At 64.9% G+C, this 224,565-nt stretch carries 230 protein-coding genes, 1 tRNA gene and 5 pseudogenes (1 of these 236 only partly in view); 135 read left to right on the plus strand and 101 right to left on the minus strand.

The annotated features are described in order from the left end of the window. The coding region (locus ACIA48_RS15410) for a thioester reductase domain-containing protein (protein ID WP_396732900.1) at window positions 1–1,483 on the plus strand (1,483 nt) is incomplete at its 5' end. A 34-nt stretch (window positions 1,484–1,517) separates the two neighbouring features. Here ACIA48_RS15410 and ACIA48_RS15415 read toward each other — a convergent pair. Next, a complete protein-coding gene (locus ACIA48_RS15415; RefSeq protein WP_396732903.1) occupies window positions 1,518–2,225 on the minus strand; it encodes a VC0807 family protein in 708 nt (235 codons plus the stop codon). Between the two features lie 111 nt (window positions 2,226–2,336). Here ACIA48_RS15415 and ACIA48_RS15420 point away from each other — a divergent pair, with 111 nt between their 5' ends. Further along, complete coding sequence (locus ACIA48_RS15420; RefSeq protein WP_396732906.1) at window positions 2,337–3,671, plus strand: cyclase; 1,335 nt, start codon at window positions 2,337–2,339, stop codon at window positions 3,669–3,671. Here ACIA48_RS15420 and ACIA48_RS15425 read toward each other — a convergent pair. Together ACIA48_RS15425 and ACIA48_RS15430 are read right to left on the minus strand one after the other, a co-directional pair. Then, the gene (locus ACIA48_RS15425; protein WP_396732909.1) at window positions 3,668–4,690 is read right to left on the minus strand and encodes a sensor histidine kinase; all 1,023 of its coding nucleotides are present in this window, start codon (window positions 4,688–4,690) and stop codon (window positions 3,668–3,670) included. The two genes, ACIA48_RS15420 and ACIA48_RS15425, sit on opposite strands and share 4 nt — an antisense overlap. After that, window positions 4,680–5,378 (minus strand): response regulator transcription factor, encoded by a 699-nt coding sequence (locus ACIA48_RS15430; RefSeq protein ID WP_396732912.1) that lies wholly within the window; start codon window positions 5,376–5,378, stop codon window positions 4,680–4,682. Before ACIA48_RS15430 ends, ACIA48_RS15425 begins: the two co-directional genes overlap by 11 nt. 101 nt (window positions 5,379–5,479) lie before the next feature. Between ACIA48_RS15430 and ACIA48_RS15435 the strand changes: the two genes are divergently transcribed. From ACIA48_RS15435 to ACIA48_RS15445, 3 genes are read left to right on the plus strand one after another with little or no spacing between them, the layout of a single operon-like run. After that, the gene (locus ACIA48_RS15435) at window positions 5,480–6,136 is read left to right on the plus strand and encodes a glycosyltransferase family 2 protein (RefSeq protein ID WP_396732915.1); all 657 of its coding nucleotides are present in this window, start codon (window positions 5,480–5,482) and stop codon (window positions 6,134–6,136) included. Beyond that, window positions 6,133–6,798 carry a DUF2064 domain-containing protein gene (locus ACIA48_RS15440; protein WP_396732918.1) on the plus strand — a complete coding sequence of 222 codons (666 nt, stop codon included), beginning with the start codon at window positions 6,133–6,135 and terminating at the stop codon, window positions 6,796–6,798. Before ACIA48_RS15435 ends, ACIA48_RS15440 begins: the two co-directional genes overlap by 4 nt. A 1-nt stretch (window position 6,799) precedes the next feature. Then, window positions 6,800–7,429, plus strand: a complete 630-nt coding sequence (locus ACIA48_RS15445; protein ID WP_396732921.1) for a methyltransferase domain-containing protein — start codon at window positions 6,800–6,802, stop codon at window positions 7,427–7,429. Window positions 7,430–7,434: 5 nt separating this feature from the next. On the opposite strand, the gene ACIA48_RS15450 is transcribed toward ACIA48_RS15445, so the two are convergent. The 4 genes from ACIA48_RS15450 to ACIA48_RS15465 form a co-directional block, all read right to left on the minus strand. After that, window positions 7,435–8,310: a YncE family protein gene (locus tag ACIA48_RS15450; protein WP_396732924.1), complete on the minus strand. Its 876-nt coding sequence runs from the start codon at window positions 8,308–8,310 to the stop codon at window positions 7,435–7,437. 151 nt (window positions 8,311–8,461) lie between these two features. Then, entirely contained in the window at window positions 8,462–8,974 is a 513-nt protein-coding gene (locus ACIA48_RS15455) for a hypothetical protein (RefSeq protein ID WP_396732927.1), read from the minus strand. 1 nt (window position 8,975) lies between these two features. Further along, on the minus strand, window positions 8,976–10,211 hold the full coding sequence (locus tag ACIA48_RS15460) for a molybdopterin-dependent oxidoreductase (RefSeq protein ID WP_396732929.1): 1,236 nt from the start codon (window positions 10,209–10,211) through the stop codon (window positions 8,976–8,978). A gap of 51 nt (window positions 10,212–10,262) precedes the next feature. Next, complete coding sequence (locus ACIA48_RS15465) at window positions 10,263–11,624, minus strand: hypothetical protein (protein WP_396732932.1); 1,362 nt, start codon at window positions 11,622–11,624, stop codon at window positions 10,263–10,265. A 130-nt stretch (window positions 11,625–11,754) separates the two neighbouring features. Between ACIA48_RS15465 and ACIA48_RS15470 the strand changes: the two genes are divergently transcribed. From ACIA48_RS15470 to ACIA48_RS15500, 7 genes are all read left to right on the plus strand, one after another. Next, window positions 11,755–12,420 (plus strand): phosphonatase-like hydrolase, encoded by a 666-nt coding sequence (locus ACIA48_RS15470; RefSeq protein WP_396734985.1) that lies wholly within the window; start codon window positions 11,755–11,757, stop codon window positions 12,418–12,420. A gap of 28 nt (window positions 12,421–12,448) precedes the next feature. Further along, a complete protein-coding gene (locus ACIA48_RS15475) occupies window positions 12,449–13,420 on the plus strand; it encodes a phosphate/phosphite/phosphonate ABC transporter substrate-binding protein (protein ID WP_396732935.1) in 972 nt (323 codons plus the stop codon). 4 nt (window positions 13,421–13,424) lie between these two features. Next, complete coding sequence (phnC, locus tag ACIA48_RS15480; RefSeq protein WP_396732938.1) at window positions 13,425–14,243, plus strand: phosphonate ABC transporter ATP-binding protein; 819 nt, start codon at window positions 13,425–13,427, stop codon at window positions 14,241–14,243. Continuing rightward, window positions 14,240–15,841 (plus strand): phosphonate ABC transporter, permease protein PhnE, encoded by a 1,602-nt coding sequence (gene phnE, locus ACIA48_RS15485; protein ID WP_396732941.1) that lies wholly within the window; start codon window positions 14,240–14,242, stop codon window positions 15,839–15,841. Before phnC ends, phnE begins: the two co-directional genes overlap by 4 nt. Next, window positions 15,817–16,827 (plus strand): zinc-binding dehydrogenase, encoded by a 1,011-nt coding sequence (locus ACIA48_RS15490; protein WP_396732944.1) that lies wholly within the window; start codon window positions 15,817–15,819, stop codon window positions 16,825–16,827. The genes phnE and ACIA48_RS15490 overlap by 25 nt, the downstream gene beginning before the upstream one ends. Window positions 16,828–16,911: 84 nt before the next feature. After that, complete coding sequence (locus ACIA48_RS15495) at window positions 16,912–17,496, plus strand: TetR/AcrR family transcriptional regulator (protein ID WP_396732946.1); 585 nt, start codon at window positions 16,912–16,914, stop codon at window positions 17,494–17,496. 76 nt (window positions 17,497–17,572) lie between these two features. Beyond that, window positions 17,573–18,334, plus strand: coding sequence for an SDR family NAD(P)-dependent oxidoreductase (locus tag ACIA48_RS15500; protein ID WP_396732949.1), 762 nt, complete (start codon window positions 17,573–17,575; stop codon window positions 18,332–18,334). Here ACIA48_RS15500 and ACIA48_RS15505 read toward each other — a convergent pair. Next, window positions 18,331–18,945, minus strand: coding sequence for a pyridoxamine 5'-phosphate oxidase family protein (locus ACIA48_RS15505; protein ID WP_396732952.1), 615 nt, complete (start codon window positions 18,943–18,945; stop codon window positions 18,331–18,333). The genes ACIA48_RS15500 and ACIA48_RS15505 overlap by 4 nt on opposite strands. A gap of 61 nt (window positions 18,946–19,006) precedes the next feature. Between ACIA48_RS15505 and ACIA48_RS15510 the strand changes: the two genes are divergently transcribed. The 8 genes from ACIA48_RS15510 (at window position 19,007) to ACIA48_RS15545 (ending at window position 29,898) form a co-directional block, all read left to right on the plus strand. After that, the gene (locus ACIA48_RS15510) at window positions 19,007–21,502 is read left to right on the plus strand and encodes a glycogen/starch/alpha-glucan phosphorylase (protein WP_396732955.1); all 2,496 of its coding nucleotides are present in this window, start codon (window positions 19,007–19,009) and stop codon (window positions 21,500–21,502) included. Between the two features lie 224 nt (window positions 21,503–21,726). Continuing rightward, a complete protein-coding gene (locus ACIA48_RS15515; RefSeq protein ID WP_396732958.1) occupies window positions 21,727–22,479 on the plus strand; it encodes a GntR family transcriptional regulator in 753 nt (250 codons plus the stop codon). Continuing rightward, window positions 22,479–22,706 carry a ferredoxin family protein gene (locus tag ACIA48_RS15520; RefSeq protein ID WP_396732961.1) on the plus strand — a complete coding sequence of 76 codons (228 nt, stop codon included), beginning with the start codon at window positions 22,479–22,481 and terminating at the stop codon, window positions 22,704–22,706. Before ACIA48_RS15515 ends, ACIA48_RS15520 begins: the two co-directional genes overlap by 1 nt. Before the next feature lie 15 nt (window positions 22,707–22,721). Then, window positions 22,722–24,143, plus strand: coding sequence for an ABC transporter substrate-binding protein (locus tag ACIA48_RS15525; protein WP_396732964.1), 1,422 nt, complete (start codon window positions 22,722–22,724; stop codon window positions 24,141–24,143). A gap of 38 nt (window positions 24,144–24,181) precedes the next feature. After that, window positions 24,182–25,003: an ABC transporter permease gene (locus tag ACIA48_RS15530; RefSeq protein ID WP_396734987.1), complete on the plus strand. Its 822-nt coding sequence runs from the start codon at window positions 24,182–24,184 to the stop codon at window positions 25,001–25,003. Next, window positions 25,000–25,749, plus strand: coding sequence for an ABC transporter ATP-binding protein (locus ACIA48_RS15535; RefSeq protein ID WP_396732967.1), 750 nt, complete (start codon window positions 25,000–25,002; stop codon window positions 25,747–25,749). The genes ACIA48_RS15530 and ACIA48_RS15535 overlap by 4 nt, the downstream gene beginning before the upstream one ends. Continuing rightward, window positions 25,749–28,433: a fumarate reductase/succinate dehydrogenase flavoprotein subunit gene (locus ACIA48_RS15540; protein WP_396732970.1), complete on the plus strand. Its 2,685-nt coding sequence runs from the start codon at window positions 25,749–25,751 to the stop codon at window positions 28,431–28,433. The genes ACIA48_RS15535 and ACIA48_RS15540 overlap by 1 nt, the downstream gene beginning before the upstream one ends. Window positions 28,434–28,494: 61 nt before the next feature. Continuing rightward, on the plus strand, window positions 28,495–29,898 hold the full coding sequence (locus ACIA48_RS15545) for an HNH endonuclease signature motif containing protein (protein ID WP_396732973.1): 1,404 nt from the start codon (window positions 28,495–28,497) through the stop codon (window positions 29,896–29,898). Between the two features lie 11 nt (window positions 29,899–29,909). On the opposite strand, the gene menE is transcribed toward ACIA48_RS15545, so the two are convergent. Next, window positions 29,910–30,992, minus strand: a complete 1,083-nt coding sequence (gene menE / locus ACIA48_RS15550) for an o-succinylbenzoate--CoA ligase (RefSeq protein ID WP_396734990.1) — start codon at window positions 30,990–30,992, stop codon at window positions 29,910–29,912. Between the two features lie 56 nt (window positions 30,993–31,048). Beyond that, window positions 31,049–31,348, minus strand: coding sequence for a DUF3349 domain-containing protein (locus tag ACIA48_RS15555; RefSeq protein ID WP_396732976.1), 300 nt, complete (start codon window positions 31,346–31,348; stop codon window positions 31,049–31,051). A 215-nt stretch (window positions 31,349–31,563) separates the two neighbouring features. On the opposite strand from ACIA48_RS15555, the gene ACIA48_RS15560 reads away from it, so the two are divergent. Genes ACIA48_RS15560 through ACIA48_RS15570 form a run of 3 tightly spaced genes read left to right on the plus strand, consistent with a single transcriptional unit; the run spans window position 31,564 to window position 33,433 of the window. Then, complete coding sequence (locus ACIA48_RS15560) at window positions 31,564–32,811, plus strand: anion permease (RefSeq protein ID WP_396732979.1); 1,248 nt, start codon at window positions 31,564–31,566, stop codon at window positions 32,809–32,811. A gap of 23 nt (window positions 32,812–32,834) precedes the next feature. Beyond that, window positions 32,835–33,119: a hypothetical protein gene (locus tag ACIA48_RS15565; protein ID WP_396732982.1), complete on the plus strand. Its 285-nt coding sequence runs from the start codon at window positions 32,835–32,837 to the stop codon at window positions 33,117–33,119. Window positions 33,120–33,130: 11 nt separating this feature from the next. Beyond that, window positions 33,131–33,433, plus strand: coding sequence for a DUF3349 domain-containing protein (locus ACIA48_RS15570; RefSeq protein WP_396732985.1), 303 nt, complete (start codon window positions 33,131–33,133; stop codon window positions 33,431–33,433). A gap of 2 nt (window positions 33,434–33,435) precedes the next feature. On the opposite strand, the gene ACIA48_RS15575 is transcribed toward ACIA48_RS15570, so the two are convergent. From ACIA48_RS15575 to ACIA48_RS15585, 3 genes are read right to left on the minus strand one after another with little or no spacing between them, the layout of a single operon-like run. Continuing rightward, window positions 33,436–33,807: a VOC family protein gene (locus ACIA48_RS15575; RefSeq protein ID WP_396732988.1), complete on the minus strand. Its 372-nt coding sequence runs from the start codon at window positions 33,805–33,807 to the stop codon at window positions 33,436–33,438. 39 nt (window positions 33,808–33,846) lie between these two features. Next, window positions 33,847–35,400 (minus strand): long-chain-fatty-acid--CoA ligase, encoded by a 1,554-nt coding sequence (locus tag ACIA48_RS15580; protein ID WP_396732991.1) that lies wholly within the window; start codon window positions 35,398–35,400, stop codon window positions 33,847–33,849. 1 nt (window position 35,401) lies between these two features. Further along, the gene (locus tag ACIA48_RS15585; protein WP_396732994.1) at window positions 35,402–36,286 is read right to left on the minus strand and encodes an SDR family oxidoreductase; all 885 of its coding nucleotides are present in this window, start codon (window positions 36,284–36,286) and stop codon (window positions 35,402–35,404) included. 75 nt (window positions 36,287–36,361) lie between these two features. Between ACIA48_RS15585 and ACIA48_RS15590 the strand changes: the two genes are divergently transcribed. Then, window positions 36,362–36,853 carry a pyridoxamine 5'-phosphate oxidase family protein gene (locus tag ACIA48_RS15590; protein WP_396732997.1) on the plus strand — a complete coding sequence of 164 codons (492 nt, stop codon included), beginning with the start codon at window positions 36,362–36,364 and terminating at the stop codon, window positions 36,851–36,853. Here ACIA48_RS15590 and ACIA48_RS15595 read toward each other — a convergent pair. From ACIA48_RS15595 to ACIA48_RS15610, 4 genes are read right to left on the minus strand one after another with little or no spacing between them, the layout of a single operon-like run. Further along, on the minus strand, window positions 36,850–37,761 hold the full coding sequence (locus ACIA48_RS15595; RefSeq protein WP_396733000.1) for a 1,4-dihydroxy-2-naphthoyl-CoA synthase: 912 nt from the start codon (window positions 37,759–37,761) through the stop codon (window positions 36,850–36,852). The two genes, ACIA48_RS15590 and ACIA48_RS15595, sit on opposite strands and share 4 nt — an antisense overlap. After that, complete coding sequence (locus ACIA48_RS15600; protein ID WP_396733003.1) at window positions 37,758–38,219, minus strand: nitroreductase/quinone reductase family protein; 462 nt, start codon at window positions 38,217–38,219, stop codon at window positions 37,758–37,760. The genes ACIA48_RS15595 and ACIA48_RS15600 overlap by 4 nt, the downstream gene beginning before the upstream one ends. 10 nt (window positions 38,220–38,229) lie before the next feature. Further along, a complete protein-coding gene (locus ACIA48_RS15605; protein ID WP_396733006.1) occupies window positions 38,230–38,691 on the minus strand; it encodes a nitroreductase family deazaflavin-dependent oxidoreductase in 462 nt (153 codons plus the stop codon). After that, entirely contained in the window at window positions 38,688–39,383 is a 696-nt protein-coding gene (locus ACIA48_RS15610; RefSeq protein ID WP_396733009.1) for an HAD family hydrolase, read from the minus strand. The genes ACIA48_RS15605 and ACIA48_RS15610 overlap by 4 nt, the downstream gene beginning before the upstream one ends. 43 nt (window positions 39,384–39,426) lie before the next feature. Between ACIA48_RS15610 and ACIA48_RS15615 the strand changes: the two genes are divergently transcribed. The 4 genes from ACIA48_RS15615 to ACIA48_RS15630 are packed head-to-tail and all read left to right on the plus strand — an operon-like array spanning window position 39,427 to window position 42,453. After that, entirely contained in the window at window positions 39,427–40,134 is a 708-nt protein-coding gene (locus tag ACIA48_RS15615; protein ID WP_396733012.1) for a glycosyltransferase, read from the plus strand. Next, window positions 40,131–41,072 carry an acyl-CoA dehydrogenase gene (locus ACIA48_RS15620; protein WP_396733014.1) on the plus strand — a complete coding sequence of 314 codons (942 nt, stop codon included), beginning with the start codon at window positions 40,131–40,133 and terminating at the stop codon, window positions 41,070–41,072. Before ACIA48_RS15615 ends, ACIA48_RS15620 begins: the two co-directional genes overlap by 4 nt. Further along, complete coding sequence (locus tag ACIA48_RS15625) at window positions 41,069–41,830, plus strand: PIG-L deacetylase family protein (RefSeq protein ID WP_396733015.1); 762 nt, start codon at window positions 41,069–41,071, stop codon at window positions 41,828–41,830. Before ACIA48_RS15620 ends, ACIA48_RS15625 begins: the two co-directional genes overlap by 4 nt. After that, on the plus strand, window positions 41,830–42,453 hold the full coding sequence (locus ACIA48_RS15630; protein ID WP_396733021.1) for an SAM-dependent methyltransferase: 624 nt from the start codon (window positions 41,830–41,832) through the stop codon (window positions 42,451–42,453). Before ACIA48_RS15625 ends, ACIA48_RS15630 begins: the two co-directional genes overlap by 1 nt. Here ACIA48_RS15630 and ACIA48_RS15635 read toward each other — a convergent pair. After that, on the minus strand, window positions 42,450–43,661 hold the full coding sequence (locus tag ACIA48_RS15635) for an RNA polymerase sigma factor (RefSeq protein ID WP_396734993.1): 1,212 nt from the start codon (window positions 43,659–43,661) through the stop codon (window positions 42,450–42,452). The two genes, ACIA48_RS15630 and ACIA48_RS15635, sit on opposite strands and share 4 nt — an antisense overlap. Before the next feature lie 129 nt (window positions 43,662–43,790). On the opposite strand from ACIA48_RS15635, the gene ACIA48_RS15640 reads away from it, so the two are divergent. Together ACIA48_RS15640 and ACIA48_RS15645 are read left to right on the plus strand one after the other, a co-directional pair. Further along, window positions 43,791–44,000, plus strand: a complete 210-nt coding sequence (locus ACIA48_RS15640; RefSeq protein ID WP_396733024.1) for a hypothetical protein — start codon at window positions 43,791–43,793, stop codon at window positions 43,998–44,000. Further along, window positions 43,984–44,577: a nucleoside/nucleotide kinase family protein gene (locus ACIA48_RS15645; RefSeq protein WP_396733027.1), complete on the plus strand. Its 594-nt coding sequence runs from the start codon at window positions 43,984–43,986 to the stop codon at window positions 44,575–44,577. The genes ACIA48_RS15640 and ACIA48_RS15645 overlap by 17 nt, the downstream gene beginning before the upstream one ends. Here the strand turns inward: ACIA48_RS15645 and ACIA48_RS15650 are convergent. After that, complete coding sequence (locus tag ACIA48_RS15650; protein WP_396733029.1) at window positions 44,566–45,834, minus strand: hypothetical protein; 1,269 nt, start codon at window positions 45,832–45,834, stop codon at window positions 44,566–44,568. The two genes, ACIA48_RS15645 and ACIA48_RS15650, sit on opposite strands and share 12 nt — an antisense overlap. An 84-nt stretch (window positions 45,835–45,918) precedes the next feature. After that, window positions 45,919–47,520, minus strand: a complete 1,602-nt coding sequence (gene fadD8, locus ACIA48_RS15655) for a fatty-acid--CoA ligase FadD8 (protein WP_396733032.1) — start codon at window positions 47,518–47,520, stop codon at window positions 45,919–45,921. Between the two features lie 66 nt (window positions 47,521–47,586). Here fadD8 and ACIA48_RS15660 point away from each other — a divergent pair, with 66 nt between their 5' ends. From ACIA48_RS15660 to ACIA48_RS15670, 3 genes are all read left to right on the plus strand, one after another. Next, window positions 47,587–47,838 carry a DUF3253 domain-containing protein gene (locus ACIA48_RS15660; protein WP_396733035.1) on the plus strand — a complete coding sequence of 84 codons (252 nt, stop codon included), beginning with the start codon at window positions 47,587–47,589 and terminating at the stop codon, window positions 47,836–47,838. A 172-nt stretch (window positions 47,839–48,010) separates the two neighbouring features. Then, on the plus strand, window positions 48,011–48,841 hold the full coding sequence (locus tag ACIA48_RS15665) for a hypothetical protein (protein WP_396733038.1): 831 nt from the start codon (window positions 48,011–48,013) through the stop codon (window positions 48,839–48,841). A 13-nt stretch (window positions 48,842–48,854) separates the two neighbouring features. Beyond that, the gene (locus ACIA48_RS15670; protein WP_396733040.1) at window positions 48,855–49,322 is read left to right on the plus strand and encodes a hypothetical protein; all 468 of its coding nucleotides are present in this window, start codon (window positions 48,855–48,857) and stop codon (window positions 49,320–49,322) included. A 63-nt stretch (window positions 49,323–49,385) separates the two neighbouring features. On the opposite strand, the gene ACIA48_RS15675 is transcribed toward ACIA48_RS15670, so the two are convergent. Further along, window positions 49,386–49,856, minus strand: coding sequence for a YciI family protein (locus ACIA48_RS15675; protein ID WP_396733042.1), 471 nt, complete (start codon window positions 49,854–49,856; stop codon window positions 49,386–49,388). Between the two features lie 139 nt (window positions 49,857–49,995). Then, a pseudogene (locus ACIA48_RS15680) lies at window positions 49,996–50,666 on the minus strand (oxygenase MpaB family protein). Window positions 50,667–50,716: 50 nt separating this feature from the next. Between ACIA48_RS15680 and ACIA48_RS15685 the strand changes: the two are divergent. The 16 genes and pseudogenes from ACIA48_RS15685 to ACIA48_RS15760 all read left to right on the plus strand — a co-directional run bounded on the left by ACIA48_RS15685 (window position 50,717) and on the right by ACIA48_RS15760 (window position 68,458). Beyond that, on the plus strand, window positions 50,717–51,070 hold the full coding sequence (locus ACIA48_RS15685; protein ID WP_396733044.1) for a TetR/AcrR family transcriptional regulator: 354 nt from the start codon (window positions 50,717–50,719) through the stop codon (window positions 51,068–51,070). Continuing rightward, window positions 50,968–51,354 (plus strand): hypothetical protein, encoded by a 387-nt coding sequence (locus ACIA48_RS15690; RefSeq protein WP_396733047.1) that lies wholly within the window; start codon window positions 50,968–50,970, stop codon window positions 51,352–51,354. Before ACIA48_RS15685 ends, ACIA48_RS15690 begins: the two co-directional genes overlap by 103 nt. A 420-nt stretch (window positions 51,355–51,774) precedes the next feature. Next, entirely contained in the window at window positions 51,775–52,644 is an 870-nt protein-coding gene (locus ACIA48_RS15695; protein ID WP_396733050.1) for an MlaE family ABC transporter permease, read from the plus strand. A gap of 1 nt (window position 52,645) precedes the next feature. After that, window positions 52,646–53,503, plus strand: a complete 858-nt coding sequence (locus ACIA48_RS15700; protein ID WP_396733053.1) for an MlaE family ABC transporter permease — start codon at window positions 52,646–52,648, stop codon at window positions 53,501–53,503. Then, a complete protein-coding gene (locus ACIA48_RS15705) occupies window positions 53,504–55,138 on the plus strand; it encodes an MlaD family protein (RefSeq protein ID WP_396733056.1) in 1,635 nt (544 codons plus the stop codon). It abuts the gene before it with no gap. Continuing rightward, window positions 55,135–56,190, plus strand: coding sequence for an MCE family protein (locus ACIA48_RS15710; protein ID WP_396733059.1), 1,056 nt, complete (start codon window positions 55,135–55,137; stop codon window positions 56,188–56,190). The genes ACIA48_RS15705 and ACIA48_RS15710 overlap by 4 nt, the downstream gene beginning before the upstream one ends. Next, entirely contained in the window at window positions 56,183–57,223 is a 1,041-nt protein-coding gene (locus tag ACIA48_RS15715; protein ID WP_396733062.1) for an MCE family protein, read from the plus strand. Before ACIA48_RS15710 ends, ACIA48_RS15715 begins: the two co-directional genes overlap by 8 nt. After that, window positions 57,220–58,329, plus strand: a complete 1,110-nt coding sequence (locus ACIA48_RS15720) for an MCE family protein (RefSeq protein WP_396733065.1) — start codon at window positions 57,220–57,222, stop codon at window positions 58,327–58,329. Before ACIA48_RS15715 ends, ACIA48_RS15720 begins: the two co-directional genes overlap by 4 nt. A 44-nt stretch (window positions 58,330–58,373) precedes the next feature. Continuing rightward, on the plus strand, window positions 58,374–59,597 hold the full coding sequence (locus ACIA48_RS15725; RefSeq protein ID WP_396733068.1) for an MCE family protein: 1,224 nt from the start codon (window positions 58,374–58,376) through the stop codon (window positions 59,595–59,597). Beyond that, complete coding sequence (locus tag ACIA48_RS15730) at window positions 59,594–60,844, plus strand: MlaD family protein (protein WP_396733071.1); 1,251 nt, start codon at window positions 59,594–59,596, stop codon at window positions 60,842–60,844. Before ACIA48_RS15725 ends, ACIA48_RS15730 begins: the two co-directional genes overlap by 4 nt. Window positions 60,845–60,857: 13 nt before the next feature. Further along, on the plus strand, window positions 60,858–61,517 hold the full coding sequence (locus ACIA48_RS15735) for a DUF3329 domain-containing protein (RefSeq protein ID WP_396733073.1): 660 nt from the start codon (window positions 60,858–60,860) through the stop codon (window positions 61,515–61,517). 11 nt (window positions 61,518–61,528) lie between these two features. Beyond that, complete coding sequence (locus ACIA48_RS15740) at window positions 61,529–62,323, plus strand: RsiV family protein (protein WP_396734996.1); 795 nt, start codon at window positions 61,529–61,531, stop codon at window positions 62,321–62,323. A 55-nt stretch (window positions 62,324–62,378) separates the two neighbouring features. Next, complete coding sequence (locus ACIA48_RS15745) at window positions 62,379–63,983, plus strand: amidohydrolase (protein WP_396733076.1); 1,605 nt, start codon at window positions 62,379–62,381, stop codon at window positions 63,981–63,983. Further along, on the plus strand, window positions 63,980–65,530 hold the full coding sequence (locus ACIA48_RS15750) for an MFS transporter (protein WP_396733078.1): 1,551 nt from the start codon (window positions 63,980–63,982) through the stop codon (window positions 65,528–65,530). The genes ACIA48_RS15745 and ACIA48_RS15750 overlap by 4 nt, the downstream gene beginning before the upstream one ends. Beyond that, window positions 65,530–66,807 (plus strand): annotated as a pseudogene (locus ACIA48_RS15755) (ABC transporter permease); the annotation flags it as partial. The gene ACIA48_RS15750 and the pseudogene ACIA48_RS15755, both read left to right, overlap by 1 nt. Window positions 66,808–66,892: 85 nt before the next feature. After that, window positions 66,893–68,458, plus strand: a complete 1,566-nt coding sequence (locus ACIA48_RS15760; protein ID WP_396733080.1) for a long-chain-fatty-acid--CoA ligase — start codon at window positions 66,893–66,895, stop codon at window positions 68,456–68,458. Here the strand turns inward: ACIA48_RS15760 and ACIA48_RS15765 are convergent. Beyond that, window positions 68,455–69,078, minus strand: a complete 624-nt coding sequence (locus ACIA48_RS15765; RefSeq protein ID WP_396733082.1) for a PadR family transcriptional regulator — start codon at window positions 69,076–69,078, stop codon at window positions 68,455–68,457. The two genes, ACIA48_RS15760 and ACIA48_RS15765, sit on opposite strands and share 4 nt — an antisense overlap. A gap of 62 nt (window positions 69,079–69,140) precedes the next feature. Here ACIA48_RS15765 and ACIA48_RS15770 point away from each other — a divergent pair, with 62 nt between their 5' ends. Beyond that, complete coding sequence (locus ACIA48_RS15770; protein ID WP_396733085.1) at window positions 69,141–69,959, plus strand: hypothetical protein; 819 nt, start codon at window positions 69,141–69,143, stop codon at window positions 69,957–69,959. Here the strand turns inward: ACIA48_RS15770 and ACIA48_RS15775 are convergent. The 3 genes from ACIA48_RS15775 to ACIA48_RS15785 all read right to left on the minus strand — a co-directional run bounded on the left by ACIA48_RS15775 (window position 69,956) and on the right by ACIA48_RS15785 (window position 71,659). Next, entirely contained in the window at window positions 69,956–70,585 is a 630-nt protein-coding gene (locus tag ACIA48_RS15775) for an SOUL family heme-binding protein (RefSeq protein ID WP_396733087.1), read from the minus strand. The two genes, ACIA48_RS15770 and ACIA48_RS15775, sit on opposite strands and share 4 nt — an antisense overlap. Further along, the gene (locus ACIA48_RS15780) at window positions 70,585–71,070 is read right to left on the minus strand and encodes a TspO/MBR family protein (protein WP_396733089.1); all 486 of its coding nucleotides are present in this window, start codon (window positions 71,068–71,070) and stop codon (window positions 70,585–70,587) included. Before ACIA48_RS15780 ends, ACIA48_RS15775 begins: the two co-directional genes overlap by 1 nt. Before the next feature lie 97 nt (window positions 71,071–71,167). Continuing rightward, window positions 71,168–71,659: a DUF427 domain-containing protein gene (locus ACIA48_RS15785; protein WP_396733092.1), complete on the minus strand. Its 492-nt coding sequence runs from the start codon at window positions 71,657–71,659 to the stop codon at window positions 71,168–71,170. A gap of 26 nt (window positions 71,660–71,685) precedes the next feature. Here ACIA48_RS15785 and ACIA48_RS15790 point away from each other — a divergent pair, with 26 nt between their 5' ends. The 8 genes from ACIA48_RS15790 to ACIA48_RS15825 all read left to right on the plus strand — a co-directional run bounded on the left by ACIA48_RS15790 (window position 71,686) and on the right by ACIA48_RS15825 (window position 79,182). Then, entirely contained in the window at window positions 71,686–72,651 is a 966-nt protein-coding gene (locus ACIA48_RS15790; RefSeq protein ID WP_396733095.1) for an o-succinylbenzoate synthase, read from the plus strand. Between the two features lie 45 nt (window positions 72,652–72,696). Next, window positions 72,697–73,842 carry an LLM class flavin-dependent oxidoreductase gene (locus ACIA48_RS15795; RefSeq protein WP_396733096.1) on the plus strand — a complete coding sequence of 382 codons (1,146 nt, stop codon included), beginning with the start codon at window positions 72,697–72,699 and terminating at the stop codon, window positions 73,840–73,842. 66 nt (window positions 73,843–73,908) lie between these two features. Beyond that, a complete protein-coding gene (locus ACIA48_RS15800; protein WP_396733099.1) occupies window positions 73,909–74,874 on the plus strand; it encodes a GlxA family transcriptional regulator in 966 nt (321 codons plus the stop codon). 17 nt (window positions 74,875–74,891) lie between these two features. Then, entirely contained in the window at window positions 74,892–75,626 is a 735-nt protein-coding gene (locus ACIA48_RS15805) for a DJ-1/PfpI family protein (protein ID WP_396733101.1), read from the plus strand. A 59-nt stretch (window positions 75,627–75,685) separates the two neighbouring features. Continuing rightward, window positions 75,686–76,186, plus strand: coding sequence for a nitroreductase family deazaflavin-dependent oxidoreductase (locus tag ACIA48_RS15810; RefSeq protein ID WP_396733104.1), 501 nt, complete (start codon window positions 75,686–75,688; stop codon window positions 76,184–76,186). Between the two features lie 18 nt (window positions 76,187–76,204). After that, a complete protein-coding gene (locus ACIA48_RS15815) occupies window positions 76,205–76,987 on the plus strand; it encodes an alpha/beta fold hydrolase (RefSeq protein WP_396733106.1) in 783 nt (260 codons plus the stop codon). A gap of 2 nt (window positions 76,988–76,989) precedes the next feature. After that, a complete protein-coding gene (gene menD, locus ACIA48_RS15820) occupies window positions 76,990–78,618 on the plus strand; it encodes a 2-succinyl-5-enolpyruvyl-6-hydroxy-3-cyclohexene-1-carboxylic-acid synthase (RefSeq protein WP_396733109.1) in 1,629 nt (542 codons plus the stop codon). 48 nt (window positions 78,619–78,666) lie between these two features. Further along, on the plus strand, window positions 78,667–79,182 hold the full coding sequence (locus ACIA48_RS15825) for a DUF3592 domain-containing protein (protein WP_396733112.1): 516 nt from the start codon (window positions 78,667–78,669) through the stop codon (window positions 79,180–79,182). Window positions 79,183–79,186: 4 nt separating this feature from the next. Here the strand turns inward: ACIA48_RS15825 and ACIA48_RS15830 are convergent, their stop codons facing one another. After that, window positions 79,187–79,864, minus strand: a complete 678-nt coding sequence (locus ACIA48_RS15830) for a DsbA family protein (RefSeq protein ID WP_396733115.1) — start codon at window positions 79,862–79,864, stop codon at window positions 79,187–79,189. Window positions 79,865–79,997: 133 nt separating this feature from the next. On the opposite strand from ACIA48_RS15830, the gene ACIA48_RS15835 reads away from it, so the two are divergent. Further along, the gene (locus ACIA48_RS15835; RefSeq protein ID WP_396733118.1) at window positions 79,998–81,125 is read left to right on the plus strand and encodes a glycosyltransferase family 4 protein; all 1,128 of its coding nucleotides are present in this window, start codon (window positions 79,998–80,000) and stop codon (window positions 81,123–81,125) included. Window positions 81,126–81,204: 79 nt separating this feature from the next. Here ACIA48_RS15835 and ACIA48_RS15840 read toward each other — a convergent pair whose 3' ends face one another. Continuing rightward, the gene (locus ACIA48_RS15840; protein ID WP_396733121.1) at window positions 81,205–82,029 is read right to left on the minus strand and encodes an SDR family oxidoreductase; all 825 of its coding nucleotides are present in this window, start codon (window positions 82,027–82,029) and stop codon (window positions 81,205–81,207) included. A gap of 70 nt (window positions 82,030–82,099) precedes the next feature. On the opposite strand from ACIA48_RS15840, the gene ACIA48_RS15845 reads away from it, so the two are divergent. From ACIA48_RS15845 to ACIA48_RS15855, 3 genes are all read left to right on the plus strand, one after another. Next, window positions 82,100–82,792, plus strand: a complete 693-nt coding sequence (locus ACIA48_RS15845) for a demethylmenaquinone methyltransferase (RefSeq protein ID WP_396733124.1) — start codon at window positions 82,100–82,102, stop codon at window positions 82,790–82,792. A 145-nt stretch (window positions 82,793–82,937) separates the two neighbouring features. Beyond that, a complete protein-coding gene (locus ACIA48_RS15850) occupies window positions 82,938–83,078 on the plus strand; it encodes a hypothetical protein (protein ID WP_396733126.1) in 141 nt (46 codons plus the stop codon). Window positions 83,079–83,123: 45 nt separating this feature from the next. Beyond that, the gene (locus ACIA48_RS15855) at window positions 83,124–84,185 is read left to right on the plus strand and encodes an alpha/beta hydrolase fold domain-containing protein (protein ID WP_396733129.1); all 1,062 of its coding nucleotides are present in this window, start codon (window positions 83,124–83,126) and stop codon (window positions 84,183–84,185) included. Here ACIA48_RS15855 and ACIA48_RS15860 read toward each other — a convergent pair. Both ACIA48_RS15860 and ACIA48_RS15865 read right to left on the minus strand, forming a co-directional pair. Then, on the minus strand, window positions 84,182–84,418 hold the full coding sequence (locus ACIA48_RS15860; protein WP_396733131.1) for a hypothetical protein: 237 nt from the start codon (window positions 84,416–84,418) through the stop codon (window positions 84,182–84,184). The two genes, ACIA48_RS15855 and ACIA48_RS15860, sit on opposite strands and share 4 nt — an antisense overlap. Before the next feature lie 136 nt (window positions 84,419–84,554). Then, window positions 84,555–85,007: a GAF domain-containing protein gene (locus ACIA48_RS15865; protein WP_396733134.1), complete on the minus strand. Its 453-nt coding sequence runs from the start codon at window positions 85,005–85,007 to the stop codon at window positions 84,555–84,557. A gap of 21 nt (window positions 85,008–85,028) precedes the next feature. Here ACIA48_RS15865 and ACIA48_RS15870 point away from each other — a divergent pair, with 21 nt between their 5' ends. After that, on the plus strand, window positions 85,029–85,493 hold the full coding sequence (locus ACIA48_RS15870; protein WP_396733137.1) for a hypothetical protein: 465 nt from the start codon (window positions 85,029–85,031) through the stop codon (window positions 85,491–85,493). Here the strand turns inward: ACIA48_RS15870 and menJ are convergent. Further along, window positions 85,490–86,704, minus strand: a complete 1,215-nt coding sequence (menJ, locus tag ACIA48_RS15875; RefSeq protein ID WP_396734999.1) for a menaquinone reductase — start codon at window positions 86,702–86,704, stop codon at window positions 85,490–85,492. The genes ACIA48_RS15870 and menJ overlap by 4 nt on opposite strands. A gap of 63 nt (window positions 86,705–86,767) precedes the next feature. Here menJ and grcC1 point away from each other — a divergent pair, with 63 nt between their 5' ends. The 3 genes from grcC1 to ACIA48_RS15890 all read left to right on the plus strand — a co-directional run bounded on the left by grcC1 (window position 86,768) and on the right by ACIA48_RS15890 (window position 89,407). Continuing rightward, complete coding sequence (grcC1, locus tag ACIA48_RS15880) at window positions 86,768–87,775, plus strand: nonaprenyl/(2E,6E)-farnesyl/geranylgeranyl diphosphat synthase (protein WP_396733140.1); 1,008 nt, start codon at window positions 86,768–86,770, stop codon at window positions 87,773–87,775. Between the two features lie 87 nt (window positions 87,776–87,862). Next, window positions 87,863–88,744, plus strand: coding sequence for a zinc metalloprotease HtpX (htpX, locus tag ACIA48_RS15885; RefSeq protein ID WP_396733142.1), 882 nt, complete (start codon window positions 87,863–87,865; stop codon window positions 88,742–88,744). A gap of 138 nt (window positions 88,745–88,882) precedes the next feature. Next, window positions 88,883–89,407, plus strand: coding sequence for a hypothetical protein (locus ACIA48_RS15890; protein WP_396735002.1), 525 nt, complete (start codon window positions 88,883–88,885; stop codon window positions 89,405–89,407). 12 nt (window positions 89,408–89,419) lie between these two features. Here the strand turns inward: ACIA48_RS15890 and ACIA48_RS15895 are convergent, their stop codons facing one another. Next, window positions 89,420–90,445 (minus strand): NAD(P)H-dependent glycerol-3-phosphate dehydrogenase, encoded by a 1,026-nt coding sequence (locus tag ACIA48_RS15895; protein ID WP_396733144.1) that lies wholly within the window; start codon window positions 90,443–90,445, stop codon window positions 89,420–89,422. A gap of 121 nt (window positions 90,446–90,566) precedes the next feature. On the opposite strand from ACIA48_RS15895, the gene ACIA48_RS15900 reads away from it, so the two are divergent. Then, window positions 90,567–91,370, plus strand: coding sequence for a transglutaminase family protein (locus tag ACIA48_RS15900; RefSeq protein ID WP_396735005.1), 804 nt, complete (start codon window positions 90,567–90,569; stop codon window positions 91,368–91,370). Here the strand turns inward: ACIA48_RS15900 and ACIA48_RS15905 are convergent. Further along, window positions 91,367–91,858, minus strand: coding sequence for a YajQ family cyclic di-GMP-binding protein (locus tag ACIA48_RS15905; RefSeq protein WP_396733146.1), 492 nt, complete (start codon window positions 91,856–91,858; stop codon window positions 91,367–91,369). The two genes, ACIA48_RS15900 and ACIA48_RS15905, sit on opposite strands and share 4 nt — an antisense overlap. Before the next feature lie 103 nt (window positions 91,859–91,961). Here ACIA48_RS15905 and ACIA48_RS15910 point away from each other — a divergent pair. Next, window positions 91,962–92,047 (plus strand) — tRNA-Tyr (locus ACIA48_RS15910). A gap of 3 nt (window positions 92,048–92,050) precedes the next feature. Here the strand turns inward: ACIA48_RS15910 and ACIA48_RS15915 are convergent. Then, window positions 92,051–93,280 carry a tyrosine-type recombinase/integrase gene (locus ACIA48_RS15915; protein WP_396733149.1) on the minus strand — a complete coding sequence of 410 codons (1,230 nt, stop codon included), beginning with the start codon at window positions 93,278–93,280 and terminating at the stop codon, window positions 92,051–92,053. Window positions 93,281–93,705: 425 nt separating this feature from the next. Between ACIA48_RS15915 and ACIA48_RS15920 the strand changes: the two genes are divergently transcribed. Continuing rightward, window positions 93,706–96,615, plus strand: coding sequence for an NACHT domain-containing protein (locus ACIA48_RS15920; RefSeq protein ID WP_396733152.1), 2,910 nt, complete (start codon window positions 93,706–93,708; stop codon window positions 96,613–96,615). 514 nt (window positions 96,616–97,129) lie between these two features. Here ACIA48_RS15920 and ACIA48_RS15925 read toward each other — a convergent pair. The 4 genes from ACIA48_RS15925 to ACIA48_RS15940 form a co-directional block, all read right to left on the minus strand. After that, window positions 97,130–97,690 (minus strand): hypothetical protein, encoded by a 561-nt coding sequence (locus ACIA48_RS15925; protein ID WP_396733155.1) that lies wholly within the window; start codon window positions 97,688–97,690, stop codon window positions 97,130–97,132. A 17-nt stretch (window positions 97,691–97,707) separates the two neighbouring features. Next, on the minus strand, window positions 97,708–98,148 hold the full coding sequence (locus tag ACIA48_RS15930; protein ID WP_396733157.1) for an LppP/LprE family lipoprotein: 441 nt from the start codon (window positions 98,146–98,148) through the stop codon (window positions 97,708–97,710). A gap of 110 nt (window positions 98,149–98,258) precedes the next feature. Further along, window positions 98,259–98,597 (minus strand): hypothetical protein, encoded by a 339-nt coding sequence (locus ACIA48_RS15935; RefSeq protein ID WP_396733160.1) that lies wholly within the window; start codon window positions 98,595–98,597, stop codon window positions 98,259–98,261. Beyond that, complete coding sequence (locus ACIA48_RS15940; protein ID WP_396733163.1) at window positions 98,594–98,935, minus strand: DUF732 domain-containing protein; 342 nt, start codon at window positions 98,933–98,935, stop codon at window positions 98,594–98,596. Before ACIA48_RS15940 ends, ACIA48_RS15935 begins: the two co-directional genes overlap by 4 nt. Window positions 98,936–99,543: 608 nt before the next feature. On the opposite strand from ACIA48_RS15940, the gene ACIA48_RS15945 reads away from it, so the two are divergent. From ACIA48_RS15945 to ACIA48_RS15970, 6 genes are all read left to right on the plus strand, one after another. After that, a complete protein-coding gene (locus ACIA48_RS15945; RefSeq protein ID WP_396733166.1) occupies window positions 99,544–99,888 on the plus strand; it encodes a hypothetical protein in 345 nt (114 codons plus the stop codon). Next, on the plus strand, window positions 99,888–100,232 hold the full coding sequence (locus ACIA48_RS15950) for a DUF732 domain-containing protein (RefSeq protein WP_396733169.1): 345 nt from the start codon (window positions 99,888–99,890) through the stop codon (window positions 100,230–100,232). Before ACIA48_RS15945 ends, ACIA48_RS15950 begins: the two co-directional genes overlap by 1 nt. A gap of 73 nt (window positions 100,233–100,305) precedes the next feature. Continuing rightward, complete coding sequence (locus ACIA48_RS15955; RefSeq protein WP_396735008.1) at window positions 100,306–100,584, plus strand: DUF732 domain-containing protein; 279 nt, start codon at window positions 100,306–100,308, stop codon at window positions 100,582–100,584. Window positions 100,585–101,289: 705 nt separating this feature from the next. Beyond that, window positions 101,290–101,595: a DUF732 domain-containing protein gene (locus ACIA48_RS15960; RefSeq protein ID WP_396733172.1), complete on the plus strand. Its 306-nt coding sequence runs from the start codon at window positions 101,290–101,292 to the stop codon at window positions 101,593–101,595. 195 nt (window positions 101,596–101,790) lie between these two features. Continuing rightward, window positions 101,791–103,041, plus strand: a complete 1,251-nt coding sequence (locus tag ACIA48_RS15965; RefSeq protein WP_396733175.1) for a DUF732 domain-containing protein — start codon at window positions 101,791–101,793, stop codon at window positions 103,039–103,041. A gap of 447 nt (window positions 103,042–103,488) precedes the next feature. Beyond that, window positions 103,489–104,454, plus strand: coding sequence for a M48 family metallopeptidase (locus tag ACIA48_RS15970; RefSeq protein WP_396733178.1), 966 nt, complete (start codon window positions 103,489–103,491; stop codon window positions 104,452–104,454). A gap of 83 nt (window positions 104,455–104,537) precedes the next feature. Here ACIA48_RS15970 and ACIA48_RS15975 read toward each other — a convergent pair whose 3' ends face one another. Further along, window positions 104,538–105,476 carry a hypothetical protein gene (locus ACIA48_RS15975; RefSeq protein ID WP_396733181.1) on the minus strand — a complete coding sequence of 313 codons (939 nt, stop codon included), beginning with the start codon at window positions 105,474–105,476 and terminating at the stop codon, window positions 104,538–104,540. A 171-nt stretch (window positions 105,477–105,647) separates the two neighbouring features. On the opposite strand from ACIA48_RS15975, the gene ACIA48_RS15980 reads away from it, so the two are divergent. The 5 genes and pseudogenes from ACIA48_RS15980 to ACIA48_RS16000 form a co-directional block, all read left to right on the plus strand. Beyond that, entirely contained in the window at window positions 105,648–107,174 is a 1,527-nt protein-coding gene (locus ACIA48_RS15980; RefSeq protein ID WP_396733184.1) for a serine/threonine-protein kinase, read from the plus strand. A 205-nt stretch (window positions 107,175–107,379) separates the two neighbouring features. Further along, window positions 107,380–107,949, plus strand: coding sequence for a recombinase family protein (locus tag ACIA48_RS15985; protein WP_396733187.1), 570 nt, complete (start codon window positions 107,380–107,382; stop codon window positions 107,947–107,949). A 99-nt stretch (window positions 107,950–108,048) separates the two neighbouring features. Beyond that, entirely contained in the window at window positions 108,049–108,456 is a 408-nt protein-coding gene (locus ACIA48_RS15990; protein ID WP_396733189.1) for a hypothetical protein, read from the plus strand. A gap of 231 nt (window positions 108,457–108,687) precedes the next feature. Further along, a pseudogene (locus ACIA48_RS15995) lies at window positions 108,688–108,897 on the plus strand (recombinase family protein); the annotation flags it as partial. A gap of 12 nt (window positions 108,898–108,909) precedes the next feature. Next, window positions 108,910–109,065, plus strand: a pseudogene (locus tag ACIA48_RS16000) (helix-turn-helix domain-containing protein); the annotation flags it as partial. 4 nt (window positions 109,066–109,069) lie between these two features. Here the strand turns inward: ACIA48_RS16000 and ACIA48_RS16005 are convergent. Both ACIA48_RS16005 and ACIA48_RS16010 read right to left on the minus strand, forming a co-directional pair. Further along, on the minus strand, window positions 109,070–109,258 hold the full coding sequence (locus tag ACIA48_RS16005; protein WP_396733191.1) for a hypothetical protein: 189 nt from the start codon (window positions 109,256–109,258) through the stop codon (window positions 109,070–109,072). Between the two features lie 161 nt (window positions 109,259–109,419). Continuing rightward, on the minus strand, window positions 109,420–110,088 hold the full coding sequence (locus tag ACIA48_RS16010) for a TetR/AcrR family transcriptional regulator (RefSeq protein ID WP_396733193.1): 669 nt from the start codon (window positions 110,086–110,088) through the stop codon (window positions 109,420–109,422). Between the two features lie 96 nt (window positions 110,089–110,184). Here ACIA48_RS16010 and ACIA48_RS16015 point away from each other — a divergent pair, with 96 nt between their 5' ends. From ACIA48_RS16015 to ACIA48_RS16040, 6 genes are all read left to right on the plus strand, one after another. After that, window positions 110,185–111,759, plus strand: coding sequence for an MFS transporter (locus ACIA48_RS16015; protein WP_396733195.1), 1,575 nt, complete (start codon window positions 110,185–110,187; stop codon window positions 111,757–111,759). Window positions 111,760–111,812: 53 nt separating this feature from the next. Continuing rightward, window positions 111,813–112,280 (plus strand): PaaI family thioesterase, encoded by a 468-nt coding sequence (locus ACIA48_RS16020; protein WP_396735011.1) that lies wholly within the window; start codon window positions 111,813–111,815, stop codon window positions 112,278–112,280. A gap of 4 nt (window positions 112,281–112,284) precedes the next feature. Then, a complete protein-coding gene (locus ACIA48_RS16025; protein ID WP_396733197.1) occupies window positions 112,285–112,911 on the plus strand; it encodes a TetR family transcriptional regulator in 627 nt (208 codons plus the stop codon). A gap of 73 nt (window positions 112,912–112,984) precedes the next feature. Continuing rightward, window positions 112,985–113,407: a DUF6188 family protein gene (locus tag ACIA48_RS16030; protein WP_396733199.1), complete on the plus strand. Its 423-nt coding sequence runs from the start codon at window positions 112,985–112,987 to the stop codon at window positions 113,405–113,407. Window positions 113,408–113,532: 125 nt separating this feature from the next. After that, window positions 113,533–116,625 carry an RND family transporter gene (locus tag ACIA48_RS16035; RefSeq protein WP_396733201.1) on the plus strand — a complete coding sequence of 1,031 codons (3,093 nt, stop codon included), beginning with the start codon at window positions 113,533–113,535 and terminating at the stop codon, window positions 116,623–116,625. After that, entirely contained in the window at window positions 116,622–116,900 is a 279-nt protein-coding gene (locus ACIA48_RS16040) for a DUF732 domain-containing protein (protein ID WP_396733204.1), read from the plus strand. Before ACIA48_RS16035 ends, ACIA48_RS16040 begins: the two co-directional genes overlap by 4 nt. A gap of 508 nt (window positions 116,901–117,408) precedes the next feature. Here the strand turns inward: ACIA48_RS16040 and ACIA48_RS16045 are convergent. Beyond that, a complete protein-coding gene (locus ACIA48_RS16045) occupies window positions 117,409–117,615 on the minus strand; it encodes a hypothetical protein (RefSeq protein WP_396733207.1) in 207 nt (68 codons plus the stop codon). Window positions 117,616–118,142: 527 nt separating this feature from the next. Between ACIA48_RS16045 and ACIA48_RS16050 the strand changes: the two genes are divergently transcribed. The 6 genes from ACIA48_RS16050 (at window position 118,143) to ACIA48_RS16075 (ending at window position 122,800) form a co-directional block, all read left to right on the plus strand. Beyond that, a complete protein-coding gene (locus tag ACIA48_RS16050; protein ID WP_396733208.1) occupies window positions 118,143–118,835 on the plus strand; it encodes a class II aldolase/adducin family protein in 693 nt (230 codons plus the stop codon). A gap of 81 nt (window positions 118,836–118,916) precedes the next feature. Next, window positions 118,917–120,350, plus strand: a complete 1,434-nt coding sequence (locus ACIA48_RS16055) for an aromatic ring-hydroxylating dioxygenase subunit alpha (RefSeq protein ID WP_396733211.1) — start codon at window positions 118,917–118,919, stop codon at window positions 120,348–120,350. Then, a complete protein-coding gene (locus tag ACIA48_RS16060) occupies window positions 120,347–120,952 on the plus strand; it encodes a 3-phenylpropionate/cinnamic acid dioxygenase subunit beta (RefSeq protein WP_396733214.1) in 606 nt (201 codons plus the stop codon). Before ACIA48_RS16055 ends, ACIA48_RS16060 begins: the two co-directional genes overlap by 4 nt. Beyond that, window positions 120,949–121,218, plus strand: a complete 270-nt coding sequence (locus tag ACIA48_RS16065; protein ID WP_396733217.1) for a dihydrodiol dehydrogenase — start codon at window positions 120,949–120,951, stop codon at window positions 121,216–121,218. Before ACIA48_RS16060 ends, ACIA48_RS16065 begins: the two co-directional genes overlap by 4 nt. After that, window positions 121,215–122,021: a 3-(cis-5,6-dihydroxycyclohexa-1,3-dien-1-yl)propanoate dehydrogenase gene (gene hcaB / locus ACIA48_RS16070; protein WP_396733219.1), complete on the plus strand. Its 807-nt coding sequence runs from the start codon at window positions 121,215–121,217 to the stop codon at window positions 122,019–122,021. The genes ACIA48_RS16065 and hcaB overlap by 4 nt, the downstream gene beginning before the upstream one ends. Window positions 122,022–122,023: 2 nt before the next feature. Then, window positions 122,024–122,800, plus strand: a complete 777-nt coding sequence (locus ACIA48_RS16075) for an IclR family transcriptional regulator (RefSeq protein WP_396733222.1) — start codon at window positions 122,024–122,026, stop codon at window positions 122,798–122,800. Window positions 122,801–122,814: 14 nt separating this feature from the next. On the opposite strand, the gene ACIA48_RS16080 is transcribed toward ACIA48_RS16075, so the two are convergent. After that, window positions 122,815–123,246, minus strand: coding sequence for a hypothetical protein (locus tag ACIA48_RS16080; RefSeq protein ID WP_396733224.1), 432 nt, complete (start codon window positions 123,244–123,246; stop codon window positions 122,815–122,817). A gap of 333 nt (window positions 123,247–123,579) precedes the next feature. Between ACIA48_RS16080 and ACIA48_RS16085 the strand changes: the two genes are divergently transcribed. After that, window positions 123,580–124,722 (plus strand): serine hydrolase domain-containing protein, encoded by a 1,143-nt coding sequence (locus tag ACIA48_RS16085; protein WP_396733226.1) that lies wholly within the window; start codon window positions 123,580–123,582, stop codon window positions 124,720–124,722. A 45-nt stretch (window positions 124,723–124,767) separates the two neighbouring features. Here ACIA48_RS16085 and ACIA48_RS16090 read toward each other — a convergent pair whose 3' ends face one another. The 3 genes from ACIA48_RS16090 to ACIA48_RS16100 all read right to left on the minus strand — a co-directional run bounded on the left by ACIA48_RS16090 (window position 124,768) and on the right by ACIA48_RS16100 (window position 128,079). Continuing rightward, complete coding sequence (locus ACIA48_RS16090) at window positions 124,768–125,691, minus strand: DUF4436 domain-containing protein (protein WP_396733228.1); 924 nt, start codon at window positions 125,689–125,691, stop codon at window positions 124,768–124,770. Window positions 125,692–125,832: 141 nt separating this feature from the next. After that, window positions 125,833–126,717: a DUF4344 domain-containing metallopeptidase gene (locus ACIA48_RS16095; protein WP_396733231.1), complete on the minus strand. Its 885-nt coding sequence runs from the start codon at window positions 126,715–126,717 to the stop codon at window positions 125,833–125,835. Window positions 126,718–126,831: 114 nt separating this feature from the next. Next, on the minus strand, window positions 126,832–128,079 hold the full coding sequence (locus tag ACIA48_RS16100; RefSeq protein ID WP_396733233.1) for a hypothetical protein: 1,248 nt from the start codon (window positions 128,077–128,079) through the stop codon (window positions 126,832–126,834). 223 nt (window positions 128,080–128,302) lie between these two features. Here ACIA48_RS16100 and ACIA48_RS16105 point away from each other — a divergent pair, with 223 nt between their 5' ends. Further along, on the plus strand, window positions 128,303–129,259 hold the full coding sequence (locus tag ACIA48_RS16105) for a homocysteine S-methyltransferase family protein (protein WP_396733236.1): 957 nt from the start codon (window positions 128,303–128,305) through the stop codon (window positions 129,257–129,259). Here ACIA48_RS16105 and ACIA48_RS16110 read toward each other — a convergent pair. Beyond that, complete coding sequence (locus ACIA48_RS16110; protein ID WP_396733238.1) at window positions 129,256–129,615, minus strand: Rv2640c family ArsR-like transcriptional regulator; 360 nt, start codon at window positions 129,613–129,615, stop codon at window positions 129,256–129,258. The genes ACIA48_RS16105 and ACIA48_RS16110 overlap by 4 nt on opposite strands. Window positions 129,616–129,716: 101 nt before the next feature. On the opposite strand from ACIA48_RS16110, the gene ACIA48_RS16115 reads away from it, so the two are divergent. The 4 genes and pseudogenes from ACIA48_RS16115 to ACIA48_RS16130 form a co-directional block, all read left to right on the plus strand. Continuing rightward, window positions 129,717–130,187 (plus strand): ArsI/CadI family heavy metal resistance metalloenzyme, encoded by a 471-nt coding sequence (locus tag ACIA48_RS16115; RefSeq protein ID WP_396733241.1) that lies wholly within the window; start codon window positions 129,717–129,719, stop codon window positions 130,185–130,187. A gap of 74 nt (window positions 130,188–130,261) precedes the next feature. Further along, entirely contained in the window at window positions 130,262–130,630 is a 369-nt protein-coding gene (locus ACIA48_RS16120) for an ArsR/SmtB family transcription factor (protein WP_396733244.1), read from the plus strand. Beyond that, window positions 130,631–131,380: an aquaporin gene (locus ACIA48_RS16125; protein WP_396733247.1), complete on the plus strand. Its 750-nt coding sequence runs from the start codon at window positions 130,631–130,633 to the stop codon at window positions 131,378–131,380. A gap of 2 nt (window positions 131,381–131,382) precedes the next feature. Further along, window positions 131,383–131,790: pseudogene (locus ACIA48_RS16130) on the plus strand (arsenate reductase ArsC); the annotation flags it as partial. Here the strand turns inward: ACIA48_RS16130 and ACIA48_RS16135 are convergent. The 9 genes from ACIA48_RS16135 to ACIA48_RS16175 all read right to left on the minus strand — a co-directional run bounded on the left by ACIA48_RS16135 (window position 131,787) and on the right by ACIA48_RS16175 (window position 141,085). Next, window positions 131,787–132,059 carry a hypothetical protein gene (locus ACIA48_RS16135; protein ID WP_396733250.1) on the minus strand — a complete coding sequence of 91 codons (273 nt, stop codon included), beginning with the start codon at window positions 132,057–132,059 and terminating at the stop codon, window positions 131,787–131,789. The pseudogene ACIA48_RS16130 and the gene ACIA48_RS16135 overlap by 4 nt on opposite strands. Window positions 132,060–132,151: 92 nt before the next feature. Further along, a complete protein-coding gene (locus ACIA48_RS16140) occupies window positions 132,152–133,627 on the minus strand; it encodes an amino acid permease (RefSeq protein WP_396733253.1) in 1,476 nt (491 codons plus the stop codon). Beyond that, entirely contained in the window at window positions 133,624–134,991 is a 1,368-nt protein-coding gene (locus tag ACIA48_RS16145) for an FAD-binding oxidoreductase (RefSeq protein ID WP_396733256.1), read from the minus strand. The genes ACIA48_RS16140 and ACIA48_RS16145 overlap by 4 nt, the downstream gene beginning before the upstream one ends. Beyond that, the gene (locus tag ACIA48_RS16150; RefSeq protein ID WP_396733259.1) at window positions 134,975–136,441 is read right to left on the minus strand and encodes an APC family permease; all 1,467 of its coding nucleotides are present in this window, start codon (window positions 136,439–136,441) and stop codon (window positions 134,975–134,977) included. The genes ACIA48_RS16145 and ACIA48_RS16150 overlap by 17 nt, the downstream gene beginning before the upstream one ends. After that, the gene (locus tag ACIA48_RS16155) at window positions 136,438–138,042 is read right to left on the minus strand and encodes an MFS transporter (protein ID WP_396733262.1); all 1,605 of its coding nucleotides are present in this window, start codon (window positions 138,040–138,042) and stop codon (window positions 136,438–136,440) included. Before ACIA48_RS16155 ends, ACIA48_RS16150 begins: the two co-directional genes overlap by 4 nt. A 28-nt stretch (window positions 138,043–138,070) precedes the next feature. Beyond that, window positions 138,071–138,391, minus strand: coding sequence for a hypothetical protein (locus tag ACIA48_RS16160; protein WP_396733264.1), 321 nt, complete (start codon window positions 138,389–138,391; stop codon window positions 138,071–138,073). Between the two features lie 133 nt (window positions 138,392–138,524). Further along, the gene (locus tag ACIA48_RS16165; RefSeq protein WP_396733267.1) at window positions 138,525–140,144 is read right to left on the minus strand and encodes a LuxR C-terminal-related transcriptional regulator; all 1,620 of its coding nucleotides are present in this window, start codon (window positions 140,142–140,144) and stop codon (window positions 138,525–138,527) included. Window positions 140,145–140,169: 25 nt separating this feature from the next. Continuing rightward, window positions 140,170–140,652 (minus strand): hypothetical protein, encoded by a 483-nt coding sequence (locus ACIA48_RS16170; protein WP_396733270.1) that lies wholly within the window; start codon window positions 140,650–140,652, stop codon window positions 140,170–140,172. Between the two features lie 46 nt (window positions 140,653–140,698). Then, window positions 140,699–141,085, minus strand: coding sequence for a DUF2237 family protein (locus ACIA48_RS16175; RefSeq protein ID WP_396733273.1), 387 nt, complete (start codon window positions 141,083–141,085; stop codon window positions 140,699–140,701). Window positions 141,086–141,190: 105 nt separating this feature from the next. Here ACIA48_RS16175 and ACIA48_RS16180 point away from each other — a divergent pair, with 105 nt between their 5' ends. Both ACIA48_RS16180 and ACIA48_RS16185 read left to right on the plus strand, forming a co-directional pair. Next, a complete protein-coding gene (locus tag ACIA48_RS16180; protein WP_396733276.1) occupies window positions 141,191–142,732 on the plus strand; it encodes an alkaline phosphatase D family protein in 1,542 nt (513 codons plus the stop codon). A 190-nt stretch (window positions 142,733–142,922) separates the two neighbouring features. Continuing rightward, the gene (locus ACIA48_RS16185; protein WP_396733279.1) at window positions 142,923–144,254 is read left to right on the plus strand and encodes an adenylate/guanylate cyclase domain-containing protein; all 1,332 of its coding nucleotides are present in this window, start codon (window positions 142,923–142,925) and stop codon (window positions 144,252–144,254) included. Here the strand turns inward: ACIA48_RS16185 and ACIA48_RS16190 are convergent. Further along, entirely contained in the window at window positions 144,251–146,623 is a 2,373-nt protein-coding gene (locus ACIA48_RS16190) for a lysylphosphatidylglycerol synthase domain-containing protein (protein WP_396733281.1), read from the minus strand. The genes ACIA48_RS16185 and ACIA48_RS16190 overlap by 4 nt on opposite strands. Before the next feature lie 133 nt (window positions 146,624–146,756). Here ACIA48_RS16190 and ACIA48_RS16195 point away from each other — a divergent pair, with 133 nt between their 5' ends. From ACIA48_RS16195 to ACIA48_RS16205, 3 genes are all read left to right on the plus strand, one after another. Further along, a complete protein-coding gene (locus ACIA48_RS16195; RefSeq protein ID WP_396733284.1) occupies window positions 146,757–148,106 on the plus strand; it encodes a cytochrome P450 in 1,350 nt (449 codons plus the stop codon). 70 nt (window positions 148,107–148,176) lie between these two features. Next, window positions 148,177–149,976: a bifunctional serine/threonine-protein kinase/transporter substrate-binding domain-containing protein gene (locus ACIA48_RS16200; protein ID WP_396733286.1), complete on the plus strand. Its 1,800-nt coding sequence runs from the start codon at window positions 148,177–148,179 to the stop codon at window positions 149,974–149,976. 75 nt (window positions 149,977–150,051) lie between these two features. Then, a complete protein-coding gene (locus ACIA48_RS16205; protein ID WP_396733288.1) occupies window positions 150,052–151,023 on the plus strand; it encodes a hypothetical protein in 972 nt (323 codons plus the stop codon). Here ACIA48_RS16205 and ACIA48_RS16210 read toward each other — a convergent pair. Next, window positions 151,020–152,642, minus strand: a complete 1,623-nt coding sequence (locus tag ACIA48_RS16210) for a serine/threonine-protein kinase (RefSeq protein ID WP_396733291.1) — start codon at window positions 152,640–152,642, stop codon at window positions 151,020–151,022. The genes ACIA48_RS16205 and ACIA48_RS16210 overlap by 4 nt on opposite strands. 129 nt (window positions 152,643–152,771) lie before the next feature. On the opposite strand from ACIA48_RS16210, the gene ACIA48_RS16215 reads away from it, so the two are divergent. Further along, a complete protein-coding gene (locus ACIA48_RS16215) occupies window positions 152,772–154,184 on the plus strand; it encodes a peptidase (protein WP_396733294.1) in 1,413 nt (470 codons plus the stop codon). Here ACIA48_RS16215 and ACIA48_RS16220 read toward each other — a convergent pair. Then, on the minus strand, window positions 154,179–154,436 hold the full coding sequence (locus ACIA48_RS16220; RefSeq protein WP_396733297.1) for a hypothetical protein: 258 nt from the start codon (window positions 154,434–154,436) through the stop codon (window positions 154,179–154,181). The genes ACIA48_RS16215 and ACIA48_RS16220 overlap by 6 nt on opposite strands. Window positions 154,437–154,465: 29 nt before the next feature. Between ACIA48_RS16220 and ACIA48_RS16225 the strand changes: the two genes are divergently transcribed. Continuing rightward, window positions 154,466–154,789, plus strand: coding sequence for a DUF4333 domain-containing protein (locus ACIA48_RS16225; protein ID WP_396733299.1), 324 nt, complete (start codon window positions 154,466–154,468; stop codon window positions 154,787–154,789). Between the two features lie 4 nt (window positions 154,790–154,793). Here ACIA48_RS16225 and ACIA48_RS16230 read toward each other — a convergent pair whose 3' ends face one another. Together ACIA48_RS16230 and ACIA48_RS16235 are read right to left on the minus strand one after the other, a co-directional pair. Further along, complete coding sequence (locus ACIA48_RS16230; protein ID WP_396733302.1) at window positions 154,794–155,489, minus strand: peptidoglycan recognition family protein; 696 nt, start codon at window positions 155,487–155,489, stop codon at window positions 154,794–154,796. Window positions 155,490–155,514: 25 nt separating this feature from the next. Beyond that, complete coding sequence (locus tag ACIA48_RS16235; protein ID WP_396733304.1) at window positions 155,515–156,867, minus strand: DUF4185 domain-containing protein; 1,353 nt, start codon at window positions 156,865–156,867, stop codon at window positions 155,515–155,517. Between the two features lie 331 nt (window positions 156,868–157,198). Between ACIA48_RS16235 and ACIA48_RS16240 the strand changes: the two genes are divergently transcribed. Then, entirely contained in the window at window positions 157,199–157,402 is a 204-nt protein-coding gene (locus ACIA48_RS16240; RefSeq protein ID WP_014209407.1) for a cold-shock protein, read from the plus strand. Window positions 157,403–157,780: 378 nt separating this feature from the next. After that, window positions 157,781–158,329 (plus strand): DUF5994 family protein, encoded by a 549-nt coding sequence (locus tag ACIA48_RS16245; RefSeq protein ID WP_396733307.1) that lies wholly within the window; start codon window positions 157,781–157,783, stop codon window positions 158,327–158,329. On the opposite strand, the gene ppk2 is transcribed toward ACIA48_RS16245, so the two are convergent. Continuing rightward, a complete protein-coding gene (ppk2, locus tag ACIA48_RS16250; RefSeq protein ID WP_396733310.1) occupies window positions 158,257–159,135 on the minus strand; it encodes a polyphosphate kinase 2 in 879 nt (292 codons plus the stop codon). The genes ACIA48_RS16245 and ppk2 overlap by 73 nt on opposite strands. 137 nt (window positions 159,136–159,272) lie before the next feature. Here ppk2 and ACIA48_RS16255 point away from each other — a divergent pair, with 137 nt between their 5' ends. Next, window positions 159,273–160,523, plus strand: coding sequence for a KasA/KasB family beta-ketoacyl-ACP synthase (locus ACIA48_RS16255; protein ID WP_396733313.1), 1,251 nt, complete (start codon window positions 159,273–159,275; stop codon window positions 160,521–160,523). Between the two features lie 6 nt (window positions 160,524–160,529). Here ACIA48_RS16255 and ACIA48_RS16260 read toward each other — a convergent pair whose 3' ends face one another. Further along, entirely contained in the window at window positions 160,530–161,414 is an 885-nt protein-coding gene (locus ACIA48_RS16260) for a cyclopropane mycolic acid synthase family methyltransferase (protein WP_396733316.1), read from the minus strand. A gap of 43 nt (window positions 161,415–161,457) precedes the next feature. Further along, window positions 161,458–162,396: a cyclopropane mycolic acid synthase family methyltransferase gene (locus tag ACIA48_RS16265; RefSeq protein WP_396733319.1), complete on the minus strand. Its 939-nt coding sequence runs from the start codon at window positions 162,394–162,396 to the stop codon at window positions 161,458–161,460. Between the two features lie 293 nt (window positions 162,397–162,689). Here ACIA48_RS16265 and ACIA48_RS16270 point away from each other — a divergent pair, with 293 nt between their 5' ends. After that, the gene (locus tag ACIA48_RS16270) at window positions 162,690–164,246 is read left to right on the plus strand and encodes a serine/threonine-protein kinase (protein ID WP_396733322.1); all 1,557 of its coding nucleotides are present in this window, start codon (window positions 162,690–162,692) and stop codon (window positions 164,244–164,246) included. A gap of 122 nt (window positions 164,247–164,368) precedes the next feature. Next, on the plus strand, window positions 164,369–164,827 hold the full coding sequence (locus tag ACIA48_RS16275) for a cyclic nucleotide-binding domain-containing protein (protein ID WP_396733325.1): 459 nt from the start codon (window positions 164,369–164,371) through the stop codon (window positions 164,825–164,827). 13 nt (window positions 164,828–164,840) lie between these two features. On the opposite strand, the gene ACIA48_RS16280 is transcribed toward ACIA48_RS16275, so the two are convergent. From ACIA48_RS16280 to ACIA48_RS16290, 3 genes are read right to left on the minus strand one after another with little or no spacing between them, the layout of a single operon-like run. Continuing rightward, entirely contained in the window at window positions 164,841–166,940 is a 2,100-nt protein-coding gene (locus ACIA48_RS16280; RefSeq protein WP_396733328.1) for a xanthine dehydrogenase family protein molybdopterin-binding subunit, read from the minus strand. Then, window positions 166,937–167,926 carry an FAD binding domain-containing protein gene (locus ACIA48_RS16285; RefSeq protein ID WP_396733331.1) on the minus strand — a complete coding sequence of 330 codons (990 nt, stop codon included), beginning with the start codon at window positions 167,924–167,926 and terminating at the stop codon, window positions 166,937–166,939. Before ACIA48_RS16285 ends, ACIA48_RS16280 begins: the two co-directional genes overlap by 4 nt. Continuing rightward, on the minus strand, window positions 167,923–168,438 hold the full coding sequence (locus ACIA48_RS16290) for a 2Fe-2S iron-sulfur cluster-binding protein (protein WP_396733334.1): 516 nt from the start codon (window positions 168,436–168,438) through the stop codon (window positions 167,923–167,925). The genes ACIA48_RS16285 and ACIA48_RS16290 overlap by 4 nt, the downstream gene beginning before the upstream one ends. A gap of 127 nt (window positions 168,439–168,565) precedes the next feature. On the opposite strand from ACIA48_RS16290, the gene ACIA48_RS16295 reads away from it, so the two are divergent. Together ACIA48_RS16295 and ACIA48_RS16300 are read left to right on the plus strand one after the other, a co-directional pair. Beyond that, on the plus strand, window positions 168,566–169,126 hold the full coding sequence (locus ACIA48_RS16295; RefSeq protein ID WP_396733337.1) for a CsbD family protein: 561 nt from the start codon (window positions 168,566–168,568) through the stop codon (window positions 169,124–169,126). Further along, the gene (locus ACIA48_RS16300; RefSeq protein ID WP_396733340.1) at window positions 169,123–169,797 is read left to right on the plus strand and encodes an IF2 family translation initiation factor; all 675 of its coding nucleotides are present in this window, start codon (window positions 169,123–169,125) and stop codon (window positions 169,795–169,797) included. Before ACIA48_RS16295 ends, ACIA48_RS16300 begins: the two co-directional genes overlap by 4 nt. On the opposite strand, the gene ACIA48_RS16305 is transcribed toward ACIA48_RS16300, so the two are convergent. The 9 genes from ACIA48_RS16305 to ACIA48_RS16345 all read right to left on the minus strand — a co-directional run bounded on the left by ACIA48_RS16305 (window position 169,794) and on the right by ACIA48_RS16345 (window position 179,197). Further along, complete coding sequence (locus ACIA48_RS16305; RefSeq protein WP_396733342.1) at window positions 169,794–170,762, minus strand: 2-hydroxyacid dehydrogenase; 969 nt, start codon at window positions 170,760–170,762, stop codon at window positions 169,794–169,796. The two genes, ACIA48_RS16300 and ACIA48_RS16305, sit on opposite strands and share 4 nt — an antisense overlap. After that, complete coding sequence (locus ACIA48_RS16310; RefSeq protein ID WP_396733345.1) at window positions 170,759–172,093, minus strand: enolase C-terminal domain-like protein; 1,335 nt, start codon at window positions 172,091–172,093, stop codon at window positions 170,759–170,761. The genes ACIA48_RS16305 and ACIA48_RS16310 overlap by 4 nt, the downstream gene beginning before the upstream one ends. Window position 172,094: 1 nt before the next feature. After that, complete coding sequence (locus tag ACIA48_RS16315; RefSeq protein WP_396733348.1) at window positions 172,095–172,919, minus strand: IclR family transcriptional regulator; 825 nt, start codon at window positions 172,917–172,919, stop codon at window positions 172,095–172,097. A 1-nt stretch (window position 172,920) separates the two neighbouring features. Beyond that, the gene (locus tag ACIA48_RS16320) at window positions 172,921–173,649 is read right to left on the minus strand and encodes a sulfite exporter TauE/SafE family protein (RefSeq protein WP_396733351.1); all 729 of its coding nucleotides are present in this window, start codon (window positions 173,647–173,649) and stop codon (window positions 172,921–172,923) included. Beyond that, window positions 173,646–174,644 (minus strand): ABC transporter ATP-binding protein, encoded by a 999-nt coding sequence (locus ACIA48_RS16325; RefSeq protein ID WP_396733354.1) that lies wholly within the window; start codon window positions 174,642–174,644, stop codon window positions 173,646–173,648. Before ACIA48_RS16325 ends, ACIA48_RS16320 begins: the two co-directional genes overlap by 4 nt. Next, window positions 174,637–175,587 carry an ABC transporter ATP-binding protein gene (locus ACIA48_RS16330; RefSeq protein WP_396735014.1) on the minus strand — a complete coding sequence of 317 codons (951 nt, stop codon included), beginning with the start codon at window positions 175,585–175,587 and terminating at the stop codon, window positions 174,637–174,639. The genes ACIA48_RS16325 and ACIA48_RS16330 overlap by 8 nt, the downstream gene beginning before the upstream one ends. An 83-nt stretch (window positions 175,588–175,670) precedes the next feature. Next, window positions 175,671–176,651: an ABC transporter permease gene (locus ACIA48_RS16335; protein WP_396733357.1), complete on the minus strand. Its 981-nt coding sequence runs from the start codon at window positions 176,649–176,651 to the stop codon at window positions 175,671–175,673. 26 nt (window positions 176,652–176,677) lie between these two features. Further along, on the minus strand, window positions 176,678–177,607 hold the full coding sequence (locus ACIA48_RS16340; protein ID WP_396733360.1) for an ABC transporter permease: 930 nt from the start codon (window positions 177,605–177,607) through the stop codon (window positions 176,678–176,680). A gap of 18 nt (window positions 177,608–177,625) precedes the next feature. Continuing rightward, window positions 177,626–179,197 carry an ABC transporter substrate-binding protein gene (locus tag ACIA48_RS16345; RefSeq protein ID WP_396733363.1) on the minus strand — a complete coding sequence of 524 codons (1,572 nt, stop codon included), beginning with the start codon at window positions 179,195–179,197 and terminating at the stop codon, window positions 177,626–177,628. Window positions 179,198–179,503: 306 nt separating this feature from the next. On the opposite strand from ACIA48_RS16345, the gene ACIA48_RS16350 reads away from it, so the two are divergent. Both ACIA48_RS16350 and ACIA48_RS16355 read left to right on the plus strand, forming a co-directional pair. Beyond that, complete coding sequence (locus ACIA48_RS16350) at window positions 179,504–180,472, plus strand: 2-hydroxyacid dehydrogenase (RefSeq protein ID WP_396733366.1); 969 nt, start codon at window positions 179,504–179,506, stop codon at window positions 180,470–180,472. Window positions 180,473–180,559: 87 nt separating this feature from the next. Further along, entirely contained in the window at window positions 180,560–181,936 is a 1,377-nt protein-coding gene (locus tag ACIA48_RS16355; RefSeq protein WP_396733368.1) for a serine/threonine-protein kinase, read from the plus strand. Between the two features lie 3 nt (window positions 181,937–181,939). On the opposite strand, the gene ACIA48_RS16360 is transcribed toward ACIA48_RS16355, so the two are convergent. Beyond that, window positions 181,940–182,269: a hemophore-related protein gene (locus tag ACIA48_RS16360; RefSeq protein ID WP_396733371.1), complete on the minus strand. Its 330-nt coding sequence runs from the start codon at window positions 182,267–182,269 to the stop codon at window positions 181,940–181,942. Window positions 182,270–182,383: 114 nt separating this feature from the next. Further along, window positions 182,384–183,004, minus strand: coding sequence for a TetR/AcrR family transcriptional regulator (locus ACIA48_RS16365; RefSeq protein WP_396733374.1), 621 nt, complete (start codon window positions 183,002–183,004; stop codon window positions 182,384–182,386). Window positions 183,005–183,062: 58 nt separating this feature from the next. Here ACIA48_RS16365 and ACIA48_RS16370 point away from each other — a divergent pair, with 58 nt between their 5' ends. Beyond that, window positions 183,063–183,989, plus strand: coding sequence for a hypothetical protein (locus tag ACIA48_RS16370; RefSeq protein ID WP_396733377.1), 927 nt, complete (start codon window positions 183,063–183,065; stop codon window positions 183,987–183,989). A 135-nt stretch (window positions 183,990–184,124) separates the two neighbouring features. Then, complete coding sequence (locus ACIA48_RS16375) at window positions 184,125–185,303, plus strand: serine hydrolase domain-containing protein (protein ID WP_396735016.1); 1,179 nt, start codon at window positions 184,125–184,127, stop codon at window positions 185,301–185,303. On the opposite strand, the gene ACIA48_RS16380 is transcribed toward ACIA48_RS16375, so the two are convergent. After that, window positions 185,300–186,226 carry a LysR substrate-binding domain-containing protein gene (locus ACIA48_RS16380; protein WP_396733380.1) on the minus strand — a complete coding sequence of 309 codons (927 nt, stop codon included), beginning with the start codon at window positions 186,224–186,226 and terminating at the stop codon, window positions 185,300–185,302. The genes ACIA48_RS16375 and ACIA48_RS16380 overlap by 4 nt on opposite strands. Before the next feature lie 73 nt (window positions 186,227–186,299). Between ACIA48_RS16380 and ACIA48_RS16385 the strand changes: the two genes are divergently transcribed. After that, window positions 186,300–187,070 (plus strand): CDP-diacylglycerol diphosphatase, encoded by a 771-nt coding sequence (locus ACIA48_RS16385; protein ID WP_396733384.1) that lies wholly within the window; start codon window positions 186,300–186,302, stop codon window positions 187,068–187,070. A 6-nt stretch (window positions 187,071–187,076) separates the two neighbouring features. On the opposite strand, the gene ACIA48_RS16390 is transcribed toward ACIA48_RS16385, so the two are convergent. The 3 genes from ACIA48_RS16390 to ACIA48_RS16400 all read right to left on the minus strand — a co-directional run bounded on the left by ACIA48_RS16390 (window position 187,077) and on the right by ACIA48_RS16400 (window position 189,521). Next, window positions 187,077–187,748: a TetR/AcrR family transcriptional regulator gene (locus tag ACIA48_RS16390; protein WP_396733386.1), complete on the minus strand. Its 672-nt coding sequence runs from the start codon at window positions 187,746–187,748 to the stop codon at window positions 187,077–187,079. Continuing rightward, window positions 187,741–188,970 (minus strand): cytochrome P450, encoded by a 1,230-nt coding sequence (locus ACIA48_RS16395; protein WP_396733389.1) that lies wholly within the window; start codon window positions 188,968–188,970, stop codon window positions 187,741–187,743. Before ACIA48_RS16395 ends, ACIA48_RS16390 begins: the two co-directional genes overlap by 8 nt. A 131-nt stretch (window positions 188,971–189,101) precedes the next feature. Continuing rightward, window positions 189,102–189,521, minus strand: coding sequence for a lipoprotein LpqH (locus ACIA48_RS16400; protein ID WP_396733392.1), 420 nt, complete (start codon window positions 189,519–189,521; stop codon window positions 189,102–189,104). A gap of 221 nt (window positions 189,522–189,742) precedes the next feature. Between ACIA48_RS16400 and lepB the strand changes: the two genes are divergently transcribed. Further along, on the plus strand, window positions 189,743–190,381 hold the full coding sequence (lepB, locus tag ACIA48_RS16405) for a signal peptidase I (RefSeq protein WP_396735019.1): 639 nt from the start codon (window positions 189,743–189,745) through the stop codon (window positions 190,379–190,381). Between the two features lie 11 nt (window positions 190,382–190,392). Here the strand turns inward: lepB and ACIA48_RS16410 are convergent, their stop codons facing one another. From ACIA48_RS16410 to ACIA48_RS16445, 8 genes are all read right to left on the minus strand, one after another. Then, window positions 190,393–191,658, minus strand: a complete 1,266-nt coding sequence (locus tag ACIA48_RS16410; RefSeq protein ID WP_396733395.1) for a glucarate dehydratase family protein — start codon at window positions 191,656–191,658, stop codon at window positions 190,393–190,395. Window positions 191,659–191,660: 2 nt separating this feature from the next. Beyond that, window positions 191,661–192,590: a 5-dehydro-4-deoxyglucarate dehydratase gene (locus ACIA48_RS16415; RefSeq protein WP_396733397.1), complete on the minus strand. Its 930-nt coding sequence runs from the start codon at window positions 192,588–192,590 to the stop codon at window positions 191,661–191,663. Between the two features lie 31 nt (window positions 192,591–192,621). After that, entirely contained in the window at window positions 192,622–194,229 is a 1,608-nt protein-coding gene (locus ACIA48_RS16420; RefSeq protein WP_396733400.1) for an aldehyde dehydrogenase (NADP(+)), read from the minus strand. Window positions 194,230–194,356: 127 nt separating this feature from the next. Then, a complete protein-coding gene (locus ACIA48_RS16425) occupies window positions 194,357–194,800 on the minus strand; it encodes an STAS domain-containing protein (protein ID WP_396733403.1) in 444 nt (147 codons plus the stop codon). 303 nt (window positions 194,801–195,103) lie between these two features. After that, a complete protein-coding gene (locus ACIA48_RS16430; RefSeq protein ID WP_396733406.1) occupies window positions 195,104–196,081 on the minus strand; it encodes an alpha/beta fold hydrolase in 978 nt (325 codons plus the stop codon). Between the two features lie 63 nt (window positions 196,082–196,144). Continuing rightward, window positions 196,145–197,002 carry a hypothetical protein gene (locus ACIA48_RS16435; protein ID WP_396733408.1) on the minus strand — a complete coding sequence of 286 codons (858 nt, stop codon included), beginning with the start codon at window positions 197,000–197,002 and terminating at the stop codon, window positions 196,145–196,147. Between the two features lie 5 nt (window positions 197,003–197,007). Further along, window positions 197,008–199,293, minus strand: a complete 2,286-nt coding sequence (locus ACIA48_RS16440; RefSeq protein WP_396733411.1) for a hypothetical protein — start codon at window positions 199,291–199,293, stop codon at window positions 197,008–197,010. Window positions 199,294–199,296: 3 nt separating this feature from the next. Further along, window positions 199,297–199,611, minus strand: coding sequence for a WXG100 family type VII secretion target (locus ACIA48_RS16445; protein WP_396733413.1), 315 nt, complete (start codon window positions 199,609–199,611; stop codon window positions 199,297–199,299). 286 nt (window positions 199,612–199,897) lie between these two features. On the opposite strand from ACIA48_RS16445, the gene ACIA48_RS16450 reads away from it, so the two are divergent. Continuing rightward, on the plus strand, window positions 199,898–200,110 hold the full coding sequence (locus tag ACIA48_RS16450) for a DUF3072 domain-containing protein (protein ID WP_396733416.1): 213 nt from the start codon (window positions 199,898–199,900) through the stop codon (window positions 200,108–200,110). 35 nt (window positions 200,111–200,145) lie between these two features. Then, window positions 200,146–200,565 (plus strand): pyridoxamine 5'-phosphate oxidase family protein, encoded by a 420-nt coding sequence (locus ACIA48_RS16455; RefSeq protein WP_396733419.1) that lies wholly within the window; start codon window positions 200,146–200,148, stop codon window positions 200,563–200,565. On the opposite strand, the gene ACIA48_RS16460 is transcribed toward ACIA48_RS16455, so the two are convergent. Then, entirely contained in the window at window positions 200,554–201,336 is a 783-nt protein-coding gene (locus tag ACIA48_RS16460; RefSeq protein ID WP_396733422.1) for a hypothetical protein, read from the minus strand. The genes ACIA48_RS16455 and ACIA48_RS16460 overlap by 12 nt on opposite strands. Before the next feature lie 123 nt (window positions 201,337–201,459). Here ACIA48_RS16460 and ACIA48_RS16465 point away from each other — a divergent pair, with 123 nt between their 5' ends. After that, window positions 201,460–201,879: a hypothetical protein gene (locus tag ACIA48_RS16465; protein WP_396733425.1), complete on the plus strand. Its 420-nt coding sequence runs from the start codon at window positions 201,460–201,462 to the stop codon at window positions 201,877–201,879. Window positions 201,880–201,926: 47 nt separating this feature from the next. Here the strand turns inward: ACIA48_RS16465 and ACIA48_RS16470 are convergent, their stop codons facing one another. Beyond that, window positions 201,927–202,541 carry a DUF6636 domain-containing protein gene (locus ACIA48_RS16470; protein WP_396733428.1) on the minus strand — a complete coding sequence of 205 codons (615 nt, stop codon included), beginning with the start codon at window positions 202,539–202,541 and terminating at the stop codon, window positions 201,927–201,929. A 323-nt stretch (window positions 202,542–202,864) separates the two neighbouring features. On the opposite strand from ACIA48_RS16470, the gene ACIA48_RS16475 reads away from it, so the two are divergent. Both ACIA48_RS16475 and ACIA48_RS16480 read left to right on the plus strand, forming a co-directional pair. Further along, window positions 202,865–203,464 carry a hypothetical protein gene (locus tag ACIA48_RS16475; RefSeq protein WP_396733430.1) on the plus strand — a complete coding sequence of 200 codons (600 nt, stop codon included), beginning with the start codon at window positions 202,865–202,867 and terminating at the stop codon, window positions 203,462–203,464. Between the two features lie 44 nt (window positions 203,465–203,508). Next, window positions 203,509–204,717 (plus strand): NAD(P)/FAD-dependent oxidoreductase, encoded by a 1,209-nt coding sequence (locus tag ACIA48_RS16480; protein WP_396733432.1) that lies wholly within the window; start codon window positions 203,509–203,511, stop codon window positions 204,715–204,717. A 6-nt stretch (window positions 204,718–204,723) separates the two neighbouring features. Here ACIA48_RS16480 and ACIA48_RS16485 read toward each other — a convergent pair whose 3' ends face one another. Then, window positions 204,724–205,311 (minus strand): TetR/AcrR family transcriptional regulator, encoded by a 588-nt coding sequence (locus tag ACIA48_RS16485; RefSeq protein WP_396733435.1) that lies wholly within the window; start codon window positions 205,309–205,311, stop codon window positions 204,724–204,726. A 197-nt stretch (window positions 205,312–205,508) separates the two neighbouring features. Between ACIA48_RS16485 and ACIA48_RS16490 the strand changes: the two genes are divergently transcribed. The 6 genes from ACIA48_RS16490 to ACIA48_RS16515 are packed head-to-tail and all read left to right on the plus strand — an operon-like array spanning window position 205,509 to window position 211,382. Beyond that, complete coding sequence (locus tag ACIA48_RS16490; protein ID WP_396733438.1) at window positions 205,509–206,174, plus strand: HAD family hydrolase; 666 nt, start codon at window positions 205,509–205,511, stop codon at window positions 206,172–206,174. Window positions 206,175–206,209: 35 nt separating this feature from the next. After that, the gene (locus tag ACIA48_RS16495; protein ID WP_396735022.1) at window positions 206,210–207,418 is read left to right on the plus strand and encodes a sedoheptulose 7-phosphate cyclase; all 1,209 of its coding nucleotides are present in this window, start codon (window positions 206,210–206,212) and stop codon (window positions 207,416–207,418) included. Beyond that, window positions 207,411–208,235: an O-methyltransferase gene (locus tag ACIA48_RS16500; protein WP_396733440.1), complete on the plus strand. Its 825-nt coding sequence runs from the start codon at window positions 207,411–207,413 to the stop codon at window positions 208,233–208,235. The genes ACIA48_RS16495 and ACIA48_RS16500 overlap by 8 nt, the downstream gene beginning before the upstream one ends. Beyond that, window positions 208,232–209,572 (plus strand): ATP-grasp domain-containing protein, encoded by a 1,341-nt coding sequence (locus ACIA48_RS16505; RefSeq protein ID WP_396733443.1) that lies wholly within the window; start codon window positions 208,232–208,234, stop codon window positions 209,570–209,572. The genes ACIA48_RS16500 and ACIA48_RS16505 overlap by 4 nt, the downstream gene beginning before the upstream one ends. Next, window positions 209,572–210,603, plus strand: a complete 1,032-nt coding sequence (locus tag ACIA48_RS16510) for a D-alanine--D-alanine ligase (protein ID WP_396733445.1) — start codon at window positions 209,572–209,574, stop codon at window positions 210,601–210,603. The genes ACIA48_RS16505 and ACIA48_RS16510 overlap by 1 nt, the downstream gene beginning before the upstream one ends. Beyond that, window positions 210,585–211,382 carry a TauD/TfdA dioxygenase family protein gene (locus ACIA48_RS16515; RefSeq protein ID WP_396733448.1) on the plus strand — a complete coding sequence of 266 codons (798 nt, stop codon included), beginning with the start codon at window positions 210,585–210,587 and terminating at the stop codon, window positions 211,380–211,382. Before ACIA48_RS16510 ends, ACIA48_RS16515 begins: the two co-directional genes overlap by 19 nt. A gap of 190 nt (window positions 211,383–211,572) precedes the next feature. Here the strand turns inward: ACIA48_RS16515 and ACIA48_RS16520 are convergent, their stop codons facing one another. After that, the gene (locus ACIA48_RS16520; RefSeq protein WP_396733450.1) at window positions 211,573–212,571 is read right to left on the minus strand and encodes an AraC family transcriptional regulator; all 999 of its coding nucleotides are present in this window, start codon (window positions 212,569–212,571) and stop codon (window positions 211,573–211,575) included. An 82-nt stretch (window positions 212,572–212,653) separates the two neighbouring features. Between ACIA48_RS16520 and ACIA48_RS16525 the strand changes: the two genes are divergently transcribed. Both ACIA48_RS16525 and ACIA48_RS16530 read left to right on the plus strand, forming a co-directional pair. After that, a complete protein-coding gene (locus ACIA48_RS16525) occupies window positions 212,654–213,400 on the plus strand; it encodes an alpha/beta hydrolase (RefSeq protein ID WP_396733452.1) in 747 nt (248 codons plus the stop codon). A 29-nt stretch (window positions 213,401–213,429) separates the two neighbouring features. Then, window positions 213,430–213,645, plus strand: coding sequence for a hypothetical protein (locus ACIA48_RS16530; protein WP_396733454.1), 216 nt, complete (start codon window positions 213,430–213,432; stop codon window positions 213,643–213,645). A 4-nt stretch (window positions 213,646–213,649) separates the two neighbouring features. On the opposite strand, the gene ACIA48_RS16535 is transcribed toward ACIA48_RS16530, so the two are convergent. The 5 genes from ACIA48_RS16535 to ACIA48_RS16555 are packed head-to-tail and all read right to left on the minus strand — an operon-like array spanning window position 213,650 to window position 217,414. Then, window positions 213,650–214,525 (minus strand): hypothetical protein, encoded by an 876-nt coding sequence (locus ACIA48_RS16535; protein WP_396733457.1) that lies wholly within the window; start codon window positions 214,523–214,525, stop codon window positions 213,650–213,652. Between the two features lie 51 nt (window positions 214,526–214,576). Beyond that, the gene (locus ACIA48_RS16540; RefSeq protein ID WP_396733460.1) at window positions 214,577–215,101 is read right to left on the minus strand and encodes a hemerythrin domain-containing protein; all 525 of its coding nucleotides are present in this window, start codon (window positions 215,099–215,101) and stop codon (window positions 214,577–214,579) included. Between the two features lie 12 nt (window positions 215,102–215,113). After that, complete coding sequence (locus ACIA48_RS16545; RefSeq protein WP_396733463.1) at window positions 215,114–215,998, minus strand: sucrase ferredoxin; 885 nt, start codon at window positions 215,996–215,998, stop codon at window positions 215,114–215,116. Between the two features lie 2 nt (window positions 215,999–216,000). Continuing rightward, window positions 216,001–217,212 (minus strand): cupin domain-containing protein, encoded by a 1,212-nt coding sequence (locus tag ACIA48_RS16550; protein WP_396735025.1) that lies wholly within the window; start codon window positions 217,210–217,212, stop codon window positions 216,001–216,003. A 7-nt stretch (window positions 217,213–217,219) separates the two neighbouring features. Then, window positions 217,220–217,414 (minus strand): hypothetical protein, encoded by a 195-nt coding sequence (locus ACIA48_RS16555; protein WP_396733466.1) that lies wholly within the window; start codon window positions 217,412–217,414, stop codon window positions 217,220–217,222. Between ACIA48_RS16555 and ACIA48_RS16560 the strand changes: the two genes are divergently transcribed. Then, window positions 217,413–218,384 (plus strand): endonuclease/exonuclease/phosphatase family protein, encoded by a 972-nt coding sequence (locus ACIA48_RS16560; RefSeq protein ID WP_396733469.1) that lies wholly within the window; start codon window positions 217,413–217,415, stop codon window positions 218,382–218,384. The genes ACIA48_RS16555 and ACIA48_RS16560 overlap by 2 nt on opposite strands. Window positions 218,385–218,552: 168 nt before the next feature. Here the strand turns inward: ACIA48_RS16560 and ACIA48_RS16565 are convergent, their stop codons facing one another. Next, window positions 218,553–218,858 carry a hypothetical protein gene (locus ACIA48_RS16565; protein WP_396733472.1) on the minus strand — a complete coding sequence of 102 codons (306 nt, stop codon included), beginning with the start codon at window positions 218,856–218,858 and terminating at the stop codon, window positions 218,553–218,555. A 107-nt stretch (window positions 218,859–218,965) separates the two neighbouring features. Between ACIA48_RS16565 and ACIA48_RS16570 the strand changes: the two genes are divergently transcribed. The 3 genes from ACIA48_RS16570 (at window position 218,966) to ACIA48_RS16580 (ending at window position 221,173) form a co-directional block, all read left to right on the plus strand. Next, window positions 218,966–219,634, plus strand: coding sequence for a DsbA family protein (locus tag ACIA48_RS16570; RefSeq protein WP_396733475.1), 669 nt, complete (start codon window positions 218,966–218,968; stop codon window positions 219,632–219,634). 370 nt (window positions 219,635–220,004) lie between these two features. Further along, the gene (locus ACIA48_RS16575) at window positions 220,005–220,589 is read left to right on the plus strand and encodes a hypothetical protein (RefSeq protein ID WP_396733478.1); all 585 of its coding nucleotides are present in this window, start codon (window positions 220,005–220,007) and stop codon (window positions 220,587–220,589) included. Window positions 220,590–220,735: 146 nt separating this feature from the next. After that, window positions 220,736–221,173: a hypothetical protein gene (locus ACIA48_RS16580; protein WP_396733480.1), complete on the plus strand. Its 438-nt coding sequence runs from the start codon at window positions 220,736–220,738 to the stop codon at window positions 221,171–221,173. 1,220 nt (window positions 221,174–222,393) lie between these two features. On the opposite strand, the gene ACIA48_RS16585 is transcribed toward ACIA48_RS16580, so the two are convergent. After that, on the minus strand, window positions 222,394–224,565 hold the 3' portion of the coding sequence (locus tag ACIA48_RS16585; protein ID WP_396733482.1) for an ATP-binding protein. It continues 1,218 nt past the right edge of the window; the window shows 2,172 of its 3,390 coding nt (coding positions 1,219–3,390); its start codon lies beyond the right edge, outside the window — the gene reads right to left on this strand; its stop codon occupies window positions 222,394–222,396.

The following is a 224,565-nucleotide window of genomic DNA, read 5'->3' on the forward strand; positions in this document are numbered from 1 at the left end:
GTCAGCGATGCGTCTGATCGCCGCGATCAACACTGCCCTCGACGTCCACCTCAACGTCCGCACCCTGTTCGACGCACCCACCATCACCCAACTGAGCCAACAGCTGGACAACTACGTCACCGACCCGCGCTTTGTGGCGGTCCACGGCGCCGGGGCCAGTGAAGTGCACGCTGCTGACCTCACTTTGGACAAGTTCATCGACACGCCGACGCTGGACGGCGCGCGGACGCTACCGGGCCTGAGGGCCGAGGTGCGGACGGTTCTGTTGACCGGCGCGACCGGGTTCCTCGGACGGTATCTGGTGCTGGAACTGCTGGAGCGAATGGAACTGACCGACGGCCGCTTGATCTGTCTCGTACGGGCCGGTTCCGACGAGGAAGCCCGGCGACGTCTGGAGAAGGTCTTTGACAGCGGGGATCCGGAATTGCTTGCGCACTTCCACGAACTGGCCGACGACCATCTGGATGTAATCGCAGGGGACAAGGGCGATGTCGATCTTGGCTTGAATCAGCAGACCTGGCAGCGGTTGGCGGACACCGTCGATCTCATTGTCGATTCGGCCGCCCAGGTCAGCGGCGTCTTACCGTACAGCGAGTTGTTCGGTTCGAACGTGGTCGGCACCGCCGAACTGGTGAGGATCGCGCTCACCACCCGCTTGAAGTCGTATGCGTACGTGTCGACGGGCAACGTGGGTGACCAAATTGAGCCGTCTGCGTTCACCGAGGATGCCGACCTCCGGATCGCGAGTCCCACCCGCATCAACGACGGCAGTGACGTCAACGGCTACGGCAACAGCAAGTGGGCAGCCGAGGTGTTGCTGCGCGAAGCCAACGATCTGAGCGGGCTGCCGGTCGCAGTGTTCAGGTGCGGCCTGATCTTGGCCGACACCACGTACGCGGGCCAGCTGAACATGTCTGACTTGACTACCCGGATGGTGTTGAGTCTCATCAGCACCGGCGTCGCGCCCAAGTCCTTCTTCCGCCTCGATGCCGACGGCAATCGGCAGCGCACGCACGCCGACGGGTTGCCCGTCGAATTCGTCGCCGAGGCGATAGCCGCGCTGGGTGCTGAGGTAGGACAGAAATCTATCGGTGGATTCGAGACCTACCACGTGATGAACACACACGATGACGGGATCGGATTCGACGAGTATGTGGACTGGTTGATCGAGGCCGGTTACCCGATTGAGCGCATCGACGATTTCGCGGAGTGGTTGCAGCGGTTCGAGGCAGGCCTGCGCGCGCTCCCGGATCATGTGCGCGATCACTCGGTGATGGGGATGTTGCAGTTAGCACTTCAGGATCCCGAGAAGTTGCAGCCGGTCGAGCCGGTGAGCCAGTCCCTGGTCTCAACCGATCGCTTCCGCGCTGCAGTTCAGGAAGCCAAAATCGGGCCCGATAGCGACAATCCGGAGATCCCGCACGTCACGCCTCCGATCATCATCAAATACGCCACTGACTTGCAGACGCTCGGATTGCTGTAGCACCAATCAGTGAGATGGGTTGCAGTGCAGAGTATTAAGCGGGTTGCTCCGGACAGGTGGCTTCCGGCTGGACCGCGCGTTGCTGAACGAATCGGCGGAGCATAACGATGGCGCTCACAATGACGAGCACCAGAACTGCATTCCCCACCGTCACGATGAGTATCTGAGAAACGTCAACGGACAAGCTGAAAATCCAAAAGATCGCCACCACCGGGAAGAGCCCGCACAGGAATCCCAGCCAGATACAGAGCCGTCGGTGCAGGCGGTGCCAGTCTTCGATATCCCGTTGTGTCCAACCGCGTTCGGGGAGAGCCTTGTCCGCGAGACCGGGGACGATCGCTGCGACGATGTTCAAGGACGCTGGCTTACGCATCAAGCCACTCGCGAGGAAAGACCAGATCAGCAGAGAAATCGGCGTGATCTCGATGACCTGAACCACGCGCGGATTCTTCGTGGTGAATGCCGCTGTCAAGGAACAGGCAGCGACGACGATAACCAGCGCATTGATGGGCTCGAATCGTCGCCTGCGCACCACCATGAGCAAGCCCTGCACGGTAGCGACCGCAATCGCTCCCACGAGCGCCAGATACTCGGTGACGCCGAACACGCGGAGGCCGTAGTAGGTGAGAAGCGGTGGCACAACGTTGATCGCTGTGTTCGTGAGATGCTGCCCGAGGCTGCGAGGCATGGCGGGGTTCCGTCTGGAGAACTCACCGTCTTCGGCGGAGCCGCGATCCAACATCGGGTAAGCCTAGCCTAGGCTTACTTTGGGTGATACTGAGCAGCTGAGCGGGGTGATCGAGAAGGCAGCAAATTCGTGGGGGCGGGGCCCACCAGCTGTCATGCTCTTGTCATGGGGGGCACTCCCGAGACGCGATACGCACGATACGGCGACCAGTACCTGGCATATCAGGTAGTCGGTGACAACGGGCCTGACCGTCTGCTGGTGCCGAACGCGACCTTTCCCATTGACCTGATGTGGGACGAACCCGACGTCGCCGCATGCCTGCGGCGGCTGGCATCGTTCAGTCGCCTGATCTTGACTGACCATCTTGGGACCGGCGCATCGGACGCGATAGCGCTCCACGAGAATCCCGCGATGCAAGTCTGGACTGATGGCCTTTTGGCGGTGCTCGACTCGGTGCGCAGCGAGAGCGCGTCGGTTTTCGGCATTCACGGTGCGGGACTTCCGTCCATGATGCTGGCGGCGAGCCATCCCAATCGCGTTCGCTCACTGCTGCTTTGGAGCGCCTTCGCGAGACTGGTCAGCGATCTGGATCAGCCGTTCGGCATACCGAAGGCGAGCGTACCCAGATATGTGAAACGCTTTGCCGAGACAGTCGGAACGGGCGCAGCGATCGATCTTCTGGCACCGAGTTGGGCCGGCGACGCGGCGAAAAAGCAGTGGTGGGCTCGTTGTGAGCGACTGGCATGTGGCCCCGGTGAATGGAAAGCCGGAGTCGACTTATGGCTAAGAGTCGATGTTGGTCCAATTCTCGCCAGCATTCAGGCTCCCACGTTGCTCATGCGCCGGCGAGGTGACCGTGACGTGCGGCGTGAACACGCGGTGGACCTTGCGGAGCGGATCGCGAATGCACGCCTGATCGAATTTCCCGGCGACGACAGCATCTGGTTCGCGGGGGATACGGACCCAGTCGTCGACGAAATCGAGTCGTTCCTCACCGGAACACGCACTGCGGCACCGTCCAACCGAGTATTGGCGACAGTGCTGTTCACCGACATCGTCGGATCCACCGAACGCGCAACGCAACTCGGGGATTCAGCATGGGCGGCGGCACTCGTGAGACACGATCGTCTGGTCGAACGACATGTGGCCGCCGCACGCGGGGTTGTGGTGAAGTCAACGGGCGACGGAGTTCTTGCGACCTTCGACGGCCCCGCCCGTGCGGTGGAGTGCGCGGGCGCGATCCGAGATGCCGTCGAAGACCTCGGCTTGTCGATTCGTGCGGGTCTGCACACCGGCGAGGTCGAGTTGGTCGACGGGGACGTCCACGGCATCGCCGTGCACATCGCAGCGCGGATCATGGCACTCGCCGGTTCTGGAGAAGTGCTGGTCTCGGGTGTGATCCCGCCGCTGGTGCTGGGGTCGCGGCTATGCTTCACCGACCGTGGCGAGCAGGAGTTGAAGGGCGTGCCAGGATTCTGGCGGGTCCTCGCGGTCGACTAGTCGGCCGCCAGCGGAAGCCGCACCTCGAACCGGGCACCGGTGTCGAGGTTGTGCGCCGACAGCGTGCCGCGGTGGGCCTGGACCAGGCCCGCCGCGATGGCGAGACCGAGCCCGGATCCACTGGGCAGCGACGAATCTGCTCGCGGCACACGGTTGTTCGAGCCGCGGTAGGCGACGTCGAACACGCGCGGCAGGTCCGCTTCGGAGATGCCGACGCCGGTGTCGTCGACGCGGGCCCAAGCGCCGTTGTCGTCCGCGCCGAGCGAGAGCGACACCCGACCGCCCTCGGGTGTGTGCGCGATCGCGTTGGCCACCAGGTTCGACAGCACCCGGACCAGCGCCCGGTCGCTTCCCACCACCCGAACCGGCTTGGACGGCAACTCCGCGCTCAGGTGCACACCGGCGCGCTCGGCGGCGATCCGGTGCGCGGCCAGCACGTCGTCGACGACCTCGTCCAGCGCCACCTTGTCCAAGGAGGGCTGCACGGCGCCGGCGTTGATCTTCGACATCTCGAACAGATCATCGACCATCTCGGCAAGTCGAATCGATTCCTGCTCAATCGTTTTGGCGTGCACCTGCACCTCGGAGTCGGGCACCACGCCGTCGGCGATCGCTTCGGACACCGCACGAATTCCCGCCAGCGGCGTGCGCAGGTCGTGGCTCACGAAGGCCACCAACCGACGCCGCGACTGTTCGGCGGCCCGTTCGGAATCGCGGATCTCTTGCTCCCACACGGTGCGGCGGGCCTGATAGCGCGCCAGCATCACCGCCGCCGGGATTGTCACCACCGACACGATGACCAGCACGACGGCCGTCTGCTCAAACGTGTCGGTGAGCATGAACCCGCTCGCACCGAGCACCCCAGAAAATGTTGCCAGTACCGGAATCAGCACCAGTGCCACCATGCTGACCGCCAACGACCACGACCGCGCCAACCGGATGATGATCGCCCCGGCGAGAACCACGGGTACCGAACAGGCGAGCGCCCATCCAGCGATCTCCCACAGATCAGTGGGCATGGGCCTGCGGTTCGTCGGCGTCGCTCCACAGATAGCCGCGGCCCCACACGGTCTGCAGCCGATGCGCGTCGCCGAGCTTGGACCGCAGCCGCTTCACATGCACCGTCACCGTCGACAGATCGCCGAAGTCCCAGCGCCACACCTGCTTCAGCAGTTCCTCGCGGGAGAACACCGTGTCGGTGTGCGTCAGGAAGAACATCAGCAGATCGAACTCGCGGTTGGTCAGCGACACCGGGTGGCCTGCGACGGTCACCGACCGCGCAGCGGTCGACACGCTCAGCTCGCCCACCGTGAAGTCGAGCGCCAGCGGACCCGACGGTGTGGGCGCACGTCGCAGCACCGACCGCACCCGCAGTGCCAGTTCGCGGGGGCTGAACGGCTTGGTCAGATAGTCGTCGGCGCCGGCCTCCAGCCCCGCGATACGGTCGTCCTCCTCACCGAGTGCGGTCAGCAGGATCACCGGAATCGTGTAGTCGCCGCGCTGGCGCAGGCTGCGACACAGCGTCAATCCGTCCGGTCCGGGCATCATCACGTCGAGCACCGCGACGTCGATGCGCTGCGAGCCGAGCAGCCGTAGCGCCTCGGTTCCGTCGTGGGCGATCGACACTTCGAGGCCATCGCGTTCCAAGTAGCGGCGCACGACATCGCGCACGACGGTGTCGTCGTCGGCGATCAGCACCCGAGTCACACCCCGAGATTAGCCTCGCACTGCTCACTACCTGCAGTGACGTCATGAATTCGTCACGGATCGCCCAGTTTGACCTCGGTGGGGGCGGTTAGCCTCGGGTAATGCCCGACTGTCCCGTCACGGTGGTGCTGCCGTGTCTGAACGAGGCGGCGTCACTGCCGGGCGTGCTGGCGGCCATCCCGCCCGGGTATCGGGCCCTGGTCGTCGACAACAACAGCACTGACGGCACCGCCGAGGTGGCCCGACGCCTTGGTGCGGACGTTGTCATCGAGACGCGGCCGGGTTACGGCTCCGCGGTGCACGCCGGGATCGTGGCGGCGACGACGCCGGTCGTGGCGGTCATCGATGCCGACGGCTCGCTGGACCCGCGCGACCTGCCGACCTTGGTCGCCGACGTGGACCGCGGCGCGGATATGGCCATCGGTCGGCGGCGGGCGGTCAAGGGTTTGAAGTGGCCGTGGCATGCCCGCGCCGGGACCGCCGCGGTGTGCTGGCGGCTTCGTCACAAGCACGGTCTGCCGGTGCATGACATCGCTCCGATGCGCGTGGTGCGCCGCGACGACTTGCTGGGGCTGGGCGTGGCGGATCGCAGGTCCGGGTATCCGCTCGAACTGCTCGTGCGCGCGGCCGCTGCGGGCTGGCGGGTCGTCGAACGCGACGTGGACTACGGGCCGAGGACCGGAGGCAAATCCAAGGTGAGCGGTTCGGTGCGCGGCAGTGTGGTGGCGGCCGTCGACTTCTGGCGGGTGATCTCGTGATCCCGGTGGTCGCGCTCGTCGTCGCCAAGGCTCCTGTGCCCGGATTGGCCAAGACTCGGTTGGCCGCCTCGACCGGCGATCGAGTGGCAGCAGAAATTGCGGCGGCGGCCCTGCTGGACACGCTCGACGCGGTTGCCGCCGCACCCGTGCAGGCGCGCGTCGTGGCGATGACGGGTGACCTGGACGCCGCCTGCGGATCGGAGGAGATTCGTCAACGGCTTGAAGCGTTCACGGTTGTGCCGCAGCGCGGGGACGGCTTCGCCGAGCGCCTCGCCAACGCCCATGTTGACGCCGCGGATGCGGTCGGCAATCGAACGGTGCTGCAGATCGGTATGGACACTCCGCAGGTGTCGGCCGACTTGATCGCCGAATGTGCCCGAGAACTACTGGGCGCCGACGCGGTCCTGGGATTCGCCGACGACGGTGGATGGTGGGTGCTTGGCGTGTCCGACGCCGCCATGGCCGAGTGCCTGCGGACGGTGCCGATGTCGCAACCCGACACCGGTGCGCTGACGTTGGCTGCGTTGTGGGCCAAGGGAATCGACGTCACGCGGGTGGCCGAGCTGGCCGACGTCGACACCGTCGAGGACATCGACGGGGTGCGACGTCTGTGTGCCGCAGACAGTCGCTTCGTACGGGCCACGGCGGGGGTGCGCGTCTGACATGTTGGGCAATCTCTACGACCGAGCGCTGGACGGTGAACGGTGCTGGATCAGGCGCGACGATGGCGAAGTGCACAACCTGCCGGTACGGCGGTGGCTCGGCGGCAAGGGTGCCGACGACCAGTTCGACCGTGCCGTGCTGGAACTGTGTAGCGGCCCGACGATCGATTTAGGTTGTGGGCCGGGAAGATTCGTCACAGAGCTCATCCGCTCCGGCATCCCTGCTCTCGGGATCGACCAGTCGGCTACCGCCGTGTCATTGGCGCGGCGCAGCGGTGCGCCCGTACTGCGCCGAGACATCTTCGAATCGCTGCCAGGAATGGGACGCTGGCAAACCGTCCTGCTCGCCGACGGAAACGTCGGGCTGGGCGGTGATCCGTTGCGGATGCTGAGACGGGCGGCGGAACTCCTGAGTCGCGGCGGACACTGCGTGGCTGAATTCGACGCGCAGGCAATGGGTATTCGTTCCAGCTGGGTCCGGTTGGAGTCCACTCGCACGATCGGTCCCTGGTTCCGCTGGGCCTTGGTCGGCATTGACTCCGCTGCCTCCCTCGCGAAGGACGCGGGACTGGTGATGACCGACATCCACACCGTCGGCCGGCGCGTGGTGGCGACGCTGGCGCTGCCCTAGCCCGGTCAGCGTGGTAGCAGGTCCGACGTGATGATTTGCAGGGTCCCTTCGGGAACGCTACCCGTGACGAGCACTGCGCCCGAACGTGGATCCACCGCAACCGAATTGGGCTGCCGCACAGTGGGTACGACACCGGCAACCCGTGGAGTCGACGGGTCGGCCAAGTCGACGACCTGCAACTGGTTGCTTGCGGTCAAGGTCACGAAGAGCCGTTTGCGCTCGGCATCGTAGGCGAGCCCGTACGGCTTGCCCGGTGAGTCGACCTTGGCGACGTGGGTGATCTGCGGAGCGATCCGTTCGATGAGCACCGCGCCGCCATCGGTGTCGGCGAAGGCCGCGAGATCGTCGGACAATGCGATCGCGTGCGTCAGCTTGGTCCCGACCTGCTGCTGTGCCACCTCCGCACGACTGGAGCCGTCGTAGACCCACACTCCGTTGCCCTGCACGTCTGCCACGGCCGCGTACTTTCCGATCGCTGCCGCACCGCCCGGTTGGGGCGGACCGGCGGGCAGCGATCCGACGACGGCCCCGTCCCGGACGAACACGACGCCCCCGCCCATTTCGTTCATGACGACGACGGTCCCGTCGGACGTCTGTACCGCATCGTGAGGCTGACGACCGACGCCGGTGGTCGTCGACGCCACCTTGCCGTCGGCCATGCTCATCTCGACCAGTTCGTCAGTCGATTCAAGTGGAACCAGCACCGGACCGTCCGGTCCTGCGAGACTCAAATGCCGTGCAGCACCGTTCATCCTGACGGTCTGACGAATTGCTCCGGTGCCGCTGTCGACGGTGACGACCGCCGGGGGATTACGCACGGCGATCGCCGCAACTCCTGAGGTGCCGATGACGATGCCCTCGGGGCCGCTGGGGATCGGCACGGTACTGCCGATCGGTGCAACGCCTGGGACTCCGGCTGGAGCCGGTTCGGCAGCGGGCACGCGTGAGGGTGAGGGAGCGGAGGTCTGCTCTGGCGACTCGTTAACGCCACAACCGGCCACGACCGCGGCCACGGCGATCGCCACGATCGTCTCAAGCCGCCGGTTTGGCACTGTCTGCCGTCCTTTTGTGGGGACCGGTTCGGGTGAGCACGAGCCGTATGGCGAACGCGACCGCGCTGAGACCGAACATCGCGGCGGTCAGCAGCAGCCACCGACCGAGGAAAGGATCCTGCGTCTGTCCGGTCGCGGCCAGGTAGGTCGGCGCACCCTGTTCGATTATTCCCGGGAGGAAGACCACCAGCGTCAACGCCGCTCCTAGCGCGGGCACACGGATGTAGTTGAGCGCAGGCACATTCGCGACGGGACGGCTGGCGGCAACCAGGAAGCGGTCGGCGAGCGTGTAGATCGGATACAACACGAGATCGTGGGCGATGATCGCCGCGGCGAACCACACCGCGATGGACTGCCACCACACATTCGGGTTCCATAACGTCACAGGTTTGATCGTGGCTACCACGTAACCGAACAATGCGAAGCCCGCGATCAGCGTCAGCAGGTGCAGCGGGTGTGATCCATAGATCCGGCGAAATCTGTTCAATGGCATGTCACTTGGCCCTGAAATCGATTGAGGCGACCCATTTCGTGTTGTGCACGCCCGGCATGGCCGGAACGATGATACGCGCGGGGAAGCCGTGATCGAGCGACAGATCGGCGTCGTTGACTCGAAGCGCGAGAAGTGAATCCGGATGCATGACCTGGTTGGCCTGCAAAGTGGCGCGGTTGAACGCGCCGAAGCGTTCCACTGAACGCACGAATGCAGACCTCGGTTCGGGAACTCCCGCCAATCGGGCCAGATCCCGCAGCGGCACCCCGGTCCACGTCTCGGTGGTCGACCAGCCCTCGACGCACGCAATCGGCAGTCGCGCGGTGTGTTGCGGCATTGCGCTGAGCGCAGCACGATCGAGGACCACCGGCGTCGGCCCGCCGGTCAGTGTGAGGCGCCAGCGCTCGCCGGTGAGGTCGGGGGTGATCCGGGCCGCGGCGGCGGTTCGGTTGATCTGGAAGTCGTTGGGCCCGTTGCCGTGAGTTCGCCCCCGCGGCAGCAGCAGCGCCGTTTGCCGCGTCCAGCCGCCGAGAGTCTGACCGGCGGTGATCACCGCCATGAACAGAGCGCCGCCACCGACCAGTGCGAGGGCGCCGCGGCGACTGATTGTCGCCGGATCTGGCTCGGCGGCGGCCAGTCCGTCAGGTTCATGAGGCTCGGGTCGCGTGTCAGCACGGTTGGTACGCAACACTTCTCGCATTGACATCGACCGCAGCCCTGTCCACATTTGGGGAAGTTTGACGGCGAGGTGAATCACGAATCCGGCGATGAACACCCAGGCGCCGTAGTAGTGCGCCGTGTAGAAGCTGAAACCGAAGATGTAGTCGTACTGGATGTTCAGGACGCCGGTGATGATCTCGAACAGGATTCCTCCGACAAGCATCAGCAAGGACAAGCGTTCGAGCATCTGCGCGATCGAGCGCGCCGGCGGCCAGGCGAAAAGGCGCGGGATCACCGACCAGAGTTTCGCCAACACGATCGGGATCAGGATTAGCCCGAGTCCGACGTGAAGACCTTGGTTGAGCCGGTACAGCCACGACGGGTCAGTCGGCCAATCGAACGTCGGCAGCTTGAGCCAGCCGACGTCACGGGGTATCGCCTGGCCGAACTGAGGCCCGTAGGCGATGTACGACAGAAGTCCGGTAGCCGTCACGATCGGCAGTGCGATCAGGAGCACTGATCCCAGCACCGACGTCAGCCATCGGCCCCGCAGGGGGCTGCGCCATCGCGCGTCCATGGGTCCAGAGTGCGCGTCATGTCGGCGTGGTGTGCACCTGGGCCGCTTCTGTTACCAATTCGTCAGGATCAGATGGTTGAGCGCGAGGGCGCCGACGACGTTGACAGCCAGCCACCACCGCTGCGAACGCGGTGGTAGCAGCGCTCCCGCGGCCGTCAGCCAGATCGTGAACGGCAGCCAGATGCGTTCTGTCTCGGCCTTGCTGAGCATCGATAGGTCTGCGAAGACGATCGCGACCAGTGCGCCCAGCACCAGCAGATGCAGGCCCGGTCGCAGTCTGATCGCGGCCCCATCGAAGACGCGGCCGATGCCTGCCACGCTGCCGAGTCCGATTGCACACACCACCGACGCGAAATTCGCCCATGACCAGTACTGGAACGGACGGTCGTTGGCTATGCCCTGCCAATAGCGTTCCTGCACAAGGAGGTAGCCGTCGAACCACCAGAAGCCCGCTGAGTAGAACACCGCGACGACCACCAGCGCCGCCAGTACCGCGGGAATCAGCGCCCGCAGCGCCGCCCGCCAGTTCACGGCGGCGAGCAGCACCGCCACCGCGGGAATCGCCATCAGCCCCAAGCCGTAGTTCAGGAAGATGCCCCAGCCCAGCAGGAGCCCGGAACCCACCGCCGCCAGCACCGGCCAGCGCACCGTCGCCCGAACCGCCAACGCCAGCAACGCGATTCCCCACGCCGCCACCCCGGCGAAGTAGCCGTCCGCGGACACCGCGATCCAGATGGCCGTCGGCGCAACCGCGACGAACGGTGCCGCCATCCGCGCGGTGTCCTCGTTCACCAGTGCCTTCACCGCGACGACGATCGCAGCGGCCGCGCTGGAGCCGACCAACAGACACAACAAGGCCGCCCATGCGCCGCCGCCCAGCCCGATGCGGTCGAGCCAGACGAACGACAGCAGCGCCCCAGGCGGGTGGCCCGACACGTGGGTGATCCACGAATCCGGTTGATAGTCAAGGATTCTGCCCGCGAACGTGCGGACCGCCTCAGGGATGTCGGTGATGCTGGGCACCTGGCGCAGATACTCGTGCCGTGCGGTGAGCCGGCCCGCAAAGCCGCGCTCCCAGCCGTCGATCATCGCCAGTGAGAACGCCCATGCGCACGCCGTCGCCCACGCCGCCCAGGGCACCCACCGCCACGGCAACCGCCGCGCCACCGACTGACCACACAGCACCGCCGCAGCGCCGATCACGACAGCCGGGACCGTGCCCCAGCCGACGTGGGTGTCCCACCATCCGAAGATCGGCGCGACCCCGGCGAAGTCGTGAAAGCGGTCGGGGGTCGCATTGATGAGGGGCGTGACGATCCCGAGATCCAGGTGCGGCACCACGAACGCCGCGACGACAAGGAAGACCCCGACGGCGACCGCCACGAATTCTTTTCGGTGAGAAGTGGTCGCCATCCCGTCGACCCTACCGACGCAGTGGTCTAGACCAAATCGATAACGAGTGTTCATCCTGCGTTCCACCGGCTGGTACCTGGTGGTCTGCCCCAGCGCACAGGGTGTGCTTGTGCGAGACCAGACACACGCAATCGCGCTGGCAGTACTTGACATGGCCGGTACCACCGTGAGCGACGACGGCCTGGTCATCAGGGCTTTCGACGAGGCCGCGACCGCGGTGGGAGTGCCCGCCCACGGCGACGCGCGCGAGCGGGCCCGTCAGTACGTCCTGGACACGATGGGCCAGTCCAAGATCGAGGTATTCCGGGCGCTGTTTGGGGCCGAGGACCGCGCGCAACACGCCAACGCCGCGTTCGAGACCGCCTACGAGAAGCACATCGACGACGGGGTGAAACCCATCACCGGTGCGCCGGAGGCGATCTCGGTGCTTCGCAGCGCAGGTGTCAAAGTCGCGCTGACAACCGGCTTCAGCCGGCCGACCCAGGAGCGCCTGCTGGCCGCGTTGGGCTGGCAGGACATCGCCGACCTGACACTCGCGCCCGGCGACGGCTGTCGCGGCCGTCCGTACCCGGACCTCGTGCTCACGGCGCTGATGCGGGCCGGAGTCGACGACGTCGCACAGGTGGCGGTGCTCGGGGACACATCCAGCGACGTGCTGTCCGGACTGCGCGCCGGCGCCTCGATCGTGGCGGGCACGCTCACCGGCGCCCACGACGAAGAAACTTTGCTCGCCGCCGGTGCCACCCACGTCGTGGCCTCGGTAGCCGACTTCCCCGAACACGTCCTGTCCGACTGAAACCGCCCGACCAAAAGGATTGCCACACATGAGAATTCGTCGCCAAGTCATGACCGCCGCCGTCGTGGCATCCGTATCCGCCCTCGTGCTCGCGGGGTGTTCAGGGTCAGACTCCAAGTCCGACGAGAAGAACGCCCAGGGCTTCCCCGACACGATCCAGCTGGCCGGCGTCCCGTCCGAGAACTCCGCCGATCTGAAGGCCAGCTACGAGCCGCTGATCAAGCTGCTGGAGAAGGAGACCGGATCCAAGGTCGAGTTCGTCCAGGCCTCCGACTACGCGGGCGTGGTCGAGGGCATGATCGCCGGCAACGTTGACTTGGCCTTCTTCGGCCCATTCGCCTACGTGGTAGCCGGTCTCAACGGCGCCAAGATCACGCCGCTCGGCGCGGTCATCGGCGAGAAGGGCGAAGAGCCCGGATACCAGTCCTACGGCATTGCCAAGGCCGACAACGGCGCCATCAACGGTCTGCCCGACTTCGCCGGCAAGAAGGTCTGCTTCGTCGATCCGGGTTCGACGTCAGGCTTCCTGTACCCGACCGCCGGGCTCATCGAGGAGAGCGTCGTCAAGTCCGGATCGGAAGCCGACATCTCCGCGGCTGTCACCCCGATCTACGCCGGCGCCCACGACGCGTCGGTGCTGGCCGTCAATGCCGGTGACTGCGACGCCGGTTTCGCGCAGGACAGCATGGTCGACACGACCCTGATCGAGAAGGGCGATCTGCAGCCCGGCGCGATCAAGACGGTGTGGAAGTCCGAGATGATCGCCGGTTCGGTGTTCGCGGCCAACGACTCGCTCGGCCCCGAGGCCATCGAGAAGCTCACGAAGATCTTCACCGAGAAGGCCAATGCCGATGCGCTCGAGGCCGCCGGTTTCTGCGAGGGCGACGCCTGCCTGATCACCGACGAGCGTGCATGGGGCGTCGTGCCCGCGCAGGACTCCGACTACGACGGTGTCCGCAAGGTGTGTGAGGTCACCGGCTCCGAGAAGTGCAAGGGCTGATCTGATGTCTGACGCCGACTCTCCAGTGGCAGGCGACGACGTCGTCGTTTCTACCAAGAACGTCACGAAGAAGTTCGGCGACACGCTCGCCCTCGATGATGTATCCGTTGATGTCTACCGCAGTGAACTGGTTGTGCTGCTGGGCCTTTCGGGATCCGGAAAGTCCACGCTGCTGCGGTGCCTCAACGGGCTGCACCCGGTCACGTCGGGCACCGTCGAGGTGGGCGGGACGCGGGTCGACACGGCGTCGCGCGCCGAGTTGCGGGCACTACGCCGCAACGTCGGGTTCGTGTTCCAGCATTTCAATCTGGTCGGCCGCCTCAGCTGCCTGGAGAACGTTCTCATCGGCGGGCTCGGGCAGCTGAAGATCCCGCGGTGCGGGTCGCTGACCTATCCGAAGAGGATGCGTGTCGAGGCGCTTGCGCACCTCGACCGTGTCGGCTTGGGACAGTTCGCCGAACGACGCGCCGACACGCTGTCCGGCGGCCAGCAGCAGCGCGTCGCGATCGCGCGCACACTTATGCAGCAGCCTGGTCTGTTGCTCGCCGACGAGCCGGTCGCTTCCCTGGATCCCGAAAATGCCAGTGTCGTCATGGATCTGCTGTTCCAGGTCTGTGTCGAAGAGAAGCTGACCGTCGTCTGCACCCTGCACCAGGTCGACCTCGCGCTGGGCTGGGCGCACCGGCTGGTGGGTTTGCGTAACGGCAAGAAAGTGCTGGACCGCCCGGCGGTCGGAATGACTCGCGAGGAGGTCATGGAGATCTATCAACGCGTGGATCCCACAGTCGCAGAGGCGAAACCACGGGTCGCGGGCTCGCAGTGAGCACTGCGCTGCAGGATCCTCCCGCCGATCCGGGCGCGGCGCCACCCGTCCGGAAGCGGCCTCCGTTACCGGGCCTGCTGCCCATCCTGGCGGTGGGCGCGGTCGTCGGTACCCTCGCCTCGGCCTGGTATATCGACTTCAACCTGGCAACCCTGGTCGACGGGCTCGACGATGTGATGCGGCTACTCGACCGCATGCTGCCGCCACGGCTCGACGATCCGGGCCGCATCGGTAACCTAGCGTTCGAGACGTTGTTGATGGCCGTGCTCGGCACGGTACTGGCCGCGATCGCGTCGGTTCCGTTGGCGTTCATGGCCGCTCGCAACACCACCCCGCATCCCGCCGTGTACGCGGTGGCGCGGGCCTTCATCACGTTCTGCCGCGCGATGCCCGACCTGCTTTTCGCGGTGCTGTTCGTCCGCGCGCTGGGCATCGGAGTTCTGCCGGGCATCCTGGCGCTGGCCCTGCATTCCATCGGCATGCTCGGCAAGCTGTTCGCCGACGCAATCGAGCAGACCGATCCGGGCCCGCGAGAGGCCGTGCGCAGCACGGGCGTCGGGTACTTCCGCGAGATGATCAACGCCGTTGTCCCGCAGGTTGTCCCGTCGTGGATCGGCACGTTCGTGTATCGCATCGACATCAACCTGCGCATGTCGGTGGTGCTCGGATTCGTCGGCGCCGGCGGAATCGGGTTCGCGCTACAGGACGCACTACGAGGGCTGATCTATCCGCGAGCCCTTGGCATCGTATTGGTGATCCTGGTGATCATCGTCGCGATGGAACTGCTGGCGATCTGGGTGCGCCGCATGCTGCTCACCCCCGGGCAGTCGAACCCACGACGAGATCGCGTGATGCGCTTCGTGTTCTCGGGGCTGCTGATCGTCACTACGATCGCATCGCTGTTTGTGTTGCAGATCAACCCGATATCGCTGTTCACCTGGGTTGGCCCATCGCTGGAAGTCTTCACCCGGATGATCCCGCCCAACTTCGAGGCGCTGGGAATCGATCTGGCCGAAGCCGCATTACAAACGGTGGCCATCGGCGTGGTGTCGACGGCAATAGGAATCGTCCTGTCGATTCCGGTCGGGATCCTGGCCGCCCGCAACGTGGCTCCGAACGCGACGGTCTACTGGCTGGCGCGCGGGTGGATACTCGCGGTGCGTGCGGTGCCGGAACTGATCCTGGCGGTGGTCTTCGTCGCCGCCCTGGGTCTCGGGCCGGTCGCGGGTACGTGTGCGTTGGCGATCGCGTCTGTCGGATTCCTCGCAAAGCTGGTGTCGGATTCGGTCGAGGAGATCGATCCTGGGCCCATGGAAGCTGTCCGCTCGGTCGGCGGTGGATGGTGGAAAGTGTTGTTCTCCGCGGTGATTCCGCAGGCGATGCCGTCGATGGTGGGGTCGAGCCTGTACATGTTCGATGTCAACATCCGCACGTCGACGATTCTGGGCATCGTCGGCGCCGGTGGCATCGGGTTCCTGCTGTTCGAGTCGATCCGCACCGTCAACTTCGACGTCACCGGTGCGATAGTGCTGATCATCTTCGTGATCGTGTACACGATCGAGAGGCTGTCCGGATGGATACGGTCCAGACTCGTGTGACCCGCGCGGCGGTGTGGACGGGCAGTGGCGTCGACGTGAAGAACGTCGATCTGCCCGAACTCGGCAATGGAGAAACGCTTGTCCGGGTGCGGTTGGCCACGGTGTGCGGCAGCGATCTGCACACTGTGACGCGCCGCCGTCGCGCACCATGTCCCTCGGTGCTCGGGCACGAGGCCGTCGGCACCGTGGTGGCGGGCGGTACCAGGTCGATCGCGGTGGGGGACCGGGTGGTGTGGTCGGTCACTGTGTCGTGCGGCAGGTGCTCGCGGTGTCGGTCCGGGTTCACCGCCAAGTGCTCGTCGGTCCGCAAAGTCGGCCACGAACGCTTCGACGGCGACTGGCCGCTGTCCGGTGCGTACGCCGAACATGTTGTGCTGCCGCCAGGTACGGCGATGGCGAAACTTCCCGAGTCGATGCCCGACGCGGTGGCCGCGCCGGCCGCGTGCGCCACCGCGACTGTGATGGCGACGCTGGAGGCTGCCGGCCATGTCGCCGGGCGGCGTGTACTCGTGATCGGGGCGGGCATGCTCGGGCTCACGGCCGCCGCGGCGCTCGCCGAAGCCGGCGCGCGGGTTCGGGTCACCGACGTCGACCCGCAGCGGCTGGAGATGGTCAGCCGTTTCGGCGGCACGCCCGACGGCGGCGGGTCGGTGGATGCCGCGATCGACTTCTCGGGCTCGTCGGAAGCGATCGACTCAGCGTTCGCGCGCCTTAGCACCGGCGGCGCGCTGGTGTTGGCCGGTTCGGTGCTGCCGGGCCGCCGGATCGAGATCAGCCCGGAAACGATGGTGCGGCAATGGCTCACGATCACCGGTGTCCACAATTACGAACCCCGTCACCTCACCCGGGCGGTGAAGTTCCTGGAGCGCACACTCGACGCGTATCCATGGCGAACCGTGGTCGCGGACCCTGTCGACCTCGACGCCATCGCGTCGGTTCTCGCGCCAGCTCCCGCGGGCAAGCTGCGCGCGGCCATCAAGCCCTAACTCTGCGCGTGGGCACACGCTCGCCGCCGACGATCCGTGCCGTGTTCAGGAATATTCAGTCCATAACCGGACGTAGTCTGAAGTGTGCCCCGACCTCGCAAGTTCGACGAGTCCGACGTCATCGCGGCGGCCCGCGACGAGTTCTGGACGCGCGGCTATGGTGCGACGTCGGTCGATGATCTGACGGCGGCCACCGGCCTGGGCAAGGGCAGTCTGTACGGCGCATTCGGCGACAAGCACGGGTTGTTCATGCGGACGCTCGACGACTACATCGCGACGTCGCTCGACATGGTTCACGCGCAACTGCACGACGCGGCCTACAGCGCCTATGAACGGCTGATCCGCCACATCCGCTGGCAGGCCGACGCCGTCGCGGCCGACGAGGACAGGCGCGGCTGCATGATGGCCAGAACCGCGGCAGAGCTCGGCGCGACCGATGGCAAGGTCGAGGACAAGGTCGAGCGCGCGTACTCGGCCTGGCGCATCCAGCTCGCCGACACGATCGCCGAAGCGCAGCGCGACGGCGACATCGATCGCGAGGCAGACCCGCAGGCGCTGGCGGGCACCCTGCTGGCGTTCATGCGCGGCGTGGAGGCGCTGCACGAGGGTGGTGTGAAGCCGGCCCAGCTCAAATCCGCGGCCGAGGCGATGATCGGCCTGATCCCGTAGCGACATGGAATAGACGCGTGAGTCGGCGCGTCTTAGTTTTTGACTGAATAGTCCAGAACTATCGAAAGGTACGACCATGGCACTACTCGAGGGCAAGACAGCGGTCATCACCGGCGGCTCGACCGGTATCGGTTTCGCCACCGCCAAGCGATTCATCGACGAGGGCGCCTATGTCTTCATCACCGGCCGAAGGCAGGCCGAACTCGACGCGGCGGTCAAGGAACTCGGCGACAACGCGACCGGCGTACAAGGCGATGTGAGTAACCAGGAGGATCTCGACCGGCTCTACTCGGTGGTGGCCGACAGCGGGCGGCGCATCGACGTGGTGTTCGCCAATGCCGCAGTCATCGACGTTGCGCAAATCGGGGGCATCACCGAGGAGCATCTCGACTACCAACTCGGCGTGGACTTCAAGGGCGTCGTGTTCACCGTTCAGAAGGCGCTGCCGCTGCTGAACGACGGCGGGTCCATCATTCTGAATTCCTCGAACACCAACGCGAAGGCGTCCGACGGAATCGGCGTGTACGCGGCGATCAAGGCCGCGCTGCGCTCGCTCGCGCGGACATGGGCAAGTGAATTGCGCGACCGCAAGATTCGGGTGAATGTCGTCAGCCCCGGCGCGACCGAGACACCGGGGATCGAAAGCCTGGCCCAGATGCTCTTCCCCGGACCGGGTTCCGCGGAGAAGTTCGAGGAATTCCAGATCAGCACGGTCCCGATGGCGCGCTACGGCACGTCCGACGAGGTCGCCAAAGCTGTGCTGTTCCTAGCGTCGGACCTCAGCAGCTTCACCACGGGAGCCGACATCCCGGTCGACGGCGGAGTCAACCAGTTCTAGTAGAGCATCTTGCGGTAGTTGTCCTCGCTGTAATACTCCTCGAGCTGCGCCTGCGTCCAGTCGGTCCGCATGGCCTTGGCCAGCTGTGCGACGCTGGGGAGGGCGGTCGGATTCCACGTCGACGGGTCCCAGGTGTCCGACCGCATGAAGGCTTTCGCGCAGTGAAAGAACACCTCTTCGATGTCGATCTCCAGCGCGAGGATCGGCCGCTTGTCCTTGACCACCATGGCGTCGAAATACTCTGCGTCACTCAAGATCCGGGCTGAGCCGTTGATACGCAACGTGTCACCGCGGCCCGGGATCAGAAAGAGCGTGCCTACCTGCGGGCGCTGCAACACATTGAGGTAGCCGTCGAGACGCTTGTTACCCGGCCGCTCCGGGATCGCGATCGTGGTGTCGTCGATGACGTGAACGAAGCCGGGCGGGTCACCCTTCGGCGACACGTCGACGCGGCCCTGCGCATCGGTGGTCGCCACGAAGCCGAGCGGAGAGTGCGCCAACCAGTCCCGCTGGACGGCGGACAGCCGGTCCTTGACCTTGTTGGCGACGGCGTGCTGCGGCTCTCCGACGATGGTACGGAGGCCCTCGACGGTGCTGACTTCGCGGCGCATGGCTACATCATGCTCGCCGAAAGTTCATTTGTGCGACGCGATTTAATGCCACACTCCGGCAATGACCGACGTCACACAGTCCTCAGATGCCGCCGACCTGGACGAGCGCAGCCGCTCCGGGCGCTCGGCCGACGAGTTGCGGCGAGGCGTCATCGACCACCTGCGCTACTCGATCGGCCGCCCGTCCGCAGTCCTGACGCTGGAGAATTTCTATCGTGCGACCGCGTTGGCCGTACGAGACCGCATGCAGGACAACCAGGCGGCAACCGCACTGACCTCGCTCGATCTCGGACGAAAGATCACCTGCTACCTCTCGGCCGAGTTCCTGATGGGGCCGCAACTCGGGAACAATCTGCTGAATCTCGGGATCGAAGAGCCGACGCGCGCGGCGCTCGAAGGAATCGGGGTCGGCTTCGACGAGATGTTGGCCTGTGAGGAGGAACCGGGACTGGGCAACGGCGGTCTCGGTCGGCTGGCCGCCTGCTATCTCGATTCGCTGGCCACCCTCGAACGCCCGGCTATGGGGTTCGGTATCCGGTACGAGTTCGGCATCTTCGACCAGGAGTTCCGCGACGGCTGGCAGGTGGAGAAAACCGACAACTGGCTCGTCAACGGAAATCCCTGGGAGATTCCCAAGCCCGACGTCAACTATCTGGTCAGCTGGGGTGGCTACGTCGAGCATTACACCGACGACGCGGATAACGACCGAGTCCGCTGGGTCCCCGGTCGCGTGCTGAAGGGCGTCGCGTACGACACGCCGATTCAGGGCTACGGCGTCAACACCTGCAACGTGCTCACCCTCTGGAGCGCGCGGGCGGTCGAGTCACTTGCGTTGGAGGCCTTCAACACCGGCGATTATTACAAGGCGGTCGAAGACGAGGTCACCTCGGAAACCGTGACCAAGGTCCTCTATCCCAACGACGAACCGGAAGCAGGCAAGCGGCTGCGCCTGCTGCAGCAGCATTTCTTCGTGTCCTGCACGCTGCAGCATATCTTGCACATCGTCGACGACCTATCCGATATCTCTGTACGAGATATCCCCAGCCGCTTTGCAATTCAGCTCAACGACACCCACCCGTCGATTGGTGTCGCCGAGCTCATGCGGTTACTGGTAGATGAACGTCACCTCCCTTGGGAAGATGCGTGGGACATCACCGTGGCCACCTTCGGCTACACCAACCACACCTTGTTGCCCGAGGCGCTGGAGACATGGCCGCTGGGCATGTTCGCGGAGTCACTCCCGCGGCACCTCGAGATCATCTACGAGATCAACCGTCGCTTCCTCGACGAGGTCCGCGCGAAGTTCCCCAACGACGACGACCGCGTGCGACGGATGTCGCTCATCGGCGAGGACAACGGCAAGAGCATCCGAATGGCCCACCTCGCGACTGTCGGAAGCCACGCGATCAACGGCGTTGCGGCCCTGCACTCCGAGTTGCTGAAGAAGAGTGTGCTCAAGGATTTCTACGAGTTGTGGCCAGAGCGCTTCTCCAACAAGACGAACGGTGTGACACCGCGGCGGTTCCTCGCGCTGGCCAATCCCGGCTTACGAAAGCTGCTCGACGACACCATCGGTGGTGGCTGGCTCGCCGACCTGGACAGGCTGCGCGGTCTCGAGGCTTTCGTCGACGATGACGCCTTCCGTGGGATGTGGCGGGAAGTCAAGCGCGCCAACAAGGCCCGCCTTGCGGACTTTGTGCACGGCACGACGGGCGTCGAACTGAATCCCGACTGGCTTTTCGATATCCAGGTCAAGCGGATCCACGAATACAAGCGCCAACACCTCAACGTGCTGCACATCGCCACGCTCTATCACCGCATCAAGCAGAACCCCGACCTCGACATCCCGCCGCGAGCCTTCATATTCGGAGGGAAGGCCGCGCCGGGCTACTTCCTGGCTAAGCGAATCATCAAGCTGATCAACGATATCGGCGAAACTGTCAACGAAGACCCTGATGTCAATCAGCTCCTCAAGGTCGCGTTCATCCCGAACTTCAATGTGCAGAATGCACACCTCATTTACCCGGCGGCCGATCTGTCCGAGCAGATCTCGACGGCGGGGAAGGAAGCGTCGGGAACGGGCAACATGAAGTTCATGCTCAACGGCGCGCTGACGATCGGCACTCTCGACGGTGCGAATGTCGAGATCCGCGAGGAGGCGGGCGCCGAGAACTTCTTCCTGTTCGGCCTGACGGTCGACGAAGTCGAGCGTCTCAAGCGGGAGGGTTACCGTCCGTCGGACTACATCAAGGCCAATGCTGAGCTCGGCGCCGTGCTCGACCTGATCGCCGGCGGACGATTCTCGCGGGGCGACGCCGAGGTGTTCCGTCCGCTGGTCGACAACCTGCGCCATGACGACCCGTTCCTCGTTCTCGCCGATTACGCGTCCTACATCGAATGCCAGGACCGAGTGAGCGCGGCGTGGCGGGACATCCCGTCCTGGACGCGGATGTCGATCTTGAACACCGCGCGCAGCGGCAAGTTCTCGTCGGACCGCGCCATCACGGAATACTGCGACGACATCTGGAACGTGCTGCCCGTGACGGTGAAGGTGTAGCGAACCGCACCGTTCTGCTCATCGCGATTTGAAACCTCACGGCGCCAGACGACTGGCGCAATGGCTGTCGTCCACCCTTTAACAGCAGGTCGGCCCCGTGACGGACCGGCGTATTCAGCCAGCGGCCGACGGTCCCACAATACGGTCGATCGGGGTCCACGGCATCCGCCGATAACGTCACCGACCAGGTCAGTCACACGACGAACAGCCCCCGGGAGGTGACCGTGGCCAGCCAAGAGGCGCATGCCGAACCGACGCCGATCCGTCGGCCGCGAGCCGATCAGGCGCGCCTGGTCGCCGACGTCCTGAGGCACCAGATCCACGCGGGCGGCTACGCGGACGGGCTGCCCACAGAACAGGACCTGGCGACCGAGTTCTTCGTTTCCCGCAACACCGTCCGCGAGGCACTCGCCGCGCTCAAGGACGAAGGTCTCATCGACCGCGGACCGCGCACCGGCACCCACGTCGCCATCCGCAAGTACGACCACGGCCTCGACGCGCTCGTCGGTCTGAAAGAGACATTCAAGGGCTATGGGGAGATCCGCAACGAGGTGCGAACGACCATGAGCGTTGCCGCGCCGCCGTCGGTCGCCAATCGCCTACAACTGAGCCCGTCCGAGCCCGTCGTCTTCACCGAGCGTCTGCGTTACCTCGGCGATCTTCCCCTCTCGCTCGACATGACCTACCTCGCCCCCGACATCGGCCTAGAGGTCATCGAGCATTCGCTCGAGGTGAACGACGTTTTCGCACTCATCGAGCAGGTCACCGGCCGCCGCCTCGGCGGGGCCACTCTTGCGGTTGAATCTGTTGCCGCCGACACACATTCGGCCGCCATCCTGCAGGTCCCGGATGGCGCTCCAGTCTTGCTGCTGGAGCGTCTCACCCATCTAGACGACGGCCGACCCGTCGACCTCGAGTACATCCGCATGCGTGGGGATCGAATCACTCTGCGCAGCAATCTGATTAGGGGGAACTGATGGCCCAGGTCAACCAGCGCGTCGACGTGCCAGTGACCATCGACCAGTCGCTGTGCATCGAGGGATGCACTTTGTGTGTCGATATCTGTCCGCTCGATTCGTTGGCCATCAATCCCGAGAACGGCAAGGCCTTCATGCATGTCGACGAGTGTTGGTACTGCGGCCCATGCGCGGCCCGCTGTCCCACCAATGCCGTGACCGTCAACATGCCCTATCTCCTCCGATAAGACCCAGGAACATTCATGAAGCGCATACTCGCCGTAGTTTCTGTCGCCCTCACCGCCAGTTCGTTGGCCGCTTGCTCGCTTGACTCCCAGTCCGAATCCGCGGGCACCGTCAACGTCGTCATCGGCTATCAGTCCAAGACCATCAACACCGTCACCGCCGGAACTCTTCTGAAGGCCAAAGGCTTCCTGGAGAAGCGGCTCGAGGACATCTCCGACACCTCGGGTGTCGACTACAACGTGCAGTGGCAGGACTACGACACGGGCGCACCCATCACCGCTCAGATGGTCGCCGAGAAGATCGACATCGGCTCGATGGGCGACTACCCACTGCTCATCAACGGCTCTAAGACCCAGGCGAACGAGCGTGCCCGCACGGAGTTCGTCTCCGTCACCGGTTACAGTCCGACCGGCTCACTCAACATGGTTGTCGTCCCACCCAACTCGCCGATCCGGTCGATCGACGATCTGGAGGGCAAGAAGGTCTCGGCCAGCGTCGGATCCGCGGGTCACGGCACCCTGGTGCGAGCGCTCGATAACGCGGGCATCGACCCAAAGACCGGCGTCGAGGTGCTCAATCAGCAGCCCCAGGTCGGCGCTTCGGCCCTTGAATCAGGCCAGGCGCAGGCACTTTCACAGTTCGTTGCCTGGCCCGGGCTGCTGGTATTCCAGGGCAAGGCGCAGCTCCTCTACGACGGCGCCGAGGGTGACTACCCGACGTTCCACGGTGTCGTGGTGCGCCGCGACTACGCCAGCCAGCACCCCGAGGTGGTCGACGCGTTCCTGCAGGCACAGCTCGACGCGACCGACTTCCTCAACGAGAACCCACTGGAATCGGCCCGGCTCGTCGCCGAGGGCAGTGGCCTGCCGCAGGAAGTCGTCTACCTGTACAACGGCCCCGGCGGCACCAGCTTCGACACCACGCTCAAACCGTCGCTCATCGAGGCGTTCAAAGGCGACGTGCCTTATCTCGAGTCCATCGGCGACTTCGCCGATCTGAACATCGACGAGTTCGTCGATGACACCGCCATCCGAAAGGCGTTCGCCGACCGCGGCCAGGATTATGATGCCGCGCTGGTTTCGACGACCAACCCGTCGGCGCTGAGTGGCCAGGACCCGGTGTGCAATGTCGCGGTCACCGATCCGGAACTGGCGAGCGAACTTTGGATCAACGGTAAGGACGCCACCCAGGCCGCCGCCAACCCCGGATGCCTGCTGCGCGCCGTGCGCGAGGCCAACGCCCGCGGCGAACAGGTCCGCGCCGCGTACGTCCCCGACACCGAGTTCGGCACCCGCTGGTTCGCCGATAAATCTGTCTGGGTCAAGGACGGTCGCAACTACCTGCCGTTCGGCACGCCCGCGGGCGCGCAGCGCTACATCGGAGCGCACCCCGGCGCGACGGTTGTCGAGTACCAGCAGGCGCTAGTGGGTGCGGTGTGACCGCCGCGCCTGCGGTGCTGACGCCCGACGCACCCGCAATCGCCGCGCCGGCGGACTCGGTTGTCAACGCTCCGGCCCGCCGCAACTGGTCCTCGTGGCTGGTCCGCATCGCCTCGGTTGCCGCGGCGATCGCACTCTGGCAGCTGTTGACCGCCAACGATGTTCGACTTTGGCTGCGATTCGACACTCTGCCGACGGTCACCGAGATCGTCTCCGCGTTCGGCACCCGGGTGGGTACGCAGGATTACTGGCTGGACCTTGGCCAGTCACTGATCCGAATCCTGACCGGCTTCGCCCTCGCGGCGGTCGCGGGTGTCGTCACCGGCATTCTGCTGGGTCGTTCGGGCGCGTTCGCGAACGTCTTCGGTCCGCTCACCGAACTCGCCCGGCCCATTCCCGCGATCGCGATCGTGCCCGTCGCGATCCTGCTGTTCCCCACCGACGAGGCCGGGATCGTGTTCATCACCTTCCTCGCCGCGTACTTCCCCATCATGGTCAGCACCCGGCACGCGGTGCGCGCGCTGCCGACGCTGTGGGAAGACTCCGTGCGCACGCTCGGCGGAAATCGGTGGGATGTCATTACGCGAGTTGTGTTGCCCGGCATCCTCCCCGGCGTATTTGGCGGCCTGTCGGTCGGCATCGGCGTCGCATGGATCTGTGTGATCTCCGCCGAGATGATTTCCGGACGGCTCGGCGTCGGCTACCGCACCTGGCAGGCGTACACCGTGTTGGCCTATCCCGACGTGTTCGTCGGCATCATCACCATCGGCGTGCTCGGCTTCGTCACGTCTGCCGCCGTGGAACTCATCGGTCGACGCGTCACCCGCTGGCTGCCTCGCGGGGAGGAGAAGACGCAATGAGCAACGCAGGTATGTCCCTGAAACTACGCGACGTCGTGCTCAGTTACGGCGGTGCGCCAGTTGTCGATGGGCTCGACCTGGATGTCGCGCCCGGTGAGATCCTCGTACTGACCGGACCGTCGGGCTGCGGCAAGTCGACGGTGCTGCGCGCACTGGCCGGTCTGCTGCCACCGGACAGGGGAGAGGTGCTCGGCGACGGTGAGCGCGTCACGACCACGTCCCGCGACCGCGCAATGGTGTTCCAGGACAACGCGCTATTGCCCTGGCGTACTGTGCAATCGAATGTCGAGCTCGCGCTCAAGCTGGCCGGCCGCCCGCGCCAGGGCCGCCGCGAGGAAGCCCGGAGGTGGATCGCCGACGTCGGGCTGACGGGATTCGAGAAGTACCTGCCGAAGAGCCTCTCCGGCGGCATGCGCCAGCGTGTGCAACTCGCGCGTGGACTGGCCGGTGCGCCGCGCGCGGTCATGATGGACGAACCTTTCGGCGCTCTCGACACGCAGACCCGAGCCACCATGCAGCGACTGCTCATCGACACCTGGCGGGCGCACCCGACGACCGTTGTCTTCGTCACCCATGACGTCGACGAGGCCCTGCTCATCGGCGACCGCATCGCCGTCCTCGGTCGCGCGGGCCAGCGCCTGCGCGCTCTGCTCGACGTGCCGTCGCCGCGCGACGCGGCCATATCGCGAGCCGCGCTGCGGGCTGAAGTAATTGCCGCACTAGATCATTCGGAGTTGGTCAGCTGATGGAAGTACCCGCACTCGAAGATGCTGTTCGCCTGGATTGCGATGTTCTCGTCATCGGCGGCGGCACGGCAGGGACGATGGCGGCACTCACCGCCGCGGAGAACGGCGCGCAGGTTCTGCTGCTCGAGAAGGCTCACGTCCGGCACTCCGGCGCGCTGGCCATGGGGATGGACGGCGTCAACAATGCCGTCATCCCCGGCAAGGCCACGCCTGAGGACTATGTCGCTGAGATCACCCGCGCCAACGACGGAATCGTCAACCAGCGCACCATCTATCAGACCGCCACCCGTGGCTTCGCCATGGTGCAGCGCCTGGAACGCTACGGCGTCAAGTTCGAGAAGGACGAGCACGGCGAGTACGCCGTTCGTCGCGTCCATCGCTCGGGCTCGTACGTGCTTCCGATGCCCGAGGGCAAGGACGTCAAGAAGGCGCTGTACCGGGTGCTCCGGCAGCGCTCGATGCGCGAGAAGATCCGCATCGAGAACAGGTTGGTTCCCGTTCGCGTCCTCACCGCTGGAGGCAGGGCGGTCGGTGCTGCCGCGTTGAACAGCCGGACGGGCGAGTTCGTCGTGGTCTCGGCTAAGGCCGTCATCCTCGCCACCGGACCGTGTGGACGGCTCGGGCTCCCCGCGTCGGGTTACCTGTACGGCACCTACGAGAATCCCACCAACGCCGGAGACGGCTACTCAATGGCGCTCCACGCGGGTGCCGAACTCTCCGGAATCGAGTGCTTCCAGATCAATCCGCTGATCAAGGACTACAACGGACCCGCCTGCGCGTACGTCGCCAATCCTTTTGGTGGCTACCAGGTCAACGCCCAGGGCGAGCGATTCGTCGACTCCGACTACTGGTCGGGGCAGATGATGTCGGAGGTCAAAAACGAGATCGAATCCGCGCGCGGACCCATCTATCTCAAGGTCAGCCATCTTCCCGACGAGACGTTGAGTGCGCTCGAGGGCATCCTGCACACCACCGAGCGGCCGACCCGGGGGACGTTCCATGCCAACCGTGGGCATGACTACCGCACCCACGACATCGAGATGCACATCTCCGAAATCGGATTGTGCAGTGGTCATTCCGCTTCCGGCGTCTGGGTCGACGAACACGCCCGCACCACCGTTCCCGGCTTGTACGCAGCTGGCGACCTGGCCTGCGTTCCGCACAACTACATGATCGGCGCGTTCGTCTACGGCGACCTCGCGGGCAGTCACGCGGCGTCCACCCTGGCCGACGTCGAAGCACCGCAACAGCTTCCGGATGATCAGATTGCTGCCGCGCATGAGCTCATCTACCGGCCCCTCCAGCACCCCGAGGGTCCACCGCAGATGCAGGTCGAGTACAAGCTGCGCCGCTTCGTCAACGACTATGTCGCCCCGCCCAAGACCGCGGCCAAGCTGTCCATCGCGGTGCAGACCTTCGACCGGATGCGCGACGAGATCGCGGGTATCGGCGCCACGACACCCCACGAACTCATGCGTGCAGTCGAGGTGTCGTTCATCCGCGACTGTGCCGAGATGGCCGCCCGCTCGTCGCTCACCCGCACGGAATCGCGATGGGGGCTCTACCACGACCGCAGCGACAGTCCCGAACGGGACGACGTCGATTGGCGCTATCACCTCAACCTCCGTAAGACCGCCGACGGGGACATCGAGTTCTTCAAGCGCCCTGTCGCGCCCTACTTCGTGCCCGTCGCCGGATTCGACGAATTACCAAGCGGTGAAACAGAACCCATCGCCGTCCGGCAACCCGACCTCGTCGGTGGACAGGCGCCCGCCTCCGAGGTGTCCAGGGTGCGCGACGAAGCCGCGGCCCAACCACCGTCGCCGCGCATCGCCGCGGTGTTAGCACTCGACGAGCCCACCGTTGACGCGCTGGCGCCGTTTCTGACCGACGCCGATGCCGGTGTCCGTCGTACCGCCGTTGACGTGCTGACCGAGCACCTGCCCGATGGGTACGCGACAGCTTTGGTTGCGGCGTTGAGCGATCCGAACGGCGAAGTGCGTCGCGTCGCCGCCGACGGTATCCGCGAACTCGTCGAAGTGCTGCCGGACGCCAAACCGATCCAAAATTTGCTCGGCTCAGACGATCCCGTGGTCCGGGGCGCGGCCGTCTATGTGCTGAGTTCCCGCCGCGCCGGGGACGCCGAACAGTACCGCCGCGCGGTCGTCGACGAGGATCACCGGGTGCGTATCGAAGCTGTCCGGGCGCTGGTCTCGGTCGACGACGCGGCGGGTGTTGCTGCCGCGCGCACCGATGCGAATCGGGAAGTGCGCATCACCGTCGCCAACGGACTCGGCACGCTGCGTACGGGAACCGACGCCGTCCGTGCGCTCATCGAGGACCCCGACCCGCTCGTGCGGGCCGCGGCGCTGGCGGCGATGGGATCGATCGGATGGGACGACGTCGACGTGACGACCGTCGAGGGCGCGCTCGCCGCGTCGGCGTGGCAGATCCGGCAGGGTGCCGCCCGCGCGCTGGCCGGGGCGCCGTCTCCGATCGCCGCGGTACCGCCGCTGTCCCGGGCGCTGTCCGACCCGCACCTCGACGTCCGTAAGGCCGCGGTGTTGAGCCTGACCCGGTGGGCATCGTCGGAGGACGCTGCGCGGGAGGCGTTGGAGGGCGCACTCGACGACGGCGACGCCGACGTCCGCGCCTATGCCAGACGAGCGCTCGCTAGCAGCTGAAACCTCCTCTGCCACTTGAGTTTCAGTTGTCACATGGGCGGTCTGGCTTGTCGGTGGCCGAATGTATGTTCGAATCATGTTGGCGACCCCGGTTCAGGTGGCGATGGCCGCATTGCGGTCCGCGCATGAATCGTTGGCCGCCTGCGACCTCGACGCACTGACGCATCGCGAACTCCTCGAGGTTCTCGACGGGCTGGAAACCCTGAGCTGCCGACTGCCCGCGCAGCGGCACCGCGCCCTGGCCCGGTTGCAATGCGAGACCACGCCCAAGGAGATGGGTGCGAAGTCGTGGCGGCAGGTGTTGGCGATCCGCTGGCGGATCTCGGCTTCTGAAGCGGGTCGTCGCCTTGATGAGGCGGCGATGCTGGGTCCGCGGCGCACGCTGACCGGCGAACTACTGGAACCGGTGTTTGCGGCCACCGCGGCCGCGCAAGCCCGCGGTCTGGTCAATGGCGAACACATCGAGACGATCCGTGAGGCGAGCGGCCGGATTCCAGGTTGGGTCGATACCGCCACCCGCTGCGAGATCGAGGCCGATTGGGCGCGCGTGGCCACCGGGGTGGGGCCCAAGGAGCTCAGAGACCATGCCAATCGCGCCCTGTTCATGCTCGATCAGGACGGGCCTGAACCCGATGAAGCCGAGCGTGCACGCCGGCGCGGGGTGTCGAAGGGACCCCAAGGCCCCGACACGATGACCCCGATTAAGGGCGATCTCACCCCGGAGGCGGCAGCGATCTATGAGGCGATCTTCGCCAAGTGGGCCGCACCGGGGATGTGCAATCCCGACGACGAGAACCCATGCGTGTCCGGAACTCCGTCACAGGCCCAGATCGACAACGACCACCGCAGCCTGATCCAGCGTCAACATGACGCGCTGGTCGCCGTCGGGCGCAGTGTGCTGGAAACCGGTGAGCTGGGCCAGCACAACGGACTACCCACGTCGATCATCATCCGCACGACATTGCAGGACCTCGAATCACGCGCCGGAATCGGTGTGAGCGGTGGCGGCACGGTGATCCCGATCAAAGACGTGATCCGGATGGCCGCCCACGCCAACCACTACCTTGCGGTCTTCGACAAGGCCACCGGATCAGCGCTGGACCTCTTCCGAGCCCGCCGTGTGGCCTCCCCAGCCCAGCGGATCATGCTCATCGCCCGCGACGGGGGCTGCACCAAACCCGGCTGCACCGTGCCCGCCTACGGCGCCCAGGTCCATCACGCCGCACGGGACTGGGCCGATGACGGACAGACCAACGTCGACGAACTCGGTCTGGCCTGCGGACCGGACAACCGCATGGTCGGACCCGACGGCTGGACCACCCGCATCAACGCCCACAACGACGTCGAATGGCTCCCACCCAAACACCTCGACACCGGACAAACCCGCATCAACACCTACCACCGCCCCGAACAACTCCACCGCCCACCAGACCATCCAGACGAAAACCCAGAACGCGGACCATAAGACTGGAACAGCTAGCCGCCAAAGCGCGCCGCCAACGCGCGGCGGTCCACCTTGCCGATGCCGCGGCGCGGGATCTCGTCCACAACGTGGATCTCCCGCGGTGCCGCCGTCGCGTCCAGAGTCGTCGCAACGTGCGCGCGGATATCGGCCAACGTCGGTGCAGTCGATCCCGGTGCCACCACGATCGCGGCGACGACGCGCTGCCCCAGTCGCTCGTCGTCGACACCGAACACCACGCATTCGGCCACGGCGTCGTGCGACGCCACCGCCGCCTCCACCAGAGGTGGCAACACGGTCAGTCCGCCCGTGCTGATCGCGTCGTCGATCCGCCCAAGAACTGTGAGCACCCCTGAGTCGTCAACGCTGCCAACATCATCGGTGCGAAACCAGCCAGGTTCGGCGAACGGATCGGGGTCGACGGGATTGCGGTAGCCCTTGGCCAGCGTCGCTCCGCCGAGGACCACTCGTCCGTCGTCTATTCGCAACCGCACGCCGTCGAGTGGCACCCCGTCGTACACGCAGCCGCCGGCGGTCTCACTCATGCCGTACGTGCGGACCACGGGAATGCCCGCGGCCGCGGCTCGTCGAGCGACCCCGGCAGGCATCGGCCCTCCGCCGATCAGCACGGCATCCATCGACGCCAGCGCGGCAGTGGCGCTCGCATCGCCAAGCGCCTTGTCGAGCTGCGCGGCCACGAGCGAGACATATCGCCGTCCGGGTCCGAGTGAATGGACGGCCCAAACCAGTTCTGCTGCAGAGAAACCCGCCGAGATTGCCACCGGCGCCGTCCCCGCGACGACACTGCGCACCAGGACCTGCAGCCCCGCCACATGATGAGCGGGCAGGGCGAGCAACCAGCGGCCGTCGCCGCCGAGGCGTGCGTGGGTGGCCTCCGCACTGGCCGTCAACGCCGACGCGGTCAGCAGGGCGCCCTTGGGGTTCCCCGTCGTACCGGACGTGGACACTACGACGGCCACGTCGTCGTCCACCTCCGAGTCGGCTCGCAAAGATGTTGTGATCAGCGAGGTTTCGCGCGCATCGTGCATCGGGACCGGTAACACCGCAGCACGCCCGGCGAGCGCCTGCTCCACCATCGGCAGCACCGACACCGCCGTAGCACCAGCGGGGACGGCGACGGTGCGCAGGACGGCTATGCGGTGTCCTCGTCGTCGCGCGGGTCGTCGAGCGGCCAGCCCTTGGCAGACAGTCGCTCTCGCACCCGCTCGATGTCCTCGGGTGTCGGGAGTTCATCGGTGATCTGAGTGATCAGCACACCGATATCGGCGCTGTCGAACTCGCCGAGGTCCTTCAGCTCGCGCGCGACCGCTTTCACCTCGTCGTCGGACAGGCGGCGCTTGAGAAGCGCGAACAGTGGCACGCGATCGGGGCCGGGAACACCCTCCGGGTAACCGGCGGTGACCCAGGCGACGATCTTGGCCAGAAAGGTCACGGTTCCCTCCGAAGTGTCGCGTGTGGTCTTTGAGGTTCCGATGCTAATCGCGCCTCCGGCACCCTGCGATCGGCGCGATAGGCAAACGTTTACCCCCGCGAAGTTGAACAATGGGTGAACACCTCGCCAGGTCAGATGAAGTGCCTGCTCGACACGCCCTTTTGAATCCGCGTTTGGTTAGGCGAAACGCCTCCCCGGGCCGCAGAATTAGCGCCGTGAGCGCAGAGCTGATCATCCTGGTGCTGCTGATAGCAACGGCACTGGCATTCGACTTCACGAATGGCTTCCACGACACCGGCAACGCGATGGCCACCTCCATCGCCACCGGCGCCCTGAAGCCCAAGACCGCGGTGCTGCTCGCGGGCATTCTCAACCTCGTCGGCGCGTTCCTGTCGGTCGAGGTCGCCGTCACCGTGACCACCTCTGTGCTGAAGGTCCAGGACAGCAAGACAGGTGCCCTGATCCCCGGCATCGACGCGTCGACGGGTCTGACGATCATCTTTGCGGGCCTCATCGGCGGGATCCTGTGGAACCTGCTCACCTGGTTGTTCGGCATCCCCTCCAGCTCGTCACACGCGCTCTTCGGCGGTTTGATCGGTGCCGGTCTCGCGGCACTCGGCCTGGCGGGTGTCAACTGGTCTGGCGTCAGCAGCAAGGTGTTGATCCCGGCCGTTGCCGCACCGGTCATCGCGTGCCTGGTGGCCGCGGGCGGCACGTGGTTGGTGTACCGGATCACCCGCAATATCGTCGAGAGCAGGCGCCGCGAAGGCTTCCGCTGGGGCCAGATCGCGACCGCCTCACTGGTCGCGTTGTCGCACGGAACCAACGATGCGCAGAAGACGATGGGGGTCATCGCCCTCGCACTCATCACGACCGGCCACCTGACGGGCGACGTCAAAGAGAACGGCCTGCCGTTCTGGATCATCTTCAGCTGCGCGGTCGCCATCGGCCTCGGTACGTACCTCGGCGGCTGGCGCGTCATCCGCACCCTGGGCAAGGGCCTCGTCGAGATCGACTCGCCGCAGGGCTTCGCTGCCGAAGCATCTTCGGCCGCAATCATTTTGAGCTCCAGCGCCGCTGGTATGGCGCTGTCGACCACCCACGTGGCTACGGGGTCGATTCTGGGTAGTGGTGTCGGCAAGCCCGGTGCCCAGGTGCGCTGGGCGGTCGCGGGCCGGATGGCTGTCGCATGGCTGATCACCCTGCCCGCCGCAGGCCTGGTCGGCGCGCTGTCGTACTGGCTCTCCGATGCGGTCAAGTCGTTGACGAACTCGGCCCTGGCCGGCGACGGACTTATCTTCCTGGTACTGGTCGGCCTTTCCTTCTATATGTGGTGGCGGGCTCAGCAGCAGAAGGTGGACAGCACCAACGTCAACGCCGACTGGGACAGCTCCACGAACTCCGTCGTGCCCGCGGACGTCCGCGAGGCCGCCAAAGAATCCAAGCCGACGGCGTCGGTCTAGACGGACACACAAAGGACTCTTTGATGACCTATTTCGAAAGCATCTTCAAGGTGCTGATCGTGGGGCTGATCCTCGGAGCAGGCCTGCCCGCGGTGTTTGCGGGCGGACTCGTGGCCTACTCCAACGGAGCCGGCGGCCAACATGCCGACGGAACCGCCGTTGCCCCGAATCCGATGCTCAAGTACCTCGGTATCGCGCTGTTCGTGCTCGTCGGATGGGTGATCCTCACCGCGGTCCTCTGGATCACGCGGACGACGATCATCCATCACACCGGTATCGATCTCTTTCCCTTCATGCCCAAGAAATGAGCTGAGTCGACATGCCCGTGAACCAGACCGTCTTGGACAACGTGCTCGGTTGGCTGCACCAGGGTTATCCCGAAGGTGTGCCGCAGACGGATTACTTCCCGCTGCTCGCGCTGCTGAAGCGCTCGCTCACCGAGGAAGAAGTGATCCGGGCCGCCCAGGCGATCCTGAAGCAGACGGATTCCGACACCGTGACCGAGGACGAGATCCGCACCGCGGTGCAGGCCGTCATCGACAAGGAGCCCAACCCGGAGGAAATCCATCAGGTCGCTGCGCGGCTGGCGTCGGTGGGTTGGCCGCTGGCGGCGGCTCGCTGACGCTACTTGCGGTTGTCCCGCCGCAGCGGGTGATTCTCGGGGACCTGTACGAAGATCAGTAGCACGCCGTCGGGATCGGTGACGTGCATCTCGTGCAAACCCCACGGCTCCTGGCGGGCCTCACGATCGATGGGGACACCGCGGCCGGCCAATTCCTGCTCGGTGGCATAGATGTCGCGGACTTGAAGCCACATCGTTCCGCCGGCGGTCGGAGTGCCGTGGCCGGCTATCTCGATCAGTGACTGGCCGGCGTAGAACACCGTGCCCGCGCCGTAGTCCCTGGCGATCGCCAGCCCGATCTCGTCACGGTAGAACGTCAGCGAGCGTTCGTAATCCGCGGGGCGAATGAGCATGCGGCTGGCCAGGATCTCCATACGGATGTGTCTATCACGAGCAATGCGTCTATCACGTGATCAACCGATTCGACGGTCGATGCCCGCCCAATACGGCTCGCGCAGCGCACGCTTGACGAGCTTGCCGCTCGGGTTGCGGGGCAGAACTTCGGCGAAGTCGACGGACTTCGGCAGCTTGAAACCGGCGAGCCGTTCACGCGCGTAGGCGATGAGCTCGGTCTCGGTAGGTGCGGCTCCCGCGGCAGGCACGACGACGGCCTTCACCGCCTCGCCCCACTTTTCGTCGGGCACCCCGATGATGGCCACATCGCCGACCGCGGGATGGGTCATCAGGACGTTCTCGACCTCGGTCGGGTACACGTTCTCGCCGCCGGAGACGATCATGTCCTTCTTCCGGTCGTGCAGGTAGACGAAGCCGTCATCGTCGACGTAGCCGATGTCGCCCGTCTTCAGCCAGTTGTCGTGGGTGACCGTCGCGGCGGTGGAATCGGCGTTGTTCCAGTAGCCGAGCATGTTCTGCGCCGAGCGGGTCCACACCTCGCCGACGGTGCCGATCGGAACCTCGCACCCGCTGTCGTCGACGATGCGGAGTTCGACCCACGGATAAGGCTTACCGCAGGACCGCAGTAGCTCCGGGCGGCCCGTCGGATCGTGAACGTCGAGTTGCGTTACCGAGCCGGTGGTTTCGGTCAGTCCGTACACCTGGATGAACTCGCAGCCGAAGCGGTCCAGACCCTTCATCAGCACGTCGTCGGTGATGGGCGAGGCGCCGTAGACGATGGCCCGGACGCTGGAGAAGTCGGCGTTCTCGACGCCCGGTGACCCGAGCATCATCTGGATCACCGCGGGCACCAGCAGCAGATTGGTGATCTTGTGCCGGACAACGGAATCCAGGATCGCGGCCGGATCGACATCGCGCAGCACCACGGTGGTGGCGCCCTCGTACATTCCGACGAACACCCAACCCGAGCCGGCCATGTGGAACATCGGCATCACCGCAAGGCTCACGCTGTCATCGGTGAACCGCCACTGCCCGGCGATCCCGCTGGACTTGCAGAGGTAGTTGCCGTTGGACAGCATGACGCCCTTGGGCAGTCCGGTGGTGCCCGACGTGTACATCAAGAAGGCGATGTCGTCGGGACCCGTTGTGACATCTGGGTCTTCATCGGAATGACCGGCAAGCCAGTCCTCGTATGACTGCCAGCGGTCGTGCGCACCGATCGCGACGATGTCGTGCACCGTCGTCAGCTGACCCTCGACCGCCTCGAGATGGCCGAAGAACTCGGATCCGACAACGACGATGTGGGCTTGTGCGTCCTGGATGATGTGCAGCATCTCCGGCGCGGCGAGACGCCAGTTCACCGGCACGCCAACGGCACCCAGTTTGGTGAGGCCGCAGACCACCTCGAAGAACTCCGCGCCGTTCTTCTCGATGAAGGCGACGCGATCGCCGAAGCCGACACCGGCGGCGCGGAAGGCCTGGGCGGCTCGACTGGACCGCGCGTCGAGTTCGGCGAAGGAGACAGTCCGGTCGCCGACGATGAGCGCAGTGGCGTCGGGCCGACGGCGCGCCTGGACGCGCACGATGTCGGCGATGGTCGCGATCTCGGACATATCAGCTGCTGGGTTGTACGCGTTGACGTTTCATCATTGCGTTCACCGCGCCGGGTGCGAAGGTGTTCACCGCTTGCGCGGTGACGGCCATCCGTGGAGCGATGCGCACGGGACGGACACGTGCGGCTGTGACCATCCAGTCGGCCGCCTCGTCGGCGCTCAAGCCGGGCAGCCCGTCGTAGGCGCGGGTGGGGGCGATCATCGGGGTGAGCACGAGCGGGTAGAACAGCGTCGTCGAGTGCACACCGTCGTCGCCCCACTCGGTTTCGATGATCCGGCTGACGGAGGTGAGTGCTGCCTTCGACGCGTTGTAGACCGAGAACAACGGCGACGATTCGTTCAGTACACCCCACGTCGACACATTGATGATGTGGCCGTCGCCGCGCTCACGCATACCGGGCGCCAGTCCGCGGATCAACCGCAGCGGTGAGTAGTAGTTCAGCGTCATCGTCCGCTCGACGTCATGCCAGCGGTCCAGAGACTCGGCCAGCGGCCTGCGGATCGATCGCCCGGCGTTGTTGATCAGGATGTCGACGCCGCCGAGGTCGCGCTCGAGCGTGGCGACCAACTCGTCGACGGCATCAAGGTCGGACAGGTCGCAGGCATGGGCTGATGCAGTACCACCGTCGGCGGCGATCCGGCCGACCAGGTCGTCCAGGAGATCCTGGCGGCGCGCGGCGACCGCCACTATGGCGCCGCGGCGGGCGAACTTCTCGGCGGCTGCCTCACCGATGCCCGACGATGCTCCGGTCAGCAGGATGCGCTTACCGTCGAGGTCGACCTCCTCGCGGTCCGGTCGGTGCAGCATCAATTGGGGGGCCAGCGGCGGTCGCATGCCCGCCAGCAGCACCTGCTCGGAGAGCCAGCGCAGCGGATTCTTACTCACCCGGCGAGTCTAGGTGGCGCGATTTCGACGGCTCGCCCGCGATGAATTGTCCGCGGCAATAGGGTCGATATCGGTATGACGATGACAGGCACACTCGACAAGCGGTTCGGCGACGCGGACGAACCGCTCGATGGTGAAACGTTGGACAGGGCGCTGGCCGATGCCGAGCTGTACTGGCTCACGACGGTCCGGGGCGACGGCCGGCCGCATGTCACCCCGCTGGTCGGGGTGTGGGTCGACGACAGCTTTGTGTTCTGCACCGGCCCTGACGAGCAGAAGGCGCGCAACCTCGAAAGCGGCACCGCCGTCGCCGTCACCACCGGTGTCAACACCTGGAACGACGGGTTGGACGTCGTGGTGGAGGGGCACGCTGAACGCGTCACCGGACGGGCCGCCCTGACGGCTCTCGCCGATGCGTATCGCGAAAAGTATGGCGCAGACTGGGATTTCGCCGTCGACGATGAGTTCTTCGATCCCGAGGGCACCCGCGCCTACGTCTTCCGGGTGACGCCGGCCAAGGTGATCGCCTTCACGAAGTCGCCACACGGCCAGACGACGTTCCGTTAAAAGTAGCGGGGGAACTGGCTCCAGTCCGGGTCGCGCTTCTCAAGGAACGCGTCGCGGCCCTCGACGGCCTCGTCGGTCATGTACGCCAATCGCGTTGCCTCGCCGGCGAACAGCTGCTGACCCATCAGCCCGTCGTCGGTCAGGTTGAACGCGTACTTGAGCATGCGGATCGCCTGCGGGGACTTGCCGTTGATCGCCGCCGCCCATTCGAGCCCGACGGTTTCCAGCGACGCGTGGTCGACGACCTCGTTGACCGCCCCCATCGCGTGCATCTGCTCGGCGTCGTACGGCCTGCCGAGGAAGAAGATCTCGCGGGCGAACTTCTGGCCGACCTGTTTGGCGAGATACGCGCTGCCGTAGCCGCCGTCGAAGCTGCCGACGTCGGCGTCCGTTTGCTTGAAGCGGGCGTGCTCGCGGCTGGCCAGCGTCAGGTCGCAGGTCACGTGCAGGCTGTGTCCGCCGCCGGCCGCCCAGCCGTTGACCAGGCAGATGACGACCTTCGGCATGAACCGGATCAGTCGCTGCACCTCGAGGATGTGCAACCGCCCGGCGCGCGCGGGATCGACCGACTCAGCGGTCTCACCGGATGCGTATTGATAGCCGCTGCGACCGCGAATGCGCTGATCGCCACCCGAGCAGAACGCCCAGCCGCCGTCCTTCGGGCTCGGCCCGTTGCCGGTGAGCAGGATGACGCCGATCTCGGGCCACATGCGCGCATGATCGAGCACCCGGTACAGCTCGTCGACGCTGTGCGGGCGGAACGCGTTGCGCACCTCGGGACGGTCGAACGCCACCCGCACCGTCGGCTGTGGCTTTCCGTCGACGACATGACGGTGATAAGTGATGTCGGTCAGGTCGAATCCGCCGACCGGCTGCCACAGCGACGCGTCAAAAGGGTTGGGACTCATGCGCTTACCGGATCGAATCGGAAGACCGGGCACCGGCCGGCAAGGGCCTCGTACTCGTCGGGGTTGGGACCCGTGATGAGACCGGCGTTCTTCATGAAGCTGACACCGGTGGGCACCTCGATGGGGAACAGGCGCAGCAGCGGTCTGGCTTCGTCAGGCGGCAACTCGACGACGTGGACGCGCTGCGAGGTCTTTCCTTGCTTCAGTTCCGCCTCACCGGCGGCCCGCAGGTTGGCTGCCCAATCGCTGCCCGGCAGGCCGCCGAGCACGTAGCGCCTGCCCTCGACGGTCATCGGCGTGATCGGCGTCGAACGCAGCTTGCCGCTCTTGCGCCCCGGCACAACCAGGATCACCGGCGCGTTGTCGCCCATGGGGACGCCGAGTTTCTGAATACCGATCATGACCTTGTTGACGTACTTGAGCCACCACGGCGGCCGGATACGCGCGCTGTCGGACATGGCAGAAACGCTACGCGACCGGATCGATGCGAAACACCGGCAGTCGTCCGGCCAGCCCTTCCAGCTCGTCGGCGGTACCGGTCTTCAACACACCGGCGCGCTTCATGATGTCTACGCCGTCGGCGACCTGAACCGGGAACTCCCGCAGGATGGGTCGGGCTTCGGCGACGCTCAATTCGACCATCCGGACCGACTCGGTACGCCTGCGATGGGTGCAGGTCACCCGCTCGGCGGCACGAACGTTGCGGACCCAGTCAGCACCCGGAAAGCCGTTGACGACATAGCGTTTGCCGTCCACGGTCATCGGCGTGACGGGCGTCGACCGTGGCTTGCCCGTCTTGCGGCCCGGCACCGTGAGCACCACCGGCGACTCATGCCGCGAAATCGGCACACCGAGCCGCAGCAGCACCGTCACGACCTTGTTCGCGTGTTTGAGCCACCACGGCGCGCGGATGGGCTCGGGACCCGTCATAGCTGCACACCGTAATCGGCCAACGCGTCGCGCAGCCCGCTGTGGCGCTCCTTCGTCGGGAGCGGATCGACCAGGATGAACCCGCAGCCGATGGCCCTCGCGCCGCCGTCGGCCTCATCACTGTCGCCGACCATGATCGCGTGTGCGGCAGGCACCCCGAGTCGGCTCAGCGCGGTCTCGAAGATCGCCGCGTCGGGCTTGACGGCGCCGACTTCGAAGGACAGCACGAACTCGTCGACGAATTCGGCCGCACCAATCGACTCGAAGGCCGGCCGTACGTCGAACGCGATGTTGGAGACAACCGCGATCTTGATGCCCTGCCGGTGCAGGCCCTCCAGGACCCCGGCGGTGTCGGGGTAAGGAGTCCAGCTCAGCGGGTCGATCATCAGGCCGTAGAGCGCTTCGGCCTGATGGTCGGCCACCCCAGACTCGCGAAGGACGTGCAGGTAGGCCTCGCGGTGCAGGTGAGGGGCGAGGTCGCGGTTGATCCACGCGTGGTGGGCTTCGGGTGTCATATGGACGTGCTGGCCCGTCGGCGCGGTCATCCGGCGCATCAGCTCGGCCTGGACGTGGCCGTCGATCTGGCGTTCGTCGACCTCGATGCCGTGGAACCAGCTGTCGTCCTCTTCCAGGCGGAACAGTGTGCCGGAGTAGTCGAACAGGGCGGCTTCGATGCGGTGCACCCGCCCCATGCTGCCAGGTGTGAAAATTCCCGAAATCGGCTAATTAACTGCCATGACGGAGCTGGAGCAGGCGGTCGTGGTGGTACCTGCGCACAATGAGATCGAGCGTCTCCCGCGCAGTCTGTCCGCATTGCTGGCAGCGGCGATGCACACACCGATTCCGGTTCTGATCGTGGTCGTCCTCGATGCGTGCGACGACGGCAGCTCCGATCTTGCCGACCGGTACGGCCCGAATGTGCACTTCATCTCCACCGATGCGGGAAACGTCGGCGCGGCCCGCGCCGCGGGATTCGAGCACGCACGTGCGGCGTGTGCCGACGTCGAACCGTCCCGCACCTGGTTCGCTACCACCGACGCCGACACCATCGTCGGCAGCCAGTGGCTGACACAGATGACGCAGGCCGGCGCTGACATGGTGCTCGGAACGGTGCGCATACCCGTATGGCGGCTACCCGCACAGGCCGCACGCCGGTATTTGGCGACCTACCACTCCACAGGACTCGGTCACGATCACGTGCACGGCGCCAATATGGGTTTTCGGGCCGACGCTTACTGGGCCGTCGGTGGGTTTCGTGCGCTGAGCACCGGTGAGGACGTCGACCTCGTTCAGCGATTCGAGTCGGGGCACATGAATATCCACCGGGACGCGAAGCTGTCGGTGGCGACCTCAGCCCGCCAAGAAGGACGCGCGCCCGGTGGATTCGCTGCTCATCTTCGCGGGCTGGCCAAGCCACGACGCAAGGTGCGTGTCGAGACATGACAGGCGGACTGCTCGGCCGGTGGCTTGACGCCGGGGCGTTGGACTTACCGCTTCCCGGTGGTGGTGAGACGGCGCGACGTTGGCATCGCCTTGCCGCGCTGGCCGAGGTCGACGTGGTTGCCGCCCGCCTCGCCGAAGCCCATGCCGACGCGGTCGCGATCATGGCCGAACTCGGCAGCTCCGATGCGAAATCCGATCAGCTGTGGGGTGTTTGGGCCGCAGAGTCGCGCGACGCGGTGCTCAGCGCCTCAGGCGGTGGCGATGCGACGGCACTGGACGGCACCAAAGTGTGGTGTTCGGGTGCTGGGCTGTGCACCCACGCTCTTGTCACCGCGCGGCTCGGGTCCGGCGAGCGGGGACTGTTCGCAGTCGACCTGCGCCATGCCGGGGTGCGACCGCTGCCGAGTGGATGGCGCAACCCGGGGATGGCCGAATCCGACACCCGCTCAGTGCAATTCAGCGATGTCCCGGCCACAGCGGTCGGAAGGCCCGGCGAGTACCTGTCGAGGCCCGGTTTCTGGCACGGGGCGATCGGGGTAGCGGCGTGTTGGCTCGGCGGTGCGCGGGCGGTGGCCGAGCCGCTGTACGTCCGCGCTGCAGACGATTCCGCCGATCCGCACGCGCTGGCCCACCTCGGGGCCGTGGACGCCGCGCTGGCGTCCGGTGAGGCGATGCTCGTCAGCGCGGCGGCCGCAGTCGACGACGATCCGTTGAATCGCAAGGGTGCGGCCGAGATGATCGCGCTGCGCACCAGGGCGGTGATCGAAACCGCGGTCGAGGAGGCCATTGCCCGGACCGGTCGTGCGCTCGGACCGGCGCCGCTGTGTCAGGACGCTCAGCACGCCAAACGCGTCGCCGACCTGACCGTGTACGTGCGGCAGAGCCACGCGGAGCGCGATCTCGAACGGTTGGGCCGACTGGCGGGAGCCGCACGATGACGCTCGCGAACCTGGGCAACGGTGAACGATTCGCCACTCGGCCGTTGACTGAGGGCGGTACACCGACGCAGGACTGGCTCGATTCCCTGGCCGGAGCATCCGAACTTGACCTCGGCGACTGCGACGAAATCGTCGTCGTGGCAGCACATCCCGACGACGAGACCCTCGGTTTCGGCACGTCTCTGGTCACCATGGCGGAGCGGGGGGTGCGGGTACAGGTCGTCGCCGCGAGCGACGGCGGCGCGTCGCATCGGGGCCTCGGGTTGTTGGAGCGTCTGCACCTGGAACGCACCCGCCGCGCCGAGATGCACAAGGCCGCAGCGGTCCTGGGGGTGCCTCCACCGATTTGTCTCGGAATGCCCGACGGCGAGTTGAGCGATCATGAGGAACGGTTGACGGACCTCTTGACCGAAATTCTGGCGACGAGGACGAACCGCACCTGGATCGCGGCGACGTGGCGTGGCGACGGGCATCCCGATCACGAGGCCGTCGGTCGTGCCGCGGCGAACGCCGCGCAATTGTGCGATGTGACGCTACTCGAGTATCCAATTTGGATGTGGCACTGGGCGACACCGGGCGATACCGCCGTGCCATGGCATCGCCTCCGCGTCCTGCCGATCGCCCCACATGCTCTCGACCGCAAAACGGCAGCCGTGCGGTGCTACCACACACAGGTCGAGTCTGACGGTGCCGATGCGCCGCTGCTGCCGTCGTTCGTACTACGGCGACTACTCGCCGTCAGGGAGGTGGTGTTCTGATGCCCACTCGGCTATCGACCGGTTACTTCGACCGGATCTATTCCGAATCCGACGATCCGTGGCAGCTCGGAGGGAGGTGGTACGAGCAGCGCAAGTACGCGATCACGTTGGCACTGTTGCCCTATCGGCGTTACCGCCACGCCTTCGAGCCCGGCTGCTCGATCGGTGTGCTCACCGAACAGCTCACCACACGGTGTGATCACGTCACGAGCACTGATATCGCGAGCGCTGCGCTGGATGCCGCGCACCGGCGGCTGGTCGACGCGGGCAGGCGCCGCGATGTGACGCTGCTTCGCAGATCGGTGGACGACCCGTGGCCGCAGGCGGGATTCGATCTCGTCGTGCTGTCCGAGCTCTGCTACTACCTACATCCCGAGGTGCTGCGCGACACACTAGATCGCGAAATACCGATTTTGCGGCCTGGGACGACGGTCGTTGCCGCGCACTGGCGTCACCCCGTTGCCGAGTATCCGATGACCGGGGACTACGCCACAGACATCATCGCCGCGACGGCGGATCTGTATCACCTTGGCGGATACCGTGACGCCGACGTGATCGTCGAGGTGTTCGATACCGGTTCGTCGAAATCGGTGGCTGCGCGCACCGGAGTGCCGGGGGCTTAGCCGCGCGCGCGGACGGCCTTGTCGGTCAGCACTTCCCGTTCTCGATCGTTGTCGGTCAGTTCGGCGGCGCGGTCGAACTCGTCGGCGGCCTCGGCGCTGCGGCCCAGTCGGATGAGAAACTCGCCGCGCACGCTCGGCACCAGGTAGGAACCGTCGAGCCCGGTCAGGTTGTCGACGATCGCCAACGCTTCGGCGGGATCGCCGGCCATCGCGACCGCGACCGCACGATTGAGATGGACGACGGGCGATGGCGACACCTGCACCAGCCCGTCGTACAGCATGACGATGTGCTTCCAGTCGGTATCGCCGGGTGTCGGCGCGGTAGCGTGGCATTCCGCGATGGCGGCCTGCAGCGCATACGCGCCCCAGCCAACACCCTTGCGCTGCAATGCCTGCGATGATCTTTCCAGCGCTGCCACTCCGCGCTGAATCTGCGCGCGATCCCACCGGGCCCGATTCTGCGCCTCTAACAGGATCGGCCTGCCGTCGCTGTCGGTGCGGGCGGCGAATCGTGACGACTGGAACTCCATGAGTGAGACCAGGCCGTGCACTTCCGGCTCGTCGGGCACCAGCGCGGCGAGCACCCGGCCCAATCGCAAAGCCTCACTGCACAGTTCGTCGCGGATCCAGCGCTGGCCGAAAGACGCCGAATAGCCTTCGTTGTAGACCAGGTAGATCACCGACAGTACGGACGCCAGCCGCCGCGGATACTCCGAACGGTCGGGCACTTCGAACGGCACGTTGGCGTCGGACAAAGTCTTCTTCGCCCGCGTTATTCGCGCGGCGATCGTCGCCTTCGACGTCAGGAACGCTCGCGCGATCTCCTCGGTCGTGAGGCCGCCGACGACGCGCAACGTCAGCGCGATCTGGCCTTCGGGGGACAGCACCGGGTGTGCCGAGATGAAGACCAGACGCAGCACGTCGTCGTCGATGCGGTCGGGATCCCACGCCTCAGAGAAGTCCTGCTCGTGTGTCTCGAGTTCGTGTGCCAGCACGGTGTACTTCGCGTCGAGGTTCTCCTGACGCCGCCACTGATCGATCGCCTTGCGTTTGGCCACAGCGGTCAGCCAGGCTCCGGCGTTACGCGGCACGCCGGTGTCGGGCCATTGGGTGAGCGCATCGAGAAGAGCCTCTTGCGCCAGATCCTCCGCGAATCCGACGTCACCGACCACCCGCGTCAACGTCGCGACGATCTTGGCGGCCTCCATCCGCCACACCGCGTCGACGGTTTCCTGGATGTCCGACACGTCACCATTCTGCCGAGTCCGCGGAAAGTGTTCCGACACGCCGCGGAAATGGTCGGCTTTGCGTCTGTTCGCGCAGCAGAGTTGACGGTGATGACACACCGGCTCGTGACCGCTTACCGGGAAGGCCGCAAGGCCTATCCGGCGACGATCGCGAACCCGTACGCGGGCATCGGTGACCGCACTGTCGCGCGGATGTGGCGGATGGGCTGGCGGCGAGCCGCCGACGACAGCCGCGGAATCCCCACTGAGCAAGAGCGCATCGATCGGCTGGCCGCCGAGATCGATGACTTCCTGGGCTAGCCGCCTCGAGGCGCTGCTGGCCCGGCAGCATCGCGTGATCATCGGCGTCACCGGGTCGCCCGGTGCGGGCAAGACGTCGTTGGCTCTTCAGATCGTGGCGTCAATCGATGACGCTGTGCACGTCCCCATGGACGGCTTTCATCTCTCGGATGCGGAGCTGCGGCGGCTGGGCAGGCTCGACGTCAAGGGCGCGATCGACACCTTCGATGCCGGTGGGTATCTCGCTCTGCTGCAACGTGTCCGCGAGGGTAGCGAGGTCGTTTATGCTCCGGCATTCGACCGCGACATCGAGCAGCCGGTAGCGGGCAGCATTCGCGTCGAGCCCGAGGCGAGGCTCATTGTCACCGAAGGCAACTACCTGTTGGACGACGACGAGCCGTGGCCGCGAGTGCGACAGGCGCTGGACGAGGTGTGGTTTGTCGACTGCCCGCCCGACGAACGTCGACGCCGGCTGACCACACGTCATATCGAGTTCGGCAAGTCACCCGAGCGGGCGCAGGCGTGGGTGCGCGACGTCGACGATCCGAACGCCGAACGGATCGAGCGGGTCCGCCATAAGGCCGACCTAGTGATCTAGCGCATCGAGCGCACGGACGAAATCGTTTGCTTCCCAGTGGTTCAGGAAGTTCGTCATCATCAGCAGACGACTGCGAGCCTGCTCGCTGCCGGCGATCCGCGCGTCGAACCGGTCTGCTACCGGTTCCGGCAGCACCTTCAACAGGTAGGACGGAACGTCGAGGAGCCAGGCCAATCCCATGATCGCGACGTACAGCATCAGATGCTGCTTCACCACCTCTGAGGCCAGCGCGGGCCCACCCGCCCCTCTGAATTCGGAGAGGAACACGTCGAGCAGTTCGTCGAGATACCCGTCCCACATGGAGGTTTCGGCGCTGCACATCGCGCCCCAGATCGCCATGGCCACGTTCATCTGACCGACGCAGCCCCAGTCCATCAGCCCGCATTCGAGCCGCCCATCGCGACCCCAGAACCACGCGTTGTCCACGTTGGCGTTCCAGTGGCACAGCGCCACATAGTCGGAATCCGCCGCCAGCCAACGCCATATCGCCTTCTCGTGCTCCGGGAACCGGATCACCTCGCGCCTGAGCCGGGACAGAAATTCGGGGGAGCGGATGTTGGCGGGCAGGAGTCCGGGCTGGGCGACGGCAAATTCGGCGAGCCGATCGACGCGGCGCTGCAGTTGGTCGGCCGTGTACGCGACGCGGTCGCCGACCGACAGCCGCTCCATGTCGACGGGGAAATGCTCGACGAGTTCCGCGGGTAGCCGGCCCGCTTTGTGCGTGCCCGCGAGCCGTCCCAACGCGCCTAACAGCGCCCGGTAATGCTCGACCGGGTCGGGCATCGCATAGTCCATGCACTTGTCATAGTGCGGTTCGATGCCGTTGTCCCCGTATGGAATTCGATCGGTAATCAGCAGCCCGGTGCCCGACGGTACGTGATAGTCGGCGTACATGCAGTTCGGCACCGCGATGGGAAAGCCGGGAGTCTGGGACAGCAGCGCGAAGCGGACCTCGAACTCCATCTGCGTACGCCCGCCATCGCGGCCGGCGTCGTCGAAGTCCCGGGAGAACTTGACGAACAGATCGGCCGGGAGGTCGTCGCGGTCGTAGTCGACGGACAGCAGTGCTTTGCGACCCGTGCTGCCACCGCGGAACTCCCGAAGCTCGGTGATCGCTGTGACGGTGCCGTCGTTCAGTGCACCCGCGGCACGGAACGCCTCGGTCAGAAAGCGAGCGCCGCCGTCACGCAGCGCGTCGATGTGAGCGGGCATGTCGATGCCGAGGTAGTCGCCCCGCACCCAGCCCACGTCGTTCATCTACGCCCTTAATCCATTGACTCTGCGGTGAGGGCGTGAAAATCAGTAGATTGACCGCCGCACGCGCAGAGTCAACGAACGCTGTCAGCCGATCGCGCGGTCGGCACCCTCCCAGAACTGTGCACGCACCGCCTTCTTGTCCGGCTTGCCGAGTGCGGTCACCGGGACGGAGTCGACGATGATCACCTGCTTGGGCGACTGCACAGAACCCTTGCGCTCCTTGACCGCCGACTGGATCTCGGCCGTCATCGTCGCGATGGCAGCCTCGTCGGACGCCGCGTCGGGGCGCAGCACGACCACCGCCGTCACCGCCTCGCCCCACTTCTCGTCGGGGGTGCCGATGACACAGACCTGCGCGACAGAAGGATGCTCTGCGACAACGTCTTCCACTTCGCGGGGAAAGACGTTGAAGCCGCCGGTGACGATCATGTCCTTGGTCCGGTCGACGATGTACCAGAAGCCGTCCTCGTCCTCGCGGGCCAGGTCGCCGGTGTGCATCCAGCCGTCGCGGAACGTCTCGGCCGTCGCCTCCGGTTTGTTCCAGTAGCCGCCGGACACCAGCGGACCGGACACGCAGATCTCGCCGACCTCGCCCTGCGGCACCGGGTTTCCGTCCGCATCGAGCAGCGCCGTGCGTGCGAAGACCGTCGGCCGCCCGCAGGACGTCAGCCGCTTCTCGTCGTGATCGCCCTTGGGTAGGTACGTGATGACCATCGGCGCCTCGGACTGGCCGTAGTACTGCGCGAAGATCGGGCCGAACCGGTCGATCGCCTCTTTCAGCCGCACCGGGTTCATCGCCGAGGCGCCGTAGTACACCGTCTCCAGCGATGACAGGTCGCGGGTATGGGAGTCCGGATGATCCATCAGCGCGTAGATCATCGACGGCACCAGCATGGTCGCCGTGATCTTCTGCTCTTCGATGGTTTTCAGCACCTCGGCCGGATCGAACTTGGTGAGCACCACCAGTTCGCCGCCCTTGATGATGGTCGGCACGAAGAAGGCCGCGCCCGCGTGCGACAGCGGGGTGCACATCAGGAACTTCGGACGTTCAGGCCATTCCCACTCGGCGAGCTGGATGGTGGTCATGGTGGTGATCGACTGCGCGGTCCCGATGACGCCCTTGGGTTTTCCGGTGGTGCCGCCGGTGTACGCCATTCCACCGATGTGGTCCGGCGGCAGATCAGCGGCGACCAACGGCTTCGGCGAATACTTGGCCGCTTCGGCGGTGAGATCGACACCGACGTCGGCCAGTTCCTCGGGCACCGGTCCGATCGTCAGGACCTGCTTGAGACCGGGGACCTTCTCCAGCAGTCCCTTGGCCCGTTCGACGAACATCGGGTTCGGGTCGATGGTCAGCGACGTGACGCCGGCATCGTTGAGGACGTACGCGTGGTCGTCCAGCGAGCCGAGAGGGTGTAGTGACAGGCGCCGATAGCCCTGCGTCTGGCCGGCACCCAGAATCATCAACACCTCCGGCCGGTTCAGCGCCAGCAAGCCGCTCACGACGCCCGTGCCCGCGCCCAGCGCCTCGAAGGCCTGGATGTACTGGCTGATGCGTTCGGCCAGCTCACCGCCGGTCAATGTGGTGTCGCCGAGGAACAGCACCGGCTTGTCCTTGTTGCGCTTCAGCGCGCCGACGGTGAGGTGTCCGGAGTGGATGGGGTGACGCAGCAGCGAGTCGCTCATGCCTTCAGATTAGAACGTGTTACAGAAACGGTTTCAAGGGCCGGTTAAACGGGCTTCTTCCGATCAGTGAGTGAGCAGCAATTGCGCGAGGCGATCCTGACGTTGGCCGGCGAGCGGGCGCCGGCGAAAACCATCTGTCCGTCGGACGCCGCACGCGCCGTCGGGGGCGCCGACTGGCGCGACCTGATGGAGAGCGCCCGCGATGTTGCGCGGGACCTCGCGAGGGCCGGAGTCGTGGACATCATGCAGCGCGGCGAGGTGATCGACCCGGATACAGAGTGGCGGGGACCGATCCGTATTCGCGCTAGATCGCGGTGACGTTTCAGCAAATTGAAAAGGGCACTTTCTCCGATTTGCTGTCGACGCATTTTCGATGCGTTAGCGTGCGAATGTTCCACCCCGTCAAGGGAGCAGTCATGGGCGAATTAGCTTCGGCGTCAATAATATTGGCCGACACGTCGCCTTTGCCGGCCGCACAAAGGAGCGAACAGTGAGTTGGTCGAATGTCTCCGGAGTCCGCAACGCCATGACGAAAGGAGCCCTCGCCGGTGCGCTCTTTGTCGTAGCCGCGACGGGCGCGGCCGGTCCGGCGATCGCGATGCCCGCCTTCGGCGGAACATCCATCGCGCCGGCGCCGCTCCAGCCGCCGCCTCCGCCGCCTGGACCACCGACCGGGCCGGATGATCCCAGGTGCATCACCCAGCCGACCAACCCGGTGTGCCAGGGCGGCCCGTATGCGCCGCCGCCCCCGCCGGGGCCGCCGCCGCCTCCACCGGGGCCGCCGCCGCCGCCTCCTCCACCGCCGCCGCCCACCATGGGACCGCCCACAGGCCCGGCTGATCCCGCATGCATCAGCCAGCCTGCCAACCCGATATGTGCGGGCGGCCCGTACGGACTGCCAACGCAGCCTCCACCCCCGCCACCCCCACCACCACCGCCTCCGCCACCACCGCCTCCACCACCACCGCCGCCTCCTCCGCCGCCGGTCGTGCCACCGCCTTTGGCGCCACCGCCGCCGCCGATCGCACCGCCACCGATGGCACCCATCGCGCCACCACCGATGGCGCCGATCGCTCCGCCGCCGATGGCACCCACGGGAATGGGTGGAATTGGCGGAATTGGTGGCCCGGCCGGAATCAGCGGCATGGGCGGAATTGGCGGTATTGGAAGCCCAGCCGGAATGGGCGGTATGGGTGGAATCGGTCATATCGGTGGCATGGGCGCCGGTATGGGCGGAATCGGTCATATCGGCGGTATGGGTGGAATCGGTCATATCGGTGGCATGGGCGCCGGTATGGGCGGAATGCCCGGACACATCTGACGAGAGGAACGGCATGACCATCACTCGCGAGATGGCCTCGACGGTCATCCTGGCGGCCGGCCTGGCAATCGGCTCAACAGGTATCGCATCGGCTGACGGTCCACTCCAGCCCTCCCCAGGTGAGCTGAGCGGTACCTACAGCTATACGTCGGACACCGGCAGGGTCAACACGTGGGTAATCACGCCCTGCGGTCCGGGATGCGCGGACGTGGCCGTCACGCCCGTGACCGACCCGAGGGTCAAGCCGTACGGCGGGCGGGCGCTACTGAACGACGGGCGTTGGGGCATGGCTGTGCAGTATTCGGAAGCCGTTCGGTGTAAGCCGCCCAATGACAACGTGACCGTCCCCGGGACAGTGGTGTTTGCATTCGAAGCGGCAACGTTGAATGGCACGGCAGTCAACACGCAGTCGGCGCCGGCGTGCGGCGATCCTGCCGAGGTCACTTACCAAAGCAACTTCAGCCTGGCGAAGATCGCGTAAGCACGACGAGGCAGCGCTGCCTCACGGAGGATGCAGCGCTGCCTCGTACGAAGCCGAGCTGGGTCAGCGGGCGGCGAACTTGTCGGCGTCGGCCCGCGCCTGCACCGCGATCTTTTCGGCCAGCTCGGCCTTCCACTGGATCTCCTTCTGCACCCACGGGTTGTCCTGCGGAAACTCCTCGGTCTCCGATACCCGGCGCACCTCGACCTTGACGCCCTTGCCCAGCGGGATCTTCTGAGCCCACTGCTTGGCCTCCTCCTTCGAGGACACGTCGATGATCCAGAACCCGTTGAACAGCTCCTTGGCTTCGGTGTACGGGCCGTCGGTGACCACCGGGGGGTCGGAGTTGAAGTCGACGACGAAGCCCTCCTCGGGTCCCGTCAGGCCCTCACCGGCCAGCAGTACACCGGCCTTGATGAGCTCTTCGTTGAAACGGCCCATCTCTTCGATGATCTGGTCGAAGTCGATCTCGGCTTCCGCCATGGCCGCCTCGGCCTCGGCGCTGGACCGCATGATCAGCATGTAGCGCGACATTGTTGTCTCCTTCTAGTTGGGAAGGGGCCTCTTGATCTTGCCCTCGTGCATACGTCGAACGGGAACCCACTGAAATCGACACGGCCGGGGAGAAAAATTCATCGAATTTCTTGCAAACCGCTTGAGCTGTGCCGATGCGTCAGAATCGGCCGGGTACGCGTCCCTGTTCACGAAGCCAGCCCTTGCGCGCGGCCGGGTACCACTTGAGTGACGTTGGAACGTAGGGCCACCCGGCGCGGATGCCGGCACGCATCGCGCGGTATCGCCGCTCGTCGCCGCGGCTCCACGAAATGGGCGAACCGATCGCGTACGGATGCAGGCAGTCCGCCGAAAATGACCAGTCGCATGGGCGGCGCCAGCGCCATCCGCACCGGCAGCGTGGGGAGCAACGCGTTGGTCAGCGGTCGTAGCCGCGGATGCGACGGATAGTCCGGCGAGGCGGTCGACCATCCGCTGAAACGTCGCGTGCGCCCACCAGAACGTCTCCGGTTGCAGTGCGTGATAGCGATCCCCGTCGGGGAGCGAGCCCTTGATGTCGCGATGGAAGTCGCGCACCTGCAGTCCGGTCGCATCGGCCTGTTCGCCGTTGTAGATCGTTCCCAGGATCCCGGGTAGCGATCGAAATACTCGGTCGACGGGGTCATCGAAGAAGTCGGAGTGGTCGATCAGTCCCTGCCCGATCGCCGGATGCATGGTCTGGAGGAGCCCTGCGGAGCCGCCCTCGAACGCGATGCGCATATCGCCTGCCCATCGCCACAGCAGCGATTCCGGCCCAAGGGCAATCCGAGACGACCCCGACTGTGCGAACATGATCTGATGCTCACACGAGCAATAACTCGCATTCAATTCGCCTTCTGATGGTGAGGGTCGATCCGGCGCTGCGTAGGACGCCGCGCCAGGAGCGATCCCGCGCGATGGTCGATCGCATCCTCGACGCGGGTCAGCAGATGCTCATTGCCCACGGCTATGACGGCGCGTCCACCAATCGCATCGCCGCGGCCGCGGGAATCAGCCCGGGGTCGCTGTATCAGTACTTTCCGAACAAGGACGCGATCGCTGCGGCCGTGATGGACCGGTACAGCGACGAGTTGTCAGCCCGGGTGCGGCGAGAGTGTCCGAACGCCTCAGCCGGCCGGCTCCGGATTACGTGCGCGAGTCCATCGCCGCACTGCTGGACGCTCTCGACGTTCATCCGGAGTTTCTGCGGGCAGTGATGGAGCAGACGCCACGCCTCGGTGCCCGCAGCAAGCTCATCGCGTTCGAGCAGCGAATCGGCGACCTCACCAAGGCGTATCTGACCATTAATCAGAAGTCGCTGCGGCCCGTCGGATCCCATGACACGGCTGCGTGGATGCTGGTGCGCATGGTCGAGCATCTGTGCGTGCGCTTCGTGCTCGACCAGCCTCCAATCAGTCGGGACGAGTTCATCGACGAGCTCACCACCATGGCGCTGAGCTATCTGCGGCCGTGGCCGACTCCGCCGGAGGGCGGACGCTGACCCGACGAAACGCGAATTGAACGCGAGCTACGGCTCGTGTCAGCATATGGATCGCGGTTGAAGACGCCTGCCTCCCGCGCATGTCTCCGTAGAAAAAGTTAACAAAGCTAACCGTACCTAATAGTATTGAATGCTCCGCGGAGCGTCGGGGACTAGTCGTAAAGTCCTTGCTGGACATGCCGTACGGGCATGGGAATTCCCTGAAGGGACTTCGCAGAAGCGCACTTATGTTAATGACCATTCAGGAAAATCTTGACGTCGAAGGGTCGTCAGCCATAGCGTGTCGTGCGGTAGCGGGGTTGCTATGAAGACACCGACGCGAGATTTCCGGGTCGGTTTCAACGGTGGGAGTGGACGTTGACTCGGCGCAAGCACATGCGAAACGGCGGCTGATCGTCTTGACGCAAGGTTTCGAGGCTGGTGACCGCGCCGCCTGCCGGAAGGGCAAGAGCCGGCGACGCCGATGACGGCCTCGAAGCCATCCAGGACTGGACCGCCGGGTACGTTCGCCGCCACCCGTTGGCCTCGCTGACCACGGTCGGTGACCAATTCGTCCTCGCCGTCCGCACCCTGCAGTACTTGTTCATCGACCTCTTCACCGGTCGCTTCCAATGGCAGGAGTTCATCCGCCAGGGCGCGTTCATGGCCGGCACCGCAGTGCTGCCGACCGTGCTGGTGGCGCTGCCCATCGGGGTCACCCTGTCGATCCAGTTCGCGTTGTTGGCCGGCCAGGTGGGTGCTACGTCGCTGGCCGGCGCGGCCAGCGGGCTCGCCGTCATCCGGCAGGCCGCGTCGCTGACGGCCGCGATTTTGATGGCCGCCGCCGTCGGATCCGCGATCACCGCGGACCTCGGCTCGCGCAAGATGCGCGAAGAGACCGATGCCATGGAGGTCATGGGCGTCTCGGTGATCCGGCGTCTGGTGGTGCCGCGGTTCGCCGCTGCCATCATGGTCGGCGTCGCGCTCACCGGTGTTGTGTGCTTCGTCGGCTTCCTCGCGAGCTACCTGTTCAACGTCTACTTCCAGAACGGTGCACCCGGCAGCTTCGTCGCTACCTTCGCCTCGTTCGCGACCACCGGGGACCTGATCGTCGCACTGGTGAAAGCGGTCATCTTCGGTGCCATCGTTGCCGTGGTCTCGTGTCAGAAGGGTATGTCCACGGTCGGAGGTCCGACCGGTGTCGCCAACTCGGTGAACGCGGCGGTCGTCGAATCGATCCTGATCCTGATGGTCGTCAACGTCGTCATCAGCCAGCTCTACATCATGATGTTTCCGCGGGTGGGGCTGTGACATGGCAGTAGCTCCCTACCGACCCAAGATTTTCGTACCCGCCGTCCGGGTCTATCGGAGATTCAGCACGCCGGTCATCCGGCTCGGACACATGCTGGTGTTCTTCGTGCGGGCGCTGATGGGCATTCCGATCGCCCTGCGTCACTACCGCAAAGAGTTCGTCCGTCTGCTCTCCGATATCGCCTGGGGCAATGGCTCTTTGGTGGTCGGTGGCGGTACGGCCGGCGTCGCGGTCGTGTTGGGTATCACCGTTGGCGCCCTGGTCGGCATCGAGGGCTACAACTTTCTCGACCTGTTGGGCCTCGGCCCGGCGACGGGCATCATCTCGTCTCTGGTCAACACCCGCGAACTCGCTCCGATCGCGGCCTCGCTGGCGTTCGCGACCCAGGCCGGTTGCCGGTTCACCGCCCAGCTGGGGTCGATGCGCATCGCCGAAGAGATCGACGCCCTCGATTCGTTGGCGATCCGGCCCATTCCGTATCTGGTGACGACGCGTCTGATGGCGTCGGTGGTCGCAGTCGTCCCGTTGTACGTCGCATGCCTGGCGGTGAGCTACCTGACGACACAGGTCGTCGTGTACGTCATCAGCGGTGGTTCGACGGGCTCGTACCTGCACTACTTCACGCTGATGCTGTCAGGTCAGGACATCCTCTACTCGTTGATAAAAACCATCATCTTCGTGTGGATCGCCTCGACGGTGCAGTGCTACTACGGCTTCTACGCATCCGGCGGGCCGGAGGGCGTGGGAGTGGCTGCGGGACATGCGATGAGGGCCAGCATCACCGTCGTGATCATGGTCAACATGCTGCTGACGATGGCGCTGTGGTCCGTCGACGCCGGCGCAAGGTTCGGGGGTTAGGTGTCCAATTCCCTTGACCCGGATGGGCGTGGACTGTCCAACCGTCAGCTGCTCGGCTGCGGCGTAGCGCTGCTCGCGGTCGTCGCGCTGGTCACCGGGGCACTGTTGGTGAAGTCGACGGGTCGGCTCGATCCCTACGTCCGAGTGGTCGCCGACCTCGTCAACGTCGGCGACGGCTTGCCCCAGCGGTCCGACGTCAAGTATCACGGTGTGCTCGTCGGCATGGTGAACAGCGTCACGCCGGCCGCCGACGGCAATCCGAACTTCGTCCACATCGACCTCAAACCTGAATACGCACAATCGATTCCGGCTGGCGTGACCGCACGCGTGGTGCCGAGCAACGTGTTCGCGGTGTCGTCGGTGCAGCTCGTCGACAAGGGTGCAGGGGCACCGATCCGCGCCGGAGCCCACATCCCTGAGGACACCGATCTGCCGACGGTCCTGTTCCAGACCACCATCAGCAAGCTGCGCGACATGCTGGCCGCGACCGGGCGTGGTCGTGAGGACAAGACGGTCGGCATCCTCGCTGCGGTGAACGCCGCGACCGAGGGCAAGCGGACCGAATTGCTGGCCTCGGGTGCGCAATTGAACCGATTGATCGATCAGCTCGACTCGATCGTCGTCACCGAGCCCGATGGAACGACGGTGTCCGCGCTCATCGATGCGACGCGCGGACTGCAGGCCACGGCACCCGAGCTTGTCGACTCGCTGCATCAGGCCGTGCAGCCGATGCAGACACTCGTCGAGCAACGCGCCCAGCTCGATTCACTCATCTCCGGCGGCGTACACACCACCGGCACGACGTACACCGCGTTGAACAACCACACCGACCGTCTGGTCAAGATCACCGGCGAGTTGACGCCGGTCGTCGGCGTCCTCGCTCAGACCTCCCACCACTTCGTCCCGGCGTTCGTAAAGCTCAACACCTTGGCCGACAAGTTCTTCAAGGAGGTGTGGATGGCCGATCGCGACGTCGGCAATATGCGCGTCAACGTGACGTTCACGCCCTCCTCCACCTATACGCGTGCAGATTGTCCGCAGTACGGAGAGCTGAAGGGGCCGAGTTGTTTCACGGCGCCGCTCGTTCCGACCCGACCCGAGTTGCCCGATGTGCTGTTGCCGCAGAATTACCAGCCGCCAAAGGATCTGGCACCCCCGCCGGGCACTGTCTTGGGTGAGAACGGCAACCTCGTCGCTGTCGGGCCGCCGTTGATCAACCCAAATCCGAGCCTGGCCGATCCCAATCCGCCATTACCGCAATGGATGCCGCCCTCTGCGCCGGTGCCGGGAACATCCAATCCGGCACTGATACCGACCCAGCCGCCGCCGGTTCCGTTGTCACCACCGGCACCGGTGGCCCCTAAACCATGGTCGGATCCGACCGCTCCGAACACGAGAGACGCAGCGGGTGGCGCACCGCCCGCGCCCGCGCCAGCGCCCGCGCCTGCACCGCCAGTGCTGCCGGCAGAGGCGGCGCCAGCGTCGTACGGCGGAAACGTCGGGCCGGTCGGTAGTCCCCAGGAGCGGGCCCAGTTCAGCGTCCTCACAGGGCAACCCGCGACGAGTGCCACTCAATTGCTGCTCGGACCGCTTGCCCGTGGAACGACAGTCTCGGTCGTGCAGGAGGCTGAATGAGATACCGCGGCGCGCTGATCGGGCTGTCACTGTTCATGGTGGTGGCGCTGGCGTTGACATGGTTGGTCTATGTCACGCTGCGCCGCGACGTCGCGGGCAAGACGGTCCCGTACGCGGCGGTGTTCACCGACGTGTTCGGGCTGCGCGAGGGTGACGACGTCCGGATGGCAGGCGTGCGCGTCGGCCGTGTCGAAAGCATCGAACTGGAAGGAGATCTGGCGAAGGTTTCCTTCGTCGTGCAATCCGATCAGCAGGTACTTGGGACCACCGTCGCGTCGGTGACCTATCAGAACATCGTCGGCCAGCGATATCTCGGCTTGTCGCTGGGCAACCTGGGAGAACCCGGCCCGCTGCCGCCGAACAGTGTCATCCCGGTCGAACGCACCGATCCCTCCTTCGATGTCGGCACCCTGCTCAACGGCTACGAACCGCTGTTCAGCCTGCTGAACCCGCGGGACGCCGACAACCTCACCAAAGGTGTCATCCAGTCGCTGCAAGGAGACGCCGGATCGATCACCGCACTTGTGGACCAGACGTCGCAACTGACCGAATCATTCGCCGGTCGCGACGAGGAACTCGGTGCCGTCATCACCGATCTGAATTCTGTGGTGGCCAACCTGGCCAAGCACAACGACGACCTCGACCATGTCATCACCGAAACCCGTAGCGTCGTCTCCACTTTTGATGCGCGGCGCCCCCAATTGGTCGACTCGATGGGTTCGATGGCCAACGTGGTTCGACAACTGTCGACGATCTCCGATGAGGTGTATCCGTCCTTGAACGAGCTTGTCACCCGAGAGCCGGGATTCGCCTCGCACATGGTGGGCATCGAGCCGCAGCTAGCGTTTACCGGTGCGAATCTGCCATTGCTACTCAAGGGGTTTGCGCGCATCACAGGTGAGGGCGCCTACGCCAACGCGTACCCCTGCGACCTGAACCTCACTGGCTTCTTCCCGGGGCTCAACGACCTGATTCCGATCATCGTCGATGCGGCTTCGCCCGGGCCGGGTACCCAGTACACGCCGAAGTGCAGGAACATGGCCAATGGCTGATCAATCACCGCGGCGGCGCCGAATTCCGTTGGAGGATCGAAACAAGACATGGCTCGGGGTCATCGCCGTCGCAGTGGTGACGGTGGTGATCGGTGCGATGCTGATCGTCAAGGTCGCCAACGTGGGCTATCGCCACTACACCGCGCAGTTCTTACAAGCTGCCGCGCTGCAAGTGGGCAATCCCATCACGATCGCCGGCATCCCGGTCGGTGAGGTCACCAGCATGGAACTGGCGGGCGATTACGTCGAAGCCGGACTCAAGGTCCGCGACGACATCCCCCTCGGTGCGCAGTCCAGTGCGTCCATCAAGATCACCACCATCCTCGGATCCCGCTACCTGTCGTTGCAGCCGGCCGGGGAAGGGTCCTTGCCCAACGACACCTTCGACCTCGAGCACACCGAGGTTCCCTACGATCTGCAGGAGGCGTTGTCCGACGTCACCACCACCTACGAACAGGTTGACTCGGACAAGTTCGCCGAAACGCTTGGCGTCCTCGGAAAGCAGATGCAGACGCTTCCGCCGGTCATTCCGCAGGCGCTGGCCAACACCAAGACGCTGTCGGAAATCATCGCCCAGCGACGCGACCAGTTGGGCTCGCTGCTGAAAACCACTGAGACGGTGACAAACACGTTGCGCCAGCAGCAATCCACTATTGGAAGCCTTGTCAGACAGGGCAATTCGCTGATTGGCGAGTTCGTCGCTAGGCGGGCGACCTTTCACGCCTTGATGGACGCGCTCACCAACCTCGTCCAAACGCTGAGCGGAATCGTCATCGACGACCGGCCAGAACTCGAGGAGTTGCTGCGCAACGTCCATGAGCTGTCCGGCATGCTCGCCCAGCACGACGACTTGCTGCGCAGCACCTTGCAATCCGGTGCCGTTGCACTGCGCAATCTGGCCAATGCCACCGGTAGCGGTAACGCCGTCGGATTCAACGCGCCGGGCGGCTTGCTCGCCGACTCCTGGATGTGTGCCATCAGTGAGCGTGCTGAGCAGTTCAATATGATTCCGTACTACCAGGATTGCAAATGAGAACCAAAGTGCTCGCGGTCGGTGCCGTCCTTCTCGTGGTGGCGGTGGTTAGCGCCGCAGTGGTCTGGCACCTGATGAAGGACCGGTTGGACACCGTCACGCTCACCGCCCAGTTCGACAACGCGGCAGGGCTTTACGAGGACAACACCGTCGCCGTGCTCGGCATGCCGGTGGGCAAGGTCACCAAGATCACGCCCAAGGGCGGATACGTCGAAGTCGAGTTCACCGTCGACAAGGATGTCAAGGTGCCTGCCGACGCCCAGGCGGTGACGATCTCGAACTCGATTCTCACCGACCGCCAGATCGAGCTGACACCGCCATACCGCGGGGGCCCGACGCTGAAGAATGGCGACACCATCGGGTTGAACCGCACCAAGACGCCCGTCGAATTCGCCCGCGTGCTCGACGTCATCGACAAACTGTCGGTTTCGCTGCGCGGCGACGGAAACGGCAACGGCCCGGTGGCCGACCTCGTCAACGCCAGTGCCGCCATCGCAAATGGCAACGGTCAGCAGATGAAGGACTCACTCGGTGAATTGTCGGACGCCCTGCGGCTCAGCGCCGACGGCGGCGCGGTGACGCGTGATCAGCTGACGACCATAATCCGCAACGTCAGTTCGCTGCTCGACGCTGCCGCCGCCAACGATGCGACACTTCGCGAGTTCGGCACGAATGTGAACGTGCTCAGCCAGGTCCTGGCCGACGAGGACCTTGGGAGCGGAACCACCGGGAAGAAGTTGAACGAGGTACTCGTCCAGGCTGGCGAGGTTCTGGAGGCCAACCGCGACGCCATCAAGGGCATCGTCGACAACGCCAACACGGTGTCGGTGACGACCGTCGATCACGAGCGTGATCTCAAAGAGTTCCTGGACCTGGCACCGATGACACTCGACAATTTCTACAACATCGTCGACAAGCGCAATGGCGCACTGCGGGCAAAGGTGCTCACCGATCGGGCACTCTTCGACTCCCATACATTGAAGGAAGTCTGCAATATGATGGGCCTGCGCCAGCTGGGTTGCAGCACAGGCACACTGCAGGACTTCGGGCCCGACTATGGGCTGACCTACATGCTCGACGGCCTCGCCGCGATGGGGCAGAAGTGATCACGGTGCGGCGGACGGCCGCGTTGGCCACGGCCGTGTGCCTAATGGTATCTAGTTGTGCTTCAGAGGGTTTGGCAAGTCTACCGCTACCCGCACCCGGCGTCGGCTCCGGCGGCTACACGCTGACCGCAGTTTTCTCCAACGCGCTCAACCTGCCCGCCAACGCGAAGGTCAAGCTTGCGGGTGCCGATGTCGGGCAACTCGAATCGATGGTGGCCCGCAACTACACCGCCGTGACCACATTGCGCATCATGGACGGGGTTCGGCTGCCGGTGGGCAGCACCGCCGAGCTGCGGTCAGCGACGCCGCTCGGTGACGTGTTCGTCGCGTTGAGGCCGCCGAGCCCCGCCAAACCCGATGCGCCACTTCTGAAGAACGGCGACACCATCGAGCTGGACTCGACGACCGCGGCCGCGACGGTCGAGTCCGTGCTGAGCTCGGCCGCGATCCTGGTGAATGGCGGCGCGGTGCGCAACTTCACCAACATCGTCAACGGCCTCGGCAAGGCGACCGGCGATCAGGGGCAGGCCTTCGGTGCACTGATCAGCAAGACGAACAGCACCCTCGGCACGCTCAATGCCCGCTCGGACCAAATCGCGGCCGCCATGACCGAAACATCGCGGCTCGCTGATGCCATCGAGGCCAAGAACCAGGCGATCACCGATGTGATGACCGAAGCCCGTCCCGCGACCGACACACTGGCCGCCCATACCAGCCAGATCGCCGACCTCGTCGTGCAAGTCGGCTCGGTGTCCGATCAGCTGCGCAAGTTCCCGTCGATCGCGGGTACCGACACCAGCGGCCGGAGTGTGATCGCGGATGCCAACGAAATCGCGCGGTCATGGAACGACGTGGTGCTTACTCCCGACGCAACGCTTCACTCGCTGAACCGGCTGATGCCACCGCTCGTCAAGTCGACCACCAGTAGTGCGATCGCGGTTAACGGCAGCTTCGACCGGCTGGTTCTGGGTTCCATACCCGACATCGGGTTCGCCGGCGATCCCGGGTTGCACGGACCCAAGCGGTACAACTGGCATCAACTCGTGGGTACGGTCCAGTACACGCTGTACCGGTTGCAGGAGCGGATCGTCGGCAAGGGGCCCGGAGTTCCGCAGGTGCCGGTGATCCCCGATCCGGACAATCCCGGACAGGTGATGGTCGCACCGCCGCCACCACCGGGCGTGCTGCCGCCCGCGCCGCCACCACCGCCACCCGGTGTGCAGCCGCCGCCGGCGTCCGTCCCGTTTGTCCCGCCGAGGACGCCATGATCGCCGCCATCGCCAATCGCATCGTCGCCGTTGTGCGCGCGGGTCATCGGCGCAAGGCGTGGCTGTCAGCCGGCGCCTTGATCCTGACGCTGGTCGTGTCCACCGCATACCTTTCTCTTGGTGCGCTGCAGGTGAATCCGATCGCATCGACGTACCGGGTGACCATCGAGCTCCCGGAGTCCGCGGGTCTGCTTCCGAATCAGGATGTCACCCTGCGCGGCGTCCGGGTCGGTCGCGTCGATCGACTCGACATCACACCGGCGGGCGTCAACGCAATCGTCAACGTCACCTCCGCGGTGTCCATCCCGGAGTCCAGCGAGGTACGCGTATCGGGGCTTTCACCGGCGGGTGAGCAGTACATCGACTTCGCGGCTCAGTCCGACGAAGGACCCTATTTGCGCGACGGCGCTGTCATCACCCAGGGCAAGGCCACCGTCCCGGTCAGCCTCGCGGAGCTGCTGGCGAATGCAGACGGCACGCTGGCGCAGGTCGACCCGGCCAAGCTCGAGCTGATCAAGCGTGAACTGAGCCTGAGCAAGGACGGACCGCGCAAGCTTTCCGACATCATCAACGGCGGCACCTTCCTGCTCTCCACTCTCGACTCGGTGCTACCGGAGACCTCCAGCGCGCTGCGCAACAGTCGTACCGTATTCACGCTTGTCGCCGACAAGAACGCCGGAATCAACGTCGCCTCAGGCAATCTCAGCGAGACCTTCACCGGGATCAACAAGATGCGCGACGGCTACCGCCGACTCACCAACGAGGGACCGAACACCCTGTCGGACGTCGATGCTCTATTCGCCGACAATTCCGACACCATGGTGCAACTGCTCGGCAACCTGACCACCACATCGCGACTGCTCTACCTTCGAGTGCCTGCGCTGAATGCGCTGTTCCCGACGCACCGCACGTCGGTACTGGACGCGGTCGGCAGCGCCTTGCACGACAACGGACTGTGGGCGACGGCCGACCCCTATCCGATGTACTTCTGCGACTACGGAACGCCGCGTCTGCCACCGTCTGCGGCCGACTATCCCGAGCCGTTCATGTACACCTACTGTCGAGACGACCATCCGGGTGTGCTGATCCGCGGAGCGAAGAATGCGCCGCGGCCCGCCGACGACGACACCGCAGGGCCGCCGCAGGGTGCCGACCTCGGCCGTCAGACCGACCCGACACCCAAGGGCCGCTTTACGATTCCCACGCCCTACGGCGGCCCAACCCTGCCCATCGAGCCGCCGCGCTGAGTGATCAGAGGAGATGACGATGTCAGTGACGACCGATAAAGACCGGGAGAACGACACAGCCGACGAGCTGGAGCCCGACGAAACAACCGAGAAGGCCGACGCCGAGACCGACGAAACCGACGCTGAAGACGCCGACAATGACGGTAAAACCGACGACACCGACAACGACGACACCGAGCCGGCCACCGATCGCCAGTGGGGTCGTCGGCTGCGCATCGGTGCTGTTGTCGCGATATTCATTGCTGCACTAGGCACTTCGGGCTTTCTCGGCTGGCAGCTCTGGCAGGAGAAGCAGGTCGATCAGGCGAGCCAGCAAGCCCAACAGGCGGCCGTCACCTACGCGCAGATCTTGACGAGCATCGACTCCAACAAGGTCGACGAAAACTTCGCCCAGGTTCTCGATGGCTCGACCGGCGAGTTCAAGGACATGTACTCGCAGTCGAGTGTGCAGCTGCGCCAGCTGCTCATCGACAACAAGGCGACCGCGCACGGTGTCGTCCTGGATTCGGCGGTGCAATCCGCGTCCAAGGACAAGGTCGTGGTGCTGCTGTTCGTCGACCAGTCGGTGTCCAACACCAGCGTGCCCGACCCGCGGGTAGACCGCAGCAGGATCAAGATGACGATGGAGAACGTCGACGGTCAGTGGCGCGCAAGCAAAGTCGAGCTACCGTGATCGTGCGCTCCCTGAGACTGGGTAGCGCGATAGCTCTGGCGGTTGCGGCCGTCGTCGCCACCGCACCCGCCGCGTCGGCTTCAGCGCCGGACCTATGCGGCCAGCTTGGCGGGATGTGGGACGGGCAGTTCTGTAGCACGTCGGTCGAGTCGGAACGCAAGGCGACCCGCAACATCAAGATGGCGTTGCCCGGCGACCTGGTGGAAAACCCCACCATCCGGGAGTACCTGACCAACCTCATGAACAACTGGCGCAACGCGGCGACCAAGATGGCCGCCGACAGCTTCGGCGAGGAGCAGTTCCAGATCTTTCACCGCGGCGACGCGATGACGGTCGTTTTTCACGAGATGTATTCAGGCACCTTCGGTACCGACGCCCTCGCACATCCGAACGCGCCCATCATCAGCGACGCCTACCGCACCTTCACCTTCGCGGGCGGACGACAGTTGAAGCTGGCCGACCTGTTCAAACCGGGAGTCGACCATGCGGCCGAAATACCGCGTTTAGGTGCGCCGTTCATCGTCGCGGCCCTCGATGCCGCACCGCCGCCGCACCAGCCGGGCACCTATCCGTTCACCCCGGACCGCTGGACCCCGGACAAGGTCTACTCCGGCGGCTACCGAGCGTGGGCCCTGACACCCGACGAGCTGATTCTCTACATGCCCGACTATCCGGTCGGCCACGACACCCCGTTGGACTACACGATCGGCCGCATGCAGTGGGCGATGGACGGCGGCACCGTACAGGCCCGCATTCCGCTCGCGGCGTTGGCGCCGGTGTTGCGTCCCGAGTTCGGCGGGGCCTGACTCTTCCCGGGCCGATTAACGCCACGGCCACGCTCGGTCGGGTCATACTTTGCGGATGCCCTTCGCTGACTTGGTAATTAACGCGACCGTTCTTACCGTCGACGACGCACGGCCCACCGCCGAATCGATCGCCGTATCCGACGGTCGCATCGTCGCGGTCGGTGACAGATCTGAGGTCGAAGCCTGGATCGGTCCGGACACGCACACGGAGGACCTCGGCGAGGCATGTGTCATGCCCGGCCTCGTAGAGGCCCACGGGCATCCGCTGATGGAGGCCATCGTGCTGTCCGACCGGATGGTCGACATCCGACCCGTCACGCTGCCGAACGCCGCCGACGTGGTCGCCGCCATCAAAGCGGAGACCGCCAAACGCGGGGCCGAGGGCGCCTACCTCAATGGCTGGGACCCGCTGTTGCAGGCTGGGTTGCCGGAACCGACGCTCGAGTGGCTGAACAGTGTCGCCCCCGACTCGCCGCTGGTGATCATTCACAACTCCGGACACAAAGCGTTCTTCAATACCGCCGCCGCCCACAGGGCGGGCGTCACGCGCGAGACGCCGGACCCGAAGGGAGCCCGTTACGGCCACGACGCCGACGGCGAGCTAGACGGCACCGCAGAGGAGGCCGGCGCGGTGTTCAGCCTGCTCACCGGTGCGATCGAGCCGAGCGATTACCCAGCGATGCTGCACGCCGAGCTCCGCAGGCTCAACAGCGTCGGCCTCACAACGTGCTCGGAGATGGCGTTCGAGCCGGCGTTCCGGCCGATACTCGAGCAGTTGCGCAACGACCTCACAGTGCGGCTACGGGTCTACGAGGTTTCGAACGAGGCGATGACGACAGACCAGACCCCGGTCAACGGTGACGACCTGCTTCGGCAGGTCGGCATCAAGATCTGGGTCGATGGCTCACCGTGGATCGGCAACATCGATTTGTCGTTTCCGTACCTCGATACCGATGCCGTTCGCGCAATCGGCGTGGTTCCCGGCTCGTGCGGGCATGCCAACTACACCCCCGAACAGCTCACCGAGATCGTCGGAACCTATTTCCCGAAGGGCTGGCCGATGGCCTGCCACGTGCAGGGTGACGCCGGTGTCGACACGATCCTCGACATCTACGAAGACGTCTTGCGCAAGTACCCGCGCGATGACCACCGGCTGCGCCTCGAACACGTGGGCGCGATCCGGGACGAGCAGCTGCGGCGGGCCCACGATCTCGGTGTCACCTGCAGCATCTTCGTCGACCAGATTCACTATTGGGGCGACATCATCGTCGATGGTCTGTTCGGTGCCGAGCATGGGACACGTTGGATGCCATGTAATTCCGCGCTGCAGACCGGGATGCGCATTTCGCTGCACAACGACCCGCCGGTCACGCCCGAGGAACCGCTGCGCAACATCAGCGTGGCGGCCACCCGGGTGGCGCCGAGCGGGCGTGTGATCGGACCCGAGGAACGGATCACGGTCGAGCAGGCCATCCGCGCGCAGACCATAGACGCGGCCTGGCAGTTGTTCTCCGACGACGTGATCGGCTCACTTGAGGTGGGCAAGTACGCGGACATGGTCGTGCTCTCGGCGGACCCGAGAGCAGTCCCGCCGGAGCAGATTGCCGACCTCGAAGTGCGTGCGACCTATCTGGCGGGCAAGCAGGTCTACGGACAATGACGCGGCCGGACGCCGATGTTCACGGCGCCCGGCCGACGATGGCGGGACTTGCCGCGACGATGACCGTCGTCGCGATGGGTCTGGGGTACAGCATCACTGCGGCCGATCCAACGATCCTGTCCGCCAACATCTCCGAAGTCACCGCCGGCCTGCACATGTCGCCGCGTACCGCGAGTTTTGTGGCCAGCCTGGCCACCCTGACTCTCGCCGCCGCTGTGTTGGGTGCGGGTGCATTGGGCGACCTTAACGGCATGCGCCGGATGTTCACGGTGGGCCTGTTCGGCACCATCGCCTTTGGTGTTCTGGCGGCCGCGGCCCCGAACGTCTCGGTGCTGATAGCCGCTCGCGCCGGCATCGGTGTGGCATTCGCTTTTTTGCTGGGGTTGTCGCTGGCGCTCATCAACGCCGTCTTTCCTCCGGAACGGCGCGCCGCGGCGATCGCGCTCTACCTCGGCACGGGTTTCGCGCTGACGACGCCGATGCCCGCGTTGGGTAGCGTGCTGGCCGAGCAGTTCGGTTGGCGAACCGGGTTTCTGGTTGCCCCCGTCGCGGCGTTGGCCGCGCTGGCGATCGTGGTGCGCTTCGTGCCGGAGACACTGCGCGCACCGCGGCGCCTCGACGTTGTTGGACTCGTTCTCGTTGCCGTCGCGCTGCTGGCGCTGGTGTACGGCATTTCAGAGTTGCAGGGCGGCCCGCGCGCCGACGCGTTCGTCTGCATCGCGGCAGGGGCGGTCGCGGCCGTGCTCTTCGTTGTGTGGGAGATCCGCACGCCCGACCCGGCTCTGGACGTGCGCGTTTTTCGCTCCGCCCGATTCAACGCCGCGTTAACCGCTGGGGCGACATTTAACTTCCTGACCGGGGGATCCACGATTCTGTTCGCGTTCTATCTGGTCACCGTGCGCGGCGCTTCGCCGGCGATACTCGGTCTGCTGCTGGTGCCTGCTACGGTATTGCAGGCGTTGGCCGCTACTGGATCAGGCCGTGCCGCAACAAGATTCGGTGACCGTTCGGTTCTGATCGTCGGTCTGCTGCTACTGCTCGCCGGACTTCTGACGTTGACGTCTCTCGATGAGAACACTTCGCTGGCAATACTTTTCGTTGCCATTGCACTTAATGCAGTCGGCGGAGCGATCGTGCAGACCCCGCAGTCCACGATCATGATGTCCAGCGCACCTCCGGACCTCGGCGGCTCGGTGTCAGCGGTCAAGGCGGCTGTCGGCCAGGCCGGATATTCGTTGGGCCCCGCGTTGTTCGCGCTTGTCGGCACCGGGTTGTTCACCCAGGATGCGATGCGACGGCTCGCCGGCTCCGATATCAGCCTCGCCGAGGCCCGGGAGGCATTTCGTGTTGCGCACGGCACGTCGGTGGCATCGACCGGTGGATCGAACATCGTTGACCCGCAACGAGCCCGGGAGGTGGTCGAGGGCGCGACCGCCAGCATGGTCGACGCGATCCACACCCTCAGTCTCATGATGGCCGCCGTCCCGGTCATCGCGATCGTGCTCGCCCTAGTACTGCTGCGTCCGCATTCAGAACAGGAGCTGTGATGTCCGAACCCCCACCGCATCGCCATGCCGCGCCGGAACCGCATAGGCACGCCGCACCAAATCCATGGACGACGATCCGGACTCCGCGGTTCTGGCTGACGCCGATTGTCGCGTCCTTGGTCGTCTTCTCGGCGCTGGCGCTGCTGTACCTGGCGGGAATCCTCAACCCGACACCGAATTTGCGGCATTTCCCGGTTGCGGTCGTGAATTCCGACGCCGGCGCCGACGGCAAGCAGATCGTGGACGGGTTGGTGTCGGGACTGAACCCGGACCAGTTCGACGTGAGGGTCTTGTCGGAAGACGAGGCCAGGTCGGAGTTGGGGCGGGCGGAGATCTACGGACTCGTCCAGATTCCGTCCGATTTCTCGGCGAAGTTGCAGGCACTTGGGCAGGGTGCGCTGCGGCCAGGTCAGGTGACCCGGCCGGTCATCACGATCTCCACCAATCCCCGGGCCGGCGAATTGGGCTCCAGCATCGCCGGGTTGACGTTGGGCAAGGCGGTCAACGAGATGAGTGACAAGATCGGCCAACGCATTTCCGCGCAGGTGGCAAAGGTCAGTGGCGCACCGTTGCCCGGTGGCGTGTCGCTCGCGCTGACCAGCCCTGTCGATGTTCAGGTCAACGACTTCGAGCCGCTGCCGGGCGGCACCGGCAACGGTCTGTCGGCTTTCTATTACGCGTTGCTGCTGTTGCTTGCAGGGTTCACCGGCAGCATCCTGGTGAGCTCACTCGTCGACTCGATGCTCGGCTTCGTACCCGCCGAACTCGGTCCCATGTACCGGTTCGCCGAGCGGGTCACGATTTCGCGGTTCCACACGCTGCTTGTCAAATGGGGGCTGATGGTGATCATGGCTGTACTCACGTCCGCGGCATACATCGGTATCGCGGCCGCATTGGGCATGCCCATACCGAACGCGTGGACCCTCTGGGCATACGGCGCGTTCACTATTGCAGCCGTCGGAATCACGTCGACGTCGTTGATCGCTGTGTTGGGTTCGGTTGGGCTGTTGGTGAACCTGTTCATCTTCGTCATGCTGGGCCTCCCGTCCAACGGCGCCACCATTCCGCTGGAAGCAGCTCCCCGGATCTTTGGATGGCTGGCGAAGTTCGAACCCATGCATCAAGTCTTCCTTGGCGCGCGGGCGCTGCTCTACTTCGATGGTCGTGCCGATGCCGGGCTCACTCATTCGCTGACGATGTCGGCTATCGGCCTGCTCATCGGGCTCTTGATCGGCGGTGTGATGACCCGCATCTACGACCGTCGAGGCCTGCAACGCAGCCACACCGTGACCAACGACACGTAAGCGGTCGGATTGGCCGAAACACAGGTGCCGCTACCGGTCGCCGTGGCAGGCTCTGAGCATGTCTGACCTGGCTGAACCCCGATTCCTCGACGAACGCACCGCTCACTGGGCCGAAACCAAACCGGACGAAGAAGCGTTCGACTACCTCGACCGATCCTGGACCTGGGCGGAGTGGAACGACCGTGTCCGCCGGCTGGCAGGCGCGCTGAAGGAGCGCGGCATCAAGCGCGGTGACGTGGTGGCGTTTCTCGACAAGAACCACCCCGCGTGTGTAGAGCTGACGCTGGCGGCCTCCTCACTGGGCGCGGCCAACGCGATCATCAACTTCAGGCTCGCTGCCGACGAGCTCGACTATGTGCTCAATGATTCCGGCGCCAAGTTGCTCATCGTCGGTAAGGAGCTGCGGGGGAACGTCGACAAGATCCGAGACAAGCTCACCCACGTCGAGCACGTCATCGAGGTGACGCCCGAAGGCGGTGACGGAGACGAGTACGAGGCGATGCTCGCCGCCGCCACGCCTACTGATCGTGCCGACGATGTCGAGTCCGATGACGTCGCGATCATCATGTATTCGTCGGGGACCACCGGTCGCCCCAAGGGCGTGGCACTGACGCAGGCCAACATGATCGCGCACACGATCAACGCTCATGAGGGCTTCGAGTTCGACGACGGCGACAAGAACATGGTGTCGATGCCACTGTTCCACGTCGGTGGGTCGTCGTACGTGCAGTTCGGTCTTCACGACGGCATTCCCAGCGTGATGACGCGTGAGGTCGACGGAGCATCATTGGCCGGCGCAATTCTCAAGGGAGCCAACAGAACGTTCCTGGTGCCCGCGGTGCTGGCCAAGGTGCTCGACTCCGGTGAGGATGCCGTCAAGCTGTTCGGAGCGCTGAAGACCTTCGCGTACGGCGCTTCACCTATGCCGCTGCCGTTGTTGCGCAAGGCGCTCGAAGCGTGGCCAAACACGGATTTCATGCAGGCGTACGGGCTGACCGAACTGGGCGGCGTCATCAGCCACCTGCTGCCCGAGGCCCATCGTGATCCCGGTAAAGAGGAGCGCCTCTCGAGTGCGGGCACGCTGGTCCCCAATGCCGAGGTGCGGGTGGTCGACCCCGACACCCTCGAGGACGTACCCGAAGGTGAGCAGGGCGAATTGTGGTTCCGCTCAGCGCAGTTGATGAAGGGTTACCACAACAAGCCGGAGGCGACCGAGGAGTCGATCACCAAGGACGGCTGGTTCCGCACCGGTGATATCGGCCGCGTCGACGACGGCGGCTACATCTTCGTCGAGGACCGGCTGAAGGACATGATCATCTCCGGCGGCGAGAACATCTACTCGATTGAGGTCGAACGCGTCCTCGCAGAGCATCCCGCGGTCGTCGACGTGGCGATCATCGGCATCCCCGACGACAAGTGGGGCGAAGTCGTGAAAGCCGTTGTCCAGCTTGAAGGTGAGGCCACCGAGGCCGAGCTGATCGCCTTCGCGCGGGAGCGGTTGGCCGCCTACAAGTGCCCGAAGTCCGTCGACGTCCACGATGAGCTGCCGCGGAATCCGACGGGCAAGATCCTCAAGAAGGATCTACGTAAGCAGTACTGGGAGGGCCGCGACCGCGCGGTCTAGGGATCAGGCTGGGCGAGAATCCGCTCCCACTGACTACGCCCCTGTGGCGTGAGGCCGATGTCGCGGGTGTCTGGCCATTCGTCGATCGCGGCGACCGTATCGTCGCACCATTCGATGAGGTTGCGGTAGAAGTCGCCGATGAACGTCGCTTGTCGTTCGATGAGGTGAAGCCGTTGTGGGAACGGCCCGCCCGTCGAGCTGAGCTCGTCGATGAGCGCTAAGCCTTTGGCATACAGCTCGCGCGCCTGACGACCGGTCACCTCGATTGATTCGCGAAGGTCTTCTTTTGTGGCCTGATCGCCGAGGAACATCCGCAGGAATCCCTCGACTTCCAGCAGCGGCGCGGCAGGCTTGCTGCCGAACCACTCTTCGAGTGCTGCCCGGCCTTCCGGGGTGATGGTGTAACGCGTGGCCTGTTTCCTGAGGCCGTCGACGAGTTCGGCGGTGGCATGGCCACGTTCGACGAGGCGTTTCAGTTCCGCATACAGATGAGCGTCTGACCGTGGCCAAAAGAAGTGCATACCGCGTTTGATCTGCGCGACGATCTCGTAGGCCGTCCATGGCTTGATGCCCAACAATCCCAAGAGAGCGAACGAGGTGGTGGTGGGCTTCGTAGGCACCTCTTGACTTTACTCCAACATGGAGTATCTTAAACTCCATACTGGAGTATCGGAGGGGTCGGATGAACGATACCGAGATCGCCGCCTTGGTCGACACCGATCGCGACGAACTACGAGAGCGCATCGCCGAGGCGCGCCAGCGGTTCTATCGGTTGGCCCGCAGTGCCGACCCACACGCTCGTCGACGCGGTCTCGACTGGAATGTGCATCAGGTCATCGCCCACGTGCTGTGCGTCGCACGCCGATATCAGGCTGTCATCGAAGGACGAGAGTTCCGACGTGCACGCGTCCCTCGCGACCTGGACCGGATCAACCAGGAAGAAATGCTCGCAGCGATGGCGCCAATTCCCGAGCTGATTGCCGAGTTGGAATCGCTCGAACCGATGATGGATGCCTTTTTCGACCGCGTTCCCGCCGACTACGTGTTCGAATTCCACTGTGGCGTAATGGCCTCCGGAACAATCAGCCAGATCAATTGGCTCTTCGACCTACTCCTGCACGGCGAAGATATCGCTCGCGCTGTCGGGGTGCGTTGGGAGATCACAGAGCGCGACATGTTGCTATTGCTTCGCGAGGGTATGGAAGTAGCGCCGGCGTACGTGAAACCGGATCTTTCGCCACGCATTGACATCTGCGTCGCGCTCGAAATACCCGACGCACGACCGTACGTCTTTCATGTTCACGACGGCGTCGCAGAAGCGCGCGTGCGGCGACCCGAAGACTGTCCGGACGCTGTGGTGAAGGCGCCGGCATCGACGATGCTTCGATTGCTCCTGCACCGCATTGGGCCTGTCACGGCCATGCGAGAGGGTCTCCGCATCGCCGGCGGACGGCGACCATGGAAGGCGATGAAGCTGTCGAGCTGTCTTGAAAGGGTTTAGGTCGGCGGCGGCGCTACCGGGATCGCGATCTCGTTGCGCCGCCGGAACGGCAGCGTCCACGGCGGATCGAAGAACCACGCGACCGGGTCGCCGGCGGGCTCGACACCGTTGTCGCGCAGGATCTTCCGGAGCTTCTCGGTCTGAGCTTCGACGGCCGCGGGGCTGCGGTCGCCGGTGAACCTGAGTACGGCGACCGTCTCACCGGGAACCGGTACGAGCCGGACCTTGTCGTCGTCGGGTTCGGGGAGGGTGTCCATCGTCCATTTCGACGGCATGAAGAACCGGATCACCCATTTGTTGTTGGCCGTACGGGACTGCGCGACGGGTGCGGTCATCGCGATCGCATCGCCGGACTGCTGGCTGACGGGCGCGGTCATCGAGATCGTCTCGTCGCGGTGGTTGGCACCGAAAATGTAGCTCGCGAGCCGGCGGAAGCCCATGCTGCGGGCGCGGTCCTCTTCGCCGTCGACGGTGGTTTCGGCGGCGATCCGCGGGCCATAGCGCCGGATCTCCACGTCGTCGGTCAGGGCGCTTGCGATGTAGTGCGGCTCTTCGGTGCCGATGCGCACGCCGACGATCGACATCAGCGATTCGGCGACTTGGCCGGGTATCTGGAGAATTCGCATCAGCGCCGCCTGTTCAGCGCCCAGATGTGGGTCGACAGCGCGGTCGCGAACGCACACCACGCGGGGTAGGCCGCCAGCGGCGCAGCCTTGCTGCCCTGAACATCGATCGAGCGTCGGGTCAGGTCGATGCTGCTGGCCGTCAGCGCGGCCGCGGCGATCGCGGATGTCCCGAGCCGTCGCTGATTGAAGAACAACCAGGACCAACTGCCGTTGAGCACCAGGTTCAGCGCCAGCGCCGCGATATACGTGCGTCGCTGCTGATGCTGGCCGCGCCCTTCGAGGTGGTCCAGCGTTGCCGCCGAGGTCGCGGCGATATCCGCGTACAGCACCGGCCAGACGATCGGAAAGGCTTGGCGGGGAGGCTGATACGGCGGCTTCTTCAACTTCGCGTACCACGCCGACTGCGCCGGCCGGCTGGCCAGGCCGCCGATGACGGCGGTAGCCGTGGTCGCCAATGCGGTTGCAGCGAGAGTGCCTGCCTTCAAGATCTGCTCCTCACGGATATCGTTAAGTATCTTAAATATATCCAGGCGGGGCAGATCTAAACATGAGTCAAAAGTGACTAATGCGTGACGACCGGGCTCACCAGCCCATCGACCCCGGCACTCCTTTGAAAGGTCCGCAGACCCAGCTCGTGATCCACCCGCCATAGAAGCCGCCCGGCTGGGGAACGACCTCTTCTCCGTCGACGGTGCATCGATCGACGAGTGCGGGCATGACCGCGAGTGCGCCGGCGATCGCAGCGAATCCCCGGGTCGGCGTGGGATACGTCCATGCCGCCCGCGGCGCTACCCGCTGCGGGGTGACGAGATCGAAATATTTGGCCTGCCCTTTCCATTCGCACCATGAGGCACCGTCCGCCTCACGCAGGCTGCCGTCGACGAAGCTGCTGGCAGGTAGGTAATAGGTCGGTGGATGGCTGGTTTCGAGCACGCGCCACGCCGCCGCCGTCGATGCGATCGTCACGCCACCGAGTTCGACGGTGATCGAGCCCCTGAACTCCTCGAGCCGCGGCGGTCGAGGGTAAGCCCACACCGACTCTTGGCCGGGCCTGGGCTTGTCGGGGATCGGCATGTCACCACTGTAGGCAGCTTGGCAGTATGGAGGTCGTGGTGACGCTGGACGAGGTGCTCGACGGACTCCACGTCGTGTCGTTGCCGATGCGAGTTCGGTTCCGCGGCATCACCGTTCGTGAGGTCGCCCTCCTCGAGGGGCCGGCGGGCTGGGGTGAGTTCGGACCGTTTCTCGAGTACGAGGCACCCGAGGCGGTGCATTGGCTGGCGTCGGCGATCGAGGCCGCTTACGAGCCGCCGCCCGAGATTCACCGCGATCGCATTCCCATCAACGCCACCGTCCCCGCCGTCGCGGCCGAACAGGTGCCCGAGGTGTTGGCTCGCTTTCCGGGCGCGCGCACCGCGAAGGTCAAAGTCGCCGAGCCTGGCCAGACCCTGGCCGACGATGTGGCACGCGTCAATGCTGTTCGCGCAGTGGTGCAGGCGGTGCGGGTCGACGCCAATGGCGGTTGGAGCCTCGACGAGGCCGCCGAAGCGGCCGCCGCGCTGACCGCTGACGGCCCGCTCGAGTACGTCGAACAGCCGTGCGCGACGGTGCCAGAGCTGGCGGCGCTGCGCCATCGCGTCGACGTGCCGATCGCCGCCGACGAAAGCATCCGCAAGGCCGACGATCCGCTGCGCGTGGTGCGCGAGGGCGCCGCCGATGTGGCGGTCCTCAAGGTCGCGCCGCTGGGCGGCGTCACCAGGATGCTCGAGATCGCCGATCAGATCGCCATTCCGATCGTGGTGTCCAGTGCGCTGGATTCCGCGGTGGGCATCGGGCGCGGACTGTTGGCGGCCGCTGCGCTGCCCGTACTGCCATATGCCTGTGGCTTGGGCACCGGCGGGTTTTTCGTCGACGATGTCGCCGAGCCCGCCCTGCCTGTCGACGGGTTTCTGCCTGTCGTCCCGGTGACGCCGGATCCGGCGCGGCTGGCCACGCTGGCCGCGACGCCCGACCGCCGTCAGTGGTGGATCGACCGGATCCGGGCCGCTCACCCGCTGATGAGGTAGCGCTATACGCGTGTCGCGGCGGCGACGCGGTGCGAGGCTTGGGGGATGGGTGAATTTCGAGTCGGGGTCGCTGATCCGATTCTTGCCGCCCGGCCAACCGCCGAGGCCATTACGCGCACGAACTACCTGAACGCGATTGCGAACCGGGTCGATTCGTTCTGGGTACCCGACCACATCAACCAACTGTTTCCGCGATCGTTGTGGAAGCAGAAGTACTGTGGCGCCGCGCAGCTGATACCCAAGATCGATGCTTGCATGGAGCCGTGGACCATACTCGGCCACCTTGCGGCCCGCAATCGGATCGGCCGCATGCGACTCGGTGTCGCTGTCACCGACACCGGTAGACGCAACCCGGCTGTCACCGCGCAGGCAGCCGCCACCCTGCACCTGCTGACTCGCGGACGCGCGATCCTGGGAATCGGGCCGGGCGAACGTGAGGGAAACGAGCCTTACGGCGTCGACTGGTCTAAACCGGTCGCGCGGTTCGAGGAGGCGATGGCCACCATCCGCGCGTTGTGGGACTCGAATGGCGAACTGGTGAACCGGGATTCGCCTTTTTTCCCGCTGCGAAACGCGATCTTCGAGCTGCCGTCGTATCGCGGAAAGTACCCCGAGATCTGGATCGCGGCGCACGGTCCTCGCATGCTGCGGGCAGCAGGACGCTATGCGGATGCGTTCTTTCCCAGCTTCGCGCACCGGCCGGTGGACTACAAAGAACGCCTGGACGCTGTTCGGTCGGCCGCGTCCGATGCCGGCCGCGATCCGATGTCCATCATTCCGGCGATGCAGTTGTTCGTCGTCACCGGTCGCACCCGTAACGACGTCGACGAGGCGTTCGACGGTGAAGTTCTGCAGGCCTTCGGGCTGAACGCCTCGGATGAGGTGTTCGTCCGCCATGGCGCGCAGCACCCGTTGGGCGCGGGCTTCGCCGGCGCACAGGATCTGCTGCCGCACGACATGGATGAGGAAACGGCCTTAGCGCACGCGGCGGCCGTACCGTCGTCAGTTTTGCGCGAATTCTTGCTCAACGGGACACCTGACGAGGTCATCGAACAAGCCGCAGAGTGGCGCGATGCCGGGGTGCGTTACATCGTTCTCGTCAACGGGGGAATCATGCAGCGGAGCCTGCGCAAGGGGATGGCGTCGCAACTCCCGTTCAACAAGATCGTCCGTGGGCTCAAGGGATTCTGATGCGATGTCCTAATTTGTGGGTGTCACGACCTAGACGCCACGCGCGCTCTCGCCAACACTGAATGCATGCGGTCGGTGGTGATCCTCGGATTCCCGGGCGTCCAGGCTCTCGACCTGGTCGGCCCGTTCGATGTGTTCACCGGAGCGACCATTGCCCTGGCCGGCCAGGGCCGCCCGGACGAGGGCTACACCGTCAGCGTCGTCACCCGCACCGGCGAACCCGCCGCCACGCAAACCGGGCTCGCACTCGTCGCCCAGCCACTCCCCGATCCGCGCGAGCCGATCGACACCCTCATCCTGCCCGGCGGTATGGGCGTGGACGATGCGCGGCGGGACCCCGACACCATCGGTTGGATCCGCATCGCCGCCGAGCAGTCGCGTCGCGTCGTCAGCGTGTGCACCGGTGCGTTCATCGCCGCGCAAGCCGGCCTGGTCGACGGGTGCGTCGCGACTACGCACTGGGCGTTCGCTTCGCAGCTGGCGAGCGAATTCCCGGCCGTGACCGTCGATCCGGAACCGATCTTCGTACGTAGCTCCGAGCAGGTCTGGACGGCGGCAGGCGTCACGGCGGGGATCGACCTGACGCTGTCGCTCGTCGAGGACGACTACGGCACCGAGGTCGCGCAGACGGTGGCGCGTTGGATGGTGATGTATCTGCGCCGACCCGGTGGCCAGACGCAGTTCGCGGCACCCGTGTGGATGCCGCGCGCCAAGCGGGCGCCGATCCGCGACGTGCAAGATGCCATCGAGTCCGAACCCGGTGGCGCGCACAGCATTCCCGAGCTTGCCCGCCGCGCGTCGATGAGTCCGCGGCACTTCACACGGGTGTTCACCGACGAGGTGGGTGAGGCGCCGGGGGCGTATGTCGAGAGGATCCGCACCGAAGCAGCGCGCAGGCAACTCGAGGAGACCGACGACACCGTGACGGTCATCGCGGCGCGCTGCGGATTCGGCAGTGCCGAGACGCTGCGCCGCAATTTCGTTCGACGACTGGGTATTTCGCCCGATCAATATCGCAAGACGTTCGCCTAGTGAAGGAGTTGCCCCAAATGTCCCAGCAGATCGCAATCATGGTGTACCCCGGATTCACCGCACTGGACTTCATCGGGCCTTATGAGGTGCTGCGCAACCTGCCCGATGCGGAGGTACGGTTCGTGTGGCACGAGCCAGGCCCCATCGCCGCCGACTCGGGTGTGCTGCTCATCGGCGCCACACACTCCTTCGACGAGACCCCTTCTCCGGACATCATTCTGGTCCCTGGCGGCATGGCGACCTTCGAGCACGCCCGCGACGAGAAGGTGCTCGACTGGGTGCGTCAGGCGCATGAGACCTCCACCTGGACGACGTCGGTGTGTTCGGGCTCGGTGATTCTTGCGGCCGCGGGAATTCTCGACGGCCGTCGCGCCACATCGCACTGGCTGTGCGTACCGATGCTCAAGACGTTCGGTGTCGAGGCCGTTGGCGACGAGCGCATCGTTCACGAAGGCAAGATCGTGACCGCCGCGGGAGTGTCAGCGGGCATCGACCTTGGGCTCTGGCTGTTCGGCCAGATCTGCGGCGACGCGAAAGCCAAGGCCGTGCAGCTGGTCATCGAATACGACCCCCAGCCGCCGTACGACTCCGGGCACATGTCGAAAGCCTCCGCCGCGACCAAGGCGGCGGCCACCGCGGCCCTCAGCGTCGACACGATCAAGGGCCACCAGCTCGCGCCGACGGTGCAGTTGCTCTGGGGCGCCGCGATCGACCGCGTGCGCGGCAGCCGCAAGAAGTCGATTTCGGTGTAGTCGGTAGCGCCCAGCGCGACTGCCGACACCGAAATCGCAGCCGCGATACCGTCGGGGGCGTGGGAATTCCCGAGGTACCGCCCAACCCGCCGTCACGCATGGTCAGGGCGGGGGCGCGTTTCATGGCGACAACTCCCATGCAGACGTTCCTTCGCCGCTACGGCTGGCGGCTAGACCGCGCCCTGATCAAGGCGAGCAACGGCCACCTGTCGATGTCGATGGTTATGCCGGAGGTACTGGTCACGCACACCGGCGCCAAGTCAGGCCAGCAGCGAAGTACACCGCTGACTTACTTCACCGATCGCGGCCGCGTCATCGTCATCGCCTCGAACTACGGCGGTGTCCGACATCCCGCGTGGTATCACAACATCAAGAAGAATCCCCGCGTCACGCTCTCGTGCCGCGGCTACAAGGGCGCATTCATCGGCGAGGAAATGCTCGGCGACGAACGCGATCGCTTGTTCGGGCTGGCCACGCAGTACATGCCGAACTACGCGGGATATCAGAAGACGACGCAGGGACGCCGCATCCCGGTGGTCGCGTTCACCGAGATCGACTGAGCAAGTAGCGTCGTCGGCGTGAATTTGGCGTACGACGACCGCGGATCCGGCGATCCGGTGCTGTTCATCGCTGGCAGAGGCGGTGCAGGTCGCACCTGGCACCTCCATCAGGTGCCTGAGTTTCAGCGAGCCGGCTACCGCTGCATCACCTTCGACAATCGCGGGGTCGGCGCGACCGAGCAGGCGAGCGGATTCGGCATCGAGCAGATGGTGGCCGACACCGCCGAACTGATCGAGAAACTCGACGCCGCGCCTGCGCGCATCGTGTCGGTGTCAATGGGCTCGTTCATCGCGCAGGAGCTGATGCTCGCCCGCCCCGAACTCGTCCACTCTGCGGTGTTGATGGCCACCCGGGGCCGCGAGGACCGCAGCCGCGAGTTCTTCCGCTCGGCCAAACGCGACTTGGCGGATGCCGGCGTCGAGCTGCCCGCCTCCTTTGATGCGACGCTGCGGCTGCTCGAAAGCGTCTCGCCGGTGACGCTCAACGATGACCACAAGGTGCGCGACTGGATCGACATGTTCACCATGTGGCCGAACAAGTCGACACCTGGCATGCGGGCCCAGCTCGACGCCGCCCCCAGCCAGAACCGGCTGCCCGCTTACCGAAGTATTACGACTCCGGTTCTCGTCATCGGGTTCGGCGACGACCTCGCGCTGCCGCCATACCTCGGTCGGGAGGTCGCCGATGCGCTGCCCAGGGGCCGCTACCTGGAGATTGCGGAGACCGGCCATCTCGGGTTCATCGAGAAACCGCAGGTGGTCAACGCGGAGATCCTGAAATTCTTCGCCGATAGTCTGTAGTGGTGAACCCCTCGACTGCGCAGGCCCGCGTGGTTGTCGACGAATTGATCCGCGGCGGCGTTCGTGACGTCGTGCTGTGCCCGGGATCGCGCAACGCTCCGCTGGCGTTCGCGCTGCAGGACGCCGACCGCGCCGGGCGACTGCGGCTGCACGTGCGTATCGACGAGCGCACCGCGGGCTTCCTGGCGATCGGTCTCGCCGTCGCCGAGCGTGCACCGGTATGCGTGGCGATGACGTCGGGCACCGCGGTGGCCAACCTCGGTCCCGCCGTGGTGGAGGCCAACTACGCGCGGGTGCCACTCATCGTGCTCAGCGCCAACCGGCCCTACGAGCTGCTGGGCACCGGCGCGAACCAGACCTTCGAGCAGCTGGGCTACTTCGGTACGCAGGTGCGCGAGACGATCAGCCTCGGTCTCGCTGAGGACCGGCCCGATCAGATGGATGCGCTCAACGCGCAGTGGCGTTCGGCGACATGCCGAGTGTTGGTGGCCGCCACGGGATCTCGTTCGGCCAACGCCGGACCTGTGCAGTTCGACATCCCGCTGCGCGAGCCTTTGGTGCCCGGTGTCGACGATCCCGCGGAGGCCTACGCGCCGGAAGGACGTCCAGACGGCAAGCCATGGACGTACACGCCGCCCGTCACGTTCGATCAGCCACTCGACATCGATCTGACGCCCGACACCATCGTCATCGCCGGCCACGGAGCCGGCGTGCACCCGAATCTCGCGGCGCTCCCGACGGTCGCCGAGCCGACCGCACCGCCCGCCGCCAACCCGCTGCATCCGTTCGCCCTGCGATTGGTCCGGCCGCGGCAGGTCATCATGCTCGGCCGACCGACGCTGCACCGGCCGGTGTCGGCGCTGCTGGCCGATCCGTCGGTCCCGGTGTACGCGCTGACGACGGGTCCGCGCTGGCCCGATGTGTCGGGTAACTCGGCAGCGACCGGTACCCGCGCGGTGACCACCGGCCAACCCGATCCTGCCTGGTTGGCGCGCTGCGCCGAGGTCAACAAACACGCTGTCGACGCGGTTCGCGCGCAATTGGACGCGCATCCGCTCAAGACCGGCCTGCACGTGGCAGCCGCGGTGGCCGACGCGGTCCGCACCGGCGACCAATTGGTACTCGGCGCATCCAACCCGGTGCGGGATGCGGCGCTCGTCGGCCTCAACACCCAGGGCATCAAGGTGCGGTCGAATCGCGGCGTCGCCGGAATCGACGGGACAGTGTCCACGGCGATCGGCGCCGCGCTCGCGCACAACGGCCGAACCGTCGCGCTCATCGGTGACCTGACGTTCGTGCACGACAGCTCCGGGTTGCTGATCGGTCCGACGGAGCCGACGCCGCGCAACCTGACCATCGTCGTGTCCAACGACAACGGCGGCGGCATCTTCGAACTGCTCGAGCAGGGCGATCCGCGGTTCTCCGATGTGTCGTCGCGAGTCTTCGGCACGCCGCACGACGTGGATGTCGGCGCGTTGTGCCGCGCGTACCACGTCGACAGCAGGCAGATCGAGGTCGACGGCCTGGTGGATGCGCTCAACGAGCCGTTCGACGGGATGCGGGTGCTGGAGGTGAAGGCCGACCGGTCGTCGTTGCGGGCGTTGCATGCGTCGATCAAGGCTGCACTGTGAGCCGAGCGAACGAGATGGCACTGTGAGCCGAGCGAACGAGAATGCACTGTGAGCCGAGTTGTCGCGTTGTGGCGCAAGCTGGTTCCTCGGCTGTCACCGGACCCCAACGAGACGCGGGCGCAGCGTGTTTTCCGTCGCATCCGCATCGGAATCGTGCTCGTCGCGTGTCTGGTGACGCTTCAATCGGTGCTCATGGTGGTGGGTGCGTGGCGAAACGACCGGCAGATCGAGCGGCACATGGGCGTGGCTGCCGCAGAGGTGCTCAGCGCCGGGCCGCGACGATCGACCATCGAGTTCGTCACGCCCGACCGCGTGACCTATCGTCCAGAGTTGGGTGTGCTGTACCCGTCCGAACTGGAGACGGGAATGCGGATCTACGTCGAATACGACACGAACAACCCGGATTTGGTGCGGGTCCGGGATCGTAACGCGTCGCTGGCGATCATCCCGGCCGGCTCAATCGCGGTGGTGGGCTGGCTGATCGCCGTGGCCGCACTCTCGGGCTTGGCGTACCTGGAGCGCCGCCGCGACCGACGACACATCGCTATGCAGAAGGTCGAGTAGACCCTCAGGTCTGCATCAGCTTGTTCAGCCAGTCGTTGTCGTAGATGTCGATCTTCTCGTCAGTCTCCGGGTCGTAAACCGTTGGTGTGCCGGTGTCCAACGAGTCGATCTCATACAGGTACTGGAAATTGGCGTCGTCCATGTCTTTGGTGTTGATAGCTGACCCCGCCTCGGCGATGCGATTGGCGACGGTGTCCGACATCCCTGCCGCCTTCGCCAGATCGGCCATCTCGTCGTCGGTCGGGCCGGGTCCGCCTTTGGTCCGCTGTTGGTGCCCGTACAACTCCTCGACGAACCGTTGGAACTGAGTTCCCGTCGCACCGCCTTCGGCGCTGAGGAACAACGCGTTGCTCACATTCGCCGAATAGCCGCCGCCGCTGCTGTCGAGGAATGTCAACGGCCGGTAAGTGATCTTCAGCGCGCCGACGCCGATGTAGTACGCGAACTGATCGCCGAAGTCGGCCTGCAGATCCGCGCAGTGTGAACACTGCGGCTCGGTGAAGATCTCGATGCGGGTCGGCGCGTCCTCGTACCCCGCGACGATGCCGAAACCGTCTTCACTCAAGGTCAGCGGAGGTTGGACGGGATCGCGCTGCGCAGTGCCAGTCACCTGCGTTGTGCAGCCCGCGACAATTAGCATCGCAGCGATGGCCAGCACCGACGCCATCCGGGATATCCGCATGTCAACCGCCTTTCTCTGAGCGCAGAGTACTCGAAAACGCGCACGTGGAGCATCCGTTCATCGGCACGAGCTATTTGCGTGACATATCCCTGCACGAAACCTTGCCGACAGTCGACGGTGCGACTCTCGAGGCGTGCGCGTTGCAATCGTCGCAGAATCGTTCCTCCCGAATGTCAACGGCGTCACCAACTCGGTGCTTCGGGTGATCGAGCATCTCCGCTGCACGGGTCACGAGGCCCTCGTCATCGCACCGGACACCCCGCGGGGCGAGCCGGCGGCCGACAAGATCTATGAAGGTATCCGGGTGCACCGGGTGCCGTCGAAGATGTTCCCCAAGATCAACTCGCTTCCGCTGGGCGTACCGCGCCCCCGCATCGTGAGTGTGTTGCGCGGGTTCGACCCCGACGTCGTCCACCTGGCCTCGCCCGCGCTGCTGGGCTGGGGCGGCATGCTCGCCGCACGCCATCTCGACGTGCCGACGGTCGCGGTGTTCCAAACGGACGTCGCGGGTTTCGCTCAGAGCTACGGCATCGGTTTCGCGGCCAGGGCGGCCTGGGGGTGGACGCGGATGGTCCACAGCAGGGCCGACCGCACACTGGCCCCGTCGACCGCGGCGATGGAAAACCTTACGGCCCATCGCATCCCGCGCGTGCACAAGTGGGCGCGCGGCGTCGACATCACGGGTTTCGCGCCGTCGGCACGCGACGAGAGCCTGCGCAGCCTGTGGTCCCCGCAGGGCAAGCCGATCGTCGGGTTCGTCGGCCGGCTCGCACCCGAGAAGCACGTCGAGCGGCTGGCAGCACTGTCGGATCGTGACGATCTTCAAGTGGTCGTCGTCGGTGACGGTGTTGACCGCGCAAAACTTGAAACCGTCCTTCCGTCAGCAGTTTTCACCGGTGCGCTGTACGGCGGAGAGCTCGCTGCCGCATACGCGAGCATGGATGTCTTCGTCCACCCCGGCGAGCACGAGACCTTCTGTCAGGCGGTGCAGGAGGCGATGGCGTCCGGCCTGCCGACAATCGCACCCAATGCCGGTGGACCGCGTGACCTCGTGACGCCGTACCGGACCGGCCTACTGCTAGGGGTCGACGAGTTCGTAGCCAAGCTCCCCGATGCGGTTGACCATCTGATTGCCGAACGACAGCGCTACTCGGTGGCGGCACGCCGCAGCGTGCTGGCCAGGACGTGGCCGGCGATCTGCGACGAGTTGCTCGGTCACTACGACGAAGTCATCGGCCAACGCCGTCTCAAAGCCGCCTAACCTTTCTGCGCGAGAGTGCGTGTCTGCGGGCGACACGCGGTGTCGAGGACAGACTTTGCGCACGCTCGCGCAGTGAAACTCAGCCCTGCGCCTCGATCGAGACCGGCTGCCATTCCTCCCACGTCGCCAGCCGGCTCTCGTAGTCGGCCTTGGCCAACTGCAGCGGCAGCTCACCGAAAAAGATTCTTAACGGCGGCTTTTCAGCGTCGACGATCTTCAGAACCGCGGCAGCCGACGCCTTCGGGTCACCGGGCGCCGACACGCGCTTGCTGCGGAGACGGTCGGCCTCTTCGTGCACCTCTTGGTAGTCGGGCAGTGGGTCGGACCGTTTCGACGACGCGCCCGCCCAGTCCGTCGAGAATCCGCCCGGCTCGATCAACGTCACGTGAATCCCGAACGGTGCGACCTCTTGCGCCAGTGCCTGCGAGAACCCTTCCAGCGCCCACTTCGAGGCGTGGTAGATGCCGACGTTCTGGAACGCGGTGATGCCGCCGATCGACGACACCTGGATGATGTGCCCACTGCGCTGTGCCCGCAGATACGGCAGCGCCGCCTGGGTGACCCACAGAGCGCCGAACACGTTGGTCTCGATCTGGTCGCGCGCCTCCTTTTCGGTCAGCTCCTCGATGAAGCCGAAGTGGCCGTAGCCCGCGTTGTTCACGACGATGTCGAGCCGCCCGAAGTGGTCGTGCGCCTGTTTGACCGCGGCGAAGTCCGCATCGCGGTCGGTTACGTCGAGTTGAATCGGCAACAGCGCATCGCCGAACTCCGCGGCCAGATCGTCGAGCGTCGACGTGTTCCGCGCTGTCGCTGCGACCTTGTCTCCTCGTTCCAGGGCCGCGATCGCCCACTCCCGCCCGAAGCCGCGCGATGTACCGGTGATGAACCAAACCTTTTCAGCCATGGGCAGGTAAATGCCCGCTGGGGTCGATTCCATTCCCGGTGCCCGGATGTTGACAGGTAGCGTCGCATCTGTGAACCGCGCGACGCTGGACAAGGACCCACACGAGGTCGCCTCGATGTTCGACGGCGTAGCGCGCCGCTACGACCTGACGAACACGGTGTTGTCCCTAGGCCAGGACCGATTCTGGCGGCGGGCGACGCGGGAGGCGCTGCGCATCGGGCCCGGTGACAAGGTGCTCGACCTGGCAGCGGGCACCGCGGTGTCGACGGTGGAGCTCGAGACTTCGGGGGCGTGGTGCGTGGCCGCGGACTTCTCCGTCGGCATGCTCGCCGCGGGCAGCACGCGCAAGGTGCCCAAGGTCGCCGCCGACGGCACGAAGCTGCCGTTCGACGACGGCGTGTTCGACGCGGTCACCATCAGCTTCGGCCTGCGCAACATCGTCGACCACGGCGCCGCTCTTCGGGAGATGGCCCGCGTGACCCGCCCCGGCGGGAGATTGGTCGTGTGCGAGTTCTCTACGCCGACGAACAAGTTGTTCGCCACGGCGTACAAGGAGTATCTGATGCAGGCACTGCCACGGATGGCGAGCGCGGTGTCGTCGAACCCCGACGCCTACGTCTACCTCGCGGAGTCGATCCGCGCGTGGCCTGACCAGCCGGACCTTGCTCGTCACATCGCCGACGCCGGGTGGGCGGCGGTGCGGTGGCGCAACCTGTCGGGCGGGATCGTGGCGCTGCACGCCGCGACCAAGCCTGCACACTGAATCAGCGGGCAAAACGAACGCGGTCGATAGCACTTCATTTCACGCCGATTTCAACTGATCGCCATTTAGCGCGATCTCGTTAACGTGCGAATAGCCGATATTTGCAACCGCTTTCGAGCGCTGGCACGGAAACGTCACCGCTGCGGTGCACCTGGCGCCGTCGGACCTGACGCTCGATCACGACCGTCGCCTGTACCGGGTGACGTTGGTGGGTGACGTTCCGGTCGGACCCGACGGACGTGCGTCGGTCGCCCTCGACGGGGAGCCGTTCAACGCGGCGAGCTGATCCAAACCCGGGCCGCGACGCATGACCGGGTTGTACGGTCGCGCCATGGCCTACGGACGTCACGCTGATCCGGATTCGACACTCGCCACGGACCCCCGCTCAGACCCGCGAATGGTCAAGGCGCTCGCCGAGTTCGGGCTCGACGGTCGGCTGCCACCGATCGAGCTAGCCGTCGACGCGCCCCTCGAGGAGCGTCTGGAGTTCGCCACCATGAGCGAAGCGGGCATGGGTGCGATCTTCGACGTGTTCGCGCAGTCGGCACCGGCGGCCGCCGGCGTCACCACGACGACGACCACCATCGGCGGTGACGACGGCAACGACATCACGCTGTACATCAGTCGGCCCGACGGCGTCGACGGTCCGATCCCGGGCGTCGTGCATCTGCACGGCGGCGGCATGGCGATCGGCGCCGCGGGCGACGTCGGATACATGATGCTGCGCGAACATCTCGCTGCCACAGGCGTTGTCGTGGTCGGTGTGGAGTTCCGCAACTCCGGCGGCAAGCTCGGACCACACCCGTTCCCTGCAGGTCTGAACGATTGCGCGACCGCGGTCCGATGGACTTCCGCCAATAGCGCCGAGTTAGGCATCTCGCACCTGATCGTCTCCGGCGAGTCCGGTGGCGGAAACCTGACGCTCACCGTCGCGCACAAGGCGAAGCGTGAAGGCTGGCTGGACGAGATCGCCGGCCTCTACGCGCAGTGCCCGTACATCTCGAACCGCTGGCTCGAAGAGTGTGAGGACCTGCCGTCGCTCACCGAGAACGACGAATACTTCGTCACATGCCACCAACTGGCACTGCTCGGCTCGCTGTACGACCCCACCAACAGCCACGGCGACGACGCGACCTGCTGGGCCGCGGTGGCCACCGACGACGAACTGGCCGGCCTGCCGCCACACGTCATCTCGGTCAACGAACTGGACCCGCTGCGCGACGAGGGCTTGCAGTACTACCGCAGGCTGCTGCAGGCCGGGGTGCCCACTGTCGGCCGCTTGGTGGCGGGCACCTGCCATGGCGGCGACCTGTTGCTGCCGCAGGTGATGCCGGAGGTATTCCACGCCTCGCTCCGCGATGTGAGCGGGTTTGCGAAATCGCTGGGGAGCTAGCCGAGGGTCACCGAGTTGCTGCCGATGCCGGGCACAACCACTTCGCCCATACCCTGCTGTGACCGCGGGCGCGTCCGCTGCTGCTCCTGCTGATGGAACGGCTGGCAGACACCAACAGATACGACCTCTTCGCATGGGCCCGAAGGGGCGGCGCTCGCAATGGAGGCCGTGCCCAACGCGGCAGCCGCAACGGCCATCGCCGCGAGTGCCGATCGAACTGTCAGCGTGCGCATCGTGGGTTCCTTCCGCCGATGCTGTGAAGAACGCCCGTGCACTCCAGAGTAATCCCGCCGGGCGCTTAACAATAGGTCGTCTAGCAGGGCTTATATTTAGTTCGGCTGTGCAAATTGCGCGCTCCAGCAACGTCTTTCACGACCGTATGGCCGACCCGTTCTCGCGCTTGCGCCAGATCGCGGCCGACTGCTCACCGACATCCGCGTCGTGCGTCTGCTGGAAATTGCGACCGCCCCGCGCGAAGGTCGCGAGCACTGCTGGGGGCACCTCGGGTTCGAGAACCGGCGCGGCCGTCCACCGACACGGCCGGACGTGGACGAGATCGACGGCCGCGCCCGCGTCGTCGTAGAAGAGCGGCCCTTCAATGCGGCCAAGCCAGTAGAGGCCGTCGGTGTCGCGAGTCCACACGAATGATCCGTCGGCCACCTCGCCGAACCGTGTGACGCGGCGCTCGAGTCGATCATCGACGCCGGTGCCACCCGCGTCACCGAAGCCGACGTGTCCCATAGCAAGGGCGCGATCAATGGTCGGCTTGAGGTCGATGTCGTCTCGGCGGGAGCGCATCGGCGCACGATAGACCTCGGGCATCCGCGATATTGTGCACTCGAGATGGAAACGTTCAAGCGCTATTTGGTGATCCAGGCGGTCATTTTCGTCTTCGGAATCGTCGGCCCGATCTTCCTGATCATGTTCTTCACGTCGAAGCCCGATCCGACGCTCCGCTGGGCGTACTGGGCAGGTTTGTTCATCACCGCCGCCGACATCCTGATCGCCTTGGCGCTCACGGCCGCTACCGACAAGAAGCAGACTCCCAAGGACGTCAAGCTCGCGATGGCGTTGCAGAGACGCAAACAGTCCGGTCGATCCGATACGAGCGGGCATTCGAGTTCGTCGAGCAGTTCTGATCCGTTCTTCGGTGCCCTCGGATTCGCGGCGTCGAGCGACTCGAATTCGTCGAGCGACTCCGGTTGGTCCTCAAGCGATTCGGGGTCATCGTCGAGCGATTCGGGGTCATCGTCGAGCGATTCCGGGTCGTCCAGCGATTCGGGATCGTCGTCTTCGTCGTCTGACTAACTGAACGGCGGTCGCTCGTCGATCCGGCGCGATGCCGCACCTGCCCGCCGCCACACCCGAGCAACCCAGTCCGCGTCCTCGTCGGTGACGAAGTTGCCCATCACGCGCACCGCGATCGTCATCAGGAACTCCGAGCGCATCGCCAGCGGACCGGTCGCGGGCAGGAACCGCGGGATCGTCAGGAGCAGCCCCAGCCGTCGGGCCACGGAGAAGCCCTGCGCGTAATGGGCCGACAGCACCGCAGGCCACGCCGATGTCAGATCTCCAGTGCCCAGCAATTCGGCGGCGAGCCTGCCGGTCTCCAGTCCGTAGTCGATGCCCTCGCCGTTGAGCGGGTTGACGCAAGCCGCAGCGTCGCCGATCAGCATCCAGTTCGGCCCGGCCACCCCGGATACAGCGCCGCCCATCGGCAACAGCGCCGACAAACCGGCGCGCGGCTCACCGTCGAACCCCCATTCCTCGCGGCGCAGATCGGTGTAATACGACATCAGCGGCCGTAGCGCGGCATCGGCCGGCCGTTTGGACGTGGCGAGCGCGCCGACGCCGATGTTCACCTCGCCGTTGCCCAGCGGGAAGATCCAGCCGTAGCCGGGTAGCACCTCACGCTCGGGTGAGCGCAATTCGAGATGCGATGTGATCCACGGCTCGCTTGCGCGCGGGGTGCCGATGTACCCGCGGATCGCCACGCCGTAGACCGTCTCCTTATGCCACTCGCGGCCGAGCACGCGTCCCAGCGTCGAGCGGGCGCCGTCGGCGACAATCAGCTCACCGCAGCCGATCTCGGCGCCGTCGTCCAACACTAGCGACGTCACGCGACCCAACGAATCATGGCGAACGTCAACGGCTTTGGCGCCGAGCATCATCTTGGCGCCCTCGTCGACCGCGACCATGCGGATGCGATCGTCGAGTTCGGTGCGCGGCACCGCGCTCGAGGTCGCGGGGAACGACGGGCCCGGCCACTCGATTTCGACGTCCGCGCCGAACCCCGACATCCGCAGTCCGCGGTGTCGCACGCGGCCGTCCAGCCACGAGCCGAGTCCGAGATGCTCCATCTCCTGAACCGCGCGTGGGGTCAGCCCGTCGCCGCACGCCTTGTCGCGCGGGAACTGCGCCGAATCGATGACGAGGACGTCGCGCCCGGCCCGACACGCCCACGCCGCGGCCGCGGAACCGGCGGGTCCGGCTCCGACGACCACCACATCGGCCTTCATCGAATCCCCGGTCGCTTCGCTCCTGCCCTCCGGTAAGTGCACGCCTCCCAGTATGTTGGCAGTGTGAGGACACCGGCGAGTGTGGTGGCAGGCGTCGACTTCGGAGACCCCGAATTTGCGCAGGATGTGCGCGAGGCCGTGGCCCGCATCGAAGATTTGATGGCCACTGAGCTGGGCAAAGCCGACGAATTGATGTCCGAGGCGGTTCAGCACCTGTTCCAGGCCGGCGGTAAGCGGTTCCGTCCGCTGTTCACGGTGCTCGCTGCGCGGCTCGGCCCCGAACCCGACGCGTGGCAGGTCGACGTCGCAGGCGCCGTCATCGAGCTGGTGCACCTGGCGACGCTGTATCACGACGACGTGATGGACGAGGCCCAGGTGCGTCGCGGTGCGCCGAGCGCGAACGCACGGTGGAGCAACAACATCGCGATCCTCGCCGGTGACTATCTGTTCGCGACCGCGTCGCGGCTGGTTTCACGGCTCGGTCCGGAGGCCGTGCGCGTGATTGCCGACACCTTTGCCCAACTGGTCACGGGCCAGATGCGTGAAACCCGTGGCGCGGCCGAACATGTCGACTCCGTCGAGCACTACCTCAAGGTGGTGTACGAGAAGACCGCTTGCCTGATCGCGGCGTCCGGCCGTTTCGGCGCGACGTTCTCCGGTGCCGACGAGGAGCAGATCGAACGACTGAGCCGCCTCGGCGGCATCGTCGGCACGGCGTTCCAGATCTCCGACGACATCATCGACATCGACAGCGATCCAGACGAATCCGGCAAGCTGCCCGGCACGGACCTGCGCGAGGGCGTGCACACGCTGCCGGTCCTGTATGCACTGCGGGACACCGGCCCCGACGCCGACCGTCTGCGTGAGCTGCTGGCCGGGCCGGTCGAGAACGACGACGACCTCGCCGAGGCACTGCGCCTGCTGCGCGCCTCGCCGGGCATGGTCAAGGCCAAGGAGATCGTGGCCGAATACGCCGCGCAGGCGCGTGAGGAGCTGGCGAGCCTGCCCGAGAGCCCCGGGCGTCAAGCGCTGGCGACGCTGGCCGACTACACGGCCAATCGTCACGGCTGACGATGCTGCGGAACTTGCCGAGCCTGTCTATGCGTTGAACCCAGCGATGGATCGTCTCGGTATCTGCAGTCGGAGGAGGAAGCCACGATGACCTGGCATCCGCACGCCAACACCGCCAAGACTTTCTTGCTGCTTGCGGGCTTTTCGGCGCTGATCGTCTTCATCGGCGCATTGTTCGGGCGGAACATCATGTATCTGGCCGTCCTGTTCGCCGTCGGCATGAACGTCTACGTGTACTTCAACAGCGACAAGCTGGCGTTGAAGGCGATGCACGCCCAGCCGGTGAACGAGATGCAGGCGCCGGTGATGTACAAGATCGTGCGGGAATTGGCGACCACGGCGCGTCAGCCGATGCCGCGGCTCTACATCAGCGACACCGCGGCGCCGAATGCGTTCGCGACGGGACGTAATCCGCGCAACGCGGCGGTGTGCTGCACGACGGGCATCCTGGGCATCCTCAACGAGCGCGAACTCCGCGCGGTGCTCGGCCATGAGCTGAGCCACGTCTACAACCGCGACATCCTCATTTCGTGTGTGGCCGGTGCCATGGCGTCAGTGGTGACGGCGCTGGCCCTCGTCGCGCAGTTCGCCGGAATGTTCGGCGGCAGTCGCGAAGGCGGCTCCAATCCCTTTGCGATGCTTCTGGTTGCGCTACTCGGTCCCATCGCGGCGACGGTCATCAAGCTGGCCGTCTCGCGGTCGCGCGAGTACCAGGCCGACCAGTCGGGTGCGGAGCTGACGGGCGATCCGCTGGCACTGGCGAGTGCGCTGCGCAAGATCAGCTCGGGTGTGCAGCAGGCCCCGCTGCCACCGGAGCCGCAGCTCGCCGATCAGGCGCACCTGATGATCGCCAACCCGTTCCGCGCGGGCGAGAAGATCGGCAAGCTCTTCTCGACGCACCCCCCAATGGAAGAGCGCATCGCGCGGCTGGAAGCGATGGCAGGCCGGGGCCCGGACCGCTACTACTAGGGGATTTCGGTGTCGACAGTCGCGGTGTGCGCGACTACCGACACCAAATCGGGTAACGCAGCTGCTCAGACCGGCGATGACACGGGCATGCTGCGAGTCACTACTGCACCATCTAGGGTGTGGACCGTGCTGAACAGAATGCTGATCGGCGTCGTGGGGTCTGCGGGGGCGGCCCTCATCGGACTGCCAGGCATCGCGATGGCCCAACCGCCGGCACCACCACCGCCGCCGCCACCACCGAACGTGAACGGGTACGCGCCGATGAAGCTCTCGGAGTACCAAGTGATGGAAAACCAGTGGTACGCCTTCAAGACGCCCGACGGCCTGACGTGTGTCCTGCAGCGCAACGGCGGCTACGGCTGCAGCGGCGCGATTCCCGCGGCGCCCGAGGGTGCAAACCTCGTCAGCGGCGGTCCGGGTGTTCCGTCGTTCGCCAACTCGGCGGGTGATGTGTTCGGCGGCGTCAATGCCAAACCGCTGCCCGCGGGTTCGCGCCTGAGCTATCAAACGGTCAGCTGCGGTAGCGACGGTTCGGTGACCACCTGTTCGGACAGCCGCAACCAGTCCGGGTTCGTGCTCAGCCCGGCGGGGAGCTTCATCATCAACGGCGGCCGCAACCCACTGCTGGATCGGCCCGAGGGCACCAACCCCTACTTCAACTGACGTGCAGGGGGGTCAGAACCCGGAGCCATGCACTTCGTGGCCGGGCTTTTCGGCCATGAGGCCGCGGTAGGCCTCCTCCACGTTTGAGCCGTGGTTGACGACACCGTCGACCTCGCGCGCGATCGGCATCGCGATGCCGTACTTCTCGGCGAATTCCATGATGACGCTGGCGGCCTTGACGCCCTCGGCGACCTGGTTCATCGACGCGATGATCTCGTCGATCGACTTACCGGAACCGAGCTGTTCGCCGACGTGGCGATTGCGGCTGCGCTGCGACGTACAGGTGACGATCAGATCGCCCATACCGGCCACGCCGGAGAATGTGTCGCGGTGTCCGCCGACCGCCTCTCCGAGCTTGGACATCTCCCGCAGGGCGCGGGCGATCACCATCGCGCGGGTGTTCTCGCCGATGCCGAGTGAGTAGCCCATCCCGACGGCGATCGCGTACACATTCTTGAGCGCACCCGCCATCTCCACGCCCACGACATCATCGGTGGTGTAGGTCCGAAATCGCCTGGTGCGGAAGAGGTCCGCCAGATTCGCCGCAAGACTCTGATCGGGCATCGCGAGGACCGCGGCGGCGGCATACCCCTCGGCGACCTCGCGTGCGATGTTCGGCCCGGCGAGAATGCCGGCGGGATGCCCGGGCAGCACCTCTTCGACGATCTGGCTCATCCGGTAGTTCGTGCCCTGCTCGAGGCCCTTCACCAACGAGACCACCGGCACCCACGGGCGCAGCTCCTTGGCGAGCTCGGTGAGTACCGCCCGGAAGCCGTGCGACGGCACACCCATGACGATGACGTCGGCGCAGTCGGCCGCCTCGGAGAAATCGGTCGTCGCTCGCAACGTGTGGGCCAACTCGACCTCGTTGCCGAGGTACTTGCTGTTGCGGTGCTTCTCATTGATGTCGTTGGCGGTCTCTTCCGAACGTACCCACTGCAGCGTCGGTCCGCGCCTGGCGCAGATGGACGCCACGGTGGTGCCCCATGAGCCTCCACCGAGGACGACGACTTTGGGTTCGCGCTGCGCAGGTGCCATGCCGATCAGGGTATGACTGACGACGGTTTGTGGCGGGCGAATGCGGGTAGATGCCGTGGCGGGTCTCGACGGCCCGATGTACGGCTCGCGGAACTCGGCAGAGAGGCGCATCATCAGCACCATGAAGCGCGACGTCGGCGCAGAGCTTGAAGTCGCGATCATCGCGCCGACCGAGCTGGAGTTCCAGATCGCCGTTGCGCCGCACCCCAACGCCCATGTGTCGGAGTCGTTGTCCTTCTTGCTGGACGGAAAACCGGTGCAGGCCTTGGAGATAAGCGGAACGCACGGCAACCGCATCCACAAACTGGACGTCGAAGGCGGTTTGCTCAAAGTCTCGTACGCCGCGACCGTCACCGGACGAGCCGACCCGCCGCCGGTCACCGAGTACGAGAAGTCGGTGTATCTGCGTCCGAGCCGCTACGCGGAGGCTGACAAGTTCTTCGGGTTCGCGGCAACGGAGTTCGGCAAGTACGTCGATTCGACGACGCTGCTGGAGAAGGTGTCGTCATGGGTGGGTACGCGGCTGAACTACGTGCCCGGATCCAGCGACCCGATCGACGGGGCGGCGGACACGTTGCTCGCCGGCGCCGGAGTCTGCCGCGACTTCTCGCATCTGGTGGTGGCGCTGCTGCGGGCCGTGTTCGTGCCGGCGCGCGTCGTCTCGGTGTACGCGCCCGGGCTCTATCCGATGGACTTCCACTCCGTCGCCGAGGCGTTCGTCGAGGGTCAGTGGCGCGTCGTCGACGCCACCCTGCTGGCGCCCCGGCAGACGCTGGTCCGCATCGCCACCGGACGTGACGCCGCCGACACCGCCTTCCTGGACAACCACGGGGGCGGGATCAACCTGAACTGGATGTCGGTGACCGCCGTTGCCGACGGCGATCTGCCCAGTGACCCGATCGACGGGCTGGTGTCGATCGGCTAGCGGTAGTTGACGAACTGCAGGGCGACGTCCAGGTCGGAGCCCTTCAGCAGGGCCTGGACCGCCTGTAGGTCGTCACGCTTCTTCGACGAGACCCGGATCTCGTCGCCCTGGATCTGGGCCTTGACGCCCTTGGGGCCCTCGTCGCGGATGATCTTGGTGATCTTCTTGGCATCCTCGCTGCTGATGCCCTGCTTGATCTGGCCGCTGACCTTGAAGGTCTTGCCCGAGGCCTGCGGTTCGCCGGCGTCGAAGGCCTTCATGGAGATGTCGCGGCGGATCAGCTTCTCCTTGAAGACGTCGATGGCCGCCTTGACACGCTCCTCGGTCGAGGACGTGATGACGACGGTCTCGTCGCCCTGCCAGGCGATGGACGTGTCCGTGCCGCGGAAGTCGTAGCGGGTGGACAGTTCCTTGGCCGCCTGGTTCAGAGCGTTGTCGGCCTCTTGGTGCTCGACCTTGCTGACGATGTCGAACGATGAATCCGCCATTGGACTCGGCCCTCCTGATGTCTGGTGCGTTTTCGTCTTAGCGCCATCTTCGTTGTACCCTGCTATTCGCACCAAACCGGTACCCCGGGGGGTGCAGCACCCAGGCAGGTTGCCCGAGCGGCCAATGGGAGCGGACTGTAAATCCGTCGGCTAACGCCTACACAGGTTCGAATCCTGTACCTGCCACCATGGTCAGGCGCGTTTTCGGACGGCCCTGATTGCACTGTCGGGCTGAACCGTCCGCAGTGCGTCCGCAGTAGTTCCAGCAGCCCTGTCGAACGCGGCGGCCACAGCGTCGAGATCGTCCGGGAATAGGTGCCCGTAACGGTCGAGGGTCAGCACCGCAGTTTTATGCCCTAACAGCTTCTGCACAACCTTCACGTTGGCGCCCTCGCTGATGGCCAACGATGCGCAGGTGTGGCGCAGATCGTGAAGGCGAACCCCACGGCAACCGTCGACTGCTGCCGTCGCCTTCTCGAACCCATACCTCGCCTGGCCGAGGGTTAGGTAACCGCCGCTGCGCGCAGACGAGAACACCAGCCCACCGAGCTCGCGGTCATCAACCTCGGTTTTGAGCAATCGCGCCAAGAACTTCGGCACCGGCACCGTCCGCGATGTGTGATTCTTCGTCGGCCCCTCAACCAGGCCCGTTTTGCGTACGTAGGTCACTGAACGACGCACACGGATCCTGCGCGCCATGACATCCACGTCCTCGGCGCGCAGTGCTGCAGCCTCACCGAATCGCAGACCGCAGTATCCGAGTACAAGGATCAGCGTCCGCATGCGCCCGGATGCGATTGCCACCCGGTGCAGTTGCTCATGGGTGAGATAACGCCGCTCGGTCTCGGGCAAGGTCGGGAGCTCGACGCCGTCGGCAGGGGACACGGCAATGTGCTTGGCGCGGACGGCGAATTTGAGGACCGCGCCGACGATCTGATGCGTCTGACGCACCCGAGATGCGCTGAGGCCCTTGCCTTCGAAGCGCACCGAGCCATCCATCGACAGGCCGCTGATCCAGACCTGGAGATCGTCGTACCGCATGTCAAAAAGAGGGACGTCTCGCCATCGGGGCATCACGATGGTGTCGAGAAGCGAGCTGTACCCGGCCACCGTCTTCGGCGATCGGTGGGCCTTCGTCGCCAACCACTTCTCAGCGATTGTCCCGAACGTCACTGCCGCCATCGCAGGGTCCATCCACGAGCCGGTGACTTGGTCGCTTATTTGCTGGTTCAGCCACCGCTGAGCATCAGCTTTACGGCTGAACCCCTTTGCGTGCTCCTTGCCGGCATCGTCGACGTACCGAGCGCGCCAGCGGGATCCCTTGCCGTGATTCGCACTCGGCAACGTGTCGCTAGTGCCATCGACTTTGCGAACCGTTTTGATCCAGCGGTCTTCAACTCCCGCCCTGCGGTTGCGCTTCATCGAGCATCTCCCTCATCCTCAGTCACAATCATCTCTGTGGCGCGTTGACTCAGGTGGTCGAAGATTTTCTTCGCTCGCGCTCCAATCGCTGATAGACAACAGAAGCAACACTGTCGTATTCGGTGCAAGTTTCGGCACGCAAGACGACCACGTCGTTCAGGCGCTGAATGCTGGTAGAAAACGGATCTTCGCAGTCTCGATCCGGCCAGGAACAAAGTCCCAAATGGACGCGACGATGGCGCGCTATCGAGCGCGGTTGGCAGAGCACGACTTGGTGTTCTTCGATTCAACATCACATCCGTTAGGCGACCCGGAGCTCCGCGTCGCGGAGTGACTGACGCTGCTGTGCTCACGTCGATTCACGGCGGCAAGGTGCGGACGTTTGCGCGGATCGCTGCAACGGATGCGCGTAATCTGTTGTCTCAGTGGAGACCGATTTCGAGTACGAGCAGCTAAGCCCAGCCGCCTTCGAGCAACTCGGAGTCGCGCTCGTCGAATCCGTCATAGGTTCTGGAATAGAGGTATACGGACCAGGGCGCGATGGTGGTCGCGAAGCAACCTACGACGGATTAATTCGATGGTCAGCGACGGATGCGGGAGATCGCGATTCGTGGGACGGCTACACGGTGGTGCAGGTCAAGCAATGCCAGAACCCCTCGGATCCCGCCGCGAATCTAAGCTGGCTCAGCGGTCAACTTCGCGACGAGTTTGACCGATGGATGAAGCCAGACAGCCAACGCGAGGGCCGATTCCCCGACTATCTTCTGGTCATCACAAACGTCCGGTTGTCAGCGGCGGACCCCGGCGGCGGCATCGACACGCTGCGAGGAGAAATCGAGAAGCGGCTAGCGCACGAGTATAAGTCTGCTGAAGCCGGACGGCCGCCGGTTACGTTGCGAAGTCGTGGTCTGCGCCAAGTGCGCGTTTGGCACCGTGACAAAATCAATGTACTCGTCACTAACAGCGTTGACGCTCGCCGTCGCTTTTCGGCTCTGCTGACTAGTGGTGATGTCCTCGCTCGCCTCGATCAGATTGGACGTCTCCTTCCGGGATTGATCCCTGAAGACTTGATCGCTGGACTTTTCGTCGACCACGCTCAGACCACCCTCGCTGGTGACCGCTGGATTCGTTTCGATGAGGCGGGAGACGAGTTTAATAGTCAATCCATTGAAAAGGTCATCTACGACCTTCCGGCGATTACCAGCGACGGGGTGCGTCAGTCGGCGCTGAAAGCAGTCTTCGACCGTGGCGATGAGGTCTTAAGTCGATCGATTTGGGCCACAACGCGCGACGATCCGCCCCGTCACATCGTGGTCACCGGAGCGCCAGGAAATGGAAAGAGCACTCTCACTAGGTACCTGACGCAGGTCTATCGCGGAGCCTTCGCCAGATATGAGGCCAACGAAACGGCAATAATCGATCTCATCGACTCCACGGATGAATCTCTCGAGCGTCTTCCGCTCGACGGGCCGTCTACTCCACGATGGCCACTGCGAATCGAGCTGGCACGGATGGCAGAACTAATGGGGCCGAATGACGGTGGTCCAAACTTGCGTCGCTATCTCTGCGACGAAATCAACCTGGATTCGAGCGTGCCCGTGCACACGGGAACTCTGGACAACTGGCTGAAAGCATGGCCATGTGTGATCCTTCTGGACGGACTCGATGAAGTCACCCACCCGGCGTTAAGGCACCGCGTACAGCACGAGATTTCGGCACTCATAGAGAAAGCCGACGCAATGGATGCGGACCTGCTCCTCGTGGTGACTACTCGTCCGACTGGATATACACCGCTGCTGCCAGAACACTTCGAGCAGATCGATCTCGACTACTTTACGCGCGAGGAGGCCCGTGAATACGGCCGTCACGTAACAACGCACCGGCTCGCTAGCAATCCTGGATTTCTGCGCACTGCTTTAGCCCGCTTCGACGCCGCGGCCGAGGGCGCGGCAGTCGAACGCTTGCTCACGACTCCGTTGCAAGTGCTCATTCTGACCATCATTGCGGCGCGATCAGGCCCGTTGCCTGCCAACCGATACGAACTCTTTTGGAGCTACTACGACACGGTCTTCAAGCGCGAAGCTGCCAAGCCCACAACCTATCTAGACTTCTTCAACCGATACGCCGCAGAGATCACTGCAATCCATCAGCGCGTCGGATTCGTGCTTCACTGCTTGTGCGAAGCGACCCAAGAACTGCGAGGGCGCTTGTCTGTCAAAGAGTTGCGAGCGATTGCTCGCGACCGGATGCTTCAACTCGGACACGGTATTCCGGCTGCTAACGAACTAGCCGACCAGATGGCTGTGATTGCCACTCAACGGTTAGTACTTTTGACCAGCGACGAAGACGAGATGGTGTCGTTCGATGTGCGCAGCCTGCAAGAACTGATGGCCGGCTGCGCTCTGGTCGACGTGTCGGAGGCGGTACAGCGCAACAATCTAGTCGCCACCGCGTGCAGCCCGCACTGGCGTAACGCCTGGCTTTTCGCCGCTGGCCGCCTGTTCACAGGGTCGGACTACCAGCGCGACTTAGTGCTTGCCGTCGTAGAACAGTGCGACACGCTCGGGCACTGGCACGGCTGGCTGTATCCCGCTGCGCCAGAATTAGCCGCCGACATCCTTGATGACGGCCTCGCCGCGGACAAGCCGACCGCGCGGCGTCGTCTGATTGACGTAGCCCTTCGCGCAATTAACGGACCCATGCTCAGCGATCCCAAATCGCTGGCCCTACACCTATCCGTAGCTGTCAGCACTACCGAAACGAGCGTGCTCGCCGCCTCCGGCATAGGCGAGGACCGGCGCCACGTGCGCAGCGTGCTGCAGGACGCATTCACCAATAGTGACCCCGGGCATGCCCGTTACGTGATTGCTGCTGTCCTGCTCGAATACGGGTACTTCGGTAGTCGCATCCCCGGTCAGCCAGAAGATCTCAAACAATTCACGGACGCTTGGAGTTATGCCGAACCTGTCGGACAACGGGTCAACGCGGCGAGCCTGATGTTGGGTGCACTCGAGAACTACGATCCAAGTAGCTACCCCCCAAGTACTACGGTGTTTGATGCCGTTAACGATTTGCGACATGTCGAAATGGTGCGCAGCGAGCGGGGCAATCTTCGGTTGGCTGGTGGCGCAGGAAGATCATCGTCCTTTACACACTTCCGAGCCGCGCTTGATGATCCCGACGCTGAGCAGGAGTTGCAGATCGTATTCGAGGCGGTGCCTGACAACGATTGGGCCATGGTCTCCGTTGTTGCGCAGGCGTACTGGCCAATAGCGTCAAGGTGGCCTGTGTCCGCTCGGCTGCACGTTCCGGGCGATCCGATGCCTGCCACCTGACTCGCTACTTCGACGAACGTCGCGGCTCACACACACGGTGTCACTAGTGCCAAGTCAAACGACGGTCTCGCACGATTTGCCTAGCTACGCCTGGGCAATCCGATCGGAAACCACCTCGAAAGCGGTAACTTAGGTGATTGTCGAAATTTGGTCTCAAGACCTCGGTCGGCCTTCGTGCTCGTTAAGGCGGCGGGCGATGGTCATTTGCAGCCGTTGAGGGGCGACTTTCGCATCCACCGATGTCAAAAGGTCGACCCGTTGGCGGAGGGCTGACGCCGATGGCGTGCGGGAGCCTTGGCGGCATATGACATACGGAAGTTTGAGATTGCCCGGTGATCTAGCGACTACTCCCCCTTCCTGAGCATCAAATGTGTTGAATACCTGTAGAAATCGAAGTCTTGACAGCCTGTCGGGAGTGATTCACTCACTATAGGTACTGATCGCCAGAAGCCATCGCTGGAGGTCAGCGGTGTTCGCATCTGTTGTCTAAGTGTTGATTTGGTGTCGATCACCCTTAATCACACTTCGGTCCGTACTGCAGGCACAATCTATTGCAGAAGACTAAGTATCGACGACTTGTGGCCGGATCGACAGATGGTGTGCAGGCTGCCATAGCGGTCTGGGAGGCTGACGTCTCAAAGGCTGACACTTCGCCGATGCTGACGAACATGCCGTGGCCGGTTGAATCGTTGGTGAATCGGGTGCCATCAAAGGTGGGGGCGATCGTCCAGCCATAGAAGTTGAGGTTCTGATCGTAGGGCAGCACCAAATCCAATCTTGGGTCGTTTTCGTCCGCCCCGGGAATGTTCCCTCCACCGCGCTTCAGCGCCCCGGACGTGGTCACCGAGACGATGTTGCCGCGCGAGCCATCAACGATTGGATTGTCGGGGAACCCCTCAGCACTGTTTCGCTGGCACACAACACTGGGTGTGCTGACCATGCAGCGCACCGCGCGCGATTCGGTCGTCACATTTTGTGCGCCTGGCGAGGCGTCGGCCAAAGGAATCAAACCATTGTGGGCCACACCGGTCACCAAACCGAGGGAGAACATCGCGACCGCGAGTCTTCTGATCACGTCACGTCCCCCTTCTTCTACGGCAGCGGATCAAGTTGGACCACATGACCGAGTTCTCCAGGGCCGAGTTCCTGCCACTGGTAACGCACGGTCGTGTTCGTTCCGTCGCTGCAAGCGTTGCAGCTGCCGGGAGTCTTGTAGCTCAGCGCAACAGTGTCATCTGTCGTCTGGGCGGGGTTAAACGACGTGAATCCGTGGGGTGTGGGGGTGGCGGGCCCGACATAGATTCCTCGGTTGAAGAGCATCGCGACGTCGGGGGAACTTCCCGTCGCGCCTTCGATCGTGGTGATCGCCACGGACAACGTCGCGCACGGGTCAAAGTTGCCCCAGAAGTTGGAGGGATCTCGGTTCCAGGGGGTGCCCGGGAGAGCCTGTGGTTGGACATTGAGGGCGGTCTGGACTGCTTCTGAGCCCAGGTCGACTCCGCAGGCTTGGGCCTCGGCAGTCGCCGGAGTCACCAGGAGCATTATCGATACGCCTGCCCCCATAAGAGCGAAGAAGCGTTGATACATGGTTGATGCTCCTGGCATTTGAGATCTCGTCGCGGGTGAAATTTTGCTTGTGTCGGTCAGCAGAGCTGGTGCCCGGCGGCCTCGACGAGGAACATCCCGTCTGGCATCGAGAGTGACAGGCCGAGGTCGTGCTGCGCGCGCCCGACGGCGTCATCAGCCTTCGCTCGGGAGGAGCCGAGCGATAACCCGGACTTGACCCCGTCGCGGATCGCATTGCAGGCGACCTGACCGAGCTGAAACGCCTGAGCGTCAGTCAGCGGGGCTCTCACTTTCTGACGGACTTCGACGAGATACATGTCCTCGTCCGCCGAGGCGACGGGTGCACCGATGACGGCCAGCAAGGCCAGCGAGACGGTGGTGATGCTGGTGATTATGTGCACGGTTTCAGACCTCATGTGGGGCTGTGCCATGGGCAGTAGACGATGATGGCCGCTGTTGTGATGGCGATGGTTTCGTCGCGGCTGTAGGGGCCCGCAGAGGCCAGGCTGGCGAGTGCATCAGTGAACGACCTTCCCTTGTCGAGCATCGCGCAGGATTGGCGGCCTTGGTCGCGTGCGAGCGCGAAGTCGCTGAGGTTGGCTCCGAGGTCGCGAAGCTGTTGGAAATAGATGATGTCGAGGTCTTCCGCTGCTGCAGTTGAGGGGAACGCCAGGCCCATCGCCACTACACCGGCGAGGACTCCGACAGCCCTACCTGGCCCCCGCGACTCCGCACGTACAGAGGCCGTCTTCAATTGCTTCCCCCTTCCATCTCGTGTGGCGTCCGGCCGGAAGCGTGTACACATCTGGCCGATTCGTCGCGAACGCAGCGCGCGCCATGGCGTTCCCCCGCATTGCCTGCGCTCCGTTCGTGAACGGACGCTAGCACCACCGAGGCTGCGATCGCAGCCCCTCATTGGGTTTGCTGCAGCGAACTTTGAAACATAGGGAAACACCTGATTCCTCGACGGCATCCACCCTCTACCTTTAGGGGCGTATCTGGAGTCGCGCCAGGGCGGTATCGAATCCTGGCGAGGGACCTGGGGGTCGGGAAAGTGTGCACTGTGGGGGATTCTGTTGTGAAGATTGTTGCGGCACTAGCAGGAGTAGTGGCTAGCGTCCTATTCGCGGGCGTTATCGCCGCAGCACCGGCGGAAGCTCAGTCGAACTCGTGCGATCCATTAGACATCAACTGCGTCTACGTCCCGTACACGTGCAACTACGACGTGCTGTGCGATGCATCAGGAAACGTGGTCCAAGGGCCGATGAGCGGGGTCCGACTGGGTAACGGACAAATCTGCGCAGGCAACGGATGCACCCGACCATGAGGGCGGCAACAAGAGTTGCTCTTATTACGGCCGCCGTGGCCGGGATGGGTACCGGCCTCACATTCAGCGCATCCCCGGCGTCTGCGGATATCGGACTGCCAGCAATCACCCACGTCTACTGGACGGGCGCGCCCTGCATCGACGTGGTGGGTGCTGCGCGGTTCGACGCCACCCAGGTGGAGAGCCGAACGGTCTGTGATGGCACCTGGCGTTTCAGCGAGTCCAACATCTGGCCCGGTGATGCGTTTGGACTTGACCCGATCATGGGGGGAGCCGACTTCATCGAATGCGCGGTCTTCCGTGGCGGCGAACGGGTTTGGTACGACTCAGCGACGGCCGGAGACGGTACCGATGTGACCTGCTTGAGAAGGGCCGTGTGATGAGTGGAAGCCGTCGACTGCATTTCGCTGCCGTAGCAATCGCCGCCACGACAGCTGCGGTGACGTGGGCCGCACCTGCCGGAGCCGAGCCGGAGGATCAGCAGTACTTCCGCGCTTTAGACCGTCTCGGATTCGTGATCACCGACCCCCCGCTGCTCATTTCTCAGGGACGGATGATCTGCAATGAAGGATTGGCGCACAATGTCAGCTGGGGTGAGATGCATGGCCAGATGTTGAACTGGGGTTATTCGCACGATTCGGCTTCCGTGATTGCAGTTGCCGCCATCGAAACGTACTGCCCGGAATATCAAGCTCTCGCGAACCAGATCGCAGAAGGCATTTGAAGTGAGACATCAGAAGTGCGCCCTGATCACACAAGTGCTGGGGTGTCTACTTGCGCTGGCAGCGGCTGCGGTGGTGTCGGCAGCCCCAGCCTCTGCGTGCACAGATTCTGACGACGTCAACATCCTTTGTTCCAACGAGCAGGCTTTCGTTGACGAACTTGCGGCGGCCGGAATTACGCCTACCGACAATCCGAGGAGGTCGGTCGGCCTTGCGTGGCGGATCTGCGGCGAGCTCTACGGCGGTACTCCGTACGACGTAGAAGTCCAGAAGGTGTATCGCGATAACCCTCTGCACCTGAACCAGGCACAAGCCATAGTACGAGCCGCAGTGCGCCATCTATGTACGTACTAGATCCGGCGCAACACTGCTCATCGACGCGCAGATGGAGCTCCCATGAACGAGGTTCGCGGGACTCGATCGTCTTCGAAATGAGCCACGGTGACGGCTTTATGCCGTCGTCGTACCACGCGCCGATCCTTTACGACGCCGCAACGACCCACCTGTACTAGCAGCCTCGGAGCGCTGAGTTCCGGAGCTGGTGGCAGGCCGATAAGAAAGGTGCATCTTATGGTGAAGGGACCGCTCGGAGTTCCTGCCATGGCATTCGCGATCGCTATGGCAACCACCTTCGTGGCGACTCCTACGGCGATGGCGGACACCTTCTGCGGCGAATCCAGCCGTGGGGCATCGGTTTACGCTGGCAACTCGGACACCTCGTGCGCATTCGCCATCAGCACTGCCGAGGCATACCACGCCTATGGAAATGGCTCTCATCCGTTCAGCGTGCACAGCCCGGTGACTGGCCTCACCTACACGATGACGTGTACTAACGCGGGTTCGGTGTGTCAGGGTGGAAAATACGCTGTCGTCTTCTTGCGTAGTTAACCACCGCCGAAATGAACGTTCGTCGTCCCAGTGATAATCGCGTCGGTGAACTTCGCGGCTTGCAAACAAGTTATAGGGCCCACAGCATCACATTTTGAACAGAACGGAATCCCAATGACAGCCGAAAGGCTCGCCGCCACTTTGGTCGGAGGTCTAGCTGCGGGAGCACTCGTGGTGGTCTTCGCTGCCCCCGCGTCGGCCGAAGACGCCGATGCGCGATTTCTCGATAGCCTGTCGTACCTCAGCAGTACGGGGTTTGACGTCAGTGACTATGACCGAGGCGAACTCATCGCAACCGGTCATATGGTCTGCGACTTATTCGAGCAGGGCAAAGATTCGCCCACCGTCAGCGGGGCCGTAGTGGGCGCGCTGAACATGTGGAACGGTCGCCACCCGAGCTACAACGCAACCTGGATCGTCAAAGGCGCGACCGGGGCATACTGTCCTGCGCATAACTCCAAGACGGGGCGGATATGACAAATCCCGTTCGACCATAGTGCTGTAGGCCCCACACCGACTGTGTCGCCTGCCCACCGTTCCAGCGGTAGGACCGGTGCAAATGTTCGTCAGGCCGGTCGGTTGCGGACCATCGCTCTTGTTCCGTCCGTCCCGACGTTGGCGTAAGAGCATTACGATTCGGCGCATCCGAGCGCCGTGATTTCGGAGGTTTGAATGACTGCTTCGAACGCGGGCAACACTCCCTGGCCGATCAATGCTGAACCGTACTATCGCCCAACGCTAATCGGTGGTCTCGCCGCCACTGTGGGCATCATGATCGGCAGTGTGTCTCCATGGCTCAGCGTAATTGTCTTCACAATTAATGGGCTTGACGCCGGGAACTGGGGCATCACGACCTTGACTCTCGGGGCGCTCTCCGGAATTGCGCTCGTTGTGATCTTGTTGTGGGGCCGCACACCCTTTGGCCCTCGCTGGGCAGTACCGCTCGCCTGGTCGGTGGCAGTGGCCGCAGTTGCTTGTCTCACATTCGGCCTCACCATCCTGATTCGATTGCTGGCAGCTCCAAAGACGGATCTGTTCGGGATCACCATCGGGCCAGCGGTCGGCTGGGGCCTGTGGTTACTCACGCTCTCTTCGGCCGTCCTGTGCGCGACAGCATCAATAGTGGCAATGCAAAACGCTAGAAGCGTCGAGCTTCTCGCACCCATTGGGAAGTCTGCTAGTGGCTGGAACAACGGCTGGCGTTGGGCAGCAATTGGAGCCTCGGCTGTCATCGCTGTGGCGGGCAGCATTTGGGCATCCGTCGACTGGACCGACGATTCGGACGAAAGTGGACCGTCATCAACCGAAATGCCGTCGTTTCCCAGTTTTCCGTCCTTTACCGGAATGCCCTCAATTCCCAGCTTTCCGTCCTTTACGCCGCGCCCTGACCCGACTTCTGCTGCGCCGCAGCCTCTCCCGACAAGCACGGTAGCGGTCCCCACAGTGACTCGGACCCCGACGGTGGTCAGGCCGGGCGACGAGCGTCCCAACATCGACGGAGCCGACTGGGCTGGATTCTCGCGGGCCATGGAACATGGGTTGTCGCCCGAGGGCTATGAAACGATGTTCGGAGTGACCTTCACCGATTCCGCTGCCTGGGTGTGCGATTGGGACAAGCAAGGTGCCGCCCAGGCGACGGTGGAGGACCGGCTGGTGAACAAGTACGACGGTCTCAGCTACGACGACGCCAGCGTGATCTATCGTTCTGCGATGGACTGGGTCTGCCCGGTCGGTCCTGATTCTCCGTTCACAGTGACGGCCCCGGGAAGCCCCGCTCCGGCTTCAGAGCCTATCGATCCCGCTAGCTGGATATGTGACACCATCAAAGAGGGCATGCCTCCCGGCAAGGCCATGGCTGCCGCGCAGGACCGCTTTGGAATGTCGCAGTCGGATGCCTTTATCGCCTACAGCAACTGCGGATAGAGCCTGGCCCGAGCGCTAAGTCTGGTGGCTTCAAACGCACCGAGGTTGTCGGCAGTGTTCCGCCCGTCTCGAAAACGAATGCTTACGGGTATCGGAACTCTGTCGCAGCGACACGATGCGCCCGTCGCTGCGGCACCGAGAAGCGCAACTTGACCCGAGTCCGCTCTCGCCACGAGTTGATGAATAAGGCCGCGCGCCCGCGTCACTTAGTTGCATCATGGCGCTCACGTCGGAGTGCTGGCTGCAACGTAGCCAGATTGCTGAGGGGGATGGTGGGGAAGGGACGCCGTTCGGCCGCTATCGGCTAGTTGAGCATTCGTCGCACCCGAAGCGTTAGGAGTATCGATGACATCCGGTCGATCTAGGGCAATGCCCGAGCGGCCACTGGCTGCAGATCTTGAGGCCAAGCACTTCGCGCATCCCCTCGACGTGTCAGCACGGCGGCGAATGGACCGCCTGATAGCAGGAAAGCCCCGTATTCGCAAGTTGTTCGAATCATTGGAGCACAGCCTCGAAGATGAGGAACACTTGAAAAGTCTCGCGGACAACACCCGCCTCAATGCGCGCCAGGCTCCATCGCTGTATCGGCTCGTCGAAGACGTCGCGGCTTCAGCCCGAATGCCCACCCCCCGTGTCTTTCTGGACACGCAACCCGAAGTGAACGCCTGGGCACTCGGTCAACGCAACCCGATGATCGTGCTGACATCGGCCCTCGTCGACGAGTTCACCGACGCGGAGATCCGAGCAGTTGTCGCGCACGAACTAGGGCACATACGCTGTCAACACACGTTTTACAGACTCGTCTCCCAAGGCTTCGACCCCATTGCGGCGGTTGCTAGCGCGTTGCCGGGCGGATCGCTCCTCGCATTGGCTCTGCGATGGCACCTCATGGACTGGTTTCGGAAGTCGGAACTCAGCTCAGACCGATTCAGCCTTCTAGTGACCGGCGACCTGGAGACCGTGCAGAAGGTGATCCTCAAACTCGCCGGTGGAGCGTCAAGCCTGAAGGACGAACTTTCCAACGACGAGTTCAGACTGCAAGCCAAGGAGTTTCGCGACACAGTCGAAGCCCGCAAGCGCGGGTCCTTCAGAGACAAGATCGAGTACTACACATCATCACTCATGCTTCAAGACGCGATGAATACACACCCCTGGCCAGCGATCCGGTTTGTTGAGATAGAGGACTGGGCTAAATCTCGCCAGTACAGTCTGATCGCCGACGGTGATCTCGTGGAGGCAGAGCGGTATCCCTTCCAGTTCATTCCCGAAACTGCTTTCGACGCCGATCTCGACGCCGCAGAACTCACTGATCCGTTGAACGATCCCGAACCTGTTCTGCGCCAGGCAGCATCGGAGATCGCTGGCAAGTGGAAGGCCCGGACGGCGAAATTCGGCGCGAAGTCAACTGAGTAGGCGGGCTTCCCGAGCGCATGTCTGGGGGCCTGCCTGATTTACGGATGATGTCGGGGTCAGGTCACGGACGAGCTTGCCGTCGGTCAACGTGGTTTCCAGTCAGCACGCGCGTATTCGGTAGCACGGGTCTGCACCGACCGGAGAAAGGCCAGCCGGCCCTCAGGTGATTTGCCAGTTACCGCGATCACCGCCTCCCGCAGCGGGTGGTGACTGGAGATCAACGTCTCGTTGCGTGCCCATAGTCGTTCGAGGAAGTCGCCGTGCGGGAGCCGATAGAACTTTCCTGCCAACCCCCGGTTGCAGGAGGCGCATGCCAGGACCAGGTTCCAGACATCATCGAGATCGAGGAAGATGCCCCTCGCCATCAGGGAGTGGGGAAAGTAGTGATCGACGTCGGCGGAGTGTTCGAAACCGAGAAGGGGCGTCACCGGCGCACCGCAGTAGAAGCAGGCGCTGGACTGGTACCCGCTCAGGCCGGGGCGCACCCAGGTGATGGACCGTCGGTGCCCAAGCATGCCGCGCACGATCATCTCGGAGGGCCGTTCGTAGATCACCCGTAGCATCGAGCCGGTCGACCGCTTCTCGTGCCACGCGCTCTCGACGAGCCGCCAACGCGACTCGGCTTCGGCCTCCAACGGCTTCTTGGCGTCTGCATCGGAGGCCAGGCCGATCAGTTCGTCGGTGAATCGGATACCACGCAGCGTCTTCTTGCGCTCGTCGTGAAAGAACCGGGTCTGGACGTCGCCGGTACCGACGACGTGGAAGGCGTCGATCACGTTCTCGAAACCGAGCAGCGCGGTGGTGGTCACGAGTTCGTCCTCAGTGATGATGCCTGCGTTGAAATGACGGCAAGCATCGAGGAACCGACTACTGGACGAGGTGGACTGGGTGTCCACCTCCTTAATGTGCGCGCACAACTCCTGGCTGAAGGGGACCGCCAGTTCTTCAAGCGACGCCGACGTCGCGCCCGACTCGGCCAGCGACAAGACGCTCTTGGCCATCGCGAACTTGAACGACGCCACGTTGCGACCCCGGAGAACAACGCTGCGGAAATCCTCTGACGCTGAGGTCGCCGACGACATGTTCGTGACGTTACTCAACATCGGCGACACACAAGCACCATGCGCAACTCCGCCTCCGGCAGTATGAAGAAGCGGAGAAGCATCCCCCGCGTCAGCAACTAACATGCGCCCATGCCTCTGCGGATCGGCGAGACCTTCGCCGGGTATCGGGTCCTGCGGCTGCTCGGATCTGGAGGAATGGGCGAGGTCTACCTGGTCCAGCACCCCCGCCTGCCCAGGCAAGAGGCGCTCAAGATACTCCGCACCGACATCTCCAGCGAGCCCTCGTTCCGTGACCGGTTCATCCGCGAGGCCGACCTAGCCGCTGGGCTACGTCACCCCCACATCGTTGGGATACATGACCGAGGCGAACATGACAGCCAGTTATGGATCGCAATGGACTACATCGACGGAACCGACGCCGCCCACCTAATAGAGCGGAAGTGTCCGGCAGGGCTGCCTGTCGAGCTCGTTCTGACGGTCATCACTGCTGTAGCAAGCGCTTTGGACTACGCACACAAGAAAGGCTTGCTGCATCGGGACGTCAAACCCGCGAACATAATTGTCACGGTCCTCGACAGTGACGAGCCGAGCGTGTTCCTCGCAGACTTCGGTATCGCCCGTCTTCTCGATGACATCAGCGGCATCACCGCTACCAACATGACGGTCGGCACGGTGGCCTATGCCGCGCCAGAACAATTAATGGGCGAGGACATGGACGGACGAGCCGACCAGTACGCGCTCGCTGCTACCGCCTACCACCTCCTGACTGGCGTGCAGCTTTTCCCACACTCCAACCCAGCAGTCGTCATCAGCCGCCACCTCAACACAACACCGCCCAGTTTGGGTGATTGTCGCCCCGACTATGCACACCTCGACGACGTGCTCCAAATAGCACTGTCCAAAAACCCCTCAGACCGATTTTCTTCCTGTTCGGCCTTCGCAGAGGCCCTGGCCGATGAGTCCACCCGACCTGGAGGAGCGTCTGCAAATGCGACTACACAAGAGGCACCTCAATCAAGCAGATCCCGTCAGTCGTCCACTCCGAAACCGCATGTCAAACCGCCAGCCACCGGGTCTCGGCGTGCGTGGGTAGTTCTGGGCGGCCTCGCCGCGATAGTTCTGTTGATCGGCGTTACCGTCATGGCGTTCCGGCCCTGGGGCAGGGAACAATCCAACTCAAATAGCACGGCGTCCACCACTGCAACAACGAGCGACCTTCCGCCACCGCCGTTGCCCCCGCCCACGGTCGCGGTGACAGCATCATCACCGCCCCCGCCCGCAATATCCAAGGCACCATTCCTCGGCGAGTGGGGGATGCACGGTATGTCCGTCACCCTCTCGCCTGACGGGAGTGCGCAATACAAGGCATATCTAGGGGTGCCTCTCGGCGTTACTTGGTCTGCGACGTGGTCGCCGATGACTCCGACCACGGCCATGATCGTGTTGACGACCCAAATAGAGTCACACGGCGGTGCCGCGCAGAGGAGTCTCTACACCCCCGAGGGGCTCATGTGGTTGGACGGCAGAAACGGACAAGCGCTCGCCTTCACGCTGCGGGACGACGGTTACGCGACGGTCCAGAACCCGTCGGGCAGACTGGTCACGCTATGCCCAGGAGAGGGTTTCCGAGACACGAAGGGGCTGTGTGGCGCTTAGGCGCTGAGGACCGTGCATCTACGCGCAGTCCTGGCGACAAAAGCTTACGGTTGTCTCGAAAACGATGGGTTGATGCGAAGGGAGATGGTTCGGCAGCCGGGTCCTTTCACCAGGGTCAATCTCGTTCCCGGTGTCTTCAAAACCCGTCTCATAACCGGTAGTATCAATACCGGGAGATCGACGCGATTATGAGACAGGAGCACCATTGGCGGTCATCGGTTATGCGAGGGTTTCGACCATCGACCAAGACCCACAGCTGCAGCTCGATGCACTGAAAGATGCCGGTGCCGCCCGTATTTTCACCGACCATGGCATCAGCGGCTCGAAGGCCCGTCGCCCTCAACTCGATGCGTGCCTAGACCACCTACGTGAAGGCGACGTACTCACAGTCTGGAAGCTCGACAGGCTCGGGCGCAACACCCAACATGTCCTCGCACTTGTCGAAGAGCTGACGTCCCGCAAGATTGGATTCCGCAGCCTCACTGAGGGATTGCACACCCAGGGCGCAATGGGCAAGGCGATGCTGACCATCATGGCCGCCTTCGCTCAACTCGAACGCGACACCATGATCGAGCGCACCCGCGCTGGGTTAGCCGCTGCCGCAGCCAACGGACGCAAGGGCGGACGACCCCGCAAGGTCAACGACGCTGATGCCGCCAAGGCCCGCACCTTCCGCGACCAGGGCATCGCGGTCGCCGACATCGCCAAAATGCTCGGCGTCTCCCGAGCCACCGTGTACCGATACCTGGGTGGTGCCGAGTCGCTGTCGGCCTGACATGCCCACCCCAGAGTGCTCCGCGAAGCGGGGCGTGGCGACTGCACCCTGAATGCGGGCAATGTCAGGGCGTGCAACACAGAAAGGGAATGTCTCACGATGCTCCGGCTAGTTGAATCCTCAAACCCCGACGATGTCACCCGACACAACGTGCGCGCGCATTACACCGAGCGATTGGTCCTGACCGCGTCGGTTTGCCGAGAGTTGCAGCGAGAGCCGGATGGGTTCGTCGGAGGCCGCGCCGAGGCCGCACTGGACCTGCTGAACCAATGGATGCGCGAAAGATACGACCTACCCAAGGATCGAGACGTCGACTACAGCCACGGGTTGGACGACCCGCGCCTTATCGAGTACGCCAGCGACATGCATCGCGAGCTCGAACTCGCTACAAACGTCTGCAGCGCGTTCTTCATGCTGTTCACCGCTGACACTGAATCTCAGTACCGGGGTGACCTCAGGGAAATCAAGGCACAGCTCGCTCTGTACCTCACGGAGTTTGAGCAGTAGCCCGCGTCCCCGACACAACCTCGATTCAGGTTATGCGTCGCTTCTCGGCGTTCCGACGATCGACAGAGTCGCGAGTCTGTCGCCGGTGACCGGGCCATTGCGGGAGCACTGACAGGTGTTCGCCTTTTCTACCCGGCGTAAGTCTCTTGTTGTTGCTGCCGTTGCGCCGCCGTTCGGTCTCACCACCCAAACCGCCGTCCGGTTGCTCGACCGCCCCCGGGGCGAAATAGTGAACATCTACATGCCGCTATCGACGACCTAACCCCTCGCGGCACCGAGTTCCGAGGACCTGACACCCGCGCAATCGGTGGACTTCGGAGCTACACCATCATGGCCGCGCTTGCAACGTTAGAACGGGACACGATGATCGAGCGCACCCGCGCCGGTCTTGCAGCAGCAGCCAACGGGGGCAAGGGCGGTCGTCCTCGCAAAAGTGGATGACGCCGCCGCCGCAAAGGCGCGAAGCATGCGGGAGAAGGGCATCAACGCCACGAGATCGCAAAGATGCTCGGCGCGTCACGCGCCACCGTCTACCGATACCTCGCCGGCGACGCCGCCTTTCGAGAGCCGAAACCGCACGCAACCGCTAACCCGAATACCACCGAATAACGCCTTATGGAACATGGCCCGCCGCGGGTGGCGGCTCAATCCATCCGGGTGGCGCTTGAAGTGCACCGAGCAGGGGGCTGGGAGCAGCAGCTGACAGCGGCTTGTTCCGAACGATGAGCTTCGTGAACGCCTCGATCAGTCGCACGCCCGCCGCCATCAACTCGACGCCCACCGTGGCGAGGTCGGCGACCATCGAGGGACTGCCGAACAACCGCCGAATCAGCCCTCCAGACTCCAAGGGAGTCGAAGTGGAACTGCGTCAACCCGTTATTCGCGCCCGGCGCGAGTTCGGGCATCGCGGCCGATGCCGCAGTTGCGGTGAGTGTGGGGCGATGAGCGACAGTCCGTAGGTACTCATCGCGTTCCTCCGGTTCGTCGACCGCGGGCCGCGGGTGCGCTGTGGTGGGCGGCCATGAAGTCGTCGACGATACGTGCGCAGTCGGCGTGGGTGATCGCGCGTAAGCCGGTCATCCGGGCGAACACCAGCGGCCCGACGAGTTGGCAGAGCGCGAGTTCGATGTCGAGTTCACCGAGTTCGGCGCGGACGTCGGGGCTTTGCAGGATCTCATCGAAGGGTCGGCGGTACTGCTCGACGACCCTGGCGCGCAGAGTGATATGCGTCGGGTGGTGCTGTTCGTCGCCGGCGCTCTGGGTCTCGGTGGGGCCGAGCGCGGCCCAGGCCAGGGTAGTCACCTGCAGCGGCGCTTCGGCGAACAGGTCGGCTTGGCGGGAAAGCAGTTCGACGAGCCGGTCGTGCAGGGATCCACTGGTCGGTGCTGGTGGGATGACCTGTGGCAGAAGGCGTTCGAAGGTTGCCGCCAGCAGGTGCGACGAGCTGTTGAAGTGACGGTACAGCGTGGTGCGTGCGACCTTGGACGCCTTGGTGACGGCGTCGATCGTTACCGCCTCGACGCCGCCGGTCCGAAGCAGGGCGGCCGCCGCGTCGAGCAGCCTGTTACGTGAACGGGTCCGTCGCGGGTCGACCTCGTCGTCGTCAACGTCGGTGACAGGGTACGTTCTCAACTGGCGTCCTCTTTGCTGGGCTCCAACGCGATCAACGAGCGCGTCGGTTATGGTACTCAGAGTAGCGCAGCGAAACCGACCGTATTGGGGTGATGCGTGGCGAGGTCCGAGGGGCGGCTGTCGGGCGGGCAGCGGTGGACGCTGCTGGTGTCGTGTGTGGCGGTGGCATTGGTCATCGGGTCGATGGCGGCGCTGTACACCGCACTGTCGGACATCGCCGTCGAGACCGGCGCGACGCAGAGCCAGCTCACCTGGGTCGTCGACGGATACACCCTCGCCATTGCGTGTCTGGTCCTGCCCGCCGGCGCAGTCGGTGATCGGTACGGCCGTCGCGGTGTGCTCCTGGGCGGGCTGGGGTTGTTTGCCGCCGCGTCGGCGATCCCGCTGTTCGTGAACGACCCCTGGTGGTTGATCGGCGCGCGCACGGTCGCGGGCATCGGCGCTGCCTTCGTGATGCCCTCGACGCTGTCGATTCTGACCGGTGAGTTCCCGGTGGAGCAGCGGCACCGCGCGGTTGGCATCTGGGCCGGCGTCGCCGCGTCGGGCGCGGTGGCCGGTGTACTGCTCTCCGGTGCGCTGCTGGAGTTCTGGTCGTGGCGGTCGATCTTCGTCGCCTTGACCCTCGCGGCCGCGGCACTGGTGATCGCGGCATTGCGGGTGCCCGAATCCCGTGAATACGCCCACCCCCGCATCGACGTGCTGGGGTCGTTGACGGTGGCTGTGGCGATCGGAACGCTCGTCGTCGGTTTGGTGGAAGCACCGCACCGTGGCTGGACCGATGTGCTGGTCGTGACGTTGTTCGTCGGCGCGGCAATCGGTTTCGCGGTCTTCGTGATTCTCGAGATGGGCCGTGAGCATCCGCTGCTGGACATGGGTCTGTTCGCCGACCGGGCGTTCGGGGCGGCAACGGTCTCTCTGATACTGCATTTCCTGGTGATTTTCGGCGTGTTCTTCCTGCTGGTGCAATATCTGCAACTCATCCGCGGGTACGAACCGATGACCTCGGCGTTGGCGCTGACTCCGTTGATCGTGCCGATCGTCGTGATTTCGGTGTTCGCACCGCAATTGGCGGCCCGTTGGGGTCTGCGCCCGATGCTCGCAGCGGGACTGGCCGCTCTCGCCCTGGGTTTGTTCCTCGCGAGCCGGCTCGATTTGACCTCCGGCTACCTCGACATCGTCTGGTCGCTGCTGGCGCTGGGCAGCGGCCTTGGACTGTGCACGGCACCGTCGACAGCGGCCGTTGTGGACGCCACCCCGGTGGAGAAGCACGGTGTCGCCGCGGCGGTCAACGACGCCGCCCGCGAGGTCGGCGCGGCGATCGGCATCGCGATCGCGGGAAGTGTGCTCGCCGCGGGCTACGGCGACCGGATCGAGTCGGCCGCCACCGCGCTGCCACCGCCACTGCGCGCCGCATTCGAGGACTCCCTTGCCGCGGCGAATCAGGCCGCCGTCTCGGCCGGCTCGGTGGCCGCACCGGCTCTGGACGCCGCGAAGGCCGCGTTCGTTCACGGCTGCGCTGCTGGCGCGTTCGTGCTCGCCGTCATCAGCGCGGTCTCCGCAGTGGTCGTCGCGATCTGGGCACCGGGACGACAGCCCGGCACACGAAGGCAAGGCCACGACAGCCGCGCAATGGGTGACACGGCCGCACGCAGCGAGACGAGGTCGGTGTGAGCGTCCCGAATCCCTCGGAGCCGCAGCGGTTGCCGTCGCACACCCCGACGTGCATGGGATGTGGCCCTGACAACCCGCACGGGCTGCACCTCGCGGTCTTCCGCAGCGGTGACGAGGTCTACGCCGATGTCACCTTCGACGAGCGCCACATCGGGGCGCCCGGCCTCGCCCACGGCGGAGCGATCGCCGCCGCGTGCGACGACCTTCTCGGGTTCACCCTGTGGATCGCAGGAACCCCCGCCGTCACCCGCAGCCTGTCCATCGAGTACTTGCAGCCCGTTCCGCTGCACCACGTTCACCGTCTCACCGCACGGATCGTCGAACGCAACGGCCGCGCCATCCACGTCACCGGCACCGGAGTCGGAGCCGACGGCGTCGCGCGTTTCACCGCCACCGCGGTGTTCATCGCCGTGGATGCCGCGCACTTCGCCGCCCACGGGGACATCACCGGATTCGGTGAACTATTCGCCGAACTGACCCGCCAGGGCGGCGGGAGCGCAGACCCACGCCAAGGACCGTGACGCGGTGAACGCCACCGCTATATCCCACCACCCACCACCGGCCCGACGCCGCACCGGTGCAGAGGATTCGAACCGACGCGACCAGATCCTGGACACCGCCCTCGCCGTCGCCTCCGCGCGCGGATTCGACGGCACGCACATCCGCGATGTCGCACAGCACGCGGGCCTAGCGGCCGGCTCGCTTTATCGCCACTTCACATCAAAAACGCACCTGCTCGTCTCCGTGCTCACCCGTGAGTTCCAGCGCGTTGACACCGAGTTCGACTGGGCGGCGGGAGAACACACGCCGCAGCGCAGACTCGAACGGTTGATGACCCACCTGCACGACGAGTGGCAGACCAAACCCCTACTGACCGAAGCGATGGTGCGGGCGTTCGCCGCGGCCGACGAGAGCGTCGGCGAGTCGGTCCAGGAGGCCGTCAACGTCATCGAGGACATGCTCGCCCGCGCCGTTGGCGGCCCCTCGCCGAGTGAACTCGACCAGCGTGTCGCCGGCGTTATCGGCGACATCTGGTTGGCGAACCTCACGGCAGTGATCAGTGGACGGGTCCCACCCGACGAGGCCCGCACGCGCATCGACCAAGCCACCGGCCTGCTCATCATGACGCTGACGAGCAGCCAAAGCACTTAGCAAGACTAGTGGTATCGCTACGCTACGATTTGTAGCATAAGTCGACGCAACGAAGTGTCGAAGGAGTCCGCATATGCACACCCAGTGGATCGAACACTGCACCGTTCAGCGTGTGTCCCTGCACGAGGGCCTGGTGCTCGACCTCGACGACTACAACGAACTGGTGATCGCCCGCCCAATGCGACTCACTTTGCCGCCCGCCGGCCCCCACCCGGAGGAGCAGGTGCTGATCGACCCCGGCAACGTCTTGGCTCACGAGCGGCCACTGCTCGATCTGGCCGGAGCGGTGTGCACTCGAGCCTGGTGTGACGACGACGGTGCCCTGCACCTGGACTTCTCCCGCGGGCACCGCATCGACGTCGACCCGGACGATCACGAGACCTCCTGGGAGCTCTACGGCAAACGACACGGTTACATGGCCTGCCTTCCGCGCGGCCGCGTCCGTGTGGTGCGTCATGATCTCCCCAACGACGAAATTAACGACACTGCAACTTAATTCGATTTCACTCAGTTGATCGAGCCGCTCGGGGGCATTTGCAAACGGTTACTCCACCGGCAAATGTGGTACTACTAGTATCGAAGCAATACTAACTGTTCCATATCTCCGGAAGGCGTTCCGTGGTGAAACGATCCGACGACGTCATCGGCGCGCCGGTCCGCCGCCGCGCGTCCGACCCGACCGAGTCGTCGGAGTACAGCCCGCGACTGGGCAGGCTGGCCGGGTTCACCGTGCGACACAAAGCACTGGTGATCGGCGGCTGGATCGCGGTCGCCGTGGTGTTGGCCCTGCTGTTCCCTCAGTTGGAGACCGTGGTGCGGCAGCAGTCAGTGGACCTCATCCCGCGCGATGTCCCGTCATTTCAAACCGTCGACCGGATGAGCGCAGCCTTCGGCGAAGAGGGCTCCAAGACGATGCTGTTCGTCGCCATGGAGGACCCCGCTGGTTTCACCCCCGACGCGCGCACCCGCTACAGCACCCTGCTGCAGCGACTACGCGACGATCCCGACCACGTTCTCCTCGTCCAGGACCTCCTCGCCGACCCGGTCACCCGCGCGCAGGCCCTCAGCGGCGACGGTAAGGCGTGGTACCTGCCGGTCGGGGTCGCGGGGACCCTCGGCGACCCGACCGCCGCCGAGTCCGTTCAGGCCGTCCGCGACATGGCCGAAGGCGTGTTCAGCGGATCGAGCACCACCGCACACGTCACCGGTCCACCGGCCACGTTCAGCGATCAGATCGCCTCGGCCGAACACGACCTGCTGTTTATTTCGATCGCCACCGCCGGGCTGATCGCGTTGATCCTCCTCATTGTCTACCGATCACTATTCACCGCGCTGCTGCCGCTGCTAGTCATCGGATTGAGCCTGGCGGTCGGGCGCGGAGTACTTTCCGCGCTCGGCGAGATCGGTATGCCGGTGTCCCAATTCACGGTGGCGTTCATGACCGCAATCCTGCTCGGAGCCGGCACCGATTACACCGTGTTCCTCATCAGCAGATACCACGAGCAGCGCCGCGCCGACGTGCCCGCCGACCTGGCCGTCGTGCACGCCACCGCCAGCATCGGGCGCGTCATCTTGGCATCCGCAGGCACCGTTGCCCTGGCCTTCCTGACAATGGTCTTCGCCGCCCTCAGCGTGTTCGCCGGACTCGGGCCTGCCTGCGCTGTGGCCGTCCTGGTCGGGTTCCTGGCCACTGTCACCCTGTTGCCTCCGGTGCTCGCACTGGCCGCCCGCCGCGGCATCGGGGAACCCAAGGCCGACCGCACCCGCCGGTACTGGAACAGCGTCGCCGTGGCCGTCGTACGCCGGCCTGTACCGCTGCTCGTCGCCAGCCTCGTCATCCTGCTCGCTCTATCCGCGGCAGCGGCGACCATTCAGATCAGCTACGACGACCGCAAAGGCCAACCCGACACCACCGCCAGCAACCAGGGCTACCAACTGCTCGATCGACACTTCCGAAAGGACGTCGTCGTCACCGAGTTTCTCGTCGTCGAGAACCCCACCGACATGCGTACCGGCCGCGGGCTGGCCGACCTCGACCAGATGGCCTCCCGCATCGCGCAGGTCCCCGGCGTCGTCAAGGTCTCAGGCGTCACCCGCCCCGCCGGCACCCGCCTCGACCAAGCCCAACTCTCTTGGCAGAACGGACAGATCGGCGACAAGATGTCCGACGCGGTCGCCGACGGCAACGCCCGCCGCGCCGACTTGAACGCACTCACCAGCGGCGCGGACCAACTCGCCGACGGCCTCGCCCAACTCGACTCCACCGTCAAGACAGCGACCGCACCACTGGCCGGAGTGCTGAACCAGGCACAAACCGCCGGCCGCGACATGCAGCGGTTCGGTCCTCTGCTGCAACAACTCTCGGCGACCGCCCCCAATGTGGACACCGCCATCAAAGCCGGCCCCGGCATACGACCACTGGCCGAACGCACCCAGAACGCCATCGGCACCCTCGACCCGCTCGTGGGCACCCTCAACAGCTCACCCTGGTGCGCCACAACCCCCGAGTGCGCTCGGATCCGCGAACAGGTGCAGATTCTCGTTGCCTTACGCGACAACGGCTTCTTCGCTCAGATCGCCAACCTCGGCGACCGCTACAACCCGGCCACCAACGCCACCGTGACCGGCACCGTCAACGATGTCCGCAACACCGTGACCGCCATGAACACCGCATTCGGCGCATTGGGCGACCCTGCCGACCTCGCCTCAAACATCCAACGCTTGCAGGCCGGGATCAGCCGACTCGCCTCCGGATCACGCGCCCTGGCCGACGGCGTGCAAACCCTCGCCGACAGCAACATCCAGATGCTGTCGGGTATGAGTCAGATCGCCACCCAACTACAGAACTCGGCCCGCGCCACCTCCGGTTCCGACGCCGCCAGCGGCTTCTACCTACCCGCCGACGCCTTCGACAACCGCCAATTCGCCGACGTCGCCAAACAATTTCTCTCCCCTGACGGGAAGACCGCCCGCTTCGCCCTCGAAACCGGCAACGACCCCTACAGCGTCGACGCGATGAACCTCGCCCAAGAGATCACCGACGTAGCGAACGCCGCCCGCCCCAACACCTCCCTGGCCGACGCCACGGTCTCAGTCGCAGGGTTCCCCGCCATCAACTCCGACATCCAACGTCTCCTGTGGGCCGACTTCACCCAACTCGCCATCGCCACCCTGGTCATCGTCGGACTGATACTCGTCCTGCTGCTACGCGCCGTCGTCGCGCCGCTCTACCTTTTGGGCACCGTCGTCCTGAATTACCTAGCCTCACTGGGCATCGGCGTCATCGTCTTTCAGTGGATCCTCGGTGTCGAGATCGCCTGGCCTGTACCGCTGCTCGCCTTCATCATCCTCGTCGCCGTCGGCGCCGACTACAACATGCTGCTCGTCTCACGACTGCGCGAGGAATCCGGCAGAAACCTGCGCGTCGGCGTCCTGCGCACTGTTGCCAGCACCGGATCCGTCATCACCTCCGCCGGACTCATCTTCGCCGCCAGCATGTTCGGACTCATGATCGGATCGGTCGCCATCATGATCCAAACAGGGCTCATCATCGGCTGCGGCCTCCTCCTCGACACCTTCCTCGTCCGCACCCTCACCGTGCCGGCAATCGCCACCCTTCTGCGCGAAGCCAGCTGGTGGCCACACCACCCGCAGCAACAGGACAGACCCAGCTCGCCGCAACCGACCCCACACACCGTCGGAGCCACCCAATGAAAATTCTTGTAGCAGCTGCCCTCGCCTCGAGTATCGCCCTGACTTCACCTCCCAGTGCGCACGCCGATGAAGACGTCCTCGTCGAACTTCTCCAAACGCGGTATGTCTTCCTGAGCCGCGATCAAATACTTGAAGAAGGCCACAAGGTCTGCCAATTGACCCAAAGCGGCCGGTCGGCGTCCAGCGTCGTTCCTGATGTCGTGGAGGACCTCGGCATCTCAGTCGCCGCCGCCGCGCAATTCGTAGCCACGGCTGTCGTCGAGCTAGAGTGCTAACCGGACGAGGATTGACAAACTGGGATAGCAACGGGCCAATCCCTGGGTGCCCCTGCGGTGCGGCACAGCCTGACGGAGCCAGTGTGGTGGTCGGATTAGTCACGGCTAGCCGACCTCGCTGATGTGGACATCGGCCCCGGGGCCGATTCACATTTGAAAGATGCCCAACACCACCACGAAGGCCATGGCTGCTGCTGCCACAACCAATCCCGGCTACTCAGGTGCATCTGCAGTCGGTGTCCGCAGATCGTCCGCAGTACAGCTTGCGACAGCTTCGTGCCGCCAACGCAACTAGCTCGTTGAACTGTGCTTTCGCAGCGCAGCCAACACACCTTGCCACTTCAAACGTCGAGAACCGCGGACTGTAAATCCGTCGGCTAACGCCTACACAGGTTCGAATCCTGTACCTGCCACCAGCATGTTCAGGCCCGCTTTCGAGCGGGCCTGAGTGCGTTTGATGGGGTGGTGTTGCTCGTGCGGCGCAACCTGGCCGCGCGGGCACCGGCCGCTATTCGACTTTCGGCTCTTTACCCTCGCTGATTTGGCTCGCGAGCTGTGACAACAGAGGTTCGCCGAAGCCGATCTCTTCCAGTGCCGGTTTCACCTCAGTTACCGGGCGTCCTGAGTAGCGCTCATACACGCGCGTCAGCTCCCGCTGATGACCCTGCACGGTCAAGCGTTTCAGGTCGCGCTCCGATTTGGGATTGATCTTCATGCGGGTAACGCTAGAGGCGTGCTCCGAAACTGGGGTGCGGATCAGCGCAGGCGACCAGATCCAGGCCGGCGCGCCATCTCGGCCCAGTGTTATGAACAGTGACCGTTCAGGCACATGTGCTGTGAAGGCGATAGGCCCTGTTGGACAGCTTCCTCGCACCTGCCGCAGAGCGGCTGGCCTGACTCTTCACAAGCACATGCCACGACGCCCCCCGACGATCCGGCCACTGCTCGATTTGCGCGCAGCGGCATCCACGGGGTGCAGCATATCGTCCCTAACTGACCGCACAGCGCGGGCCCAATTGTCTAGTCGCACAACGACGTTGACGTCATTCAGACCAAACAACAAGGGCGCAACTGTCCAGTCGCAGCCAAGTGCCTTGCGACGCGACAAGATCGGCAGATGGTGTAACGGGCTGTCGCAACTCGGGCCAGATCGTCCACCGTTTGCACGTTGTTCCCACGGGATCGCCAACCTCTCTACCAAAATCGGGATTGCATCGAACCCGAACGAGGAGGGGAAGCGCGATGGAGGATCCGATAGCCGAAGTCGTTTCAGCCAGTGCGGCACTGGCGGCGCACGGCCTTACCGACATGGTGTGGGGGCACGCCTCGGTGCGGGATCCCGACGGCATCGGTGTGTGGATGAAGGCCGGCAGGTGGGGCTTCGACGAGGTGACGTCCGACCGCGTCGCTCTCGTGACGCCGGACGGCAGCGTCGCAGGCGGCACAGGGCCGCGCCATATCGAGTTTCCGATCCACACGGAAATCATGGCGGCCCGACCCGAGGTGCATTGCGTCATCCACACCCACGCGCCGACGCTGGCCGCCTTCGCATCGCTCGATGTGCCGCTGCGCCCGATATCCCACGACGGCGTCCTTTTCGAGGCCGGGCTGCCTCGCTTCACCGTCACCGGGGCGTTGATCGCCAGCCGAGAACTGGGCAGCGCGCTGGCCGCCGAGCTCGGCGATGCGCCGGCCATCTTGATGCCCTTTCACGGCGCTGCCGTCGCAGGCCCGAACGTGGCCAGCGCCGTGATGCATGCCGTCCTGCTCGAACGCGCATGCCGCACCCAGCTGATGGCGATGTCCGCCGGCGGCCCGGCGATCTGGTCCGACCCGGCGGAGTCGGCGTTCAAGCGCGATCAATGCTGGAACCAGAAGCAACTCGATGCCGGATATCAGTACCTGCTGCGTAAGAGTCGCGCCGACCAACCTTGACTAGCGCCCAGGCAAGGAGAATCCTTCTAACTGACGGAAATGTATTTCTGTCTGACAGAAATCGTTGGTTGGAGGACTTCGATGCCCGATCTCGTGGACGTCCTGGCTGCGGTACGGCGGGGCATGATTCCAGCCCACGTCTACAACGACGCCGAGATCTTCGCTCTGGAGCGTGAGCGGATATTCGGCCGGTCATGGGTCTTCGTCGGCCACGAGTCAGAGGTGCCGCATGAAGGTGACTACGTGGTCCGGCGCGTGCTCGACGATTCGTTCATCGTCGCGCGCGACTCCAAGGGTGAAATCAGGGCGATGTTCAACATGTGCCTGCACCGAGGCATGCAGGTGTGCCGCGCCGAAATGGGCAACGCCTCGAACTTCCGATGCCCGTATCACGGGTGGTCGTACCGCAATGACGGACGCATCCTTGGCCTGCCGTTTCACCACGAGGCATACGGAGGTGAGCAAGGATTCAAGAAGCGGGGCCAAACGCTCTTGCCCGCACCGAATCTCGCCAGCTACAACGGACTCATTTTCATAAACCTCGACGCGAACGCCCAACCACTCGAGGACTATCTCGGCGACTTCCGGTTCTACCTCGACTACTACTCCAGGCAGAGCACGGCAGGTCTGGAGGTCCGAGGTCCGCAGCGATGGCGCATCAACGCCAATTGGAAAATCGGTGCCGAGAACTTCGCCGGAGACATGTATCACACACCGCAGACGCACACGTCCGTCGTGGAGATCGGCTTGTTCCGCGAGCCGAAGGCGGGGAAGCGCAAGGACGGCGCCACCTACTGGTCCGGGGTCGGGGGAGGCACCACGTACAAACTGCCGCCCGGCGATTTCCGGGAGCGGATGCGCTACGTCGGCTACACCGACGACATGATCGCGCGCATCGAGCAGATCTGGTCCTCAGATCAGCAAAAGCTCGTCGGCAGTGACGGATTCATGATCTCGGCAGCGTCCTGCTTCCCGAATATGAGCCTGGTGCACAACTGGCCGAAGGTGGAGGACAGTGACAGTGACAGTGACGATGACAAAGTCCTCCCGTTCATTTCGCTGCGGACGTGGCAGCCGATCAGCGAACACGAAACCGAGGTGTACTCCTGGTTTGCCGTCGACTCAGCAGCCTCCGACGACTTCAAGAAGAACTCCTACAAGGCGTATCTCATGTGCTTCGGCTCGACGGGCATGTTCGAGCAGGACGATGTCGAGAACTGGGTGTCGCTGACCAACACCGCAGCGGGGTCGATGGCGCGGCGCTTGCAGCTCAACAGCCGAATGGGGCTACTCGAGGACGGCGCGCCCGTCGGAAAGCAACTGCTACCAAACGAGTTTCATGGGCCGGGTGTCGCGCAAGTCGGCTACAACGAGGCCAACCAGCGTGCTCTGCTGCGACTGTGGGCCGACCACCTGGAACATGCGGTTGAGGCTTCGTCGACTATGGCCATCGGCACGTATGCCGACGGTATCGAGCCGCTGATGCAGACGGCCAGATTGGGGGCGCGGGTATGACTGCGCTTGGGTTCCAACGCTTCGGACGCGGAGAGACGTACTCCGAGCAGGCCGTGCTCGGTGACCATGCGCCGCGTGACCGTCGCGTCGGAAAAACGTTGCCGTTCAACGACGAACGCCACCTTCTGGCCCACCAGTTCCTCGTCGACGAGGCCTATTTGCTCGACGCCCAGGCATACGGCGAATGGTTGGGCTTGTTCACCGACGACGTGCATTACGTCATGCCGGTGCGGGTGACGACGGCAGTGGGTACGGGATACGACACGTCGCCCGGTATGGCCCATTTCGACGAGAACAAGTACTCGCTCAGCCGTCGTGTCGCCCGCTTCCAGACTGAACACGCCTGGACCGAAGACCCGCCATCTCGACTGCGGCACCACATCACCAACGTGCGCACGTTCGCCACCGACAAGGACGACCACCTCATCGTCGAGTCGGCCGAGTTGCTGTTCCGCAGCCGCGGCGATGTCAACGAGGCCGCGACGGTGTCATGTGGGCGCGAAGACCTGCTGCGACGTGAAGACCGCTGGAAGATCGCCCGTCGCACGATCTTCATCGACGAAGCGGTCATCCGCATGCAGAACCTGGCGATCTTCCTATGAGCACGCCCGAATCGTTCGATAGTCTGATGGCGGCGCGCGTCGGCGATCCGATCGTCATCGCGAATGAGTTCAGTGCGACCGAGGTCTACCGGATCGAGACTCGTAACGGGACACGGTTACTGATCACGTCACCGCGCACCGGACGCTGGATCTCACTCGACGCGTTGGAAGTCGAAGCCCTCACGTGGCAGAACACGGCCACACTAGAGGCGATGATCAGCACCCCCAATGCGCCGCTGGTGCCCGACGCTGAGGGGGACCAATGACGGGATGGCTCGACGGTAAGCGCGCACTGATCATTGGGGCCGGATCGGGTATCGGCCGGGCCGTCGCCGACGCGTTCCAGCATGAGGGCGCGCAGTTGATGGCGCTGGAGCGCGATCCCGACAAGTGCTCAGCCCTGCGGGACGAACTCACCGACGTACCCGTCGTCGAGGGCGACGCGACCACGCGCGCCGCCAATGTCGAGGCCGTCACGACAGCCGTCGACACGTTCGGCGGACTCGACACCTTGGTCAACTGTGTGGGTGTGTTCGACTTCTACCAGGGGCTGACAGACATTCCCGAGGACAAACTCGAAGCAGCCTTCGACGAGATATTTCGAGTCAACGTCTTGAGTCATCTGCAATCGGTGAAGGCGGCTGTCTCGGCCCTGGAGCGCGGACACGGGGCCTCCATCGTGCTCGCGGAGTCGGCATCCTCGTTCTATCCAGGCCGCGGAGGGGTGCTCTATGTCTCGTCGAAGTTCGCGGTGCGCGGATTGGTGACTACGCTCGCCTACGAACTGGCGCCGCGAATCCGGGTCAACGGTGTCGCGCCGGGGGGCACTCTCAAGACCGATCTGCGAGGGTTGAGTGCGTTGGGACAGGCCGAGATTCGACTCAGCGACGATCCCGATCGCTCCACAAAGTTGAAGGCTCGAACGCCCTTGAACGTGGCGTTGACGGCCGACGATCACGCGTGGAGCTTTGTGTATCTCGCGTCAGACCGTGCGCGCGGAATCACCGGGGACACTTTGCATCCCGATGGCGGCTACGGGCTTGGGCCAAGTCCGACGAAGGTCGTGTGAACGTGGCGGTCGCCAACGGACCGGTACCGCAGTACCCGATCGAGTCGGTGGACAACGCGCTGAAGGTCGTGCTTCTGCTAGCGGAACGCGGCGAACTGCGATTGACCGACGTGAGCGAATACCTCGGCGTTGCATCGTCGAGCGCCCACCGAATGTTGGCGATGTTGCTCTATCGCGGATTCATCCGACAAGACCCGAAGACAAAGATCTACACCGCGGGCACGTCGCTGACCAAGATTGCGTTCTCGATCACACGCCGGCTCGACTTCTTGGCACCGCTGCGGCCGTATCTGGAAAGCCTCAACTCCACCCTCGATGAAACGGTGCATCTATCGATGCTCGACAACACGTCGGTCTGCTTCGTGGATGCGATCGAGGGCTCGAAGGTGGCAAGGACCGTCTCACGCGTGGGCATGGCGCTGCCCGCGAGCACCACCGCGTCCGGAAAGGCGATGCTCGCCGGTTTGTCGGTCGTCGAAGTCGAGAGACTCTATCCGACAGACGAACTCGTCACTCTGACGGACCGCAGCATCAAGACCAGAACTGGATTGCTGCGAGAGCTCGCTCAAATCCGGCGGCGCGGTTACGCCCTCAGCTCTGAAGAGAGTGAGGCGGGTGTCTCGTCGGTTGCCGTCGCTTTTCCTGTGCGCGCCGGGTTGCCGCAACTGGCGTTCAGCACAGCAGTACCGCGACCCCGTATGAGCCCAACGGACAAGCGACGCATCGGCGAGATCGTGATGGGTGTGGTCGACGATGCTGCGCAGCTTCTGAACGTCTAGCGCAGCACGATCACTCAGGCGGCGCGCCGTTCCGACGGCTGACCAAATACGTTGCCGGGCACCTTGTGGTGGTGGCCGCTGAGCATGTTGAACTTGATCGCGAATGCCTGCGCGTTTCCGCTCGCACCGTAGGTGTACGGCTGACTGCGACGGATGTGGTGGCCGCCGTTCTCGATGGTGAGTTGAACCTCTTCATCGGGCCGGTCCGGCGCCGTGGCAATCGCGACTTTGGCGCTGAGCCCGCTGAGCGCGATCCGCTCGGCGCCAGGGCCGGATCCAACAATGAGATGAGTGTCAGTCAACCGCAGGTCGCCGAACGACATCACAACCCCTTCGGCGCGATCGCGCCGGCGCTGGCGTCGTTCCCCAAAGATCGCGAAGGCCATCATGAGGCCGAGTGGAACCACCAGTGCCCAGATCCAAGCGTGCCCCAAAACCGGGTCCATCGCTTCCCCCTCAAGTGGATGCCTGTGTCCAAATGAATTCATCGACGGTGATGTCCATCACACCACTAGACGATGGCAATTTGCCCGGATTTGCGAAACTTCAAACGAAACTCTCTGAAAACTTGCCCGTAGTAGCTGTGAAGGTGGGGGCATCCGCGGCCAGCGGATACTCGTGTGGCGTCGGTCGGGCTGGCTGTGCGAGCTGCTCAGACCCAGCGGGCAGGCGCCCACGCTACCAATCCCGTTGCCCGATAGCTGATCTCATTGCCAGCGTTCTGCTCGTACAGCAGTCACCCAGGTTCCGCAGATATATTCTCGGCGCGGGAGGTAGCCATGGTGACTCGTTGCGCCGGGGCAACCCGTAAGCGCCAGCTGGCCATTCGGCTTGTCGTCGTTGCGCTGCTGCTCGGGGCGTGCAGCGACGGACGAGACGCGCCCGCGCCGGGAACCCAGGACAGAACCGCGGCCACTGCGGCGTTCGCTCCAGACGAATCCGCGGCCCGCAGCCAGGATGTGCTCAACGGCGCTATCAAGCTCGATGAGCCGGGGTGCTCTGCTGCCGTCGGAATCGACGGGAACGTGGTCTGGAAGGGCGCTCGTGGTCTCGCCGATCTGCACACCGGCGCCGAGATCACCGACGGCACTGTCTTCGACATCGCTTCGGTGTCCAAGCAATTCACCGCGACTGCCGTCCTGCTGCTGGCGGAATCCGGCAAGCTTTCGCTCGACGACACCCTGGCCTCGCACGTGCCCGGGCTGCCCGCATGGGCCGACACTGTGACCGTCGAACAGGTGATGCATCAGACGAGCGGCATCCCGGACTACATCGGACTGCTCGAGGACGCGGGCTACCAATACAGCGACCACACGACGCAAGAGCAAGCCCTACAGATGTTGGCGGACGTGCAGGATTTGGAGTTCGCGCCCGGCGACCAATTCGAATATTCGAACTCGAATTATCTGCTGCTTGCCGACATCGTTCAGCGGGTCTCCGGCCAATCGTTCCCTGCCTTTTTGAGCGCCGAGATCTTCAAGCCGCTCGGTCTGGCCATGGTGATGGATGCCGGTAACTCGATTCCGGGCAAGGCACTTTCGTACGAGTTCGACGAGGACAACTCCGAGTACACCGTCTCGAACTCCGCCTGGGAGCAGGTCGGTGACGGTGGCGTCCAAACCACGCCCAGCCAATTGGTCCGCTGGGCGGACAACTATCGCACCGGAAAGCTCGGCGGGCAGCGCCTTCTCGATGCGCAAGTCGAAGGTGCGGTGGAGACCGGATCCGGCGACGGGGACCGCTACGGAGCCGGCATCTTCGTCTACCCCGACGGCAGCCTCGACCACGACGGGTCCTGGGCCGGGTTCGTGTCATCGTTTCAGATCAGCGCGGACCGGCACACGTCCATCGCCGTCGCCTGCAATACCGACACCCAGGATCCGGTGGCCATCGCCGGCGAACTCGGGGACATCTGGGCATAGCACTGGGACGTACCGAAAATCGGTACGTCCCAGGACTACTCGCGTCTACTCGACCTGTTTCCACCAGGAGATGACTGCCATCAACATGGCGGTGACCAAGGCGACGAGGACCCACAGCACGAGGCCGACATCGATCCACGCTCCCGGCGGTGGTGCTCCCGGCAGAATGTTCCGGAGCGGCACCACCGCGAACAGCATTGCGGCGTACCACGTCAGGAACGGCATCTGGAAAGCCTTGCGTCGTGTGATCACTTGCAGGGCAGTGGCGATCGCCAATGTCGGGAGCGTGATCAGCACGATGCAGATGCCGAGGTCGAATGCCAGCGGCCCGAGTGACCGCTTCATCGTCACCTGGACCGCTTCGTCGGTGCCCGAGGTCTGCGGACCCGGGGCGACGTCTTCGGCGGTGATGTCCCAGCCCTGCAGCGCGCCTTCGACCTCCACGCGGGCGGGCATGAACTGCCGGTCGTCGCCGGATCCGACGAGCAGCGTGGCGCTGATCGGCTCGGAGGTGTACGAGTCGAACGGCCAGTTGTTCACGTCGCCGTTCAGGTCGAGGGTCGTCGTCTTCTCCGCGGGAGATTCTCCGGCAGGGAAGTTCAAGTCTCCTAGAGTGTTCCACGGGAAAAGTCGCACTGAGATGTCGGTGTTGAGCACCTCGAGACGTTCATCGGTGAGGTCATCCTGCGGAATGACGAGCACCTTGACGTCGGCTTGGTAGTCGACGGTGCGCAAGGCCTTGACCGTGACCAGGACAACGGTTTCCGACCCGTCGCCGGTGTCGGCGGGGCCCAACTCGGTCGACGAGCCGGACAGCCACCAGTAGGCGAACAGCGTGCCGAGGTAGGCCGCGAGGACAACCACGACAACGCCGACGATGGTTCCGACGCGCCGACCCGATTTGGGTTCCGGGGCGCCGTGGCGCGAATTTCCCTGACGCTCTGGCGCCGCTGGGTTCTGGGGTTCCACGGACGGAATGTTAGGGCTGCAAAGCGGTTCTGTCCTTGCTTTAGTCGTTGCCGTCGACGCAGGAGTCAATAATGTTCACCCCCGCGCCTGCAAACCGATAACCAGCAAGTTATCAAGATCACATTCGTTAGGTGGCTAGCGCTACTTCCAGTGCGGTTCGAGCAACGTGGACCACGCTTCGTCGAGCTGCTGCCACTCCGCCGGGCAGCCGGCCGCGCGGTCCTCGGGCAGCTGTCCGTTGCCGACCAGATCGGCGTTGGCGTCGGGGTTCGACCCGTAGATCCAGCAGTCCATGTTGTACACGCGCTGCAGGTTCAGCGAATGTTCGTCGGCCATGTCTTCCGCTGTGAATTCGGTCTGCACTTCTGCCAGCGAGGCGAATGCGCGCGCGAAGTCCTTCACGGCCTGCACCGACTCCGGATCTACCTGGCCGTCGTCGCCGGGCGTCAGAAGTAAGTAGGCGGCGGCCTGATCGGCGACGTCTTCCTCGCGGCCGGTGACCGGCAGGTCGTAAATGCTGATCGCCATGTGACCGGTCTCGTGATAGAAGGTCGTGTACTCAGAGCCAAGCGCTGACTGCAGGGGATCGGCGTCGCCCGCCTTGGTGAACACGTTCATGGACCAGTCGGTGTCCTCGTAGCACATGGTGATGGCGTTATCGCTCTCACTCCAAAAGGCGTTCGGCTGACCGCACTGCGCGCCCTTCAACGCGATGTCGTGGGGCAGGTTCAGCGTCTGGTTGATGTCGTCGGCGAGGTCTTCGAGCATGCGGTTTTCCTGCTGAATCTTCTTCCCGTTCAGCGCTTCGGGAGTATCGGCGTCCTCGTAGGTGACGATCATCGTCCCGCCGGCGCCCTCGGCCGGAGCCTCTGGGACGCCGCCGTTCTCGGCGTCGACCTTCCCCTTCACCGAAGTGTCCGCGGCTGCGGGAGATTCGGGAGCGTCGGCCTCTTCATTGGTTGAGCTGCTGCCGCATCCGGCAACTATCAATCCAGCCACCAACAGCGGCACAATCCGACTACGCATGGCATGACCCCTTAACTGTGACCCCTGAAATTGACACCGTCGCAGATTTTAGGCGCGAAGTAAATGATGACCAGGCCATTTGACTAATCTGGATAGCGGTTCCGGACCGCCTCGTCACCGATCCTTCGCGTAGGGCAGTGCGCCGACGACCCCGCCACCGTTGGTCTCGCCACCGAGCAGCACCGTGGACGTACCCGCGCCCGGGTCGTAGGCGAGGAGCGTTTCGCCGCTGCCGCACGCCAACGTGGCTTGAAGCTGAAGGTGACCGTCAGCGACACCGAGTACCCGGACGCTGCGTTGGTCGTCCACCTCCGGAACGGACACCGGGGTCGTCGTTCCGTCGGTCGCGTTGAGCTTCGCAAGGTAGATGAAACCGCATCCGCCCGCTGCCTGAACGAACGTGCCCTCCGGCAGTTTCCAGGCGTCGAGGTCGGCGACGTCCGGGCCTTGGGTTCCGTCGTTCTCCGCCGTCAGCGGCGTCGGGGCCGAGCCGTCGATGGGCACAAGCCACAGCCGTGAGTAACTGAAATCCGGTCCGTTGCAGCGCGCTACGGCGACGCCGGCATCCCACCATCGTGTCGGGGAGCAGTAGCTGGCGTCTGGCACGGGCAGCGTCCTTCCCGGCGTCCCGTCGTTGCCCATCATCGACAGACCGGCGTCGGTGCCGAGCATCAGCTCAGTGCCGTCAGGCGAGGAGAGGACCTCGGCGTTGAACTCGCTACCAAGTTTGTCCACGGGGTACGTCAGCTGCTGCTTGCCGGAAAGGTCGACGCGCGTAAGGGATGCCGGGCTGTCGACGTCGTTCGACTTCACCAACAGCACCGCCTTGCCTTCCGGCTTCGTGTAGCGAGGCGTGACGGCGTAGCCGTTTTCGACTCGGAACGACGTCCGTTCGCCGCTGCGCAGATCGACTTCCATCACGGTCAGGTCGTCGCCACTACGAGAGAACAGCGCCCGAGTTCCGTCGCCTGACCAGTCGACCAGCGAGGGGAGCGAGCCGTTCTCGCCCGGCGCTTCGAACGTCGTGATCGCGTAGCGCCCACCTTCGGGGCTGACCAGGTACAGCGTCGTCTGCGAGTTGTAGGGAGTCGGCTCGCCGGGGGAGTACTCGTCACCGGCATTCGTGGGTGTGGCCGCGTTCCACATCGCGAGCGTCCAGCCCGGGCCGACCTCCGACCAGGGCACGTCTTGGATGGGTGCCTCGGTGTTGAAGGCGACTGGGGTTGCAACCGGATTGGACGGCGACGACGTCGACGGCGCGGGTGCGCCGGGGCGTGCGGTCGGTTCCGTCGACGACGAACATCCGACAATGACGACAGCTGTCGCCGCGGCAATGGCGGCTCGAAGCAAGATCTGATTCATGTGCAGTCCTTTCCAGTCGTGGAAGGGTGCACCGAACGTCTTGGAGGATCCTTGACGCGGTCTGCATGATTTGCCCAATAGCCGCCTACGTCGACGTCTACTGCCCGCCGGCCACCGCCGCCGCCAAGTAAGCCGCGACTCGGATCAGCTCGGCGATAGCCCAGGATTACATCGGTGCCGGGATTAGTGTGATAACCGCCGATCACCTAGTGGGAAGGCCGCTATGCCCGCTCCATTTCCCGAGCCGCAGCCCGGCTTGAACTACCTCACCGAGGGTGGCCAAGAGACCGAGATCATGTACAAGTACGGGTTCGATCTCCCGCACTTCGCGATGTTCCCGTTGCTCGACAACCCGCGCGCCATGACCGAACTGCACGGGATGTACAGCCGCTATCTCGACACCGCCGCGCGGCACGGTTTCGGTGTGATCGTCGGTGGTCTCGACTACCGCGCGAGTCCCGACTGGGGATCCCTGCTCGGCTACTCGAAAGATGCGCTCGCCGATTTCCAGATGCGGGCGATCGGCTTTTTGCGCGATGTCGCGCGCCCCTACGAGGGGCAGGTGCCCGCGCTCAAGTACGCGGGCATCGTCGGCCCGCGCGGCGACGCATACGAGACGAACCACACGATCACCGCCGAGGAGGCCGAGGACTACCACAGCGCACAGCTGACGACCCTTGCCGAAGCCGGCGTCGACTTGGTTCAGGCCATGACGTTCAACGGTGTGCCCGAAGTGATCGGATTGTCCCGCGCCGCAGCAAGAATCGGACTACCGCTCGCGGTCCTGTTCACGTTGGATCACAGCACGAGTCGGTTGAACTCAGGCCCTTCGGTCGGGGACGCGATCGAGACGATCGACGCGGCAACAGGAGATGCCCGACCAGCGTTCTACGGCATCAACTGTTCGCACCCGCTGGAGTTCATGCCTGCGATCGAACCGGAGTCATGGTTTGAGCGGGTGCGTGCGATACGCCCCAATGCCGCGATGATGGACAAGATCTCGCTGTGCACGCTAGGACACCTCGAGATGGGTGACCCCGTCGCACTCGGTGAACTCGTCGGCGGTCTCGCGAGCCGCTACCCACATCTCGACGTGTTCGGCGGATGCTGTGGCACCTGGGACACTCATCTGGACGAGATCGCACGCAACGTCAACACGGCGCGCGCATCACAGTCTTAGGCGCAGCAGTTCGGGTCCAGCACGACGCACAACGCACCGAGGGCGTCGCGGTGTGGCCGGTGATAGACGTTCATCCCCCGGCGGTCGGACTCCACGAGTCCAGCACGCCGAAGCTGGCTGAGGTGATGGCTGACGGTCGACTCGGTCAGGCCTAGCACCTTCGCCAGGTCGCCGCTGTTCTCCTCGCCCGAGTCGGAGCTGAGCAGGTAGGACATGATCTTCACGCGCGCCGGATCGGCGATGGCCTTCAGCCGGAGCGCGACGTGGAGCGCATCGTCGTCACTGATCGGTCCTGCCGCCACGGGTGCGCAGCACACGGGTGCCGAGATGTCGATGGTGGGCAACGCTTTGGGCATGAAATCCATGATGCCAGGTTCTTGACATATATCAAAGTAGTGGTGCACTATGGCGTCTGTCAGTAGTTCGATATATGTCTCACAGGTAGGAGGTACACATCGTGTCCCGAGTTCAACTGGCCCTGAATGTCGACGATCTCGATGAGGCCATCACGTTCTATTCCAAACTGTTCGACGCGCAGCCCGCCAAGGTCAAGGAGGGGTACGCCAACTTCGCGATTGCCGAGCCGCCGCTCAAGCTCGTTCTCCTGCAGAACCCCGGCAAGGGTGGCTCGATCAATCACCTTGGTGTCGAGGTCTCATCCAGCGAGCATGTGCACCAGGAGATCACACGTCTGACGGACGAAGGTCTGTTCACGGCTGAAGAGATCGGCACAACGTGTTGTTTTGCTACGCAAGACAAGGTGTGGGTGACCGGTCCGGGCGGCGAGAAGTGGGAGGTCTACACCGTCCTCGCGGATTCCGAGACGTTCGGGTCGAGTCCGCGGCATCCGGAGTCCGATGACGACGTCGCAGTCTGTTGCGGAGGGCAGGCGGCCGATAAGGCGACAGCCGAGACTTCTTGCTGCTAGGACGTATTCGCCCCCGTGACGGATTCAGCAGGCGTTCATTTGTGAGTTGATTCGATATCTGTCAATATCGACGGATGTCGAAGTCACGTCTCCCGCTCATCGACCTCGCAGCCTGCGATGTCGCGCCCTTGGTGCGTGAACCGCTTTCTGCAGAAGCGTCGACCGAGTTGGCGGCGATGCTCAAAGCCCTCTCCGATCCGGTGCGGCTGCGATTGCTCAGTGTGATCGCAAGCCACACCGGCGGTGAGGCGTGCGTATGCGACATCTCGGTAGGCATAGAGGTTTCGCAGCCGACGGTCTCGCATCACCTCAAGGTGCTGCGCACCGCCGGCCTGCTGGACAGTGAACGTCGGGGATCGTGGGTGTACTACCGGGTGATTCCCGAGGTACTGCACAAGTTGTCGGTCGTTCTGGGTGCTGACGGCATGATTGCGAGTCGATAGATGACGACGGGCGGCGACTTGCCGCGGAGGCTGCTGGCCGAGTTCGTCGGCTCGGCCTTGTTGGTCACGGTGGTCGTCGGATCAGGGATCGCGGCTGCGCGGTTGTCTCCCGACGACGTGGGTTTGCAGTTGCTCGAGAACTCGACGGCCACTGTCTTGGGACTTGCAGTGCTCATCCTGATGTTCGGTCCGGTCTCCGGCGCGCACTTCAACCCTGTTGTGACAGGGTCTGATTGGCTACTTGGTCGACGCTCGGGCACGGGTATCGCCGGGGGTGGTGCGCTCGCCTACGGTGGCGTCCAGGTCCTCGGCGCAGTGAGTGGCGGATGGCTCGCCAATGCGATGTTCGACCGGCGGGTCTTCGAAATCGCGACGAAGGAACGCGTCACGACCGGGCACCTACTCGGTGAGGTCGTCGCGACCGCAGGATTGATCGTCCTCGTGTTCGCCCTGGCGCGAACGGGCCGGGCCGGTCTCTCCGCGGCGGCGGTCGGCGCCTACATCGGTGCGGCGTACTGGTTCACCAGCTCCACCTCGTTCGCCAACCCCGCAGTGACCATCGGACGCATGTTCTCCGATAGTTTCGCCGGAATCGCACCCAGCTCGGCGCCGGCGTTCATCGCCGCTCAAATTGTCGGCGCGCTAGTCGGTTTGGGGCTGACCCGTGTGCTCTATCCCGACGTCGCCAAGGCGGCCGACGACATCGTCGTCCCGCATCCACCCGCTGCTGAGCGCAGGAGTCCACATTGACCGACAACAAGCCAGCCGTGCTGTTTCTCTGCACGCACAACGCGGGGCGCTCACAGATGGCGCTGGGCTTCTTCACTCACCTCGCGGGCGACAACGGCGTCGCGTGGTCGGGCGGCTCGGAGCCGGGCAACCAGATCAATCCTTCGGCGGTGCAGGCGATGGCCGAAGTCGGAATCGACATCACCGGCGAGTATCCGAAACCTTGGACCGACGAGATCGTGCGCGCAGCCGATGTCGTGGTCGCGATGGGCTGCGGTGACGCGTGCCCGATCTTTCCCGGCAAGCGATACGTGAATTGGGACCTGCCCGATCCGGCCGGCAGGGCCGTCGATGCGGTGCGGCCCATCCGGGACGAGATCGAACAGCGGGTGCGTCGACTACTCGACGAGCTCGGCATTGGTGGCCACTAGCTGGCGCCGTTCGCATCCTGGTGCGGAGCGGGCGCCATCGCCGAGGGGCCGTCATTCCCGTGAACCGGGATGACCGTGCCCCGGAGAACCACATCCTGGTTGCCGTGGGTATCGACGGTCGGCGCGGCCGGTTGCTGCACGAACTGGTCGTTGCTTCCCGGGCTCACGGTCCCGGTCTCGGCGTGCGCGAAACCGGCGCCGAAGCCGAGTGCTCCGAGGCTCATGCCCCCGACGAGTGCGGCGTATGCGGCGATCTTCTTGACGTCCATTGCTCGTGTCCTTTCGTAGTTGGAGAGCTACGAAGAACGTATGGCCGCGGGTAGGGGCACACTTCGGGCGAAAGATGCGTTTCGCGGTGCGGCTATGGTGCAAAAGATGTAGGCGAGTCTTCGCCCGGCTCATGCTCGAGCGCGTCGCGGTTGAAGACCATCAACTTGGCGAAGTAGAGCGCGCCTGACAGCATCAAACCGAGGACGATCAGATCGGGCACCAGTGCGTCCGGCGGTGACACCAGCGCGAGCACGGCGAAGGCAACCCAGATCACTGCGACGATGGCCACCGGCAGCTCGAAACGTCCGAGGCTGAACGCGCCTTCCCTGCGGGCCAATCGCTTACGAACGGCAAGGTACAACACCACGATTGCGCCATATAGCAGTGCCGGCAGCAGCGACGACCCGATGATCAGCTGCAGCAACGCGGAACCGGGCAGCACCACCATCAAGATGACCCCGATTGCGAAGATCAGGATCGTCGCGAATACCGGTGTCTGGGTGCGCGGATTGACCCGGCGGAGTACGGCATGGCCAGGGAAGCGCGCATCGCGGGCCATGGCGAATGCCAGCCGAGCGCACGACGCCATGATGACCGTTCCAGCGCCGAACATCGCGAACGCGATGCCCGACAGCAGGATTCGCTCCATGACCGGGCCGAGCTGCTCGCGGATGATTGACGCCAACGGGGACGGGCTGGCCGTCACCGCGGGGATGTCCTTGATGGCGACGGTGAGCGTGATGACGAACAAAAAGCCGAGCACAGCCGAGGCGACCACGGACGCGACGATCGCGCGCGGAACGCTGCGGAACGGGTCCTTCGCCTCCTCGGCCAGATTCGCCGCTGAGTCGAAACCCACGAGGGTCGTTATGCCCATGATCATCCCGGCCATCAGGGCGCCGCCGATCGCAAAGTAGTGGGGATCGCCGGCGGCCGCGCCCTGCGAGAAAAGGTTGTCCACGGTACCGCTGCCGCTGAACGACATGACCGCGATGAGGCCGACAATCACCACTGCCAGGATGGCGAGTTCGAGGCTCACGGCCGCGGACGAGAGCATGCCCAGCAGCCGGGTGGATGCGATGACCAGTACGGCCTCGAGGAACAACAGTCCGACTGTCAAGAGCCGTGCTGTGTGCTCGTTTGGCTCCATACCCAGCAACGGCATGAGCGCTTGGCTGGCCAACGCGTTCGTCATCGCGACCACTCCGATGGCCAGGAACCAGAACGTCAGCCATCCGAACCACCAGCCGATCTTCGGGTTCGCCAGGCGGGAGGCCCATTGGTAGGACGACCCGCTCAAGGCGATGCGCGCGGCAAACTGCGCGACGACGAGTGCCACGAGAGTCTGCCCGACCGCGGCGAGCATCCACAGCCAAACGCCCACCGGTCCCGAGCTCTGCAGCACCGCGCCGTAGGTCGCGAAAATGGCGACCAGGACCGAGATGAATGCGAACGAGATCGCGAACGTTTGAAACGGGCCCAGGGTGCGTTTCAGTTCCGGTGCGTAGCCCGAACTCCGGACCGCGTCGTCAGCGCTGCTGGTGGTCGCGATCTCTTCCGCGGTCATTTGGCGGCACGCACGCCTTGTTCGTAACTGAATACATTGTCGGGGTCGTATTTCGCCTTGACGGTGCGCAGCCGGTCAACGTTGGTTCCCCAGTACTCGGTCTCCCAATCGGCCATACCCGCATTCGGCACGTTGATGTAGGCCCCATCGACAAAGGGCTGCAACGCTTCACTGAACTCCGCGATCCACGCTTCGCACTCCGGCGTCAACGGGTCATCGGCCGCGGGAACCCCGCCGCGTTTACCCCAGCCGGCACCGGGTTCGGCGTAGTAGAGGGCGTTGCGGTGTACGAAGGCTGAACCGCCGGCGGGCGCGCTGGTCCTGACGGCGCCGCCGAATGCGTTGGTGAAGTAGTTGCTTTCCGGGGTCGGAGCGTGGTTCATAAACTTCTTGATGAGGTCGATCGCCTCGGACGGGTACGGCTCATAAATGAACTGCGAGAAGAACTTCCAGTTCGCCAATTCGTCGGCGGGCGGTATCTGGAACTCCCCATATGTGTCTGCCCAGTTTCCATCCTTGACGATGACTTCCGGCGTGCCGACAGACAGGACGGGCCGCAACATGTCCACCGCTTCGGCCTCCGTCCCGGAAGCCAGCGCACCGATCAACTGGAACTCGTCACGCGTGATTTCGAGCTGGCTCGTCAATCGATCGTCGACGAAGGGTGCGGACTGCTGCCAGGCCTCGAACACCTCCGGCAGGTGGTCCAGGCCCGACCAAGTGGCAGTCACATAGATGGTCTGCGTGAGTGGATAGGTGCGGTACGTGAGGGAGGTGACGATGCCGAAGTTGCCATTGCCCGCACCCCGCAGCGCCCACAGTAGGTCGGTGTTGTTCTCTTCGTCGACGACGAGCGTTGTGGCTCCGCCGCCCGCCGGTGCGACGACGACCTCGGCGGCCAACAGATTGTCGGATGCCATCCCGAATCTGCGTGTGAGCAGACCGAATCCGCCTCCGAGAGTCGCGCCGACCAGCCCGACTGTTCCTTCGGTACCGGTCGCCGTGGCGCAACCGCTTCTGCCGAGCGTCGTGACCGCTTCCAGCTGGTTGAGTCCGGCACCGACCGTGGCGACATTCGACGCCGCGTCTATCTGAGCGGATTTCAGCCGGCTCACGTCGATGACGAGACCGTCGTCGACGGAGGACCAACCCTCCAGGCAGTGCCCGCCGCTGCGGACCCGAACGGGAACGTCGTTCTGCCGTGCCCACGCCAGCGCGTTGACCACATCCTGCGTCTCGGCGCAGAACACGATCGCCTCGGGGCGGTGGCGGAACAGGTGGTTGTAACCCATCCGCGCGTCGTCGTAGTCCGAATCACCCTGGCGGACAACGCGACCCGTCAGCTGATCAGTGCTTGAAGACATCGAGTTCTCCCGGTTCGGATTCCAATATGTCGCGGTTGAGAATCCGCAGTTTCGCGAAGTACAGCCCACCGAGGAAGAACAGCCCGACCACGATGGCGATGGGCACCCTCGCCGACGCGGGGGAAACTATGACGAACACCGCGATGGCCGACCAGATCAAGGCGCTGATCGCGACCGGCATTTCGGCACGGCCGAGGTCGAAAGCGCCCTCAACACGGTCCAGCCGCTTGCGTACCGACAAATAGAGGACGATGGTCGCGCCGTAGAGAACCGGCCCGATGATCGTCCCTGTGGTGATCAGCTCGATCAGTGCGTCACCGGGCATCGCGACCATCAGCACAATTCCCAGAACGACGATCAGGAGGGTCGCCGGAATCGGCGTTTGGGTGCGCGGGTTGACGCGACGCATCAGCCCGTGCGCCGGGAAGCGCGAGTCGCGCGCCATCGCATAGACGATCCGTGAGCCCGTGGCCAAGGTCACCAGTGCGGCGCCGAAGAATGCGAAGACGATCGCGGTGAGCAGGATGCTCTCCGTCACCGGACCCAACTGATCGCGCAGGATCAACACCACCGGTGAGTCACTGGCGCTGATCCGTGCCATGTCATCGATCGCGACAGTGAGCGCGATCAGGAACATCAACCCCAGGACTCCGGCTGCGATCACCGAACCGACGACCGCACGCGGGACATTGCGATACGGGTCCTTCGCTTCCTCAGCGAGGTTGGCCGCGGCATCGAAACCGACGAGGGTCGTCATGCCGAGCACGGTCGCGAGCATCAGCCCGCCACCGACGGCGAAGTAGTTCGGCGCGCCTTCGGTGATGCCGCGCGAGACGAGATTGCCGACGGACCCCTTTCCGGACACGGCGACCGCCACGAAAAGTGCGATGGTCAAGACGATCACGAGCGTCAGTTCCAGACCCACGGCACCGCTGTTGATCATCGCCAGCAGGCGGGTCGACGCGATGACGATCACCGCCTCGACGATCATCAGCGCCACCGTGATGATGCGCGCAGTGCCCTCGTCCTCGGCCATGCCGAGCAGCGGCATCAAGGCCATTTTCGCCAGCGCGTTGTTGATGGCCACCACACCCAACGCCAGAATGCAGAAGTTGGCCCAGCCGAACCACCAGCCGACCTTGGGGTTGGCCAGTCGTGAACCCCATTGGTAGGAGGAGCCGCTCAGGGGGATACGGGCCGCGAATTGCGCGATCACGAGAGCCACGAGCGTCTGCCCGATCGCGACGATGACCCAGATCCAGATCCCGACCGGTCCGGCGTTTTGCAACACGTCGTCGTAGGTGCCGAAGACGCCGACAGCAACGGAGATGAAAGCGAATGAGAGTGCGAACACTTGGAACTGGCCGAGTGTTCGCTTCAGTTCAGGCTCGTAGCCACAGTCCTCGCAGAACTCGTCGGCAGCCTCTGCCTGTCTGGAAATTTCCGTCATCTCTGTGCTTCCTCTCGGTGAGATGGGTGTTCGAACCTTAACGAGCCGGAAAGACATATTCCGGCGCTTTGACGTTTCCGACAATTCCTGCGGGGGCGCCCACCGCGCGGGGTCGAAATCTTCGGTGACTGCTGCGGTTTCAGCAGCAGCCAGATGGTCACTGCCGACGCAAGGAGTAGGGCCGAGCCGACACCCGCCGCGACAGCCAGACCGTCGGTGAAAGCGCTTTGGGCGGCGGTCAGCAGAGCGTGTGCCTGCTCGGCTGGCAACGCATCTGCTGCGTGGTGCGCGGCGCCAAGTGTTTCCCGTGCGTAGGCCGCGACGTCACCGTGAATGCCCGCAGGCACCGTCAGTTCGCGGTAGACGGCGGCGATGATGGAGCCCAGGATCGCGATGCCCAGCGCCATGCCCATTTCGTACGCGGTCTCCGAAACCGCTGCCGCGGCACCGGATCGCTCCGGTGGGACGCTGTCGAGGATGAGGTCGTTGGCGACGGTGTATGCGATACCGAGGCCGACCCCGACGACGAACAGCGCGACGCCGAGCCGGAGGTAGCCGGTGGACGGGCTGATGGTGGTCAGCGACGCCATTGCCACACCGATCAGCGCCAAACCCGTCGCCAGGACAGCGCGCTTGGACCAGAAGCGCACGGCCACACCGGCCAGTACGCCGAACACCATCGACGCCACCGCGGCGGGTAATTCGGCGAGCCCGGCCTGTAGCGGGCTGTAGCCGTTCACGAGCTGGAAGTATTGGGACAGGAAGAACACCACACCCGAAAGGCCCAGCACTGAAAGCAGATTGGCGATAACCACGCCCGAGAACACGCGGTTGCAGAACAGCCGGATATCGATCAGTGGGTGGGTCAGCCGCAACTGTCGCCGCACGAACATCGTCAGAGCGACGGCTCCGACCACGCCGGCGACCAGGATTTGGTCGTCGACTCCGCTGTGTACGCCCTCCTTGAGCGCGTACACGACGCCGAGCATGCCGACGAGCGACAGCCCGACGCTCGGCAGATCCCATGGTCCCGGTGCGGGGTTACGCATTTCCGGGAGCAGCAGCATGCCGCCGACGACGATGACGACGATCACCGGAATGTTGATCAGGAAGACCGAACCCCACCAGAAGTGCTCCAGCAGAATCCCGCCGACGACAGGGCCCAGCGCGGTACCGGCGGAGAAGACGGCCGCCCAGATGCCAACGGCCACACTGCGTTGCCGAGGGTCGGAGAACAGCGCGCGGATCAAGGCGAGGGTCGAGGGCGCGAGGGTGGCGCCGGCGACCGCGAGCAGTGCTCGTGCTCCGATGAGCAGGCCAGCGGTCGGCGCGTATGCCGTGGCGATCGACATGATCGCGAAGCCGATCGCACCACCGAGCAACAGCTTCTTGTGACCGAGGCGATCGCCTAGGCCGCCCATCGTGACCAGCAGACCGGCCAGCACGAAGGAGTAGATGTCGCCGATCCACAGCACCTGGGTCGCGGTCGTCCCGAGTTCCCGGGTGATGAACGGGATTGCCACCGCGATCACCGTGCCGTCGACACCGATCAGCAGGACGCCGAGGGTGAGCACGCCGAGCGCCGACCACCTGCGTGTCATGGCTCACTCCTCTTCGTGGGGGTGGGGGTTACTTGGCGGCGGCGGTGGCCGGCGGGCAGTAGACGTCGACGTAGGCGGCGATGTCGCCGTGGTTGGCGCGGGCGATGCGGTGGTCCTGGCGGGTGGAGATGACCGTGCAGTCCGACAGTGGGCTGGTGCTGGCGGTGTTGACGACCACCCGGAAACCCTGGTTCTTGAGCTGGGTGACGGTGTCCTGGGCGGTGGGCACGCCGGAGGTGGCGGCGTCGGTGTCGGCAGAGGCGGTCGACGCCAGGCCGATCGCCAGTCCGGCGAGGACGGGGGCGGCGAGGGCGGTGAGGGCGATCTTGGCGGTTGCGGTGGTGTTCATGATGTCCCTGTCCTTTGGTGGTCTGTTCCGGGTGAACCGGCTGATCACAAAGTTATGACCCTCATAGGGGCCGGGACATCAGGCGAAAGATGTGTTTGCTACACCCCATATGGGGCAAATCATGCAGACCGCGTCAGGCGGTGGGCAGCACCCGGTTCTCATGCGCCCAGGCCGCGGCGGCCGTGCGCGATGAGACGTCGAGCTTGACGAAGATGTTGGCCAGGTGTCTGCCGACCGTCTTTTCGCTGATGAATAGCTGTTTTGCGACGTCGCGGTTGGACGCGCCGGCGGCGATGAGAGCCAGCACCTCAACCTCTCGCTTGGTGAGCCCGCCGGGCAGCTCGGCGTTGGTGGCCGCGGTCGGTTTGGCGGCGAGCTGTTGGTAGATCGATTCGGCGTTGGCCCGGTCGGACGCGGCGGCGGCACTGTCGCCGGCCGCCTCGTGGGCCAGCGACAACCACTCGCACACCTGCGCCATCTCGTAGCGCCGCTGGGTGGTCCGGTATCGGCGCAGCGCATCCTGCAGCAGAGGTACCGCCTCCGCGGCGGCGCCCTGCTTGACGAGCACAGCGCCGCGGGCGTGCAGAGCCCATGCCCGGAAGCCGGGGGAGTCGAACTTCTCGGCGCCTTCCTCGAGTTCGCGGCAGTACTTGTCGGCATCCTCGACACGGTTGCGAGCCAGTGCGATCTCGATCGCCGCGGGCAGCATCCGGATGCGGCTGATCTCGTCTTCCTCGGCGTCCATCCGCATCCGCAGGTCGTTCCACGCCGCGGTGTCGTCGCCGAGTTGGCATCTCAGCAGCGCTTCACCGGGCAGCGGTTCGAAGCCGATCTCACGTGCCTTCCGGAACGCCGCCCGGGCGCCCTCGATATCACCCATCCGACGGCGGATGTCGCCGAGTTCGTAGTGGCCTTCACCCGCCGTCCCCACGTGAAAATCCTCGATGGCCGCAAGTGCATCGACGAGCCGCTGTTCCAGTTCTCGGTAATCGGCTGTGGCGCTGAGCAATTGCCACTTGTGAATTTCGCATGTGGTGCCGTACCAGGTTGCCGTGACCTCAGGGCCTTCGCGCCACTTGTCCATGGCGTTGGTCCAGGTTTTCATGCGGGTCATATCACCGAGTCGGTAACACTCGTGGATCACGGCGCAGTAGATATCGCCCGCCCAGTCCACCGGAACCTGGCCCGCCAGCACCGGCAGCATCGCCTCGTCCAGTTCGGCGAGGGCCTCACTGGTGCGCGCGAACGGAAGCTTGGACAGGCCGCTGGCGGTCAATCCAAGTGCGGTCAGTCCCGGTGAGTTACGCCGGCTGACGAACTCAACGAGTTCCTCGGCGCGCTGAACCCCGGCGTCGAATTGCCCGTCGATGACCGCTATTTGGGAGTCCACGTACAGCAGGTAGGCGAACGCCTCGTCTTCCGGCGATGATTCGAGCAGTCGGCGCGCGCGATTCACCCAGACCCTGGTGATTGTCTGGTCACCACCGTTGAGCCACTGCAGCGCGACGTCGGCCGCTTTCATGGCAGCAGTCTTCGTGTCGTTCTCCGCCACGAGCCGGTTGAAGGCCTCCTCCGACATGCGGATGGATTCCCTACCGTGGCCCAGTCGCCATGCCGCCATACCGAACGACGACAGGTCGTCGGTGCTCAGCTCCTCGGTCGTGCCCGCGCGGCCGTAATGGTCATAGGCGGAGCGCCAATCGCCCTTCGAGTAGGCGTCTCGCGCGGCGAGCAGGGCGTCGTCTGCGGACATGTCAACAGACGGTATCGGCTACTCGTCAGCGCGGGGTGAACTTGACGGCGACGATCTTGTCGCGGGCGAACCCCTCGGCGAACTCGTCGAGGGTCGGGATGCGGTCGTCGCGGAACTTCAGTCCCATCATCGTCTGGGCTTTCTTGACGCCGTAGGACTCGGCGGCGCGGTGCGCGAGAGCGGCGACGGTGGGCGGGTCCGAGATGACCTCGCCGTGCATCTTCGTGGTCTTCCCGTTGTGCAGGACCTCGGCGTCCGCACCCCCGCTGAAGTTGTGCTTCCATCCCGCGTTCGCGATGGCGTACAGCGCGCCGTCGATGTGATGTGCACTCACCGGAATCGAGAACTGCCGCCCCGACTTTCGGCCCTTGAAGTTCAACACCATCAACTGTTTACGCAATGGACCGGCCAGCGGGGTGCCCAGTAAAAAGCGCAGCATCGGATTGGCAACTTTGAGCAGCTTCTCCGGCGGATGATCGGCCGAGACCGCGGGCAACTGATCAGTCATAGCGTTCACGGTATGCCTGATCGGTGACGTGCTGGACGGTATTGCGCTAAAGGTTTCCCAGGTCGTCGGGGACGTCGACGGCGTTCTCGCGTAGCGCCTCGATCGGCACGATGTCGAGCGTGCGCTGGTGGGTGCAGGCAAGGACGACTGGGGCTGCATAGCCGTCCTCGTAGGCCTTCAGCCAGTTCACCGCAGTGACGCACCAGCGGTCGCCGGGCTCCAACCCCGGAAAGCGGTACTGCGGCATCGGGGTCGACAGATCGTTGCCGATCGAGCGCTGATGTTCGAGGAACTCCGCGGTCACGACGGCGCAGATGGTGTGCCTGCCGACGTCCTGAGGTCCGGTCGAGCAGCAGCCGTCGCGGTAGAAGCCGGTCATCGGGTCGGTGCCGCACGGCTCCAGGGGGCCGCCCAATACGTTGAGTTCACCCACCGTCCCAGTATGGGCCTCTCGGTGTTCGCGCAATGGCAGGACGGGCGGGAGACACCGGACGTCTGCTCGTCACCGACTGGACAGACGGCTTTCCGACACTCGGCCGTGTCTGTCCGTCCGAGCCGCCGCGCTGTTCTCAAGGGTGCGCTGGTGCTCAGCGCGTTGCCGGTGGTCGGGTTCACGGCCGATCGACGTTCCAGCCCGCTGCAATCCAATCCGTTCACGCTGGGCGTGGCGTCCGGTGAGCCCTGCGCCGACGGTGCCGTCATCTGGACGCGGCTGGCGCCGAATCCGTTGGCCGATGACGGATTCGGCGGCATGCCCGCACGCGGGGTCGACGTCGAATGGGAAGTGGCGCGCGACGAGTGGTTCAGCCGGGTCGAGCAGCGGGGAGTGGCGACGGCGGTCCGGGAGTCGGCGCACAGCGTGCACGTCGAGCTCACCGGTTTGCGTGCCGGCGCTGACTACTTCTATCGCTTCCGCACCGGTGCACATGTGTCGCCGGCCGGCCGGACCCGCACCGCGCCCGCGGACTGGTCGCTGGCGCCGATGACGATGTGCGTCGCATCGTGCGCGAACTACGAGCAAGGCTGGTTCACGGCTTACCGGAGGCTTGCCGAGGAGCAGCCGGATCTTGTTGTGCACCTTGGCGATTACCAGTATGAGTACGCGGCATCAGGCAAGGGTGTGCGTGCGCATGTCGGTCCGGAGACGGTGACGCTGGCCAACTACCGGCAGCGGTACGCGCAGTACAAGACCGATCCGGATCTGCAGGCCGCACATGCCGCGGCGCCATGGGTGGCGGTGTTCGACGACCACGAAGTGGCGGACAATTGGGCTGGCGAAGTACCCGGAGAACCGGACCCCGCTTTTTTGGGACGACGCGCCGCGGCACTGCAGGCGTACTACGAGAACATGCCGTTGCGTCGGTCTTCGGCGCCGCACGGGATCGACATGCGGCTGTACCGGCGGGTGCAATGGGGCGGCCTCGCGACGCTGCACATGCTCGACACGCGGCAGTATCGAACCGATCAGCCTTGTGCCGACGGGTTTCGCGCGAACTGCGTCGAGCGCGTGCTGCCGTCGGCCACGCTGACGGGAGCCGAGCAGGAACGGTGGCTACTCAACGGTTTTCAGCGATCCCGGTCGCGGTGGGACATCCTCGGTCAGCAGGTGTTCTTCTCGCAGGTGGAGTTCACGCGCGGTCCGGGTCGTGGCTTCAACCCCGATGCGTGGGACGGCTACACGGCCAATCGCGACCGGATCGTTCGCGGCCTCGAGGATTCACCAGTCCGCAACGCCGTGGTGCTCACCGGCGACGTGCATTCGCATTGGGCGGCTGAGGTGCGTTCGCGGTTCGACGATCCGGGGTCGCGTGTGGTGGCGACCGAATTGGTGACGACGTCGATCAGTTCCGGCGGCGACGGGTCCGATATGCGCGACGACATCGCGGCGGTACTGCCCGAGAACCCGCACATCAGGTACTTCAGCGGTCGCCGCGGCTATGTACGGGCCCGCTTCAGCGCTGACGAGATGCGGGCGGACTTCCGTGTGCTGCCGTATGTATCGCAGCCAGGCGCCGACGTGCGGACGGGCGCGTCGTTCGTCGTCCCGGACCGCGCACCCGCGCTGCATTCGGTCGTGTGACCCGGCGCGTTTGGCGGGAAGGTATATATGCCCACTGCCAACCTCTGAGCGACTTTGTCGCTGAAGGTAGTCACCGCAGTAGTAGTTGAGCGACAAAGTCGCTCCGAGGTTGGCACCACGACGGATGCCTCCCCGCCCGGCGCGGCCTGGTTGCATGCACTCTGCGCCGATCAGGTGGCATGCTTCTGACATGGCGGGCATACCCGACACCGTCTACACGCGGGGCGGCGACGCGCACGTCGCATACCAGGTGGTGGGGGACGGTCCGGATCTTCTGTTCGTGCCCACCTCGACATTCCCGATCGATCTGCTGTGGGATGACCCAGCGATCGCCGGCTACCTGCGACGCTTGGCGTCGTTCAGCCGCGTCGTTCTGACCGACCTTCTCGGCGTCGGCAGTTCCGACGCGGTTCCCGTCCACGAGCGCCCCGCGATGCAGTCCTGGACCGATGGCCTCCTCGACGTTCTCGATGCCGTCGGCAGCGAGTCGGCGTCGATCTTCGCCATGTCGGAGTCCGCATTACCCGCCATGCTGCTGGCGGCCAGCCATCCGCAGCGTGTGCGTTCGCTGGTCCTCTGGAGCCCGTTCGCGTATTACCTGCAGACGCCGGACGTTCCGTTCGGGATGCCGGAATCCGATGTCGCGCAATATATCCAGTGGTGTGAGGACGAGGTCGGCACCGGCAAGACGATGATGCTGACACCCAGCTGGGAGGACAACCCGGCGAAACGGCGTTGGCTGGCGCGCGGCGAGCGCCTCGCAGGTGGCCCGGGGTACCTTTCGGCGATCTTGGACTTGTTTCTCCGGACCGATGTGCGTCCAGTTCTCGACAGCATCCAGGCGACGACCCTGGTGATGCACCGGAGCGGCGATCGGCACGTGCCCGACGGCCATGCTCAGTATGTCGCGCAACGGATTCCGCATGCCCGCTGGGTCGAGTTCGACGGCGACGACCATGAGTGGCTCGCCGGCGACAGCCATTCGGTGCTCGACGAGATCGAGTCGTTCCTCACCGGTGCGCGTATCACCGCGCCGACCAATCGTGTGTTGTCGACGGTGTTGTTCACCGACATCGTCGGGTCGACGGAGCGGGCGTCGGCGGTGGGTGATGCGGCCTGGTCGGAGGCGCTGAGTGCGCACAACCAGGTCGTCGAGCGCCACGTTGCGGGGGCTCGGGGGTCCGTCGTCAAGTTCACCGGTGACGGTGCCCTGGCAACTTTCGATGGCCCGGCGCGAGCGATCAACTGTGCCTGTGCGATTCGTGATGCGGTATCCGAACTGGGTTTGTCGATCCGGACTGGGTTGCACACCGGGGAGGTTGAGATGGTCGACGGTGATGTGCACGGAATTGCGGTGCATATCGCCGCGCGGATCATGGGGCTTGCGGGGCCGGGAGAGGTTCTTGTCTCGGGGGCGATTCCGCCGTTGGTGTTGGGGTCGAAAATCTCGTTCGACGACCGCGGCCGGCACGCGCTGAAGGGCGTGCCCGACACGTGGCCCGTCCTCGCGGTGGCCCGCTAGATCCGCCCGTTCTGCGTCATCCACCGCATGACCTGCCAGCCGATGAAGACCGGCAGCCAGGTCGTCAGCACGCGGTACAGCAGCACCGACGGGACGGCGACTGCGGCGGCCATCCCGAACGCGGCCAGACCACCGATCAACGCGGCCTCGACCGCTCCGACACCGCCGGGCGTCGGCGCCGCCGATGCCAACGTGCCACCGACCATCGTCACGACCGTGACCGTGATGAACGACGTGTCGCCACCGAATGCCTCTATCGCTGCCCACAGCGCAAACGCGTTGCCGAGAGTGGTTGCCGCACAACCGAGCACGATCACCGCCAGCCTCTTGGGCTCGCGACCCAGCTCGATGAGGTGGCCGAGCACCTCCTGCAACCGCGGCCGCACCGACGTCGCGAGCCAGCGCCGCAGTCGGGGCACCAGCAGGAAGGTGCCGATCAACCCCAGCAGCAGTCCGGCCACCAGATACAGCACGTTGACGCTGGGCACAAACCGGGACAGGTTTGCGGACACACCCGCCGCGGTGCTGAAGAAGATCAGCAGGATGATGTGAGTGATGACCTGAACCGACTGTTGCAGCGCGACAGCGGTCGTCGCACGCATCGGGGTGACGCCGCCCTTCTGTAGATACCTCGCACTCAAAGCGAGACCGCCGACACCCGCAGGCGTCGTCGTGGCGGCGAACTTGTTGGCCACCTGCATGACGATCAAGCCCCACAGCTTCACCACGCCGTCGGCCGCTGCCCACAACGCCGCTGCCGCACCGAGATACGTCAGCCCAGACGCAGCCAGCCCCAGCAGTGCGAACCACCAGTTCGCCGTGCGCAGTTCGGTGAGGAACGTCGGCACCGAGCTGATGAACGGATACGCCACGTAGACGAGCGCGCCCAACAGCACGAGCTGGATGATCTGGCCGCGGGTGAACCTGGTGACGGTCTCAGTTCGGATCTCGTCGACGCGCGTCTGACTTTTCACCTCGTCGCGAGCGGCGGAGATGACGGCCTTCGGATCGCGAACAGACTGCCGGATATTCAGTGGCACAGCCGCTTTCGTCAACCGCCGCGATGCCGACAGCACGGTGTCCTTGCCGAACGCGTCGATGGCCGCCCGCACCGCCGACGGTGCGTCGTACAGGTGCGTCGTCGTCACCAGCAGCTGCGCGATGTCCGAGCGCAGCTGCGCGTCGGTCGCACCGTACTCGGCGTTGCCGAAACCGCCGAACAACACGGACTCCTCGACGGTGATCTCGCTGGCGCGCAGGTCGCCGTGCGAGATCTGGCAGTCGTGGAGTTCGCGCAACGACTCCCACACCCGGCTGACGGGAATGGCTGCCGTGCAGTCGCCGAGCGGCGTTCCGCGGGCGGGGGTGTGCGCATACAGCGTCCAGCTGCGTTCGAGTGCGGCGACGGCGATCGTGGAGATGTTGGCGATCTTCAGCTGACCAATCGCGATCGCCATCAGCGCCCGGTGCTCGACGGCGCGTCGCATCGACGCGTGCAGCGGCGCGGTCTCCCGGTCGCGGAACCGCACTTTGCGCCACACCTGCAGCAGCACACCGCCGCCGCGCTGATGTGGGCCGTACATCTCCATCACGGCCGTCGTCTGCTGCTGTTCACACACCGCGTGCAGGATCAGCGGCCCCGCGCCGGACGGCCGCACCACCTTGAGCGCGGTGACGACGCACCCCCGGCGGGCCATGGCACGAACCGCGCCCTCCAGCGGGACGTCGAGGCCGGGGGTGCCGACGACGAGCACAACCAACGCGCCGACGAACCAGCCGACCGCGAGCCCGAACAGCGAGCGCGCCGGCACCACCGCGCTGATGACCAGATGGATCGGTACGAACGCCAGCAGCAGCGCCCACCACCAGCGCCGCCAACGCGCGGGCAGCCAGGGCCCCGAGACGGTGAGCACGGCGGCGAGCATCGCGATCCAGCGCGGGTCGTCGACGAACTGCGACGGCAGTGTGTCGAGGCGGTCGCGCAGGTCGAAATGCCACTGCGGCGCCGCAATGCCGGCATTGGTGATGGACAGCGCGAGCCCGGCGATTGCGGCGGCGGCCGCATACGCGCCCAGCAGCTTCCACTGCCGGCCGACGATGAGGCTGACGAGGATGACGAACGGCAACGCCAGAATCGCGACGCCGTACGCCAGATACACCAGGTTGGCCTGGGTGGGGGTGAGGACGGCGACGATCTCGGAAACCGACCGCTCGAGGGCGACCCATTCGTTGCGAGTGATCAGCGAGCTCGTGATGACGACGGCAAGAAACACCGCGGACAGGACCACGCGGAAGATGTCGTTGGTCCGGCGGATCAACGGCTGCAGCAGGCTGCCCGTGACGGTGACGTCTCGCCCGTCAACTCGCATAGCTAAAGGATCTTTCGGATGCGGCGCGCCGGTGCGCGACTCGCCGACACATTAGCCGCACATCTCGTGACCGAGGTTATCGGAAACGCTGAAGTTGTTGCCGGGGCTCACTCCCGCACGTAGCGTATTAGGCATGAGTCCAACAGCGCAGGATGGTCTGCCCCCCGGGCCCAAGATGCCCGCCGCCTTGCAGCTGGTGATGATGATGCGGTGGTGGCCGCAGTTCGTTGCGGCATGCCGCCGCAGGCACGGCCCGATCTTCACGCTACGGAACACGATGATGGGCAAGATGGTCTACCTGGCCGATCCGGATGCCATCAAAACCGTGTTCGCCGGCGACCCGCAGATTTTCCATGCAGGTGAAGCCAATTCGATGCTCAGCGGTTTGTTGGGCGCCAGTTCGGTTTTGGTGATCGACGGCGACGTCCACCGTGAACGGCGCCGGCTGATGATGGCGCCATTCCACCGCGACGCCGTCGCCCGGCAGGCCGATCTGATGGCCGACATCGCCGCGGAGAACATCGCGGGCTGGCCGGTGGGCCGACCGTTCCCGGTGGCGCCGAAGACGTCGGAGATCACGTTGGAGGTGATCCTGCGGACGGTGATCGGCGCCAGCGATCCGGCGCGGCTCGCCGCGCTGCGCGACGTGATGCCGCGGCTGCTGAAAGTCGGTCCGTGGGAATCGTTGGCAATCGCGCAGCCGAAGCTCCTCGGCCGACTCCCGTGGCGGCGGTTCGCGCGCAATATGGCCGAAGCCGACCGCCTGCTGTATGCCGAAATCGCCGATCGCCGCGCTGATCCGAAACTCGCTGAGCGCACCGACGCCTTGGCGATGCTGATCCAGGCGAACGGCACCGAGATGAGCGACCAAGAGCTGCGTGACCAACTGATCACCCTGCTGGTGGCGGGCCACGACACCACTGCCACCGGGCTGGCGTGGGCCTTGGAGCGGCTGACCCGCCACCCGGAGATTCTGGCCAGGGCGGTCGCCGCGGCTGAGGCCGGCCCGGTTACCCAAGCCTCCGGTGACGAGTACCTCGACGCGGTCGCCAAGGAGACGCTGCGCATCCGCCCGGTGGTGCCCGATGTCGGCCGGATCCTGAAGGAACCCGTCGAGGTCGGGGGATACCAGCTACCGGCCGGGGTGATGGTGGTCCCGAGCATCACGTCGGTGCACGCTGACCCGACCATCTATCCGGACCCCGACAAGTTCGATCCGGACCGCATGGTGGGCACGACGTTGAGTCCGACGACGTGGTTCCCGTTCGGCGGCGGCAATCGGCGTTGTCTCGGTGCGGGTTTCGCGATGGTGGAGATGCGGATCGTGCTGCGTGAGATCCTGCGCCGCGTCGAGTTGAACACCACGTCGGAGCCCGACGAGAAGGTGAGGCTCAAGCACGTCATCATGACGCCGCAGCGTGGCGGAAAGATCACCGTCCGTGCCGCCAAGAAGGTGGCGGCTGAGGTTGTCGCCCACTATTAAGACTTTCTGGCAAACGTGATGTAGTTTCGATCGACACGTGAGGCGGGGGGCCCGCGCCGAGGAGTTGACGGTGGATGCGACACCATTCGGGCACTATCAGCTCGAGGGGCTGATAGGCCGCGGGGGAATGGGCGAGGTCTACCGGGCCTACGACACCAAAACCGACCGCATAGTCGCCCTCAAGGTGCTGCCGCCGAACATGGCGGCCGACGAGACGTTTCAGGCGCGGTTCCGGCGCGAATCACAGGCTGCCGCGGGCCTCAACGACCCACATGTGGTGCCAATCCACAGCTTCGGTGAGATCGACGGTCGACTCTTTCTCGATATGCGCCTGATCGAGGGCCGCAACCTCGGGACGATGCTCAACGACACCTCGGGCCCGCTGGATCCGGAGCTTTCGGTGAAGGTGGCCGAGCAGGTCGCCACGGCGCTGGACGCCGCGCACGCCGCCGGACTTATCCATCGCGACGTGAAACCGTCGAACATCCTGGTCACCGACCGTGACTTCGTCTACCTGATCGATTTCGGCCTGGCGCGAAGTGCGGGGGAAGTCGGGCTGACGACGGCGGGCAGCACCCTGGGGACGATGGCCTACATGGCGCCCGAGCGGTTCGAGGGCAAGCCGGTCGACCCGACGTCGGACATCTACGCGTTGACGTGCGTGCTCTACGAATGCCTGACCGGCGTGCGGCCGTATCCGGCGCAGAGTCTCGAGCAGCAGATCGCCGGGCACATGACCCAGCCGATACCGCAGCCGTCGGCGGTCGATCCGAGGCTCGCGCCGTTCGACGACGTCATCGCCAAGGGCATGGCCAAGAAGCCGGACAAGCGCTATCAATCGGCCGCCGCACTGGCCGCTGCCGCACGACGTGCTCTGAATACGCCGGTGCGCCTGCCCGGTAGTGGACGTCACAAGCGGCGTGCCGCACCACCCAAGCGAAGCGTGTCCGGGCGCATGATCGCGGCCTCCATCGCGGTCGCGTTGGTCTTGGTGGCCGGCGGCGTCGGGGTCTGGCAGTGGCGTGGCGGGTCGGGCGGCGCCCAGCCCGCGAGCGTGGCGGAGAGTTCGTCGACAATGACGCCGGAGGCGCGCCCTGGCGCCGTGGCGGAGATCGCGGCCACGGTCCCAGAGGACATCAGGTCGACGGGCAAACTGATCATCGGCGTCAATGTGCCTTATGCCCCAAACGAATTCAAGGACTCCAGCGGGCAGATCGTCGGATTCGACGTCGATCTGATGAACGCGATCACCCGCACGCTCGGCTTGGCGCCGGAGTACCGCGAGACCGCGTTCGAGGCCATCATCCCCTCGGTGCGTGGCGGCGACTTCAACGTCGGTATGTCGTCGTTCACCGACACCAAGGAGCGAGAGGAATCGGCGGACTTCGTCACGTACTTCGAGGCGGGCACGCTGTGGGCGCAGCGACCCGGCGGTGGAGTGGATCCGAACAACGCGTGCGGATTGTCGGTCGGCGTCGCCTATCCGTCTCTGCAGGAGGCCGAGGAGATTCCGGCGAAGAGCGGCGTGTGTGAGGCAGCCGGGCTGCCGCCGATCAACAAAAAGGTGTTCGTCAGCCAGGACGACCTGACCGCGGCATTGATCAGCGGGGAAGTCGATGCGATGTCGGCGGATTCGCCGGTGACGCTGTTCGCGATCAAGACCTCGGGCAGTGAGCTGGAAGCGGCGGGTGACGTGTTCGACTCCGCGCCCTACGGCTGGCCGGTGCCGAAGGGCTCGGGGTTGGCGCAGTCGCTGGTGACGGCGCTAGAACACCTGATTCAGACGGGCGAATACAAGACGATCGCCACGATGTGGGGCGTCGAGAAGGGCATGATCGCCACGCCGACGATCAACGGCGCCACGAAGTAGCAGCGCCAAATTGTTATCAACAGCGTGCCGCCTTGATGCGCGGAGTTCGCTGTATCAGCGGTGATACTGGGGGAGATGGCCACCACGACCAACAGCCGACCAACCCCGGGTTCCAGACACACCCGCGCGCAAGAGAATCGTCCTCGCCGGCCTCTGTTGTTGGTTGTGCTCGTCGCCGCGATGGCGTCCATCGGAATCGTCGGGGGCGGCGTCGTCATCGGCCGCAACATCTCCCCGGAGCCCGAGTCCACGCAGAGCAGCAGTGCGCCGGCACCGCAACCGACGCAGGTGCCTGCGTCGCCCACGACACCCGCCGCCCCGCCGCCCGTCGACAGCGGGCCGTTCGCCACCGAGTTCGCCTCTCTCGCGGCTCAACTCAACGCGACGGTGGGCATCGAGGTCCGCCCGGTGGGCGCGGGACCGGAACCGGTGACGGCAGGCGAATGGAGCACCGGAACGGCGTGGTCGACCATCAAGGTGCCGCTGGCCATCGCGGGGCTGCGTGAGACCAATCCTCCGGAAACCACCGACGCAATGCGCGCCGCCATCACCCAATCGGATAATGAAGCGGCCGAATCGATTTGGCAGAGCTTGGGCGATCCGGTCACGGCGGCCAAGAGGGTGGAAACAGTGCTCGCCGACGCCGGCGCACCGACCACTGTCCAATCGCAAAAGGTGCGACCAGAATTCACCGCGTTCGGTCAGACCGAGTGGTCACTGAGCGACCAGACGACGTTCCTGTCGTCCGCATTCTGCGACCCGAGGAACCAGCCGATCCTGGACCTGATGGGCCAGATCTCCCCGGATCAGAGCTGGGGCATCGGCAGAATTCCCGGTGTGAAGTTCAAGGGCGGCTGGGGACCTGCGCTCGACGGCAACTACCTCGTCCGCCAATTCGGAGTCATACCTGTTGGTGATGGTTTCGCCGTGGTTGCGGTGGCCGTCGCGCCGAACTCAGGTTCGTTCGACGACGGCACGCAGGCGTTGACGAAGGTCTCGGCCTGGCTCCAGGAGCACGCTGCTCTGCTGCCCGTCGGCAACTGCTAGAACAAGTAGACGACGGCATCCCTGCCGCCTTTGCAGGTGATGAAAGCATCGCCGGGGCGGGCGACGCACTCCATCACGAAATTCGGTCCGTTGCAACCGGTTCCGTCACCCAGCACGGTGCGGCAGTCGACAGACCCCGCCGCGAGCACCTGCCTGCGCTCACGACTCGCATCGCTGAAGGTCCGCCAGTAGGCCTGCAGCACACTCTCGGTGAAGAGGCAGGAAGTATCGGCCGAACCCCTACGGGCGTGAGTGCCGGGATCGTTGCGGCCGGGCAGCGAATAGTCGCCCGTGCAGCTCGTCCGGTTGGCGCTGTTGTCGGGCCCGACCAGCGGCGGCGGAGGCGGTGCACCGACGCCAAGCGGTTGCTCGGCGGGCGGCGGCTCGGACGTCGGCCCCGGATCTTTCGAATCGGGATCCGTGCCGGGTTGCTGGACCGGGGGATCGGGACGATCGGGCTCAGTGGCGACGGTTTTGGAGTCCTCGTCGCTCAGCAGCCCGATCACGACCCCGATACCGCCCAGCGCGACCACCGCAACGACCCCGACGACGGCAGGTATCAACCACTTGCGCGAGGCCGCAACCGGAGGTGGCGAGCTGGCCGGCCGCGGTGCACTGGGAGTTGGCGGCGGGGTGTAGGACGGCGGCGGCGGGCTGTAGGACCGGGGAGCGACGTTGGTCGGTCGCTGCATGGTCGGGTTACTGAAGTCGCCCGCCGGTCGCGGATAGGCCGGGGCGCGCTGCGTCGGCAACTGAACCGTGGGTGCCGGGACGGGTCTGACCGTGGTGTCGGACTCCACTGCACGTTGGGTCGCGCGGCCCAGCGCTCCGCAGCTGCCATAGCGGTCATCGGGTTCCTTGGCCATGCCGCGGGCGACGACGTCGTCGAACGCCGGTGACAGGGTCCGATTCGCCTGGCTTGGCTGCGGGGGCGGCATGAACAGATGAGACGTCATGATCTGTTCGATGCTGTTCGCCTGGAATGGGGGTTCGCCGGTCAGGCATTCGAAGAGAACGCAGGCGAGCGCATACACGTCGACCGCGGGAGTGGCGTCGCGGTCGCGGAATCGTTCCGGAGCCATGTAGGTCCACGTGCCGATCTGCATGCCGGTGTTCGTCAAACCGCTCTCGCCCTTGGCTTCGGCGATACCGAAGTCGACGAGATACGGGAAATCCGACGGCGTGACGATGACGTTCTGGGGTTTGACGTCGCGGTGGATCAGCCCGGCGGCGTGTGCGGCGTCCAGGGCGGCGGCGACCCCGCCGATGATGAACGACGCCCGCGCGGGAGGCAGCGGTCCCGAGCTCAGCAGGTCCTGCAGGGTCTGACCTTCAACGAGCCGCATGTCGATGTAGGGGTGCCCATCGATCTCACCCCAGTCGTGGATCGGAATGACGTGCGGTTCTTGAAGAACGGCGGCTGCCCGCGATTCCCGCTGGAAGCGGGTCCTGAACTTCTCGTCCTGCCAGAACTGCTCGCCGAGGATCTTCAGCGCGACCGTGCGGCCCTTCTTCGTATCGTCGGCCCGATACACCTCACCCATGCCCCCGCGGCCCAACAGGCCGGTGAGCCGGTAGTGGCCGAACATCTGGCCGACGCGCGTGTTCTGAGAATCCACCGCGATCCTCACCTCCTCCACCACGCAGTATCCGTCGCAGGCGGGATTCTTCGCATAATCTTCCTAGCTGAAGACCGCGAAGCGGCAAAGTTGGGCAGGAAGATCTGTACTGACAGGGGTAATGATCGAGTGAACGCGCGATTCGCACTGACGGTCGCATGCGCGGCGCTGCTGCTGACAGCGTGCACATCTTCGGTGATCGATGGCCGGGCGACGTCCATGCTTTTCAACCCCGAGCGTGTCGGCGGTCTGCCGGTCAGCGAGGGGCCGAGTGGTCCGCGGCCGAATGCGCCAGAACCCGAAGGCACCGTCGAGTACACCGACGACGGGCCGATGGATCGCCTGGCACTGTTGTCGGTCAACGATATTCAGGAGTTCTGGACCGAGCACTACGAGAACTATCTGCCGGGCCAGTTCGAACCGGTGGACACCCTGGCGTCCTACGACTCGAACGATCCGAACAGCCCGGAGCTGTGCGGCTCATCGATGTACGAAAGCCCCAACGCCGCATTCTGCTTCCGGCTGAACACGATGATCTGGGACCGCGGAGTGTTCCTGCCCGTGGCGCAGGAGTACTTCGGTGACATGGGCGTCGTCGGCGTGATCGCGCACGAGTACGGACACGCGCTGCAATGGATGGCCGGTATCGCCGATATGGACACCCCCGGACTGGTCAGGGAACAACAGGCCGACTGCTTCGCCGGGGTATACCTGCATTGGGTGGCCGCCGGAGACTCGAAGCGGTTCACATTGAGCACCGGCGACGGTCTGAACCACGTGCTCGCCGGGGTGATCTACATCCGCGACCGCCTGGAAGGCGGACCGTCCGACGACCCGCACGGCTCGGCGCTCGACCGCGTCAGTGCGTTCCAGTTGGGGTTCACCGGTGGTGCGGATCAGTGCGCGGCGATCGACATGGACGAGATCACCAAGCGTCAAGGTGATCTGCCCGAACACGTCACGTTCGACTCCGGCACGTCGCTGGACAGCCCGATCAACGACGACACCCTCTCGAAGTTGATGGCCGTGCTGGACACTACTTTTCAGCCGACGGAGGCGCCGTCGCTGACCAAAGACCGGGCCGAATGCACAGGCGCCACGATCACCGAACCGACGTCGTTCTGCCCGGATTCCAACAAGATCTTCGTCGACATGCCTGCCCTCGAGGCGGCGGGCGCGCCCCGGAACGAGGAAAGCGATGAGGTGCTGGTGCAAGGCGACAACACCGCGCTGTCGATGGTGACGTCGCGCTATGCACTTGCGATACAGAAGGAGCGCGGCGTGAAACTCGATACGCCCGTCGCGGCGTTGCGCACGGCCTGCCTGACCGGCGTCGCGCAGGGGCAGATGACCGAAGGGGACGGCGCCGACTTCATCCTGTCGCCGGGCGACACCGACGAGGCGGTGGCGGGGCTGCTGTCCAACGGTCTGGCCGCCAGTGATGTCAACGGGGTTCCGGCGCCGGCGGGCTTTTCCCGGATCCTCGCCTATCGGCTGGGGTTGTCCAGCGGCATCGACGAGTGCTTCGAGCGGTTCTCATGACGCGCCCACCTGAGGGCGGCTCTGGGCAACCCTGGTGGCAGCGGCCAGGTGGTGCACCGTCACCTGGCCGACCCGCGGGCCCACCGCCGCAGCGGCCGCAATACCCGCAGCAGCCGCCGCGACCTCACTATCAACCGCCGCCGCAGCAGTATCCGCCGCAGCAACAACCTGGTTGGCCGCCTGCGCCGCCCACTCCGCAGCCGCAGTACTACCAGCAGCCCGCCGCACCGCAACCGCCGGCGTCGCCGCCACCCGCGAGCCCCCAACAGTCTCGGCTCCCGATGATCGCGGGGGTGGTTGTCGCGATCGTGGTGATCGGCGGCGCGGCATTGCTCGGCGGGCTCTGGATCTCCGGATTCCTCGGCAGCGGAACGGTTCTCGATGTCGGGACGGCCGAGGCCGGGGTGACGCAGATACTCAGCGATCCGATCAACGGCTATGGTGCGAACGAGGTCTCGGCGGTCAAGTGCAACGGCGGCAAGAATCCGAAGGTCGAAGCCGGCGAGGGCTTCGCCTGTGCCGTGACCATCAACGGCGCGGAACGCACTGTGCAGGTGGTGTTCCAGGACGACCTGGGGACCTACGAGGTCGACGGGCCGCGCTAGCGCGTCAGCGCAGACCGGCTTCGATGTCGGCGACGGTCTCGGTCGCCCCGGGCCCGCAGATCGTCGGCAGGTCGACTGGGCCTGCAGCGAGGAGGCTGTCGACGCGGTTCTGGAGATCGCCCGACGTGATGTGGTCATAGAGGCTCGTGCCGGGGCAGATCGTCGACGGGCTGAAGTCCCGATGGCCCGCCAGCGTATCGGTCGGGATGCCGAATTGCTGTGCGGCTGAGGCCAGTACGAGGGCAGTGCCATCGAGCTGCTGCTCGGTCACCTGCTCCTTGTCGAAGTCGCCCTCGCAGACGACGAGGAAGTGGCCGGTCGGGTCGTAGCTGGTTGCGGTGTCGCCCACGAGGTCTGGACGTCGCAACTGGTAGATGTTCCCGTTGCGGTCGACGCTGAAGTGATAGGCAATGTCGATCCACCCGTGGGTGTCCTGGTGGTAGCGCTGATGCTGACGGAGCCGGGCGGGTGCGTTCGCGTTGTCGCCCAGCGTGACTTCGGTGTGATGGACCGTCATGCGGTTGAGCGTGTGTGTCCTGCCGCCGGGGCGGGCTGCTGCGGCGCCCCAGGCGTCCCGGCACAGGATCTGATGAGCGACGGGCGCGGCAGACGTCACCGCCGATACGGCGATCGGTGCGGCGGCGGCCGCCAGCCCGGCGCCGCTCAGCCAGAGCATCTTGCGCCTGCTGATGCGGTCCATGGCGCTCAGGATAAGCACAGACCTTTTACGGCAGAACGGTTCTCATCAACATCACGTTGTACGCCGACCACAGCGACACGTTGTAATACAGCTCCCTGCCTGTCGACCACGGATGCAGGAACGGAGCGTAGATACCGCCGGGGAACTGCATCGACGGGACGAGCAGCCGCTCCGGGCTCCATGGCCCCTGCGGTGCGGGCGCTGTCCTCATCACCATGTCGTTCGCGCCGTTGCCATACAGCACCAGGTACTGGCCCAGATGCTTGTTGAACTGCGCGGACATCTCGCTGACGGGTCCGGGGATTACCGGTGTGGCCGCCCCGGGGTCGCCGGGCACCCAGGTGTTGGACGCCGAACTCCAGTACTCGTACCGGCGAAGGTCCGGCACACCTTGGGGCAGCACCCGCGATATGTACGCCGCGCCACCGCGTCCCGATGGGGTGCCGAACGAATAGATGTAGGGGTCGCCAGGGCCGGGTTGCATGAACGCGCCCTGCTGGAAGTTCTCGTTGCCCGCCACGTACTGGACCCGGTCGGTGCTGTTGGGCGAGGCCGGACGCACGGAGTCCGGGTAGACGCCCCAGTGCTCACCGTTGTCCGGTGACACCGCGATCGCGGAGAAGTTTGTCGTCCAGCGACCGTCGCTGTCCCAGTTCTTGATCGACATGAAGTTCAGGTACTGCTTGCCGCCCACGGCGATTCCCGCGGTCGGAATGATGCCTTTCTCGGTCGGCGAGAACTTGATGCTGTTGATGATCTGCTTCGAAAGCCCTTGAGACCAAAGGGGAGAACTCGATGCTGACACCGTGTTGGACAACGCGCCGTCGCGGCTGCGGAACAGGACGTTGTAGCGCCACTGCTGGCCGCGAACACCGCAATAGCCGTAGGTGTCGCCGAAGGCCATCAGGACCTCGCCGCTGCCGTTGTCCCACATGATGCCGAGGTCGGTGCCGGTGATGGCGAACCGTTTGACGGTGTCATTCGGGCTCTCGGGTCCGGTCACCCAACCGACGAGTGACGTACCCGGTGGCGCCGGAGGCGGAGGAGGCGCCGGCGGTGCCACCGGGTTGGCATCGGGAACAGGCTGCGCGGGGTCGGTCACGACCGCGGCCTGCTGGTCGTAGCGGGACGCCCCCTGGACCTGCCCCAGGCTGGGCAGGGCGGCGCCGTCTACCGCGCCGGTGGGCCGCTGGCCTCGAGGTCGCCCGTCGCCCGGCAGGTCAGGAGTCTCGCCGGTGTTCGATGCTGCGGGCGGTTGGATGGCGGCGGCCGCACCGCTGCAGGGCTGGGCGAATGCGGTCGGTGCCACGCCGATGGCGACGGTCAGGACGGTCGCCGATACCGCCGATATCGATGCGATGAGTTGACGCGGCGACATGTCACACCTTTCATGGCACGACGTCGCGGTGACGTCATAAGCTGCCTGATGTGACGATAGTGATCAGTGGGGTCTTTGTGACTACTGATACCTGGATGGGTACCAGTCCGTGACCGTGTCGTAACCGTTGAATCGATACGCACTGGCGGGTCGTCAGAAATATTGTCGCTGAGGCGAAGTCATCGAGACTATTTCCAAAGCGCGCACCTCGAGACGGACTGCTCTCTCAAAGCAGTTGGGACACAAGCGAATACGTTTATCAAGATTCGCCGTGCTATCTTTTAGCCGGGTGTCTGTCGACATCCGTTTCACAATGGAAGAGTAGAAAAGTATGACGCAGGGAACTGTGAAGTGGTTCAACAGCGATAAGGGTTTCGGCTTTATCGCACCGGATGGCGGAGCGGACGATGTCTTCGTTCACTTCAGCGAAATCCAGGGAAGCGGTTACAAGTCGCTCGAGGAGAATCAGCGAGTTGAATTCACCGTCGAGCAGGGGGCCAAGGGTCCTCAGGCAGTCGGTGTGACAGCCGTTTAAGTACATCTTCGTTGTGTGGGCTGGTGGATATTTTCCGCCGGCCCACATCGCGTTTCGGGGACTTTTGCGATCGGATCGAGAGGCGCGTCACCACGAGGGCTACCGGTCGGGTAAATTGAGACTCAGGCCGTTTCGCCTCAGCATTCCTTTGACTTCGCTCCTGCGACCAGCCTGCGGACAGATCTAAGTTCGCCCACATCGTATGTATGGGCTGTACCCGTACGTTTTAAGGACGTGTTCTATGGAATCGTCGGACCTGTTTTCGCACCCACACAAGCCGCAGGTCGTCGAGAAGCGCGGGAGCTCCACGGAGCCGACAGAAATGCCAACCTTCTCGGACAGAGACCAGAAGAAGTCAGCATCTTCTAAGCCTTCGTCGTGAACGGTCTCTCCGGGACGCGCCGGATGGCGCGGCCCGTGCGGCTGCTGCTCGCCCGCCAGTTGGGATCCGACATCGACGGGGCCTGGTGGCCACATTCCGCATCGGTCGCCGCGGAGCTGCCTGAGCTCATCGGTGTCCTGCACGCGCCCTTGGGCGAGATCGTCGATATCGGGATCAACTGGTCGCCCACCGAGGGGCCCGTCGACCTCGACTCGATCGTCACCGGTGTGCGGAAGGTCGATCGGCCGGGCCCACGGCGGCCCCGCCTGATGAAGGTCGAGGGGCGCGGTGCGTGCGCGAAGCTGCTCGTGGTGCCCTACATGACGTCGCCGAACCTCGGCGCGATGGTCATGCGCTGCGCCGCCGGCCTACCCGCAGCAGATGCAGATCGCGGTAGTCAGCTCTGGGAGACCGCGCACAACGTCATGGGTGTCGCCAAGGCCGAGAGCGCAATGTGGACAGGCAGATTGCGTCAGTCCTCGAGTGCGCGCCCCACGATCAGTGGATCCGGCTCACCGACGACCTCGTCGTCCTTGTCGTCGTAGTCGAATTTGGCGAGGAGATAGCGCATCGCGTTGAGGCGGGCGCGCTTCTTGTCGTTGCTCTTCACCACGATCCACGGTGCGTAATCCGTATCGGTCGCGGCGAACATCTCCTCCTTGGCCGCTGTGTAGTCCTCCCACTTGTCGATCGACGCCATGTCCATCGGCGAGAACTTCCAGTTACGGACCGGATCGACCAGTCGGATCGCGAACCGGGTGCGCTGCTCCGAAGGTGACACCGAAAACCAGAACTTGGTGAGATCCAGGCCCTGGCTGACGAGCATGTCCTCGAACATCGGTGCCTGCCTTAGAAATTCGGCATGTTCCTCGGGGCTGCAGAACCCCATCACCTTCTCGACGCCGGCGCGGTTGTACCACGAGCGGTCGAACAGAACCATCTCCCCGGCCGTTGGTAGATGCGTGACATAGCGCTGGAAATACCATTGCGCCTTCTCGAGGTCGGTGGGCTTCTCCAACGCCACCACCCGCGCACCGCGAGGGTTGAGATGCTCCATGAACCGTTTGATGGTGCCGCCCTTTCCGGCGGCGTCGCGGCCTTCGAAGACAACGACATGACGGGCGCCGGTGTGCTTGCTCCAGTTCTGCAGCTTGAGCAGCTCGATCTGTAGCCGCCGCTTCACGCGGTCGTACTCGTCGCGGGGCAGCCGAGCGTCGTACGGATATCGCTCACGCCACGTTTCGATGTGATCGCCGTTGTGGTCGAGCAGGATGGGGTCGTCGTCATCGTCGTCGTTGACGGTGTAGCCATGTGTATCCGACGAGAGCGCCTCGAGATCGATGTCGGTCATAGGCCCACGCTAGGACAGTCGCCGCTGGCTGTGGGTTTCTCGCGGGGCCAAAAAGTCGCTGCGGAGGCGCATATTCACCCGTAAATTGGGGAATCTCGACCAGGTCAGCTAGCGCAGTAAAGGAATCTCGGTGACCCATGGCGAGTAAGAACACCGGCGACGGTCTGCCCGATGTCGTCGTCACTGCAGTGGTGTCGAGCAACGCCTTGGCGACCAACGCCGAAGACACCTGGCAGCAGTTGTTGGAGGGACAGAGCGGAATTCGCCGTCTCGACAAGCCATTCGTCGACGAGTACAACTTTCCCGTTCGCATCGGCGGTGCACTCCGCGAGGATTGGGACCAGCACCTCAATCGTGTCGAGTTGCGCCGGCTGTCGTACATGCAGAAGATGTCGCGGGTGCTGGGCCGTCGGCTCTGGGATGCCGCCGGCTCCCCGGAGGTCGACACCCGCCGCCTGCTCGTCTCGATCGGGCTCGCGCTGGCCAGCACCGAGGCAATGATCAACATGTACTACGACCTCAACGAACGTGGACTGCGGGCGGCCAACCCGCTCGCGGTGCAGATGCATATGCCCAATGCTCCGGCCGCCTCTGTGGGCCTGGATTTCCAGGCGAAGGCCGGAGTTACGTCGCCGGTAATGGCCGACGCTTCGGGTGCCGCGGCAATCACGGAGGCCTGGCAAGCAATCGTTCTCGGCGAGGCCGACGTGGCCATCTGTGGTGGCGTCGACAACCTGATCGAAGCCGTACCCGTCGCGGCATTCAACAATCTCGGGTGGTTGACCACCAACGACGACGATCCGGCAGGCGCATGCCGGCCCTTCGACACCGACCGCGACGGCATGGTGTTCGGTGAGGCGGGCGCACTGATGCTCATCGAGACCGAGGAACACGCCAAAGCCCGCGGCGCCCAGATCCTGGCCCGTCTGATGGGCGCGGCGATCACGTCCGACGGCTACGACGTCGTCAACCCGGACCCCAGCGGGGAACGGGCCGGCGACGCCATCAGCCGAGCGATCGCGCTAGCCGGGCTCAAACCGACGGACATCGACCACATCAACGCGCACGCCACCGGGACCACGTTCGGTGATCTGGCCGAGGCGCGGGCGATCCGGCGCGCACTGGGTGACCACGCGGCGGCGGTGTATGCGCCCAAGGCTGCACTTGGTCATTCGTTGGGTGCCGCCGGTGCGGTGGAGGCGGTGCTGACGGTGCAGGCGCTGCGCGACGGCGTCGTACCGGCGACACGCAATCTCAAGGCGCTCGACCCCGAGATCGATCTGGACGTGGTGGCCGACCGGCCACGGCACGGCGACTACCGGTACGCGGTGTCTAATTCCTTCGGCCTCGGCGGTAACAACGTCACGTTGGCCTTCGGCACGGCCTGACAGCGGTCAGGCCTTGGTCAGCGTGAACTGGCCGAGTTCGCTGATGCCACGCTCGAAGAAGTCTGCGCACCCGATCAGATAGCGCATGTATCGGTCGTAGACCTCGACGGATGTTGCTGCGACGGCGGCGTCACGCGCGGCCTCGAGGTTCGTTGCCCACGTGCGCAGCGTGCGCACGTAGTGCGGGTTCAGCGTTTCGACGTGCTGCACGGAAAACCCTGCGCTGCCGGAATATTCGACGATGTCCTCATCGCACGGGATCGAGCCGCCGGGAAAGATTTCCTTGGCGATGAACCGCATGAACTTCAGGTCGCTCATCACGATGGGGATGCCCATCTCGGGCCAGCGTTTCAGCGGATGGCCCATGATCGTCTGCAGCACCAAGCGGCCGTCGTTCGGCAGAATGCGGTGGCACGTCTCGAAAAACGCCCCGTAGCGCTCCTTCGGGAACGCCTCGAATGCTTCGATGGACACGATGCGATCGACCGGCTCTTCGAACTCCTCCCAACCGTGCATGAGCACCCGGCGGGAGCGTTCGGTGTCGATGTCGTCGAGCAGTCGCTCACAGTAGACGGTCTGGTTCTTGCTCAGGGTCAGGCCGACGACGTTGACGTCGTAGCTCTCGACCGCGCGCTTCATCACCGACCCCCAGCCGCAGCCGACGTCGAGCAACGTCATACCGGGCTGCAAATCCAGCTTGCCAAGCGCCAGATCGATTTTGGCTAACTGCGCCTCGCCGAGCGTCATGTCCTCATGCTCGAAAAACGCGCAACTGTACGTTCGCGAGGAATCCTGGAAGAGTCCGAAGAATTCGTCCGAGAGGTCGTAATGGGCCTGGATTTCTTCGAAGTGGGGCCGCATATCTGTCGATCTGGACTTGATATCAGTCATTGTTGACGACCCTACTAAATAGATTTAAATGACTCCGAAGGAATCACGCCTTCTCGCAAGTGAACTGACACACATCGGTGTATCCGTTGCGGAAAAGGTCGGCACAGCCGGTCAGGTATTTCAAGAAACGCTCGTACACCTCGTCGGACGTAATTGCGATCGCTTCGTCCTTATTGGCCTCGAGATTAGCTGCCCACGTGTCGAGGGTCCGGACGTAGTGCGGTTGCAGATGTTGTTCGCGGGTGACGTCAAATCCTGCCTTGGTGGCATGGTTGGTGACCATCGAGGCCAGCGGCAAACGACCGCCGGGGTAGATCTCGTCCATGATGAACTTGATGAAGCGGACCCGCGACATGGTCAGCGGTAGTCCCTTGGCTTTGATCTCTTCGTCCTCGGGAATGATGATCGTGTGTAGCAACATGACACCGTCGTCGGGCATGCAGTTGAACGTCTTCTTGAAGTAATCGTCGTACTTGTTGAAGCCGAAGTGTTCGAACGCGCCGATGGACACGATGCGGTCGACGGGCTCGTCGAAGTCCTCCCACGGTTGCAACCGGACTTCCATCTGCCGCTTGCTCGTCGAGTTGGCGAACCAATGGTCCTCGATGTGTTGTTTCTGGTTCTCCGAGAGAGTCAGCCCGATGACGTTGACGTCGTACTTGTCGACAGCCCGCATGATGGTCGAGCCCCAGCCGCAGCCGATGTCGAGCAGCGTCATCCCTGGCTGCAGCCCCAACTTGCCGAGCGACAGATCGACCTTGGCCATCTGGGCTTCCTCGAGAGACATGTCGTCGCGCTCGAAATACGCGCAGCTATAGGTCTGGGTCGGGTCCTGCCACAGCTTGAAGAATTCGTTGGAGATGTCGTAGTGGAACTGGACTTCCTTCTTGTCCGAGCCACGAGTCTGAGCCGCCGACTCTGAAAGCCACTTTGATTGTGGCGTTGGCGCGCTCACCTGGGTTTTGGCATTCGAATCAGCCACTCATGGCTCCTGTCCCGCATCTATCCGGGGTTTTGACGTGTCGGTTGACATGTGGGTGTTCCCCGTTTGAGCCGACGTTACGCCTATGACTTGTGACGAATCAGGCATTCGCAATGCGCCGCAACCCTTTGTAGACTCGGCTACTGAGCAAATCGCTTGTGCTGCTTTGCTTTCTGTAGTCTTCGCCACAAACAGCCTGCTTCGGGGAGTGGGTTAAAGACGAGGGCGCTACGGGAACTCATTTTGGGCACGGGCGGATCGACCTGCAAACATCGCATACCGGAAGGATTCATATGGGTTCCCCGAACGGCGGCACTCGCGTGGGTACGCAATTCGGACCGTATGAGCTTCAAGCGCTGATCGGCGAAGGCGGCATGGGCGAGGTGTACCGCGCCTACGACACGGTCCGAGAACGCCTGGTGGCGATCAAGGTGCTGCGCACAGAGGTAGCGGCAGACCAGGGCTTTCAGCAGCGGTTCCGGCGCGAGTCCCGCGTCGCGGCGCGTCTGCAGGAACCGCACGTCATACCGGTGCACGATTTCGGCGATATCGACGGCGTTCTCTACATCGACATGCGCCTGGTCGAAGGCGTCAGCCTGAAGGACGATCTGCGGGTCAACGGCGCATTGCCGCCGACGCGTGCGGTGTCGATCATCAGCCAGGTCGCTGCCGCGCTGGACGCGGCGCATGCCAGCGGCCTCGTTCATCGCGACATCAAGCCGGAGAACGTGCTGCTGACGCATGACGACTTCGCCTATCTGGTCGACTTTGGCATCGCTCATGGCGGCGGTGAGGCGAACGTGACGAGCACCGGGCTTGTCATCGGCTCGTGCGCCTATATGGCCGCCGAGCGGTTCAGTGGCGGCCGCGGTGGACCCGCCGCGGATGTGTACTCCCTGACCTGCCTGCTCTATGAATGCCTGACCGGCCGCGCCCCGTTCGAGGCGGGAGACGTGCGGCAGATGATGGGTGCGCACATGTTCTCGCCGCCGCCGCGGCCGAGCATCATGCGCAGGGGGATCAACCGCGCGTTCGACGACGTGGTCGCGAAAGGCATGGCCAAACAGCCGAACGACAGGTACACGACCGCCGGTGAGCTGGTCAAAGCCGCCGCAGCGGCGATCTCGGATTCGACGCCGGCGCCAACGCCCGTTCCGCCTCCACCCAGCGATACGAGGCAGTTCTCGGCAGCCGACCCGAACCCGGCGCGGACGGGCTACCAGCCGATGCAGGGTCCGGTGCCGCCGCCGGTGTTGCCTGCCAAGAAGTCACGGTTCGGCCCGACCCAGGTGGCACTGATGGCCGCGACGGCGGGGATGTTCATCGTGGCCGTGGTGCTCGCGACGGTGCTGGTGTTCGGCGATCGCGATGGTGGGTCGGCGCCGCAGACCAGACTCGCGGCGCCGGTGCCCTCGACGACGACGGTCACGACCACGTCGACCGAGGAGGAAGCACCGTCGACCGGCACTCCCAGCACGACCACGACGACATCACCGTCGACCAGGTCCGAACCCATTTCGGGGGTGTCGGGCACGGACGCGCAGGGGTTCGTCGGCCACACGGCGCGCTGCGATGCGGGCACGTCACCCGCAGCGGCGATCAGGACCTCGAATTCCATTGCGGTCGTGTGTGAGTCGGGGCCGGGCAGCTATTACTACCGCGGTGAACGGCTGCGCGACGGTGCCAATCTGCAACTTGCGAACGCGACTCCGTCGGGCCGCGGATTCACCGCGACCAACCCCGCCGACGGCGCTCGCTACGAGGTGCAGCCCGACATGCTGACCATTCTCAGCAGGGGCGGGGTGGACTCCGCGGAGCCGGCGCTCGAGTACGGCGCGGATCAGCGGTAGACGGACCTACGCCAAGTCTCTGAGGGCCGAGTTGCCCCGTTCTGCCCATTTTCGATCTTGTTGGCGGCGTCGATGGATAGGCTCCACGGCGTCAGGGTCACATCGCGAATGGGGGACCGACCATGGACAATCGCAAATACGAGCGCTCGAGTGCGGAGGCCCTCAGGCACGAGCAGAAGGAAAGCGCCCGCCGACTTCGGGAATTTCCCACGTTCTCGAAGTTCTCGGATGACGACCTGAAGCGCATCGCCGAGGCCGCACATCGCACCTCGACCTCCGGGCCATGGCCGCTCATTCGTGAGCAGACGCCGTCGGACGCCTGCTACATCCTGCTCAGCGGGGAAGCCGGGGTGTACGTCGGAAACGAGCGCATCGCCGTGGTCGGTGCGGGCGAGATCATCGGCGAATCCGCGCTGCGTCGCGGAAAGCTGCGCAACGCCACGGTGACGACGACCGGCCGGGCCGAGGTGTTGCACATCGAGCGCGACGACCTCGAGCGCCTCCGCAACGACATCAGCGCCCTGCGCGAAACCTTGGACGACACGGTGGCGCGGCACGTGCCCGAAGCGGCCACCGAGTAACGAGTTGACGTGTTCACCCGCCACTGAGCACGGCATCGCACATCACGGGCAGGTCGCGCACCCGCACGCCGGTTGCGTGATAGATCGCGTTCACCACGGCGGCGGCCGCGCCGACGATGCCGATCTCACCCGCTCCACGTGAGCCCATCGGATTCGAGTGCTTGTCGACGCTGTCCAGCCAGATCGCGTCGATGTCGGGAACGTCTGCGTGAGAACTGATGTGGTAGGTCGCGAAATCCTGCGTGACGATGTGGCCGAAGCGGTGGTCTCGGACGCTCTCCTCGTGCAGCGCCATCGACAGCCCCATCGTCATGCCACCGATCAGTTGTGAGCGCAGCGTGGCCGGATTGATTGCCCGACCCACCGAGAAGACGCCGAGCATGCGGGACAGCCGAATCTCTCCGGTGTACCGACTCACCCGAGCTTCGACGAAATGGGCACCGAACGAATACATCCCATGATGCTCGTCGGCGTCGTTCTCCGGTGCCTCTGCAGTGGTCGCGGCGCCCACCGCAGGGTGATCGCCATGTTCGCGCCGGAAGTCTTGCGCCGCAGCGTGAATGGCGTGCCCCCAAGAACTGATGCCAGACGAACCGCCCTCGACCGATGCGGGCGGGAGATCGGTGTCGCCGATCTGCAGGTCGATGTCGTCAACATCGCAGTCGAGCATGTCCGCCGCGATCTGCGTCAACGCGGTCCAGGTGCCGGTGCCAATGTCGACCGCGCCGATCTGCACGGCGAACCGTCCCGGTGCGATGTGTTCAATGCGGGCGCTGTTGCCGGGCATGACCATTGCCGGGTATACGGCTGACGCGACGCCTGTACCGATCAACCACTCGCCGTCGCTGCTCGATCTGGGAACCGGATTGCGCTCCGCCCAGCCGAACCGTTCGGCGCCGGTCTGCAAGCATTCGACAAGACGCCGGTCCGACCACGGATTGCCGGTCTCGGGGTCGACGTCGGGCTCATTACGGATGCGCAGTTCGATCGGGTCCAGGTCGCAGGCAACCGCGAGTTCGTCCATTGCGACCTCGAGCGCGAACACGCCAGGGCATTCCCCTGGGGCACGCATCCAGAACGGCACGGCCACATCGAGTTTCGCGAGCCGGTGCGATGTCTGTCGCGTGGCCGCGGCATATAACATGCGCGCGGGAACCGCAGTCTGCTCGGCGAACTCCTTGACCGTCGCGGTCTGTTCGACAACCGCGTGGCTGATGGCGGTAAGAGTGCCGTCGCGCTCGGCGCCCAGTCGGATATGCGAGAGCGTCGGGGTGCGGTAGCCGACGACGGCGAACATCTGCTGGCGGGTCAAGGCCAGTTTGACCGGGCGTCCGCCCGCGCGTTGCGCCGCCATGACGACGAGCACGTTGTGCGAATGCGGCGCACCCTTGGATCCGAATCCACCGCCGACGTTTTTCGCGACGACGCGGATCTGCTCTTCGTCGAGTCCAAATGTCTTGCTCAGCGTCTTCCGCACAACATGCACGCCTTGGGTGGAGTCGTAGAGAGTCAAACGGGGCTTGTCGCTGCTCTCGTCCCAAATGGCAATGCTGGCATGGGGTTCCATCGGGCTGTTGTGTTCATGCGGAGTGGTGTACGTCTCGTCGACGGTGACGGGCGCGGCTTTCAGAGCGGCCTCGACGTCGCCGTCAGAGGTGTCGGTGTCGTAGTCGGGGTTCACCTGCTCAGGTGCGTAAAGGCCGGGATGGTCGGTGCGGATCTCAGTGTCGTGTGAGGCGGCCTCATAGACGACGCGAACCAGACCCGCTGCGTGTCGGGCGGTTTCGGCGCTGTCTGCGAGGACACCACCGATGAACTGGCCGCGGTAGTGCACACGGTCGTCCTGCAGGACGGTGAGGTCGCCGTCGGAGGTGTCGGCGAGTGCGGGCGCGTCGCGGACGGTCAGCATCGCGACAACACCCGCAGTGGCTTCGGCTTCGGCGGTATCAATTGAGGCGATACGACCTTTGGCGATGGTCGCCTGGATCGGGTGTAGGTACAAGGGTGCGTCGACAGGGTTTTCGAATGCGTAGATCGCAGTTCCGGTGACCTTGGCAGGACCGTCGAGGCGCGAGACACGGGCACCGATGGAGCGGGGTTGCAGAGTGGTCATCGTTGTTCGGCTCCAAGGGATGCCAGGGTGGCGACGATCGTGCGTTTCGAGAGCTCGACCTTGAACTCGTTGCCGTTCAGTGGTTTCGCCTGTGCGAGTTCGTCATTGGCGGCGCCACGGAAGGTGTCTTCGCTGGCGGGACGACCCGTGAGTGCTGCTTCTGCCCGGCGTGCGCGCCACGGCTTGTGCGCGATGCCGCCGAGAGCGATGCGGGCCGACGTGACGGTGCCTGCGTTGACGACGATCTCTGCCGCCACTGAAGTCAGCGCGAACGCGTAGGACGCGCGGTCGCGGACCTTGCGGTAGGTGGAGCGGGCGTCGTCGGGTGGTGGCGGAATTTCAACGGCAGTGATGAGTGCGCCCGATGGCAGGTTGGTGTCCCGGTCGGGGGTGTCACCGGGTAACCGATGGAATTCGTTGAGCGCCATGCGATGTTCTCCCAAAGAGTCGACGTACACGACTTCGGCGTCGAGCGCAGCCATCGCGACGGCCATATCCGACGGATGGACCGCTACGCAATGGGGAGAGTTGCCGAGGATGGCGTGGTAGCGGACGTATCCGCCGACGGCGGAGCAGCCGGTGCCCGGGACGCGCTTGTTGCACGGGGTGGTGAGGTCCTGGAAGTAGACGCAGCGGGTGCGCTGCAGCAGATTGCCGGCAGTCGTCGCCAGGTTTCGCAGCTGGCCGGAAGCGCCCGATAGCAGAGCCCGGGCGAGCACGGGATACCTGTTGCGGACGATGGGGTGGGCGGCCAGGTCGCTGTTGCGGACCTCGGCGCCGATCCGAAGGGTGCCGCCATCGAGTTGGTCGACGTCGGTGAGAGGTAGGTGGCCCACGTCGACGATCAGACCCGGCTCGACGACACCCAGCTTCATGTGATCGACGAGGTTGGTGCCGCCAGCGAGAAATACCGCATCGGGGCGGTCGGCAACGGCGGTCACCGCGTCATCCACGCTGCTCGCGCGGTGGTACTCGAAAGGGATCATCTGGCTGCCTCGGCGATGGCCGCGACGATGTTGGGATACGCCGCGCAGCGGCAGAGATTGCCGCTCATACGCTCGCGGATCTCGGCCTCATCGAGTGCGGGAGCCCTTTCGAGATTCTCGGTGACGTGGCTGGGTGCGCCGGCCTTGTGCTCGTCGAGCATGCCGACGGCCGAGCAGATCTGGCCGGGGGTGCAATAGCCGCACTGGAAGCCGTCCTGGTCGAGAAACGCCTGCGCGACCGGGTGCAGCGCGTCGGTGTCGCTGAGCCCGGCAGCGGTGACGATCTCGGCGCCGTCGTGGGCGACCGCCAGCCCCAGGCACGTGGTCGCGCGGCGGCCGTCGATCAGCACGGTGCACGAGCCGCACTGGCCGTGGTCACAGCCCTTCTTGGGTGCGGTGACGGCCAAGTACTCGCGCAGGAGGTCGAGGAGCGTGATGCGGTTGTCGACGGACACCGAGTGCCGGCGGCCGTCCACGCGCAGGGAAATCTCGGTGAAGTGGGCTGACTCCATCGTTGCCGCTTACCCCGGCGTTCACCAGCGAAACGCGCTCGCTCGCCCTCCGTCGATGCGTCACTCCGGGGTTTCAACCGCTTCGTTTGTGGAATCTCATACCCCGAACGTGATGTGAGGAGACGTAATGACTGACGGTGAAAAGTCGGGCGAGGCAGCCAAGGCCATGGTGCATTCGGTCAAGGGCAAGGCCAAGGAGGTTTTCGGCGCGGTGACGGGCGACGACTCGTTGACCGCCGAAGGACAACTCGACCAGGTCGACGCGAAGGAACGCCGCGACGCCGCCAAGGCTGAAGCTGAGGCGGATGCCGAGGCCAAAGAAGCACTGGCCACGGCGAACGACGCGAAGCGCGAAGCGTCCCAGCAGCGGCTGCAGGCTGGCGCGGAGGCCGATGTGGCGGTCGCACAGGTGCGTGGCGACCAGGCAGCCGCCAAGGCCGCGGCCGGAGAGGCGGCGAGCCGGGATGCGATTCGCGAGCAGACGAAGGCGGAGGCAGACGCGCAGCGCCAGGTGACGAATGCGAAAGCGGACGAACGTGCCGACATCGCCGCTGCTGCCGAAGAATACGCCGACGCCGTCGATGAGCATCGACACATGCTGAATGAGGCCGTTGAGACGCAGGCCGAGGCGAACCAACAGAGACTGCGCGCCGAGGTCATCGACGCGGCTGACAGGAGCAACCAGTGAGGATCACCGAGATTCCCTTTGCGGCACTGCGACTGCAGTACCGGATCGCCCGCGCGCCGTTGCGGCTTTTCGAACAGCGAGTCCTCGGTCGCGTCGACGAGGAAGCGCCCGCCCGGTTGATCTACGAGCGTTCGGTCGGTGCGGTCGATGTCGCCGTCGGAAACATGCTGGGCGATCCGCGTCTGACACAGCAGGGGACTGTCCTCGTCGAGCGTAGTGAGGCCTTGGGAGAGGCCGCTCGGCTCGACGAGGTGGCCGCGCGGAAGAAAGCGCAGGCCGATGCGGAGTTCGAGCGTAAGCAGGAAAACGTCGCGGCCGCACCGGTCGAGGCCCGCAGTGCAGCGGAACGCAAAGTTGAGAAAGCCCGCTCGGCAGCCGAGCAGCGTAAAAAGCAAGCGGCAGAAGCCGCGAACAGGAAGTCGGCGGACGCGAAGCAGCGCATCGACGAAGCGGCTGCCAGCAAGGTGACGGGCGTCGAAATGGCCAAGCGTGCCAAGCAGCAGACGGTCACGGCGGCCGAGAAGGCTGCGACCGCCGCTGCGAAAGCGGAGTTGGACGATGCTGCCGAGAAGCGCAGCGAGGCAGTCGACAAGCGCGCGCACGCTGATCGCGTCGACGAACTCGCCGATGCTGAGAAGGCCGACCGGCAAGAGGCCCGCGGCAAGGACTAGGGCCCGCCGAACACCACGTTCTTCAGAGGCTCGCCTCGCATCAACCGCCCGATGTTGGCGGCGATGTCGTCGGCGCGCCCGGCGAACGTGTCGCTGGTGACGCCCGACGAGTGCGGCGTCATCAGGACGTTGGGCAGGTCGGCGAACGGCAGACTGCTCGGCGAGCTCACCCCGCCGACCGTCGGATAGCGATACCAGACGTCGATCGCGGCGGCCCGAATCACGCTATCGGCCAGCGCGGTGTTCAACGCCTGCTCCTGCACCAGCGGTCCCCGGCCAACGTTGATCAGCACCCCATCTGCACCGAGCAGTCGTAGCTGCTCCTCGCCGATCATCCCGACCGTGTGCTCATTCAGCGGCGCCGATACTACGGCGACGTCGCACTCCTGCATCAGTCGGTTCAGCTCGGAGGCGTCACCCGCCCACGACAGTCCGCAGTCGGCCACCCGACCGGATCCTGTCACGGCGGATGCCGTACATCCGAAGGCGCGGAACAGGTTCCATGTCTGCTGGCCGATATGCCCGAATCCGACGAATCCGATGTGGGCATCTGCGAGCGTCGGCGGCTGTGAGATCGCCGGATAGTAGACCGATGTCGCCCAGGTGTTCCGGCGGAGCTTGCGGTCCTGATTGATGAAGTCGCGGCGCAGCATGACGGCCGCCGCCACGATGTATTCGGCGATCGAGCGCTCGTGGTGAAAGGTGTTGGCCACCAGCACGTCATCGGGCACGGCGTCGAAGTCGATCTTGTCCGTGCCCGCCGCGCACGGGTGGATGAGCCGAAGCTTCTCGGCCGCCTCCGCCATCTCCGCAGTGAATCGACTCCCGACATAGACGTCGGCATCCCGCAAGTCGTCCAACGGCACACCACCCGGGTGCCACTGGACGACCGCGCCCGCGGGAACAGCCGCTTCGAACCGTTGTCGTTGCGGCAGCAGGTTGGTGTCGGCAACAACAATTTTCATCGCTGTAGCGCCGGACGCTTGCTGTCGAATGCCCAGCCGGGGATCAAGTACTGCATCGCGATCGCGTCGTCGCGGCTGCCCAGTCCCTCGCGTTGGTACAGCTCATGTGCGGCGGCGACGGCCTCGCTGTCGAGTTCCACACCGAGACCGGGCTTCTCGGGCACCGCCAGGTAGCCGTCGACGATCTCGTACGGCTGCTTGGTGATGCGCTGCCCGTCCTGCCAGATCCAGTGGGTGTCGATGGCGGTGATGTCACCGGGCGCCGCGGCGGCGACGTGTGTGAACATCGCCAGCGAAACGTCGAAGTGGTTGTTGGAGTGCGACCCCCACGTCAGCCCCCACGCATCGCAGAGCTGCGCGACGCGCACCGAACCGGCCATCGTCCAGAAGTGCGGGTCGGCCAGTGGGATGTCGACGGCGTTGGCGCGGATCGCGTGGCCCAGTTCGCGCCAGTCGGTGCCGATCATGTTGGTCGCGGTGGGCAGTCCGGTGGCCCGCTTGAACTCCGCCATCACCTCGCGGCCGGAGAACCCGCCTTCAGGTCCGACCGGATCCTCGGCGTAGGCGAGCACATCGGTGAGCTCGCGACACGTCTTGATCGCATCGGCGAGCAGCCATCCGCCGTTGGGGTCCAGGGTGATTCGCGCATCAGGGAAGCGGTCCTTGAGCGCGATGACGGCCTTGGCCTCGTCCGGTGCCGGCAGCACGCCGCCCTTGAGCTTGAAGTCGCGGAAGCCGTACCGGTTGGCGGCCGCTTCGGCAAGACGCACGACGGTGTCGGGCGTCAGCGCCTCCTCGTGCCGAATCTTGAGCCACTCGTCGGCGCCGGCGTCCTCGTCGGCAGGTGACTGATACGCCAGGTCAGTCTTCGTGCGGTCGCCGACGAAAAACAGATACCCCAACGCCTGCACGCGGTCGCGCTGCTGTCCATCGCCCAGCAGGGCGGCGACCGGAACCTCGAGGTGCTTACCGAGCAGATCGAGCAGCGCCGACTCGACGGCGGTGACCGCGTGGACCGCGATCCGGAGATCGAAGGTCTGGGCGCCGCGGCCACCGGCGTCGCGGTCGGCGAACGCGCGACGGATGTCGTTGAGGATCGCGTGGTGGTCTCCGATGCTGCGGCCGGAGATGATCGTGCGGGCATCTTCGAGGGTTCGGCGGATGGGGTCGCCGCCCGGAACCTCGCCCACGCCCATGTTGCCGTCGGAGTCGGTGAGGATCAACAGATTTCGAGTGAAGAACGGGCCGTGCGCACCGCTGAGGTTCAGCAGCATGCTGTCGCGGCCGGCGATCGGCGTCACGGTGACGTCGCGGATGACGGGGGTGCTCATGTCAGTCTCCTGATACTTGGGTTGCGAACCATTTGTCGCCATTGGCCAGGGGGCGCACCACGCGAGACACTTTGTCTCCCATGGTGCGCAGCGCGTCGGCGATCTCGCGTTCGCGTTGCGGGGTCAGTCGGTCCAACGGCACGGAAGCGCTGATCGCATCCTGTGCGGGCTGGCAGTAGCGCAGGGCCACCGCGAAGCAGCGCAGGCCCGCCGTGTTCTCTTCGTCGTCGGTGGCGTAGCCGCGGATGCGGGCATTGTCGAGATCATCGTCCAGAACGGCTCGGTCCACTATCGTCTTGTCGGTCAGCGGCTTGAGTGCTGTGGGCACATGTTCGTCGCGCTCGATGCCGAATCGTTCAGCGAGAAGCGACTTTCCGAGCGCGGTGGCGTAGGCCGGCAGCCTTCTTCCGACGCGGTTCGACGTGCGGGTGTATCCCTTGGACTCCCGGGTCGCGAGGTACACGATGTCGGTGCCGTCGAGCCGGCCGACGTGGAAGGTCTCGTCGAGGTCGGCGCGCAGGTCGTCGAGGAACGGGGTGATCAGCGGCAGGTACGGATCGCTGTCCAGGTAGCTGGTACCGACGAGCAGCGCCCGCACGCCGATCGCGTACATGGTGCCCGTCGCATCGGTGCGGACCCACCCCTGCGCGACGAGGGTGCGCAGCAGGGCGTGGGCGCTGCTGCGGGGCATGTCGAGGGCGTGGCTGATCTCGCGCAGGCGCGCGGGTTCGTCGTGGCGGGCGGCCAGGAACTCCAGCAGTTCGACGGTCCGCACCGCCGACTTCACCTTGCGTGCGGGTATATCGGACCTGAGTTCTTCGGTCATCTCAGCCTCCCATCGCCAGCAGTTCGCGGCCGATCAGTACGACGGCGCCCACCCCGGAGACGCCGATCGCCAACCAGCGCAGTCGTTTCGGATCCAGCAGACGATTCAGTCCTCGGGACAATACGTAACCGGCTGCCGCGGCCGGGACGAGAATCGCGAACATCACCATCGTGTGGCCGTTGACGGCCCCGGTTGCCGCCAGCGCGATGATCGACATGATGGAGCCGACGAGGAAGAACCCGCTCATCGTGCTGCGCAGCACCGCGCCTTCCTTGCGCTGCCACACCAGCGCCATCGGTGGGCCACCGATGGCTGTCGCGGTGCCCAGCACACCGGAGGCGGCACCGGCCAATACCACGTTGCGTCTGCGTGCCACCGGAATCCAGCCGAAGCTGGTCAGCCCGACGCCGAGGAGGACTACCAGGGCGAGCATGATCGCGAGGCCACGTTCGGGCAGCATCGTCAGCAGCAGCGCTCCCGCGATGGTGCCCGGAACCCGGCCCACGAGAGCCCATTTGGCGCCGTGCAGGTCGATGTCCTGGCGTTCGCGCGCCAGCACCAACAGCGTCACCAGGGTCGCGACCATGATCAGCGTTCCGGGGATGAGGGCGGGGTCGACGAGCGCGACGATCGGCGCGGCGAGCATGCCGATGCCGAATCCGATCGACGACTGCAGCGCCGATGCCAACATGATCGTCGCCGCCACAATGCAATATCCCCATACGCTCATGCTGTCGCCAGTGCGTACCCCTCGGACAACAGGGGATGGTGGCACTCGGCGGCATGGCCAGTGACCTCAGGATCAACCGCGCTGGGCGGCGCGGTGGTCGCGCAGATGTCGGTGGCCTTCCAGCAGCGGGTGCGGAACCGGCAACCCGACGGCGGGTTCAGCGGTGACGGCACCTCGCCCTTGAGCAGGATGCGGTCCTTGCGCTGCGCGCTGTCGAGCTTCGGGGCGGCCGACATCAGCGCGGCGGTGTAGGGATGGTTGGGCCGGTCGAAAACAGCTTCGGTGGGCCCGTTCTCGATGATGCGACCCAGGTACATCACCGAGACGCGGTCGGCGACATGCCGGACGACCGACAGGTCGTGGCTGATGAAGATGTAGCTGATCCCCAGCTCCTGCTGAAGTTCGTTGAGCAGGTTGAGCACCTGCGCCTGCACCGAAAGGTCCAGTGCGGACACCGGCTCGTCGCAGATGATCACGTCGGGATCGAGCGCGAGCGCTCGAGCGATGCCGATGCGCTGACGCTGGCCGCCGGAGAACTCCTGCGGGTACTTGTCGGCGGCCTTGGCGCCGAGGCCGACGAGGTCGAGCAGACCGCGCACCCGCATATCGCGGTCCTTGCACGACTTGTACATGTCCTTGTGGCTGCGCCACGGTTCGGCGATGATGTCGCCGGCTGACATCCGGGAGTTCAGCGAGGCGTACGGGTCCTGGAACACCATCTGTACTCGGCGGCGGAAGTTCAGCAGATCCTTGCCGCGCAGGCTGTACGGGTCGATGCCGTCGAAACGCACGCTGCCTTCGTCAGGACGCTCCAGCATCATCAAGGTCCTTGCCAGCGTGGACTTTCCGCAGCCGGACTCGCCGACCAGACCGAGCGTCTCGCCGCGCTTGAGGTCCAGCGTGATGCCGTCGAGTGCGCACAGCTTCTTCTTGCCCGCACCTGCCACGCGGAAGGTCTTGCGGAGGTCGCGGACCTCGAGCAGATTCTCAGACATTCTGCACCTCTTCCGGGAAGTGGCATGCGGCCAGGCGGCCGTCCTTGACGGTGTCGAGTGTCGGGCGCTTGCTCGCACAGATCTCGCGGGCCAGCGGGCACCGGGCCTGGTACACGCAGCCCTCGGGGATGGCCTGCAGGTCTGGCGGCGATCCACCGATCGACTTGAGGTCGTCACCGCGGCGGGCGTTGACGGGAACCGAGTTGAGCAGTCCCTTGGTGTACGGGTGCTTGGGGTTGGCGAAAACCTCGGACACGGGCCCGGTTTCGACGATGTTGCCCGCGTACATCACCGCGACGCGGTCGGCCTCCTCGGCGACGAGAGCGAGGTCGTGGGTGATCAGGACGACGGCCATGTCGAACTCGGTGCGCAGATCGCGCAGCAGCGCCATGATCTGCGCCTGCACCGTGACGTCGAGCGCAGTGGTCGGCTCGTCGGCGATCAGCACGCTGGGGTTGAGCGCGACGGCCATCGCGATGAGCAGACGCTGCCGCATACCGCCGGAGAACTGGTGCGGGTAGGAGTTCAACCGAGACTCGGGCTGCGGGATGCCGACGCGGGTCATCAGGTCGACGGCCTTGCGCTTGGCTTCCTTGGCGGAGAGGTTGTGGTGGATCCGGAACGGTTCGGCCAGTTGGGTTCCCACGGTGTAGAGCGGGTTCAGCGCCGTGAGCGCATCCTGGAACACGATCGCGAGCTCGGTGCCTGCCATCTCGCGGCGCTTGGCGCTGCCAACCTGGAACAAGTCGACACCACCGAGCGTGGCCGAGCCTTCGACAACGTCGGCGACGGGCTCCAGCAGGCCGACGAGTGCGGTGGCGGTCAGCGACTTTCCGCAGCCGGATTCGCCGAGCAGAGCCAGGGTTTCGCCGCGGCGGGCGGTGAAGCTGACCTCGTTGACGGCGCGGACGGTGCCGTTGATGGTGCGGATCTCGACGCTCATACCGTCGACGTCGAGCACGGGCTGGGCGTCGGTCTGGCGGGTTGTGGGCTTGTGGTCTACCGCGGCGGTCATGACGTCCTCTCCTAGATGCGCTTCGTGGTCTTGGCGAAGCGGGACAGGCGCTTCTGCGGGACGGTGAGGCGCCACCGCTGCCCGGGATCGGTGGCGATGCGGGCCCAGGCCGCCAGGATGGTGGCCGACACGGTGGTGATGACGATGGCCAAGCCGGGGAAGAACGACAGCCACCACGCGGTGTGCAGGTAGGTGCGGCCCTGCGAGACCATCAAGCCCCAGCTGACGTCGGGCGGCTGAATGCCGATGCCCAGGAAGCTCAGCGAGCTTTCCGCCAGCATCACGTAGCAGAAGTCCAGTGTCGCGACGGTCAGCAGTGTCGGCAGCACGATCGGCAGCACGTGGCGCCAGATGATCGAGTGTGCGCTGGCGCCGAACGTGCGCGCGGCGTCGACGAACAGCCGGCTCTGCAACTCCGCGGACTCGGCGCGAGCCGTACGCAGATAGACGGGGATGCGTGTGATCGCCAGCACCAGAACGATGTTCGCGGCGCTGGGGGAGAACACGTAGAGGACGACGACCGCAAGCAGCAGGGACGGGAAGCTCATGATCACGTCGGCGACGCGCATGGCGACCGTCTCGCGCCAGCCGCGGTAGTAACCGGCCCACATGCCGACGGCCGACCCGACGATCGCGGAGATCACCACGGCCGGAATCGCCACCGACAGCGTTGTCTGGCACGCGACGATGAGCCGGGCCAGCATGCTGCGGCCCAGCGGGTCGGTGCCCAGGAAGTTGGCCCAGCCGTGCGCGAGCGTGAACGGCGCCTGGTTGGAGTTGTCGAGGTCGATCTTGGTGGCGAGATCGCCGACGAGCATCGGGCCGAAGATCGCGGTGAGGAAGACGAAGGCCAGCACCAGGGCCGCGACGGCGGCAACGCGGTCGTTGATCAGCATGCGGAACCATTTGGATCCCGCGCGCTGCTTCTTGGCGGGTTCACCGACGATGGCGGTGGTCGGCTTGACGGGAACGAGGTCGAGTCCAGTGCTCATTGTCTTTGTCTCCCTTATCGCGTTCTCTAGACCCGAGCGGGTTCGCGGACGCGGGCGTCGAGCAGCGCATAGCAGGCGTCGATGAAGATGTTGAGCAGGAAGATGCTCACGGCGGTCAGCAGGACGGCGGCCTGCAGGACCGCGAAGTCGCGTTGCAGGATCGCGTCGATCATCAGCTTGCCGATACCGGGCCAGCCGAAGATGGCCTCGACGACGACCGCGCCATTGATCAGGCCGACAGCCAGGTCGCCGGCGACAGTCAGCGCAGGGGCGGCGGCGTTGCGCAGCGCATGATGGCTGACGACGCGGAAGTCGCTGGCGCCCTTGCTGCGGGCCAGCCGCACGTACGGTGCGGAGAGCGCGGAAACCATTGCGCCGCGCACGACTTGGGTGAGGACGCCGAGTGGCCGGATCATCAGTGTCGCTATCGGCAGGATCCACGACAGGATGCCGCTGTCGACGCCGGAGGTCGGCAGCCAGCCCAGCAGCACCGCGAAGAGCCAGACGCCGGTGATCGCGAACCAGAAGTCGGGGATCGATGCGGCGGTCATGGACAGCAGGCTGGAGAACCGGTCGGCCAGCGAGTTGGGCCGGTAGGCGGCCCAGCAGCCGATGACGATGGCGCCGACGACGGCGAGAAGCATTGTGGTGAAGGCCAACTGCAGCGTGGCGGGGAATGCCCGGAACGCCATCTCGGAGGCGGACTCACCGGTGCGCAGGGAGGTGCCGAAGTCGAAGTGCAGCACGCCCTTGAAGTACTCGACGAGCTGCGTCCACACCGGTTGGTCGAAACCGTTGGCCTGGGCGAAGGCTTCACGCTGTTCAGGCGTCGCGGACTCGGGCAGGTACAGGTTCGTGGGGTCACCCGTGAGGCGGGCGAGCAGGAACACGCCCAGCAGCACGATGATCAAAGGCAATGCGCTGGTGTATGTCCGGCGCCGGATGAAGGAGAACATGGGGGCTGGTTTCCTTACTTACTGGGCGACCGTGGGGGTGTCCGAGCCGGCGGGCGTCATCTCGGCCAGCCGCATCTCGTCACCTGTTGCGGAGTTGGGGCTGTAGTCGACGCGGGGCGACTTGCCGAGGATGCCCTTCATGTGCGCGATGTAGGCCATGCTCATGATTTCCTGCGGCTCTTCGGCGAACAGCTTCGCGAACGCGTCCTGACGCTGCTCGCCGGTCAATGCCTCGGCGGCGCGGATCTTCTTGTCGAATTCCGGTGTGCCGTAGGACGCTTGCGCACCGTCGGACAGCATGTACTGGTCCATGGTGAACGCGGCGTCACCGGCCTGGTTGCCGTGCATGATCATCAGCACGTAGGGGCCGGCGCCCTCGGGGAACGGTCGCAGCTGGTAGAGCAGCTGGTTGGACGTGTCCATCATCTCGATCTTCACGTTCAGGCCGATATCGGAGAACTCGCTTTGCAGCACCTCGATGGTCTCGCTGATCTTCGGGAACTGCGCGGTGCGGCCGATGAGCCGGATCTGGGTGTCGACGGGTACGCCGTCGGCCCTGGCCTCGTCGATGAGCTGCCTGGCTTTGTCGGGATCGTGCGGCCACAGCGGCAGTTCCGCGTTGTATCCGACGACGCCCGAGGGGATCAGCTGGGATGCCGGATCGCCGAGTCCGCGGAACAGCGCCTTGACGATGCCTTCGCGGTTGACGGCGTAGTTGATGGCCTGGCGCACGCGCATGTCGTTGAGCGGCGGTTCGGTGGCCTGCATGCGCAGCGCGGTGGTCTCGTTGTTCTGGAACGGGACGCCGAGATCCTCGGCGCCGTCCTCGGGTCCGAGGCTCACAGCGACGTCGGTCTCGTCGTTGGTGATCATCGCGGCGCGCACGCTTCCCTCACTGCGCCACTGGTACTCGGCCTTGGCGAAGGCCGGCTTCTCGCCCCAGTAGGTGTCGTTGCGCTTGAGGAAGAGCTTCTGGCCGTACTCCCAGTCGTCGATCGCGTAGGGGCCGGTGCCGACGGGTTCGCGGACCTTCTCGGTCATGGACGTGCCGGTCGGCACGATCTCGACGAACGAGATACGAAGCGGGAGAATCGGATCCGGTTCCTTGGTCCCGACGATCAGCGTGTCGTCGTCGGGCGTGGCGAGCTCGAGCTTGTCGTCGCCGAACACGTAGCCGTCGACGTTGCAGTTCAGGTCGGAGTTCACCGCGCGGTCGATCGAGTAGGCGGCATCCTTGGCCGTCATCGGTGCGCCGTTGGAGAAGGTGACGCCGTCGCGGACCTTGAACGTCCACTGGTTCGGGGAGGTCTGGTTCCAGTCGGTGGCGAGCAGCGGCTGCAGATCGCCGGAGTTGGGGTCGCGTTCGATGAGCGGTTCGGTGATGTTGGAGCGGACGACGATGCCGGTGGACGTCAGCGAGCTCTCGCACGGTTCGAGGGTCGGCGGCTCCTGGGCGAGGACGATGCGCAGGGTGTTGGGGTCGTAGCCGCCGTGGCGGGAGTTGGCGACGGTGCAACCTGAGGCGACCACGGTGACTCCCGCGAGGGCGAGCGCCATGATCTGGCGCCGGCGGGTCGGGCGTGGGCTCATGAATCCTCCTGGGCTGCGGAGTGACGTCCACGTATGTGGATGAGACTTGTGATCGCAACCACACGTTAAGGAGGCTGATTCGACAGCGTCAACCCCAGCCAAATGGCGATATCGCACGATTTTGGGACGATCGTCCGACTCCTGAAAGACACCGAAAATGTCTTGTGAGCTGCGGTGTTGGCCGGTCCAACTACCGACCGATACCCCTTGGTCGCTAGCGATCAGCCAGTGATGCGCTTTCGATATAAGTCCATGCGAATTGAATGTTGGACGGGTATCCGCAGGTCGCCGTACCGTGACAGCACTATGAGCACTCCGCAGAATCGCCCCGTGTTGCAGGTTGGTCCGCTGAAGCCGTCGTTGGCGCAGACGCTGCAGGACGACTACGCGGCGTACGTGCTGCCCGACGATCCTGCGGAATTCCTCGCCGAGCACGGCAGTGAGATCCGCGCCGTGGTGACCTCAGGCCGCACCGGCGTGGACGCAGCATTGATGGCGGCGCTGCCGAACCTGGGCGCGGTGGTCAACTTCGGCGTCGGTTACGACACGACGGACGTCGACGCCGCCGCCGCGCGTGGAGTGGGCGTGAGTAACACCCCCGACGTGCTGACCGACTGCGTGGCGGATACGGCGGTGGGTCTGCTGATCGACACACTGCGGCAGTTCTCGGCATCGGACCGTTACGTGCGGGCCGGCCGGTGGCCCGTCGACGGCAACTACCCGCTGACGCGCCAGGTGAGCAACACCCGCGTCGGGATCATCGGCCTGGGCCGCATCGGTGGTGCAATCGCCAAGCGGCTCAGCGCTTTCGGCTGCACGATCTCGTATCACAACCGGCATGAGGTCGAGGGTTCGCCGTACACGTATGTCGGATCGCCGGTCGAGCTGGCCGCCGGGGTCGACGTGCTGGTGGTCGCGGCCGCCGGTGGTGCGGGGACGACGAAGTTGGTCAGCGGCGAGGTGATCGATGCGCTCGGGTCCCGCGGATACTTGATCAACATCGCCCGCGGCAGCGTCGTCGACGAGGAAGCGTTGGTCTCGGCACTGATCGACGGCCGGTTGGCCGGTGCCGGCCTCGACGTTTTCGCCGACGAGCCGAACGTGCCGCAGGAGCTGTTGTCGATGGACAACGTCGTTGTGCTGCCGCACGTCGCCAGCGGCACCGTCGAAACCCGCGCGGCGATGGAGGAGCTCACGCTGCGCAACCTGAACAGCTTCCTCGAGTCGGGACAGCTCGTCACTCCGGTCCCGATGCCGGTCACCGTGTCGAGGTAGCCCCCACAGCAACCGCGGCACGCCCTCGTGCGAAGGTTTGCGGATGGCGAAAAACGGCGATAGCGGCACCATGCGGGGTGTGACGCCATGCCGTTAGCCGAAGGCGATGTCTTCGCCGGGTATACGGTCGTGCGCCCACTAGGCGCCGGCGGCATGGGCGAGGTGTACCTGGTCCAGCATCCACGGTTGCCCCGCTACGACGCCCTGAAGATCCTGCCGGTCGAGCTGACCACCGACCGTGAGTACCTTGAACGCTTCAACCGCGAGGCCGATCTCGTGGCACGGCTGTGGCACCCGCACATCGTCGGAGTGCACGACCGCGGCGAGTACAACGGCCAATTCTGGATCACGATGGACTTCGTCGAGGGCACCGACGCCGCGCGGTTGCTCGCCGAACATCAGGGCGGCGGGCTTCCTCCGGATGACGTCGTACGGATCGTGTCCGGCGTGGCTGACGCGCTGGACTACGCGCACCAGCAGCTCCTGCTCCATCGCGACGTCAAACCGTCGAATATTCTTCTGGCGCAGTCGGACTCGAAGTTCAGCCGCGCGCTGCTCGCGGACTTCGGAATCGCACGCTCCAATGCGGAGACCTCGGATCTGACGGCCACGAACATGACCGTCGGCACGGTGGCCTACGCCGCGCCCGAACAACTGATGGGCGAGGCGCTCGACGGCCGGGCCGACCAGTACGCGCTCGCCGCGACCGCGTTCCACCTGCTCACCGGCCAGCAGCTGTTCCAGCACGACAACCCCGCGGTCGTCATCAGTAATCACCTCACGAAAAGCCCGCCCTCCATCGGCGATCGCATCCCCGAACTCTCCGGACTGGGACCCGCGTTTCACCGCGCGCTCGCCAAATCGCCGGCTGACCGCTTCGACTCGTGCACTGATTTCGCCGAGGCGATGGCCCATGGCCTTTCTGACGTGGCGCACGAGATCGGGGCGACCGATCGGACGATGGCCGCTCCCGCGTCGGGACGGCAGAACAAGCACGTCAAGAACGGGACCGGGGGATCACGCCGCTTGCGGCTTGGGCTGTTGGCGGCGGGCGTCGTGGCCGTGCTCGGTGGCGGGGCCATCGCGGTTGGTGTGGCCATCGTGAACAGGGAGGAGCCGCAGCGTCCGTCGGCGTCGCCGACCACCGGTGCGCCGGCGCCGACGAGTGGCGCCCCTGTCGTTCCGGTGGTGCTGATCGGCGCGGACTGCGATCCCCTCGGCTCAGCTGGTATCTCGACGAGCGGACAGCAGGCGTACTGCTCGCGGCTGCCGTCGACCGGCGACCACCTCTGGTCGATTTACCAGGGTTCCGTACCGAATCCGACCGTCACGCCCGGTCCGACGGACCAGGTGTACCCAGCCGGCATCGAGGAACAGGTGCGCGTCTGCGTCAGCCAAACGGGCAAGAGCCGACTCGAATGTCGCGAGGACATCCGGGACGGAAACCTGGCAGGACCGGAGTAGCAGTTAGAAGTTATTGCAAGATGCTGCGACGCCCAGCAGCAGGCCAATGTACTGGTCAGCGCCCGGCATCGTTTGCAGCCGCGAGAGCATTTGCTGGCGCTCAGCTGGACCCGAGACGAGGTATTGCTGGACGACGGCGACTGTCGGGGGCGAGGCGGTCAACTGGCTCGCAGCTGCTGGGTTCTGAGCGGTGAGGGCTCCGATCACCTGCGAATACGAGCAGGTGGTATTGAGCAGCGGGGCCAGATCCTGTGCAGACGCCGTTCCTGCGCCGGCGGCCATCGACAGCAGCAAACCGCCCGAGGCGACGAGTACTTTTGCTTTCAAGCGCATGCTGGGAGGCTAGCACGCGACCGTCTGAGCTCACTATGCTTTTTCGGCCGGCGATACGTATTCCCCTTGTGGCAGAACATCTCTGAGTAAACGTTAAGAGATCGGGACGATGCCTTAGAACAGCAGGTGGCGCAACGATCGCTCGGTTAGCGCCTCGGTGTCCTCGCGGATGCCGACATGAGTGAGATCGCCGCCGATCGTCAGCATCGAAATACCGTGCAGCAGAGACCAAATGGGGCCCGCGGTCGTGTGTGGATCGCCCGCGGGAAGTAGTCCGGTCTGCTGGCAACGCTTGATCGTGTCGAGCAAATCGTCGAAGGCACGTGCGCCAGCGGCAAGTACGTCGGGACTTTCGGTCTTGTCGAGTTCGGAGCCGAACATCACCTGGTAGTAATCCGGATGGCCGACGGCCCATCGCACATAGGCCTTACCCATCGCGAGTGCTTGCTGAGAGGGGTCCGGATTGGCGGCGACTGTCCCATCCAGTGCCTCGTGAAGTTGGACGAAACCCTGCGCGGCCACGGCGGCGAGCAGCTGTGCCTTGTCGGCGAAGTGCCGATAGGGGGCCGCCGCGCTGACGCCCGCACGCCGGGCGACCTCGCGCAGCGTAAACCCCTTAGGGCCCCTTTCCTGCACCAACTGCAGGGCAGCGTCCGTCAGCGCGCGTTTGAGATCGCCGTGGTGGTATTTCGCGCGCTCTGCCTTCTCGTCGGGAATTTGTGCTGGACGAGTCATGTCAACAACGCTAACATCAGTCCATGTTAGTAGCGTTTACATTCGACGGAGGCAGATCGTGACGGCAGCGCACGACGCGGAGCGGATGGTGGCGCAGGTGCGGGACGATCCGGCCGCGCGCATTCGCCTGGCCGCCGACACTTATGCGCTTCGCAGCGCGCGGCGTCCCTTCCTGCCGTACCGGCGCGCGGTCGTCGCGTTCATGCGATGGCAGCAGGCGCGGGGCGTGCTCAACCCATTAGATGCCGAAGAGCCCGGCAGTGGTTGGTGGCGGGCGGTGAACGAGGATCTGCTGCGCGACGCGCTCGAGGGAAAGCTTCTCGTCGAGCGTGAAGATGTGGTGGCGTCGCGTTCGACGGCGCGGCTCTGGGCCGACTTCTTTCGCGCCCCGTCCGCGCGGTCCTGGTATCTGGCACACAACGCGAGCGTCGTCGCCGGTTATCTGGCGCATGCCGGCCTGGCCGAGCAGGAGGGACTGGCCGAGCGGTTCTTCATGAATGTGGTTCTGGTGCGAGTGCTGTATGCCCATGCGTTGGTGCTCGACGCGAATCTGGCGTTGGGCCGGTTCGCGTTCGTCGCGAAGGTCGTCGGCCACCCGCGGGCGCGCGGGCCGCAGGCGCTGTTGTCGATGAAAGATGTGCTGCCCGTAGGCTACCCGATCGTAGGCATGACGATCGAAGAGATCATCGACAGCGAGAACAGAGCATTTCGGATGGTCGACTTCGGGGTGATCGCGCCACGTGCCGCGGCTTTGTATGCGATGTCGGCGGACGCGCTGTGCGAGCTCCGTCTGCTGGGATTGGCTGACGACGGCGGACCCGCGTACGCGTGGCCGGCCGATCAACGGCGGGTGTGGCGTCCTGCCCGCACGCCGAGGCTCCACAGGCTAGTGGCCTTCCTGACTAGGCCTCGGCGCGGCTGCTGGGGTGAGAGTGCTCAGGTGCCAACCTCGGAGCGACATTGTCGCTCAACTACTACCGCCTGAACCGACATCAGCGACTCTGTCGCTCAGAGGTTGGCATAACCCCACATTGCCGGTGCGGCGGTTTCTGCGCGCGCCTGACTTTCAAGATCTAGGGTGCGGGCCATGAATGCAACGGTGCGGCTTGCGTCGCTCGCAATGTGCTTGGGTTTCGTGATTTCCGGGTGTTCATCAGCTGCGCCGGACCCGGCCTTAAAGCCCATCGACCAAGCGGCGTTTCAAACTGTCGTCGAGAAGGCAGCGAAGGATCTCTACGTGCCAGGTGCGATGGTCGTGGTGCGGACGCCGCAGGCCGAGTACCGAGCGGCAGTGGGCACGACCGAGCTCGACGTTCAGACGCCGCCTACCGCCGACACGCACTTCCGGATCGCGTCGAACACCAAGACACTGACCGCAGCGCTGATCGTGCTGCTCGCCCAGGACGGCAAGCTGAAATTCAGTGATCCGGTGTCGAACTACGTTCCGGGTGTGCCCGACGGCGCCAAAAACACGATCGCCGATCTGCTGAGGATGCGCAGCGGCCTCTACAACTACACGAACGCTCCTGAACTCGCGGCTACCCTAGACGCCGATCCAGCGAAAGCCTGGACGCCACAAGAGGTTCTGAAGATCGCGTTCACACATCCGCGGGATTTCGCACCGGGCGCGGAGTACATGTACGACAACACCAATTACGCGCTGCTGGGGCTCGTCGCCGAGAAGGTCGGCGGCCGCCCGCTCGCCGAACAGTTCAAGGAACGTCTGTTCGGCCCGGTCGGCATCAGCCAGACGTTGCTTCCGGCGATCGATGACACGTCGATTCCGGCGCCCTACTCCCACGGCTACATGTACGGCGAAAGCAAGTACGCACTGATCGACATCCCGTATCCCGCCGAGATGCAAGACCAAATGCGTTCGGGTGCACTGAAACCGATCGACTACACGCACCAGAACCCTTCGTACGCCACCGCGGCAGGCGGAGCCATCTCAACCGCCGACGATCTGGCAACGTGGATCAGCGCGCTCGTGTCCGGTGAGGTGTTCAACGCCGACTACCACGACCAGTGGCGCAACAGCCTGCAAGCCGAGGATCCGGACACACCCGACGGGCAGAAGTATGGATACGGCATCAGCTATCAGCGCTTCGGCCCCAACGCGGCGATGTACTACCACGGTGGTGAGCTTCCGGGATTCAACTCGTTCATCGGCCACGACCCCGATAACGATGTGACGCTCGTTATTTGGACGAACCTCACGGTTGCGCCCGACGGTGCCACGACGGCGAATGCGCTGCTGCCGAAGGTCCTCGACGAGATCTATACCGGGTTGAACTTCTAGCTCAGAACGTCCTCGACCAGATCGTCGGTCGTCCACTCCCGCTGCGGCAGAACATCTCTGAGCAGACGCAGCAGGGCGGGGTTGCTGCTGTCGCCGCGCCAGACAGCGTCGAGTTCCACAGGACGCTCGCGGAACGCGCCGATGGTGCGGAATACGACGTTGTCGGGATGCAGCGTCGCGGCCGAGGCCGGAACCAGTGCGATGCCGATGCCGGTGCGGACCAGCACCAGCATCGTGTGTACCTGCGTCACGTACTGCACGTATCGCGGCGATGCGCCCGCGATGGTGAACGTGCTGATGAGCAGTTCGTTGAAATACCGTGCCTGGATGGGCGAATACATGATGACGTCCTGACCGTCTAGGTCGTTGAGCGTCAACTGACGGTTCAGGTTGGCGAGCGGATGCTCCTCCGGTAGCGCGGCGATCAGCTGCTCGTGCAACAGCGGACGCGAGACCAGACCGGGGCGCTTCACGGGCGGGCGGGCCATGCCGAGGTCCACCTCGCCGCTCATCAGGCCGTCGAGCTGGACGGCGGTGACCATCTCGCGCAGGTCGAGTTTCACGTCGGGCAGCTTCTCGCGGGCGGCACTGAGAAGACGTGGGAGCACCACATGCGCAGAGGCCGCGGTGAACCCGATGACGACGGTGCCGAGGTCGCCCTCGGGGATGCGCTTGACGGTCTGGGCGGCGCCCTCGGCGAGTTGCAGGATGCGTCGCGCGTCGGGCAGGAATGCGACGCCGGCGGGGGTGAGGGTGACCGTGCGGGTGGTGCGGTCGATGAGTTGGACCCCTAGCTCGCTCTCGAGCTGCTGGATCTGCCGGCTGAGCGGCGGCTGGGTCATGTGGAGTCGTTCGGCGGCGCGGCCGAAGTGCAGTTCTTCCGCGACGGCGACGAAGCATGACAGGCGGGCCAGTGAAAACACCGATGCACTCCTTGCATCACTACACGCACTTTGCGCGGCGATGGTGCATCAGTCTAGTGCGCTAGCTTGAGCTGTGGCATGGACACGCGCGCTGAGCCGGCTGCTTCTCGCCGGGTCGATCCTCTTCGCGTCCAACGCCGTCGCGAGCGCGGACCCCAACGTGCTCTGGCGGATCGTGCATAACCAGTGTGTGCCGCATCAGCGGGAGCGTGATGAACCCGCCCCGTGTGCGGCGGTCAACAGCGGCGAGGGCTTCGCCCTGCTGAAGGACACCGACGGGGCCGCGCAGTACCTGTTGATTCCCACCGAGCGGATCACCGGCATCGAAAGCCCGGCGTTACTCGCTCCGGACGCCACCGACTACTTCGCGCAGGCATGGCTGGCGCGCGCCGCGGTCGACGAGCGGCTGGGACGCAACGTGCCCCGCGACTGGATGAGCCTCGCCGTCAACTCCGAGTTCGCGCGATCGCAGAATCAGCTGCACATCCACATCGATTGCCTTCGCGCCGATGTGCATGACGCGCTGACACGGCACGCGGGCGACATCGGACCGGTGTGGGCGCCGTTCCCGGAACCGCTTGCGGGCGACCGCTACAGCGCGATCGCGGTCGCTGGCGATGATCTCGGTGCGGTCAACCCGTTCCGGCTGCTGGCCGACGGCGTACCAGGGGCGCGCACCGACATGGGCCGCAGGACGTTGGTGGTCGCGGGCGCAGTGCTCAGCAACGGTCAGCCCGGCTTCATTGTTCTTGCGGGACTGGTCGATCCGGCCACCGGTGACACCGGCGGCGGCGAAGCGGTCCAGGACCACCAGGTGTGCGCGGCCCCGATGGCGGGAAAATAGCTCCGGTCAGGACGCGGCGGTGGGACGGCTGCGGTCCGGGCGGACGGTGACGGGCTGCAGGGCCTCCATGACCTGTGTCAACCGCGGGTACACGATGGCCGGGCCCAACCAGCGAGAGATGAAGCGGCGCAAGGCGAAGCTGTCACGTTCGGGCTCGCCTGGGTCGACGAGGATCGAGTGGAACGTGCGCAGCCCCAACTCGGCCAGTTCGTCGAGCGCCGCCTCGTCGTACCCGTGACTCTCCCAATCGACGTCGCACCGGTGCAGCATCGAGCGGCTGAAAGCCCTGGAGGTGTCGGAGGTCAGCGAGACAGTCGTTCCGCTCTTCGACCCGTTTCTGAGCAGGTTGGCGAAATGGGCGTCTTCGGCGAGTCTTTCGACCGCGAACGCGATGCCTTCGACCATCGCGGCGGCGGGTTCGGTCAACCCCCTGGTGTGCTCGGCGAGTTGGTCGAGAAAACCGTCGGCAGTGCGCATTCCGCTGGCCAACAACAGCTCTTCGGTGCTGGGGAAGTAGCGGTAGACGGTCTGTCTGGTGACACCGAGCATGCGCGCAACGTCGGCGATGCGCACGGCGGGTCCGCGCTCGGCGATGATGGCGTCGGCGACATCGAGGATCCGGTCGATCGCGTCCTCGTCCGTTGCCGGGGGATCGCCCGACCACCCGCGGCTAGGCATGCGAGAACTCGATCGGCAGCGTCTTAGGCCCGCTCAATTCCATCATCGGCTTCCACGGTGCCGGACCCGTGCGCGAGGGCTTGCCCATTCTGCGGGTCACGATCTTGAGGGCCTCGGCGAGCTCGAGCCGGGCCAGATTCGCGCCGAGGCAGTAGTGGATGCCGCCGCCGAAGGTCAGCACCGCTGGCGCGTCGGTACGGGTGATGTCGAAACGGTCCGGGTCGTCGTAGACCGCGGGATCCCGGTTGGCGGCGAGCGTATTGACGATGACCATCGTTCCAGCGGGAAACAGGTGGTCCGCGAACTCGGTGTCCTCGGTGACGGTGCGCAGGGTGCCGGATCCGATCGGCGAATGGCGAATGGTCTCTTCCACCGCACTGGCCGCCAGTTCGGGGTGCTGCGCCAAAAGCGCCCACTGGTCGGGATGGTCGATGAGCGCATCGAGGGAACCGGCCAATTGATTGCGGGTGGTGTCGGTGCCCGCAAGCAATAGCCCGCCGGCCAGCATGCGCAGTTCAGCAGCGTTGAGCCGATCACCTTCGTCCTCCGCGCGGATGAGGTCGGACAGCAGATCGTCGGTCGGGTTGTGGCGCCGTCGTGCGACCATCTCGTCGACGTAATCGTCGAGTTCGCCCCACGCCTGCATGACGAACGCTTGGTCGACACCGTCGGGATTGAACGTGAAGGCGGTGAAAATCTCGTCGGCCCAGCGCGAGAACAGCTGCCAGTCCTCGCGAGGTGCGCCGAGTAGTGCGCAGATGATCGGCACCGGGTACGGCCGGGCGATGTCGGCGACGATGTCGCAACGGCCTTCTGCGGCAACGTGATCGATGAGTTCGTTGATCACGTCCACGATGGTGTCGTGCATGCGTGCGCTCGCCCGTGGAGTGAATGCCTTGGACACCAGGCTGCGCAATCGGCGGTGCGGTTCGCCGTCGAGGCCGAGCAGGCTGTTGACGATCTTGTTCCACAGCGGTCCCGACGTGATGCCTTGCACCATGAGGTTCATTCCGGGCGGGATCGTGAAGCGCGGGTCGCGCAGCACCGTCCGCGCCAATTCGTGGGAGATGATCTCGGGCCCGAATGGCCCGATGGCGATCGGAGCCTGTTCTTGTGCCTGGCGGATCCGCGGATACACGACCGCGGGTGTGTCGTCGACGTCGTAGGTCAGGCTCGGGAGTCCGGCGTCGAAAACATTGGAGCAAAGCGTGCCGACGGTCATGGGGCCACCCATCAGAGGCTGAGGCGACAGAATGCTCAAAATGTATGACTTACTCGCTCTGAAGTCAACGATATCTGCAGGACAGACTTCTGCCATTCATACATAAATGTGAGAATGTCTCGTTAGGACGCTCAGCAGGGCGCTTCGATGCTGAAGGTTTTGTTCTCCGTCGCTCCCGGCTTGCCCGCTTCGGAGACGACGGCAGTCCCGGTGATTTTGTAGATGCCGCCTTCCGTGGCGGCTACGGCGTCGGCGACGTCGCCTCCCGAGATGGCGTTGAGGCCGGCGATGTTCTCGAGGTTGACGGTTCGGACGAGCAGATCGGGGCCGCCGAGCTGTAGGTAGGCGCGCGCACGGCCGGTGTCGGTCTTGGCATCGATGGTTAACGCCCATTGGTCCTGGGTGCACGAAACCCGCTGTGTCTGTTGCGATTTGTCGCCGATGGTGATCTTGCCTGAGCTCTGGGGCGGCTCGGCCGGCTCAGATCCGGTCAATCCGCATCCGGACGTCAGCGCTGCCGCGGTGAGCACGGCCAGTAGTCGACTATTCATCGAACACCTCCCCTTTCGTTGGGGGCTACCCGAAAACACCTGCGGGCAACCGCTCGTCGACATGAGCGGATCGAGACTTCGTGTCCGACACGGCACGTCGATACCGCACATTGGCTGACCAGCGGTGAGACAATACTGACGTGGGCGTCGGTAGGCATGCGCCAGTGGCGGAACCGAAGCGTGGCGTGCTGCGTAGGGTCATAGCCTTCGTGGCCAGCCTCGTGTTGTTCCTTGCCGTGCTCTTTGCCTTCGTTTCAAATGTCGTCGCTCGGCCGCATAACGTCTCGTCTGATTCGATGGCACCGACGCTGGATGCGGGCGAGCGCATCATCATCACCAAATTCGCATACCAGTCTCGTCGCATGGCTGTGCCGCGGGCCGGCGACATGGTTGTCTTCACGCCCCTGCCAGGGTGGAATACCGGCTACACGTCGATCCGTTCGCAGAACACGGCCCTGCGGTGGCTGCAGAATGCCGTGTCATTCTTCGGATTCGCGCCGCCGGATGAGAAGTACTTGGTCAGCAGGGTCCTCGCAGTCGGCGGAGAGACAATCGAGTGTCGCAGAAGCACCGGTATCACGGTGAACCGCGAACCGATCGCTGAGCCGTACCTGGGTCCGAAAATGCTTGACGCGGAACCGCCAACCGATCCGTGTTTTGGTCCTGAGTTCGGCCCGGTGCGGGTTCCGACGGAGCGGCTGTGGGTGATGGGCGACAATCGCACACACGCAACGGATTCCCGCGCGCACTGCGAAAGTCTCCCCGCCGATCTGGAGCGAGGAATCGCGTGCACTGGCGATCCGATGTCGGGCACGGTGCCGATGGAGGATGTCATCGGGAAGGCACAGCAGTTCTGGTAATTGCGTCAGGGTTACCAGCGGGGGCTGACGAACTCGTAAGTCGGATCGATGGTCTTCATGTAGCCGGTGTCGTCGCGGTCGCGAATCCCGCAGCGCACGTACTGCTCGTGCAGCGCGGCCAGCGAGTCGTCGTCGATTTCGATGCCCAGACCGGGCGTCGTCGGAACGGCGACCGCGCCGTCCTTGAACTCCAGCACACCGGGTTTGACGATCTCCTCGACCTTCCACGGCCAGTGCGTATCGCACGCGTAGGTCAGATTCGGCGTCGCGCCGGCGAGATGCACCATCGCGGCCAGGCTGATACCGAGATGCGAATTGGAATGCATTGATAGCCCCAATTGGAATGTCTCGCAGATTCCGGCGAGCAGCCGAGAGCGCTGCAGACCGCCCCAGTAGTGGTGATCGGAAAGCACCACGCGCACTGAGTCTTTCGCCACGGCGGGCCGAAGCTGATCGAATGCGACGACGCACATGTTGGTTGCCAGCGGCATCGGAGCCTGCTTCGCGACCTCGGCCATCCCGTCGAGGCCCGGCGTCGGGTCTTCGAGGTACTCCAGGATGTCCCACAGGGCCGACGCCACCTTGAGCGACGTCTCGGGCGTCCATGCGGCGTTCGGGTCCAGCCGCAGCGGGTGCTCGGGGAAGGCCCTGTGCAGTGCCTCGATGGCAGCGACCTCCTCCTCGGGAGCGAACACGCCGCCCTTGAGTTTGATGGCGCTGAAACCGTATTCGTCGATGATCCGCTTGGCCTGCTTGACGAGACCGTCGGGGTCCAGTGCCTCGCCGAACGCGTCGGGCTCGTGGCCGGGATGCGCGGCCCACTTGTAGAACAGATAGGCGCTGAACGGCACGGCGTCCCGGACCTTGCCACCCAGCAGGTCGGAGACCGGCCGTCCGGTGGCGTGGCCCTGGATGTCGAGGCAAGCCACCTCGAACGGTGAGAAGACCTGGTCGACGGCGCTGGCGGTGGTGATCATGCCCGCGGTGCCGATGGCGCGGTTGTCACCGCGCAGCCGGTCGGCGATCGCGGCGTGGATCGCGTTGAGCGAGAACACGTCCAACCCGGTGATCGCGTCGGCGGCGGCCTGCAGCCGGACGAGATGTGTCGAGTCGGCATAGGTCTCGCCGAGGCCGACGAGCCCGGCGTCCGTGTCGAGTTGGATGATCGCGCGCAACGCATACGGCTGGTGCACCCCGACGGTGTTGAGCAGCGGCGGGTCAACGAACGCGACCGGGGTGATCCGGGCGCCAGTGATGCGAATCCGGCTGGGGGCCACGACTAGCGGGCCTGGGCGAGCGCCTCGGACAGCACAGCGCGTCCGGCGGCGATGATCGACTGCAGCTCGGTGAGGTCAGCGGAGCTGGGCATGACCAGCGGCGGGCGGACCGGTCCGGCGGGGATGCCCTCCATCGCGACGCCGGCCTTCACGAGGGACACGGCGTAGCCCGGCACGGTGTCGCGCAGGCGCACGAGCGGATGGAAGAAGGCCGCCGATAAGGCGTCGACCAGTGCGTCGTTGCCCGACTCGAGCGCGTTGTAGAACGCGAGCGCCAGGTCGGGCGCGAAGGCGAACGTGGCCGACGAGTACAGCGGCACACCGATCGCGCGGTAGGCCTGCTGCGTGGTCTCCGCGGTGGGCAGACCGTTGAAGAACAGGAAGTCCTTGTCGACAGCGTCGGTGACCGCACGGACGATGCGCGCGACCTTGTCGAGATCGCCTGTGCCGTCTTTGAATCCGATGACGTTGGGGATCTTGGCGACCTCGATCGCCGTCGCCTCGGTGTAGCGGGCGTTGTTGCGGTTGTAGACGATCACCGGCAGATCGGTGGCCGCGGCGACCTCGCGGGTGTAGGCGACCAGGCCGGCGTCGGGCACCTCGACGAGGTACGGGGGAAGCAGCAGCAGGCCGTCGGCGCCGCTGTCCTTGGCGAACTTGGCGAACAGCTTGGCCTGGGCGACGGATCCGCCTGCACCGGCGTAGACCGGAACACGGCCCGCGACGGTCTCGACGGCCGTGCGGACGACGTCGCTGAACTCCTGCGGCTCCAAGGCGTGGAATTCGCCTGTGCCGCAAGCGATGAAGACGCCGCCGGGTCCGGCGTCGACGCCCTTTGCGACGTGGCGGGCCAGCAGGTCGAGGTCGACCGCACCGGTCTCGGTGAAGGGCGTGACGGGGAAGAACAGAACGCCGTCGAACTTGGGATGCATCGGGCTGGGCTCCTTGGTGAGTGGGGGTGGGTCAGTCGGCAGTGAGCTGGCCGTCGATGCGGCGCCACAGGTGGTCGGGATTTCCGTCGGCAATCGCGCTGGGAAGCAACGACTTCGGCACGTCTTGGTAGGCGACGGGCCGCAGGAAGCGTTCGATCGCCCGCGAGCCGACGGAGGTGCTGCGAGAATCGGAGGTGGCCGGGAAGGGGCCGCCGTGCACCATGGCGTGGCCGACCTCGACGCCGGTGGGCCATCCGTCGAACAGAATGCGCCCGGCCTTGAGTTCGAGCACCGGGAGAAGCCTTCCGGCCTCGGGGTAGTCGGACTCGTCGGCGTGCACGGTCGCGGTCAGCTGACCTTCGATGTTCTCGGCGACGGCCCGCATCTCGGCGGCGTCCTTGCAGCGCACGATGAGGCTGGACGAGCCGAACACCTCGGCCTGCAGGCCTTCGGAGTTCAGGAAGGTGGCGGCGTCGGTGCCGAACAGGGCAGCGCGGCAGGCGCATTCGTTGTCGCCGACTTCACCACGACCGATGAGGTCGGCTTCCTTGCTCAGTGCGGTGACACCGTCGGCGTAGCTGCCCGCGATGTTCGGGGTGAGCATCGGAGTGGCGGGGGAGGCAGCGAGCGTGTCGCGGGCGGCGGTGATGAAGTCGTCGAGACCCGGACTGTCGGCGGCGATGACAAGGCCGGGGTTCGTGCAGAACTGGCCCGACCCCATGGTGAGGGAACCGACGAACGCCTTGCCGAGGTCAGCGCCGCGGGTACTCAGGGCGCCGTCGAGCAGGAACACCGGGTTGATGGAGCTCATCTCGGCGTAAACGGGGATGGGCTCGGGCCGGCCAGCTGCCGCAGCGACGAGAGCTGTTCCGCCGGAACGGGATCCGGTGAATCCGACGGCCTTGATGCGGGGGTCGGTGACCAGCGCGATGCCAAGGTCGGGGCCGGATCCGAAGAGCAGCGAGAAGGTGCCCTTGGGCAGGCCGGCCTCGGCGACGGCGTCTGTGATCGCGCGGCCGACGAGCTCGGAGGTGCCCGGATGGGCGTCGTGTCCCTTGACGACGACCGGGCATCCGGCGGCCAGCGCCGAGGCGGTGTCACCTCCTGCGACGGAGAATGCCAATGGGAAGTTGGAGGCGCCGAAGACGGCGACCGGGCCGAGCGGCACCGCGCGCTGACGGATGTCGGGCCGCGGCGCGGGCTGACGGTCGGGCAGGGCGGGATCGATGCGGGCACCGTTCCACGAGCCCTCGCGCAGGACGGACGCGAAGAGGCGGAGCTGACCGGTGGTGCGGCCGACCTCACCGGTGATGCGGGGGGTCGGAAGGCCGGACTCGGCCGTGGCTCGCGCGATGATCGCGTCCTTGACCGCCTCGATGTTGGCGGCGACGGCTTCGAGGAATTCGGCGCGCTGCTCGGACGTGGTGGCGCGGTAGATCGGGAAGGCGGCGGCTGCGGCGGCACAGGCGGCGTCGACGTTGGAGGAGTCGCCGTGGTTATAGGCGGGCTCGAGGGCCTCGCCGAGCGAGGGGTCGAAGGCGTTGATGGGCGTGCCAGATCCGCGGACGGGTTCGCCGGCGATGAGCATCTGTCCGGTGGGTCCGGTGGTCCGCAAAGAGCCCGCAATGGTGGCAGTCATGACTTCCTAGGCCGTCGATGGTCGCTGGTCTGCCACTTACGTTAGGAGCCCGATCCATGCCTGTCCAAGACTGTTTTGGGCATGACTGATGCACAGGATGGATCAATAGAGAGGTGGGACTGGTCCGCTAGACCGCGGAACGAACGTGCTGGTGGCACCGCGCCGAGCGGGTCAGCTGCTCGAGTGCCGACGTGAGGTCGTCGACGAGCGGCAGTTCACCATCGGGATCGCAGATCGACAGCAGGCGTCGCACGGGATGACTCCCGACGAGGATCCAGTCGACGTCGTTACGGGCGCAGTGCACGCTGATGTAATACAGCGCGGTGAAAGCCTGGGTGCCTGCGAAGTCGACGGCCCGCAGATCGAGCACCAGTTGGCGCGAAATCCCGGTGTGCTCCTCGACGAAATGGCCGAGCTCGCGCCCGTTGCGGGCGTCGATCTCGCCGATCACCGCCACCGCGAGTCGCGACGTGGCCAGCCGTCGCACTGCGAACGTCGCTCTGCCGCACTGTCGGTGTTCATCTACCGAAGCAGGATCCGGGCGACCGATACGAACGGTCCCATCCCTCATGCACAACCCCAAGATCGTTTGGTTAGAGGTGTCGCCGGAGATCAATCCCGGATGAGTCCCAGGACGACACGAAGCGCGCCGGCGGGCTGGGAGCTCAACCAATCTTGAGGGTAGTACGAATTCCGTCGTCCGTCAGCAGCTTCAGAAAACTCTCAGTTGTGTTTCCCTGCAAGACTTTTGGTCAGCTGGACTAAATGTGGGCTTGCGCGTACGTCAGTAACTGCGCTTATGCACGACGGAAACCATTGCGACCAGGCGGAAAGCCTGGGTCAATCATCTCCAGCGGTTTGCTATTTCCGTCAGCTACAGCGCGTCGGTCTTGACGTTCTCGCCCGCAGCCAACAAGTAGGACGCGACGTAGCCGAGCACCTCATCGGCCGCCGCGAATCCGCCGAGATGACTCTCGTCCGGCATGAGGATGAGCTCGGCGTCGGGGAGCCGCTCGGCGGCCTTCTTGGCGTCATCGAATCCGATGATGGAGTCGGCGTCACCGTGCCACCACCGCACCGGCACCTTGACGTCCGCGAGACGGAATCCCCAGTCACGCCCACAGAGACGGGCATCGTCGAGCAGGGCCTGGAACGGCACCTTGCCGTCGAGGACGTGGATGATGTCGTCGATGAACATCGCCTCGATGTCGGGATCGCTGAAGACCCGTTGATCCCCGGCGGGCATGATCTTGGTCAGGCCGCGGTAGGCGACGTGCGCGAGCGGGATGATCGGCAGCAGCAGTCCGGCGGTGATCCGGGCGAAGGGTTCGCGCATGGCGGAGAGCACGGCGCCATAGCGGTGGGCCATGGTGATGGCACCGCTCGCGGTGGCGTCGGGTCCGACCGATGGCGTTACCCCGCCGAGAACGGCGACCGCGACGACGCGGCCGGCAAGCGCGCCGGTGCCTGCACAGGACAACGCATAGGGTCCACCGCCGGAGAGGCCGACGACGCCGAGACGTGCGGCGCCGAGTGCGTCGGCCACACATGCCATGTCATCCGCGAAATCGGAAATCGACTCGTAGACGTGCGGGTCGGACAGTCCGGAGCCGGGCCGTTCGATCAGGACGACGCGAAGACCGAGCTCTTCGGCGGCGCGCCGACCGACGAGCGGCAGCTGGCGTCGGCCCCCTGGGGTCCCGTGAAACCACAGGACGACGGGGCCGTTCGGATCGCCGTACTCGGCGTAGCCGATGCGGCGGCCGTCAGGAAGATGGAACCGGCCCTCGGCACGGGGGTTCTCGATGGCAGGCACGCCGGGTGGGCGCCGCCAGAGATTGAGCATGCTCATGCGCTACAAAGACTCCTTTGTCTGTAAGTAGCCAAGATCATCGCATCTTGGGGTCTTCGCCGGTCAGCTCGCCTCCGGCCAGCCGGGTGACGCGGGCTCCGGAGTCGGCGGCGTATCGAGTGACGCCGTGATGTTCGCGTCCCGCTCGGTGCGCCAGTGCGGCAGCAGATCGGAGCATTGCGAGATCCGTCGCGCTCCGTCGACCTGCTCGTCGGCGGTGGACTCATCAGTGATCAGAGTCCCCCAGCGGACATCGTTGGCGCCGGTGATGCGCCACGGCCCGAAGACGTCTCCGCCGGGCGCTGGGTTGGGCCCGCTTTGGTCGGTCACCTCCGCAGGGGCGTCGGCGGCCGGCGGGCTGTCGGTGAACTCGACCCGCCACACCTTCATGCCGTTGACGTCGCCGAGGCCCCTACGACTCGAGGCGTATCTGACGACGGACACGTACTTATCCTCGTCCTCACCCTCGCGGAAGATCTTGTAGAGGCCGTCGCACACGTACGCGCGGTAGCCGCCCTCGATCGGCGTGATCTCGAGGATGTGGAAGAACTCGTTGCCGAAGAATGGGACCGGGGGACCGAACTGCTCGACGTCGGTCAAGGGTCGGATGCCGGATAACTCAGCGGGGGCGTCTGAGTTGGGTGGCGGCCGTTGCGGGACGGCGCGATCGAATCCCGGATACGCGTCGCCGTTCTCTTGAGTGAATTGCGCGATCCGGTACGACTCCAGATATGCGCGCAGCGGCACCGCCGGGCCGGATACGAGGTCGATGCCCGGCTCGGCCGCCCACCGGAACCGGAAGTCAGCCAGATTCTGCGGCCAATTCGCGAAGGTCGGCGCGGGCGCTTCTTCAGCGCGGCATCCCGTCAGTCCCACCACGATCAGCAGGAGCGCCGCGCAGCACCGCACGATCGATGTCACGCTCGCTATCCTCCCGTGTGCCCCGTCGGCGTGGGGAGCGCGTCCCGGTAGGCGTCCTCGTAGTCCTCGATGCCTGCCTTCACGGTCGGGTCGATTCCCATGAAGTAGTCCGTGAACGCGGAACGGAAGTCGCCGAACTCGTCCTGCTTGATGGGCTTGAGTTGATTGGTCTCGGGGTCGATCAGGTCGAATTCGCCGAAGACGGACGGATCGCCGAGGTTGGCGTCGATCAGTCGCTGCGCCACCGCGTACTGCATCATTTCGGAACTCTGCTGGGCGATGTAGGTCGGGTCGGCGCCTGCGGGCGCGTCGCCGACGAAGATCTGGTGCAGCGGATCGCCGGGAACCTTATCGCTCCAATCCAGAATCGTCGAGACGCCTGGGATCTCCCCACCGATCGTCTTGGCGACGTCAAACCACATGCCGCGGCTCTCGTAGGCCAATACGTCCTGCAGGTTGCCGTACGCGATCGCGTCGTTGTCGGCGATGTTCGCCGCGGAATCGATGACGCCACGCAACGTACCGGCTGACTGCAGATCGCCGGTGTTGACCGTGCCGCCGTCGATGATGGACTGCTCGAAATTGGCTTGGTACTGCAGGCCGTTGAGATACGCCTGGCTGTTGAGGGTGGTGGCGGCGTCCGCATTGCTGTCGATCACGGCGAACAGATCGCGCATGACCGGCATCTCCGGGTTCTTCATGTCATCCAGCGGGCGGAAACCCTGGCTGTCGTCCAGCGAATTACCGAGCATGTCGTCGATGTAGGGCCTGTTTGCCTCCGCGAGTGCCTGGGTGAGCTCGGGATTGAGCTGGCCGACCGACTGCCCGTCAGTGCCGGGGATGTCGAGCAATTTCGGCGTGTTGTCGCCGCCGATATATGAGTCGACCGCATGCATGATCTGACCGGCGCGCGTCGCCTGTTCCACCTGGGTGGGGTCGGTGAGGTCGGTCGGGACAGCGCCGGTGCCGTTGAGCAGGGTTCCGGCCGCGGCGCCGTCGTCCGCCCACTGATGGGTGAACAGATCTTCGATGAACGCGTCGTTGTTCGGCCGCCCGCCGGCGCCGACGAGCTCGCTGTGCACGGCCATCTGGTCGCGTCCGGCCGCGCTGAGCATGTCCTGCACCGCCGGGTCGATGCGTTGCTGTGTCCATTCGACGTTCTCGGACCACGGGTAATACGGCGGGTTGTGCGTGCCGTGCAGGACCTCTTCCGACTTGTCCAGCAGGGCCTTGTCCAGCGCCGTCCCATGCTGCAGGTTGGCGTCGCCCGCACTCACGATCGCCGCGATGTCGCGGTAGTTGTTCAGTTCGGGGAACGGATTCTCGTAGTCGGGCATCTCGATGGTCGGATTGCCCTGCTCGTTGGTGCCTTGTGTCGGCACGGCAATCCCACGTGTCGGCCGCTCGAAGGTTTCGCGGATACCCGACGGCAGGTTCGCCATGCCGCCCTGCGTTGGCACGCCTTGCCCGGGGTCGCCGGCGGTGGTGATGTTCTCGTTGCCGAGCAGCTGCAGCGCGTCGGTGACGGCGCCACCGTTCTGGCCGTTGGCGTTCATCTGGTCGATCATCGAGCGAATCTCGGCCGGGGTCTTGCCATCCAGCGACCGCGAAAGATTGTTGAGGTACTCCATCTGGCTCGTCGGCAGCACCAGATCGCCGCGCACCAACGCCTCCTGCTGCTCGGGCGTGAGATTGGTGTTCTCCTCGAGGCGCGCCATTTCCTCCGGCGTGAGTTGCCCGTCTTGCAGTGACTGTCCGTCGTTGGTGCCCTGCTCGCCGGGAAGCGCGGGGTCACCTCCGGTCGCGGCGGTCAGCACCCGCGCCAAGTCGGCGTCCGCTTCTTCGGCGGCGGCCAGCACGGCCACCATCTTGTTCTCGACCTCTTCGGTCTTCTTGATGAGATCGTTGATGTCTTCTTCCGACCACCCGGTGGTGTCGGGCGGGATCACCGAGTTGGTGGCCAGGTCGATCTGAACGTGTGGCGCGGCGTTGGCGTAGTCGAGCAGGCTCTGCAGGTCGTTCTTGACCTTGCGGACATCGGCGGCGGCTTTCCCCGCGCCCATAGCGACGAGGAAAGCTTCCTTCTGTGACAGCGACAGCGTGGTGGCCGATTGATTGATCGCCTGCTGTGCGGCTTCGCCGGCTTCGCCCTTCCACGTCCCGAACACCGACAGGTTGCGCAGGGTTTCCGCCGTCTCACCGCTGGTGCGGGCACGCTGCGCCGCAGCCTGCGACACTTCGTCGATCTGCTCGGGTTGCCAACTCTGAACGTCGGCAAGCGTTATCCCCACGGATTACAGCCCCAGGTCCGTACCCGCGTTTTCGATCTCGGTGGCCCCTTGGTTGTCGGTGCTGACGTAGTTCGCGGCGGCTGACTTGAAACCTTCGACGTGCGCGATGAGTTCGTTGTAGTGCCGGGTGGAGTCTTCCTCCCACTTCGTCGACAGCTTGGCGAGCGCGTCCCCGCTCGTCCCGATCCACCCGGCTTGGGCGGTACCGATGCGCTCCTGCGCGACGCCATGGTCGGCTCGCAGGCCGTCGGCAGCCACGTCGACATGGTCGGCGGCCATCTTCACCTCGACCGGATCGACCCGCAAGTCCTTGCCCATGTACTACAACCCCACCCTCGCGATAGCAGCATTCGTGTTTGCTGAAACATTACCATCGGTCTGAGCACCCCCTGTACGCCAATTTTCACGCGGCCGAGGGCCTTGGCCGTTAGCTGCTGTTCAGGTGGGTTCAGCTGGCCACTTCTCGGAAGAATTTCAGCCAGCCGGGCGGTTAGGACCCTCATTTTGCCACGATGCGCGCAGATGCACGCGATATACGGCGTTTGCTGACAGACGAGGAGTTGGAACAGGTTTCGAACGCATGTGCGATGGCAACTCTGCGGTCATGACCAATGACACTCAACAAGCCCCGCTGGAGAACGCCGAGAAGGATACGTCGGAATGGGTGACGGGCGATGAGCCCATGACCGGACCTCAGCGCAGTTACCTGAATACTCTCGGCCAGGAGGCCGGGCGGGACATCCCCGACGATCTGACCAAGGCGCAGGCGTCCGAGCTCATCGACGAGTTGCAGCAGCAGACCGGGCGCGCTAGTTAGGGAATGCGCTTCGACCCGACACGGTTTGGCCGTATATGGCCAAGATGAGCAGTGATGACCGCGAGAAGTTTCTGTCCGATCTCCACGTCGGCGTGGTCGCGGTCGAACGCAAGGACCGCGCCCCGTTGAGCGTGCCCATCTGGTACGGGTACGAGCCCGGTGGCGACGTGTTGTTGTGGACTGAGTCCGACTCGGTGAAGCACAAGCTGATTCGCGCCGCCGGCCGGTTCTCGATCACCGCGCAGGACGAGCAGCCGCCGTACAAGTACGTGACCGCCGAGGGCGACGTGACCGAGATCGGGCCGGCTGCTGACGCGGAGGTGCGTCAGATCGCGGTCCGTTACCTCGGCGAGGAGGCGGGCAATCAGTTCACCGACGCCAACCTGACGTCGACGTCCGTGCTCATCCGTATGCGCCCGCAGCGGTGGTTGAGTTTCGACTACTCAGACGAGTGACTGTCGGCGGCGTCGCAGCGCGGTAGCCGTCGCGATGACGACGAGCGCGACGGCGATTGAAGCCGTCACCGACAAGAACACGCTGTCGCGGTCGGCCGCACCGATGACGATGGCGACCAGGGCCCACACGACGCCGATCGTGTAGCCGAGCGTGCCTCGCAGCATCGTCGTCAGTATCAGTGCGCTGAGGGTGGCGGCGGCCAGCACGACGAACTGCCATCCGGCGGCCGAGGCGGAAACGCCGCTATTGATAAGTGCCGCGGCGACATTCGCGAAGACGGCGATGCTGCTCCATCCAAGATAGAGACCGAACGTCACCGTCGTCAGGACCGCGACCCACGGTGGACAGGTCAGATCATGGCGACGTCGCACGAGCAACCGCATGATGTGGATGAGCGCGGACACCATCGCGGCGAAGACGGCGACACTGACCCACAGCCAGTCCTGCGCGGCCACCATCAACCAGACGCTGAATCCGACGAACGCGACGCTGGTGTCGATGAGGACGCTCGTCTCCCACCACGAGCCCAATCCGTAGCGCAGGATCGCCAGCGCCGTCGCCGCACTCAGCAGGGTGATCAGACCCCACAGGCTGAAGGCGTAACCGGCGGGTGTGATGAGCGCCTGGTTGGTCGCGCCGGACTTCAAGAAATCGGGCGCCACGGCGTTCGCGACCAGTGGCGCGACGAGCTGGGTGAGTGCCAGGGCCGCGGCGATCCACCTCCATGACCGCACCGACGGGGCACTGCTGTGTACCTGTGCAGTGGTCAACGGTCTCCTCTCATGTGCGTCATTACGTATTCGGAACCAGAGCCACCGCGGATCGGCACATGCGCATGCGCGTAAAGGCGCACAATCACCGAGACGACGACGCCGCCTCGGTAGGGGGAAGCCATGAAACGACGATCGGCCGCAGTCCTGGGGGTGGCCGCGACGGTCGTGGCGGTTGGGGTTGCGCCGGCGGCCTCAGCGCAGCCCGGCACCTATAACCCCGTGGCCCAATACCTGCGCACGGCCGGCAATGTGCGCTGCGTGGTGACCAAGGAAGCGGCCGCATGTGAACGGCCCGGAGGATTCGTCGGTGCCCCGGCCGGGCAACCCGTCGCGTCGGTGGCCGCCGACGGCACGTTCAGTTGGGTCGAGGGCGGCATCGGGCCGACGTCTGGTGAAGAGGTGACGATGGTCAACCCGCAGCCCTATCGGTACCACGGCTGGGGCCTGCTGCTGACGATCGAGGGCACGCGTCTGACGAACATCAAGAGCGTCCACGGCATGAACGTCTCCATCGACGGGACGACCGTCACGCCGTACTGATCGGGCCGTCAACGTCCGCCTCGACGGACACGACGTCGGCCATGGGATCAGCCGACTTGATACAGGTCGCGCGACACGTTGAAGAAGTGTCCGGTGTCGTTGTCCAGACACAGGATTCCGGAGACTTGGCTATTGCAAGAGATGGAGCCGAAGATGGCGACCTTGCCGTAGTCGAGGGTGGCCTGCGGCTCAGGAAGGTTCTGGCCGTAACAGCTGAACACGGCGGGGCTGTCCTCGGTGAGTTCGACCCGGTCGCCCCAGTTCAGTTGGCAGTCGGGGGACCGCGGCGGAGCTTGCCATGCGTGTTGGACGACCTCGCAGCGGACGGTGTTGCGACCGTCAGAGTCGAACATCGTGCAGCGGATATTGCCCGACGGCGACTGGAACGGCCCGGTGATCGGCTCGACGTTCACGCCCGGACGACCTTCGGGCGGAGTGATCGTCACCGTGGCAGGTGATGGGGCGGTGACGGTCACCGTCGAAGGGGGTGCGGCGGTTGCGGTCACTGTCTCGGGTGCCGGTGTTGACGTCGGGGACGCGCTGGTTTCCGCTGGAGCTTCATCCGACGACGAACAGGCGGCCGTCGCGACTGCGAGCGCGAAGCACGCGATCACGCCGACTCGGCGCAACATCGGTTGTTGGCGGTACGCGCTGTTCGTCATGTCACCGGTTCCCCTCCGTCGATTGATCTTGACCAGTGTCGCCTGTGACGCGACTTGTGTCCTGGATTGGGCCGAGGGCGCATGAAGTGGATGGCGGGCGCTGAAGCTGGGCTCAGCGACGCACTTGACGGATGTCACATCGTTGCTGAGATTTGATGTACGCCACTCTCAGCAGTGGCACTACCCGTGTGTGCACTACCCGAATTGCCTGGATAGTGCAGTTGCAAACCGTGATCTCAACGGCAAGGGAAGATCGTAGTAGATCACGCCTCGGCAGTTGTAGTTTGCTACGCGCTCGGGCGTGTCGGTAGCCTCCCCGTCCGATGGGAAGACACGCATTGCCGAAAACGCGGAAACGGTCGCCGATGGCGGTCGCCGCGGGCGTCGCCATCGCCACGTTGTTTGTCGTCGGCGCAGACGCGTATCCGCATATGGACGGCGATGTCCTCTGCTGCGAGACGGTGGTGGCTTCTAAACCGGCAGCAGTGCCCCCGACTGCGGCGCACCCGGTCCCCCCGCCCACCTTGCCCATCGGTGTTGCGCAGGAGCAGGGACTGCAGGTCGACACGATCTTGGCGGCCCGCGCGGTGAGCGCGGCGTTTCCCGAGATCCTGAACATCGGCGGGGTCCGCCCGGATTCCTTGAAATGGCATCCGCACGGGATGGCCATTGACGTGATGATTCCGAACGCGCGCACGCCGGCCGGGAAAGCGCTCGGCGACAGCGTTCTGGCGTATGTCCTGGCGAATGCGAAGCGCTTCGACCTGAATCACGTGATCTGGCGGCAGACCATCTACAAGCCCGACGGCTCGCAGAGAGCGATGTCGGATCGCGGCGGCGACACCGCGAATCACTACGACCACGTTCACATCGCCACGGACGGCGGGGGATACCCGCGGGACGGGCAAACCTACCTCCGTTAGTTCGACAACCGATTGGCGGGCCGCGAACCGGGTAGTGCTCAGCCATGGATGTCACACCGGAGCACAGCGGAGATTCGTTCGACGTCCTGATCGTGGGCGGCGGCAACGCCGGGCTCAGCGTGGCGGCTCGTCTGCTGCGACGCGGAGTCGTCAAGGTCGGCGTGATGGAACCGCTTGCGGTGCATACGTATCGCCCACTCCTGTCCTATGTCGGCGGTGGTCAGGCGTCACGAAGCAGCGCCGAACGCACACAGGAGTCAGTGACCCCGGACGAATGCACATGGCTGCAGGACTCTGCCGTCGGCGTGGACGCCGAATCGCAGACGGTGCGATGCAGAAGTGGCCGCGTCTACAGGTATGCCGACCTGGTTCTCGCGCCTGGACTCGTCCCCGATGAGGACGACCTGGCCGACGTCTTCACGGCCGTCGACAGCGAAGCAGTGGCAAGCAACTATCTCGACCACGCCGAAAAGACATGGCAACTGGTCGAGTCCATGACGGACGGGCACGCGGTGTTCACGGTGCCGCGGCCGCCGGTGAGTTGCACGGGCACCACGCTCAAGCCGTTGTTCCTCGCGGCGGCGTATTGGTCGCGGACGGAGCGTCTAGACGACATCGACATCACGCTGATCGTCGATAGGCCGGACCTGCTGGGCGTCGCGGAAATCGACGACCGGCTGCGGCGCTATCTCAACGAGATCGGCGTACAGGTGCTGAACAACGCCACCGTCACCGGTGTGCACACCGCGGAGCGGAAGCTGGCGGTCCGGGTGGGGGACGGTGTCGAGCAGAAACTGCAGTATGACCTGTTGCATCTCGTCCCGCCGTTTCGCGGACCTCGATGGATCGAGGCGTCGGGCCTGGCCGATGCCGACGCGCACGGAGTGGTGGACATTGACCCGAAGACCTTCAGGCATCGGGTTCACGCCAACGTGTGGGCGCTAGGTGACGCGGCGAACGTGGGCACGGACCCGTCGGGCGGAGCGATACGACGCCAATCGGCGATCCTGGTCGACAACCTGATGGCGGCACGCCACGGTGGCCGGTTCAAGGAGTACGACGGCTATACGGTGGCGCCGATTGCGACCGACACGAACCGGCTGATGTTCGGCGAGTTCGACCGGACGGGGGCGCTCACGAGTTCGTTGCCGTCGTTCGTCGATCCGCTGAAACCGCGTTGGTCGGCATGGGCGTTCGACCGTTACGGTCTGCCGCAGATGTACTGGAATCTCATCCTCAAAGGGCGGCTCTGACGCCGGTCAGCGCGACCGCTTGCGCTTGGAAGCCCGCAACACCACGTCGACGGCCGCCTCGATGACGTCGTCGTCCGGCACCGAACCGAACATCATTGTGGGACAAGCGACCACACCGGCGAGCATGGAGATCGCTGCCTCCAACTCCGCGCCACTGAAGGCCTCGGCGAGCATGCCCCGGATCGGCTTCTGGCCGTCGGTGTTGATCTGATCGCGCACGCGCGCCATCTCGTCGACTGACGCCCACTGCGCCATAACGGCCAAGATTTGGTCGAGTCGGTAATCGAGGACCACCCCGCGGAACACCTTGAGCTCGCCGATGAGGTCTGCGCGCAGGTTGCCCGTCGGCTCCTGGTGCGGCATATCGCCGATCGCGTCGAGCGCCAGCAGGATGAGATCGACCCGCGACGGCCAATGCGTGTAGAGCGTCGTTTTCGAGTAGCCGGCGAGCTCCGCGACGTGACCGTGCGTCAAGGCATCCGAGCCCTCGTCCGTCAGCACTTTCAGCGCGACACGCGAGACGTCGGCCCTGGTTCGGGCTACCCGCGCATCCTGCGCAGCGTCGCCAGAGGCGAAGCGCTCGGCAGGAGTCACGGCGATGCCCTTTCTCAATGGCCCTTGACACTGGCCTAGAAGTTATCTAATGAACGGAATGTCCAATATTGGAAAAATTAATCATAACTGAACGTTTAGGCCATTAGTGGACCGGGGATCCAGCGCCAAGAGGGCGGGTCGCGGAGGGCTCGCATCGCAGAACGTCATCGACGCTGAGTCAACGAAAGGCCGTATCCATGTCCGCAATCCTGTTCGGATCCATCAGCACGCTCGCCGACACCTCGGAGCTGCAACGCCGCGCCTTCAACGAGGCGTTCGCCGCGCACGGCCTCAACTGGCAGTGGTCGCGTGACGACTACCGGGAGATGCTGGGATCCAACGGCGGCGCGCAGCGCATCGCCGACCATGCCGCCTCGTGCGGTGACGACGTCGATGCCGCGGAAGTCCACGCCGCCAAGTCGGCGATCTTTCAAGAGCTGCTCGGCACGCAGCAGATGACGGCGCGCCCGGGTGTCGCCGAGACGATCAAGCGGGCCCGCGAGGGCGGGCACAAGGTCGGCCTCGTCACGACCACCTCGCGCGAGAACGTCGCCGCACTACTCGATGCCCTGCGGGGCGAGATCGACCCCGGCGACTTCGACATCGTGGTCGACAAGTCGGCGGTCGAGGACCCGAAGCCCGCGCCGTCGGCGTATCTCTACGCGCTGAGCGAGCTCGGCGTCGACGCGGCGGACGCGGTCGCGATCGAGGACAACGAAGGCGGACTCAAAGCCGCTGTTGACGCGGGCATCGCCTGTGTGGCGTTTCCGAATGAGAACACCGCAGGAGGCGACTTCGGCGACGCCACCGAGACCGTCGACTCCATTGACCTCGACCGTCTGTCCGAGCTGGCCAACGCCTGACCGCCCCGAGAGCCGAGGAGAACATCGTGAGCAACATGCAGGCACGAGTCACCAGCGACGACAAGGCCTTTCACGTCGAGGGTTACGAGAAGATCGAGTACGACCTCGTCTACGTCGACGGCATCTTCCACCCCGCTCAGTACGAGCTCGCAGACTGCTACCGCCCGTACGGACGAGCGCTGATGGTCGTCGACGAGACGGTCTACGAGCTCTACCGGGACCGCATTCACACCTATTTCGACTGCCACGGTATCGCGCTCACGGTAGTGCCGGTCCAGATCCGCGAGACGGCGAAGTCACTGGATACGTTCGAGCGGATCGTCACTGAGTTCGACGCCTATGGCCTGGTGCGCACTGAGCCGGTACTCGTCGTCGGCGGCGGATTGACTACAGACGTAGCGGGTTTCGCGTGTGCGAGCTACCGGCGCAACACGCCCTATATCCGGATCCCGACCACGCTGATCGGGCTCATCGATGCGAGCGTGTCGATCAAGGTCGCGGTGAATCACGGCAAGAACAAGAACCGTCTCGGTGCGTACCACGCGTCGCAGAAGGTGTTCCTCGACTTCTCGTTTCTCGCCACGCTGCCTACCGATCAGGTGCGCAATGGCATGGCGGAGCTGATCAAGATCGCCGTGGTTGGCAACGAGAACATCTTCACTCTGCTGGAGACGTATGGTCCGGAGCTGCTGCGTACCCGGTTCGGTCATCTCGACGGGTCGAAGGAGCTGCGAAGTGTCGGGCACCGGCTGACGTATCAGGCCATCGCGACGATGCTTGACTTGGAGGCCCCGAACCTGCATGAGATCGACCTCGACCGCGTCATCGCCTTCGGTCATACCTGGAGTCCCACACTGGAACTCACGCCACCGACGCCGTTCTTCCACGGTCATGCCATCAACATCGACATGGCGCTGTCGGTGACGCTGGCCGAGCAGCGCGGGCTGCTGTCGACCGCCGACCGCGATCGGGTCCTGGGTGTCATGAGTTCTCTGGGCCTGGCTCTCGACAGCGAGCATCTCACGCCCGATTTACTCAGCAGTGCGACCGCCGCGATCCTCAAGACCCGCGACGGCCGACTGCGGGCCGCAGCCCCCGACCCCATCGGACAGTGCACCTTCCTCAACGACGTCACCATCGAAGAGCTCACTGACACACTGACTTTGCACAAGAAGCTGTGCCTGGAGTTCGACCGCGGCGGAGACGGCGTCGACATGTTCGCGCCAGAACCTGCTCATGTTTGACGTCGATCGGCGAGAAGGGGTAGCCGGACGTCCGGTGACCCCGACGACCATCCTCGCCGCCGAGTTGTGCGACATCTACGCCGAATTGGATGCTTGGGGTGGCGCGCCTCTACAGCTGCTCAATCGACTTCAGCATGCGCGGGACCTCGCTGACGGTCTGGACTTCTATCTGCATCGCCGCACGACGCCGGAGTCGCCTGCGCTGGCACGTCTCGCGCAGCGCACGATGGACGCCGACTGGGCGGCGCGGTCTAGCGGGGCGTTGGAGCAGGAGATGCTGTGCGGCCACGTCGAAGGACAGGTGCTCAATTTCTTGGTGCGGCTGTCGGGCGCTCGGCGGGTGCTGGAGATCGGAATGTTCACCGGCTATTCGGCGTTGGCGATGGCCGAAGCGGTGCCTGCGGACGGTGTCGTGCTGGCATGTGAGGTCGATGCCGACGTGGCGGCGTTCGCGCGCAGCTGCTTCGACGATTCTCCGGCCGGGGACCGCATCACCGTCGAGGTCGGTCCGGCGATGGACACGCTGCAACGTCTGGCAGCGGCCGGTGATTCGTTCGACTTCGTCTTCATCGACGCGGACAAGGCGGGCTATCTCGGGTATCTCGACCTGCTGCTGGACAGCACGTTGCTGGCACCGGACGCGGTGATCGCGGTGGACAACACGTTGCTGCAGGGCCAGTCGTACACCGGTGTCGGGGTGACCGCGAACGGCCAGGCGATCGCATCGTTCAACAAGGCGGTGGCCGACGACCCGCGGGTCGAGCAGGTGATGCTGCCGCTTCGGGACGGGTTGACCTTGATCCGGCGGGCGACGTGACCGCGACTTTCCTCCCCACGATCCCAGCGCCGCCCGCGACGACGAAACCGGCCTTCGGACGTACGCTGGCGGCGCTGGCCGGGCTGTGCCTGGTCGCGCCGGTCAATCTTGCTGTTGTCCTGGTGGCACTCGCCACACGGAAGGCTTTGCCCCGCAGCGCAACCGGCGCACCGCGCACGGTCCTGATCAGCGGCGGCAAGATGACGAAGGCGCTGCAGCTGGCGCGGTCGTTCTACACCGCGGGCCATCGGGTGGTGCTGGTCGAGTCGAAGAAGTACCGGTTCACCGGTCACCGGTTCTCACGCGCCGTCGACCGGTTCTACGTGGTGCCGGAGTGCACGGCTCCGGGATACGCCAGGGCGCTGCTCGACATCGTCCGCCGCGAGAAGGTCGACGTCTACGTGCCGGTGTGCAGCCCGGCGGCGAGCGTGCCGGACGCCGAGGCGCGGGCGCTGCTGGACGAGGTGTGCGAGGTCGTGCACGCTCACAGGACAGAGGTGCGGCTGGTCGATGACAAAGTCGAGTTCTCTCGCATCGCACGATCGTTCGGCTTGCGGGTGCCGGACTTCCGCCGCATCACCGATCCGGCGCAGATCGACGAGTTCGACTTCCCGCCGGGCCGCGACTACATCCTGAAGCGCATCGCGTACAACCCGGTGGGCCGCATGGATCTCACGCGACTGTCCGCCGAAACCCGTTCGCGCAACGCCGAGTTCGCCCGCAGCCTCGACATGTCGGCCGACGATCCGTGGATTCTGCAGGAGTTCATCGAGGGCGACGAGTACTGCACGCACGGCACCGTGCGTAACGGGCGACTGCAGGTGTACGGGTGCTGCGAGTCGTCGGCGTTTCAGATCAACTACGAGCACGTCGACAAGCCGGAGATTCGGCAGTGGGTCGAACGTTTCGTCGGTGCGCTGGGTGTGACGGGTCAGCTGTCGTTCGACTTCATCGAGGCTGACGACGGGCACGCGTATGCGATCGAGTGCAATCCGCGCACGCACTCGGCGATCACGATGTTCTACGACCATCCAGCGGTCGCCGAGGCCTACCTGCAGGACGGCCACGCATTGATCACGCCGACGCCGGCGTCGCGGCCGACGTACTGGCTGTATCACGAGGTGTGGCGGCTGCTCACGGAACCGAACAGGAGGGCGCGGCTGCGGACGATCCTTCGCGGGACCGACGCGATCCTCACGCGGTGGGATCCGTTGCCGTTCTTTGCGGTTCATCACGTACAGATGCCGTCGCTGCTGTGGCAGAACCTGCGCCGGCGGCACAGCTGGACACGGATGGACTTCAACATCGGCAAGTTGGTCGAGACGGGCGGCGACTAGTGGCCCGGACCGTCCTGCACCTCGTCGGCTCGTCAGTCGACGCGTTTCACGCCGAGCTGTCGGCGTTGTATGCGCGGGGGTGTCTCGCAGCGTTGGGCGACCGCTACGACCATCGCGTGGCGTACGTGTCGCCGGGCGGGAAGTGGCAGTTTCCTCTGGACCTGACACCGGCCGCGCTTGCCGACGCTCCGCTCGTGGAGACCGCGGCGGCTGTCGCATATCTCGAACAGCTGGACGTGAGTGTCGCTGTGCCGCAGATGTTCTGCCTACCCGGCATGACGTCGTATCGTTCGTTGCTGTACGCCTTGGACATTCCGTTCATCGGCAATCCCGCGTCCGTGATGGCGATCGCCGCGGACAAGGCCCGAACCCGCGAGGTCGTCGCCGCGGCAGGTGTCCGCGTGCCGGAGGGGCGCGTGGTGCATGACGAGACGCCCGTGGACCTTGCGCTGCCGGTCGTGGTGAAGCCGGTCGCGGAGGACAACTCGGTCGGCGTGACGCTGGTCCGTGAGACATCGGACTATCGCGGCGCGGTACGCGACGCGCTGACGCATGGCGATGCCGCCCTCGTCGAGTCGTATGTCGAGTTGGGCCGGGAAGTGCGGTGCGGCACCGTCGTTCGCGATGGCGAACTCGACTGCTTGCCGCTGGAGGAGTATGCGGTCGACAGCGTCCGCCAGAAAGCGGACAAGCTTGCGCGCCACGACGACGGCTCACTGTATCTGGTGGCCAAGGACGACGAGCGCGCGTGGATCGTCGACTGCGAGGATCCGATCACCCAGCGGGTGTGGGACGTCGCGTGTGGCGCCCATGAGGCGCTGGGGTGTAGGCACTACAGCCTGTTCGACTTCCGGATCGATCCGAACGGTGAGCCGTGGTTCCTGGAGGCGGGGCTGTACTGCTCATTCGCGCCGACGAGCGTGATCGCGGTGATGGCCGCGGCGGCAGGCATACCGGTCGAGCAGTTGTTCGCGGACACGGTCGCCGAACTGGACCATGAGAGGAGCGTCGAATGCACTACACCCCGTTAGAACCGTGCGGCGCCGTGGTGAAGGGTGTGCACGTTGACGCGCTCCGGCAGGCTCATGTCGACATACTGCAGCGGTTGCTCGCCGAGCATGGTGTGCTGATTTTCCGCGAACAGCACATCGACGACGCTGCGTTCACACGGTTCCTGCGCAGCTTCGGCGAGCTGATGTTCACGACGGGGGAGACACCGGTCGACGGGCACCCGGACCTCAACGTGGTGAGCAACGTCGGCCGCGAGACGCCGCCGCGCTCCAATTTCCACGTCGACACGAGCTACGTCCGCACGCCGCCGGCGTACACGGCGTTGCGCGCCGTGGACGTACCGGAGCTTGGGGGGCAGACGCTGTTCTCCAACCAATATCGGGCCTACGAGCGGCTGCCGAACGACATCCGCCGAGACGTTGGGACGCGCTCGATCAAGCACGTCGTCACCGGTGTGGAGCTGGGTGAGGACGACGAGAAGGCCGCGGTGCACCCCGTCGTGCGCAAGCATCCGGTCTCGGCTCGTCGCGCTCTGTACCTGAGTTCTCCGGCACGATGTGCGACTGTCAGCGGCCTGACGCCCGAGGATGGACGGGCGCTGGTCGAGCATTTGGTCGACCATTGCACACGAGACGAGAACGTCCTGCGTCACGAGTGGATGCCGGGAGACGTCGTTATGTGGGACAACCGCTGCGTGATGCACAAAGCAGACCACACCGGTGTCGTCGGCCGGCGGGTGCTGCATCGAGGCATGGTGGCGGACATCGACCGAACTTGTCGGTCGGATGGTCCAGAATGACAGACGAAGCCCCCGAGGCTCATACGACGACGCCGCGCTGTTGGACGTCGGGCGCTTCGGGGGCTTCGCTGGGACGTCTGCCATCAATAGTGTTGGCTGATGGCAGCAGGGCCCCTGAAGTCTGTGCCCTCGCTGTCGGACGATCAAACTATTTCGAATTCAAACGTCACATCTCGGACGGCGGTCGCTCCTATACCAACACTCCCGACCGGCACTGCCTCGGTGTCCTGCCGAACCAGCGTCGGCACGACCGGTTCAACGCGCTCTGTTCGGCATACCCGAGCAGCCCGGCGATTTGTGACAGATGCAGGTCCGGCTCCGCGAAGTAGCGTGTGGCCTGCGCTCGGCGCTCGCGGTCGATGATGTCTTGGCAACGGGTGCCCTCGTCTCCCAGCCGCCGTTGCAGCGTCCGCGGATGCATGGCGAGCTCGCGGGCGATCGCTTCCGCGGTGCACTGCCCGGTGGGTAACAGTCGACGCGCCAGCTCGGCCACCCGGTCGGACAATGTCGAGCTGACCGGAAGGTATGTCGCCTCGAGGTATTCGGTGGCGATGCGATGTGTCTGCGGATCGGCGTTCTCGTTGCGACGGGCGGCCAGCTCCGCCGACAGCTCGAAGGAACACGGCTGCCCGAAGTGCACCGGGCAGCCCAGTGCGTCACGGTAGGCGGCGTCGTTGCCCTGCTGAGGGTGCGGAAACGAGACGGCGTCCAGACGCGCTGACGGCCCGCCGAGCATGCGGACGATCTGCGCGGCGATGCCCATGCTCAGCTCGTATCCCTGGATGTAAGGAACGCCCGGCTCGGCCATTTCGAACATGAACTCGACGCCGCCATCGTCGCGTGGCCGGGCGGCCAGCGTCAGCGCGGGGGTATGGATGTAGAGGAAGCGTTCGACGGCTTCGATGCCGCTGAGCACCGTCGACGCGCTGCGCGCGATCACCGCAATGGGCCCGATGATGTGCAGGCCTTGGCGGCCCGAGAGGCGCAACCCGAAGTCGGGGCAATTCAGCTCCTTGGCGGTGGCTTCGAGTATCTGGATGAACGACGCGAAAGGGATGAACGCGTCCTCCTGGCGCTCGGTGCCCGACGGGATGCCGAAGCGGTCCAGAAATACTGCCGGGTCTGCCCCGAGCTCGCGTACGAGGCCGGGATAGCCCCACATCGCCGTGGCCCGGATCAGGTTGCCCATCATCCCTCCCTTGTCGGGAAATGGTAAAAACTTGTCGTCTCGTGTCAAGACCCGGGGGCGTGCCGACAGACATTCTCTATGCATGACGGAACACATGCGGAGGATTCGTCATGAGATCGTGCGGGCGGCACTGAGGGAGTGTCGCCCGCCACTAACTTCGCACCGGATCTCGGTGCGCGCCCTCACCGCGTTGACGCGACCCGTCGACGGTCTGCAGTGGCAGCGAGAGGTCATCGGCGGGGTGCCGGTGGAGCGGACAGTGAGCGTCGGCGCCAACGCAACGCTGATCTACCTGCATGGTGGGGCGTACGGGCTGGGCAGTGCGCACGGCTATCGGGGTGTCGTCGGCAGGCTGGCCGAGGCGGCGTGGATGGCGGCCGTGATGCCGGACTACTCGATGGTGTCGGAGGCGGTGGCGCTCGAGGAGATGGTCGAGGTGTACACGGCGCTTTTGACGGCCGGGATGGACCCTCGAACGACGGTGATTGCGGGTGATTCTGCGGGCGGCGGGCTGGCGCTGGCGCTGGCGATGACGTTGCGGGACAGAGGAATCGCGCTGCCGGCGGCATTGGGTTTGATCCGCCCGAGGGTGGATCTGGCGCTCGTAGGCGGAAACTTCGCGGGTCTGCCGCCGATTGTGGTGCAGAGCGCGGGCGAGGATCCGCTGCTGGTCGGCGGCGCGGCGGTCGATGTCGAGCATCAGCAGCTCGATGGGCTGTGGCACGACATCCACTTGCACACGGGTGTGCGGGTCGAGGCGGACTTTGCGCTGGCCGAGCTCGGTGCGCGGTTGCGCGCGCACGTGCAGGACCGGGTGGAAACGACGTAAATCCCCCGCGGGGCGTACAACGGTGACATATGAGATATGCGCTCGGTGCCCTGTATCTGGCGGGCTGGTTGACGACGACGTTCCTGCTGCTGCGCAGCGGCGCGTTCGCCGACGAGAGTCGCCGCAAGCACCGCGCGATCGCCGGGATCGTCGGCGCGGTGTGCGCGTTCGCGCTGGCGGCGGTATGGCCGATTTCGGGTTGGGTGCTGCCGTTCCTGCGCTCCGCGATGGACGACGACGGCTGATCACTCAGGAGGGCGACGTGCTGAAGTCAACGACGAACCGTTGTTTAGGGTCGGCAGGGTCCACAGCACAGTTGAGTTCCCTGCCGACAACCAGATTGGGCACTTCGGCGGGCGGTACCGGTTGTTGGATGCGGCCTGTCACCGGACGCCGGTCGGGCAACCGAAGCTCCACTTTCAACGCGTAGTAGGGGTAGTCGAGGAACTCCGGTCGGCTCGGCGTGAGGCCTTGGCTGCGCATGGTTGCTCCGGTGTCGCGGAACGACTTCAGAACTCCGCGGACCCGCTGACCCGACTCGAGTAGCTCGGCGGCCGATACGTCGGGTCGTCCGGCGGCGACCGATACGTCGGGTCGTTCGCCGGCGTCGGGTGCAGTGCGCGATTGGCGCTTCATCGCCCGGGTACTGATTGCCCCACCGAAGAACGCCAGGCCCAAGAAGATCCAGAGCAGCAATTTGTAGTGATTGCCGTGGCCAAACGACAGGCGCGGACTCACGGACGGATTGTCCGTCCCGTTCGTGGTGATGGTGTAGTCGCCGGCAACGAAGATGTGGGCCGCTTTCACCTGGCGGTGCGCATCGTTGTCGCCGGCGAAGGTTGCCCCGAGATCTTCGCTCACGGTGGGTTGCGGGGCTCCGCCCGGTGCAGTGATGACCAGTTCGAGGTCTTGGGGGAGCGGCATTTGCTTTTCGTCGTCTTGCACGTCCGGCATGTTGGCGTGGAAGCTGATCATCACGTCGCCCTCGGGCAGGTGCAGACGTTCGGAGCCGGGGATGGGCACCTCGCCGTAGGCCTTGTAGTCATCGCTCAAGGCGGCCAGCAGCCCGAACGCGATGGCACCCAAGACCCCAACGACCGGGAGCAGTATCCAGACCCTGTGCACACATGAATCATGTCCCCGTCGGGCACCCCGTCGAGGACTTTTCGACTGCTCTCAGGAGTGCTTGGCGATGTAGTCGTCGGCGTCCTTGTCGCGGTTGTCGACGTTGATCGTCGTCTCGCGATCGGCATAGAACCGCAGCCACTTCAGCGCCAACTCGTGCCGCAGGTCCAGCGAGGCGCTCTTGATGAAGTCCGGCATCGCCTCGCGTTCTTCCTCGTCGAGGTGTTCGCCGTTCTGCTTGCGAGCTTCGAAAACGGCGTCGAACCATTCCTCGGTACCCGGCTTGTGTTGGCGTGAGCGACGAATCGCGTCGCGGATCGCGTTGTGGTCGGTGATGGCGTCCTCGGTTTCGTCCTCCGGGTCACCCTCGGGATTGCCGCGGTCCTCGCTGCCGCCGTGTTTGAGTAGCGCCGGGTAGAACACGGCCTCCTCGGCTTCGGCGTGGACATCGAGGCGGTCGCCGAGGGCATCCCAGATCGCGGCGAGCTCGGCGTCGGACTTCGCGTCGTCGAGTAGGAAGAATTGACGACGAAACCAGTCGTGGTCGGCGTAGACCAACTCGATGATGTCCGCCATAAGACAGTCTCCTCAGTCCGACGAGATGGACACTAATTCGAACGTGCGCACCGCACCCAAGACCGAGGCGCGGCACATGGTCTGTAGCGGCTCCGACATCTTCTCCGCGAGAACGACTTTCACGGAGCCCTCGTCGGTCCGGAGTTCGACACGGATTTGGTGCTCCGTGTGTTCAACCTTCAGTGGCGACAGGGCGTGGATGCGGTCCTCGCCCAGGGACTCGCGCACGAAATATTGTGCGGCTTGCACCGGGTGGGGCAGGCTCGTGCGTCCGCGCAGGTATGTGTGGTCGAGTCGACCGTCGAGGTATTTGGTCACCAGGCCGGCGGAGTCGGTCGAGTCGACACGGCCGTAGCACAGGCCCTCGGGCAGGATCAGCATGGTGGCGGCGAACCGATCACCACCCAAGTGCGAACACTCCCAAGTGAATTCGGGGTATTCGGCCGCGATGGCTGACGCGGCGCTCCGTCCGCGCACGGCGCAGCACTGGTCGTGCTTGCCGTGCGCGCAGATCGCGACGAGTGGGCCGTCTACAGGCTCCCCGTCCGAGCCGTCCAAAGCGATGTCCAGGTATCCGCGAACGTCGTCGACCTCGCCGGCGTAGAGCGCCTCACTGCCCTCCTCGCAATGCGCGATGAACCATCGAAAGCGCGGCGCCTCATCCCGGCGTCCAGGTCGGCGGATCGCGGTGACCCGAAGGCGCTCGGCTTCGATGCGGCGGCAGATGCTGCGGCCGAGTTCGCGCTCGACGAGGCCGGGAGAGTCGAGGAATGCCGATGGCCCCCAGCCGCCGGACAATTCGAGCATCGCCCAGGCCTTTCCTGCACCTGCCGTCCCGTAGATGGGGTCTTTGCGCGCCAGCGATTGGTCGCTGCACGGTGTGCGCTTGGGACTCATCCTTAGGTTGTACCGTCCTCGACGACGACGGCCTCGCGTAATAGGCGGCGGATGAGCACCGTTGAGTCGGCGTGGTCGAGGCCCGGCAGTGTCTCTGCGTCCGCGACGAGTCCGTGTTGCAGCGCCTCGAGCGCGGGGGTGCACGAGTTGGGAAAGGTGATAGTCCGATCCGGTAGCCGCAGGCGAACCTTTTCGCCGAGGGGTTTCAGCGTGCCGATCAGTCCGTGGCGCCATCGCACTCGTAGTGCGTCGGCGGCGTCCATGGCTGTGAGCGTGGCAAGGGGCCGGACCGCGACGGGCCGGGTTCGCTCGGCGTGACGATCCGACAACTGGGCGGCTGCCTTATCGCTGAGGTCGGCGGCGCGATCCCGTAGGGCGTCGGTGAGCTGCGCCATGACTTTGGTTGTGGTCGAGGCCATTTCGCTGCGGTCGGTGGCGTCGATGCCCATGGGGAGGGATTTCCGGAACTCCTCGTCGGCGGTGAGCGAGTCGACGACCGCGCGTACCACGTCGAGGTATGTCAGCGCAGAGACGCCGATTGTCATGTGGATGGACGTGGTGTCCAGGGATCGCGCGGAGTGCACCCAGCCGCGGGGTAGATACAGCGCGTCGCCCGGTTTCAGGACGGTGTCGATGGTCGGGGTTTCGCGGACGCGCGCGGCGATCGCATCGCGGTGCTCGGTCCACGGCTGCGAGTCCAGCGGGTGTTGGTGCACGGGTTCGTGCACCGTCCAGCGCTTTTCGCCGGCGGCTTGCAGGACGAAGACGTCGTGGACGTCGTAGTGGTGCTCGAATCCCTGGGCGTTGGGCGGGGTGATGTAGGCGTTGGCCTGCGCGGGGTAGCCGAGGTCGTCGGTGAGGCCGCGCACGAAGTCGATGAGCGGGGGCCACAGGCGGTGCAGGCCTTGGAGGACGATGGTCGCGCCGGCGGCGAATTCGGCGAGCACCTTGGCCGAGTCGACCTGGTCGGGCATCTCGGCGCCGAAGCCGGCCGGTCCGGTGTAGCAGCTGCGGGCCAGGACGTCGCCGGTCTTGGCCATCCGGATGAAGGGCGCGCGCACCCCGCGCTCAGCGATCAGCTCGTCGACCGCGGTGGGTGAGAGGAGATCGCTGAAGTCGCGGGGTAGCGCGGTGGCGCGGCTGAGCAGGGGTTTGCGACCCCAGTAGTCGGCGGCGAATGCACCGGTATCGGTGGCAACGCACCGGCTCAGCATGGTCGCCTCAGGCGGTTCCGTCGGCACCGCCGTCGTGACCCTCGGGGTTGGAGCCGCCGTCGGCAGTGCCCTCGCCGCCCTTTTCGTCGTCCGCGGTTCCGTCGGCGCCGCCGTCGTGGCCTTCGGGGTTGGAGCCGCCGTCAGCCGTACCTTCGCCGCCGCCGCCGCCTGCTGTCGTCATGTCGTCATCGTCGAGTGCCATGAGGTTTCCTTTCTTGGGCTGCAATCACGCACTTCGGGGGTTCACCCGAGATGGGCTGCCCAAACGCCGCAGCGGCGGCAATTTCCTCGTCAGTGCGGGCCATCAGGATGTGATCGACGAGCTGCAGCGTCGGGAAGTTCTGCTACGTGGGTGGTGCGATCATTCTCCAATGACAGCGCAATTGACTGTAATGACGCTGAACATCTGGAACGTTTATCGATGGGATGAGCGGCGAGACGCTGTCGTGGAGTGGATCAACGAGGTAGCGCCCGACCTTCTTGCCTTGCAAGAGGTGGTCCGGTTCGACGGGCTTTGTCAGGCGTCGTGGATCGCCGAGAGGACGGGCATGGCTGCCGCCTTCGGCGCAGCCGGTGAATACTCGGGCGCCGAATTCGGCAACGCCGTGCTGAGCCGGTTTCCGATCTCCGGGTCGTCGTCTCAACGTTTACAGGAGGGATCGGGCGACGACGTAGCGCGATGCATCGTGACAGCGCAAGTCGATGCCTGCGGACGGGCAGTTTCGTTCTCCTCGACGCACCTGTCGTATCGATTCGACGACGGATTCGTCCGTGAGCGACAGGTACAGCAGATCGCCGAGTTCGTGAGCCAGCCTTCGGGCGACTTTCCTCCCGTCGTCTGCGGCGATTTCAACGCCGAACCGACATCGACAGAAGTGCGCTTCCTCAAAGGTCTGCATGCCCTCGACGGCAGAAGTTTTCACCTCTGGGATGCGTTCGAGCTCGTCCACCCCGATCAGTTCGGCTATACGTGGAGCAACGCCAACACGTTCGCCGCCGAAGAGCAGGACCCCGATCGGCGAATCGACTACATCTTCGTGGGAGCTCACACCGCCGACGGCGCCGGTCGTGTTCTGGACGCCCGGCTGGTGTGCGATCAGCCGCGTCACGGGGTGTGGCCGAGCGATCATCTCGGCGTGGCCGCGGTGCTCAGCTGCCCGCCACGTCAGTAGTACTTCATCGCTGCTAGCTCGTCGCGGGCGGTGGGGTCCGGCGGGTTCCCAAGCCTGAGCGGGCGGCCGGAATCTTCAACCGCGGACTGACCGCGGCGCGTGGTCTAGTCGCGCGTGGCAGTGGCTGCCTGCGAGCGCCGTGTGCCTGTCGCACCCCGGGTGGACGAATCAGCGGCGAGCGTTGAGCGGGTCCTGGGCGTCGCTCGCGGCAGAAGTGCGAGTGAGCTGACCGTCTGGTTCGACGTGCACGGTGCCGTCCACATGGGCGCCCGGCAGGTCGGGCATCTCATGGCGATTACCTGCCGAGTCTCGGCGGAGGAACCACACCCATACGCCCACCGATGTCGCCCCGGCCGCGATCACCGTCGGCCACGCCAAGGCCTGAGCGAGCCAGATGCGCCGCTGGACCTTGACGATCCGTTGTTCTGCGCGCCGGAGCCGGGTCAGCTTGTTCATGCCCGCCGGGATGCCCACGACGGACCCGTGGAAAACCAGCGGCGAAGAGCCGCGAGCATTTGCCGCCGGATGGGAGGCCCGATGCGGTGGTGAAGACAAGTTGAGAGCGGTTAATGATGGAACCCATGGATAGACGACGGGTGAACTGGACGGTGCGTGCCTTTGCGGCGGTCCTTGGCGTGCTTGCGGCACTACTGATGAGCGGACCGACCACAGGGATTGCTCACGCGGCCGTTGCGGCACCGGCGGGTGATGTCATCGCGATCGGCGACCCGCACGCACTCGGAGTGGTCGATCTCTACGTGGATCCGATGTGCCCGTACAGCGGGCAGATGGTGCAGGAGCAGGGCGACGAAATCGGTCGGCGCATCGAGGACGGCCGGCTTCGCGTGAACCTTCGATTCGTGGATTTCCTCGATAGGTACTCGGCGAGCAAGACGTACGACATTCGAGCGATTTATGCGGCGTTCGTGGTGGCGGATCAGTCGCGGTCAAGCGACATTGCGTGGCGGTTCGTCCAGCAGATTTTCTCGGCAGAGCAGCAGCCGGAGGAAGGTGGAGCGACGGATCTCGACAACAATCAGCTTGCCGAGTTGGCCAACCGTGTCGGCGCTTCGCCGCCCGCGCAAGATCTGATCAGGCTCGGCCTGCCGATCGGTTTCGACGCCCGCCCAATTGCGGCCAATAACCTCGCATTGCTTCGCAAGTTTCCGGAGCCCGGCGTCCCGACCGTCGTGATCAATGGTGTGCCTGTCGACGGGAACACGGAATGGCTCGACCAACTGCCCGGCTGACACGCGGTCCGCTTGCGCATCTTCCGACCCAACGAGGTGAACTCCAAGATGGTCCGGGTGGCGACTGTCGCGACAGACCGAGCATACGACCGGTGGCCTTGGTCTCCGACAGCATCAACACACTGTCGACGTAGGGCTGGATCGTCGTGGCGTTCTGCACGACATTGAACCCAGTTGCTTCTTGATTCGAGGCAAAGCCCGTACCACTCGCTGTTGAAACAGGTGTGGCCGGGAGATCAGTCTCAAGTCCGGTTGATGTACGGAAATGGCCGTTTCCTGCATGAGCCTGTGGGGGAATGCCGCAAGGTGGAGTGGAGGACCTGGTGCGTCTGCAGCTGATGGCAGACCGCTAGAGCGAGAGGGGTGGGTGATGGCCACGATCAAGCTGGCCGATGGACAGGTTGTGGAGCTGACGCCGCAGGAACTGGCTGAGTACGCTGCCGCCCTAAAGAAGCAGCCTAAGAGTGAAGTAGAGCAACCGAAGCCGCGACGTCGCCGTCGGCCGAACCCCCTGGGTAAGCGTGGCGCCAGGCTGGAGGAGGTCGACTGCATCCATCCCACGACGGACGTTAACGACATCTGTCTGCAATGCGGCGCGTACGTACCAGAGCCGAGCACCGGCCCGCGGGCGGCGGCCGTTCGGGGTCGCAGTAGCAGTAGGCGGAGACCAAGGCCTCGCCAGGTCGCGCAGAAATCGTTTACGTGGGCGTCCGAGATGAAGGACCACGCTAAGCCCGTCATCGAGCGCCCGCTATACAACACGCTTAATACCCTCATCCAGCACCGTGATCCGATGAAGCGAGATGTCATAGCCGACAGGCTTCGTATCGTTCCCGAGGCTGCTGGCGAGAGGTTGCAGGAGCTCAAACGTCTCGGTCTGGCGAGGTGCGTGGGCAAATCATGGACCGTGACTCCTGAAGCGCGGGATTTGTTCCACAGGATCCGCGTGGCGTAGTGGTGCAAAGCGACCTGATGTCCTGCGAAACTTGGTAACTACCACCGCAAGTACGACTACACACGCTCGTGTCGTCTTCTCACAACTTAAAAGAAGCCATACGCCGAACGGCGCAAGGGGGGCAGTTGTCAAACCGAAACCCGTTGATGGTTGAGATCGAGCAGATTCTTGTTAGCCATCCACGCACGCGCTTCGCCAAGGTCCTAATTGGAATGAGGCGCGGACTCACCGACGCCGAGATGGCGCAGGAGGCCCATGCTGCTCGGGAATCGATACGCGTCGACAGCATCACTTCTGTCCGCAAGCTCGTGAGCCTCACGCTAAGCGACGAACTCGTCACTGCACCAACGTGGGCAGAGGAACAGGCCAACCTTTACCGCGAGTTACTTAACTACCCGCGTACTCCAGCGCTGCATCAGCACATCATTACTCGCCTGACCCAACTGCGGGCGATCGGCCCAAACGTCAGGATGACGCCACTCGGCGATGTCCGCCTCGGAGCCAACGACCAGCAGCAGCGACCAGAAAGGCAAGGGCAGCAATGTGATAAGTGCTTCATGGTCCATGTCGGCGAATGCCTGTAGACGCCGAACAGCGTTGACCTGAACGGATTATTCGCCGGAGCATGCAATGAAGTACCAGCTATACGACTCGTCGGCCTTGCTGTTGCATTGCCGGCGTTCGCGGAGTCCGGCGGCTTCGACACTCTGCTGACTGTTGGCGATTGACCACAATATTTGGAGAGCGTGAACGCGCGGTCATTGCGCCTGACGCCGGACGTGATCGTTACTCAGACGGGTAAGTAGCACAAGTCGCCGCTGCCGCTAGTCGTCGCGGAGAATATGCGAGCCTTGTTTGGTGGCGTGAAGTGTCGGGGCTGTCCGATCGATGAGACAACTACCTCAAGCCAACTTCCGTCGTTGTTCAGTGAGATCACGAATCGTTCGAGGTCAAATCGATCAACCATCAATCCACCGGTGGCCCATGGCATATGTGCTGTCGATCGCAAGTATTCATCTCAATAGCCGAGGAATAATTTGACGCACTGGTAATAGGCGCTGCGATCGAAGGTGGAGTGAGGCTTGATCGGGGCCGATACTATTTGCTGGTATGGAACCGCCGCATTATTATTACGTACGGGATAAGCCTTCTTCAGCGGCGCATCACTGGGACTACTTGGGTGAGCGATCGGACCAAGCCCTGTGCGGGCACGGTTACGAAGATCCGATCACCTTAGGTGAAATAGCCAGACCTCGTGCGGTCTGTCGTGCGTGCCAGGCTCTACTGCCCAAGTACGAATCCGTTTGGTGGCGCTCTCAGGCCGAGGATGCCGTTGCTGCTCTTGAGAGCATGCGCGCCCGTTTAGAGAGATTGCAAGCGCACGCAGACAACCAGCGCGATCAGCTACGCAATCTACAGAACGCCAGGCGTTCCGCGAAGGAGAGGAAGTCCAGTTCGCCCGGAAGGCCAGTCCGACTCTCACCTCGGGTCACTCAGCCGTCAAAAAAGAAGCGCTCACGTCAGCCTCCACCGATCAGAGTTGTGCGAGGCGGTGCGCCTGGACTCGGGAAACGGAGATAGTTGATAGGCGCAGGGCCAAATATTGCGCCCGGTCGCCACCATCCGACCAGCAACGACAACGCAAATCGAGTGCTGAAGCCTACCGGATCCCGCGCGGCGGCCTCCACGCCCAAATCCCCGAATGAAGATCTTGGCTCGCCAGTCGGGCCTGTCACGGAGTTCAACCACGGCCTCAAACAGTGCGTGCACCTGATACGCACGGCCACCACCTGCTGCGAGACGGCTACTTCCGTCCCGACGGCAATCGTCCGCCTTGCGCTCCGGCCAGCAGTCGCTTGTTTGCAGTCTTGCGCATTTCTTTGCTCAGGCTCGTGAACTCCGAGATGGTTCGCGTGGCGACCGTCGCGACGGGTCGGACGTTGCGTCCGGTGGCTTCGGTCTTCGACACCATCACCACGCTGTCGATGTAGGGCTGGATCGTCGTGGCGTTCTGCACGGTCGCCACGATCACCAGTTGGAAGCCGAACTTGCGGAACGCCGACAGTGCTTGCTGCGCGAACTGCGGATCGGACTTCGAGAACGCCTCGTCGAGCATCAGCTGTGCGAACACCGGTGTGTTGTCGGCACTTTCGGGGCTGGCCAGGTTGAAGCTCAGTGCGCCCGCGAGGCAGAACGCCATCAGCTTCTCCTGCTCGCCACCGGAGTTGTCACCCGCGTTGCTGTGCGTGCGGATCAACTCGTCGTCCGCCCACTCCGCGCAGTCGAACGTGAACCGGTTGCGCACATCGAGCGCGTCGCGCGTCCACGCCTTGTCCTCCGGCGCCGTGGACGCCAGCCGGTTGCGCAGTCGCAGGATGTCGGCGTACTGGTCGAGGATCGCCTGCTTGTCGCCCAGCCCCACCTCCGCGATACGCCGCGAGATCGACCGCACGATTTCGGTGAGCTCCGCGACCGCGGGCAGCAGCCGCGGCGTCGCGCGCAATGTGAGCCGAGTACCGCGGTTGAACTCAACCGCGCCCAGTCCCGTGTTGACCCGGTCGATCTGCTCGGCAATGCGCCGCGTCTCTTGCTCGGCGACGCGGTGCAGCGTGAGGATCGCGTCCGGCGCCTGCTCGGTGACCAGACGCATCATCCGCTCATACGCCTCGGGCAGCTCACGCTCGTCGATGTGCTTGCACAGCGCGACGTAGTCGTGCACGCGCTCGTCGAAATCCTCGCTGTCGTTGGGGATCGCGTCGGGGAACGACGTGTCGAACGTGTTGAGGATGCGGGCCAGTTCGTCGTAGGAGCGGCGCCGGCTCTCGCGCAGCTGCTCGCGTTCCTTCTTGATCGACGTGAACAGCGCGTCGCGGTGTGGTTCAGGGTCGAGCAGCTCGAGATTGACCGGCAGGGCGGCGGCGTAGCGGTGCAGCAGCTCGGTCAGCGGCTCACTCACGAACGCCGGCGACAGCCGCTCTTGCAGATCCATCAGCTGGGTGCGCCGGTGATCGAGGCTGTCGCGGCGGGTCTGGATCGCGCCGCGGCGTGTCATGAACTTCTGGATCTGCGACCAACATTCGTCGGCGCGGGCGTTCAGCGCATCGAGGTCGGGATTCTCGGCGAGCAGCAGTTCGTACTGTTCGCGCAGCCGGTCGGCGTGACCGTCGGCGGTCTCGGTGTCGATCTGGCTCCACTGCGGGTACTGCTCGCAGATCGCCTTGCACGCCGCCGCGCGGTCGCGCCACTCCTGGCGCTGGGCGGCGATGTCGTCGGCCTTGCGGCGCGCCTTCTGGTACGTCTCCTCGGCCGCAGCGAGTTCGAGCGTCAGTGCGTTGATCTTCGCGGTGACGTCGCCCTGGTACAGATACTCGGACTGCCTGACCGCGCCGCGGTCGTCCTTGATGGCGAGCCGGTCGGAGTCCTTGTACAGCCCGGTGTCGGTGACCGCGCGGCGGAAGCGGGCGAAGACGTCGGGGGTGTCGACGCAGATGTGGTCGCCGGCGTTGGCGATGACGTCGACGGCCTCGGCCGCGCACGGATGCTTCGGGTCGACGGCGAACAGCTTGCCCGCCAACGTATTCGGCTCGGGCTCGATGGGTTCGGCGCCGAGAAACTTGGCGCGCACGTGGTGCAACTGCAGGCGGCCGCGCATGTCGGTCTCGTTGACGAACCGCAGCACCTTCTCCCAGTGCTGGTCGGGCACGAGCAGCCGCAGGCCTGCGCCGCGGAGCACTTTTTCGACGGCGGTGCGCCAGCGGGTTTGGTCGGGTTTGAGGTCGAGCAGTTCGGCGATGTAGGGGAGATCGGCGGCATCGAGCTTGAGTGTGGCGCAGATGTGGTCGCGCATCGCGATGGCGAACTCGGGGAGTGCGGAACCGACGTGCTCGACGCGCTTGAGTTCCTTGGCGGCGGCGTCGCGGGCGATGCGGGCGGATTTCTGCGCGTACTCGGCGTCGGTAGAGGCCTCGCGGTTGCG

Source organism: Mycobacterium sp. NPDC051804 (assembly GCF_044452905.1).
GTDB lineage: Bacteria > Actinomycetota > Actinomycetes > Mycobacteriales > Mycobacteriaceae > Mycobacterium.

What these genes read in the sequence shown, in the direction of transcription:
- ACIA48_RS15790 (WP_396733095.1), top strand. Translation starts at nt 71,686, where the DNA reads ATGGAGGTCGTGGTGACGCTGGACGAGGTGCTCGACGGACTCCACGTC.
- ACIA48_RS16145 (WP_396733256.1), bottom strand. Translation starts at nt 134,991, where the DNA reads ATGTCTTCAAGCACTGATCAGCTGACGGGTCGCGTTGTCCGCCAGGGT.
- ACIA48_RS15460 (WP_396732929.1), bottom strand. Translation starts at nt 10,211, where the DNA reads ATGGACGCGCGATGGCGCAGCCCCCTGCGGGGCCGATGGCTGACGTCG.
- ACIA48_RS16185 (WP_396733279.1), top strand. Translation starts at nt 142,923, where the DNA reads ATGGCGGGCATACCCGACACCGTCTACACGCGGGGCGGCGACGCGCAC.
- ACIA48_RS15465 (WP_396732932.1), bottom strand. Translation starts at nt 11,624, where the DNA reads ATGGCGACCACTTCTCACCGAAAAGAATTCGTGGCGGTCGCCGTCGGG.
- ACIA48_RS16225 (WP_396733299.1), top strand. Translation starts at nt 154,466, where the DNA reads ATGATCGCGGGGGTGGTTGTCGCGATCGTGGTGATCGGCGGCGCGGCA.
- ACIA48_RS15830 (WP_396733115.1), bottom strand. Translation starts at nt 79,864, where the DNA reads ATGCGGATATCCCGGATGGCGTCGGTGCTGGCCATCGCTGCGATGCTA.
- ACIA48_RS15595 (WP_396733000.1), bottom strand. Translation starts at nt 37,761, where the DNA reads ATGAGTCCCAACCCTTTTGACGCGTCGCTGTGGCAGCCGGTCGGCGGA.
- ACIA48_RS16020 (WP_396735011.1), top strand. Translation starts at nt 111,813, where the DNA reads ATGGGATGTGGCCCTGACAACCCGCACGGGCTGCACCTCGCGGTCTTC.
- ACIA48_RS16305 (WP_396733342.1), bottom strand. Translation starts at nt 170,762, where the DNA reads ATGAAAATTGTTGTTGCCGACACCAACCTGCTGCCGCAACGACAACGG.
- ACIA48_RS16365 (WP_396733374.1), bottom strand. Translation starts at nt 183,004, where the DNA reads ATGACTCGTCCAGCACAAATTCCCGACGAGAAGGCAGAGCGCGCGAAA.
- ACIA48_RS15565 (WP_396732982.1), top strand. Translation starts at nt 32,835, where the DNA reads ATGACCTATTTCGAAAGCATCTTCAAGGTGCTGATCGTGGGGCTGATC.
- ACIA48_RS16280 (WP_396733328.1), bottom strand. Translation starts at nt 166,940, where the DNA reads ATGACCACTCTGCAACCCCGCTCCATCGGTGCCCGTGTCTCGCGCCTC.
- ACIA48_RS15500 (WP_396732949.1), top strand. Translation starts at nt 17,573, where the DNA reads ATGGCACTACTCGAGGGCAAGACAGCGGTCATCACCGGCGGCTCGACC.
- ACIA48_RS16030 (WP_396733199.1), top strand. Translation starts at nt 112,985, where the DNA reads ATGCACACCCAGTGGATCGAACACTGCACCGTTCAGCGTGTGTCCCTG.
- ACIA48_RS16345 (WP_396733363.1), bottom strand. Translation starts at nt 179,197, where the DNA reads ATGAGCCCACGCCCGACCCGCCGGCGCCAGATCATGGCGCTCGCCCTC.
- ACIA48_RS15475 (WP_396732935.1), top strand. Translation starts at nt 12,449, where the DNA reads ATGAGAATTCGTCGCCAAGTCATGACCGCCGCCGTCGTGGCATCCGTA.
- ACIA48_RS15745 (WP_396733076.1), top strand. Translation starts at nt 62,379, where the DNA reads ATGCCCTTCGCTGACTTGGTAATTAACGCGACCGTTCTTACCGTCGAC.
- ACIA48_RS16570 (WP_396733475.1), top strand. Translation starts at nt 218,966, where the DNA reads ATGGATAGACGACGGGTGAACTGGACGGTGCGTGCCTTTGCGGCGGTC.
- ACIA48_RS16395 (WP_396733389.1), bottom strand. Translation starts at nt 188,970, where the DNA reads ATGACCGTCGGCACGCTTTGCTCCAATGTTTTCGACGCCGGACTCCCG.
- ACIA48_RS15435 (WP_396732915.1), top strand. Translation starts at nt 5,480, where the DNA reads ATGCCCGACTGTCCCGTCACGGTGGTGCTGCCGTGTCTGAACGAGGCG.
- htpX (WP_396733142.1), top strand. Translation starts at nt 87,863, where the DNA reads ATGACCTGGCATCCGCACGCCAACACCGCCAAGACTTTCTTGCTGCTT.
- ACIA48_RS16235 (WP_396733304.1), bottom strand. Translation starts at nt 156,867, where the DNA reads ATGTCGCCGCGTCAACTCATCGCATCGATATCGGCGGTATCGGCGACC.
- ACIA48_RS15715 (WP_396733062.1), top strand. Translation starts at nt 56,183, where the DNA reads ATGGCTGATCAATCACCGCGGCGGCGCCGAATTCCGTTGGAGGATCGA.
- ACIA48_RS15525 (WP_396732964.1), top strand. Translation starts at nt 22,722, where the DNA reads ATGAAGCGCATACTCGCCGTAGTTTCTGTCGCCCTCACCGCCAGTTCG.
- ACIA48_RS16110 (WP_396733238.1), bottom strand. Translation starts at nt 129,615, where the DNA reads ATGCCCAAAGCGTTGCCCACCATCGACATCTCGGCACCCGTGTGCTGC.
- ACIA48_RS16255 (WP_396733313.1), top strand. Translation starts at nt 159,273, where the DNA reads ATGGCGAGTAAGAACACCGGCGACGGTCTGCCCGATGTCGTCGTCACT.
- ACIA48_RS16335 (WP_396733357.1), bottom strand. Translation starts at nt 176,651, where the DNA reads ATGAGCACTGGACTCGACCTCGTTCCCGTCAAGCCGACCACCGCCATC.
- ACIA48_RS15650 (WP_396733029.1), bottom strand. Translation starts at nt 45,834, where the DNA reads ATGAACGACGTGGGCTGGGTGCGGGGCGACTACCTCGGCATCGACATG.
- ACIA48_RS15750 (WP_396733078.1), top strand. Translation starts at nt 63,980, where the DNA reads ATGACGCGGCCGGACGCCGATGTTCACGGCGCCCGGCCGACGATGGCG.
- ACIA48_RS15625 (WP_396733015.1), top strand. Translation starts at nt 41,069, where the DNA reads ATGACGCTCGCGAACCTGGGCAACGGTGAACGATTCGCCACTCGGCCG.
- ACIA48_RS16355 (WP_396733368.1), top strand. Translation starts at nt 180,560, where the DNA reads ATGCCGTTAGCCGAAGGCGATGTCTTCGCCGGGTATACGGTCGTGCGC.
- ACIA48_RS15540 (WP_396732970.1), top strand. Translation starts at nt 25,749, where the DNA reads ATGGAAGTACCCGCACTCGAAGATGCTGTTCGCCTGGATTGCGATGTT.
- ACIA48_RS15700 (WP_396733053.1), top strand. Translation starts at nt 52,646, where the DNA reads ATGGCAGTAGCTCCCTACCGACCCAAGATTTTCGTACCCGCCGTCCGG.
- ACIA48_RS16420 (WP_396733400.1), bottom strand. Translation starts at nt 194,229, where the DNA reads ATGACTGCCACCATTGCGGGCTCTTTGCGGACCACCGGACCCACCGGA.
- ACIA48_RS16065 (WP_396733217.1), top strand. Translation starts at nt 120,949, where the DNA reads ATGAGCACGCCCGAATCGTTCGATAGTCTGATGGCGGCGCGCGTCGGC.
- ACIA48_RS16230 (WP_396733302.1), bottom strand. Translation starts at nt 155,489, where the DNA reads ATGGACCGCATCAGCAGGCGCAAGATGCTCTGGCTGAGCGGCGCCGGG.
- ACIA48_RS16095 (WP_396733231.1), bottom strand. Translation starts at nt 126,717, where the DNA reads ATGCGTAGTCGGATTGTGCCGCTGTTGGTGGCTGGATTGATAGTTGCC.
- ACIA48_RS15915 (WP_396733149.1), bottom strand. Translation starts at nt 93,280, where the DNA reads ATGAAGCGCAACCGCAGGGCGGGAGTTGAAGACCGCTGGATCAAAACG.
- ACIA48_RS16450 (WP_396733416.1), top strand. Translation starts at nt 199,898, where the DNA reads ATGACCAATGACACTCAACAAGCCCCGCTGGAGAACGCCGAGAAGGAT.
- ACIA48_RS16165 (WP_396733267.1), bottom strand. Translation starts at nt 140,144, where the DNA reads ATGTCCGCAGACGACGCCCTGCTCGCCGCGCGAGACGCCTACTCGAAG.
- ACIA48_RS15730 (WP_396733071.1), top strand. Translation starts at nt 59,594, where the DNA reads ATGATCGCCGCCATCGCCAATCGCATCGTCGCCGTTGTGCGCGCGGGT.
- ACIA48_RS16135 (WP_396733250.1), bottom strand. Translation starts at nt 132,059, where the DNA reads ATGGACGTCAAGAAGATCGCCGCATACGCCGCACTCGTCGGGGGCATG.
- ACIA48_RS15605 (WP_396733006.1), bottom strand. Translation starts at nt 38,691, where the DNA reads ATGACGGGTCCCGAGCCCATCCGCGCGCCGTGGTGGCTCAAACACGCG.
- ACIA48_RS16470 (WP_396733428.1), bottom strand. Translation starts at nt 202,541, where the DNA reads ATGACGAACAGCGCGTACCGCCAACAACCGATGTTGCGCCGAGTCGGC.
- ACIA48_RS15590 (WP_396732997.1), top strand. Translation starts at nt 36,362, where the DNA reads ATGACGATGACAGGCACACTCGACAAGCGGTTCGGCGACGCGGACGAA.
- ACIA48_RS15720 (WP_396733065.1), top strand. Translation starts at nt 57,220, where the DNA reads ATGAGAACCAAAGTGCTCGCGGTCGGTGCCGTCCTTCTCGTGGTGGCG.
- ACIA48_RS15415 (WP_396732903.1), bottom strand. Translation starts at nt 2,225, where the DNA reads ATGTTGGATCGCGGCTCCGCCGAAGACGGTGAGTTCTCCAGACGGAAC.
- ACIA48_RS15535 (WP_396732967.1), top strand. Translation starts at nt 25,000, where the DNA reads ATGAGCAACGCAGGTATGTCCCTGAAACTACGCGACGTCGTGCTCAGT.
- ACIA48_RS15840 (WP_396733121.1), bottom strand. Translation starts at nt 82,029, where the DNA reads ATGGCTGAAAAGGTTTGGTTCATCACCGGTACATCGCGCGGCTTCGGG.
- ACIA48_RS16520 (WP_396733450.1), bottom strand. Translation starts at nt 212,571, where the DNA reads ATGGGCAACCTGATCCGGGCCACGGCGATGTGGGGCTATCCCGGCCTC.
- ACIA48_RS16290 (WP_396733334.1), bottom strand. Translation starts at nt 168,438, where the DNA reads ATGGAGTCAGCCCACTTCACCGAGATTTCCCTGCGCGTGGACGGCCGC.
- ACIA48_RS15580 (WP_396732991.1), bottom strand. Translation starts at nt 35,400, where the DNA reads ATGTCCGAGATCGCGACCATCGCCGACATCGTGCGCGTCCAGGCGCGC.
- ACIA48_RS15675 (WP_396733042.1), bottom strand. Translation starts at nt 49,856, where the DNA reads ATGTCGCGCTACATGCTGATCATGCGGTCCAGCGCCGAGGCCGAGGCG.
- ACIA48_RS15545 (WP_396732973.1), top strand. Translation starts at nt 28,495, where the DNA reads ATGTATGTTCGAATCATGTTGGCGACCCCGGTTCAGGTGGCGATGGCC.
- ACIA48_RS16425 (WP_396733403.1), bottom strand. Translation starts at nt 194,800, where the DNA reads ATGAGGGATGGGACCGTTCGTATCGGTCGCCCGGATCCTGCTTCGGTA.
- ACIA48_RS16080 (WP_396733224.1), bottom strand. Translation starts at nt 123,246, where the DNA reads ATGGACCCGGTTTTGGGGCACGCTTGGATCTGGGCACTGGTGGTTCCA.
- ACIA48_RS16550 (WP_396735025.1), bottom strand. Translation starts at nt 217,212, where the DNA reads ATGCTGAGCCGGTGCGTTGCCACCGATACCGGTGCATTCGCCGCCGAC.
- ACIA48_RS16555 (WP_396733466.1), bottom strand. Translation starts at nt 217,414, where the DNA reads ATGGCACTCGACGATGACGACATGACGACAGCAGGCGGCGGCGGCGGC.
- ACIA48_RS16325 (WP_396733354.1), bottom strand. Translation starts at nt 174,644, where the DNA reads ATGTCTGAGAATCTGCTCGAGGTCCGCGACCTCCGCAAGACCTTCCGC.
- ACIA48_RS15865 (WP_396733134.1), bottom strand. Translation starts at nt 85,007, where the DNA reads ATGCCCGAGGTCTATCGTGCGCCGATGCGCTCCCGCCGAGACGACATC.
- ACIA48_RS16480 (WP_396733432.1), top strand. Translation starts at nt 203,509, where the DNA reads ATGGATGTCACACCGGAGCACAGCGGAGATTCGTTCGACGTCCTGATC.
- ACIA48_RS15760 (WP_396733080.1), top strand. Translation starts at nt 66,893, where the DNA reads ATGTCTGACCTGGCTGAACCCCGATTCCTCGACGAACGCACCGCTCAC.
- ACIA48_RS15600 (WP_396733003.1), bottom strand. Translation starts at nt 38,219, where the DNA reads ATGTCCGACAGCGCGCGTATCCGGCCGCCGTGGTGGCTCAAGTACGTC.
- ACIA48_RS15735 (WP_396733073.1), top strand. Translation starts at nt 60,858, where the DNA reads ATGACGATGTCAGTGACGACCGATAAAGACCGGGAGAACGACACAGCC.
- ACIA48_RS16320 (WP_396733351.1), bottom strand. Translation starts at nt 173,649, where the DNA reads ATGAGCGTATGGGGATATTGCATTGTGGCGGCGACGATCATGTTGGCA.
- ACIA48_RS16315 (WP_396733348.1), bottom strand. Translation starts at nt 172,919, where the DNA reads ATGACCGAAGAACTCAGGTCCGATATACCCGCACGCAAGGTGAAGTCG.
- ppk2 (WP_396733310.1), bottom strand. Translation starts at nt 159,135, where the DNA reads ATGACCGACATCGATCTCGAGGCGCTCTCGTCGGATACACATGGCTAC.
- fadD8 (WP_396733032.1), bottom strand. Translation starts at nt 47,520, where the DNA reads ATGAGCGACTCGCTGCTGCGTCACCCCATCCACTCCGGACACCTCACC.
- ACIA48_RS15890 (WP_396735002.1), top strand. Translation starts at nt 88,883, where the DNA reads ATGCTGATCGGCGTCGTGGGGTCTGCGGGGGCGGCCCTCATCGGACTG.
- ACIA48_RS15575 (WP_396732988.1), bottom strand. Translation starts at nt 33,807, where the DNA reads ATGGAGATCCTGGCCAGCCGCATGCTCATTCGCCCCGCGGATTACGAA.
- ACIA48_RS16195 (WP_396733284.1), top strand. Translation starts at nt 146,757, where the DNA reads ATGAGTCCAACAGCGCAGGATGGTCTGCCCCCCGGGCCCAAGATGCCC.
- ACIA48_RS15935 (WP_396733160.1), bottom strand. Translation starts at nt 98,597, where the DNA reads ATGAGGTCTGAAACCGTGCACATAATCACCAGCATCACCACCGTCTCG.
- ACIA48_RS16390 (WP_396733386.1), bottom strand. Translation starts at nt 187,748, where the DNA reads ATGCCTAGCCGCGGGTGGTCGGGCGATCCCCCGGCAACGGACGAGGAC.
- ACIA48_RS15570 (WP_396732985.1), top strand. Translation starts at nt 33,131, where the DNA reads ATGCCCGTGAACCAGACCGTCTTGGACAACGTGCTCGGTTGGCTGCAC.
- ACIA48_RS16105 (WP_396733236.1), top strand. Translation starts at nt 128,303, where the DNA reads ATGCCCGCTCCATTTCCCGAGCCGCAGCCCGGCTTGAACTACCTCACC.
- hcaB (WP_396733219.1), top strand. Translation starts at nt 121,215, where the DNA reads ATGACGGGATGGCTCGACGGTAAGCGCGCACTGATCATTGGGGCCGGA.
- ACIA48_RS15610 (WP_396733009.1), bottom strand. Translation starts at nt 39,383, where the DNA reads ATGGGGCGGGTGCACCGCATCGAAGCCGCCCTGTTCGACTACTCCGGC.
- ACIA48_RS16475 (WP_396733430.1), top strand. Translation starts at nt 202,865, where the DNA reads ATGGGAAGACACGCATTGCCGAAAACGCGGAAACGGTCGCCGATGGCG.
- ACIA48_RS15725 (WP_396733068.1), top strand. Translation starts at nt 58,374, where the DNA reads ATGGTATCTAGTTGTGCTTCAGAGGGTTTGGCAAGTCTACCGCTACCC.
- ACIA48_RS16375 (WP_396735016.1), top strand. Translation starts at nt 184,125, where the DNA reads ATGTGCTTGGGTTTCGTGATTTCCGGGTGTTCATCAGCTGCGCCGGAC.
- ACIA48_RS16125 (WP_396733247.1), top strand. Translation starts at nt 130,631, where the DNA reads ATGACGACGGGCGGCGACTTGCCGCGGAGGCTGCTGGCCGAGTTCGTC.
- ACIA48_RS16170 (WP_396733270.1), bottom strand. Translation starts at nt 140,652, where the DNA reads ATGACTGATCAGTTGCCCGCGGTCTCGGCCGATCATCCGCCGGAGAAG.
- ACIA48_RS15895 (WP_396733144.1), bottom strand. Translation starts at nt 90,445, where the DNA reads ATGGCACCTGCGCAGCGCGAACCCAAAGTCGTCGTCCTCGGTGGAGGC.
- phnC (WP_396732938.1), top strand. Translation starts at nt 13,425, where the DNA reads ATGTCTGACGCCGACTCTCCAGTGGCAGGCGACGACGTCGTCGTTTCT.
- ACIA48_RS15860 (WP_396733131.1), bottom strand. Translation starts at nt 84,418, where the DNA reads ATGCGCACGCTGACAGTTCGATCGGCACTCGCGGCGATGGCCGTTGCG.
- ACIA48_RS16040 (WP_396733204.1), top strand. Translation starts at nt 116,622, where the DNA reads ATGAAAATTCTTGTAGCAGCTGCCCTCGCCTCGAGTATCGCCCTGACT.
- ACIA48_RS16150 (WP_396733259.1), bottom strand. Translation starts at nt 136,441, where the DNA reads ATGACGGAAATTTCCAGACAGGCAGAGGCTGCCGACGAGTTCTGCGAG.
- ACIA48_RS15965 (WP_396733175.1), top strand. Translation starts at nt 101,791, where the DNA reads ATGACTGCTTCGAACGCGGGCAACACTCCCTGGCCGATCAATGCTGAA.
- ACIA48_RS15870 (WP_396733137.1), top strand. Translation starts at nt 85,029, where the DNA reads ATGGAAACGTTCAAGCGCTATTTGGTGATCCAGGCGGTCATTTTCGTC.
- ACIA48_RS16310 (WP_396733345.1), bottom strand. Translation starts at nt 172,093, where the DNA reads ATGAGCACCCCCGTCATCCGCGACGTCACCGTGACGCCGATCGCCGGC.
- ACIA48_RS16100 (WP_396733233.1), bottom strand. Translation starts at nt 128,079, where the DNA reads ATGAATCAGATCTTGCTTCGAGCCGCCATTGCCGCGGCGACAGCTGTC.
- ACIA48_RS16140 (WP_396733253.1), bottom strand. Translation starts at nt 133,627, where the DNA reads ATGACCGCGGAAGAGATCGCGACCACCAGCAGCGCTGACGACGCGGTC.
- ACIA48_RS15950 (WP_396733169.1), top strand. Translation starts at nt 99,888, where the DNA reads ATGAGTGGAAGCCGTCGACTGCATTTCGCTGCCGTAGCAATCGCCGCC.
- ACIA48_RS16545 (WP_396733463.1), bottom strand. Translation starts at nt 215,998, where the DNA reads ATGAGTCCCAAGCGCACACCGTGCAGCGACCAATCGCTGGCGCGCAAA.
- ACIA48_RS16495 (WP_396735022.1), top strand. Translation starts at nt 206,210, where the DNA reads ATGCAGGCACGAGTCACCAGCGACGACAAGGCCTTTCACGTCGAGGGT.
- ACIA48_RS16400 (WP_396733392.1), bottom strand. Translation starts at nt 189,521, where the DNA reads ATGAATAGTCGACTACTGGCCGTGCTCACCGCGGCAGCGCTGACGTCC.
- ACIA48_RS16360 (WP_396733371.1), bottom strand. Translation starts at nt 182,269, where the DNA reads ATGCGCTTGAAAGCAAAAGTACTCGTCGCCTCGGGCGGTTTGCTGCTG.
- ACIA48_RS16445 (WP_396733413.1), bottom strand. Translation starts at nt 199,611, where the DNA reads ATGGGCAAGGACTTGCGGGTCGATCCGGTCGAGGTGAAGATGGCCGCC.
- ACIA48_RS16455 (WP_396733419.1), top strand. Translation starts at nt 200,146, where the DNA reads ATGGCCAAGATGAGCAGTGATGACCGCGAGAAGTTTCTGTCCGATCTC.
- ACIA48_RS16575 (WP_396733478.1), top strand. Translation starts at nt 220,005, where the DNA reads ATGGCCACGATCAAGCTGGCCGATGGACAGGTTGTGGAGCTGACGCCG.
- ACIA48_RS15795 (WP_396733096.1), top strand. Translation starts at nt 72,697, where the DNA reads ATGGGTGAATTTCGAGTCGGGGTCGCTGATCCGATTCTTGCCGCCCGG.
- ACIA48_RS16415 (WP_396733397.1), bottom strand. Translation starts at nt 192,590, where the DNA reads ATGCATCCCAAGTTCGACGGCGTTCTGTTCTTCCCCGTCACGCCCTTC.
- ACIA48_RS16260 (WP_396733316.1), bottom strand. Translation starts at nt 161,414, where the DNA reads ATGACTGATATCAAGTCCAGATCGACAGATATGCGGCCCCACTTCGAA.
- ACIA48_RS15800 (WP_396733099.1), top strand. Translation starts at nt 73,909, where the DNA reads ATGCGGTCGGTGGTGATCCTCGGATTCCCGGGCGTCCAGGCTCTCGAC.
- ACIA48_RS16275 (WP_396733325.1), top strand. Translation starts at nt 164,369, where the DNA reads ATGGACAATCGCAAATACGAGCGCTCGAGTGCGGAGGCCCTCAGGCAC.
- ACIA48_RS15635 (WP_396734993.1), bottom strand. Translation starts at nt 43,661, where the DNA reads ATGGAGGCCGCCAAGATCGTCGCGACGTTGACGCGGGTGGTCGGTGAC.
- ACIA48_RS15640 (WP_396733024.1), top strand. Translation starts at nt 43,791, where the DNA reads ATGACACACCGGCTCGTGACCGCTTACCGGGAAGGCCGCAAGGCCTAT.
- ACIA48_RS15445 (WP_396732921.1), top strand. Translation starts at nt 6,800, where the DNA reads ATGTTGGGCAATCTCTACGACCGAGCGCTGGACGGTGAACGGTGCTGG.
- ACIA48_RS15710 (WP_396733059.1), top strand. Translation starts at nt 55,135, where the DNA reads ATGAGATACCGCGGCGCGCTGATCGGGCTGTCACTGTTCATGGTGGTG.
- ACIA48_RS16190 (WP_396733281.1), bottom strand. Translation starts at nt 146,623, where the DNA reads ATGCGAGTTGACGGGCGAGACGTCACCGTCACGGGCAGCCTGCTGCAG.
- ACIA48_RS16560 (WP_396733469.1), top strand. Translation starts at nt 217,413, where the DNA reads ATGAGGTTTCCTTTCTTGGGCTGCAATCACGCACTTCGGGGGTTCACC.
- ACIA48_RS16465 (WP_396733425.1), top strand. Translation starts at nt 201,460, where the DNA reads ATGAAACGACGATCGGCCGCAGTCCTGGGGGTGGCCGCGACGGTCGTG.
- ACIA48_RS15620 (WP_396733014.1), top strand. Translation starts at nt 40,131, where the DNA reads ATGACAGGCGGACTGCTCGGCCGGTGGCTTGACGCCGGGGCGTTGGAC.
- ACIA48_RS16500 (WP_396733440.1), top strand. Translation starts at nt 207,411, where the DNA reads ATGTTTGACGTCGATCGGCGAGAAGGGGTAGCCGGACGTCCGGTGACC.
- ACIA48_RS16285 (WP_396733331.1), bottom strand. Translation starts at nt 167,926, where the DNA reads ATGATCCCTTTCGAGTACCACCGCGCGAGCAGCGTGGATGACGCGGTG.
- ACIA48_RS16490 (WP_396733438.1), top strand. Translation starts at nt 205,509, where the DNA reads ATGTCCGCAATCCTGTTCGGATCCATCAGCACGCTCGCCGACACCTCG.
- ACIA48_RS15615 (WP_396733012.1), top strand. Translation starts at nt 39,427, where the DNA reads ATGACGGAGCTGGAGCAGGCGGTCGTGGTGGTACCTGCGCACAATGAG.
- ACIA48_RS15490 (WP_396732944.1), top strand. Translation starts at nt 15,817, where the DNA reads ATGGATACGGTCCAGACTCGTGTGACCCGCGCGGCGGTGTGGACGGGC.
- ACIA48_RS16580 (WP_396733480.1), top strand. Translation starts at nt 220,736, where the DNA reads ATGGTTGAGATCGAGCAGATTCTTGTTAGCCATCCACGCACGCGCTTC.
- ACIA48_RS16050 (WP_396733208.1), top strand. Translation starts at nt 118,143, where the DNA reads ATGGAGGATCCGATAGCCGAAGTCGTTTCAGCCAGTGCGGCACTGGCG.
- ACIA48_RS15420 (WP_396732906.1), top strand. Translation starts at nt 2,337, where the DNA reads ATGGGGGGCACTCCCGAGACGCGATACGCACGATACGGCGACCAGTAC.
- ACIA48_RS16060 (WP_396733214.1), top strand. Translation starts at nt 120,347, where the DNA reads ATGACTGCGCTTGGGTTCCAACGCTTCGGACGCGGAGAGACGTACTCC.
- menE (WP_396734990.1), bottom strand. Translation starts at nt 30,992, where the DNA reads ATGGTGGAGCAGGCGCTCGCCGGGCGTGCTGCGGTGTTACCGGTCCCG.
- ACIA48_RS16540 (WP_396733460.1), bottom strand. Translation starts at nt 215,101, where the DNA reads ATGGCGGACATCATCGAGTTGGTCTACGCCGACCACGACTGGTTTCGT.
- ACIA48_RS16295 (WP_396733337.1), top strand. Translation starts at nt 168,566, where the DNA reads ATGACTGACGGTGAAAAGTCGGGCGAGGCAGCCAAGGCCATGGTGCAT.
- ACIA48_RS16340 (WP_396733360.1), bottom strand. Translation starts at nt 177,607, where the DNA reads ATGTTCTCCTTCATCCGGCGCCGGACATACACCAGCGCATTGCCTTTG.
- ACIA48_RS16350 (WP_396733366.1), top strand. Translation starts at nt 179,504, where the DNA reads ATGAGCACTCCGCAGAATCGCCCCGTGTTGCAGGTTGGTCCGCTGAAG.
- ACIA48_RS15970 (WP_396733178.1), top strand. Translation starts at nt 103,489, where the DNA reads ATGGACCGCCTGATAGCAGGAAAGCCCCGTATTCGCAAGTTGTTCGAA.
- menJ (WP_396734999.1), bottom strand. Translation starts at nt 86,704, where the DNA reads ATGAAGGCCGATGTGGTGGTCGTCGGAGCCGGACCCGCCGGTTCCGCG.
- ACIA48_RS16155 (WP_396733262.1), bottom strand. Translation starts at nt 138,042, where the DNA reads ATGACACGCAGGTGGTCGGCGCTCGGCGTGCTCACCCTCGGCGTCCTG.
- ACIA48_RS15520 (WP_396732961.1), top strand. Translation starts at nt 22,479, where the DNA reads ATGGCCCAGGTCAACCAGCGCGTCGACGTGCCAGTGACCATCGACCAG.
- ACIA48_RS16205 (WP_396733288.1), top strand. Translation starts at nt 150,052, where the DNA reads ATGGCCACCACGACCAACAGCCGACCAACCCCGGGTTCCAGACACACC.
- ACIA48_RS15645 (WP_396733027.1), top strand. Translation starts at nt 43,984, where the DNA reads ATGACTTCCTGGGCTAGCCGCCTCGAGGCGCTGCTGGCCCGGCAGCAT.
- ACIA48_RS16515 (WP_396733448.1), top strand. Translation starts at nt 210,585, where the DNA reads ATGCACTACACCCCGTTAGAACCGTGCGGCGCCGTGGTGAAGGGTGTG.
- ACIA48_RS15980 (WP_396733184.1), top strand. Translation starts at nt 105,648, where the DNA reads ATGCCTCTGCGGATCGGCGAGACCTTCGCCGGGTATCGGGTCCTGCGG.
- ACIA48_RS16160 (WP_396733264.1), bottom strand. Translation starts at nt 138,391, where the DNA reads ATGAACACCACCGCAACCGCCAAGATCGCCCTCACCGCCCTCGCCGCC.
- ACIA48_RS15670 (WP_396733040.1), top strand. Translation starts at nt 48,855, where the DNA reads ATGACCATCACTCGCGAGATGGCCTCGACGGTCATCCTGGCGGCCGGC.
- ACIA48_RS16045 (WP_396733207.1), bottom strand. Translation starts at nt 117,615, where the DNA reads ATGAAGATCAATCCCAAATCGGAGCGCGACCTGAAACGCTTGACCGTG.
- ACIA48_RS16430 (WP_396733406.1), bottom strand. Translation starts at nt 196,081, where the DNA reads ATGAGCATGCTCAATCTCTGGCGGCGCCCACCCGGCGTGCCTGCCATC.
- ACIA48_RS16530 (WP_396733454.1), top strand. Translation starts at nt 213,430, where the DNA reads ATGAGATATGCGCTCGGTGCCCTGTATCTGGCGGGCTGGTTGACGACG.
- ACIA48_RS16120 (WP_396733244.1), top strand. Translation starts at nt 130,262, where the DNA reads ATGTCGAAGTCACGTCTCCCGCTCATCGACCTCGCAGCCTGCGATGTC.
- ACIA48_RS15805 (WP_396733101.1), top strand. Translation starts at nt 74,892, where the DNA reads ATGTCCCAGCAGATCGCAATCATGGTGTACCCCGGATTCACCGCACTG.
- ACIA48_RS15425 (WP_396732909.1), bottom strand. Translation starts at nt 4,690, where the DNA reads ATGCCCACTGATCTGTGGGAGATCGCTGGATGGGCGCTCGCCTGTTCG.
- ACIA48_RS15855 (WP_396733129.1), top strand. Translation starts at nt 83,124, where the DNA reads ATGGCCTACGGACGTCACGCTGATCCGGATTCGACACTCGCCACGGAC.
- ACIA48_RS15505 (WP_396732952.1), bottom strand. Translation starts at nt 18,945, where the DNA reads ATGCGCCGCGAAGTCAGCACCGTCGAGGGCCTCCGTACCATCGTCGGA.
- ACIA48_RS16270 (WP_396733322.1), top strand. Translation starts at nt 162,690, where the DNA reads ATGGGTTCCCCGAACGGCGGCACTCGCGTGGGTACGCAATTCGGACCG.
- ACIA48_RS15990 (WP_396733189.1), top strand. Translation starts at nt 108,049, where the DNA reads ATGCTCCGGCTAGTTGAATCCTCAAACCCCGACGATGTCACCCGACAC.
- ACIA48_RS15905 (WP_396733146.1), bottom strand. Translation starts at nt 91,858, where the DNA reads ATGGCGGATTCATCGTTCGACATCGTCAGCAAGGTCGAGCACCAAGAG.
- ACIA48_RS16005 (WP_396733191.1), bottom strand. Translation starts at nt 109,258, where the DNA reads ATGGTCGCCGACCTCGCCACGGTGGGCGTCGAGTTGATGGCGGCGGGC.
- ACIA48_RS16525 (WP_396733452.1), top strand. Translation starts at nt 212,654, where the DNA reads ATGACGGAACACATGCGGAGGATTCGTCATGAGATCGTGCGGGCGGCA.
- ACIA48_RS15510 (WP_396732955.1), top strand. Translation starts at nt 19,007, where the DNA reads ATGACCGACGTCACACAGTCCTCAGATGCCGCCGACCTGGACGAGCGC.
- ACIA48_RS16055 (WP_396733211.1), top strand. Translation starts at nt 118,917, where the DNA reads ATGCCCGATCTCGTGGACGTCCTGGCTGCGGTACGGCGGGGCATGATT.
- ACIA48_RS16085 (WP_396733226.1), top strand. Translation starts at nt 123,580, where the DNA reads ATGGTGACTCGTTGCGCCGGGGCAACCCGTAAGCGCCAGCTGGCCATT.
- ACIA48_RS15455 (WP_396732927.1), bottom strand. Translation starts at nt 8,974, where the DNA reads ATGCCATTGAACAGATTTCGCCGGATCTATGGATCACACCCGCTGCAC.
- ACIA48_RS16330 (WP_396735014.1), bottom strand. Translation starts at nt 175,587, where the DNA reads ATGAGCGTCGAGATCCGCACCATCAACGGCACCGTCCGCGCCGTCAAC.
- ACIA48_RS15630 (WP_396733021.1), top strand. Translation starts at nt 41,830, where the DNA reads ATGCCCACTCGGCTATCGACCGGTTACTTCGACCGGATCTATTCCGAA.
- ACIA48_RS15900 (WP_396735005.1), top strand. Translation starts at nt 90,567, where the DNA reads ATGAAGCGCGACGTCGGCGCAGAGCTTGAAGTCGCGATCATCGCGCCG.
- ACIA48_RS15770 (WP_396733085.1), top strand. Translation starts at nt 69,141, where the DNA reads ATGAACGATACCGAGATCGCCGCCTTGGTCGACACCGATCGCGACGAA.
- ACIA48_RS15775 (WP_396733087.1), bottom strand. Translation starts at nt 70,585, where the DNA reads ATGCGAATTCTCCAGATACCCGGCCAAGTCGCCGAATCGCTGATGTCG.
- ACIA48_RS15785 (WP_396733092.1), bottom strand. Translation starts at nt 71,659, where the DNA reads ATGCCGATCCCCGACAAGCCCAGGCCCGGCCAAGAGTCGGTGTGGGCT.
- ACIA48_RS16240 (WP_014209407.1), top strand. Translation starts at nt 157,199, where the DNA reads ATGACGCAGGGAACTGTGAAGTGGTTCAACAGCGATAAGGGTTTCGGC.